Here is a 170216-nt window from a genome sequence, read left to right as displayed (position 1 = left end):
CTCAGCGAAACCTTCAGCTCTTCGAAAAGGCGCGGTCAATTCCATGAGGCTCAACGTGTTATCAATCGCTGACCAGCGTCGCCTATCTGGGTCAACGTCGCACTAACCGGCTCCCGCATTCGCACTGCAAGCGCTTGATCCGGCAAAGAATTTCGGCGGATTGACTGTTTTTTCATACAGTATTAAATTTGCCGACGAAAGCGGCTCTTGTTACAGGCCCCGCCGGGGCACTTGGCCGCGTTGGAAGGCTAGACATGTTGCCACCGTTCATCGGTACCGAACACGGTCAGCATTCACAGCCGCGGCGGTATGACAGTGCCCCGGATCTGCCGCCGTTGCGGGCCACGCGGCTACTCGATCAGGTTCGCGAGCGCATTCGTACCCTTCACTACAGCCCGCGCACCGAGGATGCCTACCTTCACTGGTGCCGCGCCTTCATTCGCTTTCATGACCGCCGGCACCCCAAGGACATGGGCGGCCCCGAGGTAGAAGCATTCCTGACCCATCTTGCAGCCGACCGCGGGCTGTCGACCTCAAGCCACCGCCAAGCACTGTCTGCCCTGTTGTTTCTGTATTGGAAGGTGCTGGGTCAGACCTTGCCATGGATGCAGGACATCGGGCGGCCTGTGCCCAAGCGGCGCCTGCCTGTTGTGCTTCACCCGGACGAGTTGGCCGCGGTCCTGGGGCAGCTTCAGGGGGTGCATCTGCTGCTGGCGCAGTTGCTGTACGGCACCGGCATGCGCATCACGGAGGGCTTGCAGTTGCGGGTGAAGGACATCGACTTTGCGCAGCGCGCCATCTACGTTCGCCAGGGCAAGGGCGACAAGGACAGGGTGGTCATGCTGCCGCTGACCCTGGTGGCGCCCCTGCGCGTGCAGTTGGGTGTGAGCCGGCAGATCTGGGCTGAGGACGTCCAGGCAGACTGCGCGGGCGTGCAGATGCCCGAAGCGCTGGCCCGCAAGTACCCCAGGGCAGGTGCGAGCTGGGGCTGGTTCTGGGTCTTCCCGCAAGACCACCACGCCGCCGACCCGCGCACCGGTGTGATCCGCCGGCACCATCTCTATCACGAGACCTTCCAGCGCGCATTCAAGCGCGCTGTGCAGGCCGCCGGCATCGCCAAGCCCGCCACGCCACACACGCTGCGCCACTGTTTCGCGACACACCTGCTGCAGTCGGGCAGCGACATCCGCACCGTGCAGGAACTGCTGGGCCACTCCGATGTGGCCACGACGATGATCTACACGCATGTGCTCAAGCTCGGCGGCGGCGCGGTGCGCAGCCCGCTCGACGCGCTCTGAAAAGTCCGTCACTCACCCGGGCAGCCGGCGAGTTTGGGGGACAACCCCAGCTCTGAAACTTGCCTGAATGTGGGTTCGCAAGCTCACCCCAACGGACGCGACGCGTTGTGAGCGCGGCCGCTCAGCCCGGCAGCTTCAGCAACTCGAACGGCCCACGCCCTGACGCCGCGGTAATCAGCCCCAGCACCCGCGCCGGCTCGCTGCCGAGCATGCCCCAGTGGAAACGCCAGCCCCAGTTGCCCCCCAACACGCCTGGCACGTTCATGCGGTGCTCCGAGCCGAGGCCGAGCACGTCCTGCAGCGGGTAGACGGCCATGTTGGCCACCGAGTTGGCGCAGGCGCGGATCATGGCCCAGTGGATGTCGTGCTCGCCGCAGGCGAGGTAGGAGCCGACGAAGGCGCGTTCGCGGGGCTGGGCCTGTGCCCACCAGCCGCGCACCGTGTCGTTGTCGTGCGTGCCGGTGTAGGCCACCGCAGAGCGCGGCCAGTTGTGGGGCAGGAACTCGTGGTCGGCCTCGGCACCGAAGGCGAACTGCAGGATCTTCATGCCGGGGAAGCCGCAGCCGTCGCGCAGCGCGTGCACGTCGTCGGTGATGAAGCCCAGGTCCTCGGCCACGATGGGCAGCGGGCCGAGGGCCTTGCGAATGGCGTCGAACAGCGGCATGCCCGGCCCGGTCTTCCACTCCCCGCGCCTGGCATCGGGGCTGTCGGCGGGGATCTCGTAGTAGCCGGCGAAGCCGCGGAAGTGGTCGATGCGGAAGACGTCGGCCTGGGAGAGCGCTCGCTGGATGCGCGCCGTCCACCAGGCGTAGTTCTCCTCGGCCATGCGGTCCCAGCGGTATAGCGGGTTGCCCCAGCGCTGGCCCAGCGGGCCGAGGTCGTCGGGCGGGCAACCGGCGACGACGGTGGTCAGGAAGTCCTCGTCCAGCTCGTACAGGTCCGGGCGCGACCAGCAATCGGCGCTGTCGTGGGCGACGAAGATGGGCAGGTCGCCCATCAGGTGCACGCCGCGCTCGTTGGCGTAGGCCTTCAGCGCGCCGGCCTGCACGTCGAACTGCCATTGCACGAACTGCCAGAAGGCGATCTCGTCGGCGTAGGTCTTGCGCGCCTCGGCCAGCGCTGCGGGTTCGCGGCGCTTCAGGCTTTCGCGCCATGTCCACCATGGCTGGCCGTTCAGCGGCGAGCGGATGGCCATGAACAAGGCGTAGTCGTCCAGCCAGCTTTGCGCGCCGAGACACCACGCGGCAAAGGCGATGCGGTCGGCGTCGGCGGCGTTCGCGAAGAAGCCCTGGGCCGCTGCGCGCAGCTGCTGCTCACGCCACGGCGTGACGCGGCAGTAGTCGACACGCCCGCCGTCGAAGGCCGGCACGTCGGGTGCGCTCAGCCAGCCTTTGGCCACCAGCGGCTCCAGCGCCACCATCCAGGGGCTGCCGGCAAAGGCGGACACGCCCTGGTAGGGGCTGTCGCCGGGGCCGATGGGCGTGGTCGGCAGCAGCTGCCAGATGGACTGGCCGGCGGATTGCAGCCAGTCGACGAAGCGGTAGGCGTCGGGGCCGAAGTCGCCCATGCCGTGCGGGCCGGGCAGCGAGGTGATGTGCAGCAGCACGCCGGAAGAGCGTTGGTTCAGGTTCATGTCTATGCGTGTCGCAGGACGAGAAGGGAACGGGCCGGCACATGGAGCGGCTGGCCCGGAAGCACGAGCGGCGCGGCGGATTCACCGCTGCTGTCGAGCACCAGCTGCCAGGGCCCGTTGCAGGGCAGGAAGGGCAGCGGCGCCGGGTCGGGGTTGAAGACGATCATCAGGCGCGGTGCGGCAGCATTCGCTTCGCGCAGCTGGGCGCCGAAGGCGCGCTGGCCGGTGTCGTGCCAGTCGTGCGGCGTCATCTCGTGGCCGCTGGGGGCGTACCAGGCGATGCTGGCCTCGCCCGGACCGGCGGCGAACCAGCGCGGGTGGCGCAGCAGCGGCTCCTGCGCACGCAGCGCCAGCAGTTGCGCGACCAGCTCGGTCATGCGGCCGTCGGCACGGTCCCAGTTCAGCCAGGTCGTCGGGTTGTCCTGGCAGTAGGCGTTGTTGTTGCCGCCCTGGCTGTTGGCGATCTCGTCGCCCGCGCACAGCATGGGCGTGCCCTGGGCCAGCAGGGTCGTGGCCAGCAGCGCGCGGCGCACGCGTTCGCGGACGGCGTGGATGGCCGCATCGTCCGTCGGGCCTTCGGTGCCGAAGTTGGCGGCCAGTTCGCCGTCGCGGCCGTCGCGGTTGTCCTCGCCGTTGGCATGGTTGTGCTTGGCGCTGTAGCTCGTCAGGTCGGCCAGCGTGAAGCCGTCATGCACCGCGACGAAGTTGACCGACGCGGTCGGCAGCCGCTGGCCGTGGTGGAAGACGTCGCTGGACGCGGTGAAACGCCGCGCGAACTCGCCGCGGCTGCTGCCGACGCCCAGCCAGTAGCTGCGCACCGTGTCCCGGAACTTGTCGTTCCATTCCAGGAAGCGGCCCGGGAAGCGCCCCACTTGGTAGCCGTCGTAGGCGGCGTCCCAGGGTTCGGCGATGAGGTGAACGCCGGCCAGCACTGGGTCTTGCCGCAACGCGGTGAAGAAGGCGGCGTTCGGGTCGTAGCCGTGTTTCGTGCGGCCCAGCACGGGTGCCAGGTCGAAGCGGAAGCCGTCCACGCCCATCTCGGCGACCCAGTAGCGCAGCGAGTCCAGCACGAACTGCGTCACGCGCGGATGGGCGCAGTTGACGGTGTTGCCGCAGCCGGTCAGGTTCTCGTAGCGGCCCTGGTCGTCGGCGGCGAGGCGGTACCAGGTGGCGTTGTCCAGGCCGCGGAAGGACAGCGTGGGGCCGAACTCGTTGCCTTCGGGCGTGTGGTTGTAGACGACGTCCAGCACCACCTCCAGGCCGGCCTCGTGCAGTGCGTCCACCATCCGGCGGAACTCGGCCGTCACGGCGGTCGGGTCGCCGCGGTGCGACGCGTGCGCCCAGCGCGGGTTGGGGCAGAAGAAGCCCAGCGTGTTGTAGCCCCAGTAGTTGTGCAGGCCGCGCTCGGCCAGGTGCGGTTCGTCGATGCAGTAGTGCACCGGCAGCAGCGACAGCGTCGTCACGCCGAGCCGCTTGAAATGCGCAATGGCGGCCGGGTGGGCCAGGCCGGCGTAGGTGCCGCGCAGGTCCTCCGGCACGGCCGGCAGCAGCTTGGAGAAGCCCTTCACATGGACTTCGTAGAGCACGACGTCGCTCGGCGCGCGGCGCGGCTTGTGGGCGAGCGCATGCGCCACCGGCGGCGGCGCGACGCGTGCCTTCAGCGCCTGCGTTGCGTTGTCACGGTGGTCCAGCGAACGCGGGCCGTCCGGGTGGCCCAGCTCGTAGCCATGGTGCTCGGCGCGCCAGCCGAAGTGGCCGACGATCTCGCGCGCCCACGGGTCCAGCAGCAGCTTGTGCGGGTTGAAGCGGTGGCCTTGCTCGGGCTGGTAAGGACCATGCGCGCGAAGCCCGTAGACGAGGCCCGGACCGACACCCGGAAGGAAGCCATGGAAGACACCGTCGAAGGGGCCATCGAGCGCGTACCGGCGCAGCTCGCGTTGGCCTTCGGCGTCGAAGACACACAGCTCGATGCGGGTGGCGTGCTCGCTGGCGAAGGCGAAGTTGACGCCGCCGTCGCGGGCAAGCGCGCCCAGCGGCTCGTGCCAGCCGGGTTGGAGATCGGGCAAGTGGGCCATGCGTGACTGCTACAGGGAACCGGGTCAGATCGGCACGAAGAACAAGGTGGCCAGCGGCGGCAGGTTGATCGTGATCGACAGCCGCCGCCCATGCGCCGGCTGCGCCTGCACCGGCAGCCCGGCTGCGGCGACGCCATTGCCCATGTTGCTGCCGCCGTAGTAGGCCGAATCGGTGTTCAGCGCTTCCTTCCAGGCCGTCACGCCGTCCGGCACGCCGAGCGAATAGCCCTCGCGCGGCACCGGCGTCATGTTGCAGACCACCACCACCATGCGCCCCGTGCCGTCGCGGCGCACCCAGGCAAAGATGGCGTGCTCGGCGTCATGTGCGCTGATCCATTCGAAGCCGCCGGCCTCGCAGTCCAGCCGGTGCAAGGCCGAGTGTTCGCGGTAGAGCTGGTTGAGGTCGCGCACCAGGCGCTGCATGCCGGCGTGGCGGTCGTCTTCCAGCAGCCCCCAGGGCAGGCCCTCGGCATGGTTCCACTCGTTGCGCTGCGCGAACTCCTGGCCCATGAAGAGCAGCTTCTTGCCCGGGTGCCCCCACATGAAGCCGTAGTAGGCGCGCAGGTTGGCGAACTTCTGCCAGTCGTCGCCGGGCATCTTGGCGAGCATGCTGCCCTTGCCGTGCACGACCTCGTCGTGCGAGATGGGCAGCACGAAGTTCTCGCTGAACGCATAGATCAGGCCGAAGGTCATCTTGTCGTGATGCCAGCGGCGGTTGATCGGGTCCTCCGCCATGTAGCGCAGGGTGTCGTTCATCCAGCCCATGTTCCACTTGTAGTGAAAGCCCAGGCCACCCGTGTACGTCGGGGCAGAGACGCCGGGGAAGCTGGTGCTTTCCTCGGCGACGGTGATGGCGCCTGCGATCTCGCCGACATGCTCGTTCATCTCGCGCAGCATGGAGATGGCCTCGAGGTTTTCGCGGCCGCCGCGGATGTTCGGAATCCACTGGCCTTCGGGCCGCGAGTAGTCGCGGTAGAGCATGCTGGCAACCGCATCGACACGCAGGCCGTCCACGCCCCAGCGTTCGATCCAGTACAGCGCGCTGCCGATCAGGAACTCGCGCACTTCGGTGCGGCCGAAGTTGTAGATCAGCGTGTTCCAGTCGCGGTGGAAGCCTTCCCTGGGGTCGGCGTACTCGTAGAGGCGCGTGCCGTCGAACTCGGCCAGGCCGTGGGCGTCGGTCGGGAAGTGCGCCGGCACCCAGTCCAGCAGCAGGCCCAGGCCCTGCTCGTGGCAGGCCTTCACGAAGCGGGCAAAGCCCTCCGGCGGGCCGAAGCGGGCGCTGGGCGCGTACATGCCCAGCGTCTGGTAGCCCCAGGAACCGTCGAACGGGTGCTCGGTGATGGGCATCAGCTGCAGGTGCGTGAAGCCCATATCGGCCGCGTAGGCGGGCAGGTGTTCGGCCAGTTCGTCCCACGTTGGGAAGTCGCCGGACACGCCGCGGCGCCATGACGCGGGATGCACCTCGTAGACGCTGATGGCCGCCTCGCGCCGGTTGGCCCGCTCGCGCTGGCGCGGCAGCGGCGTGGGCTCCGGCAGGGGCGCCACGATGCTGGCCGTCTCCGGCCGCAGCTGGGTGCGGCGGGCGTAGGGGTCGGCCTTCAGCGGCAGCAGCGCGCCATGGCCGTTGACGATCTCGAACTTGTAGAGATCGCCCTCGGCCGCGTGCGGCACGAAGATCTCCCACACGCCGGCCTGATGGCGCAGCCGCATCGGGTGGCGGCGGCCGTCCCAGTTGTTGAAGCTGCCGACGACGCTGACCCGCCTGGCGTTCGGCGCCCACACGGCGAAGCGCACGCCGCGCACGTCGCCGTGCTGCACGACGTGGGCACCGAGGCTGAGCCAGGGTCGGAAGTTGCGCCCTTCGGCAAAGGCCTTGAGCTCGTCATCCGCGAGCTGCGGATAGAAGGCGTAGGGGTCGGCGTAGATCCCCTCGCCCCCCTCCCCGGCGCCTTCCCAAATCACGGCCAGTCGGTAATCGAAGCGGTGCTTGCGCCGCGGCACCTGGGCCTCGAAGAACCCGGGCCGACGCTGCGCCAGCTCGACCAGTCGCTTGCCGCTGGCGGTGTCCAGCAGCGCCACCGTGGCCGCGCCGGGCAGCAGTGCGCGCACCCAGAGCCGACCGCCGTCGTCCGCATGCAAGCCCAGCCGGGAGAAGGGGTCGGCGTGGCGGCCTGCCAGGAGGGCGTCGAGGTCGGCGTCTGTGATCATCAGTGCACGCCCGGCCGCCCGAAGGGCACTGACGTCCCCACGGGGGGCAGCGAGCGAAGGGAGCGTGGGGGCATCATTTTTTCAGCTGTTCAAACTCTTCACGGACCAGACACGGTCCACGTACTCGGCGATCGTGCGATCGGACGAGAACGGGCCCATGCCGGCGATATTGCGCAAGGCGCGTTCAGCCCAGGCGGCGCAGTCGGCGAACAGCGTGTCGACCTTGGCCTGGGTGGCAACGTAATCGGCGAAATCGGCCATCAGCAGGTAGACGTCGCGGTGCAGCAGGCTGTCGACCAGGGCGCGGTAGCGCTCGGTGTCGCCATTGCTGAACACGCCCGCCGAGATGGCATCGATGACGCGCTTGAGCTGGCGATTCTCTTCGACGTACAGGCGCGGGTCGTAGCCCAGCTGCTTGATCTTGGCGACGGCATCCGCGCGCAGGCCGAAGACGAACATGTTCTCCACGCCCATGGCTTCGGCCATCTCGATGTTGGCGCCGTCCCAGGTGCCGATGGTGACGGCGCCGTTCATGCCGAACTTCATGTTGCCGGTGCCCGAGGCCTCGGTGCCGGCGGTCGAGATCTGCTCGGACAGGTCGGCCGCGGGGATGATGCTTTCGGCGAGGGTCACGCCGTAGTTCGGCAGGAACACCAGCTTGAGCTTGTCGCCCACGCGCGGGTCGCTGTTGATGACGCGGGCCACGTCGTGCGCCAGGCGCACGATGCTCTTGGCCGTCTGGTAGGCCGAGGCCGCCTTGCCGGCAATGATGACCGTGCGCGGCACCCAGTTCGCGTCGGGGTTGTCGCGAATCGCCTGGTAGCGCGCGATGACGTGCAGGATGTTCAGCAGCTGGCGCTTGTACTCGTGGATGCGCTTGATCTGGATGTCGAACAGGCTGTCCACGTTGACCGCGAGGCCCAGCTCCCGTCGGATGACAGCCGCCAGCCGCGCCTTGTTGGCGCGCTTGACGGCCAGGAACTCTTCGCCCAGCTCGCGGTTGGAGGCCAGGGTGCTGAGTTCGCCCAGCTCCGCCAGGTTCTTGCGCCAACCTTCGCCAATGCGGCCGTCCAGCAAGCCCGACAGCAGCGGGTTGGCCTGCTCCAGCCAGCGCCGCGGCGTGACGCCGTTGGTGACGTTGTGGAAGCGCTCGGGCCAGATGCGGGCGTAGTCGGCAAAGATGGTTTGCACCATCAACTCGGAGTGCAGCGCGGCCACGCCGTTGACGCGGTGCGACGCCACCAGCGCCAGCGACGCCATGCGCACGCGGCGCTCGCCACCGTGGCTGCCTTCGTCGATCAGCGAGACGCGCGCGGCCAAGGCCTGGTCGCCGGGGAAACGCGCCTGCAGCTCTGCCAGGAAGCGATGGTTGATCTCGTAAATGATCTCGAGATGCCGCGGCAGCAGGTGCTCGAACATGCGCACCGCCCAGGTCTCCAGCGCCTCGGGCATCAAGGTGTGGTTGGTGTAGGCCACCGCCTGGCGCGTGATCTTCCAGGCCTCGTCCCAGCCCAGGCCGTGCTCGTCGATCAGCAGGCGCATCAGCTCGGCGGGCGCCAGGGCCGGATGCGTGTCGTTGAGGTGGATGGCGTTGGCCCTGCCGAGGTTGTGCAGCGAGCCGAACTCGCGCAGGTGGCGCGCGATCAGGTCCTGCAGCGAGGCGCTGACGAGGAAGGCCTCCTGCTTCAGGCGCAGTTCGCGGCCGGCTTCGGTGGAGTCGTCGGGGTAGAGCACCCAGTTCAGCGCATCGGCCAGCACCTGGTGGCGGGCGGCGCGGGCGTAGTCGCCCTCGCAAAAGGGCTTGAAGGCGATGGGCGCCGCCGTGGCCTGCCACTGGCGCAGCGTGGAGACCCGGTCGCTGTGGTGGGCGGGCACGATGAAGTCGTAGGCCTGCGCCTCGATGCTCTCGGCCGGCAGCCAGCGACGCACGCCGGAGGCGTCCACCTCCACACGGCCACCGAAGCCAACGTGAAAACGCAGGTCGTGCCGCGGCAGCTCCCAGGCGGGCGAGTCGCGCGTCCAGTCGTCGGGCTGCTCCAGCTGGCGGCCCTGGCTGATGACCTGCGCGAAGGTGCCGTAGCGGTAGCGCAGGCCGTAGCCGAAGGACGGCAACGCCAGTTCGGCGAACGAGTCCAGGAAGCAGGCGGCCAGGCGGCCGAGGCCGCCGTTGCCCAAAGCCGCATCCGGCTCGCGCTCCAGCACGTCGCCCAGCTCGATGCCCTGCGCTGCCAGCCTAGCCTGCAGCGGCTCGGTCAGCTTCAGCGCCGCGAGTGCGTTGGACAGCGCGCGCCCCATCAGGAATTCCATCGACAGGTAGTGCACGCGGCGCACCGGCGCCTTGTCGCCACGCTGGGCGTCGCGGGCCTGCGTGGCGGCCCAGCGGCGGGCCAGCGTCTCGCGGCAAGCGATGGCCGCAGCGTGCAGCGCCGCCTGCGGCGTGGCGCCATGGCTGGATTGGGACAGCTCGCGTTCATAAGCCACCTCGAAGGCGGCACGCAAGGCCTGGTCTTCGGCGGAGAGGACGGGCGGCTTCTTCATCGCGATGGAGGCCTTGGGGCCGGGCTTGCGTTCAACGGGCATGCGGATTGGAAGGTTCATCAGTGCCAGGCCCCGACGGCGGGGGCAAGAATGCCACTCGACGGCAGCGTTGGCCGAAGTATCGAACAGCTCCGAGCGGTTGTGTAGTTTGACTACAGAGGGAAAACCCGACAGTCATCGCAAGTGATTGATATAAAAAGAATTCAATCAAGAAGCGTTAGAACTTCGCTGTTGTTATCGGCTCATTGCGAATGTATATTGTCTACAAACACGGGCCAATGGCAGAAATTTGCGCCCGACTTGACGAGACAGGCCGTGCAGTCCAGCAACGATGCGCCCGGCGACTGAAAGGTGAGCAGTGGCAGACGTTCGACTGACCGGCGTGGAGAAGGCCTATGGCGACACCCGCATCCTGCATGGCATCGACCTGGAGATCCGCGACGGTGAATTCATGGTCTTCGTCGGCCCGTCGGGCTGTGGCAAGTCGACGTTGTTGCGCTCCATCGCCGGGCTGGAAGAAATCACCGGCGGCGAGCTGAGCATCGGCGGGCGCGTCGTCAACGACGTGCCGCCCAGCGAGCGCGGCATTGCGATGGTGTTCCAGTCGTATGCGCTCTACCCGCACATGAACCTGTTCGACAACATGGCGTTCGGCTTGAAGCTGGCCAAGGTGCCCAAGGCCGAGATCGAGACGGCCGTGCGCGACGCTGCAAAGATCCTGCATATCGAACATCTGCTGGATCGCAAGCCCAAGGACCTGTCCGGCGGCCAGCGCCAGCGCGTCGCCATTGGCCGCGCCATCGTGCGCAAGCCCAACGTCTTCCTGTTCGACGAGCCGCTGTCCAACCTCGACGCCGCCCTGCGCGTGCGCATGCGCTACGAGTTCGCCAAGCTGCACGAGGACCTCAAGACCACCATGATCTATGTGACCCACGACCAGGTGGAGGCCATGACCCTGGCCGACCGCATCGTCGTGCTGTCCGCCGGCAAGGTCGAGCAGGTGGGCTCGCCGCTGGAGCTGTACGAGCATCCGCGCAACCTGTTCGTGGCGGGTTTCATCGGCAGCCCGAAGATGAACTTCATCGCGGGCGAGGTGGCGGCCCTCGGCGCGGGGTACGTGGACGTGAAGCCGGCCGGCAGCGGCGTCGTGCTGCGCACGCTGGTGGACGGCAGCGGTGCCCGGCCCGGCGACCCGGTCACGCTGGGCGTGCGCCCGGAGCACATCCGCCAGGGCGGCGGTCCCGGCAACCAGCTGCAGAGCACGGTTGCCTTCGTGGAATCGCTGGGCGGCGTCACTTTCGCCTACTGCCCCTACCCCGGTCTGGACGAGCCGCTGACCTGCCAGTTCGAGGGCCGCAACGGCTGCGATCGCCTGCGCACCGGCCAGGCGCTGAACCTGCATCTGCCGGCCGAAGCCCTGTATGTCTTCGACGCCGAAGGGCGGGCCCTGCGCCGCCTGGCCGCGCCGGAGCTGGCCGCATGAAGTTCCGAACCCTGTTGGCCGCGGCGGCTTTGGTGGCGGGCCCCGCACTGGCGGAATCGCCGCGCCTGCTCGTCTGGATCAACGGCGACAAGGCCTACAACGGCCTGCAGAAGGTGGGCGACGCGTTCGAGAAGGTCTCGGGCGTCAAGGTCGTCGTGGAGCATCCGGTCGACCCCACCGACAAGTTCCAGCAGGCCGCGGGCGCCGGCAAGGGCCCCGACATCTTCTGCTGGCCGCACGACCGCATCGGCGAATGGGCCAAGGCCGGCCTGCTGACGCCGCTGCGCCCGTCGGCACGGCTCAGGGCCGAGTCCGAGGACACCGCGTGGGCGGCGCTGAGCTACCGCGGCCGCATCTGGGGCTACCCCATCGCCATCGAGACGACCGGCCTCATCTACAACAAGGCGCTGGCGCCGAACCCGCCCGCCACCTGGGACGACGTCATCGCCCTCGACAGGAAGCTCAAGGCGCAGGGCAAGAGCGCCGTGCTCTGGGACTACAACAAGAGCTTCTTCACCTGGCCCATGCTGGCCGGTGCCGGCGGCGTCATCTTCGGCCGTGATGCGCAGGGCGATTTCGACGCCCGCAAGGTCGACGTGAACAACGAGGGCGCGCTGGCCGGGGCGCGAATGCTCGAGCGCCTCGTGAAGGACGGCCACATGCCCAAGGGCGCACGCTACGCCGAGATGGAATCGGCCTTCGCCCGGGGCGAGGTGGCCATGATGATCTCCGGCCCCTGGGCCTGGGACAACGCGAAGAAGGCCAGGATCGACTTCGGCGTGGCGCCCATTCCGGCCGTCGTCGCCGGCAAGCCGAGCCAGAGCTTCGTCGGCGTGCTGGGCTGCATGATCTCCGCGCCGAGCAAGAACAAGGACATCGCCAAGGAGTTCATCGAGAACCACCTGATGCGCCCCGCGGCACTGAAGGTGCTTGATGCCGACGTCGCCCTCGGTGTGCCGGCCAACAAGGCCTTCTATGCCGAGCTGTCGGTCAACCCGCTGATCAAGGCGAGCATGACCAACGCGCGCAACGGCGCGCCCATTCCGAACATCCCCGAGGTGGGTCGCTTCTGGACCGCGATGGACGCGGCGCTGGAGGCCATCACCAACGGACTGCAATCACCGAAGGACGCGCTCGACGGCGCCGCCGCGCGGATGCTGCTGAACAAATGACCGCCTTGCCCTCCTCCCTCGGCCAGGGCGCCTACTCGACGCTGCCCCCCACGTTCACCGAAAAGCTGGGCCGTTGGCTGCGCTGGCCGGCGGTCCTCGCGGCCATCGTTGCCGCGCTCTACCTCGTCTTCGCCATTTACACGACCGGCCAGGCCGCCTGGGCCGCCGGGCTGCTGGTGCTGTTCACGGCCGGCTTCTACGTCTATCTGAGCCGCGACGGCTTCGCCTGGCGCTACCTCTTCCCCGGCATCGCCGGCATGCTGGTGTTCATCGCCTTCCCGCTGGTCTACACGGCGCAGATCGGCTTCACCAACTACTCCAGCACCCACCTGCTCAGCGAGAGCCGCGTGCGCGAGTACCTGCTGGAGCAGCACGATGCCGTCGAGGACCAGGTGCTCGGCTACAGCCTGCATGCCAGCGGCACCGAGTACCGCCTGGCGCTGCAGGCCGAGGGCGAGCCGGCGCCGCGCTGGGTATCCCCGCCCCTGGCACTGCGCGCCGGCAAGGACTTGCGCGTGGACCTTGCAGCCCCGCAGGCGGCCACGACGCACGGCGCCGCCCTGCCCTTGCCCGAGCTGATCAAGCACCGCGACGCGCTGGCCGGGCTGGTGCTGGTGCTGCCCGACAAGACCGAACTGCGCTACCTCGGCCTGCGTGAATTCGGCCCCGTCAAGCCGCAATGGACGGCCAACGACGACGGCAGCCTGACCCGCATGGCCGATGGCGTCGTCTTCAAGCCCAACCGCGACACCGGCTTCTTCGAGTCGGGCAGCGGCGACGTGCTGCAGCCTGGCTTCAAGGCATTCATCGGCGCGGCGAACTACGCCCGCATGCTGTTCGATGCCGAGTTCCGGGGGCCCTTCCTGTCCATCTTCACGTGGACGGTGGTGTTCTCGGCGCTCACGGTCTTCTTCGCCACCGCCATCGGCATGCTGTTCGCCGTGATGCTGAACTGGGAAGGCATGAAGTTCCGCACCACCTACCGCACGCTGCTGTTCCTGCCGTACGCCGTGCCGGGCTTCATCTCCATCCTCGTCTTCAAGGGCTTGTTCAACCAGAACTTCGGCGAGATCAATGCCATCCTCGACGCGCTGTTCGGCGTCAAGCCGGCCTGGTTCGCGGACCCGCTGCTGGCCAAGACCATGCTCGTCATCGTCAACGTCTGGCTGGGTTATCCGTACGTGATGATCCTGTGCTCGGGGCTGTTGAAGTCCATCCCGGCCGACCTGTACGAAGCCTCGGCCCTGGCCGGCGCCAGCCCCGCGACCAACTTCTTCAAGATCACCGCGCCGCTCATCATCAAGCCGCTGGCGCCGCTGCTCGTCAGCGCCTTCGCGTTCAACTTCAACAACTTCGTGCTGATCGCGCTGCTGACCGACGGCCGGCCGGACTTCCTGTCCACCAAGCTGCCGGCGGGCCAGACCGACATCCTCGTCAGCTACACCTACCGCATCGCCTTCCGCGACTCGGGTTCGGACTTCGGGCTGGCGGCAGCGATCTCGACGTTGATCTTCTTCCTCGTGGCGGCGTTGTCGTTGATCAACCTGCGGTTGTCCGCCAAGGCGCAGAAATGAGGACGACGGGTATGGGTTGGGAAGCGCGGCAGCCAAGGGACTTCGTTGCTCCGGCCAGTGGCCTCCGCGCTCGCCAGGCACAAGCAGTCCACTGGGCTGCTTGTGTCCGGGCTCTCTCCCCCGCCCGCTTTGCGGGCTCCTCCTTTACCTTCGTCCCTTGGCCGCCGCACTCCCCAACCTGCACCAGTGGCCTTCTTCGAGAAGGGAACCCGCCGTCGCCGGATCAGGCCGGGTGGGCGGGCTGCGCAGGTAAAGGAATGAATTTGCCGGCCGTTCAGGGCCGGCAAAGAAGGGACACGGAGCAGACCGTCCACCCGGCCTGATCCCCATCCCGACAAAACAGGAGACAAACAAATGGCCATCGTCCTCGGCAAGCAAGCCCGCTGGCGCACCTTCGCAGCTCACGCGGTGATGTGGGCCTTCATCGCCATCACCCTCTTCCCGCTGTTGGCGGTCGTCTCCATCTCGCTGCGCCCCGGCAACTTCGCCACCGGCAGCCTGATCCCGACGGAGATCAGCCTGGAGCACTGGCAGCTGGCGCTCGGCATCCCCTACCAGGCGGCCGACGGCAGCCTGGTGCAGCCGCCCTTCCCCGTGCTGACCTGGCTGTGGAACTCGATCAACGTGGCCACCGCCTCGGCCTTCCTCATCGTGGCCATTTCCACGACCGCCGCCTACGCCTTCGCGCGGCTGAAGTTCTCGTTCAGCAAACCGGTGCTCAACGGCATGCTGCTGCTGCAGATGTTCCCGCCGGTGCTGGCCCTCGTGGCCATCTACGCCATCTTCGAGACCATCGGCACCTACGTGCCGGCCCTCGGCATCGAGACCCACGCCGGCCTGGTGCTGGCCTACCTGGGCGGCATCGCCACGCATGTGTGGACGATCAAGGGCTACTTCGAGACCATCCCGGTCGAGATCGAGGAGAACGCCAAGATCGACGGCGCCACGCACTGGCAGGCCTTCTCGCGCGTGCTGCTGCCGATGGCCGTGCCCATCCTGATGGTGGTCTTCGTGCTGGCCTTCATCGGCACCATCATCGAGTACCCGGTGGCCAGCATCCTGCTGCGTGAGGAAGGCAACCTAACGCTCGCCGTCGGCTCCAAGTATTTCCTGCACGACCAGCGCTTCCTGTGGGGCGACTTCGCGGCGGCGGCCGTGCTGTCGGGCCTGCCGATCACGCTGGTCTTCCTGCTCGCCCAGCGCTGGATCGTCTCCGGCCTGACGGCGGGTGGCGTCAAAGGCTGAAGCTCATGATGAAGACATTCGCGCTGCTCGCAGCGCTGCTTTCGATCGCGCCTCTTTCGCAGGCAGCATGCACCAAGCCGCCGCTGGGCGACGCCACGCTCTACCTGCGCGGCACCATCAACAACTGGGCCGCGCCGGACGAGCAGGCCTTCGAGTACCGTTGCGACGCCTACTACCTGAACCTCAAGGCACAAGGCGCGCACGAGTTCAAGCTCGCCGACGAGGACTGGACGCCCGCCCTCACCTTCGGCGGTGACGCCAAAGGCAACCCGGCTCGCGGCGCGGGCGGCAACCTCAAGCGGCAGTTCTCCGGCGAGCACACGCTGCGCCTGGCCATCGCCGCCGACGGCGCGGCGGCGCTGGACATCGGCCCCCAGACCTTCAAGCCCACGCCGCCCGAGCCCCTCACCGACCGCGCCGCGCTGACCACCCGCTTCGACTCACGCAACGCCGGGTCCAAGTCGCCCTTCGGCGCGCAGCCCAAGGGCCAGGCATTCACCTTCCAGATCGGCAACGACGTCCCCGGCCTGCTTCGCGCCACGCTCGTCATCGAGCGCCGCCGCATGACCGGCAACCAGGAACAGCTCGCCTACGAGCCCCTGGCCCGCATCGCCATGAAGCCCGCGCCGCGCGGCCTGGGCACGGGCTTCTCGGCGAGCTACAGGTTCGACGAGGTGGGCGTCTTCGGCTACTGGTTCGAGATCGAGACCGTCCAAGGCCGGTACGCGCTGCAGAACAACAAGGACGCTGTCTACTGGACGCGCGAAAAGGGCGCCATGGGCCCGGGCACTGTCGAGCGCCTGCCGTCCAACCTGAACCGCGTGCGGCGCTACCGCCAGACGATCTACGCGCCGGACTTCAAGGTGCCGGACTGGGCCCAGGACGTCGTGTACTACTACGTGTTCCCCGAACGCTTCCGCAACGGCGACACCGCCAACGACCCGCGCCCGGGCGGCGGCCGGCCGCAGGACCGCTACCAGGACCGCGACGTCGAGCGGCATGCGACCTGGAACGAGAAACCGTTCAAGCCGAACACCGGCGACGGCTCCGATGCGCTGTTCAACAACGACTTCTTCGGCGGCGACCTGCAAGGCCTTACGACCAAGCTCGACTACATCAAGGGCCTGGGCGCCAACGCGCTGTACCTGACGCCCGTGTTCCGCGCCCCCAGCAACCACAAGTACGATGCAGCCGACTACAAGCAGATCGACCCCGCCTTCGGCACCAACGCCGACTTCGAGCGCCTGTGCACGGAAGCGGCCAAGCGCGGCATCCGCGTCATCCCCGACACGTCGCTCAACCACGTCGGCGCGGACTCGCCCTACTTCAACCGCTTCAACAATTTCCCGGCCGGCGGCGCTTTCGACGGTGGCAGGATCAACCCCGCCTCGCCCTACGCCAGCTGGTTCAAGTTCAAGCCCGAGGAAAAGGAGGCAGACAAGCAATACCAGGGCTGGGCCGGCGTGGCCGACCTGCCGGAGATCGACAAGAGCAGCCCGTCCTTCCGTGCCTACGCCTACCGAGACAGCGACTCGGTGACGAACTACTGGCTGGACCGCGGCGCCGCCGGCTGGCGCATGGACGTGGCCCCCTGGGTGCCCGACGACTTCTGGCGCGAATGGCGGCAGGCGGTGAAGGCCAGGAAGCCCGACGCGCTGACCGTGGCGGAAACGTGGTTCGACGCCAGCAAGTATTTCCTCGGCGACATGTTCGACTCGACGATGAACTACATCTTCCGCAACGCGGTGCTGGACTATGCGGCCGGCAAGAGCGGCCAGCAGATGGCCGCCAACCTGGAGCTGCTGCGCGAGGCCTACCCGCCGCAGGCCTTCCACGCGCTGATGAACCTGCTGTCCACGCACGACCAGCCCCGTGCGCTGCATCACTTCGGCGAAGACCGCGACCTCGCGCTCGCCAAGCAACGCCTGCGCCTGGCCGTCTTCTTCCAGATGACCTACCCCGGCGCGCCGACCATCTACTACGGCGACGAAGTGGGCCTGGGCGGCGGCGACGACCCCTACAACCGCGCGCCCTACCCTTGGGCCGACCAGGGGGGCCGGCCCGACGAGGCACTGCTGGCCGACTTCAAACGCCTGACCCAACTGCGCCACGACCTGCCGGTGCTACGACGCGGCACGCTCACCGCGCCGGTGCACGTCGACGACCACGTCGTCGTGCTCGCCCGCCAGCACGGCAAGACATGGGCCCTCACGGCGACGAACAACAGCAGCGTCGCAAAGACCGTCAGCATCCGGCTGCCATTCGCCGCCACCACGCTGAAGGATGTGCTCGGCGGCGAGGTCATCGCCGTGACGAACGGCGCCATCGAGCTGACCGTGCCGCCATTGTTCGGCCGCGTCCTCGTGGGGCCTTGACGGCCGGCCGCCTCTCGCCCCCCTCAACCCATGCGCAGCAGCCGCTCCGCCTCTTCCCGCCGGGCGTCCTCGATCTCGCGCAGCACGGCCGACAGGTCCACCGCGCCGGGCTTGCGCTCGTAACGGCCGGTCAGCGGCATGTCCGGCACGAGCAGGCCGGCCGCGTAGAGCGCCCAGATCTCCGGGCCGTACTGCGTGGCCAGCAGCGCCGGCGCGTACTGGCCGAAGAAGTTGCGCAGGTTGTTCACGTCGCGGATCAGCATGCGCGGCGCGTGGTTGTTGCCGGCGGCGTCCACGGCCTGCGGCAGGTCGATGATGACGGGGCCGTCCGCGGCCAGCAGCACGTTGAACTCCGACAGGTCGCCGTGGATGACGCCGGCGCAGAGCATGCGCACCACCTCGTCGACCAGCGCCGCATGGTGCTGCAGCGCCTCGGCCGCGGTGAAGCTCAGGTCGTTCAGGCGCGGCGCCGCATCGCCGTGGTCGTCGGCCACCAGTTCCATCAGCAGCACGCCGTCATGGAAGTTGTGCGGCCGCGGCACCCGCACGCCGGCGGCGGCCAGGCGGTAGAGGGCGTCCACCTCGGCGCTCTGCCAGGCGGCCTCCTGCTGCTGGCGGCCATAGGCGGTGCGCTTGGCCATCGCCCGCCCCTGCCGGCTGTTGCGGACCTTGCGGTTCTCGGTGTAGTCGACGGCCTGGCGGAAGCCGCGCTTGTTGGCCTCCTTGTAGACCTTGGCGGCACAGGTCTCGTCGCCGCAGCGCACGACGTAGACGTCGGCCTCCTTGCCGCTCTTCAACTGCCGCACGACGCTGTCGATCAAGCCTTCTCCAATCAATGCCTGCAGGCGCGCGGGTGCTTTCATGGCGCGATTGTCAGGCCCGTGGCTATCGCGCCAGTCGGGCGGACAGCGGCGGCAGCCCGCTGGGCCCGCCGACGAGGCGCTGGTCGTGGCGGTAGTCCTCGTTCGGCTCCACGCGCCAGTCACGCTGGAACTTGCGCGCCAATGCGCGCGCCACTTCGTCGAAGCGCCAGGCCTCCTCGGCATTGCTGTCCAGGTGGTGCACGCCGGGCAGCGGCCGCTCGAGCAGGCCCAGCAACGCCGTGGCGGTGTCCGTCATGAAGGAGCAGGCCGGCGTCCAGGCGCTGCTGGCCGCCACGCGGCCGTCGCGCTTTTGCCAGTCGTCCAGCGTCAACAGCATGTTGTTGCCCGGCCGGGTTTCGTCGATCTGCCAGCCGATGCGCGCGATGACGGGCCGCGCGTTGGCCAGCAGCACGGCGTCCTCGCAAGCCGCCTTGTAGCGGCCGTAGTCGTCCCTGGCGTTGCGCGTGTCGCCCACGTCATGCGGGCCGTCGGGCTGGTGGTCGAAGACCATGACTGTGCTGGTGAACAGGAAGTTCGGGCAGCGCGAGGCCAGCCAGCCGGCAAAGCGCGCCGAGGCCATGCCCAGGTGCGCGATGGCGTCGACCGACTGCGCCGACAGCCAGGCCGCGGACAGCGCTTCGTTGTCGATGTCCACCGCAGCGCGGTCCCAGCCGATGACTTCGTGGCCCGCCGCCCGCGCGGCCTCGGCCAGGCGCGGCGCCAGCGTGCCGTTCAGGCCGGTGATGAGGATCTTCATGCCGGATGCGGCGCTGGCTTGGCGGCGCAATGCTCGGCGACGTAGGCGGCGTGGTCCGGCATGAAAGCCACGCACTTGGCCACGACCTCGCGCACGCCTTCCAGGTACTCGACCGTGTCCGGCTCGTCGCGCAGCTCTGCCAGTGGATGGTGGCGCAGTGGCGTGAGGTTCTGTCCTTCCATGACCTGGATCCAACCGACCTCCGAGAACAACTCGTTGTCACGGCGCACGATGCGGCCATGGCTGCGATAGAGGTCCAGTTTCTCGCGCAGCGTGTCGGGCACGGTCATGTGCGCGCAGGCCTGCCAGAACGCCGAGTCGTCGCGCTGGTTCAGGTGGTAGTGCAGGATGATGAAGTCGCGGATGCGCTCCCAGTGGAAGCGGCTGTGGCGGTTGAACTCTGCGATGTCGGGCGCGCTGAAGCCGCGGTCGGGAAAGAAGTCGAGGAGTTGCTGGACCGCCTGCTGGATCAGGTGGATCGATGTGGATTCCAGCGGCTCCAGGAAGCCACCGGCCAGGCCGATGGCGATGACGTTCTCGTTCCATGCCAGGCGGCGCATGCCGGTGCGAAAGCGGATGGGCCGCGGGTCGGCGAGCGGCTTGCCATCGAGGTGCGCCAGCAGCGTGGCCGCGGCTTCGTCGTCGCTGACGTGCGCGCTGCAATACACATGGCCGTTGCCGATGCGGTGCTGCAGCGGGATGCGCCATTGCCAGCCCGCGCGGTGCGCGGTGGAGCGGGTGTAGGGCGTCAGCGGTTTCACCGATTCAGACGGCACGGCGAGCGCGCGGTCGCAGGGCAGCCAGTGCGTCCAGTCCTCGAAGCCAGTCTGCAGCGTCTGCTCGATCAGCAGGCCGCGAAAGCCCGAGCAGTCGATGAACAGCTCGCCGGCGATGCGCTCGCCGCTTTCGAGCACGACGGCGTCGACATGGCCCGCATGCGCGCCCTCCCCGCGCCGGGTGGCGTGGGTGATCCGGCCTTCGGTGCGCAGCACGCCGCGCGCCTCGCTGAGGCCGCGCAGGTAGCGCGCGTACAGGTGGGCGTCGAAGTGGTAGGCATAGGCGATGTCGGCCAGCGGCGAGTTGCCGAAGTCGGTGCGCGGCGGCATGAACTTGTTCGCCTTGGCCGCCATGCGCGTGATGCAGTACTGCTCCAGCGGCTGCGCCCGGCCCAGCGCCCGCATGCGATGCCAGTACTGCTCGAAGGGCACGCTCCACAGGTCCTGCCCCAGCCGGCCGAAGCCGTGCATGTAGCGGTCACCCACGCGGCCCCAGTCGACGAACTCGATGCCCAGCTTGAAGGTGCCGCCGGTCTCGCGCAGGAACTCGTTCTCATCGATGCCGACCACCCGGTTGAAGCGCTGGATCATCGGGATGGTGGCCTCGCCCACGCCGACGGTGCCGATCTCGTCGGACTCGACGACGCGGATGCGGTAGCGCCCACGCAGCACCGTGGACAAGGCGGCGGCGGTCATCCAGCCGGCAGTGCCGCCGCCGACGATGACGATGTCTTGGAGCAGTGACATGGCAAACGATGAGCTGAGACGGGCGCGCCATGTTGGCACGCCCGCCACGATGTCAAAGACCCCTGCCGGATCACTCCGGCAAGGGTCGTCGCGCAGGCCTCAGGTGAGGGTCAGAACTTGTAGTTCACGCCGAACAGGTAGGTCTTGCCGTACTTGGTGTACTGCTTGGTCTGCGTGATGTCGTTGTTGTAGTACTCGACATAAGGCTCGTTGCCCAGGTTGTTGACCTGGAACAGCAGCGACAGGCCCTTGGCCGCGCCGCTCTGGAACTCATAGCCCAGCTGCAGGTCGGTGACCTTCTCCTTCTTGACGTACTCGAAGGCCCGATCGGCGCCGAAGCCCGTCACCTCGCCGACGAAGCCGTCGCGGATGCGCGTGCTGACACGCGCCGAGAAACCATACTTCTCGTAGTAGGCCGTCAGGTTGTAGGTGTTGGGGGACAAGCCGGGCAGCGGGCGCGAGTCGCCCGGGCCGAACGGCGAGATCTTGCTGTCCACGTAGGCATAGCTCAGCTGCACGCCGAAGCCGTCGAGCACATTGCTCACCATCTGCAGCGGCAGCGACACCGCCAGCTCGGCGCCGGACATGGAGCCGCCCGTGCCGTTGGCCTGGGTCTCGAACAGGCCGTTCGGCGAGGTCGGCGTGATGCCGCTCGTCACCGTCGGGTTGCCGAAGCGCTCGACGAAGTTGATGTTGACCTTCTGCTTGTAGATGTAGGTCTTCAAGTCCTTGTAATAGGCCGCGACGGAGACGTAGCCCTTGTTGCCGAAGTAGAACTCGTACGACAGATCCACCGCATCGGCCTTCCAGGGCTTGAGCGCCGGGTTGCCGCCATCGCCCTTCCATTCGCCGATATCGCCCTTGTCGTTGAGCTTCGTCAGGTCGACGCTGTAGGTGTTGGTGGAGCGCATGTCGTCCATGCGCGGGCGCGTGATCTGGCGGGCGAGGCCGAAGCGCAGGTTCTGGTTGGCGGCCACCTGCCATGTCAGGTTCAGGCTGGGCAGCCAGTCGGTGTACTTGGTGCCGTAGGTGGATGGACTCGTCGTGGCGCCTTGGATGTTGAAGGCGTTGGACCTCTGGTCCGCATGCACCGCCTGCACACCCACGTTGCCACGCAGCGGCAGGCCCATCAGCTCGCCGTCGATGTCGGCCCTGACAAAGGCGGTCGTGATGTCTTCCTTGACCGTCCAGTCCTTGTTGATGATGTCTTTGTTGCCGAGGTTGGGACGCAGGTTGTAGAACTGCGCCGCCGCGGCGCGGCCGTCGTACGAGATGAAGTTGCCCAGGCCCACGTAGCCCAGGCTGTTGGGCGCCAGCAGCATGCCGGCCGGGATGGTCGTTGGTGACGTCTTGAGGTCCAGGAACCACTCCGGCACGTTGCGCGACTTCTCGCGCTGCGTGAAGTTCAGGCCGACCTCGCCGCCGCTGAAGAAAGCCAACTCCTGGGTGACCTTGGCCGACAGGCGGGCGGACTTGATCTCGTCGTCGACCTTCGGATCCTTCAGGTAACCCGCCTGGCCCCAGCCGCCCGAGTCCACCAGCTTGATCAGCGCCGGGTCGGCGTAGTTCAGGCCGGCGGTGATGCTCGGCAAGCCACCGCCGACGGGCAGCACGACCTTGAACGTGTCGGTTGCGCCCTGGCCGCCAGGGCCCGTGCCGGCGTACAGCTCCAAGATGGATTCCTCGCGCTTGGCCTTGGACCAGCTCAGGTCGCCCACCAGAGTCAGCGCCGGGCTGATGACCAGCTTGCTGTTCCAGCCTACCGCCGAGATCGTGTCATCGCGGTCGTTCAGGTCATGGCGCAGCACCGGCTTGACGCCGATGTAGTCACCCTTGGTCAGCACGCCGCCCGTGATGGTGTTGCCGTTGGTGGTGCCACCTTCCACGACCGGGTTGTTCAGGCCCTGCGCACCCCAGGCCAGGCCGGCCTCGAAACCGCGCTGGATGGCATTGCGCTCGTAGGTCGAGTGGTAGACGTCGACCAGCGTCTCGAAGTTCTTGGAGGGCTTCCACTGCAGCACGCCCATCAGGCCGTTGCGCTTTTGCGTGGCCGATTCGTTGCGCAGCTGCACGCCGCCCGGCACGCGGACGTCGACATAGTTGGTGCCGTTGAACGTGCCCGTGAAGCTCGGATAGCCCCAGTTGCGGAAGTAGTTGTTCTGGTTGGGCGAATCTAGCCGCGCATAGCCCAGCGCGATGCCCACGGTGCGGTCGGCGAACTGGTCGATGTACGAGAAGCTGAAGCGGCTGCCCTTGTCGCTGGCGGCGCCCGGGTTCAGGCGGCCGAGCGAGTTCTTCTCGCCCCGCAGGTTGACGGCCATCGTGCGGCCGGCGAAGTTCAGCGGGCGCACCGTCTGCAGGTCGATGGTGCCTGACAGGCCCTGGCCCACCAGCGCCGCGTCGGGCGTCTTGTAGACGGTCACGCCGCTCAGAAGCTCAGAGGGGTACTGGTCGAACTCGGCTGAGCGGTTGTCACCGGTGCTGACCTGCTCACGCCCATTCAGCAGCGTGGTCGCGAACTGCCCGGCCAGGCCGCGGATCTGCACTTCCTGCGCGCGGCCGTTGACGCGCTGCGCCGTCAGGCCGGGCAGGCGGGCGATGGATTCGGCAATGGACGAGTCGGGCAGCTTGCCGATGTCCTCGGCCGAGATGGCCTCCACGATGGAGTCGCTGTTGCGCTTGACCGAGATCGCGGCCTCGATGCCCTTACGGATGCCGGTGACCGTCACCGTTTCGAGCTGTTGGGGCGACGTCTGTGCCGTGGCCGCCGCGGCGGCGATCAGCAGCGTGCAGCCGACGGCCACCGGGCTGATGCGGAAGGACGCGGTGGCATGGGCGCCGCGCTGGTCTGTGTGGTGGGTCATGAATGTCTCCTGTTTATGGATAACCGCTGGACCGCCACGCGCGCCGGGGCCGGCGGCGCACGCAGATGGGTGAGAACCCAACGTCTCGGAGCAGGTTTGTATCAAAACTAGATTTTGAGCCGCACCTGCGTAAACCCTAGAGTTGCATCAAAACGACCCGATTTCAACCAGATACCGCGGGTAAACGCGCATGCATTTCGCTGTGTGGCTTCAGATCCGCCCGAATGGTTCAAGCGGTTTTCTTGGAATGTGTAGCTCAACTACAAGTCACAACAACGCCGCAACGAACTGAGGCCCAGGCCCCATGCCGCACGCGTGGTGCCGCGGGGGTCAGCGCCACATCTGCGGCGCAAGGAACCGGCGCCCATGGCAAAGCACCGCAAGGCCGGCGGGCGCTTGCGGTGCTTGCGGGGGATGCGTCAACGCGGCGGGGCCGGCCCGCCGCGGGTCAGGCGTCGGCCTGCTCCAGCGCCATCGAGGCGCCTGACAGCGCAGCCAGCGTGTCGGTGATCAGGGCGGTCGGTATGCCCGCTAGGAAGGACTGGAAGCGGCCCTTGGCCTCGAAGCGGCGGCGGAACTCCGACTGGAAAAAACGCTCGCCCAGGCGCGGCACGATGCCGCCGCCGATGAAGACGCCGCCGCGGGAACCCAGCGTCAGCGCGACGTTGCCGGCGAAGCCGCCCAGCATGGCGCAGAAGACATCCAGCGTGCGGGAGCAAGCCGCGGATTCGCCGGACAGCCCGTGCGCGACGATCTGCTCGGTCGACAACGCGGCGACGTCCTCGCCCCGACCTGATCCGGCGAGCACCGCGGCCACGGCGCGGCACAACACCGGCATGCCGATGCCCGACAGGAAGCGCTCGGCCGACACATGCGGGAACTCGCGGCGCGCCTGGCTCAGCACGGCGCTCTCGAAGTCATCTGCGGGCGCCAGCGTGACGTGGCCACCCTCGCCCGGCAGCGCCAGCCAGCGCCCCGGCGCCCGCACGACGCCACCGACGCCCAGGCCGGTGCCCGGGCCGATGACGGCCATCACGGTGCCGGTGGCAACCGCCTCGGCTGCTGGCGGCGCCTCGCCCCAGGCGCGCAGCTGGTGCCCCCTGAGCCGCGGCAGCGACAGCGCCTGCGCCTCGAAGTCGTTCAGGCACAGCAGCGTCTGCAGGCCGAGTTCCTGCTGCGTGCCGGCGCGCGAGAAGTTCCAGGCGCCGTTGGTGAGCTCGATGCGGTCGCCGTCCAGTGCTGTCGCCAGCGCGAAGGCGGCACTGCGCGGCGCGGGCTTGCCCGCCTCCTGTGCAGCCAGATAGGCGCGGACAGCAGCGGCAGGCCCGGCATGCGCAGCCACCGGCAGCACGCGCACATCCTCGACCGGCGCACCCGGGCCGGCGACGGTACCGAAGCGCGCGTTGGTGCCGCCGACGTCGGCAACCAGCCAGGGATAAGCGGCGCTCATGCCCGGCACCCCGGCGAGATGGCAGAAAGGGAATGGAAATTCGGGGCGCAGGCTGCTGAGGACACGGGATGGAAAAGTTGAAATTACGGTCGCGGCGGACGGTAGCAAAACTACATGGAATTCACAATACACGCTCACCCAGACCAGCCTTCGTCTGCGCAGGAGGCGCGCCGGAATTCGCTTCGGCAACCGCGTTCACAGGTGGCAAATCAGCCCGGACAGCCCTGTAGTGAAGCTACAGCCACGAGACCCCGCGCGAGGCGCCCGCACGACTGCTGAATAATCGCGATTCGTTTTCAGACCCGGTTTTCCCAAACTCCCACCATGCCCCGTTTCGACAGCCCCCGACTGCTTGCCGATATCGGCGGCACCTATGCCCGCTTCACGCTGGAAACCGGGCCCGGTGATTTCACGCAAACGGCCTCGCTGCGCTGCGCCGACCATGCCGACTTCCATGCCGCCGTGCGCGCCTACCTGCAGTCCTTGAGCTGGCAGGACGGCAGCCCGCAGCAGATCGCCCACGCAGCCATCGCCATCGCCAACCCGGTGGAAGGCGACCGGGTGCGCATGACCAACTACCACTGGCAGTTCTCCATCGACGAGATGCGCCAGCGGCTGGGGCTGGACACGCTGGTCGTCGTCAACGACTTCACCGCCCTGGCCATGGCGCTGCCGCGGCTGGCCGATGTGGACGTGCGTCAGGTGGGCGGCGGCCAGGCGCGCCGGCCCAGCGTCATCGGCCTGCTGGGCGCGGGCACGGGCCTGGGCGTGTCGGGCCTGATCCCCGCCGGCGAAGGCTGGATCGCGCTCGGCACCGAGGGCGGCCACGTCAATTTCGGGCCACGCGACGAGCGCGAGATGGACATCCTGAAGTTCGCGTGGAAGAAGCTGGACCCTGCCTCCAATCACGTGTCCTACGAGCGCCTGATCTCCGGCCCCGGCCTCGAGCTGATCTACCGCGCGCTGGCCGACCGCCACGGCGTGGCCGGCGCCGAGCCGCTGCAGGCACCCGCCATCACGCAGCGCGCGCTGGACGACGGCGACGCGCTGTGCCTGGAGACGCTGGAGGTGTTCTGCGGCCTGCTGGGCACGGCGGCGGCCAACCTGGCGGTGACGCTGGGCTCGCTGGGCGGCATCTACATCGGCGGCGGCATCGTGCCGCGGCTGGGCGAATACTTCGACCGCAGCCCCTTTCGCGAACGCTTCGAGGACAAGGGGCGCTTCCGCGACTACGTGTCGGCCATCCCGACCTTCGTCATCACCGCCGAGAACGCCACGTTCAAGGGCGCGTCGGCCATCCTTGAGAACCAGCTGCGCAACCTGCAGGCCTCGCCCGGCTCGGCCATCCTCGGCCAGATCCGCCGCGCCCGCAGCGAGCTGTCGCCCGCCGAGCTGCGCGTGGCCGACCTGGTGCTGGCCCAGCCGCGCTCGGTGCTGAACGACCCCATCGCGGAGATCGCGCGCGCCGCCGGCGTCAGCCAGCCGACCGTCATCCGCTTCTGCCGGTCCCTCGGCTGCGAGGGCCTGTCCGACTTCAAGCTGCGCCTGGCCTCGGGCCTGACGGGCACCGTGCCGGTGACGCACACGCAGGTCAACACCAACGACTCCATGCTGGAGCTGGGCGCCAAGGTGCTGGGCAACACCGCCAGCGCCATCCTGCAGGTGCGCAGCCACCTGAACCGCGACACCATCGACCGCGCCATCGACATGCTGCTCTCGGCCGGCCGCATCGAGTTCTTTGCGCTGGGCCAGTACGGTGTCGTCGCGCAGGATGCGCAGTTCAAGTTCCTGCGCTTCGGCATGCCCTGCGGCGCCTACACCGACCCACGCCTGCAGCTGCTCGCGGCCGACGTGCTGCGCGAGGGCGACGTGGCCGTCGTCATCAGCAGCGGCGGGCGGCTGCCCGAGCTGCTCGCCGTCGTCGAGAAGGCGCAGGAGCGCGGCGCCAAGGTCGTTGCCATCACGGCCAGCCAGAGCCCGCTGGCGAAGAAGGCCGACGTGACGCTGATCGTCGACCACATCGAGGACATCGCGACGCACCTGCCGATGGTCAGCCGCATCCTGCACCTGCTGGTCATCGACATCCTGGCGGTGGGCGTGGCGATGCGCCGCAATCCCGACAGCATCGCCGCGCTGTCGGGCGGCGAGGATGACGAGAGCAAGTCCACCCGCACCACGGCGCCGGGCATCAGCACGGCCTCGCCACTGGCGCGGCTGACGTCGCACAGCCGTTGAAGCCGGACGTGATGGCAAGCCCTGACCCTCGCATGACTTTCGCCAACCCAGGCTTCACTCAAGACGATGCGCCCGAACAGGCCGCCAGCTGCGGCCTGGCTGTTACCCTTTTTGAGCGATAACGAACCACCGCGCCGTAGCCCGTCACCGGGGCGCAGACCCCGCGAGTCCTGGGAGGGACATGAAAGCCTCATTTCTGAAACGCTGGCGCGTGCGCCTGATCGTCGTCGCCGTGCTTGCCGCAGCCGGCATCGCCTGGCGGGTCACACACCAGCCGCCCCCGCCCCCGCCGCCGCCCACCGGCGTCGTCGCGCTGACCGACATCACGCAGGCCGTGCAGGCCGCCGGCGTGCTGCAGGCCAAGACCAAGGTCGACGTCGGCGCCCAGGTCAGCGGCCAGATCCAGACGCTGCACGTGCAGCTCGGCCAGCAGGTCAAGAAGGGCGAACTGCTCGTCAGCCTGGACCCTGAACTCGCGCGCAGCGACGTCGCCCAGGCCGAGGCCGCGCTGGCGCAGGCCCGCGCCCAGTTGGACAGCAGCAAGGTCGACGCCGAGGCCGCACGCCGCGAGGTCGCGCGCCAGCGCCGGCTGCTGAGCGGCCAGGCCACCGCCGCCATCGAGGCCGAGAAGGCCGAGACGGACCTCGCCAAGATCGAAGCCGCGCTACGCGGCCAGGCCGCCACCGTCGCGCGCTTCGAGGCCGACCTCGACAATCGCAAGCTGCGGCTCTCGTACACGCGCATCACGGCGCCCATGGACGGCACCGTCGTCAACCTGCCGGTGCAGGCCGGCCAGACGGTCATTGCCGTGCAGGTCACGCCGGTCATGCTGACGCTGGCCGACCTCGACACCATCACCGTGCGCGCCAAGGTGCCCGAGGCCGACATCCAGTCCATCCGGCTGGGCCAGACGGCCCGCTTCTCGACGCTGTCCGGCGAGGGCAAGCGCTACGAAGGCAAGCTGCGCGTCATCCAGCCGGTGCCCGAGCGCGCAGGCAACGCAGTGTTCTACAACGTGCTGTTCGACGTGGACAACCGCGACCGCGCGCTGTTCAGCGACATGACGGTGCAGGTCGACATCGAGACCGGCGCCGTCGCCCAGGTGCCGGCCATCCCCATCGTCGCGCTGGGCGAGCGCGGCAAGGACGGCCGCTTCACCGTGCAGGTGCTGAACACCGCGAACAAGCAAGTGCCCAGGCAGGTGAAGGTGGGGCTGCAGGACGGCGCCAAGGTCCAGGTCGTCGAAGGGCTGAAGGCCGGTGAGAAGGTGCTGCTGGCACCGCCGAGTGCGGCGGATGCGGCGGCGTCAGCGGCTAGCAGCTGATGAGTGGCGGACTTGGCAGCTTTGGCTTGGTGGCCAGGCCGGGCGAAATCCCCGCTGGGCCTTGGCGACAACCCAATGCAGCCGTAGGCCAAACCATGCCTCTGATCGAACTCCACAACGTCGCCCGCCACTACCAGCTCGGCGAGATCGACGTCCCTGCCCTCGACGGCGTGAGCCTGGCCATCGAGGCCGGCGAGTTCGTCGCCATCATGGGCCAGTCGGGCTCGGGCAAGAGTACGCTGATGAACGTGCTGGGCTGCCTGGACAACCCGACCAGCGGCCGTTTCCTCATCGGCGGCACCGACGCCGGCACGCTGGGCCCCGACGAGCTGGCCGCGCTGCGACGCGAGCGCTTCGGTTTCATCTTCCAGCGCTACCACCTGCTGCCGCACCTGGATGCGCGCGGCAACGCGGCGCTGCCGGCCGTCTATGCCGGCGTGGGGGTCGGCCCGCGCGGCGAGCGCGCCCGCGCGCTGCTGGAGCGCCTGGGCCTGGGCGAGCGGCTGCATCACCGGCCCAACGAGTTGTCGGGCGGCCAGCAGCAGCGCGTGTCCATCGCGCGCGCGCTGATGAACGGTGGCCAGATCATCCTGGCCGACGAGCCCACCGGCGCGCTGGACTCGGCCTCGGGCGCCGAGATGCTGCGGCTGCTGAAGGAGCTGAACGAGCGCGGCCACACCATCATCCTGGTCACGCACGATGCCGCCGTGGCCGCGCATGCGCGCCGCGTCATCGAGCTGAAGGACGGCAAGGTCGTGGCCGACAACGGCACGCCCGCCGGCCATGTGCCACCCGCCGAGCTGCCCAGCGACGCACCGCCGGTCAAGCAGGGCGGCTGGCTGGGCCGCTGGGTCGTGCAATGGCGCGAGGCCGTTGCCACGGCGCTGCTGGCGCTGCGCAGCAACCGGCTGCGCACGGCGCTGTCGATGCTGGGCATCAGCATCGGCATCGCATCGGTGGTCAGCATCGTCGCGCTGACGACGGCGGCGCGCTCCTCCATCGAGAGCAACGTCGCCAGCATGATGTCCGGCCGCATCCCGGTCTGGGCCGGCAACCCGTCGCTGCCGCCGGGCGTGTCGCCCAAGCCCTTCCGGCCCAACGAGATCGACTCGCTGCGCGCGCTGGACGGTGTGCGCAGCATCACGCTGAACCGGCAGATGCAGCTGACGGCCCAGCACCGCTCGCGCGACGCGACCGTGCAGGCCGTCGCCGGCGACGCCAGCACGCTGAAGGCGCGCAAGCTCAAGCTCGTGCAGGGCCGCTACTTCAGCGTGATGGACTTCGAGGCCCACAGCCAGGTGCTGGTGCTGGACGAGAAGGCGCGCGACGCCTTATTCAAGAAGGGCCAGTCGGCGCTCGGCCAGGTGGTGCTGCTGCAGCTCGGCGGCAGCCAGTTCGCCGGGCAGATGCCGCCGCCGCCCTCGGCCGCCCTGCCCTTCACGGTCATCGGTGTCGCCGCCGCGGACGGCGGCGCCATCAGCTTCAGCGGCGGCATGAGCCAGCTCTACCTGCCCAACACGACGTTTGCCCGCAAGCTTGACGCCCGCGCCGACATCTGGAGCTTCGACGTGCAGCTGGACACCCGCGTGCCGCCGCAGCAGGTGCGCGAGCACATCGTCCACCGCCTGAAGGCCTTGCACGGCCGCGAGGACTTCAGCAGCTTCAACGCCGAAGAGGAGTTCCGCAAGTTCCAGCAGATCACCGGCGCGCTGGCCGCCGTGTTTGCCGGCGTGGGCGCCATCTCGCTGCTGGTGGGCGGCGTGGGCGTCATGAACATCATGCTGGTGTCGGTGTCCGAGCGCACGCGCGAGATCGGCATCCGCATGGCGGTGGGCGCGCGCCAGGGCGACGTGCGATTGCAGTTCCTGATCGAGGCGGTCGTCCTCTGCTGCCTGGGCGGGCTCGTGGGCGTGGGCCTGAGCTGGCTGGCCGCGCAGGGCTTGAATGCGGCGCAGAAGGAGGTCGAAGTGGTCGTCAGCTGGGCAGCGCTGGGCGTGGCATTCGCGGTGTCTAGCCTGGTGGGCCTGGTGTTCGGCACGCTGCCCGCGCGGCGCGCTGCGGCGCTGAGCCCGGTGGACGCGCTCGCTCGGGAATGAACAAGATGAAAACAAGACTGACTTCGATGGCGCTGGCCTCGGCCCTGCTGCTGGCCGGCTGCGCGCTGGGGCCCACGGCCCGGGCGCCCGACGTGCCCGTGCCCGCCGCATGGAGCCTGGCCAGCGGCGACGCCACGCCGGACTGGGCCGGCCTGCTGGACCCGACGCTCGCCGCGCTGCAGGACCGCGCGCTGCAGACCAACCGCGACATCGCGCTGGCGGCGCAGCGCTGGAAGCGCGCGCAGCTGCTGGCCGAGCAGAGCGCACTGCGCTGGATGCCCAGCGCCAGCCTGTCCACCAACGCCAGCCGCCCGCTGGAGACCGAAAGCAACACGCGCAACGTCGATGTCGGCGGCGTGACCATCCCGGTCACCACCTCCACCGGCGTGACGCGCAGCTACGGCGCCAACGTGGGCGTGGGCTACGAGCTCGACCTGTGGGACCGCCTGGCGCAGAACCAGGCCGCGCAGCGCGCCAACGCCGAGGCCGCGCGCACCGACATTGCCGCCGCGCGGCTGCTCATCCGCAGCCAGGTGGCCGAGGCCTACTGGACCTTGGCCGCCATTCGCGCCCGGCAGCCGCTGGCCGAAACCCAGCTCGCGTTGACCCGCGAGACGCTGGAGCTGACCCGCGCCCGCGTGCGCGAAGGCAAGCTGCTGCCCATCGAGCTCGACAAGATCGCCGCCACCGTGCAGGCGGCCGAGAACCGACTGGCCGACCTTGCCGCCGACGCGCTGCTGCAACGCCAGCGCCTGGCCCTGCTGCTGGACGATCCGCTGCCGGGCCCGTTGCCCGAAGCCGCCCTGCCCGCCAGCGAGCCGCCACGCTGGCGCCTGGCCGAGCCCGCCGAGGTGCTGGCCCGCCGGCCCGACGTGCAGCGCGACCGTTTCGGCGTGGACGCGGCACTGGCCCGGCTGCGCGTGAGCGAGGCCGAGCGCTACCCGCGCCTGAGCTTCAATGCCGGCCTGAGCACCGGCGGCTCCCAGTCGCGCGACTGGCTGTCGCAGCCGCTGGCTTCGCTGGGCGCCAACCTGGTCATTCCGACGATCGACTGGCAACGCCTGGCCCTGCAGCGCGACGGCGCCCGCACCGAACTCGACACCGCCGCGCTGACGCTGCGCGACACGCTCCACAAGGCGCTGGCCGACATCGAGGCCCAGCGCATCGAGGCCGAACGCCTGCGCCAGCAGCTCGCTGCCAACGACGGCCGCCTGCGCGAAGCCGTCGAGAACGAACGCCTGGCCACGCTGCGCTACGAGGCCGGCGCGATCGCCCGGGCCGACTGGCTGCAGGCCAGGAGCGCGCGGCTGGACGCCGAGCAGAACCGCATCCAGCTGCGGGCGCAGCAATGGGTGCGGCAGGCGGCGCTGTTCAAGTCGCTAGGTGGTGCGTGAGCGAACGATCTCCAGGCTGCCCCATGACGTCGAACTTCCATCCACGCCGCCGCGCGCTGCTGGCCGCGCTTGCAGGCGCCGCTGTCGCGCCAGCGGCCCTGGCCTTGGCCGGCACGCCGGTGCAGGGCTTCAAAGTCGTGCGCAGCCACCCGCACGACCCCGACGCGTTCACGCAGGGCCTGTTCTTCCACGACGGTTTCCTGTTCGAAGGCACCGGCCTGCACGGCCGCTCGAGCATCCGCAAGGTCGAGATCGAGACCGGCCGCGTGGTGCAGCAGGTGGCGCTGCCGCCCGAGGTGTTCGGTGAAGGCATCACGCGCTGGGGCGACCGCATCATCGGCCTCACGTGGCAGGAGGGCACGGCCTTCGTGCTGGACCTCAAGACCTTCAAGCTGTGGCGCAAGTTCAGCTACCCCGGCGAGGGCTGGGGCCTGACGCACAACGAGCGCGAGCTGATCATGAGCGACGGCACCGCCGAGCTGCGCTTCCTGGACCCGCTGACCTTCAAGGAACTGCGCCGCGTGCGCGTGACGGCAGATGGCCAACCCGTCGACCAGCTCAACGAGCTGGAATGGGTGGAGGGCGAAGTGCTGGCCAACGTCTGGCAGACCGACCGCATTGCCCGCATCGACCCCAGGACCGGCCGCGTGACGGGCTGGATCGACCTGCGCGGCCTGTTGCCGGCCAACCAGCGCACCAACGCCGACGCGGTGCTCAACGGCATTGCCTACGACGCGAAGAAGAAGCGGCTGTTCGTGACCGGCAAGCTGTGGCCAACGCTGTTCGAGATCCAGCTGACCAGGAAATGACGAAGTTCACCTTCCCCAACCCATAGCCCACACACGCATGCCCCATCAGCCTTGGAAGCGCCGCCTTGCCGTCTTGATCGTCCTGGCGACGCTGGGCGCGGGCGCGCAAGCGCTCGAACCCAACTCCAAGCTTCGCGAGATCGCCGCCGCGGATCAGCAGGACAGAGCCGGCCCGATCGACGCCATCGACGACAAAAAGCTGGCCCGTCGGGATGCTGAACGCCGCACCCAGGTCATGCAGTTGCTGGAGCAAGGCGAAGTCCGCGTCGCGGAGGACTACTTCAACGCCGCGACGGTCTTTCATCACGGCGAAACGGCGGAGGACTTCAAGCTGGCCTTCTCGCTGATCAACATCGCTGCAGCGCTTCGCCCCGAGCGCCCAGGCCCCAAGGCAGCAACCTGCTCCGCCTGGGACAGGTTGCTTCTTCGGTCAGGCAAGCCGCAGTGGTATGGAACGCAGTTCGAGCGTTCGGCAAAGACGGGGAAGATGGAACTTTCGGCCGTCGATGAATCTGCCGTGACGGACGCGGACCGGAAGGCGTGCGGACTGCCGACGTTGCAAGAGTTGCGTACCAGCGCCGAACGGTTCAAGTAGCCGCGCAGGAACGATCAGTGGCACACCTCGGTGCCGAAGTCGAACACGATCTCCCAGCCTCCCGCCGGCTTGCGGCGCCAGATCGACTGGAAGCGCGCCGTCACCTTGCCCTCGAGGTCCAACACCGGGCCCGTGGTGCGGGCCAGGTCGCCGCTGGGCAGCACCAGCACCAGGTCGGGCGACCAGCTGAACGGCGGCTTGGGCGCAGTGAGCAGGCCGTTCCAGGCCGCCATGACGGCATCGGGGCCGTGCAGCGGCGCCTTGCCCATCCAGATGGTGTCGGGCGCCAGCAGGCGCCGGAAGCCCGCCACATCGCGCGCGGCAAAGGCCGCCGCAAAAGCCGTCTCGGCAGCGCGTGCCTCTTCCACGCGCCTGGCAATCTCGTCGGCGCCCGGCCAGCCGGCCTGGGCGGTGGCGCTGCCCGCCGCGGCAGGCAGTGTGGCGGCGGCAAGCAGGGCGTGGCGGCGAGTCGTCATCGGCGGTCTCCTGGTTTGGAAGACCGCGAGCATGCCTCGCCATGCTGTCCCTGTCTCAAGTCATCAAAACGCCGCGATGCCCGTCTGTGCCCGGCCCAGGATCAGCGCATGGATGTCGTGCGTGCCCTCGTAGGTGTTGACCACTTCCAGGTTGACCAGATGGCGCGCGATGCCGAACTCGTCGGAGATGCCGTTGCCGCCGAGCATGTCGCGCGCCATGCGGGCGATATCCAGGCTCTTGCCGCAGCTGTTGCGCTTCATGATGGACGTGATCTCCACCGCCGCCGTGCCCTCGTCCTTCATGCGGCCCAGGCGCAGGCAGCCCTGCAGGCCCAGTGTGATCTCGGTCTGCATGTCGGCCAGCTTCTTCTGGATCAGCTGGTTGGCGGCCAGCGGCTTGCCGAACTGCTGGCGGTCCAGCACGTACTGCCGCGCCGTGTGCCAGCAGTCCTCCGCCGCGCCGAGCGCGCCCCAGGCGATGCCGTAGCGCGCGCTGTTCAGGCAGGTGAACGGACCCTTGAGGCCGCGCACGTCGGGAAAGGCGTTCTCCTCGGGGCAGAACACGCGGTCCATGACGATCTCGCCGGTGACGGACGCGCGCAGCCCCACCTTGCCGTGGATGGCCGGCGCGCCCAGGCCCGGCGTGCCCTTGTCCAGCACGAAGCCGCGAATGGCGCCCTCGTCGTCCTTGGCCCAGACGACGAACACGTCGGCGATCGGGCTGTTGGTGATCCACATCTTGCTGCCCGTCAGCTCGTAGCCGCCGGCCACCTTGCGGGCGCGCGTGACCATGGAGCCGGGGTCGGAGCCATGGTTGGGCTCGGTCAGGCCGAAGCAGCCTATCCATTCGCCGCTGGCCAGCTTGGGCAGGTACTTCCGCTTGGTCGCCTCGTTGCCGAACTCGTTGATGGGCACCATGACCAGCGACGACTGCACGCTCATCATCGAGCGGTAGCCCGAGTCGACGCGTTCCACCTCGCGGGCGATCAGGCCGTAGCTGACGTAGTTCAGGCCGGCGCCGCCGTATTCGGCCGGGATGGTCGGGCCCAGCAGGCCCAACTCACCCATCTCGCGGAAGATGCCCACGTCGGTCTTCTCGTTGCGGAAGGCCTCGATGATGCGGGGCTTGAGGCGGTCCTGGCAGTAGGCCGCCGCCGCGTCGCGCACCATGCGCTCGTCGTCGGTGAGCTGCTCGTTCAGCAGCAGCGGGTCGTCCCAGTGAAAGCTTGCCTTTTGGGCCATGGCGGGTCTCCTCTTCAATGCGGGGCGCCGGCAGGGCGCGTATGGCGCCCAGTATTCCCCCGGCTGCGATTCGTGTCCAATTCAAGAAACGACTTCGACGATTCGCAATGCCTATCGAAAACACGAGCCGCTCGCTGGAGTTCCGCCACCTGCGCTACTTCCTCGCCCTGGCCGAGGAACTGCACTACGGCCGCGCGGCCCAGCGCCTGGCCATCTCGCAGCCGCCGCTGTCGGTGGCCATCCAGCAGTTGGAGGCCAGCGTCGGCGCCCGGCTCTTTGACCGCGACAGCAAGGGCGTGCGCCTGACGCCCGCGGGCGCCGCCTTCCGCGCCAGCGCGCAAGCCCTGCTGGACCGCGCCGAGGACGCCTGCGCCCTGGCCCGCGAAGTGCAGGCGGGCGAGGTCGGGCGGCTGCGGCTGGGCTTCGTCGGCTCCACGCTGTTCAACGGTTTGTCGGCCTGGCTGCAGGCCTTTCAGGCCGCCCACCCCAGGGTCGAGGTCGTCGTTGTGGAGTTGAACTCGCAGGACCAGATCGACGCGTTGCTGCAGGAGGACCTGGACCTCGGCCTCGTCCACACCGACCGCCTGCCGCCCGCGCTGGTGGCGCAGCCGCTCTACAGGGAACCCTTCCTCGCCTGCCTGCCGGCCGGCCATCCGCTGGCAGCGCTGGCGGAGATCCCATTGGCGGCCTTGAGCGACCCGCCCTTCATCCTGTTTTCCCGCAAGGGCTCGCCGGACTATCACGCGCGCATCGTCGAGATCTGCCGCCAGCACGGCTTCTACCCGCGGCTGCAGCACGAAGGTCGGCACTGGCTGTCGGTCGTGTCGCTGGTGGCCCAGGGCATGGGCGTGTCCATCGTGCCGGCGGCGTTCCAGCGGGCGGGCATCCAGGGCGCGGTCTTCAGGCCGTTGGCGGAGCAGGTCGACGGCTCGGCCGTGTTCGCCGCGTGGCGAACGGATTCGGCCGGGGTGCTGAGAGAGCGTTTCCTGGCTGCGAGGCCGGCAAGCTGAACTCGGGGAACCCCTTCGATGGCCCTTCGCGTCGAGCAGCCTGTTACAGAGAAACGGGTAAGCCCGATGGTCGAACAAATTGTCCGCGGCTCGAATTAATTCGCCCGACAACGCTGACATCGCCACCGTCGCGGGCATTTCTTCAATCAACGACAACTGGAGACCTATGAAATCACTGCATCGCGTGTTGGGCGCCGCCGTCTTCGCCATGGCGCTGGCCTCTTCCGGCGCGCAGGCCGCCACCTGGGCCGCCTCCTCGCCCGCCACGACCTCCTGCTCGGCGAGCAACCTGTTCGCCAGCTGGAACTACGGCAGCTACAACTTCAACAACGACGTCTGGGGCCCCTGCGGCGGCGTGGCCGTCGGCCCGCAGACCATCTGGGCCAACTCGAATGCCGATTGGGGCGTCTGGTCCGATCAGCCCAACACCGGGGGCATCAAGTCCTATCCGCACATCGGCTACACGGTCAACCGCACCATCAGCTCGCTGTCCACGCTGTCGTCCACCATCTCCGCCACGACGCCGGGCGGCGGCGCCTGGTCATCGACCTTCGACGTCTGGGTGGGCAACAACGCCCACGAGATCATGCTGTGGCTGAACTACACCGGCACCGCGGCCGGCTGCGGCAACGTCAAGCCCATCTCCTACAACTGGAACGCGTCGGGCTGCGCGATCCCCGTGTACACCAACGTGAACGTGGGCGGCGCGACCTGGAACGTCTACCGCGGCCACAACGGCGCCAACATGGTGTATTCCTTCCTGCGCACCACGAAGACGAACAACACGACCATCAACGTGCTGGCCATCCTCAACTACCTGAGGAACCAGGGCTGGATCAGCGACCTCGTCGTCGGCGACGTGCAGTATGGGTTCGAGATCACCTCCTCGTCGGGCGGCATGAACTTCGGATCCAAGAACTTCTCCGTCACGGCGAGGTAAGCCGGGCGGCCCGCGGGCGTGGGAGCCCTGCGGGCCGCTGACGCCGGCGGGGCGGACCTACGGCGCCGCCCATCACCACTGCTGCGGCAAAGGAAGAAAGGGCGCCTGCCAGGGCGAACTTCCGGTGCTCACGCATGTGACCAACGCCACGCGTCGCCGATGTCCGTCGCGCGGCAGTCATCTGCCTGCCCCTGGCGCGTGCTTGAATGACGTTCCCGCGAGCAGGTCGCGCCCAGCGCACAGAGCCCGCCGCAGTCAGGGGCAGCTTGGAGACCACGCATGACCACATTCCGGCAGCAGGCCCGTCGCCTGCTCGTCGCCGCGATCGCGGCCGCCGCCTTCGCCGGCCCCATCACCGCCCACGCCGACATCACCATCGGCCAGACCGCGGGCCACACCGGTACGGTCGCCGCCAGCGTGAAAGAGGCGACCTCGGGCGCGAAGCTGTATTTCGACATCGTCAACGCCACCGGCGGCGTCAACGGCCAGAAGATCACGTTGGTGTCGCTGGACGACAAGTTTGACGCCAAGCTGGCGGTCACCAATGCCAAGCAGTTGATCGACCAGGGCGTGATGGCCCTCTTCCTGAACCGCGGCACGCCGCTGACGCAGGCCGTCATGCCGCTGCTGACGGAGCACAAGATCCCGCTGGTGGGGCCTTCGACGGGTGCGATGGTGCTGCACAAACCCGTGCACCCGTGGCTGTTCAACGTGCGCGCGCCCTACCAGCGCGAGGCCGAGCGGGCCATCGAGCACCTGAGCCTGATCGGCGTGGAGCGCATCGCCATCGTGCAGGTGGACGACACCTTCGGCGAAGACGCCGTGCAGGGCGCGTTCTCCGGCCTCGCCAAGACCAACAAGACGGCCGTGGCCCACGAGAAGTACGACCGCGCCAGGCCAGACTTCGGGCCGCTGATGCCCAAGCTGCTGGCCAAGCAGCCGCAGGCCGTGGTCTTCATCGGCTCGGGCACGGCCGTCGTGCAGGGCATGAAGGCGGTGCGCGCGGCGGGCTCGACGGCGCAGCTGGTGACCTTGTCGAACAACGCGTCGGCCGGCTTCATCAAGGACCTGGGCGATATCGCCTACGGCGTCATCGTCAGCCAGGTGTTCCCGTACGAGCGTTCCATCGCCAAGCCCCTCATCAAAGAGGCGCTGGACGCCGCCCGCGGTGCCGGCATGGAGCTGACGCCGACGGTTGTCGAAGGCTATGTGTCGGCCAAGGTGCTGGTGGAAGGCCTGAAGCGCGCCGGCAAGCTGCCCACGCGCCAGAGCCTGCGCGATGCGCTGGAGAACATGGGCCGCTTCGACCTGGGCGGCATCGAGCTCGGCTACAACGCCAAGGACCACAGCGGCCTGGACTACGTGGACCTGGCCATCGTCGACCAGTCGGGCAAGTTCCGGCGCTGAGGCGCCGCGGCGGTGCGCGTCAGCACCCGGGACGAGTTGACAGGCAGTTGGAATTAACCGACACCACGACCGTCCAGGCAAAGCTATGGTGCCGCCGCCATGCCTACCCCCGCCCCGCCCCGTACCCCGCCCCGGCTCTGGGACATCTCGCCCACCGTCGCGCCTGACGCGCCCATCTTCCCGGGCGACGAACCCTACAGCCTGCGCTGGACGGCCCGGCTGTCGCCCGGCTGCCCGGTCAACCTCAGCGCCATCACGATGTCGCCCCACGTGGGCGCGCATGCGGATGCGCCGTTGCACTACGCCAACGACGCGCCTGCGATCGCCGACGTGCCGCTGGACACCTACCTCGGCCGCTGCCGCGTCATCCACGCCATCGGCGCGGCGCCGCTGGTCACCGTCGCGCACCTGCAGCACGCTGAGCAAGATCTGCCGCCGCGCGTGCTGGTGCGCTGCTGCGAGCGCGCCGACACGGTGTGGAACCCCGCCTTCACCGCCTACGCACCCGAGGCGATTGAGTGGCTGGCCGCGCGCGGCGTGAAGCTCGTCGGCATCGACACGCCCAGCGTGGACCCGGCCGACTCCAAGGCGCTGAGCAGTCACCAGCAGCTGCGCCGCCTGGACCTGCGCGTGCTGGAGAACCTGGTGCTCGACGACGTGCCCGAGGGCGACTACGAACTGATCGCCCTGCCCCTGAAACTCCAAGGCGCCTGTGCCAGCCCGGTGCGCGCCATCCTGAGGGAACTGCAATGACGACAAGAGAACAAGCCGCCGCGCTCGATGCGCGCGACCCCTTGGCCCCGCTGCGCGAGCTGTTCACGCTGCCACCGGGCGTCATCTACCTGGACGGCAATTCGCTGGGCGCGCTGCCGAAGGCGACGCCGGCCCGCATCGCCCGCGCGGTGGAGCAGGAGTGGGGCCAGGGCCTGATCGCAAGCTGGAACAACGCCGGCTGGATCGACCTGCCGCGCCGGCTGGGCGACCGGCTGGCGCCGTGGATAGGCGCGCGGGCGGGCGAAGTGCTGGTGGCGGACTCGACCTCCGTCAACCTCTACAAGGTGCTGCACGCGGCGCTGCAGCTGCAGCAGGGCAAGCGCAAGATCGTCGTCAGCGAGCGCAGCAACTTCCCGACCGACAACTACATCGCGCAAAGCGTCGTGCGCTCGCACGGCGGCGAGCTGATCCTGGCGGACTCGCCCGAGGACATCCCGCCGCTGCTGGACGAACGCTGCGCCGTGCTGATGCTGACGCACGTGAACTACCGCAGCGGCCGCATGCACGACATGCCGCTGCTGACGCGCTGGGCCCACCAGGCCGGCGCGCTGGCCGTGTGGGACCTGGCGCACAGCGCCGGCGCCGTGCCGCTGGACCTGCTCGGGGCCGCGGCGGACTTCGCCATCGGCTGCGGCTACAAGTACCTCAACGGCGGCCCCGGCGCCCCGTCCTTCGTGTGGATGCACCCGCGCCACGAGGGCCAGGTGTGGCAGCCGCTGACCGGCTGGCTGGGCCATGCGGCGCCGTTCGAGTTCTCGCCGGAGTACCGCCCCGCGGCGGGCATCCAGCAATACCAGTGCGGCACGCCGGCGGTGCTGGCCATGACGGGGCTGGACTCGGCGCTGGACGTGTTCGACGAGGCGGCCAAGCTCGGCGGCATGGGCGCGCTGCGGGCCAAGTCGCTGGCGCTGACGGAGGCCTTCATCGCCGAGATCGACGCCCGCGTCCCGACCGCCTGGGTCGCGACGCCACGCGAGGCGGCGTTGCGCGGCTCGCAGGTGTCCGTCGCGCTGCCCAGCGACATCGACAGCTACGCCGTCATGCAGGCGCTGATCAGCCGCGGCGTCATCGGCGACTTCCGCGCCGGCACGCCGGCCCTGCTGCGCTTCGGCTTCACGCCGCTGTACACGCGCTTCGTCGACGTGGTCGATGCGGTCAGCGTGCTGGCCGACGTGCTGGCCACCGAAGCCTGGCGTACCCCTGAATTCCAACGCCGCAGTGCAGTGACATGACCCCAACCGAACACCACGGCGCCCAGCTCGACTTCTCCAAGGACATGAGCTACGGCGACTACCTGCAGCTCGACGCCATCCTGAACGCGCAGAAGCCGCTGTCGCCCGACCACAACGAGATGCTCTTCATCGTGCAGCACCAGACCTCGGAGCTGTGGATGAAGCTGATGCTGCACGAGCTGCACGCCGCCGTCGCCCACGTGGCCGAGGACCGGCTGCCCGAGGCCTTCAAGATGCTGGCCCGTGTGTCGCGCATCATGGAGCAGCTGGTGCACGCCTGGGACGTGCTGGCGACGATGACGCCGCCCGAGTACAGCGCCATCCGGCCCTACCTGGCCAAGAGCAGCGGCTTCCAGAGCGCGCAGTACCGGCGCATCGAATTCATGCTGGGCAACAAGAACGCCGCGATGCTCAAGCCGCACGAGCACCGGGCCGACCTGCTGGCCCAGGTGCAGGCAGCCTACCAATCGCCGTCGCTGTACGACGAGGTGCTCCAGCTGATGGCCCGCCGTGGCATCGCCGTGCCGGCTTCTCACACCGCCCGCGACTGGACCCAGCCCTATGCCGCCGACGAGGGCGTGAAGACCGCCTGGCTGACGGTCTACCGCGAGCCGCAGGCGCACTGGGACCTGTACCAAATGGGCGAGGAACTGGTGGACCTGGAGGACGCCTTCCGGCTCTGGCGCTTCCGCCACGTGACGACCGTGGAGCGCGTCATCGGCTTCAAGCGCGGCACCGGCGGCACGGGCGGCGTGAGCTACCTGCGCAAGATGCTGGACGTGGTGCTGTTCCCCGAACTCTGGGCGCTGCGCACCGAGCTCTAAAGATTGCGGCCTGCATGACCTGGGTCAAGGCGGCGTCGGCCGCGGGCCCTTAGCCTGCGGCGTTTCAGACCCGTCACGGCGGCCGCAATGAATCCCTTCCCGCACATCTCGCAAGAACTCGGCGCCCTGCTGGCGCGCAGCGGGCTCAAGCCGCTCCAGCTCGGCGGGCGCGAGCTGCTGCCCATCGTGCAGGGCGGCATGGGCGTGGGCGTCAGCGCCAAGCGCCTGGCCGGCTCGGTGGCGGCCGCGGGCGGCATGGGCACGCTCAGCTCGGTGGACCTGCGCCACCACCACCCCGACCTGGTCGAGGCCACGCGCGACTGCCGCGCCGGCCCGCAGGCCAAGGCGCGCATCGAGGCCGCCAACCTCGAAGCGCTGGAGCGCGAGATCGCCGGCGCCCGCGAGCGCTCGCAGGGCCGCGGGCTGGTGGCGTTGAATGTGATGCGCGCCGTCAGCGCCTATGCCGACTCGGTGAAGCGCGCACTGGCGGCCGGCGTGGACGCCGTCGTCGTCGGCGCCGGCCTGCCGCTGGACCTGCCCGACCTGGCGCAGGACCACCCCAAGACGCTGCTCATCCCCATCCTCAGCGATGCGCGCGGCGTGCAGCTGGTCGTCAAGAAATGGGAGCGCAAGAAGCGCCTGCCGGACGCCATCGTCATCGAGCACCCGCGCCTGGCCGGCGGCCACCTCGGCGCGGCCCGCATCGCCGACCTGGGCGACCGGCGCTTCGACTTCGACCAGGTGCTGCCGGCCTGCCGCGAGTTCTTCAAGCAGGCGGGGCTGGAGCGCGAGATTCCGCTGATCGCCGCCGGCGGCGTGCGCAGCTTCGAGGACATCCGCCGGCTGCAGGACCTGGGCGCGGCCGGCGTGCAGCTGGGCACGCCCTTCGCCGTGACCACCGAATGCGACGCGCATGCCGAGTTCAAGCGCGTGCTGGCCGAGTCGCGCGACGAGGACATGGTGGAGTTCACCAGCGTGGCCGGCCTGCCCGCGCGTGCCGTGGCCACCACCTGGCTCAAGCACTACCTGAAGCTGGAGCCCAAGCTGCAGGCCGCCGCGCACGTGAAGGCGCGCTGCACCAAGGCCTTCGACTGCCTGGCCCAGTGCGGGCTGCGCGACGGCATCAAGGACTGGGGCCAGTTCTGCATCGACAACCAGCTGGCCGCCGCGCTGCGCGGCGACGTCAAGAAGGGCCTGTTCTTCCGCGGCGCGGGCGCCCTGCCCTTCGGCAGCCAGATCCGCAGCGTGCGCGAGCTGCTGGAGCGCCTGCTGACGTCCACCCCGGCACCGGCCTGAACCCTGCCCTCCGGCAGGGCGGCGCCGGAAACCTAAACTCGTGGCTTCGACTCAGAAAAGGTCCTGGCCATGGACACCCGCACCTCCGAGATCCGCCTGCGCATCGAGCGCCTGCGCGATGCCCTGATAGCCCACGGCGCGCATGCCGTGCTCGTTCCCTCCGCCGACCCGCACCTGTCCGAATACCTGCCCGAACGCTGGCAGGCCCGGCAGTGGCTGTCGGGCTTCACCGGCTCGGTCGGCAGCCTGGTCGTCACGCGCGACCGCGCCGCGCTGTTTGCCGACAGCCGCTACTGGGCGCAGGCCGAGGCCCAGCTCACCGGCAGCGGCATCGTGCTGGAGAAGATGACCTCCGGCGCCTCCACGCAGTACATCGACTGGCTGGCGCAGGAGCTGCAAACCGGCCAGACGCTGGCAGTGGACGGCCAGGTGCTGGGTCTGGCGCTGGCCAACGCACTGCGCGCGGGGCTGGGCCGCAAGGGCATCACGCTGCGCACCGATGTCGACCTGGTCCAGTCCGCCTGGGATGACCGCCCCGGCCTGCCGACCGAACCCGTCTACGAACACCTGCCGCCCCAGGCCGTCGTGGCGCGCGCGGACAAGCTGGCCCGCGTGCGCGCAGCGATGGCGAGCATCGGCGCGACCCACCACCTGGTCTCCACCGTCGACGACGTGGCCTGGCTGCTGAACCTGCGCGGCAGCGACGTGCAGTGCAACCCGGTCTTCATCGCCCACCTGCTGCTGGACGCGCAGGCCGGCCGGCTGTTCATCGCCGAGGGCAAGGTGCCGGCCGATGTGGCGGCCCGCCTGGCCGCCGACGGCATCCAGCTCGCGCGCTACGACCAGGCGGCCCAGGCGCTGGCCGCGCTGCCTGCGGATGCGACGCTGCTGATCGACCCGCGCCGCGTGACGCTGGGCCTGCGCGAGGCCGTGCCTGCCGGCGTGAAGGTCGTGGAGCAGATCAACCCGAGCACGCTGCTGAAGAGCCGCAAGACGCCCGCCGAGGCGGTGTTCATCCGCGAAGCCATGGCCGAGGACGGCGCGGCGATGTGCGAGTTCTATGCCGAGTTCGAGGCGTCGCTGGCCCGCGGCGAGCGCTGGAGCGAGCTGGACGTGGACCGGCGGCTGTCCGCCCAGCGGCGCAAGCGCAAGGGCTTCGTGGGCTTGAGCTTCTCCACCATCGCCGGCTGGATGGCCAACGGCGCCCTGCCGCACTACCACGCCACGCCCGAGTCTTTCGCGCAGATCGAGGGTGACGGACTGCTGCTGATCGACTCCGGCGGCCAGTACCTGGGCGGCACGACCGACATCACGCGCGTGTGGCCCATCGGCACCGTCAACGCGGCACAGAAGCGCGACTACACGCTGGTGCTCAAGGGCACGCTCGCGCTGTCGCGCACGCGCTTCCCGCGCGGCACGCTCAGCCCCATGCTGGACGCCATCGCCCGCGCGCCGCTGTGGGAGCACGGCCTGGACTACGGCCACGGCACGGGCCATGGCGTGGGCTATTTCCTGAACGTGCACGAAGGCCCGCAAAGCATCAGCAAGGCCGTCGCCGAGCCGGCCATGGCGATGGAGCCCGGCATGATCACGTCCATCGAGCCCGGCTTGTACCGGCCGGGGCTGTGGGGCGTGCGCATCGAGAACCTGGTCATGAACGTGGCCGTGGACACGCCGGAGCACAACGCCTTCGGCGAGATGCTGGCGTTCGAGACGCTGACGTTGTGCCCCATCGACACGCGCTGCATCGACCTGGCGCTGATGCGCGAGGACGAGATCGCCTGGCTCAACGAGTACCACGCGACCGTGCGCGAGCGCCTGCAGCCGCGGGTGAGCGGCGCGGCGCTGGCCTGGCTGCTGGAGCGCACCGAGCCGCTGTACGCGGCGTGATCGGCGCGGTCATGCTGGCGCTCGCCGTCACCGCCGGGTCGGCCGTCGAGCACGCCGGCCTCAGCGATGCCTCGGCCGGCATTGCGCTGGACGACCTGCACTTCGTTGTCGCCAACGACGAGCACAACCGCCTCGTGGTGTACCGCCGCGGCCTGCCCGGCGCGCTGCACGAGGTGGATCTGGGCAGCTTCCTCGGCGCCAAGAAGGAAGCCGACATCGAAGGGTCGGCCCGCATCGGCCAGCGCATCTACTGGATCGCCTCGCACGCCCGCAACGCCAAGGGCAAGCTGCGCGAGGACCGGCAGCGCTTCTTCGCAACCGACGTCATCCCCGGCAACGGCACGCCCACCCTGCGGCCAGCCGGCCGGCCGTACACGGGGCTGCTGGCCGACATGATCGCCTCGCCGGCGCTCGCTGCGCTGAAGCTCGGCGAGGCTGCCGAACTCGCGCCCGAACTGGACGGCGGCTTCAACATCGAAGGGCTGGCCGAAGGGCCGCATGGCAGCCTGCTGATCGGCCTGCGCAACCCGCTGCGCCACGGCCGCGCGCTGCTGATCCCGTTGCTGAACCCGGCCGAACTGATCGTCGCCGGCGGCGGCCCGGCGCGCTTCGGGCCGGCCATCGCGCTGGACCTCGGCGGGCTGGGCGTGCGCAGCCTGGAGCGCCTGACGGATGGCAGCTACCTGATCGCGGCCGGTCTGCCGGGCGACGGCGGCAGCTTCCGGCTTTTCCACTGGAGCGGCAGCGCAACGACGCCACCGCAGGGCGTGCCGCTGGACCTGGGCAGCCTGCGCCCCGAAGGCCTGTTCGTATGGCCCGACGGGCGGCTTACGCTGCTCAGCGACGACGGCGCGCAGTTCAAGGAGCTGCCCGAGGCGCAGCAGCGCTTCAGGGCCGTCGAGTTGAGGCGCTAGGCAGCGACCGTCGGCGTAGCCTGCACGGCCGGATAGCGCCACACCAGCGCCGCGCTGGCCAGCAGCTGTGCCAGCACGCCGCAGAACAGCGGCACGGCACTGCCCTCGCCGCCCAGGAAGGGCGCGACCAGCTGCGTGCCCAACGCGCCGGCCGCCAGCAGGGCCAGCACCAGCAAGGCCGTGGCGCGGCCCATCTGCGCGGGCGGCACGGCCAGCGCGTCGACGAAGGTGGCCGGCCCGCGGATGGCGAGCGCGCCGCAGAAGCACATCCAGTACGCCGCCACCGCCGCATAGGGCAGCGGGCCGACCGCCGCGCCCGCCAGCGCCAGCGTGCAGGCCACCACCTGCACCGTGCTGCCCAGCCGCACCACGCGCGCATGGCCCAGCCGCTGGGCCAGCCGCCCGGATTGCGACGCGCCCAGCATGAAGCTGCCCACGCCCAGCACCTGCAGCAGCGCGAACGCCGACGTCCCCAGGCCCAGGGTGTGCTGCAGCAGCTGCGGCGCGCTGGACAGGAAGGTCAGCAGCGCGCCGATGCACAGCGCATGCGACAACGCCAGCCGCACATAGCTGCGGTTGCGCAGGATGCCCACATAGCTCGCATCGTGCGCGAGATTGAGGCCCGGCAACTGGCGCGGTGCGATCTTGACGACCCAGGGCAGCACCAGCAGCGACAACGCCGCGAGCACCCAGAACGTGCCGCGCCAGTCCGTGACGGTGAGCAGCAGCGCGCCCAGCACCGGCCCGGCGGCGGGCACGATGGCCTCGACCATGGAGATGGCGGCGATGCCGCGCACGACGTCGGCGTCCGCCAGCGTGGCGCGCACGACGGTCGGCGCCACGACCGTGGCCGCCGCGGCCGCCACGCCTTGCAGCAGGCGCAGCACCAGCAGCATCTCGATGCCGGGCGCCAGCGCGCAGCCCAGGCTGGTCAGCGCGAGCAGCGCCAGGCCGATCTCCATGCAGCGGCGCGGGCCGAGGCGGTTCAGCAGTTCGCCCCACAGCAACTGGGCGCCGGCCAGGCCTGCGAGGTAGACGGCCACGGTGGCCTGGGCGAGCGAGATGCTGATGCCCATGCCGGTCTGCAGCGCCGGCACGGCGGGCAGGTAGAGGTCCATCGCGGCCATGCTGACGCCGGTCACGAAGGCCAGCGGCAGGATGGTGCGTATGGAGGCGGAGGATGAAGACACGCAGGCGACCCTTTTCACAAAGGGCGCCCTTGAACCAGCGTTCCCACCGAGCGTGGCGGAGGCTCCAGGGCCGTCCGTCGCAGCACCCCTCGGCAGGGACGGCGCCAGCAAGGCAACCGCCCGGCGTGACGCGACGGCCATTCTAGGCAGGGCCGCGGGCTAACGACCTGACTTGCAGGACGCCAGGGTTGTCACGAAGCCGGAATCTGGTGGCGCGGCGGCCACTTGCTCAAGCGCTTGAGTGATTGCCGCCCCGCACTACGCAGCGCGGCGACGCCTGCCTAAGCTGCGCGCGCATTGCCGCCCCCACACCGATTCCAAGGAGACTCGCGCATGCCACAAACCCCACCGTCGAGCGCAGCCGCACGGCTGCCCCGCCTGACCTTGCTGGCGCTGTCCGCCGCGCTGGCCGCCAGCGGTGCCACGGCACAGGAGGCGCTGGAGACCGTCGTCGTGACGGGCTTTCGCGCCAGCCTCGACAGCGCCCTGCAGGCCAAGAAGAACGCCGACGGCATCGTCGATGTCATCAAGGCCGAAGACATCGGCAAGTTCCCCGACGCCAACCTCGCCGAGTCGCTGCAGCGCGTGCCGGGCGTGGCGCTGTCGCGCGGCGACGGCGGCGAAGGCAAGCAGATCACCGTGCGCGGCCTGAACGCCGGCTTCACGCGCGTGCGCATCAATGGCATCGAGGCCATCGCGGCCACCGGCGCGTCGGACATCAACGGCAGCACCAACCGCTCGCGCGCCTTCGACTTCAGCGTCTTCGCGGCCGAGCTGTTCAACAGCCTGGAGGTGCGCAAGACCTCGACGGCCGACGTCGAGGAAGGCTCGCTCGGCGCCACCGTGGATCTGCGCGCCGCGCGGCCGTTCGACTTCGCCGGCCGCACCGCCAGCATCAGCGCGCAGATGAACTACAACACGCTGTCGCGCAAGGCCGCGCCGCGGCTGACCGCCCTGTTCAGCGAGCGCTGGAACACCGATGCGGGCCAGGTCGGCCTGCTGCTGTCTGGCGCCTATTCGCGCCGGCATGCGATGGAGGAAGGCTACGAGGCGGTCGAGTTGCTCAGCGCCAATGCTGACGGCGGCTTCTGCTCGCCATTGGGCTTCACGCCGCAGGCGCCCGCCAACGACGCGGTGCGCGGCGCGAGCGCCACGCACTGCGGCAACAACCTGCCGCGCACCTCCAGCCTGGCGGCCTACAACGACGTCTTCGGCCGCACCGACAACTACGGCGGCACGGTGGCCACGCCGGCGGCAGGCTCGGGCGCCTTCCACCCGCGCATCCCGCGCTACCGCCGCTCGGTGGCCGAGTACGAGCGCACCGGCCTGACGGCGGCGCTGCAATGGCGCCCCAGCGCGCGCACCGAGCTGGCGCTGGACCTGCTGGCCGGCGACTTCAAGAACGACCGTTACGACAACTACATCTCGGCCATCTCCTTCGGCCGCACGCTGGCCGCAGCCAACGGCAAGCCGCAGAGCTCCATCCTGGAGACCTCGTTCAACGGCAATGGCAGCTGGGAGTACGGCAAGTTCAACGGTGTGGACGTGCGCTCCGAAGGGCTGCTGGACGTCAATAACACGGCCTTCCGCCAGCATGTGCTGTCGGGCTCGCACAAGCTCACCGACACGGTCAAGCTGGACTTCATGACCGGCCAGTCGCGCTCGACGCTGGACTCGCCGCGCCGCACGACGGTGCAGTTCGACTCGCCCAACGTCAACGGCTACTCGTTCGACTTCCGCCAGAACCGCAACGTGCCGACGCTGAACTTCGGCGTGGACGTGGCCAACCCGGCCAGCTTCAGCTGGGGCCCGGTGGACGCGGACGGCACGGTGCACGGCCAGTTCGTCACGCGCAAGCTGGAGACCGGCAACACGCTGAAGACGAACGCCATCGGCGCGAGTTGGGACGTCAACGACAACCTGACGCTGCGCACCGGCCTGTCCTCGCGCGACAACGCGTGGACCAACTTCGAGATCAGCGGCGGCCTGCCCAACGGCCTGGCCAACCCGGCGGGGTTCAACATCGCCAGCGTGTCGCGCACGATCAGCGGCTTCGGCCGCGGGTTGGAGGGCTCGGGCTATCCCAGCGAGTGGGTGGCCGTGGACCTGCCGAAGTTCCTGCAGGTGTGGGACATCGAATGCGACTGCGCTGCGGTGCCGGGTTCCACGCTGAACGTGCTGGGCCAGGCCAACCGGCGCGTGTCCGAGCGGATCGACGCGGCCTTCCTGGCGGCCGACTTCAACCACAAGCTGGGCGGCATCCCGCTGCGCGGCAACGTGGGTGTGCGCGTGGCCGACACCAAGGCGCGCGCGGCGGCGCTGGTGAACGCCGGCGGCACGCTGACCGAGGTGTCGTTCACGAAGAAGTACCGCGACACCCTGCCCTCCTTCAACCTGACGGCCGAGCTGCCGCGCAACGTCTTCCTGCGCTTCTCGGCGGCCAAGACGCTGTCGCGGCCGGAGTACGTGGACCTGGCGCCTTCGGCCGCGGTCAACACGAACGCGCAGACGGTCAACATCGGCAACCCGCAGCTGGACCCGATCCGCGCCAAGACCTACGACCTGCAGGCCGAGTGGTACTACGACAAGAACGCGCTGCTGTCGCTGGGCTTCTTCCGCAAGGACATCGAGAGCTACATCCAGAACATCGGCGAGCGCGTGCCCTACAACACGCTGGGCCTGCCCGACGCGCTGCTGACCGGCGGCGGCACCTGCTCCATCACTGGCGGCACGCCGGCCTGCCCGACGCTGCCCAGCAGCGTCGTCACCGTGCGCCGCGCGGTGAACACGCCGGGCGGCCCCATCAACGGCATGGAGCTGAGCCTGCAGGCGCCGTTCAACTTCCTGCCCGGCATCTGGCGCAACTTCGGCCTGCTGGCCAACTACACGCGCGTCAAGTCGACCATCAACTACATCACCCGCACGGCCACGCCGACACTGCCGCAGCTGAGCATGAACGCCAATCTGGTGGGCATGTCGCCCAAGGCCTACAACGTGACGCTGTACTACGAGGACCCGAAGTTCAGCGCCCGCGTGTCGGCCGCACACCGCTCGCAGTACCTGTTCACGGTGCTGGGCGACGTCAACGGGCACGACTTCACGACGGTCGACGCGTCCACCAACATCGACCTGTCGATGTCGTACAACGTGACGCCCCAGCTGCGCATCAGCCTGGAGGCCGCCAACCTGACCGACGAGCCGCTGCGCTACGGTCGCGACTCGCAGCGCGACGACACGCTGCTGTACGCGCACTCGGGCCGCACCTTCGCGCTGGGGGTGAGCTACAAGTTCTGAGCGCCGCCCCGGCGCCATCCCTTAGGCTTGGCGGCCATGGACAAAGTCGAAGTGGCCGTCATCGGCGCTGGCGTCGTGGGCCTTGCCGTCGCGCGTGAACTGGCCGTGCGCGGCCGCGAGGTCGTCGTCATCGAGGCCGCCGGCGCCATCGGCACCGGCATCTCGTCGCGCAACAGCGAGGTCGTGCACGCCGGCCTGTACTACCCGGCCGGCAGCCTGAAGGCGCGGCTGTGCGTGCGCGGCAACCAGCTGCTTTACGACTACTGCGCCGCGCGCGGCATTGCGCACCGCCGCTGCGGCAAGCTGGTCGTCGCGACGCGGGCCGAAGGACTGCCACGGCTGGCGCAGATCGCCGCCAGCGGCGCGGCCAACGGCGTGGACGACCTGCGCCTGCTGGACCGCGCCGAGACGCTGGCGCTGGAGCCGGCACTGAACGCCGCCGGCGCCCTGCTGTCGCCGTCCAGCGGCATCGTCGACAGCCATGGGCTGATGACGGCCCTGCTGGGCGACGCCGAACAGGCCGGCGCGACGCTGGCGCTGGCCAGCCCGGTGACGGGCGGCGCACGCGACGGCGACGGCTGGCGGCTGCATGTCGACGCGGACTACGAGCTGGGCGCGCGCCATGTCGTCAACGCGGCCGGGTTGTTCGCCGCGCAGGTGGCCGAGTCCCTCGGCACGCCGGCGCCGCGGCTGCGTTTTGCGCGCGGCCACTACTTCTCGCTGGCGGGCCGCGCGCCGTTCTCGCGGCTGATCTATCCGCTGCCGGTGGACGGCGGCCTGGGCGTGCACCTGACGCTGGACCTCGGCGGCCAGGCCCGCTTCGGCCCCGACGTGCAATGGCTGCCCGACACCGCCCCCGCGACGCTGGACTACGCCGTCGACCCGGCGCTCGGCCCCGCCTTCGAGGCGGAGGTGCGCGGCTACTGGCCCGCGCTGCCGGCGGGTGCGCTGCAGCCGGCGTACAGCGGCATCCGGCCCAAGCTCAGCGGCCCGGGCGAAGCCGCAGCCGACTTCCGCCTCGACTCCGGCACGCCCGGCCTCGTGCAGCTGTTCGGCATCGAGTCACCGGGGCTGACGGCCGCGCTGGCGCTGGCCGAGGAGGTGGCCGCCCGGCTTTGAGCGGCGCCTCAGATCGCCAGCGCGGCATCGGCCGCGTCGGCCGTAGTCCGCGGCCACAGCGCCAGGCCGCCGCCCAGGCTCCAGGCCTGCTCGTGGCCCAGCCGGCGCAAGGCCTTGGCGGCCAGGGCACTGCGGTTGCCACTGCGGCAGAAGAACACGACCGGCGTCTCGGCCGGCAACGCCATCCAGCGCGTCAGCGCATTGGGCAGGCCCGACAGCGCCACGGCCTCACGGCGCACGGCGGCGCCGAGTTCCGGCGCCTGGCCCAGGCGCTGTTCATAGGGCTCGCGCACGTCGACCAGCAGCAGGTCCGGGTGGCGGCCCAGCAGCGCGCGCAATGCGGCGAGGCTCAGCTCGCTGCACGCGAGAGCGCGGCCGCTGTCCACGCGCGCGCCACAGGCCACCGTCTGGTATTCGGTCAAGGCCAGGTCACGCTCCAGCGCCGCCTTGGCGGCCGCGAAGCCGGCTGCGTCGATGCGGCCGCTGAGCACATCGGCCAGCAGCGGCTGGGCCGCGCACTCGATCGCCAGCGTGCTGCCGAAGCGGTCGTCGTAGTCGTGGCCCGGCAGCAGCAGCACGTGGGGGCCGACGGCCTGCTCCAGGCGGGCCAGCGAGGCGCCGTATTGCAGCGGTGCGCTCTGCTCGAAGTCGCTGCGGCCCAGCGCCCCGGGCATGACGGTGTCGCCGACGAAGGCCAGGCGCACGCCCGTGGCGTCATGCAGCAGGTAGGCGGTCGAGTCCCGCGTGTGACCGGGGACGGCCAGGCGGGTCAGGGTCAACGCGCCCACGTCGATGGCATCGGCGCCGAGCGGCCAGCCCAGCGCATCGACTTCACCGCACGGGCGCTGTACGGCGGCCCACAGAGCGGCGGCGGACGACGCGTGGTCGCCATGGCTGTGGGTATCGAGCACGGCGGCCAGTTCGTAGCCCTGGCAGCCCAGCCACTGGGCCAGGCGCTCGGTCAGTTCCGGCAACGGATCGACGACGACGGCGCGGCGGCTGGCCGAGTCGGCAAGCAGGTAGCAGCAGGCACCGTCGACGACAAAGCGCGTCAGGCCGTCGGCCGGCAACGCCTGGCCGGGAGCGCTCGGGTCCAGGCAGCTTTCGCGCAGCGACTCGCCGCAGACGCGGATGCGGGCGCAGGCCTCGTCGATGAAGGCCGCGTCGGCCACCGGGCCGAAGGACAGCCGCACGGCGGATGCCGTCTGCCAGGCCGGCAGGCCCATGGCCTCCAGCACATAGCTGGGCTGCGCCTTGGCCGCACTGCAGGCCGAGCCGCCGCTGACGCGCAACTCGGCGGCGTCGAACAGGTCCAGCAGCAGCTTGGAGCTGATGCCCGGCACGGCGAAGTTCAGCGTCGTCGGCAGGCACAACTCCGGCGGCGCGTTGAAGACCAGGCCGGGGAAGGCCTGCAGCAGCGCATCGGCCAGGCGGTTGCGGTAGGCAGCCAGCGTCGCGTGGTCGCGGAAGGCGCGGCCCTCCTCCAATGCGGCCAGCACGGCGCCGAGCGCTGCGATGCCCGACATGTTCTCGGTGCCGGACCGCAGCGCGCCTTCCTGCCCACCGCCGGCCAGCAGCGGCGTGAAGGGCGTACCCTCGCGCACATAGAGCAGCCCGATGCCCTTGGGCGCGTAGAGCTTGTGGCCGGAGAACGGCGCGTAGTCGATGCGGCGCTCGGCAAGGCGCAACGGCAGCTTGCCGAGCGCCTGCACGCCGTCGACCATCCATAGCGCGGCGCTGCCGGCGAGGGCGGCCTCGATGCCGTCGAGGTCACTGATGACGCCCGTCTCGTTGTTCGCTGCCATCGTGCAGACCAGGCCGGCGCGCGGCGCATGCTCGCGCAGCCAGGCCAGGTCATGGCGGCCGTCACGGCCGACGGGAATGGCCAGCACCTGCAGGTTCCGGCCCAGCAGCGCGTTCCAGTGCTTGAGCGCCTCGGGCACGGCCTTGTGCTCGGTGGCACCGTAGAGCAGCAGTTCGGGTTGGGTGGGCGCATCTCGCAATGCACCCAGCGCCGACAACACCGCGGTCTGGATGCCCTCGGTCGCGCCGCTCAGGAACAGCAGCTTGCCCGTCGCGGCGCCCAGCACGCGGCGCGCCCGGGCCCGCACGCCGTCCATCAACGCCCGCGCCTTCAGGCCGGTGCTGTGGATGCTGCTGGGGTTGCCGAAGTCCTCCGCCATCGCCGCCATCGCCGCCTCGCGGGCTTGAGGCAGCACGGGCGTGGTGGCGTTCGCGTCGAGATAGATTTCCATGGCGCGAATGTTAGAGGGCGGGACACAAAGAGAAACAGGCGCCCTGGGGCGCCTGTCCGTTGGAACCACGCCGGATGGTCAAGCCATCCGCAGCGGTCCGCAGTCAGCTTCGATCAGAAGTCGCGACGACGACGTGCAGCGACGAAACCGATCACGCCCAGGCCGGCGGCCATCAGCGCGTAGGTCTCGGGTTCCGGCACCGGCAGGGCCGTGGCCGCTGCGGAGATGGAGTAGGCAGCCGGGCCGCTTGCCAGCGCGAAGACCTTGAAGTAGTAATCGCCCGCAGCCAGCGTGTCCACATGCGTTGTGGACGTGGTCGAGAAGTTGTACGACGTCGGGAAGACGGCGACATCGTCGGCATCGCCAACGATGTGGTTCAGGCCGGCGGTGTAGATGCCGTAGGTCGCCGGGGTGATCGCTGCGCTGCCCAGCGAGATCGTCACGTTGCTCTGCAGCCAGGAATCGGCGCTCAGCGTGAACGTGTAGTTGTCATTGATGAGGCCACCGAACGACAGCGAACCGCTGCTGGAGATCAGCGGCGTGAGCGTGCCCAGGGAAGCCGTGACGGCGTGTGCCGAAACGCCACCCAGAACCAGTGCCGAGGCGAAAACGATTGACTTCAACTTCATGGAACTACCCTCCTTTGGATGAAAGACAGTCCAAAGCAACACTCATGCCATAAGCAAAAACCCTTGCGCAGCAAGCAGTTGCAGCGCCGTATGCAAGGCCGGGCCATGAATTTGTAAAGACCGTCGACATCGCCTGGTGCAGCGCCATGGTCGATGATGACTGGCACCAGTCGCTGCATCGCGCGATCAACGCGGCGAGCAGCCCGGGCGCGGTCAGGCCTGAAAAGCAAAAAGGACTTAGAGGCTTTCGCTTCTAAGTCCTTGCAATTACTTGGGGTGGCTGATGGGACTCGAACCCACGACGACAGGAATCACAATCCTGGACTCTACCAACTGAGCTACAGCCACCGCAGAGCCAAAGAGTATAGCGTAGAAATCAGGGCGCGCTTGCGGCAGAGGCTGGCGCATCGACCTTGATGCTCGCCTTGTATTGCGACTTCAGCGCAGCCAGGTAGGCCTGGCCTTCGGCCCGCGCCCAGGCGCTCGCATATTGCTGGGCAGCCCGCTTGTCGTCGATGACGGCAGCGTCGCGCGGCTGCAGCTGGTTGATGCGGGCGACGACGAAACCACCGTCTTCGGCCGGCACGCCGACCACCGCGGGCAGCTTGGACGCATCGGCACCAAGTACGGCTTCGAGCTGGGCACGCGTCAGGCCCTGAGGCTTGGCGCGCGACACGGTCACGGCTGCGGCCAGGCCGGCCGTGTCGGCGGCGTTGGCCTGCAGCGCGGCCAGACGGGCCTCGCCAGCCTTCTTGGCTTCGGCCGTGGCGAGCTTGTGGATCAGTTGTTCACGCACCTTGTCTTTCACGTCGGCCAGCGGCGGCACGCGGGCCGGGTTGTGCTGCACGACGCGGGCGGAAACGAGCTGATTGGGGCCGGTTTCGACAGCTTCGGTATTGCGCTTGTTGCGCAGCGCGTCAGCGCCGAAGACGGCGTCCAGCAGTTTGGCCGAGGCAAGCGGGCCAGCCGCGCCGGGCTGGGCGGTGCGCTGCACGGTGGCGGTCTGGATTTGCAGCTTGAGCTTGTCGGCCACCGGCTGCAGGCTGTCGGACTGCTCGTAGGCAATGTTGCCGAACTGCTCGGCGGCTTCGGCGTAGCGGCGCTGCGCAAGCTGCTTGCGCACCTCGGCCTCGACCTCGGCACGCACCGCCTCGAAGGGCTTCTTCTCGCCGCCGCGCGTGCCGGTCAGCTGGATGATGTGATAGCCGAAGTCGGTCTCGACGACGTTGCTGATCTCGCCCGGCTTCATCGCGTACACGGCGGCGTCGAATTCCTTGACCATCGCGCCGCGGCCGAAGAAGTCGAGGTCGCCGCCGTTGACGGCCGAGCCCTCGTCCTGCGAGTTCTTCTTGGCCAGTTCGGCGAAGGAGCCGGGGTTCTTGCGCACCTGGGCCAGCAGTTCCTCGGCCTTGGCCTTGGCCTTGGCGCGCTCGTCGGCGGAGGCGCTGCGCTCGGCCTTGACGAGGATGTGGCTGGCGCGGCGCTCTTCGGGCACGCCGTAGCGCGAGGCGTTCTCGGCGTAGTACTTGCGCAGGTCTTCTTCGGTGAAGCTGACGTCCTTCTTCAGCGCCTCCAGGTCAAGCACGACGTACTGGATCTGGGCCGACTCGGGCAATTGGAACTTGGCGGCGTTGGCCGGGTCCTTGTAGAAGGCTTCAAGGTCGGCATCGCTCGGATTGAGCTTGGCGGCGAAGTCCTTGACGTCGAAGCGCTGCAACTGCACCTCACGCTGCTGCAGCAGCGCATCGAAGGCCAGTTTGGGCGCACTGGCACCGACGGTGACGGAGCCTTCCACGGGCGTTGTGACCTGGCGCATGGCGTAGTCCTGGCGCAGGCGCTCGAGGAAGATCGACGGCGTCATGCCCTGGGCGGCGAGCATGGCCTTGTTGACCGTGCCGTCGGGGTTGCGCAGGAAGGCGAACTGCGGGTCGTTCCAGAACCGTGCGCTGACCAGCTCGGCGCTGGGCGTGAAGTGCTGGTGCTCGGCAGCCGCGCGCAGCGTGCGCTCGGTGACGAGGCCTTCGAGGGCCTGATGTTTGACCTCGGGCGTGTCCAGCAGCTTGGCGTCGACGCCCGGGCTCTGGCGGCGGATGCGGTCGGCCTGCTCGCGCTGGGCGTTGTCCCATTCCGCCTGCGTGATCTTGCGACCGTCGACGCTGGCGACGCCGGCGTTGGCGCCGCCCATCATGCTGGTGTAGCCCTGCATGCCGACGAAGGCGAAGGACGGCAGGATCAGTATCAGCAGGATGAACTGGAACAGGCGGTTGTGCTGGCGGACGAAATCGAACATCTCGGAAGGCCTTGAGGATCAGATGCGGCGCATGGGCAGCGCCAATCAAACGCAACAAAGGCGAACCAAGGTTCGCCTTCGAGGGAGCCGCATTCTAAGTGCGGGACGACGAGTGCCGTCCGTGGGTGGGATGGTGGGCGCTGACGGGATCGAACCGCCGACAATCTCCGTGTAAGGGAGGTGCTCTACCAACTGAGCTAAGCGCCCGGGGAAACCGGGAAATCTTGGTGCAGGCGAAGTGTCAGTTCACCGCGTCCTTGAGGGCCTTGCCGGGCTTGAACTTGGGCACCTTGGCGGACTTGATCTTGATCGTATCGCCCGTGCGCGGGTTGCGGCCGGCGCGCGCTGCACGTTTGGTGATGCTGAAGGTACCGAAACCCACCAGCGAGACGGTGCCGTTCTTCTTCAGCGTCGTCTTGACGCCGCCGATGACGGCTTCGAGCGCACGGCCCGCAGCGGCCTTGGAGATGTCGGCCTGCTTGGCGATGTGCTCGATCAATTCGGACTTGTTCACTCGTGCCCCCAGATTGGACGATTCGGCGGACTGTGTTGGGCGCTGCACCTGGCCGGGATGCAGAGCGATGCGAAGGGTTGCCGCGTACTGCAGGAAGCGCAGAGGTGTGAAGGACGCCCTTGGGCTCGCGCGGGGAAGCGGATTCTAGACGCGCCTCCGGCCGGATCCGGGGCGGGAAAAGTCCCGATACAACTCGCCGCCCGGCGTGCTCACCGCGCTCGTCTAACGCGCCTTCGCGCGGATCTCGGGCACGGCCTTGCGCAGGTAATAAATCATCGACCAGATCGTCAGCACGACGGCCGCGTAAATGAGCCAGGTGCCCCACTCCTGCGTGTCGATGAAGCCGAAGAGATGGCCGTGGTACAGCAGGAAGGGAATGGCCACCATCTGCGCCGTCGTCTTGAGCTTGCCGACCATGTGCACGGCCACGCTGCGGGAGGCACCGATCTGCGCCATCCATTCGCGCAGCGCCGAGATGGTGATCTCGCGCCCGATGATGACCAGCGCCACGAACGCGTCCACGCGCTGCAGCTTGAGCAGCACCAGCAGGGCCGAGCACACCATCAGCTTGTCGGCCACGGGGTCGAGAAAGGCGCCAAAGGACGAGGTCTGGTTGAGCTTGCGCGCCAGGTAGCCGTCCAGCCAGTCCGTCAACGCGACGACGATGAAGAGCGTCGTGGCGAGCAGGTTCTGGTGCGCGGGCGTCAGGTCCAGGTAGAACACCCCGACGATCAGCGGGATGGCGACGATGCGGGCCCAGGTCAGCAGAGTCGGGAGGGTCAGAAACATGGCGGCGATTGTGCCCCTGCTGTTCAGTCGAGACTGCGCGGCTTGAAGCGGCGGTCCTCATCGAACAGGAAGGTCTCGGTGAACTTCCAGGGCTCCGGCATGCGGCGCACGTCGCCGAAGGGTGCGGCGCGGTGTACGGCGTCGATGGCCATCTGCAGCGTCTCGGGCCCGAACCGCGGCGGGCGCACGACGTGGACCTTGCGTACGCTGCCATCGGACTTCAACTCCACCTCCAGCACGATGACGGTCAGCAGGTGCGAAGGCGCCGGCGTCATGTAGCTGCGCTCGGGGTTGGCCATGACCAGGCGTTCGGCGGCCTGGCGGCGCAGTTCCTCATGCGTGCGCACCGGCTTGGGCGGCGGCATGCCGGGCGGCTTGGGCAGCGTGATGCCGGGCGCCGGCGCGGGCGCGGCAGGTGCGGCCGCCACGACAGGCGCGGGTGCTGGTGCCGGCAGGGGCGCGGGCGCCGGCGCACGCGGGGCGGCGCCGCAACCGGCCAGCGCAGGGGCGATCAGCCACTGCGCGGCGCGCAGCAAACGGTCGATGATGGGCACTCGGTCTCCTCCTCGTTGAACTTCTTCTCCGGCGCCATCTTGCGCCAGCTTGTCGTCAATGCAGTGCTCGGTAGATGTCTTCCGCGAGCTCGCGCGAGATGCCTTTCACGCTGCAGAGCTCATCGACGCTGGCCCCCGCCACGCCCCGCACGCCGCCGAAGCGCTGCAGCAGCTGCGAGCGCTTCTTGGGGCCGACGCCCGGCACGTCCTCCAGCCGCGAGCCACCCGTGCGCGTCGCCGCGCGCTTGGCGCGCATGCCGGTGATCGCGAAACGGTGTGCCTCGTCGCGGATCTGCGCGATCAGCATCAGCGCGGCCGAGTCGCGGCCCAGGTAGACCTTCTCGCGGCCGTCGGCAAAGACCAGTTCCTCCAGGCCCACCTTGCGGCCCTCGCCCTTTTCGACGCCAGCGATGAGGCTCAAGTCCAGGCCGAGTTCCTCGAAGACCTCGCGCGCCATGCTGACCTGGCCACGGCCGCCGTCCACCAGCACCAGGTCCGGCAGGCGGCCGGTACCAAGCTGGGCGGCCTCGGCCATCTTGCTGTAGCGCCGCGTCAGCACCTGGCGCATGGCGGCGTAGTCATCGCCACCGGTGATGCCTTCGATGTTGTAGCGCCGGTACTGGCTGCTCTGCATCTGATGGCCCTCGAAGACGACGCAGCTGGCCATCGTCGCCTCGCCGGCCGTGTGGCTGATGTCGAAGCACTCGACGCGGAATTTGTCGATCTCCGTGACGGACAGGTCCAGCGCGTCCACCAGCGCCCGGGTGCGTGCGTGCTGCGAGCCCTCTTCGGCCAGCAGCCGGGCGAGCGCCAGGTCGGCGCCCTTGACGCACATCTCCAGCCAGATGCGCCGCTGGCCGCGCGGCTGCGCCTGCACCGTGACACGGCTGCCGGCCTGCGTGCCGAGGGCCTCGGCCAGGCTGGCGTCGACCGGCTCGCTGACGACGATGAGGCCGGGCACCGGAGAAGCGATGTAGTGCTGTGCCATGAAGGCCTCCAGCACCTGGCGCTCGGGCGACCGCGCCTCTTCGTCGTCGAGCTGGATGGCCGTCGCGTCGTCGACATGCTTGGGGAAGAAGGCACGGTCGCCAAGATGCCGGCCGCCGCGCACCATCGCCAGGTTCACGCAGGCCTTGCCGCCCTGCACCTTGACGGCCAGGATGTCGACATCGCGTTCACCGCCGGTGGCGCTGCTCTCCTCGATGACCTGTTGCTGCAGCACCTTGGACAGCGCCTGGATCTGGTTGCGCACCTCGGCCGCCAGCTCGTAGTCGAAGCGCTCGGCATAGGCGGTCATCTGCTCCTGCAGCGCCGCCATCACCTCGTCGGTCTCGCCGCGCAGGAAGCGTTCGGCGCTCTGCACGTCGCGGGCGTATGCCGGCGTCTGGCCGATGGGCACGCAGGGTGCGGAGCAGCGCTTGATCTGGTGCAGCAGGCAGGGCCGGCTGCGGTTGTTGAAGACGCTGTCCTCGCAGGTGCGCAGCTTGAAGACCTTCTGCATCAGCTGGATGGACTCCTTCACCGCCCAGGCGCTCGGGAAAGGGCCGAAGTACTTGTGCCGCTTGTCCACCGCGCCGCGGTAGTAGGCCATGCGCGGCCAGGCGTGCGAGGTGATCTTCAGGTAGGGGTAGCTCTTGTCGTCCCGGAACAGGATGTTGAAGCGCGGGTTCAACGTCTTGATCAGGTTGTTCTCGAGCAGCAGCGCCTCGGCCTCGGTGCGCACCACCGTCGTTTCCATGCGCACGATGCGCGAGACCATCAGGCCGATGCGCGTGCCGCCGTGGTTCTTCTGGAAATAGCTGCAGACGCGTCGCTTCAGGTCCTTGGCCTTGCCGACGTAGAGCACCTCGCCCTTGGCGTCGAAGTAGCGATAGACGCCCGGCATCGCCGGCAGCGCATTGACTTCGTTCAGCAGTTTCTCGCGCATCGCGCGCTCGGCGGCTTCGCTGGCCAGGCGCTCGGCCTGGGGGTCGCCGGCGGCATCGGTGGGTGAAAGGGGCGGGCTCGACATCGGCGCGATTTTCGCCTGGGACAATTCCGCGATGCTCTGGGACCTCTTCTGCCGCGTCATCGACAACCACGGCGACCTCGGTGTCTGCTGGCGCTTGGCGCGCGACCTGGCCGCGCGCGGCCAGGACGTACGGCTGTGGGTGGACGACGCCGCGGCGCTGGCGTGGATAGCGCCGCAGCGCCCCGCCGCCATCGAGCTGCGCGATTGGCCGGTGGGCGATGTGGAAGTCCAGCCCGGCGACGTTGTCATCGAAGCCTTCGGCTGCGAACTGCCGCCCGCCTTCGTCGCCCGCATGGCGGCACGCCGACCCGCGCCGCGCTGGGTCAATCTCGAATACCTCAGCGCCGAGGCCTATGTCGAGCGCAGCCACGGCCTGGCCTCGCCGCAGTTCAGCGGCCCCGGCGCGGGGCTGACCAAGCATTTCTTCTACCCCGGCTTCACGCCGCGCACCGGCGGGCTGCTGCGCGAGCCGGGCCTGCTGGAGCGCATCGCCACCTTCGATGGCCCGGCCTGGCTGGCGGCGCGCGGCTGGGCGGCGCGGCCGGGCGAGCGCGTCGTCAGCCTGTTCGTCTATGCCAACCCGAACCTGCCCGGCCTGCTCGACGAACTGGCCCGCGAGCCGACCCTGCTGCTCGCCTGCCCGGGGCCGCTGCAGGCGCTGGCCCGCGAGCGGCCCGGCCTGCGCGTCGTCGCCCTGCCCTACCTGACGCAGGACGACTACGACCGGCTGCTGTGGGCGAGCGACCTCAACCTGGTGCGCGGCGAGGACTCGTTCGTGCGCGCACAGTGGGCCGGCAAGCCCTTCGTCTGGCACATCTATCCGCAGGAAGACGGCGCCCACGCGGCCAAGCTGGAAGCCTTCATCGCGGCGGCCGGCCTGCCCGCCGGCTGGGCGGCCTTCTGGCGCGGCTGGAACGGCATGACCGCCCTGCCCGCCCTGCCGCAGTTGGACCGCGCACATTCCCTCGCCTGGCGTGCTCATTTGGCGCAACAGCCCGATCAGCTGAGCCAGCTTCTCGGCTTCCTTGGGGTTTCCCGCTAGAATGCCGGGCTTTGCCGCGCCACGCCGAAAACATTCTTCTTGCGTTCTGGGAGCCTGGTGCGCTTTTGCCGGCTTCATTGACGCAGGCCGGCTTCAACTACCCACGCAACACCATGAAGATCGCTCAAGAAATTCGCGCCGGCAACGTCATCATGCACGGCAAGGACCCGATGGTCGTGCTGAAGACCGAATACAGCCGCGGTGGCCGCAATGCCGCCACCGTGCGCATGAAGCTCAAGAGCTTGCTGAACAACTCGGGCACCGAAGTCGTCTTCAAGGCCGACGACAAGATGGACCAGATCATCCTGGACAAAAAGGAGTGCACGTACACCTACTTCGCTGACCCGATGTACGTGTTCATGGACAGCGAGTACAACCAGTTCGAGGTCGAGGCCGAGAACATGGGCGACGCCATCCAGTACCTGGAAGACGCGATGCCCTGCGAAGTGGTGTTCTACGACGGCAAGGCCATTTCCGTCGAACTGCCGACGTCGCTGGTGCGCGAAGTCACCTGGACCGAGCCGGCTGTCAAGGGCGACACCTCGGGCAAGGTGCTCAAGCCCGCCAAGATCTCGACTGGTTTCGAAATCCCCGTGCCCATCTTCGTGGCCCAGGGCGACAAGATCGAAATCGACACCCGCACGCACGAGTACCGCAAGCGCGTCTGAGACGAACCTCCCGACGCACAAAGAAAAGCCCGCTTCGAGCGGGCTTTTTGCTTATTCGGCGGTGTCGGACAGGTCGGGGATCTCGACCTCCGGCTCCGCATCGATCTCACTGTCGAAATCGGCGCTGGCCTTCATCGGGATCCAGGGACGGTCCAGCGGACGGTACACGCGGCGCTGCAGGCGCGCCAGGCGGTCGGAGCGCTCGATGGCGTTCATCACCTGATCGGGGGCGATCAGCATGGCAAAGGGATCGGCCAGATGGGCGGTGGTGGACAGCATGGTGGACCTCGTGTGAAGCGATGACTCCACTGTAGGCAGGCCCGACCCGGCGCAATAGTCGGTACAGCGCGCTAGCGGCTGTCAGGCTTTTTCCTACACGCCTGCTTGGACAGGCACTATTTCGCGTTCCCGGCGGCATCGGCGGCGCGCTGGCGCTCCTGGATGACGCGGCGCAGTTCTTTGGCCATCAGGTCGCGGCCGCCACGGGCTGCGAAGTCGGCCGCGGTCAGCTCCTGCTCGTTGGCCGCGCGCGGTTCGGCACCGGCCTTGAGCAGCAGCGGCACGAGGTCGCCATTGCCGTAGCGGGCCGCCATCATCAGCGGCGTCGTGCCGTTGTCGGAGCGCGCATTCAAGTCGGCGCCTTGCGCGATCAGGAAGGCGGCAACGCCGTTGTCCGGGCCGCTGCAGGCGTAGTGCAGCGGCGTCCAGCCGGCGCGGTTGACCGCGGCGCCGCGCTTGACCAGCGCCTGCACGGCCGGCAGCGAACCGCGGATGGCCGCGATCATCAGCGGCGTCTCGCCATCGGCATTGACGGCATCGATGCGCAACTGCGGCGCGCCCAGCAGACTCTCCAGCGCATGCTGGGAGCCCTCGCGCACCGCGGTGAAGAGCGGCGTGCGGCCGCGGGAATCGGTCAGGTTGGGGTCCACGCCCTTCAGCAGCAGCGCCGTGACGGCGCGCGGGTCGTCCAGTTCGGACGCCATGACGAGGTCGTCGATCGGCGTCGCGTGCGCCGAGAGCGCTGCAGCCGCCAGGGCGAAGGTGGCGATCCAGTTTTTCATGCGGCCTCCGGCAGCTTGAAGAGGCGCCGCGTGTTGGCCGTCGTCAGGGCGGCCAGTTCGGGCACCGGCAGGCCCAGTGCATCCGCCACCGCCTTGGCCACATGCGGCACGTAGGCCGGCGAGTTGGTCTTGCCGCGGAAGGGCACGGGCGCGAGATAGGGGCTGTCGGTCTCGATCAGCACGCGGTCCAGCGGCAGCAGCTTCAGCAGGTCGCGCAGGTCCTGCGCGTTCTTGAAGCTGACGATGCCGGAGAAGGAGATGTAGTAGCCGCGCTCGACGGCCGCGAGGGCCACCTCGGCTGTCTCGGTGAAGCAGTGGAAGACGCCGCCCGCCTGCTCGCCACCCTCCTCGTCCAGCACGCGCAGCGTGTCGGCAGCACTGGACCGCGTGTGCACGACCAGCGGCTTGGCCGCCTGCCGGGCCGCACGGATGTGGGTGCGGAAGCGCTCGCGCTGCCATTCCATGTCGTCGACGCTGCGGCCGTTCAGCCGGTAGTAGTCCAGCCCCGTCTCGCCGATAGCGACGACTTTGGGCAGCGCAGCCAGCCGCACCAGCTCGGCCACGTCGGGCTCGCGCATGTCCTCGGTGTCCGGGTGCACGCCGACCGTGGCCCAGAGCTGGCTGTTCTCCAGCGCCAGTGCATGCACGGCCTCGAACTCTTCCATCTGCGTGCAGATGCAGACGGCCTGCTCGACCTGCGCGGCACGCATGTCGGACAGGATGGCGGGCAGGTTGTCCCTCAGCTCGGGGAAGCTGAGGTGGCAATGGGAATCAATGAACATCGATGCGGATTCAGAGCGTCTGCGTCGGCTTGCTGGACGACACCGCCGTGCCGAGGATTTCCTCGATGCGGATGCGGATCAGCCGGGTCTTCTCGTCGCCGGGGAAACGCACGCCCACGCCCTGGGTGCGGCCGCCCGACGCATTGGCCGGCGTCAGCCAAGCGACCTTGCCCGCCACGGGGTAGCGCTGGTTGTCCTCGGGCAGCGCCAGCAGCAGGTAGATGTCCTCGCCGAGCTTGTAGTCGCGCGTGGTCGGCACGAACAGGCCGCCCTCGGTGAAGGCGGGGATGTAGGCCGCGTACAGCGCCGACTTTTCGCGGAAGACCAGCTGGATGACGCTGGGCCGCGCACCGGTGCCCGCAGCGCCGCCCACCGTCGCCACCGGCAGCGAGCCGCTCAGCTGGCTGGGCTGGAATTGCGTGTTCGGGCCTTGCTTGGAGTTGGCGTCGCTCATGTCTGGAGTGTATTCAGCGGACCGCGGCCGTCACCGCGGCCTGTGCTTGCGCCACCAGCGCCTCGATCCACAGCCCGGCGTTCAGCGGGTGGTCGGCATGCCGGGCGGCGCGCCGCAGCTCGGCCTCCCACGCCAGCAGCGGCGCGGCGCGCTTGGGCGAAGGCAGTGCCGCCGGTGCGAAGAACTGCCCCGGCTGGCCATGGCTGCGGCGCACGAGGTCGTGGCACAGGCGCTGCAGCGCGTCGATGACGCGCGGCGGCGCCAGGTCGGACAAGGCCGCCACCTCGCCGCGGGCCACGCGCTTGGGGATGGCCTGCCAGGCGGCGTCCGTCAGGCCGGCCTCGGCCCATTCCAGCGCCTGCTGGGGCCGGCCACCGGTGGCGTCGAGCAGGCCGGCCGCGTCCTTGACGCCCTTGGCCTCCAACCAGGCCAGCGCGGCCGAGCGCTCGGGCAGGGCCAGCGGCAACGGCTGGCAGCGGCTGCGGATGGTGGGCAGCAGGCTGGCGCTGTCATGGCTGGCCAAGGCGAAGCGCAGCAGGCCCGACGGCTCCTCCAGCGTCTTCAGCAGCGCATTGGCCGCAACGCCGTTGAGCGCCTCGGCCGGGAAGATGACCACCACCTTGGCCTTGCCGCGCGCCGACGTGGCCTGGGCGAAGGCAAGCAGGTTGCGCACCGCCTCCACCTTGATCTCGCGGCTGGGCTTGGCCTTGCCGGCCTTGGCGTCGGGCTCCTCGAAGGGCAGGCCCAGCGACTCGCGCGCCGGGGCTTCGAGCGCTTCGGGCAGCAGCATCTGGAAGTCCGGGTGCGTGCCGCTGGCGAACAGCTTGCAGCTCGGGCAGTGGTTGCAGGCCGGCTGGCCGGCCGCGGCGCTTTCGCAAAGCCAGCTCTGGGCCAGCCTGACCGCCAGTTCCAGCTGACCGACCCCGGCCGGCCCCTGCACCAGCAGCGCGTGCGAACGAGCGCGCGCCAGTGCATCAGTCAGCGGCGCCTGCAGCCAGGGAAGGTCGGCGCTCAGCATGTCGGATAACGGCCGGCCAGCACAGCGCGTACGGCGGCGCCCACCTGCTCGACCGTGCCGCTCGCGTCGATGCGAGCGATGCGCTGCGGCGCCTGGGCCGCGCGGGCGGCGTAGCCGGCGCGCACGCGTTCGAAGAAATCAAGGTCCTGCTGCTCGATGCGGTCGGCCTCGCGGGCGCTGGCGCGGCGCGCGGCGGCTTGTTCTGCGGGCAGGTCGAACCACAAGGTCAGCTCGGGCTCGGTGCCTTCCTGCACCCAGTCCGCCAGCGGCTCCAGCACCGACAGCGGCAGGCCGCGGCCGCCGCCCTGGTAGGCGAAGCTGGCATCGGTGAAGCGGTCGCACAGCAGCGTCTTGCCCGCGGCGAGCGCGGGGCGGATGACCGTCTCTATATGGTCCCGGCGCCCGGCGAACATCAGCAGCAGCTCGGTCAGCGAACCCATGGGCTGGTGCAGCACGATGTCGCGCAGCGTCTCGGCCAGCGGTGTACCGCCGGGCTCGCGGCTCAGCTGCACGTCGGCGCCGCGGGCGCGGAACCAGTCGGCCACGGCCTGGATGTGCGTGGACTTGCCGGCACCGTCGATGCCTTCGAAGCTGATGAAACGTCCTGGACTCACTGGCCGCCGCGTTGGTATTTGTTGACCGCGCGATTGTGCGCGGCGAGGTCGTCGCTGAACTCGCTGCTGCCGTCGCCGCGCGAGACGAAGTACAGCGACTTGACCGGCGCCGGGTTCAGCGCCGCCTGCAGCGAGGCCGCGCCGGGCATCGCGATCGGCGTGGGCGGCAGGCCGCCGCGGGTGTAGGTGTTGAACGGCGTGTCGGCCAGCAGGTCACGCTTGCGCAGGTTGCCGTCGAAGGCCTCGCCCAGGCCGTAGATGACGGTCGGGTCGGTCTGCAGCGGCATGCCTGCGCGCAGACGGTTCACGAACACGGCGGCGACGCGACTGCGGTCACTGGGCGTGCCGGTCTCCTTCTCGACGATGGAGGCGAGGATGAGCGCCTCGTCGGCCGACTTCAGCGGCAGGTCGGGCGCACGCTTGCGCCAGGCCTCGGCGAGGCGCTTCTTCATGGCCGCGTGGGCGCGCTTGAGCACCGTCAGGTCGCTGACGCCGCGGCTGTAGGCGTAGGTGTCGGGGAAGAAGCGCCCCTCCGGCGCGACACCGGGCTCGCCGAGGGCGGCCATGACGTCGGCGTCGCTCATCTGCGCCGTCCTCGCCTTCAGCGCCGGCGCAGCGGCCAGCGCGGCCCGCACCTGACGCCAGTTCCAGCCCTCGATGAGGCGCAGCTGCTCCAGCACCTGGTCGCCGCGCACCATCTTGTCGAGCAGCGCCCGCGGCGTGATGCCGGCATGGACCTCATAGCTGCCGGCGCGGATCTGCTTGGCCTGGCCCGACCATTTGAACCATTGGTACAGCGCTCGCGGATCGGCCTGCACGCCAGCGGCGACCCAGGCGCGGGCGACCTCTGCCGGGTTGGTGCCGGGCTCGATGGACAGTTCCACCGACGGTGCGGCCAGGCTCAAAGGGCTGCGCAACCACTGCCACACCGCGCCAGCGGCCAGGATCGCGACCAACAACAACGCGAGCACGGCTCGCAGCAACCACTTCATGCCCTTGCCTGGCGTCCATCAAAAGGGCGCTGATGATAATTGGCCCATGCCTGAACCGACCCAACTCCGACTCAACGACTGGGGCGTGATCCGCGCCCAGGGCGCCGACGCAGCCAGTTTCCTGCACGGCCAGCTGACCCAGGACTTCGCGCTGCTGGACCGCGAGCATGCCCGCCTCGCCGGCTTCTGCACGGCCAAGGGCCGGCTGCTGGCGACGCTGGTGGGCTGGCGCGGCGGTGACGACGAGATCCTGCTGGCACTGCCCGCCGAGACGCTGGCGGCGACGCTGAAGCGGCTGTCGATGTTCGTGCTGCGTGCCAAGTGCAAGCTGACCGACGCGAGCGGCGAGTTTGCGGTGTATGGCCTGCTCGGTTCGTCTCCGGTCGAGGCGTGGACGCTGGTGCGTGACGGCGCCGCCGTGCAGATCGCCTTGCCGGGCGCCGGGCGCGCCTTGCGCGTGCAGCCGCTGGACGCCCCCCCGCCCGCCGGTGCGGCGATGACGCCCGACGACTGGGCCTGGGCCGAGGCCGAGGCCGGCATGGCCTGGGTGCGCGGCGCCACCGTCGAGGCCTTCGTGCCGCAGATGATCAACTTCGAGGTGCTGGGCGGCGTGAGCTTCAAGAAGGGCTGCTACCCCGGCCAGGAGATCGTCGCGCGCAGCCAGTACCGCGGCACGTTGAAGCGCCGGCTGCAGGTGTTCGAGACGGATACCGCGGCCACGGTGGGCCAGGAGATCTTCTACAGCGCCGACCCCGATCAACCCGCGGGTGTCGTGGCCGGCAGTGGCTCGCGCGATGGCCGCACGCTGCTGACGGCGGAGATCAAGCTGGCGGCTCTGGAGAGCGGCAGCCTGCACCTCGGCAGCGCCAGCGGCGCGACGCTGCAACCGCGCGCCCTGCCCTACGAGATCCCGCCGCAGGAATGAGCGTGCAGCTCTACGTCTACTACCGCGTTGCGGACGAGAACGTCGATACAGCCCTCATCGCCTTCCGCAAGGCGCGTGTCGAGGCGCCCATCGAGCTGCTGCACCGCCCCGAGCCCGACGCCGAAGGCCGCTGGACGTGGATGGAGATCTACCCCGAAGGCTGGACCCACCGCGAACCGCAGGTGGCGGCGGCAATGGCACAGTGGCTGGCCAGCGAGCGCAAGGTCGAGCGCTTCGAGATGCTGGGCTAGTCGGTTCGCGGCAGCCAGTAGCCGGGTTGATGCCGGTCCGGCGCAATCGCGAACACGACGACCGCGGCGGACTCGTCCCGGTAGACGACGGTGAACGGAAAGCCCCTGACCTTGGTGCGCCGCGTCGACGCCGGCCCGGGCGCGCCGCCCGCGGGGAAGCGGCGTATCAAATCGAACGACGCCGCGACCGCTTCACGGAAACGCTTGCCGGCACCCTCGCGCTTGCTCTCGTAGTAGGCCGTTTCACGCAGCAACTCGATGCGCGCCTCGTCGCTCAGGCGCAGCGGCTTCAAGGGGCGATTCGGCGGGCTTCGGCCATCACGTCGTCCAGCTCGTGCAGAGCACTCTCGCCCCGCTCGTGGGCCGCGACGCGTCGCTCGATTTCTACGGCCCAGGCTTCATCGCTCGCCAGCGCTGTGGTCGGCTGCAGCGATTCGAGCAGCAGATCGAGCAGCCGCACACGCTCTTCAGGCGACAGGCTACGGCCCTGCGCGGCAAGCTCGGCGACGAGATCAGTCATGGCGGCCTCCGATGGGTATGGACAGATTAGAGCACCCGCACCATCTCCACATGCCCGATGCCTGCCTCCTCGAACGGCTCGCCCCGGCGCTGGAAGCCGGCGCGCAGGTAGAAGTTCTCGGCCGACAGCTGCGCATGCAGCAGCACCTCGCGGTAGCCCTGCCTTCTCGCCTCGGCCATCAGCGCGTCCAGCACCTGGCGGCCGATCCGGGTGCCACGCATCGCGCGCAGCACCGCCATGCGGCCGATCTTGGCGACGCCGGGGACGTGTTCCAGCATGCGGCCGGTCGCCAGCGGCATGCCGAAGCGGTTGCGCGCCAGTGCGTGCAGGCAGCTGGCATCGGCCGCGTCCCATTCCATCTCAGCCGGAATGCCCTGCTCCTCGATGAAGACCTGGCGCCGGATGGCGCCCGCCGCATCGCCCAGTTCGCGCCAATCGCCCACCGCCACGTCGACGACCGGCTGGCCGGCTTCGAAGCCCTGGACGACCTCGCGCAGCGCATCGGGCAGGCGCAGCGGCGTCTGCGCGACGGCGTCGGCGAAGACATAGACCATGTCGGCCTGCACCAGCAGCTGGTCACCACGGAACATCGCCCCTTCGACCTTCATCGAGCTGTTGCCGAACTCGCGGCAACGGATGCCGATGTCCAGGCGGTCGTCATAGCGGGCCGAGCCGAGGTAGTCCAGTGCGGCGCGGCGCACGAAGAGGTCGCCGCCGAGTTGCCTCATCGAGTCGGCATAGGGCAGCGCCAGCGCCCGCCAGTAGCCGCTCATCGCCGTGTCGAGGTAGGTCAGGTAGTGGCCGTTGAAGACGATGCCCTGGGCGTCAATCTCGGCCCAGCGCACGCGCAGCGGCTCGAAGAAGCGGAAGTCTTGGCGTTTCATGGGCGGAGATGTTCCCGGATGGCGCTGGCGCAGAAATCCAGCGCGGCGATGGCCTCAGGCAGGCTGCGGCCCATCTTGATGAAGTCGTGGGTGACGCCGCGCACGAGATCGAGCTGCACCGGCACGCCGGCTGCGCGCAGCACGTCGGCATAGGCCAGGCCTTCGTCGACGAGGGGGTCGGCTTCGGCCAGCAGCACGGCGGCGGGCGCCAGGCCGGCGTGGTCGTCGGCATGCAAGGGCGCGAAGCGCCAGTCGCCACGATGCTGATGGTCGATGTAGTGGCCGAAGAACCACTCGATGCTGCGGGCGTCGAGCAAATAGCCTTCGGCAAAGCGACGGTGCGAATCGTGGCTCATGTGGCTGTCGGTGCCCGGCGTGATGAGCAGCTGCAAGGCCAGCGGCAGGCCTTGCTCGCGGGCGTGGAAGGCGCAGCTGGCGGCCAGCGTGCCGCCGGCGCTGTCGCCACCGACGCCGAGGCGGCTGCCGTCCAGGCCCAGCGTGCCGGCCTGCCCGTGCAGCCAGGCCAGCGCCGCCCAGGCGTCGTCGACGGCGGCGGGGAAGCGGTGCTCAGGCGCCAGCCGGTAGTCCAGCGCCAGCACGGCGGCGCCGCTGCGCAGGCTGAGCTGGCGGCACAGGCTGTCATGCGTCTCGAGGTCGCCGATCGTGAAGCCGCCGCCATGCAGGTAGAGCATCACGGGCAGCCTGTCGCCGCTGGGCGCATACAGCCGCGCGGCGCGGCCTGCCACCTGGAGGTCTTCGACGCGGGCCAGCGGCGCGCGCGGCAGGTCGAGGATCTCGGCGCCCATGCGGTAGGCGATGCGGGCGTCGCGGGGCGTCAGCGTGTGGAACGGCGGCCGCTTGGCGCGCTGGATGCGCGTCAGCAGCTCGGCCATGCGCGGGGTCAGTTTCGGGGCGGTCATCGGGCCCGCATTGTCGGCGGCACCCAGGGGTCGCGCAGGCCGGTCTGGAAGGCGCTTTCGTTCGTCGGCGCCACGCTGCCGGGTTGCTGCGGCGTGCCGGCGCGGTCCACGGCGACAGCGGGCCGGGTGGCCTGCAGCGCCCGGCGCTCGGGGCCGAGGTCGACCGCCGCGTGCAGCGCCAGCGTGCCGGCGTAGAAGGCCTTCATGTCGGCGAGCTGTGCGATGCGCGTCGCGTCGTCGAGGTAGCTCATGTGGCCGCCGGCGTAGTTGCGGATCTTCACGCGGCTGGCGTCGACGCGGGCGAGGTCGGTCTCGGTCAGGTGGAAGGGCGTGGCCAGGTCGTGATAGCCGCTGACCGCCAGCACGCGCAGCCGCGGGTTCTGCGCCAGCGCGGCGGCCAGGTCGGGCAGCGTGTCGGGCAGCGCGCGACCGTTGTGGCTGAAGTCCCAGACGTTGATGGCATTGCTCAGCACGACGTAGGTCGAGGCGTTGCGGTAGCCGAGCTGGTCGCGCAGGTGCGTCGCGATGCCCTGGGCAAAGCTCGCACCGATCCACGTGCTGGACGGGTCGCCTTCGGCGGCCAGGGCGCTGTCGGTGGGCGCCTTCATGCGCCCGTCGTAGCGGCCGAGCAGCTGGCCGGCGAGCAGCCACTGGCGGTAGTCGGTCGCGCCGACGTTGAGCGTGACCTGCCAGCGCGATACCGGCAAGCCGGTCAGGTCGGCCAGCGGCTGCCACAACGCAGGCGCCTGCGCGCCGCTGGTGACGAAGGCCTGCAGCGCCGGGGCGTAGGCGCTGTCGGCATAGGCCCTGGCGCTGGCGGCCCAGGCATCGAGGTCGGTCGGCACGGGCTGCGTCAGCTTATGGAAGGCGCCGACAGCCGCGTAACTGGGCAGATAGCCGCCGCAGCCCGAGCCGTTGGTGATGCCGCAATTGCTGTTGTAGTCCATCGCCGGCGACTGCAGCACCAGGCCGTCTAGCATGACGCCCGCCTCCTGCAGGCGGCGCGCCAGCACCGCCGTGCGCGGGCCACCGTAGCTCTCGCCGAACAGGTACTTGGGTGAGGCGGCGCGGTTGTTGACGGCGAGGTAGCGCTGGATGAAGTCGCGGAACAGCGCGGCGTCGCTGTCCACGCCCCAGAAGCTGCGGTTGGTGAACGGTGCGATGGCCTGCGAGTAGCCCGTGCCGACCGCGTTGATGAAGACCAGGTCGCTTTGGCCCAGCAGGTGCTCGGCGTTGTCCACCATGGGGAAGGGCCGCGCCGCCGTCGTGGCCGGCACGCCGCTGACCAGACGCTTGGGGCCGAAGCTGCCGAGCTGCAGCCACACCGAGGCCGAACCCGGGCCGCCGTTGTAGAAGAAGGTGACCGGGCGCGTGGCGACGTCGGCGCCGGGCAGCGTGTAGGCGACGTAGAAGACCGAGGCCTGGGCCGCGCCGACCGCGTCGCGCGCGATCAGGTGGCCGGCGGTGGCGGTGTAGCTCAGCGTCTGGCCGTTGGCCGTGACGCTCTGCGTGCTGACCGCGGCGGCCTCGACGGCGCCGGGCAGCGATGCATCGGGCGCCGAGGAGTAGACCGTGGTGTCGGTCAGCCCGGGCTGGTTGTCGACCGGCGGCGGTGGCGCCGAGCCCCCGCCCCCGCCTCCGCAGGCCACAAGCACAAGGGACAGCAGCAGGGTCGTGACAGTCGCGCGCATGACTGCCAGTCTAGACACCAGGCCACTACGATGAGGAAAGACATTGCGGAGACAACGCCATGGCCCAGATCCTCTACCTGACCCGCATCGAACTCGAGTTCGGCGCCTGCCGGCTGCTGCCGGCCGAGTGCGAGCGCATCGGCATCCGCCGCCCGCTCGTCATCACCGATGCCGGCGTGCGCGCGGCCGGTGTGCTGGACGAAGCGCTGGCGGCGTTCGCGGTGAAGCCACCGGTCTTCGACCAGACCCCCGCCAACCCGACCGAGGCCGCCGTGCGGCTGGCCGTGCAGGTGGCCAAGGCGTTCGACTGCGACGGGCTGATCGCCGTCGGCGGCGGCTCCAGCATGGACCTGGCCAAGGGCGTGGCCATCGCCGCCACGCACGACGGGCCGCTCAAGCGCTGGGCCACCATCGAGGGCGGCGCCGTCAACATCACGTCCAAGGTGCTGCCCCTCATCGCCGTGCCGACGACGGCGGGCACCGGCAGCGAGGTGGCGCGCGGCGCCATCCTCATCGTCGACGACGGCCGCAAGCTGGGCTTCCACAACTGGGAGCTGCTGCCCAAGGCTGCCATCTGCGACCCGGCGCTGACGCTGAAGCTGCCGCCCGCGCTGACAGCCGCCACCGGCATGGACGCCATCGCGCATTGCATCGAGACCTTCCTCGCGCCGGCCTTCAACCCGCCGGCCGACGGCATCGCGCTGGAAGGCCTGCGCCGCGGCTGGGGCGCCATCGAGCGCGCCACGCGAGACGGCAGCGACCGCGACGCACGCCTGGACATGATGTGCGCCAGCGTGCACGGCGCGATGGCCTTCCAGAAGGGCCTGGGCGCGGTGCATTCGCTGAGCCATTCGCTGGGCGGCCTGAACCCGCGGCTGCACCACGGCACGCTGAACGCCGTCTTCCTGCCCGCCGTCATCCGCTTCAACGCCGAGGCGGACAGCGTGCGGCGCGAGCGGCGCATCGAGCGGCTGGCGCAGGCCATGAACCTGCCCGGCAGCGATGCCGATGCGGTGGCCGACGCGATCACCGCATTGAACGCGCGCCTGGGCCTGCCCGCCGGCCTGGCCGCGATGGGTGTCGGGCGGGAGCTGGACGAACGCATCGTCGAGCACGCGCTGCTGGACCACTGCCACAAGACCAACCCGCGCATCGCCAGCCCCGCGGACTACCACGACCTGCTGGCCGCCTCGCGCTGAGCGTGCGTGCATGGCGCCCGCGTGACGCAAGCCTCAGAAATGCCGTGACACCCCCACCGGCGCCGCCCTAGCATCCGCCGATGCGTTCCGCCATGAGGTGGAACCGACAGGACGGAGGTTATCGATGATCAAGCTCACTATCGGCAAGCGGCTCGCGTTGGGGTTCGCGGTCGTCCTCGTGCTGGCCGCCTGCGTGGTGGTGCTGGCGTCGTGGCGCCTGGCCGCCACCGCGGCTGCGACGCGCCAGATGATGGACGAGCCGCTCACCAAGGAGCGGCTGCTCGCGGACTGGAACCGCAACGTCAACGCGGGCGTGCGCCGCACGCTGGCCATCGCCAAGAGTTCCGACACCTCGCTGGTGGAGCTGTTCAAGGAAGACCAGGAGCAGCTGACCAAGTCGTCGACGGAGCTGCAGGACCGCATCAAGGGCCTGGTTCGCTCGCCCGAGGAGCGCGCGCTGTTCGACGCCATCGGTGCTGCGCGGCAGGTGTTCGTCACGTCGCGCGACGAGATCGGCAAGCTGAAGAAGAACGGCGACGCCGCGGCGGCGGACAAGCTGCTGACCGACGTGTTCATGCCCAGCGCCAAGGACTACCTGGCCCGCATGCAGGCGTTCCTGGACCACCAGCGCCGCAGCATCGATGCGACGGCGCATGAGATCGACGCGGCCAGCGACAGCGGCCGCCTGCTGCTGCTGGGCCTTTGCGTATTGATCCTCGCGTTGGGTGTGGCGGCGGCCTGGTCGATCACGAAGAACATCACCGGCCCGCTGCTGTCGGCCAACGAGCTGGCCGAACGGGTGGCCGACGGCAACCTGGTGCCGTCCGGACAGGGCACACAGGCGCGCGCCGACGAGATCGGCCAGTTGCAGACGACGCTGCGGCGCATGCGCGAGAGCCTGGCCGACACCATCGGCGGCATCCGCGAGGTGGCCGAGTCCATCGGCACGGCGTCCGCCGAGATCGCCAGCGGCAACCAGGACCTGAGCGCGCGCACCGAGAAGGCCGCTTCCAGCCTGCAGCAGACGGCCAGCGCGATGGAGGAACTGACCAGCACCGTGCAGCATTCCGCCGCGTCGGCCGGCCAGGCGAACGCGCTCGCCGTGTCTGCCGCCAACGTGGCGCAGCGCGGCGGCGAGGTGGTCGGCCAGGTGGTGCACACCATGGACGAGATCAATGCCAGCTCGCGCAAGNCGCCGACATCATCGGCGTCATCGACGGCATCGCCTTCCAGACCAACATCCTGGCGCTGAATGCGGCCGTGGAAGCGGCCCGCGCTGGCGAGCAAGGGCGCGGTTTCGCGGTGGTGGCGAGCGAGGTGCGCTCGCTGGCCGGCCGCTCGGCGGACGCGGCCAAGGAGATCAAGAGCCTGATCGGCAGCAGCGTCGAGCGCGTGCAGGCCGGCTCGACGCTGGTGGCCGAGGCGGGCCGCACGATGGAAGAGCTGGTCGGCGCCGTGCAGCGCGTCAAGGACATCATGAGCGAGATCTCGACGGCCACCGCCGAGCAGTCGGACGGCATCGCCCAGGTCAACCTCGCGATCACGCAGCTCGATCAGGTCACGCAGCAGAACGCGGCGCTGGTCGAGGAGTCGACCGCAGCGGCCGAGAGCCTGCGCGAACAGGCGCGCACGCTGACCGGCGCGGTGGGCGCCTTCCGCGTCGCGCAGCGCTGACGGGGCTCAGCTCCCGCCGCCGCAGCCGGAGCCGCCACAGCTGCAACCGGGCGAGCCGCCATCGCAGCTGGCGGCGCCGCCGTCGCTGCTTGAGGTGCCAGCCCAGCCGCCGCTACCGCCATCGTCCGGGCGGCGCATCGCGGCGACCTCCGCCGCACTGAGCAAGCCCAGCGCAGCCAGGCTGGACACGCCCAACGCCGCATGCGGCACGGCATCGCCGCTTGCCCGACCCGCACCGTCGATCGGGCGGTGCACGATGGCGCCACCTTCATGGCCATAGGCCCAGCCCGTGGGCACGCACATCAGCCCGTCGAGGGCGAACAGCAGAGGCAGGCGCCGCGCGACCGGGCTGCCGCCTTCGCTGCGGCAGGCGCCGGCCCAGGTGCGGGCCAGGCATCCGTCCAGCGGCGCGCCCAGGGCCTCGGCCTCGCGGTGTTGGACCGCCTGGCCGAAGTGGCGCTGCTGCCAGGCGTCGAGGCCGGCCGGGTCGGTGCGCAGCCAGACATGCCAGACCGAGTCGGCCGCCTTGCTGGGCAACGCACAAGGGCCTTGCTCGCGCTGCAGCCGGCAGGCTTCGAAGAACTGCGCCAGGCCGATGGTGCAACGCAGCCAGGCGTCGTCGTCGACGGCGAGGCCGGGAAACTCATCGGGCGCCAGTTGCGCCCATGCGGCACAGACGGCTGTCGGGATCTGCGCGGCGGCGCGGGTCGCCGAGGGGCAGCGGGCGCGCAAGGCCTGCCGTTGCCTGCCTTCCCGCCGGTGCGCCCACCAAGCGCCCAGGCGGGTTGCGGGACTGAACTTTGTTGTGGTTGTCGGGTTGTTCATGGCGGCAAGTGTTTGACGCGCGTATGACACGACCGTGACAGACGCAAAAAGGCCCGCCGAGGCGGGCCATAAAAAGTCAGGAGTTGACGCTGACTCTAGTCAACCGTGCTTCGCGTCGAAGAACTGTTCGTCTTCCGTCGAGCCCTTCAACGCCGCGGTGGAGGCGTTGGCCTCGATGGTGGTCGTGACGGCATCGAAGTAGCCGGTGCCGACTTCGCGCTGGTGCTTGACAGCGGTGAAGCCCTTCTCGGCGGCGGCGAACTCCTTCTCCTGCAGTTCGACGAAGGCGCTCATCTGGTGGCGGGCGTAGCCGTGGGCCAGCTCGAACATCGAGTAGTTCAGGCTGTGGAAGCCGGCCAGCGTGATGAACTGGAACTTGTAGCCCAGCGCGCCCAGCTCGCGCTGGAACTTGGCGATGGTGGCGTCGTCCAGGTTCTTCTTCCAGTTGAAAGACGGCGAGCAGTTGTAGGCCAGCAGCTTGCCGGGGAACTTGGCGTGGATGGCGTCGGCGAAGGCCTTGGCGAAGGCCAGGTCGGGCTTGCCGGTCTCGCACCAGATCAGGTCGGCATAGGGCGCGTAGGCCAGGCCGCGGCTGATGGCCTGGTCCAGGCCGTTCTTCGTGCGGTAGAAGCCTTCGACGGTGCGCTCGCCGGTGCAGAAGGGCTTGTCGTTGTCGTCGATGTCGCTGGTGACGAGGTCGCCGGCCTCGGCGTCGGTGCGGGCGACCAACAGCGTGGGCGTGCCCATCACGTCGGCGGCCAGGCGCGCGGCGACGAGCTTGGCGACGGCTTCACGCGTGGGCACCAGCACCTTGCCGCCCATGTGGCCGCACTTCTTGGCGCTGGCCAGTTGGTCCTCGAAGTGCACGCCGGCGGCACCCGCCTCGATCATGGCCTTCATCAGTTCGAAGGCGTTCAGCACGCCACCGAAGCCGGCTTCCGCGTCGGCCACGATGGGGGCGAAGAAATCGATGTCGTCCTTGCCTTCGCTCCACTGGATCTGGTCGGCGCGCTGGAAGGTGGCGTTGATCTTCTTGACGACCTTGGGCACCGAGTCCACCGAGTACAGCGACTGGTCCGGGTACATCTCGCCGTTGCTGTTGGCGTCGCCCGCCACCTGCCAGCCGGACAGGTAGATGGCCTTCAGGCCGGCCTTGACCTGCTGCATGGCCTGGTTGCCGGTCAGCGCACCGAGCGCGTTGACGAAGGGCTCGCTGTTCACCAAGCCCCACAGCTTCTCGGCGCCACGCTTGGCGAGCGTGTGCTCGATTTCGATGGAGCCGCGCAGGCGCACCACGTCGGCGGCGCTGTAGCCGCGGGTGATGCCCTTCCAGCGCGGGTTCTCGGCCCAGTCTTTTTCAAGGGCGGCGATCTGTTGTTCACGGGTGAGGCGAGTCATGGAAGCTCCTGGCTAAACATCGAAAACCGATGACGCAAGACTAAGGGCGGACGTGGAGCTTGTGAACACTCAAGTCTTATACAAGACTAAAAAATTTCTCGTTCAAAAACAATAACTTGGTTTCACATTTTCAAATAGAGAAATTACATTCACCATAATGAGAAATTTTGCGGCGCCGCAGCAATGGTCACTCCCACAATATGGAAAGTGACTTTCGAATCGTGAGAGCCGCTGCTTTCAGAATCACAAGTTCCTCAGACAAGGCACTCGTTCCGATGACCGTCCTACTCACGCCCCGGCTGCGTCTCGAGCCGCTGGAAGACCGCCACTTCGAAGGCTTGCACCGCCTCAACAGCGACCCCGTGGTCATGCGGTACATCACCGGCCGGCCAGACACGCCGGCCGACACGCAGCTGATGATCGACCGCGTCAAGGCTCGATGGGCCGAATTCGGCTATTCGTGGTGGGCCTTCATGCGGCGGGATGACGGCGAGCTGATCGGGACCGGTTGTATCCAGCACCTGAACCGCGACCCGGCCGAACCGCTGGAGACGGGTTGGCGGCTGCGGCAGGACGCCTGGGGACAGGGCTATGCCAGCGAGGCGGCGCGCCACATGGTCGGCTGGGCCTTCCGCACACTCCAGCCGGAGCGCGTCTGCGCCGTCTGCCAACCTGAGAACACCGCGTCGGCCGCCGTCATGGAGAAACTCGGCATGCACTTCACCGGCCTGGGCCGCTGGTACGACATGGACTGCAAGCGCTACGACGTCACGGCCAGCGAATGGGCGGCCAGCCCAGCGCGGGTGCAGGCGGACGCTGAGGCATAGTTCCAGTTTTCAACCACTCACGGAGGACTCGATGGCGAACACAGAACAACGCGGCAACAAGATGACCAAGAAGCCCAAGAAGGACGCCGCCCCCGGCAAGGCCGCGGCCGGCTCGGACCGCCCGGTGGCGCCGATGACGGCCGTCCTGCCCAAGGGCAAGGAAGCCAAGCTGAAGAACAAGTGAGTGGGACCGGGGCTGGCGGTGCCCCTTGTCGTTCGGCCGGCTACAGGCCCCCGACGAAGTAGCGCTTCAACCCCGCCAGCACCATCTCGACGGCAATCGCCGTGAGCACCAGGCCCATCAGCTTCTCGATGGCCGACACGACCGAATCGCCCAGCAGCTTGCGGATGCGGTCGGCCATGACCAGCACGACGCCCGACACCAGCATAGCCACGCTGAGCGCGCCGATCCACTCGTAGATGCGGTCGGGCTGGCGGGAGGCCAGCAGCAGCACCGTCGCCATGGCCGACGGCCCGGCCAGCAGCGGCACGGCGAGCGGGAAGATCAGCGGCTCGCGCCCCGGCTCCAGGCCGTAGGCCGATTCGCCCGAGCCACCGAAGATCATGCGGATGGCGATGATGATCAGGATCACGCCGCCGGCCACCTCCAGCGAGCGCTCCGACAAGTGCATGACGCGCAGGAAGCCTTCGCCCAGGAACATGAAGGCGAACAGCACGCAGAACGCAATGCCCACCTCGCGCATCGCCACGCGCGTGCGGCGCTCTTTGGGCACCGCACGCATGATGGGGATGAAGACGGGCAGGCTGCCGAGCGGGTCGAGCACCAGCAGCAGCAGGATCAGGGCCGAGAGGAAGCTGTGGTCCATCGGCCCTGATTCTCAGCGCAGCGCTCAGAAGCGGTAGTGCGCCCGTGCGAAGTAGGACGCGCCGTTCAGGCCGAACTGCACGCTGTCGTAATAGAAGCCGTTGTCGGTCTCGAGCGGGTCCTGGCGCGTCGGCTTGACGTTGAAGACGTTGTTGCCACCCACGCTGAGCTTGAGGGCCGGCGTGGCCTGCCATGTCATCCCCAGGTCCATCGACGTCTTCGCCTTGTAGTTCAGCGTCATGCCTTCCGTGAAGGCGCCTTGCGTCTGCTTGCCGAAGTGGATGATCTTGGCCTCGCCCGTCCAAGCACCCTGGCTGTACTCGAAGCCCAGCGTCGCCTTGGCGCGGGGGCCGGCCTGCTCGATGAAGAGGCGCTCGCGTGACGACAGCAGCACGTCCTCGTAGCCCTGCAGCGCGGCCGGCGCGTGGATGGCCGTCACCGTCGTGCGGCTGATGTTGAGCGCCAGGAAGGTGCTGAGCTGACCCGCGCCCAGCTTCATGCGGTTGGAGGCGGTCAGGTCCAGGCCACGGGTGCGCGTGTTGATGGAGTTGACGAAGAAGGCCGTCTGCTCGACGCCCAGGCTGTTCAGCAGCGGCGCCAGCGGCGGGTAGTTGTCGGCGGTGAAGCGGCCCGACAGCACGATGCGATCCTTGATGTTGATCTGGTACAGATCGACGGTGACCGACGTGTCGGCACTCGGCTTGACGGTGAGGCCGAGCGTGAAGTTCTTGGACTTCTCCTGCTTGAGCGGCGGCACCCCGGCGGCCTGCGGGATGGCGCTGCCGTTGGGGGCCAGCTTCACCTGCACGGGCTCGCCGCTGATGAAATCGGTGAATGTGGACGAGAAGTAGAGCTGCTGCAGGCTGGGGGCGCGGAAGCCGGTGCTGGCTGCGCCGCGCAGCAGCACTTCCTTGCTCACCTTGTAGCTGCCGGCCAGCTTGGCGGTGGTCTCGGAGCCGAAGTCGCTGTAGTGCTCGGCACGAATGGCGGCATCGACCGTCAGGCTGGGCGTGAAGCTGGCTTCCCAATCGGCGTAGATGGCCTGGCTCTTGCGACTGCGGTTGGTCACGTCGACCGGCTGGAAGCCCGGGAAGCCCTGGCTGCCGGCGATGCCGCCGAAGTTCAGGCCGTCGGCGTCCTGGTAGGAACCCAGCTCGCCGGCGACGATGTCGTACTTCTCCTTGCGGTACTCGGCGCCGAAGGCGATGTTGCTGCCACCGAGCAGTTCGGGGAAGAAGCGGCTGACGTCGAAGTTCGTCGTCGCCTGGCTGAAGCCGAAGCCGCCGGCATCGAAGCTCGTCGGGCTGAGCCCCGCGCCGCCCGCCAGCAGATCCTTGTTGGCAATGGATGCGTTCAGCGTGTTGCTGATGTTGTAGCGCATCTTGTTGGAGCCGTAGGTCTGCGACAGGTCGGTGTCCCAGCCTGCGATAGCCGACTTCCAGCCGATGCTGAAGTAGCGGTCCTCGATCTTGCCGTTGATGAACGGCACGAAGCCGTCCGGGTACATGGCAGCGGAGTTGCGCGACGGCACGTCGCTGGAGCCGACGCCGCCACGCGCCCAGGCGCCGGACGATGCGTCGCGGTTCTGCGCGCCGGCCGTGACGTAGAGCTTGTTCTGTGCCGCCAGTGGAAACTCGCCGTTCAGGTAGACCGTCTTGTTCGTGACCGCCGTGTCGCCAATGGTGCGGGGGCCGACGTTCTCGTCGTTGGGGTCGTTGCGGTTGGAGCGACCGCGGTCCTGCCATTCGCCGGTGATACCGAGCGAGCCGTCGCCCAGCTTGATGCCGCAGTAGGCCGAGGCGAGGTAGTTCTTGCCGTCGCCGGCCGAGTACTGCCCGTAGCCGGCCACGGCCTCACAGCCGGTCCTCTTCTTCAGCTGGATGTTGATGACGCCGGCAATCGCATCCGAGCCGTATTGGGCCGCCGCGCCATCGCGCAGCACCTGCACGTTCTCGATGGCCAGCAGTGGCAGGGAGTTCATGTCCGTGCCGGTCGAGCCACGGTTGCGCGCGCCGAACAGGTTGACCAGCGCCACCGTGTGACGGCGCTTGCCGTTGACCAGCACCAGCGTCTGGTCCGAGCCCAGGCCGCGCAGCGCAGCGGAGTCGATCAGGTCGGCGCCGTCCGCGCCGGTCTGCCGGGTGGAGTTGAACGAGGGCGACAGGTTCTGCAGCGTCTGCGCCAGGTCGAATTGACCACCGCCCTCCGCAGCCTTGCTCATCGAATAGATGTCGACGGGCACCAGCGTGTCGGTGCTGGACGCGGCCGGCAAGGTCTTGCGCGAACCGACCACGGTCACGCGTTCGAGGCTGCTGGCCTCCTGGGCCAGGGCGGCGGCGGTGCCGAACAGGCTCAGCGCGGCGAGCGCAACGGGTAGCAGGCGGGGGGCGGCCATGGGGACTCCGGGAATGGATTTGTGATGGCGGCGGAGTTTGCCCCTGGCAGCACCGGTCCAGAGGGCGGGTGTTGTGGCCCGCCGACAGGTTGAACGAATGATGCCGCGGCGCAAGCGGCGCAAGGCCCAGCCCTCAGCCGCGCGGGTGGTGCTCGGCGTGCAACGCCTTGAGGCGCTCGCGCGCCACATGGGTGTAGATCTGCGTCGTCGACAGGTCGGCATGCCCCAGAAGCAGCTGCACGGCGCGCAGGTCCGCACCATGGTTGAGCAGGTGCGTGGCGAAGGCGTGGCGCAAGGTGTGCGGCGACAGCGGCACCGTGATGCCGGCCGCCAGCGCGTGCCGCTTGATGAGGGTCCAGAACATCTGCCGCGTCATGCCGGCGCCGCGGGCGGTGACGAAGAGGTCGTCGCTGCTCCGGCCGGCCAGGATCTCGGCACGCGCCTCGCGCAGGTAGCGCGCCATCCAGTCGCGCGCATGCTCGCCAAAAGGCACGAGGCGCGCCTTGCCGCCCTTGCCGGTGACGTGCAGCACGCCGTCCTTGAAGGCGACATGCGCGCCCTTGAGCGTGACCAGCTCGCTGACGCGCAGCCCGCTGGCGTACATCAGCTCCAGCATGGCTCGGTCACGCAGGCCCAGCGCGGTGTTCACGTCAGGCGCGGCCAACAGCGCGCTCACCTGCGCCTCGCTGAGCAGCTTGATGTTGCGGTGCCCGGCCTTGCCCGCGGTCAGCTTCAGTGTCGGGTCGGCCGCCACCCGGCCTTCGCGCAACGCCCAGCGGAAGTAGCGCTTGACCGCCGACAAGCGGCGGTTGGCACTGCTCGTCTTGCCCGACGCCTTGGCGACCGCAAGTTCCAGCAGGTCGTGCTCCGTGCAGCTGTCCAGCGGGCGCGGTGCGATCAATATCGCCAGCGCCGTCAGGTCGCGCCGGTAGGCCGCCTGGGTGTTGGCGCTCAGGCCGTCTTCCAGCCAGAGCGCCTCGATGAAGGACTCGATGCAAGGATCAGCAGCCCCGTCACCCATGGCGCGTGTTGCGTTCGGGCCGAGCGCCGGGCCGCTCCCAAGCCGGCCCGCCTTGGCGATGTGCTTGCGGCTTGATGCCGCAAGCATCGCCGTCCCCCCGGGGGCTGAGGCTGGACACATGGCGCCCAGTGGGCGGCATGTGCCTGCCGAAGGGCTGCGGCGCAAGCCGCGGCGCGGTCTGCAAGACCGGCCAAGGTACTCCTTGGACGAGGGGCTCCACTTCAATCAAGTTTCAGCTTCTGCGCCGCCACGACCTTCTTGTAGACATCGAACTCGGCCGCGATCTGCGCCGCGAACTGCTCCGGCGTGTTGGCCACGATCAGCGAGCCGGTGTCTTCAATGCGCTTCTTCACGTCGGGAATCTCGACCGCCTTGCGGACGGCCGCGTTGATCTTGTCGACGATGTCGCGCGGCAGGCCCTTGGGGCCTTGGATGCCGTAATAGGCCATGCGATTGACTGGCTCCAGGCCGACTTCCTTGAAGGTCGGCACGTTGGGCAGCGAGGCCACACGTTGGGGCGCGGCGACGACGATGGGAATGAGCCGGCCGTCCTTGATGAAGGGCAGCGCGGACGGCAGGTTGTCGAAGATCATCGGCACCTGTCCGGCCACCGTGTCGTTCAGCGCCGGGCCGGCGCCGCGGTAGGGGATGTGCAGCACGAAGACGCCGGCCAGCGTCTTGTACAGCTCCATCTGCAGGTGGCCGATGCCGCCGGTGCCCGAGGTCGCGTAGCTGTGCTTGGCGGGGTTCTTCTTGAGCTCGGCGAGAAAGCCCTTGTAGTCCCTGGCCGGGAAGCTCGGATGCACGGCGATGACGTTGGGCGTCGCCGCCACATTGGTGATGGGCGTGAAGTCCGTCAGCGGGTTGTAGGCGATCTTGGGGTTGATGGCCGGGTTGGCCGCCGTCGTCGACACCGTGGCCACGCCCAGCGTGTAGCCGTCCGGTGCGGCTCGGACGATCTCGGCCGCGCCCACCGTGCCGCCCCCGCCGGCCTTGTTCTCGACCACCATGGTCTGCCCCAGGATGCCGTTCATGCGCTCGGAAATGATGCGCGCAATGATGTCGGTGGTGCCGCCGGGTGCGAACGGCACGATCAGGCGGATGGGCTTGTTCGGATAGGCCTGGGCCCAGGCCAGCGGGGTCAGGCCGGAAAGTGCGGCGGCTTGCAGGACGGAACGGCGTTGCATGAGTCGGTCTCCTGTGGTGGGTGGCTGATGCTAGCCCGGCTGGCCGAGCAATCCGGCGCGCAGGTGCGCATCGCTGTTCCTGTCGCCGATGAAGACCTTCAGGAACGCCGTGTAGAAGTCCTGGCCCTCGATCGGCTTGCCCCAGGGCTTGCCGTTGACCATCAGCACGGTGCCGCCCTGGGCGGGCAGGTAGTCGACCACGAGCAGGTCGCCCTTCTTCACCCGGCCCACCTCGCTGATGGCTGCATTGAACTGCTTGACGCGGTCGGCCAGGGCGGCCTGCTCGGCCTCCGTGGTGTTGCGCTGCACGCCCTTGTTGATGGCCTTGACGAACTCCTGCGTCGACACGTCCTTGACGAGCGGGATGACGATGCGCATCTCCAGGCGCTTGGGGCCGGGCTGGGCGTAGATGGCTTCTGGCGTCGTCGCCTTGCGCGGCAGGTAGAGCGCGGCGAGATAGAGCGGGTAGATGGCCACCTGGCGCTTGCCGGTGCCATTCAACGCCAGCGTGCTGCCGCCAAGCTGCAGCGTGTCGGGAAAGTCCTGGCCTTCATAGCGCACGGCCTGCACCGGCAGGGCCGCCGCCAGGGCCAGGGCAAGGACGGCGGCGCGGTGGCGAAAGGGCGAGGTCATTCGATGGCTCCAACAGACAGCGGGCGGGACGATAACGCGCCAGGCTCGTTCGGCGCGGACAAGGCCCAGGCGATGTGTTCCGCCACCAGGTCGTCCGCGCCCTCCCCGGCCCGTAGCAGCGCGGCCCGCAGCGCGGCGTCGTCGCGCGCGCGCAGCGCGTTGCCGGCCGCCACGGCCAGGTTGCGGCGCCAGCGCGCAAAGCCGATGCGACGGATCGCTGAGCCTTCCGTGCGGCGCAGGAACTCGGTTTCGTCCCAAGCCAGCAGCTCGGCAATCGGCGCGCCCGCCATGGCGGGACGCACGTCGAAATCGGCCAGCACGGCGGGCTGCGCGAACTTGTTCCACGGGCAGGCCAGCTGGCAGTCGTCGCAGCCGTACACGCGATTGCCGATCAGCGGCCGCAGCTCCGGCGGAATGGCGCCGTCATGCTCGATGGTGAGGTAAGAAATGCAGCGTCGCGCGTCGACGCGGTACGGCGCGGTGATGGCCCCAGTCGGGCACACGTCGATGCAGGCGCGGCATTCGCCGCAATGCGCGCTGACGGCTTCGGTCAGCGGCAGGTCGAGGTCGATGAACAGCTCGCCGAGAAAGAACATCGACCCGGCGTCGCGGTGGATGTTGAGCGTGTGCTTGCCGCGCCAGCCCAGGCCTGAGCGCGAGGCCAGCTCCACCTCCAGCACGGGCGCCGAGTCGGTGAAGACGCGATGGCCGCGCGGCCCGACTTCGTCCTGCAGGCGTTCGGCCAGCTTCTGCAGCCGCTGGCGCAACACCTTGTGATAGTCGCGGCCACGGGCGTAGACGGAGATTTGCGCCTGCTCGGGGTTCGCCAGGCCCGCCCATTCGACCGCCTGCCAGCCCGGCTCGGTGCCTTGGGGCAGGTAGTCCATGCGCGCCGTGATGACGCGCAGCGTGCCCGGCACCAGCTCGGCGGGCCGCGCACGCTTCAGGCCGTGCGAGGCCATGTAGTGCATGCGGCCGTGGTGGCCCGCGTCCAGCCAGGCCTGCAAGCCGGGTTCGGCGCTGCTGAGGTCCACATCGGCGACGGCGATCTGTGAGAATCCCAACTCACGCGCCCAGCCGCGCAAACGCGCCAACAGCGCGGCGGTATCGACAGTGGACGGGACCTCTTGCATTTGTCTGCGATTTTAGAAACCCAGTTGCTGTGGCCCGAAGAAGCTGCGGCCCAGACCACCGCCGAACGACTCGCGGGGGCGCTGCTCCCCTCCCCTGACGCCGTCATCGAACTGCACGGGCCGCTCGGCGCCGGCAAGACGACCTTCGTGCGCCTGCTGCTGCGCGCGCTCGGCGTGCAGGGCCGCATCAAGAGCCCGAGCTATGCCGTGATGGAAAGCTACGAGCTGCCTGAGTCGGCGGGAGGCGGCAGCGCCAGCCACTTCGACTTCTACCGCTTCGGCGACCCGCGCGAGTGGGAGGATGCCGGCTTTCGCGACGTCTTCGCCGCAGCCGGCCTCAAGCTCTGCGAATGGCCCGAGAAGGCCGCCGGCCAGTTGCCGCCTGCGGACCTGCAGCTCTTCATCGAGCTGATGCCCGACGACAGCCGCCGCGTGCGCGCCCGCGGCGATGCGCGCCTGGTGGGAGCCTTGCAGTGAAGCGCCGCACCTCCCTGGGCCTGCTCGCGCTGCTGCTGAAGGCGCCCGACACGCTGGCCGCCGGCAGCCAGGCCAGCATCGTGGCCGTGCGCGTGTGGCCCGCGACCGACTACACGCGGGTCACCATCGAGTCCGACCGGCCGCTGGCCGCCAAGCACTTCCTGGTCGACTCGCCGCACCGCCTCGTCATCGACATCGACGGCCTGTCGCTGAGCCCGGGGCTGCGCGAGCTGATCGGCAAGGTCAAGGCCGACGACCCCTACATCGCCGGCGTGCGCGTGGGCCAGAACACGCCCACCGTCGTGCGCATCGTGCTCGACCTCAAGCAGGCCGCGGCACCCCAGATCTTCACGCTCGCGCCGGTGGCCGCCTACCAGCACCGCCTGGTGTTCGACCTGCACCCCAAGGTCGAGACCGACCCGCTGGTCACGCTGGTGCAGGACCATGACAAGCCGCCCGCCGCCGCCCGCCGCGCCGAGGCCGCGGCCAGCGCCGTCAACGATGCGCTGGAGGAACTGATCCAGAAGATCGAGCGCCCCGCGCCGCCGGCCGCCGTGCCCGCCCCGCCGCCGGTGGCCGCGGCGCCCAAGCCGGCCCCCGCGCCCGACCCCAAGCCGCCCACCGCGGCGGCCGTGGACCGCCTCATCGTCATCGCGCTGGACCCCGGCCATGGCGGCGAGGACCCCGGCGCCGTCGGCCCCTCCGGCCTGAAGGAAAAGGACGTCGTGCTGGCCGTGGGCCTGAAGCTGCGCGAGCGCCTCCAGACCAACCCCAACATCCGCGTGCTGATGACGCGCGACGCCGACTTCTTCGTGCCGCTGCAGGACCGCGTGCGCAAGGCCCGGCGTGTGCAGGCCGACCTGTTCGTGTCCATCCACGCCGACGCCTTCTTCACGCCACAGGCGCGCGGCGCATCGGTGTTCGTGCTCAGCGATGGCGCCGCGACGAGCGCGGCCGCGCGCTGGATGGCCAACAAGGAGAACGCGGCCGACATGGTCGGCGGCGTCAACGTCGGCGCCGCCACCAAGGACGCCAACGTGCTGCGCGCGCTGCTGGACATGAGCACGACGGCGCAGATCAAGGACAGCCTCAAGCTCGGCGGCGAGGTGCTGGGCCAGATCGGCAAGATCGGCAAGCTGCACAAGCCGCGCGTCGAGCAGGCCGGCTTCGCCGTGCTGAAGGCGCCGGACATCCCCAGCATCCTGGTCGAGACGGCCTTCATCTCCAACCCCGAGGAAGAGAAGAAGCTGCGCGACCCGGACTACCAGGACCGGTTGGTGGATGCGCTGGCATCGGGTATCGCGAAGTATTTTGCGAAGAACCCGCCGATGGCGAGGAAGCGCAGCGCGACGTTGTGACGTCAGACCGTCGTGCGCCAACGCAAGCCGTGAGGCAACGCTGGCGGGCCGAACAGGAAGTGCAGTACGCGCCTGCGGCCCGGTGCAGACGCCTTGGACGAGGCATGCAGCACGAGCGGCCGCATCAGCAACACGTCGCCGGCCAACGCATCCGCAGCCACGGCACCGGGGCGCTCGCGCCACTGTCCCAAGGCGACGTCATTCAGCACACCGGCGCGATGCGAGCGCGGCACCAAACGAAGACCCCCGTCCGCTTCGGTCGCGTCGTCCAGATGCAGCCGAAGCGCGATCATCTGCGCCAACAGCTCCGCCGGAGCCAAGACGAAGTGACGACCGGACTTGATTGACCAACCGCTCAGCGCGGGATGCTCGACACGACTTTCGACAGGGATGGCGAGATCCTGATGCGGCGTCACCAGCCAGTTGCGGTCTGACGACTTCTCGAACAACGTGCACTGCACGGCAACGGCGCCTGCGGGTAGTAGCGGACGCAACTCCGGCAACCCGCGCAGCCACCGGGCGACCGACTGGCACCAGGGCTGATCAAGCAACTCCCGCTGCCCGGCCGTGCCAGGCGGCAGCGCGGTCAGCTCGGCAATCAGCGCTCCACGTTGCTCAGCGCCCAGCAGACCGGGCAGTAAAAGGAATCCTTCTGGGAGGGCATCGTCGTTCGCGACCGGCATGGGCCGGCCTTTTACCACTGGGTTTCAGCAGCACTTCCCGACCCGCGCGCTGTAGCGCGCCGCCTGCCTCTCCCTAAAGAACTCCTCGTAGCTCATCGGCTCACGTTCCGGATGCGTGGCCTGATGGTGGGCCAGGTAGCTGCCGTAGTCCGGCACGCCCACCATCAGGCGCAGGCTCTGCGTCAGGTACCGGCCCGCCTGGGCCAGGTCGCGCATCTCAAGCATGCTGGCCCGACGGCAGCGGTGCGAAGGTGGTTTCCTGCGCCGTGACCTTGCCGTTGCGGCGGGCGGCCCCGATCGCCTTGACGCTGTAGATCAGCACACTGATGACCACGCCCATGAACAGCGCGCACAGCGCGGCATCCAGCCGGTCGTTGAAGACCACGCGCGACATCGCGTCCAGCGTCTTGGCCGGCGCCAGCACCTTGCCCTCGGCGATCGCCGCGGCGTACTTGTCGGCGTGGGCCAGGAAGCCCAGCTTGGGGTCGGCCGAGAAGATCTTCAGCCAGCCGGCCGTCATCGTGCAGACCAGCAGCCAGGCGGCCGGCACGGCCGTGACCCAGGCGTAGCGATCCTTCTTCATCTTGAACAGCACGACGGTGCCCAGCAGCAGCGCCACGGCGGCCAGCATCTGGTTGGCGATGCCGAACAGCGGCCACAGCGTGTTGATGCCGCCGAGAGGATCGACCACGCCCTGGTAGAGGAAATAGCCCCAGGCCGCCACGCACAAACCCGTGGCGATCAGGTTGGCGACCCAGCTCTCCGTGCGCTTGAGCGACGGCACGAAGCTGCCGAGCAGGTCCTGCAGCATGAAGCGGCCGGCGCGGGTGCCGGCGTCCACGGCGGTCAGGATGAACAGCGCCTCGAACAGGATGGCGAAGTGGTACCAGAACGCCATCAGCGCCTTGCCGCCCACCACCTGATGCAGGATCTCGGCCATGCCGACGGCCAGCGTCGGCGCACCGCCGGCACGGGCCAGGATGGTCTTCTCGCCGACGTCCGCGGCCGCCTGCGTCAGCATCTCGGGTGTGACGACGAAGCCCCAGGTCGAGATCGTCTGCGCGACCGTCGCGGCGTCCTTGCCGACCATCGCGGCCGGGCTGTTCATCGCGAAGTAGACGCCCGGCTCGATGCACGAGGCGGCCACCAGCGCCATCACCGCGACGAAGCTCTCGGCCAGCATGCCGCCGTAGCCGATGTAGCGGGCATGGGTCTCGTTCTCCAACAGCTTCGGGCTAGTGCCCGACGAGATCAGCGCGTGGAAGCCCGACACCGCACCGCAGGCGATGGTGATGAACAGGAAGGGGAACAGGCTGCCGGCCCAGACCGGGCCGTTGCCCGCCGCGAACTGCGTCAGCGCCGGCATCTTCAGCGGCGGCGCGACGATGACGATGCCGATGGCCAGCGCGACGATGGTGCCGATCTTCAGGAAGGTGCTGAGGTAGTCGCGCGGCGCCAGCAGCAGCCAGACCGGGATGCAGGCGGCGACGAAGCCGTAGCCGATCAGCAGGCCCACGAGCGTCGTCGGCGCCAGCGTGAAGATGGGCGCGAGCGTCGGGCTTTCGCTGACCGCCTGGCCGCCGAAGATCGCCGCCATCAGCAGGGCGAAGCCGATGACCGACACCTCGCCGATGCGGCCCGGGCGGATGAAGCGCAGGTAGACGCCCATGAACAACGCGACCGGGATGGTCGCCGCCACCGTGAACAGGCCCCAGGGCGAGTCTGCCAGCGCCTTCACGACGATCAGCGCCAGCACGGCCAGGATGATGATCATGATCATGAAGGCGCCGAACAGCGCGATCAGCCCCGGCACCGTGCCCATCTCCTGCTTGACGAGGTCGCCGAGGGACCGGCCGTCGCGTCGCGTGGAAATGAAAAGAACGATGAAGTCCTGCACCGCGCCGGCGAAGACGACGCCGGCCAGGATCCACAGCAGGCCAGGCAGATAGCCCATCTGCGCCGCGAGCACCGGGCCGACCAGCGGGCCGGCGCCGGCGATGGCCGCGAAGTGGTGGCCGTACAGCACGTGCTTGTTGGTGGGCACGTAGTCCAGCCCGTCGTTGTACTTCCAGGCCGGCGTCTGCCGCTTCGGGTCCAGCCCCAGCACCTTGTTCGCGATGAACAGGCTGTAGTAGCGGTAGGCGATGAGGTAGGTGCACAGGGCGGCGGCCACGACCCACAGCGCGCTGATCGTCTCGCCGCGGCTCAGGGCCACGGTCGCGAGTGATGCAGCGCCCAGGATCGCAACGCCCGCCCACGCGAGGTGGCGGCGCAGGTTCATGAGGCTTGTCTCCGTTGCGGCGCGCACGTCGAGAAGAGGCGGCGCTACCGTAAGGGCAGTTTCGGCAACGGCGCTGCGCGGGGCATCGGTCAAGCCACGCGGGCCGGGCGCGCGGCATCACCTAAGGGTCAACCCGAGCCGGCAGCATCGCACGCGCATCACACCCGCTTACGACTGGCCGCGGCCGGCCGTCAACGGCGGCCTGGGCGAGGCGTTGTTCAGGCATCGCAGGCCAGCCGTTTTGGCCTCGTAGGAGGTTCCAAATGCTTCGTCCCATCCTTGCCACCCTGGTTGCCGGTGCCGCGCTGTTCGGCGCTGCGACCGCCCACGCCGAGACGCACTGGTCCATCGGCATCAACCTGCCGCCGGCCGGCGTCGTCGTGTCCAACGCGCCGCGCTACTACGTGCAGGAGCCCGCGCCGGTCTATTACGCTCCGGCGCCGGTGGTCCGGTACGCGCCTGCGCCCGTTTACGCCCCGCGCGACGTCTACTACTACGCGCCCGCACCGCGGGTGGTGTATGAGACCTCCTATCGCGACCGCCGCTGGGAAGGCCGCAACGATCACTGGCACCGCGACCACGGCCGCCGTGATCGCTGGGACCGCGACCATGACGGCTACGGGCCGCAACGCGGGCGCTAAGCCGCTCCGCCCTGGTGCCGCCTGACCTCGTCGGTCAGGCGTTCAACATCCGACAGCTCGAAGGGCTTCAGCAGTGCGCGCACATTGGGGCCGAAGCTGCGCAGGTCATCGCCCATCGGGTAGCCGGATGAAAACACCACCCAGGCCTCGGGCTCGCGCGCCAGGATGATGCGCGCCAAGTCGACGCCGGACATGGCCGGCAAGCTGACGTCGGTCACGACGAGGTCGAAGCGGGCCGGCGCATAGGCGGCCAGCGCCTCTTCGGCCGTGGCGCAAGTCTGGACCTGCAAGCCCTGCTCCTCCAGCAGCCAGGCGATCTGCTCACGCAGGTCGACGTTGTCTTCAACGAACAGCGCCCGCAGTGCGGGCATGGCGTCAGCGGCCTGCGGGGCCGCTGACGGCCTTGCCGCGGCCAGTTCGGCGACCGTGCGGGCCAGCAGGCGCGGCGACGCGGCCTTGTGCAGGAAGCGCTGGAAGCCGGCAGCCAGCGCCGCCTCGCGGTCTGCCGGGCGCACATAGGCGGTGACGGCAGCGGCACCCAGCAGGTCGGGGCCGAGGCCGAGCTCATTGCGGACATGGCGGATCAGGTCGTAGCCGCCCATGCCGGGCATGCCGAGGTCGCTGAGCAGCACATCGAAGGCCTGCCCCTGCAGCTGGACGATCGCGGCTTCGGCGGAGCCGGCGGTGCTGACCTCGGCGCCGCGTTCGGACAGCAGGCGCGCATGGGCTTCCAGCACATCGGCATGGTCGTCCACCAGCAGCACGCGCAGGCCCGTGATGGCGGGCTCCAGGCCATCGTCCTCCGCCTCGGCCGCCTCCTGCGGCAGCCTCGACAGGCCGGCACGTGGGAAGCGCACGCTGAAGACGGCGCCCTGGTTCAGCCCTTCGCTGTGCGCCCAGACCTCGCCGCCATGCAGCTCGACAAGGTTCTTGACGATGGACAACCCCAGCCCCAGGCCACCATGCACGCTGGACGCCGCGTCGTCGGCCTGGCTGAAGCGGTCGAACAGGCGAGGCAGGAAGTCCGGCGCGATGCCCTGGCCATCGTCGCTGACATGCAACTCGACGGCGGTGGGCAGCACCGCCGTCGCCAGCGTGACCACACCGCCGGCGGCCGTGAACTTCATCGCGTTGGTGACGAGATTCATGGCGATCTGTGTCAGCCGGCCGGCGTCGCCGAGGACCTCGGCCGCCTCCGGGGCCAGCCGCAGCTCGATGCTGAGCTGGCGCGCCTGCGCCGTGGGCCGCGCGGTGTCGGCGGCGCAGGCGACGATGCCGTTCAGGTCGACACGCTCGACGTTCATCAGCTGCTTGCCGGCGACGATGCGGCTCATCTCCAGCAGGTCGTCGACCAGCACCGACTGCGCTTGCGCGTTGCGCGCAATGGCCTGGATGCCACGCTTGAGCATGGCCGGTTGCACGCCCGGGTGGGCCAGCACGTTCACCCAGCCGCTGATGGCGGCCAGCGGCGTGCGCAGCTCATGGCTGATGGCGGCGAACAGCTCCTCCTTGGCGCGCGCGGCGTGGTCGGCGGCGCTGCGGGCGGCCTGCTCGGCGGCCAGCAGCTGCTCGCGGCGCAACTGCAGCTCGCGGCGGTCGGTGATGTCGTGGAAGTAGACCGACAGGCCGTCGTGCGCCGGGTAGCAATGGCATTGCAGCCAGCGGTCGGCGGCACCGGGTGCCATGGCCTCGAAGGACACGGCCTGGTCGCCGGCCACCGCACGGTCGAAACCGCTCTCGAACTCGCCGGCGCCGAACACGTCGGTGCGATGCCGCCCGACCAGCTCCTCGGCGCGCCGGCCCAGCAGCCGCGCGCCCTGGTCATTGACGTAGCCGATGCGGCCGTCGGGCTCGACGAGGAGCAGGCCGTCGGTGATGCTGCTCATCATGGCCTGCAGGCGGCGGTCGGCGATGAGGAAGGCCTCGGTGCGCTCGGTGACGCGGCGCTCCAGCGTCTCGTTGAGTTCGCGCAGGCGCTCCTCGGCGCGACGGCGCTCCTCCACCTCGGCCAGCAGCGCCAGGTTGGCGCGCTGGACCTCGCGCGTCTTGCGGTCCAGCTCCGCAAACACCGCCACCTTGGAGCGCAGCACCGCCGGATTGACCGGCTTGTGCAGGTAGTCGACGGCGCCCGAGCCGTAGCCCTGCAGGCGGTATTGGTCCTGATCGAAGTAGGCCGTCAGGAAGATGATGGGCAGGTGGGCGTTCTTCTTGCGCTCCTTGATCAGCTGCGCCAGCTCGATGCCGTTCATGTCGGGCAACTGGATGTCCAGCACCATGACGGCGAACTCCTGCGCCATCAGCGCCAGCAGCGCCTCGTCGGCGGACAGTGCGCGCACGATGCGGTAGCCGGGGTCGTTGAGCACGCTCTCCAGCACGAGCAGGTTGGCCGGCTCGTCGTCGACGATCAGGATGTTGGTGAGTTCTTCAGAGTCTGTTGACGACATATCAGCAGCTCTCCATGGCGGCTCGCGCGCCGGGCCGCTCCCAAGCCGGCCCGCGTTGGCGATGTGCGTGGGGCTCAACGCCACACGCATCGCCGTCCCCGCGGGGGACCGGCCAAGTTACTCCTTGGACGAGGGGTTCCATCATTTCACCGGTACAGCCACACCCGCATCAGCGACAGCAGCTGCGCGGTGTTGACCGGTTTGGAGATGTAGTCGCTGGCGCCCGCCTCCAGGCATTTCTCACGGTCTCCCTTCATGGCCTTGGCGGTGAGGGCCAGCATCGGCAGGTTGCGGAACTCGACGTGGGAGCGAATCTCGCGCATGGTTTCGTAGCCGTCCATGTCCGGCATCATGATGTCCATCAGCACCAGGTCGAGGTCGGGCGTCTGCTGCACGATCTCGATGGCGGTGCGGCCGCTGGTGGCCGTCAGCACCTGCATGTCCTGGTTCTCCAGCAGCGTCGTCAGCGCGAAGATGTTGCGCGCATCGTCGTCCACCACCAGCACCTTGCGGCCACGCAGCATCTCGGCGGCGCCGTGCAGGCGCTGCAGGATGCCCTGCTTGTCCTGCGGCAGGCCGGTGACGACGCGGTGCAGGAACAGCGCCGTCTCGTCGAGCAGCCGCTCCGGGCTCTGCACGTCCTTCAGCACGACACTCTTGGCGAGCATGCGCAGTTGCTTCTGCTCCGGCTCTGACAGGTCCTTGCCGGTGAAGACGACGACCGGGACGGCCGCCAGCGCCGGGTCGTTGTGCAGTTGCTCCAGCAGCTTGAACCCGCTGACATCGGGCAGGCGCAGGTCCAGCACGATGCAGTCGAAGGTCTGCTCGCGCAGTGCCTGCAGCGCCTCGGCGCCGGTGCCCACGGCATGCAGCTCGATGTCGTCATGGCCCAGCAGCTCGACGATGGCCTGGCGCTCGATGTCGTTGTCCTCGATGACCAGCAGGCGGCGCGTGCGGGACGCCGCGAAATCGCGGATGCGATCCAGCGCCGCCTCCATGCCGTCGCTGGTCGGGGCCTTCACGACATAGGAGAAGGCGCCGTGAGCGAGGCCGTGGTTGCGGTCTTCCTCGGCGACGCTGACGATCTGCACGGGGATGTGGCGGGTGAGCGGGTCGAGCTTGAGCTGGTTGAGCACCGTCCAGCCCAGCATGTCGGGCAGGAAGATGTCCAACGAGATCGCCGTCGGCAGGAAGCGCCGCGCCAGCTCCAGGCCCTGGCCGCCCTTGAGCGCCACGAGGCCCTTGAAGCCGCGGTCCCGCGCCAGGCCCAGCACGATGCGCGCGTAGTGCGGGTCGTCCTCGATGATGAGCAGCACCGAGTCGCCCTCGGCGATGTTGTCGCGGTCGTCGGCGACCTGCGTCTCGCGCACCAGCGGCAGGCTGCCGCGCAGCGGTTCGGCGGGTGGCCGGCTGCTTTCGGACAGCGGCATGCGCGCGCTGTCCGCACCGGCGAAATGCAGCGGCAGGAAGAGCGTGAAGGTGCTGCCGTGGCCGGGCACGCTGGCCAGGCGGATTTCGCCGCCGAGCAGCGCCGCCAGCTCGCGGCTGATGGCCAGGCCCAGGCCCGTGCCGCCGTACTTGCGCGAGGTGCCGGCGTCGGCCTGCTGGAAGGCCTCGAAGATCAGGCGCTGCTTCTCGGGGGCCACGCCGATGCCGGTGTCCTCCACCGCGAAGGCCAGCACGCGCGGCGCCTTGGACAGCACCGGATGCTCGCTGCTCCAGCCCTCCTGCGCCAGGCTGACGCGCAGCTCGACATGACCGTGCGCCGTGAACTTGACGGCGTTGGACAGCAGGTTCTTCAGGATCTGCTGCAGGCGCTTGGCGTCGCTCTCCATGCTGCGCGGCAGGTCGTCGGCGAACATCAGCCGCAGCGGCAGGTTCTTGGCCTCGGCCACGTGGCGGAAGTTGCGGTCGATGCTGTCGCGCAGCGATGCGAACGAGATGTCCTCGATGTCCACCGTGACCGTGCCCGACTCGATCTTGGACAGGTCCAGGATGTCGTTGATCAGGTGCAGCAGGTCCGAGCCCGAGGAGTTGATGTTGCGCGAGAACTCGATCTGCTTCGGGCTGAGGTTGCCGTCGTTGTTGCTGGCCAGCTGCTGGCTCAGGATGAGGATGGAGTTCAGCGGCGTGCGCAGCTCGTGCGACATGTTGGCCAGGAACTCGGACTTGTACTTGGACGTCAGCGCCAGCTCCGCGGCCTGGTCTTCCAGCGCATGGCGGGCCTGCTCGACCTCGGCGTTCTTGCGCTCCACCTCTTCGTTCTGTTCGGCCAGCAGGCGCGCCTTGGTGCCGAGCTGCTCGTTGGTCTCCTGCAGCTCGCTCTGGCGCGACTGCAGCTCCACCGTCAGCTGCTGGGACTGCGCCAGCAGCGCTTCGGTGCGCATGGTCGCCTCGATGGTGTTGAACACCGCGCCGATGCTTTGCGTCAGCAGCTCCAGGAAGGCCAGCGACCCGCTGCCGAACTGCTGCAGCGTGGCCAGTTCGATGACGGCCTTGGTCTGGCCCTCGAACAGCACCGGCAGCACGATGACGCTGACGCGCCGCGCGCTGCCCAGGCTGGATGACACGGCGACGAAGTCCGCCGCCACATCGGCCAGCAGGATGCTGCGCTTCTCCAGCGCGCATTGCCCGACCAGGCCCTCGCCGAGGGCGATGGTGGGCGCCAGCTCCAGCGTGCCCGACTGCGCATAGCTGGCCAGCAGCTGCAGGCGCGAGGGCTGCAGGCCGTCGGCGCCGGGCACCGTGCCGGCCAGGTGGTAGATGGTGCCCTGGTGGGCCTGCACCAGCGGCGCCAGCTCGGCCAGCAGCATCTTGCTGACGGTCTGCAGCTCGCGCTGGCCCTGCAGCATGCCGCTGAAGCGCGCCAGGTTGGTCTTGAGCCAGTCCTGCTCGCGGTTGCGCTCGGTGGTCTCGCGCAGGTTGGAAATCATCGTGTTGATGTTGTCCTTCAGCTCGGACACCTCGCCCTTGGCCTCCACCTGGATGGCGCGCGTCAGGTCGCCCTTGGTCACGGCCGTGGCCACCTCGGCGATGGCGCGCACCTGGGTCGTCAGGTTGGCGGCCAGCAGGTTGACGTTGCCGGTCAGGTCCTTCCATGTGCCCGCCGCGCCGGGCACATGGGCCTGGCCGCCCAGGCGCCCGTCCACGCCCACCTCTCGGGCGACGTTGGTCACCTGTTCGGCGAAGGTGGCCAACGTGTCGGTCATGTTGTTGATGGTGTCGGCCAGCGCGGCCACCTCGCCCTTGGCTTGCACGGTCAGGCGTTGCGTCAGGTTGCCGTTGGCCACGGCGGTCACGACCTTCACGATGCCGCGCACCTGCTCGGTCAGGTTGGAGGCCATGAAGTTGACGTTGTCGGTCAGGTCCTTCCACGTGCCGCCCACGCCCACCACCTTGGCCTGGCCACCCAGCTTGCCTTCGGTCCCCACCTCGCGGGCCACCCGCGTGACCTCGCCGGCAAACGCGTTGAGCTGGTCCACCATCGTGTTGATGGTGTTCTTCAGCTCCAGGATCTCGCCCTTCACGTCCACCGTGATCTTGCGGTTCAGGTCGCCGCGGGCCACGGCCGTGGTCACCTCGGCGATGTTGCGCACCTGGGCCGTGAGGTTGGCGCCCATCGTGTTGACCGAGTCGGTCAGGTCCTTCCAGGTGCCGCCCACGCCCGGCACGACGGCCTGCACGCCGAGGCGCCCTTCCGTGCCCACCTCGCGCGCCACCCGCGTGACCTCGGACGCGAACGAGCGCAGCTGCTCCACCATCGTGTTGATGGTTTCCTTCAGCTGAAGGATTTCGCCGCGCACGTCCACAGTGATCTTCTTGGACAGGTCGCCATTGGCCACCGCGATGGTCACCTCGGCGATGTTGCGCACCTGGTTGGTCAGGTTGCTGGCCATGGAGTTGACGTTGTCGGTCAGGTCCTTCCAGGTGCCGGCCACACCGGGCACCTGCGCCTGGCCGCCGAGCTTGCCTTCGGTGCCCACCTCACGGGCCACGCGGCTCACCTCGGACGCGAAGGCGCCGAGCTGCTCGACCATGGTGTTCATGGTCTGCTTGAGCTGCAGGATCTCGCCCTGCACGTCCACCGTGATCTTGCGGCTGAGGTCGCCGCGGGCGATGGCCGTGGCGACGTCGGCGATGTTGCGCACCTGGCCGGTCAGGTTGGACGCCATCGAGTTGACGTTGTCGGTCAGGTCCTTCCAGGTGCCGGCCACGCCGGGCACCACCGCCTGGCCGCCCAGCTTGCCGTCGGTGCCCACCTCGCGCGCCACCCGCGTCACCTCGGACGCGAAGCCGTTGAGCTGGTCCACCATGGTGTTCAGCGTGTTCTTCAGCGCCAGGATCTCGCCCTTGACCTCCACGGTGATCTTGGACGAGAGGTCGCCGCGCGCGATGGCGGTGGCGACGTCAGCGATGTTGCGCACCTGGTCGGTCAGGTTGGACGCCATGAAGTTGACGTTGTCCGTCAGGTCCTTCCACACGCCGGCCACGCCGGGCACGGCCGCCTGGCCGCCCAGCTTGCCTTCCGTGCCCACCTCGCGGGCCACGCGGCTCACCTCGGACGCGAAGCCGTTGAGCTGGTCCACCATCGTGTTGAGGGTGTTCTTCAGCTCCAGGATCTCCCCCTTCACGTCCACCGTGATCTTCTTGGACAGGTCGCCATTGGCCACCGCCGTCGCGACGTCGGCGATGTTGCGCACCTGGCCCGTCAGGTTGGAGGCCATGGAGTTGACGTTGTCGGTCAGGTCCTTCCACGTGCCGGCAACGCCTGGCACCTGCGCCTGGCCGCCGAGTTTGCCCTCGGTGCCCACCTCGCGTGCCACGCGGCTCACTTCGCCGGCAAAGCCGTTGAGCTGGTCCACCATCGTGTTGATGGTGTTCTTGAGTTCGAGAATTTCGCCACGCACGTCCACCGTGATCTTCTTGGACAGGTCGCCGTTGGCCACGGCCGTCGTCACGTCGGCGATGTTGCGCACCTGTGCCGTCAGGTTGGTGGCCATCGCGTTGACGGAGTCGGTCAGATCCTTCCAGATGCCGGCCACGCCGCGGCCCTGGGCCTGGCCGCCGAGCTTGCCGTCGGTGCCCACCTCGCGGGCCACGCGCGTCACCTCGGACGCGAAGCCGTTCAACTGGTCCACCATCGTGTTGATGGTGTTCTTCAGCTCCAGGATCTCGCCGCGCACGTCCACGGTGATCTTCTTGGACAGGTCGCCGTTGGCCACCGCCGTCGTCACCTCGGCGATGTTGCGCACCTGGCCGGTGAGGTTGGACGCCATGAAGTTGACGTTGTCGGTCAGGTCCTTCCAGGTGCCGGCAACACCCGGCACCTGGGCCTGGCCGCCGAGCTTGCCGTCCGTGCCCACCTCGCGCGCCACGCGGCTGACCTCGCCGGCAAAGCCGTTGAGCTGGTCCACCATCGTGTTCATCGTGTTCTTCAGCGCCAGGATTTCGCCCTTGACCTCCACGGTGATCTTCTTGGACAGGTCGCCGCTGGCCACGGCCGTCGCCACGTCGGCGATGTTGCGCACCTGGTTGGTCAGGTTGGACGCCATCGAGTTCACGTTGTCCGTCAGGTCCTTCCACGTGCCCGCCACGCCCGGCACGGCCGCCTGGCCGCCCAGCTTGCCCTCGGTGCCGACCTCGCGCGCCACGCGGGTCACTTCGGACGAGAAGCCGTTGAGCTGGTCCACCATCGTGTTGATGGTCTCCTTCAGCTCCAGGATCTCGCCCTTCACGTCCACGGTGATCTTGCGCGACAGGTCGCCGCGCGCGACGGCGGTGGTGACGGTGGCGATGTTGCGCACCTGGGCCGTCAGGTTGGTGGCCATCGCGTTGACGGAGTCGGTCAGGTCCTTCCAGGTGCCGGCCACGCCGGGCACGACGGCCTGGCCGCCCAGTCGCCCGTCCGTGCCCACCTCGCGGGCCACGCGCGTCACTTCCGACGCGAAGGAGCGCAGCTGGTCCACCATCGTGTTGGTGGCCTCCTTGAGCTGCAGGATCTCGCCGCGCACGTCCACGGTGATCTTCTTGGACAGGTCGCCGTTGGCCACCGCGATGGTCACGTCGGCGATGTTGCGCACCTGCGCCGTGAGGTTGCCGGCCATCTGGTTGACCGAATCGGTCAGCTCCTTCCAGACGCCGGACACCCCCTTGACCTGCGCCTGCCCGCCCAGCTTGCCTTCGGTGCCGACCTCGCGCGCCACCCGCGTCACCTCGCTGGTAAACACCGACAACTGCTCGATCATGGTGTTGACCAGCCGGGCCGAGCGCAGGAACTCGCCCTTGAGCTCGCGCCCGTCCACCTCCAGCTCCATGGCCTGGCTCAGGTCGCCTTTGGCGACCGCGCCGATGGTGCGCGCGATCTCGGCGGTCGGCCGCACCAGGTCGTCCAGCAGCGTGTTGATGGACTCCACCTTGGCCGCCCAGCCGCCCACCGCCCCTGGCAGCGACATGCGGTGCTTGAGCCGCCCTTCCTTGCCCACCGTGGCGGACAGCCGCGCCACCTCGGCGGCGATGCGCGCTTCCTGCGCCGTGATCTGGTTGAAGGCCGTCGCGATCTGGCCGTCGACGTCGTCCCAGTCATTGGGCAGGCGCACGGAGAAATCGCCATCGCGGAAGGCCGACAGCGCGGCGAGGATCTGCCGCGACCGAGCGGCACCCGCGTCGACGCCTAGCTGGGTCTCCGCCGCCGTGGCGTTGACCGGAACAGTGGAAGAAACGCGCTTGCGCCGAGGTTGCTGCTCGGTGGTGACACCCATGGCCCGCCCATTCCAGAAGTGAAGTGTTTGAATCTATCGGGCCGGGCGTGGGCTGAACCACCCACGCGCGCGCCACGGTTGGAAAAAAGTGCCCGCTTCTAGCATGCACCCCGAGGGCGATCAAGCCCCGCCTGCCCCTTCAGCGCGGTTCGCCGTCGCGGGCATGCTCGACGGCGTACCGGATCAACTCCGCCTGCCCGTCCAGCTCCAGTTTGCGCTTGATGCTCTGGCGGTGGGCCTCCACGGTGCGCACCGACAAGTCCAGCTCGCGCGCGATCTGCTTGCTGGACGCGCCACGGCCGAGGGCCGACAGGATCTCGCTCTCGCGCGGCGTCAGCACCGGCTTCGGGCTCTGGCCGCGGAACAGCCGCCCCGACACCGCGGCACTGAGAAAGGTGCCGCCGGCCGCGACCGCATCGATGGCCGACACGATCTCGGTCGCTGGCGCATCCTTCAGCACGTAGCCGCGCGCACCGGCCTGCAGGGACCGCTGCACGTACTCGGGGTTGTCGTACATGCTGAACATCAGCAGCTTGACGGCCGGCTGCGCGGCCAGCATCTCGGCACCCAGCGCGATGCCGTTGCCGTCCTTCAGCCCCACGTCCATCAGCACCACGTCGGGCGCATTGCTCGCCAGCTGCGCCAGCGCCTCGGCCCGCCCCCCGGCTTCGCCGACGACCTCGAAGCGCGGCACGGCGGCCAGCCGCGCAACCAGCCCTTCGCGCACCATCGGGTGGTCGTCAACAAGCAGGATGCGGATCGGTGTGGTCATGAGGCGGCGCGGGCGAGGTCGACGGACGATAGTTTCACCGTGAGCCGGCTGCCCTTGCCTGGCGAGGTCGCGAGTTGCAGGCGCGCACCCAGCGCATCCGCGCGCTCGCGCATGCTGCGTAGCCCCAGCCCGCGGTCGGCCACGGCCTGGGCGGCATCGGCGTCGAAGCCCTGGCCGTCGTCGACGATCTCCAACGCCAGCCCGCCGTTGCGCTCGAAGTGCAGCATCACGCCCACCGTCGTCGCGCGCGCATGGCGGGCGGCATTGCTCAACGCCTCCTGCGCGATGCGGAACAGCGCCGTCTTCACCGCTTCCGGCAGCTCGACCTCCTCGCCCTCGACCGCCGCCGAGAAATGCGTGCCGCCCGCCGCGTCGAACTCGCCGGCCAGGTGCTGCAGCGCCGCGGGCAGGCCCAGCGTGTCCAGGAGCGCCGGCCGCAGCGCATGCGACAGGTGGCGCACCTCGGCCAGCGTGCTGTTCAGGCGCTTCAACGCCAGCGCCTGCAGCCGCTCGGCGGCCGCGGGCTCGTGCTGGGCCGACTCGATCAGCAGCTTGGTGGCCACCAGCGCCTGGCTGACGCCGTCGTGCAGCTCGCGGGCCAGCCGCGCGCGCTCGTCCTCCTGGCTCTGCACCACCTCGCGGGCCAGCGCGCGCAGCTTGGCCTCGGCGCTGCGGTGCTCGCTGAGGTTGAGCGCCAGCGCACCGGCACTAATGAGCGCCACGCCGAACACCGCCACCGCGCCCACCCACAGCATGGTGGCCGTGATGTTCTGTCGCGCGCCATGCTCCAGCTCGGCCATCGTCGCCTCGATGCCGTCCAGGTACAGGCCGGTGCCCAGCATCCACTGCCACTCCGGCACCGCGACGACATAGCCCAGCTTGGGCGCCAGCTGGCTGCTGGACGGCTTGCGCCACAGGTATTCCACGTAGCCACCGCCGGCCTTGGCCTGGCCGATCAGCTGCTGGATGGTCGGCCGGCCCTGCGGGTCGCGCAGCCCCCACAGGTTCTGGCCGATCAACTCGGGCTGGCGCGAGTGCATCAGCACCCGGCCTTCGAGGTCATAGACGAAGAAATAGCCGTCGGGGCCGTAGTCCAGCGAGGACAGCAGCCGCAGCGCCTGCTGCTGCCCGCCCGCCTGGCCCAGCAGCGGCTTGACGGTGCTGACGGCCAGGTCGACGTAGTGCTTGAGCTCCGTGCGCCGTGCGTCCATGTAGCTGGCGCGCACGAGGGCATGCTCACGCTCGGCCAGCTCGCTTTCCTGCTGGCGCACGGCAAAAGCAATCAGCGCGAGCGACGCGAGCAGCGGCAGCAAGGCCAGCAGGACGAAGCGGCTCCGCAGGGACAGGGCCGCCCAGGCTTTCATCGGTCAGCGCCCCAGCTTGGCGGCTTCAGGCGCCGACTTGCGCTGGATCGGCTTCCAAGCCGCCAACCGCTTCATCACGTCGGCGATCGCGGCATCCAGCTGCGTGTCCTCGCCGCGGTTGACGGCGGCCGGGTCGAGCTCGACGTCGATGTCCGGCGCCACGCCCTCGTTCTCGATGCGCCATTCACCTTCCGGCGTGTAGAAGCGGAAGAAGGGCACGGTCAGGAAGCCGCCGTCGATCAGCGGCGGGTTGGTCGAGATGCCGATCAGCCCGCCCCAGGTGCGCTTGCCGATCAGCGGCCCCAGGCCCACGCGCTTGAAGGCGTAGGGCATGAAGTCGCCGCCCGAGCCGGCATCCTGGTCGATCAGCATGGCCTTGGGGCCGTAGATCGCGCCGCCGGGCGTGTCGAAGACCAGGCCGTCGCGGTCCTTCCAGCTGCCCAGGTAGGGGCGCGCCAGCAGCTCGGTCACGTAGTTGGCCGCCTGGCCGCCGCCGTTCCTGCGGTCGTCGACGATCAGCGCCTGCTTGTCGACCTGCGCGAAGAACATGCGGTTGAAGTGCTCGAAGCCGGAGCCGCCGGTGTCCGGCATGTAGACATAGGCCACCTTGCCGCCCGTCTTCTGCTCCACCTTCCTGCGGTTGCCCTCGATCCAGGCCCAGCGGCGCAGCAGCGCCTCGCTGGCGATGGGCTCGACGACGACGTCGCGGCGGCCGCTGCCCTTGGCGTCCTGGGCAACGCTCAGCACCACCTGCTTGTCGACGGTGTTCTCCAGCAGTGCATAGAGGTTGGTCTTCGCGTCCAGCTCATGGCCGCCAATGGCGAGGATGAAGTCGCCCTCCTTCAGGCCCAGGCCGGGCACCGACAGCGGCGAACGCAGGTTGGGGTTGAGGCGGTCGCCGGCATAGAGCCTCGCGATGCGGTAGCGGCCCTGCTCGACGCTGAAGTCCGCGCCCAGCAGGCCGACGGCTGCTGGCGTTTCCTGGTGCACGTCGCCGCCGCCCACGCGGTTGTGGCCCACCTGCAGCTCGCCGATCATCTGCACCAGCAGGTCGTTCAAGTCCTCGCGGCGCTGCACATGGGCCAGCTGCGGCAGGTAGCGGTCGTAGACGGCCTGCCAGTCCAGGCCGTGCATGCCGGGGTCGTAGAAGAACTCGCGCTCCATCCACCAGGCCTCGTCGAAGATCTGCTTCCACTCGGCCTTCGGGTCGACGCGCGCGCGCAGGCCGGCCAGGTCCAGCGGCTTGCTGTCGCCCTTGTCGTTGGCGTCGCCCACCTCCAGCTTGCCGCCGGCCACGGTCAGCAGCAGCTTCTGGTGGTCTTCGCTGAGTGAGTAGTCGGCGATGCCGGTGCGCAGCAGCTTGGGCTTGCGCTCCTCGAAATCGAAGCGCCACAGCTCCGCCGTCGCGCGCTTTTCGGCCTGCGGCGGCTCGTTGCTGGCGCCGGGCTGCGGGCGCTGCAGGTAGAACAGCGCGCCGTCGGACGCCACGGCCAGGCTGTCGTAGTTGCGCTCGGCCACCGGCAGGGCCACGACGCGGTCGGCCAGGCCGTCCAGGTCCAGCTTGATGGGCTTGACCGGCTCGGGCTTGGGCTTGTCGTCCTTCTTCGCGTCGCCCCCCTTCTTGTCGTCCTTCTTGTCTTCGTCCTTCTTCTCGTCCTTCTTGCCATCCTCGTCACCGGCCTTGGGCGCCAGCGGCGACTTGCCGTCCGCCGCCAGCACCAGCGCATAGATGCCGGCGCGGCGCGGGCGCTCCTGCGTGGACAGGTCCAGGCCCACCTGTCCGGGGCCGGAGTTGATGGAGGCCGTGAAGTAGAGGTAGTCGCCCTTGGCCGAGAAGGTCGGCGTGCCGGCATGGGCCAGGCCGTCGGTCACCGCGTGGTTGCGGCCGGTGGCGATGTCATGCAGCCAGATGCGGCCGAAATAGTTGTCGCCCGAACTCGTGAAGGCCAGCCAGCGGCTGTCCGGCGAGAAGGCGATATCCACGCTGCCGCGGCGCACGTCCGTCGCCACCTTGACGAGCTTGCCGCGCTGCGCGCCCGCCGCGAGGCCCATGCGGTAGAGGTTGAGGTGGTTGTCCTGCAACACCAGCTGGTTGCCGTCCGGCGACCAGTCGGCCAGCGTGAAGTAGGCATCCTTGGGCAGCAGGAAGCGCTCCTTGGCGCCCAGGCCGCTCTGCGCCTGCAGCACCAGCTCGTGGCGCATGCCGGGAGCGTCGGAGATGTAGGCGATGCGCTGGCCGTCGGCGCTCCACAGCGCATCCTTCTCGCGCACGCCGGCGGTCTCGGTCAGGTTGCGCACGCTGCCGTCCTTGACCGGCACCGTGAACACCTCGCCGCGCGCGCTCACCACCACGCGCTTGCCGGTGCTGGACAGGCGCGCCGAGGTCAACGCCTTGCCGGCGTCCTTCCACTGCGGCCGTGCCTGGGGCGCGATGCTGGCGAGCTGGATGTCGAGCACGCGCGGCTCGCCACCGGCCAGCTCGATCTGCTTGATGCGGCCGCCGGCCTCGTAGACCAGCGTCGTGCCGACGGCGTCCACGCTGCGCACGTCCCACTGCGTCTCGCGCGTCAGCTGGCGCAGCGCCTTCGTCGCCGGGTTGAAGGCGAAGAGGTTGGCCGCGCCCTTGGCCTCGGCATCGCGGTCGGAGATGAACACCACCTCGCCGCCCGCCCACACCGGCGCCGAGTCGCTGGCGTTGACGTGCGGGATCTCCTGCCACTGCTGGCTGGCCATGTCCATGATCCACACCGGCGGCGTCGTGCCGCCGCGGCTCTGGCGCCAGCCCGACTCGGCCACATAGGCCGCGCGCCAGGGCCGGAAGGCGAGCTGCTTGCCGTCGGCCGACCAGGCGCCCTCATAGGCCACGGCCTTCATGACCTGCTTTTCGTAGCCACCGTCGACGCTGACCTCGTAGAGCTGGTTGCTGCGGTTGTTCAGCACCTCGCGCGGCGACGCGAACAGCACGCGGCGGCCATCGGGGCTCCAGCCGCTGACGTTGTCGGGCGCTGGGTGCCAGGTGAGGCGCTTGGGCTGGCCGCCGTCCAGCCCGATGACGTAGACATCCACGTTGCCGTCATAGCTGGCCGAGAAGGCGATCTGCTTGCCGTCCGGCGAGAAGCGCGGCAGGAACTCGCTGGCCGCATGGCTGGTCAGGCGGCGGGCGTTGCCGCCGGAGCGGTCGGCCAGCCAGAGGTCTCCGCCATGGATGAAGGCGAGATGTTGCTTGGAAACGGCGGGCTGGCGCAGCATCAGCGTCGGCTCGGCCGCCTGGGCCCAGCTGGAGGTCATCCAGGCCAGGGCCAGCGCGATACGCGGCAGGGTCATCGGGATCTCCGACAGTCACGAAAAGCCCGTGACTCTAGGGCTTCGCGCGCCCTGGTCGAAAAGTCAGCCCGGCTGGCGCTTGAACCTGCTCTTGAGCCCGCCGGCGATGATGACGAAGCCGGGGATGAGGATCATGGCCCAGATGATCTTGTCCAGGTTGGCCTTGACCCAGGGCACGTTGCCGAAGACGTAGCCGATGAGCGTGATGCCGCACACCCACAGCGCACCGCCGGTCACGTCGAAGAAGGTGAACTTGCGCCGCGTCATCTGCGCCACGCCAGCCACGAACGGCGCGAAGGTGCGCAGGAAGGGCATGAAGCGCGCCGCGATCAGCGTGAAGCCGCCGTACTTCTCGTAGAAGGCATGGGCCTTCTCGAAGGCCGCCTTGTTGAAGAAGCGCGAGTTCTCCCACTGGAAGACGCGCGGCCCGAAATGACGCCCGATGGCGTAGTTGCACTGGTTGCCCAGGATGGCCGCGGCGGTCAGCAGGCCCATGGACAGGCCCAGGTCCATCAGCCCCACGCCGCACATCGCGCCGACGACGAACAGCAGCGAATCGCCGGGCAGGAAGGGCATGACGACCACGCCGGTCTCGACAAAGATGATCAGGAACAGCAGCGCATAGACCCAGGCGCCGTAGGCCGTCACGAAGTCGGCGAGGTGGCGGTCCACATGCAGGATGAAGTCGATGAGGAATTGAAGCAGGTCCATGGCGGGGCATTATCCGGGCCGCTCCATGACAGCCGCCGATAATCCCGCCGATGGATTCCCCCCTGCCTGAGGCCCCCGCCCCCCGCGCCATCCGCGAGCTGCCCGACGAGCTGATCAGCCAGATCGCCGCGGGCGAAGTCGTCGAGCGCCCGGCGTCGGTCGTGCGCGAGCTGGTCGACAACGCGCTGGACGCCGGCGCCAGGAACATCCAGGTCAAGCTGATGGCCGGCGGCGTGCGCGCCATCGTCGTGGAGGATGACGGCTGCGGCATCCCGGTCGGGCAGCTGCCCCTGGCGCTGAAACGCCATGCCACCAGCAAGATCGCCAGCCTGACCGACCTCGAATCGGTGGCCACCATGGGTTTCCGCGGCGAGGCGCTGGCGGCCATCGCCTCGGTGTCCGACATGGCGCTGGCCAGCCGCACCGCCGCCGACGCCCACGCGCACCGGCTGGACGCCCGCAGCGGCGAGCTGCAGCCGGCGGCCCGCTCGCGCGGCACCAGCGTGGAGGTGCGCGAGCTGTTCTTCGCCACGCCCGCGCGCCGCAAATTCCTGAAGACCGACGCCACCGAGCTGGCGCATTGCGTGGAGGCGGTGCGCCGCCACGCGCTGGCGCGGCCAGACGTGGGCTTTGCGATCTGGCACGAGGGCAAGCTCGTCGACCAGTGGCGCGCGGCCTCGGCCGAGCAGCGCATCGGCGACGTGCTGGGCGAGGACTTCATCGCCGAGAGCCGCTCCTTCGAGTTCAGCGCCGGCCCGCTCGCGCTGAGCGGCCGCGCCGGCCTGCCCGAGGCCGCCCGCTCGCGCGCCGACCAGCAGTACGTCTGGGTCAACGGCCGCTACGTGCGCGACAAGCTCATCAGCCACGCCATCCGCTCGGCCTACGAGGACGTGCTGCACGGCCAGCGCCAGCCCGCCTACGTGCTCTTCATCGAGATCGCGCCCGAGCTGGTGGACGTGAACGTGCACCCGACCAAGATCGAAGTGCGCTTCCGCGACGGCCGCGCCATCCACCAGAGCGTGCGCCGCGCCTTCGTCGACGCGCTCGCGCAGTCGCGCAGCACCGAGGCGGCGGCGCCGGAGCCGGTGCTGTCGCCGCTGGCCTTCGAGCCGACGATGCCGGCCACGCTCTACGTCGCGGAGCCGCGCCAGAGCTATTCCAGCTACGTGCCGCCGGTGCCGGCCACGGCCGAGCAGGTCAGGCTGTCGCTCGTGGAGCACGAGACGCTGTGGGAGCCGAACAAGGCCGCCCTGCCCTCGCCCGCGGCGGCACCAGCGCCGCGGCTGCCCGACCAGGACTGGCCGCTGGGCCGCGCCATCGCGCAGATCCAGGGCGTCTACATCCTGGCCGAGAACCGCCAGGGCCTGGTCATCGTCGACATGCATGCGGCGCATGAGCGCGTCGTCTACGAGCGCCTGAAGGCCAAGCTCGGCGCCACGCAGATCGAAAGCCAGCCGCTGCTGATCCCGGTCAGCTTCGCCGCCACGGCGGAGGAAGTCGCTGCTGCCGAGCAGCATGCGGCCACGCTGGCCCAGCTGGGGCTGGACGTGGCGCCGCTGTCGGCCCGCACGCTGGCCGTGCGCTCGCGCCCGGCGCTGCTGGCCGCCAGCGACCTCGTCGCGCTGACCCGCGAGCTGCTGGCTGAGATGGCGCAATTCGACGCCAGCTCGGTGCTGGAGCGCGCGCAGCACGAGATCCTCGCCACCATGGCCTGCCACGGCGCCGTGCGCGCCAACCGGCAACTGAACATCGACGAGATGAACGCGCTGCTGCGCGACATGGAAGCGACCGAACGCGCCGACCAGTGCAACCACGGCCGCCCCACCTGGCGCCAGCTCGACATGCGCGAGCTGGACGCCCTTTTCCTCAGAGGCCGTTGAGGCACACACCACATGGCCACGATCACACTGAAGGGCAAACCCAAGCCCGCCGCCAAGACCCGCAACGCGGAGGGCGAGAAGCGCGCGCCGGTGCGCGGCAAGGGCGTCTCCAAGCCGCGGCCGACCTTGTCCAAGGCGCAGGCCGACCGGGCCGAGCGCGAGGCGCAGTTCCAGAAGGCGCAGCAGCAGCGCAACGAGCGCCCCGCCCCACAGCGTGACGAGCGCGCGGCGCGACCCAAGCCTGCCGGCTTCAAGCCCGACCGCCCGCAGCCGCCCAGAGGCGATGCGCCACCGCGCGGCCCACGCGCGCGGCCCGACGAGCGCCCGCCGCAATTCCGCGGCGACGCGCCGCAACGGCCCGAACGTGGCCCGCGCGTCCGCCCCGACGAACGCCCGCCGGCGGATCGCCCGCCGCGCATCGACCAGCGCCGCGTGGCCAATCGCGGGCCGAACTTCGAGCCGCCGCAGCGCCCGCAACAGCGCCACAACCCGGCCCGCGAGGTCGCGCCCGAGGACGGCGAGCGCCTGTCCAAGCGCATGAGCGAGCTGAAAATGGCATCGCGCCGCGAAGCCGACGAGTGGATCGCCGCCGGCTGGGTGCGCGTGAACGGCAAGGTCGCCGTGCTGGGCCAGCGCGTCGGCCCGGACGCCCAGATCGACATCGACCCCGCCGCGCGCCAGCAGCAGGCGCAGCTCGTCACGGTGCTGCTGCACAAGCCCATCGGCTATGTGTCCGGCCAGGCCGAGGACGGCTACCAGCCGGCCGTCGTGCTGTTCCAGCCCGAGAACCGCTGGAAGGAAGACGCCTCGGGCATCAAGCCCAACGCGGGCCACCACCGCAACCTGGCGCCCGCCGGGCGGCTGGACATCGACTCCACCGGCCTGCTGGTGCTGACGCAGGACGGCCGCATCGCACGCGTGCTGATCGGCGACGACTCCGACATCGAGAAGGAATATCTCGTGCGCGTCGAATACGTCGGCCTGCCCGGCGCCGAGCCGGTGCCCGAGGGCACGCTGCCCAACGCGGCGCTGTCGAACAACAAGCTCGCGCTGCTGAACCACGGCCTGGAGCTGGACGGCGAGGCGCTCAAGCCCGCCAAGGTCAGCTGGCAGAACGAGCAGCAGCTGCGCTTCGTGCTGCGCGAGGGCAAGAAGCGCCAGATCCGCCGCATGTGCGAGCTGGTGGGCCTGAAGGTCGTGGGCCTGAAGCGCGTGCGCATCGGCCGTATTCCGCTGGGCAACCTGCCGGTGGGGCAATGGCGCTATCTCGCACCGTGGGAGAAATTTTGACCACCCCCTATCGGCTTCGCCGGCCCCCTCGAGGGGGCGCAGCTGGTGGCCCGGCAAAGCCGGTTCCACGGCTGCCGCTTGGGAAGGCACCACGCCGGCGATGAAGCCTGTCTGTTTGGCCGGCCCCACCGGCTGCGGCAAGACGGCGGCGGCGCTGGCCATCGCCGAGGTGCTGCCGGTGGAGATCATCAGCGTCGACTCGGCGCTGGTGTACCGCGGCATGGACATCGGCACCGCCAAGCCATCGGCCGCCGAACAGGCCGCCGTGCCGCATCACCTGATCGACATCCTCGACCCGCTGGACAGCTACTCCGCCGCCGAGTTCGTGCGCGACACCAAGCGCCTGGCCGCCGAGATCAGCGCGCGCGGCAAGCTGCCGCTGCTGGTGGGCGGCACGATGCTGTACTTCAAGGCGCTGTTCGACGGCCTCTCCGCGCTGCCGCAGGCCGATGCCGGACTGCGCGCCGCCATCGACGCCGAGGCCGCCCAGCGCGGCTGGCCGGCCATGCACGTCGAGCTGGCAAGCCTTGACCCCGCGACCGCCGCACGCCTGGCACCCAACGACAGCCAGCGCATCCAGCGCGCGCTGGAGGTCATCCGCCTGACCGGCCAGCCGCTCAGCGCCCTGCACGCCGCGTCGCGCGACGAGGGGTTGGATTGGCCGCTGTTCTCATTGGAGCCGGCGGACCGCGGCTGGCTGCACGTACGCCTGGCGCAGCGCTTCGAGCAGATGCTGGCCGAGGGACTGGTGGAGGAAGTGAAGGCCCTGCGCGCCCGCGGCGACCTGAGCCTGGCGCTGCCGTCGATGCGCTGCGTCGGCTACCGCCAGACCTGGGAAGCGCTGGACGCGAACCACTTCCAGGACTTGCCCGAGCGCGGCATTGCCGCCACCCGCCAGCTCGCCAAGCGCCAGATCACCTGGCTGCGCAGCATGCCGCAGCGCCGCGTCATCGGCTGCGACGGGCCGCAGCCCGTGGCCGAGCTGCTCGCGGGCCTGCAGCGCCTGCTCGGTTGATTTCCCTTGCTTCGCTTTCAAACCCTGCTAGAGTGATATCACTTTGATTCACTTTTGAGACAGGTCGCACCATGGTCAACCACTCCCCGTCCCGCACCGTCGTGACCGAGAAGCCGGCGCGTTCCGGCAATGGCTATCTGATGGCCGTCGTCGGCCTGGCCCTGGGCGGGCTGGGCGCGTTCGCGCTAACGCGCGGCCTGCCGGCCTACGGCATTCCGCTCGGGCTGGCGGGCCTGTTCGTCATGGCCGGCCTGTACATGCTCAACCCCAACCAGGCCGCCGCGCTGACGCTGTTCGGCGCCTACACCGGCAGCGACCGCGGCGCCGGCCTGCGCTGGGCCAACCCGCTGGCGCTGAAGAAGCGCATCTCCCTGCGCGACCGCAACCTGAACGCCCCCATCCTCAAGGTCAACGACCAGCGCGGCAACCCCATCGAGATCAGCGCCGTGGTCGTCTGGCGGGTGCGCGACACCGCGCAGGCGCTGTTCCAGGTGGACGACTACGAAGCCTATGTGCGCGTGCAGGCCGAGGCCGCCATCCGCCACCTGGCCGCCTGCTATGCCTATGACCATGCGGACGAGGTCGACGGTGGCGAAGTGACGCTGCGCGGCGGCCAGGACGCCGTCGCCCATGCGCTGCGCGCCCAGCTGCAGGCCCGCTTCGACGACGCCGGCGTGGACGTGCTGGACGCCAAGATCAGCCACCTGGCCTATGCGCCCGAGATCGCACAGGTGATGCTGCGCCGCCAGCAGGCCGAGGCCATCGTCGGCGCGCGCGCCAAGATCGTGCAGGGCGCGGTGGGCATGGTGGAGGCGGCGTTGAAAGGCCTGAGCGAGCGCGAGATCGTCACGCTGGACGACGAGCGCCGCGCGTCGATGGTGAGCAACCTGCTCGTGGTGCTGTGCTCCGACCGCGAGACGCAGCCGGTGGTCAACACTGGCACCCTCTATACCTGAGCCCTGATGGCCAGCCCGGACAAGAAGTCCTTCCCGCTGCGCGTCGACCCCGCGCTGTGGGCCGAGGTCGAGCGGCTCGCGGCGGTGGAGCTGCGCAGCGCCAACGCGCAGGCCGAGCTGCTGTTGCGCGAGGCGCTGGGCCGGCGTGGCGTGAAACTTGCCCCACCCAAAGGTCGCGCGACCGTGGCGCGCACCGAACCGGAAACCAAGGAATGAGCCCTCTCAGCGCGCGTGGCCTGGCCAAGTCATACGGCGACGTGGCGGTCTTCTCGGGCATCGACCTCGAGCTCGCACCCGGCGAGATCGTCGCGCTGCTGGGCGAATCGGGCAGCGGCAAGTCCACGCTGCTGAACTGCCTGGCCGGGCTGGACGAGGCCGATGCCGGCTCGATCACGCTGGCCGGCCGCGACCTGCGGCCGCTGGACGACGAGGCGCGGTCGGCGCTGCGCCGCGAGTCCCTGGGCTTCATCTTCCAGGCCTTCCACCTGCTGCCGCACTTGAGCGTGGCGGACAACGTGGCCTTGCCTTTGCGGCTGCTCGGTCAGCGGGACGACGGGCGTGTGGCAGAGATGCTGGCTGCGGTGAACCTGGCAGCCTTGGCGGCTCGCATGCCGCGCCAGCTGTCGGGTGGGCAGTTGCAGCGGGTCGCGATCGCGCGTGCGCTGGTGCACAGGCCCAGGCTGGTGCTGGCGGACGAGCCAACGGGAAACCTCGACGCCCGGCACGCCACCGAAGTGCTGGAGTTGCTGCGACGGTGCACCCACGAGGCAGGGGCGGCATGCCTGCTGGTGACGCATTCGGAGGTGGCCGCACAGGCGGCCGACCGGCGACTGCGCCTGGACGCCGACGGTTTGCATGCAGGCTAACTGTCCCTTGCCCTCAGATCAGAACCGAGACCCATGAAGAAGCTCTTCTCCCTGCTCCTCAACGCCACCCTGGCAACGCTGTGCGCCACCGCATCGGCGCAGCAGGCAGAAACGGTCTGGATTCCGATGCCCGCCGATGCCGGGGCACCCGCGGTCAAGCTCGAGGCCACGCTCTATCGCGCGCCGAACGCCGGCCCGGTACCCGTCGTCATGTTCCATCACGGCTCAAGCGGCGGACCGATCCCGGCCACCTACACGGAGCGTGCTCAAGGACTGGCGAAGTTCCTCCACCAGCGTGGCGTGGCGCTGATCGTGCCGATGCGCGCCGGGCGCGGCCAGTCGGAGGGCGTCGACAACGAACAGCCGTCGGCATGCACCGTGGCGGCGACCCAGGCGGGCATGCGCCATGCAAGCGCCGCGGTCGACGCCACCTTGCAGTGGCTGCGTGCGCAGCCGTGGCCCGACATGTCTCGCGTGGTCATGGCCGGCCACTCGCGCGGCGGCCTGCTGTCGGCGGCCTACGCGGCGGAACACCCGGACGCCGTGCGCGGAAGCATCAATTTTTCAGGCGGGTGGAAGGATGACCGCTGCGGCGACGTCGATGTCAACGCGGTTGCCTTCGAGGCCGCCGGGAAGGCACCGCAGCGCGTCCCATCGCTGTTCCTCTACGCCCGGGGCGACGGCTTCTATGCCGATGCCTCCATGGAGAAATACGCGCGCGTTTTCAGGGACGCCGGCGGCGATGTGACCTTTCGGATGTACGCGTTCGACGACGTGAACGGGCATCTGCTTTTCCGTCGAAAGCAGGCCCTGTGGGAGGCTGATGTGGCTGCCTTCCTGGCGCGGATAGGGCTTGAGGCCGGTGGTGCGCGACAGGCTCCCTGACATGCGCCTCTGGCGCCACCTCACCTGGCCCGCCTGGCGCGACCAACCCGGCCGCGTCCTGCTCGCCATCGTGGCCGTCATGCTCGGCGTCGCCCTCGCCTTCGGCGTGCACCTGCTCAATGGCGCCGCCCTCACCGAATTCGCCCGTGCCGCCCGCGGCGTCAACGGCCAGCCCGACCTGGTGCTGCGCGCCCCGTCCGGCCCGCTGACCGATGCCGACCTCGCCGAGCTGCTCAACCGCCCCGAAGTGGCCGCTGCCAACCCGGTGGTCGAAGCGATGGCGGTGTGGCCCGGACAAACCGGGCGTGACGGGCGGGTGCTGCCCATCCGGCTCATCGGCCTGGACCCGATGGCCCTGCTCGCCGCCGCGAATAACGGCCGGCCGATGGCCGCGGAGCTGACGCCGCAGGTCGACGGCGGCCTGATGGGGCTGCTCGGCGCCAACCTCGTGCACCTGAACGCCGCGGCCCGCAACCACCTCCCGCCCGACGCGACGACGCTGACGCTGCGCCTGGTCCAGCCCGGCAGCACCGAACCGCGCGACATCGAGCTCCAGGTCGGCGGCCGCATTGCCGCCGGCAGCGCGCCGCTGGGCGTGCTGGACATCGCCGACGCCCAGGCCCTGTTCGGCCGGCTGGGCGCGCTGGACCGCATCGATGTGCAGCTCATGCCCGGCGTGGACGCCGCCACCTGGGCCAAGAGCCTGCCGGCGCGCTGGAAGGCCGCGCCGCCCGCCGACGAAGGCGAGCGCCTGTCCGACCTGACGCGCGCCTACCGCGTCAACCTCGGGCTGCTGGCGCTGATGGCCCTCTTCACCGGCAGCTTCCTCGTCTACGCGGTGCTGTCGCTGGCCACCGCGCAGCGGCTGCCGCAGTGGGCGCTGGTGGGCGTGCTGGGCGTGTCGGCCGGCATGCGTTGGCGGCTCATCCTGGTCGAGGGCCTGGTGATCGGCGCCATCGGCACGGCGCTGGGCCTGGCGCTCGGCGTGGGCCTGGCCGCCGGCGCGTTGAAGCTGCTGGGCAGCGACCTGGGCCTGCACGGCGCCAGCGGCTCGTCGACGGACCTGCTGCTGGGCCAGCCGCTGCTGCTGCCGGCGCTGGCCTATGCGGTGCTCGGCCTCGCTGCGGCGTTGCTGGCGGCCTTGGCGCCGGCCGTCACCGTGCGGCGCATCGCGCCGGCCCTCGTGCTCAAGGGCCTGGGCCTGCCGGCCGGCCGCACGCTGCCGGCCTGGGTCGGCCTCGGCCTGCTGGCGCTGGGCGCGGCGCTGGCCTGGCTGCCGCCGGTCTGGGACGGCACGCCGGTGGCCGCCTACCTGTCCATGCTGTGCCTGCTCACGGGCGGGCTGGCGCTGGTGCCGGCCCTCGTGCGCGGCCTGGGCGCGGCGCTGGCGCGGCTGCCGGCGGGTGCGCTGCTGCTGCTGGCCCGCGAGCGCAGCCGCGACCAGGCGACCGAAGCGCGCCGGTCGCTGGCCGGCGTGCTGGTGGCGCTGGCGCTGGCCGTGGCGATGACCGTGATGATCGGCAGCTTCCGCGAGTCGCTGTCGCGCTGGCTGGACGACGCCCTGCCCGCCGACCTGTATGCCCGCAGCGCCTTGCGCGGTGCCGACGGCATGCCCGCGCCGCTGCCGCCGGCGTTGATCGACAAACTGGCCCGCCTGCCCGAGATCGCCCGCACCGCGCCGCAGCGCACCGCGCGGCTGCGCCTCGCACCCGGCGCCGATGCGGTGGCGCTGACGGCGCGTGATGTCGACGCCGGCGGCCTGCCGCTGCTCGATCGCTGGACGGGCCCGGCCGCCGCGGGCGCCGTGGCGGTGTGGGTCAACGAGGCTGCCCGCGACCGGGACCGCCTCGTGCCGGGCCGCGTGTTCCAGGCCGAGCTGATCGACAGCGGCCGGGTCGTGAAGCTGCAGGTGCAAGGCATCTGGCGCGACTATTCGCGCCAGAGCACGGCGTTGTGGGTGGCGCTGCCCGACTACCGGCGCATCAGCGGCGACCCGTCGACCACCGAGACGGCGCTGTGGCTGGCGCCTGGCAGTTCGCTGGACGCCGCGCGCGCCGCCATCAAGCGCCTGGCCGGCGACGACGTCGAGACGGCCGCCGCGGGTGAGCTGCGCACGCTGTCGCTGCAGCTGTTCGACCGCAGCTTCGCCATCACGCTGTGGCTGCAGGCTGTGGCGCTGGCGGTGGGCCTGTTCGGCGTCATCGCCAGCCAGTCGGCCCAGGCGCTGGCGCGCAAGCGCGAGTTCGGGCTGCTGCGCCACCTGGGCCTGTCGCGGCGCGCGTTGATGCGGCTGCTGCTGCTGGAAGCCAGCCTCACCGGCGGCGCCGGCGCGCTGGCCGGGCTGGCGCTGGGGCTGGGCCTGAGCGTCGTGCTGGTCTACGTCGTCAACCCGCAGAGCTTTCACTGGAGCATGGAGCTGAGCCTGCCGGTCGGGCGGCTGGCGGCACTGGTGGGCCTGGCGTTCGCCGCGGCCGTCGGCGCGTCGCTGCTGGCGGGCCGGCGCGCGTTGGCCGCGGACGCCGTGCGCGCCGTCAGGGAGGACTCATGATCAAACGCCGCACGCTGCTGCTCGCCGCGCTGCCGCTGCCGGTGCGGGCGGCGTTGAACTTCCCTGCCGACTTCGGCGCCCACCCGCTGCAGACCATCGAGTGGTGGTACCTCACCGGCCTGCTCGGCGACCGCGACGGTGCGCCGCCGCGCTTCGGCTACCAGCTGACCTTCTTCCGCCTGCCCGGCCCGGCTGCGGGCGACCACCCGAGCGGCCTGGCGGCCAAGCAGTTGCTGCTGGGCCATGTGGCCTTGTCGGACCTCGGCGCCAGGAAGCAGCGCCACGGCCAGCGCCTGCTGCGCGCTCTGCCCGGCACCGTGCAGGCGCGCGTGGGTGACTGCGACCTGAAGCTGCGCGACTGGACGCTGCGGCGCGAAGGCGACGGCTACCGCGCGGCCTTCGGCGGCCCCGGCTTCAACCTGGAGCTGGAACTGGCCACGCCCGACGCGCCGCTGCTGCAGGGCGAGGCCGGCTTCTCGCGCAAGGGCCCGATGCCCGACCAGTACAGCCACTACTACTCGCGCCCGCAGCTGCTGGCCCAGGCCGCGCTGCGCCTGGACGGCGTGCGCCACAGCCTGGCCGGCCGCGCCTGGCTGGACCATGAATGGAGCGACAAGTACGTCGGCGACGCGGCGGGCTGGGACTGGCTGGGCATCAACCTGCACGACGGCCGCGCGCTGACGCTATTCCAACTGCGCCGCCCTGACGGCAGGCGCCACTGGGCCGGCGGCAGCCTGCGCATGCCCGGCGTGGTCGACCGCAGCTTCGCGCCCGAGGAGGTCGGCATGGTGCCGACGCGGCACTGGACCAGCCCGGCCACCGGCGCACGCTGGCCGGTGGAATGGCGGCTGCGCAGCCCCGCCGGCGAGATGCGCCTGGTCGCGGCCTTCGACGCGCAGGAGATCGACGCCCGGCGCAGCAGCGGCCTGGCCTACTGGGAAGGCGCGGCGCGGCTGCTGGACAGCGGCAGCCGCGAGGTCGGCTGGGGCTATCTGGAGCTGACCGGTTATGCGGGCAAGCTGCCGCTGGTCTAATCCGCGGCCCATGCCTTCGCATCACGCACGCCAGCCCACACGACCCACCTTCGGCTGGGACAACCTCGGCGGCCCGCGCGGCAGCGGCCTGCCCGCCGTCGACGACCTGCCCCACACCCGGCTACTCACCAGCGGCCGCGCCGCGTTGTTCGCCGCGATGAAGGCGCTGGCCGTGCAGCCCGGCGACAGCGTGCTGGCGCCGAGCTACCACTGCCCCACGCTGGTGGCGCCGCTGCGCGCGGCGGGTGCCGCGGTGCAGTTCTATCCGCTGGGCGCCGACGGCCTGCCCGCGCTGGACGCGATCACGCCCGCGCCGCGCACGCGGGCCCTCGTCGTGGCCCAGCTGTTCGGCCTGCCGCGGTCCCTCGCCGCCGTGCGCGCCTGGTGCGATGCGCGCGGCATCGCGCTGGTGGAGGACTGCGCGCACAGCTTCTTCGGCCAGGCCGGCGAGCGGCCGGTGGGGCACTGGGGCGATCTGGCGACGGCCAGCGTGTCCAAGTTCTTCCCGGTGGCCGAAGGCGGCCTGCTGGCATCGGCCCGGCCGCTGCCCGCGCAGGCGCTGCAGCCGGCCGGCGCCAAGCAGCAGGTGAAGGCCTGGGTGGACCTGCTGGAGCGCGCCAGCGAACAACACCGGCTGGCGGGCCTGAACGCGCCGCTGCGCGCGCTGTTCCGGCTGAAGAACGGCCCGCCGCGGCCACAGTCGGCCGCCACGCCGCGCGAGATGACCGAGGCCGAGATGATGGCCGACTGCGACCTGGTGCGCAGTGAGCAGGCGCCGCCCGCACTGACGCAGCGCCTCTTCGGCCTGCCGCGCGGGCGCATCGTCGAGCGCCGCCGCGCCCATTACGACACCCTCTACCGCGGCACGCTGGGCCTGCCCGGCGCACGGCCCCTTTTAGGCGCCCTGCCCGCCCAGGCCGCGCCCTATGTGATGCCGCTGTGGGTGGACGACCCCGAGCCGGCCTACGCCGCGCTGCGCGCCGCCGGTTGCGCCGTGTTCCGCTGGGACCGCGTCTGGCCCGGCGTGCCGGCTTTCCACGACGACCACGGCGCGCGCTGGCGCACGCAGGTGCTGCAGCTGCTGTGCCACCAGGACTTGCAGCCGTCCATGCTCGCCCGCACCTGCGAGCTGCTGAAACAGACCCTGACCCGATGAGTTCCAACACCGACCGCCCTGCATCCAAGCACGCCCGCTCGCTCAGCGGCCTCGCCCCCTTCCTGCGGCCGTACCGCGGCCGCATCGTGCTGGCGCTGGTGCTGTTGGTGCTGGCTGCACTGGCGACGCTGGCCTTCCCCATCGCGCTGCGCGGCCTCATCGACGCCGGCTTCGCGGCCAGCAGCGCGGGCGAGCGGCTGATGGCGCTGCGCGAGCACTTCCTGGCGATGTTCGCCGTCGGCGCCGCGCTGGGGCTGTTCTCGGCCTCGCGCTTCTACATGGTCACCTGGCTGGGCGAACGCGTGACGGCCGACCTGCGCAACGCCGTCTACACCCACGTGCTGCGCCAGAGCCCCGAGTTCTTCGAGACCACGCAGACCGGCGAGGTGCTGAGCCGCATCACGACCGACACGACGGTCGTGCAGACGGTCGTCGGCTCCAGCCTGTCCATGGGCCTGCGCAACCTCGTGCTGGGCACGGGCGCGCTGATCATGCTGGTTGCCACCAACCCCTACGTGATGGGCCAGGTGCTGGGCCTGCTGGTGCTCATCGTCGCGCCGGCGCTGTACTTCGGCCGGCGCGTGCGCAAGCTGTCACGCGCCAGCCAGGACCGCGTGGCCGACACCTCGGCCATCGCCGCGGAGGTGCTGAACGCCGTCACCGTGGTGCAGAGCTACACGCAGGAAGGGGCCGAGGCCAGGCGCTTCGCCGCCGCCAGCGAGGCCGCGTTCGACGTCGCCCGCAAGCGCACACGGGTGCGCAGCTTCATGGTGGCCTTCATCATCACCGCCGTGTTCGGCGCCATGCTGTGGGGGCTGTACCAGGGCACGCAGGCCGTCATCGCCGGCAAGATCTCCGCGGGGCACCTGGGCCAGACGGTGGTCTACGTGACGCTGCTGGTCAGCTCGGTCGCCGTGCTGGCCGAGGTGTGGGGCGACGTGCTGCGCGCGGCCGGCGCCACGGAGCGCCTCATCGAGCTGATGGAAGCGCGCTCCCCGGTGGCGGACCCGGCCACGCCGAAATCGCTGACCGTCGCGACGGGTGGCAGCCGTGTGGAGTTCAACCAGGTCCGCTTCCATTACCCCTCACGGCCACTGACCGCCGCGCTGGACGACCTGTCGTTGACCATCGCACCCGGCGAAACGGTCGCCCTCGTCGGCCCCAGCGGGGCCGGCAAGACGACGGTGTTCCAGCTGCTGCTGCGCTTCTACGACCCGCAGTCCGGCCAGATCCGCCTGAACGGCGTGCCCACGCGCGAGCTGAGCCTGGCCGAGCTGCGCGGCAACGTCGGCCTGGTACCGCAGGACAGCGTCATCTTCTCCACCACCGCGATGGAGAACATCCGCTACGGCCGGCCCACCGCCACCGACGACGAGGTCATCGCCGCCGCTCGCGCCGCCTTCGCCGACGACTTCATCCGCGCGCTGCCCGAGGGCTACGCCAGCTTCCTGGGCGAGCGCGGCGTGCGGCTCTCCGGTGGCCAGCGCCAGCGCATCAGCATCGCGAGGGCGATGTTGAAGAACCCGCCGCTGTTGCTGCTGGATGAAGCCACCAGCGCGCTGGATGCGGAGAGCGAACGCGTCGTTCAGGCGGCGTTGGAGGCGGCAATGCAGCACCGCACGACGCTGGTCATTGCGCACCGGCTGGCGACGATCCAGAAGGCGGACCGCATCGTCGTGCTGGACGCGGGACGCATCGTCGACATCGGGCGGCACGACGAGCTGGTAGCGCGCGGCGGGCTGTATGCAAAATTGGCGGCGATGCAGTTTGGGTTGGAGGAGGAAGGGGACAGGTTTGAGAGTTCGCCCTGATCCCCAATAGATCCTGCCCCATTGATCCCCAGCAATCATGCTGTGGAGGGGTGGCCGGTGGCTGATAAGCGATAGAGTTGGCGCATGCAATCAATACCCGCGGCTTCCACCATTGTCAATGTGAGCGCATTCATCGACTGGAATTCTCAGTTACTACTCACGAAGAGGGACAAGGACACGGACCCCGTAGGAACAGCCGATGCTGCATTCAAGCAGACCGTTCGGCGCGTCGCCCGGTGCCTCGCCTCGATCGATGGAAGCCTACGATTTAGGGTCGCGCTGCGGCTTTATCATGGCTGGCACAAGGGGTACGAAGTCACCCCAAATCGCAAGGCGGCGCAGATTACCGTTGCGAAAGCCGACTTTGCTTCCTTATCGCAGCGGCCCAACGTCGTGTTCTCGCCCCTAGTGGAGTTCGGAGACCATCTTCTCGAAGCCTCCGCCTCTCGTCTCCATCGCAAACTCGGCTGCCATTTGTCCGACACAGTGCGACCTCGTTCCAGAGGCGGCTGGGAGGAAAAAATGGTGGATACGGCGCTCGCCTCTGATGTAGTGGTGACTGCCCATCGGGATAAGACACGTTGGATCGTAGTAGTCACTGAGGATGATGATTTCATTCCCCCAGTATATACGGCAGAATTTGCGCTCACAGGCACTAATTCAAGAGCGATGATACTGCAAAAAAATATCAGATCAAGTTTGCTACCATTAGACGGAATTTTGATCAATGGCTAATATTACTCGCGACGAATTGGTTGCTGATCTTGCTCCGTTTAGCGACATCGGTGACAACGCAGTCAAGGCTACCGAACAGAGTGACAAGATATCTCTCAAGCTGACGCGGGAAGGTCGCCCTCTTCGTTTAGTGCTAGACAAAACAAGCGGCAAGGTTCAATGTACCTGGGGTACGACGCCTGCGCGGAATTTCGCGAGCTTATCTGCAGCTTTGGCCTCGGAGTTGTTTTCGAATCTACGGCGTTGGGCGGATTCTCAGCGTGAACTGCTGAAAAGAGAGCTCCCCGGAGCATCAGGTCTGCTTCCGTTTTGCGGCACGACACACAACTCGACCGACATTCGCTCCCTTGACGCAGTCGATGCGCTCCTTGGGAGCGCTGCGCGACCCGATGACGCATCGGAGATCTTGCTAATAGATGGTCCGGCAGGTATCGGCAAGACGAGCTTAATAGAACAACTTGCCCTCTTGCGAGCCGAGGGTTATCGAACAACAGCAAGGCCACTAATACTGCATGTGAAGAGCCGCGGACGAGTGCTGTCCAATCTGCTCGACCTAATGGCATTCAGCTTGCAGACCATCCGTTCGCAGATCACTTATGATCAAATTCCCATCTTAGCCAAGCACGGACTTGTCGTAATCGCAATCGACGGCTTCGACGAACTTGCCGATCCAAACGGTTACGAAATGGCATGGGCTCAACTTGGCGAGCTAGTGACCTTCATACGCGGCAAGGGCTCGCTGATCCTGGCCGGCCGCGACACCTTCATTGGCCGGTCGCGATTGCTGAAAGACGTACCAGCGCTTCGTGAATCTGTGGACATAGTCACCGGTCTTACGCTGAGGACGCCGACAACTGATCAAGCCAAGGAATGGCTCAAAAGGCATAACTGGACTGAAGCAAATTTCGAAATACCTTCGATTTCCGTGCTACTGGAAGCGGATTCCTTCGCTTTACGCCCAGTCTTTCTTCGCATACTGGCCGAACACGTCAAACCGAAGGAACTGAAGGACAAGCACGAGAGGTATCTCACTCCGCTGCTTGTGAATCAAATGATTCGACGCGAGGCCGGCCTATTCGGAAAACCAGTCCAAGCTGTGATGGATCAAGGAGAAAGAGAGAACTTCGTCGGCGAGTTTTTATGTGAGGTGGCTCGGCAAATGGCTGATTCACAGACTGAATCTCTGGATGCAAGTGAGCTGTCTTGGATTGGTGAGGCAAGTCTTAAAGAAGGGTTGCCTGCGGAGGTAACTACGCTTATTAAGAATCGCGCAAGCGTCGTAGCGTTTTTTGTCAATGACGAACGTCCCGGCTTCAAAAAGTTCATGCACTCGTATTTGCTGAGCTATTTTGTGGCCATCGTTTCAATTCGAGCATTGGGTCGCGGGGATGTGCCAAAATTTATTCGGCGCAACTTGCTGGGCGCTGAGTTCTTGAGTGTATTCAGTGATGTAGCTGCAGAGGCCGCCATTTCTGGTCCAGAGCAATTTTCATCATTCTGGGAATGTGCTTCCAACTTGCCGATGGGCTATACCAGCGCAGACCGTGGACTACGGAACGTCGGGGCATTGGTGCTCGCTGCCTTACCATCGGTTCAAAGTCAGTCCTCCATAGAGTTGCGGGAGTTTCAGATTGATGACGCCCTCATTCGTGGCTCGTGTCCTGGCGCGACGCTAACCAACTTCGAAATTAATCAACTTGATGTGCGCGGCGCTGACCTTTCTGAATTGACCTGGATAGGATCGTCAGTTAGTAGCCTGCTCGCCGATGAATCGGCTCGCGTATCACCGTCCTTCCCGTCGCCCACGAAAATTTCGATGGCCAATGGGGCCGAAATAATCGGCACGGAAGAGGTGGCCGCATGGCTCGACGCTCACGGGCGAGACGCGAATGCGACAAACGCGGGAAAACTTGCTTCCTATACGCTTCGCAATAAACCCATTTACACGCTCCTGATGCGTGCAGCGCGGCTTCGGCAGCACTGGCTGCGAGCGGATAACGAGGACTTCCAGGCGAGCAAGATTGTCAATGATTCAGACTGGCCTGTACTCTGCAGAATTCTGATGGAGCATGACTACTTGAAGGAAGAGATCAGACAAGCTTCAGGACGAGCCTCCAAATTCTTTCATATCAAACACCGTGAAAGCATCTTGGCTGAGGATCCAAACGACCTATCGCTGAAAGCCCTTTTCGACGCCCTATCGTGTACTGAATAAGCGATCTGGCCCCGGTCGGCATCGAATCGCAAATCCGAACCTGGGTGACCCCCGAACCGGAACCAAGTCTCAAATCTTAAGCGCGGTAGGTTGGAGTAAGCCTGCGAACTCCAACATTTGGATATCCACCGCACGTAGGTTCGCCGCTCCCCACCAACCTACGAATTCGTACCCATGGTGATATGCGCGTGCAGCGCCGCCCCCGCCTCCAAGCGCAGTAGGAAGGCAGAGTCGGTGCGGCGAGTTAAGCCACCAACTGAACACCGCATCGGCATGCGGCTTGCCCTCCAGGTACTCCACTTCTTATTGGAGACCGACCATGCACAAGCACCTCTTCGTGGCACTGGCCGTCGCCGCCCTGGCCACGACGGCAACCGCGCAGACCGCGACCACTTCGGTGGGGCGCGCAGCGAGCGCCGCAGTGACCCCCGGCGACCAGAACATGGGTCGCAATCCGGAAAACCGCACCGGCGGCTTGATGGGCAACGACACCAACGCGGCCACCGGCTCCACGAGCGTCGGCGGTGCAGCAAAGGCTGCCGTGACCCCTGGCGACCAGAACATGGGCCGCAACCCGGACAACCGCACCGGTGGTTTGATGGGCAACGACTCCAGTGCCGCCGCCGGAGCGACGAACGCCGGCCGCGCCGCCAAGGCCGCCGTGACACCGGGCGACCAGGACATGGGCCGCAATCCGAACAACCGCACCGGCGGCCTGATGGGGGCCAACCGCACCGCGGCCGATGGCACGGCGACCACCACGGCCAACGGGTCTCAAGTGGCGATGCGCGCTCCGCGCCCCGATCGCAACTGACCTGCCGGGCCCAACGGTCTCAGGCGCCGGCGAGCTGCCGGGCGTGCGCACGACAGTCGTGAACGCCTGGCGCTCGCCAATTCCGGGAACGGACGTCGCCCGGTAGGAAGTGCCGCAATGCCTGCCGCCGGCCAGCATTCGCAGCTTTACCTTCGGCCGCTACGGCGTCTGCTTCATTGATGTTGTCCGCGTGTTGCACGCGTCTGGCGATACCCGCGGCTCCTTCGGGCTGTAAAGCCTGTCGGCAGGTCAGTCCAACCCGAGCTGTTCACCGATATGCCCGCGCAGCGCCTCTAGCGACACGGGCTTGGTCAGGAACACGTTGACCCCGGCCTGCAGGCACGCCGCGCGGTGCTCGGCGGTGGCCGAGGCCGATACGGCGATCACCGGCACCCCGCCCAGCTCGGCGTCCTGGCGCAGCCGCCGCGTCGCTTCCACGCCGTCCACCGACGGCATCACGCTGTCCATCACGATCAGGTCCGGCCGGAAGCGCCGCGCCGCCGCCAGCAGTTCGCTGCCGTCGCTGGCCTGCGCCACTTCGAAGCCGGCGTTGGTCAGGAAGTCGCACATCAGCGTGCGGTTGGCCGCCACGTCGTCGACCACCAGCACGCGCCGTGGCGGCCCCGGGTAGCGGGGCACCTCGGCTGTCACTTCAGTTGGCTTCGCAGGTTGGGCCTGCGCCGGCGGCGCCAGCGGCAGCGGCAGCTCCACGCGGAAGCAGGTGCCGCGGCCGGGTTCGCTGCTGACCTGCACCTGCCCGCCCATGTCGTTCACCAGCGCGCGGGTGATGGCCAGGCCCAGCCCGGTGCCGCCGCTGCGGCGCTGCGCGTCGCCCACCTGTTCGAAGGGTTCGAAGATGCGGTCCAGGTCGTCGGGGCGCATGCCCACGCCGGTGTCCTCGACGTCCAGGCGCAGCAGCACCTGTGCCTGGCCCTGGGGCTCGGCGGCCGCGCGCAGCGTGACGGTGCCGGCGTCGGTGAACTTGATGGCGTTGCCCAGTAGGTTGAGCAGCACTTGGCGCAGGCGCCGCTCGTCGGCCAGCACGGCCTCCGGCAGGCCGGCGGCGGCGTCGAACGCGAAGGCCAGTTGCTTCTCGTCGGTCTTCACGCGCATGAGGTTGACCACCGTCTGCAGCAGGTCGCCGAGGTTCACCGGCGCCACGTTCAGCTCGGTGCGGCCGGCCTCGATGCGCGCCAGGTCGAGGATGTCGTTGATCAGCGCGAGCAGGTGCTGGCCGCTTTCGTGGATGGTGTCCAGCCCGCGCGCCTGCCGCTCGGTCAGGCCGCCTTCCATGGTCAGCAGCTGCGCGTAGCCGAGGACGGCGTTGAGCGGGGTGCGCAGTTCGTGGCTCATGCCGGCGAGGAACTGGCTTTTGGCGCGGTTGGCGGCTTCGGCGGCGTGCCGCGCGGCACGCTCGGTCTGCACCATGCCGCGCTTGAGTTCGGCCATCGCGGCGTGGGTGCGGTCCTGGGCGTCGAGTTTGGCCAGGATGGCGCGCACCTGGCCTTCGACGGCGTCCTGGCTGAGCGAGAGCGCGCGGGCGATCTCGGGGTAGGCGTTGCCCTGGGCGATGAAGCGCAGCACGCTGATTTCCGCGGGCGTGAGGGCTTCGTCGGCGACCTGGCCGGCGAGCTCGAAGGAGCCTTCGGAGGGCAGCGCCTTGCGGCCGGCGTGCACGCTGCGGATGGCGTCGAGCAGTTCCTTGTGCAGGGCGTTCTTGAGCAGGTAGCCGCGCGCGCCGGCCTGCAGCGCGCGCTGTGCCTGGGCGTCGCCGGCGTAGGTGGTGAGCACGATGATGCGCGCGTCGGGGAATTCGGCGCGGATGGCGCCGATGGCGTCGAGCCCGCTCATGCCGGGCATCTGCAGGTCCATCAGCGTGACGTCCGGGCGGTGCGCGCGGTATTGCTGGATGGCTTCGCGGCCGTTGGCGGCTTCGGCCACGAGGGCCATGTCGGGCTCGACGGACAACAGGGTTGCGATGCCCTGGCGCACGATGGGGTGGTCGTCGACGCACAGGACCTGGATGCGGGTGAGTGCTGCGGTCATTCGCCGATCTCGCTGGGGGCGAGCCTTTTAGGGAGGAACCAGGCCCGCGTCGGTGCAGGCCGACTGTACGCGCGTGACCCGGGCACGCTGAACTCCACTTCGGCACCGGCGCCGGCGCCGGCGCCGGGGTCGGTGCCGCCGCTGCGCAGCGCGAGTTGGCCGCCGACGAGCGCGGCGCGTTCACGCATGCCGCTGAGCCCGAAGTGGCCTTCCTTCTCGCCGGCGCGCAGCACGTCCGCAGCAATGCCTTTGCCGTCGTCGCGCACGCGCACGAGCAGCTGCCGGGCGTCGTAGCGGATCTCGACGTCGATGCGCCGGGCCTGGGCGTGGTGGAAGGCGTTGCGCAGGGCCTCGCCGGCGATGCGGAAGGTTTCGTCGCGCACCAGCGGGTGCAGCGCCTGCGGCGCGCCATGCACCTGGACGTGGGCGGTGGCGGTGTGGCCGTTCTCGTGGGCGAGGTCTTCGGCGAGGGCTTGCAGGGCTTCGGCGAGGTTGTTGGTTTCCTGGGTGGAGGTGCGCAGGCCGTGCACGGTGTCGCGGCCTTCGGTGATGGCTTCGGCGGCGCGGTCGATGGCGCCGGCGAGAACTTGCTTGGATTCGCGCGGGCGCTCGGGCAGGAGGTTGAACGCAGCCTGGAACTGCAGCAGCAGGCCGTGGAAGTGTTGCAGCAGGGTGTCGTGCAGGTCGCGGGCGATGCGCGTCCGCTCGGCGACACGCGCTTCCAGCCGGGCCTCGAACTGGCGGTGCAGGCGCCGGATGCGCATGTGCAGCCAGAGCTGGAAGCCGCTCCAGGCCAGGCCCAGCAGCACGACTGCGGCGGCGACGCGGAACCAGGGGGTTTGGTAGAAGGCGGGCTCGATGGCGAAAGCGAGCTGCGCGCCTTCTTCGTTCCACACGCCGCTGTTGTTGGCGGCCTTGACGTGGAAGCGGTAGTGGCCGGGCGGCAGGTTGGTGTAGGTGGCCTGACGCCGGTCGACGACCTCCTGCCAGTCGGTGTCGTGGCCTTCGAGGCGGTAGCGGAAGCGCGTGCTCTTGGGGTCGACCAGGCTGAGCGCAGTGAACTCGATGCTGAGGTCGCGGGCGCGCGGTGGCAGGGTCAGGCCGTCGGCGACGGTGTAGGCCTTGTGGTCGGCGACCAGCGTCTCGATGTGGACCGGCGGCGGCAGCGGGTTGATGGGCAGATGGTCGGGGGCGACGACCTGGAGGTCGACGCCCGACACCATCCACAGCTTGCCCTCCGGGCCTTTGGCCACGGGCGGGTTGAAGTAGGCCGGTGAGAAGGCCATCAGGGGCACGCCGTCCGCCGCGCCCATGACCTTCGGGGCGATGCGGTGGCCGCCCGGGTCGGCGATCCAGGCCGCGAGGTCGTCGCGCATCACACGCACCAGCCCGCAGGCCGCATACATCCAAAGCGAGCCGTTGTCGTCCAGCGCCGACCAGTGCACCGTGTTGCACGGCAGGCCGTTGCCGACGGTCAACGTGTCCACGCGGCCGTCCTTGATCCGGCTCAGGCCGCCCTTCTCCGTGGCCGCCCACACGGCGCCGTCGGCATCCAGCCGCAGCCCGGCGACATGGCCGGCACCCAGCCCTTGCGCCGGCAGGTAGGCCGCCTGGACCTTGCCATCCTTGAAATACAGGACGCCGCCGTCCTGCCAGAAGGCCAGCCACAAGCCGCCCGTGCCGTCGGCCAGGATGATCTTGGCCTGCTGCCGGCGGCCCAGCGTGGCCCACGGAATGTTCTCGACGACCTGGCCCTTGCGCAGCCGCACCAGACCGTCATTGGCCGACAGCCAGAGGTTGCCCGCCTCGTCCCCGGTGATGGAGTAGAACTCCCGGCCGGGCACGCCGTTGACGGCGACGAAGCGGTCGGCGGCGAAGTAGGCCAGGCCCCGGCCCGTGCTCACCCAGAGGCGCTTGTCGCTGTCTTCGTACATGGACTGCACCGCCGCAGCGGGCAGCCCGTCGCGCTCCTTGTAGACGGTGGGCCTCGCGTCCTTGCGCCACCGCGCCAGCCCTTCGGCGGTGCCCACCCAGACGCTGCCGTCCGACGTGGCCAGCACGGACTTCGTCGCCCCGCTGGGCAGGCCCTGCAGCGTCGAGATCGTCGTCACCGGCAACTTGCGGAAGCGGTCCACGCCCTTTTCGCTGCCGAACCAGATGTTGCCCTCGCGGTCTTCGAACAGGCTGCAGGCGATGTTGCCCGACAGGCCGTCCGCGCGGTTGAACATGTCGGCCTTGCCGTCTTGCAGATGGACGAGGCCATGAGCCTCGGAGCCCACCCACAGGCCGCCGTCGCGGTCCAGCAGCAGCTTGTTGGCCTTGATCTCTTGGTCGGAAAGCCACTCGCCGGGCCGGGTAGCGCTTCGCATCGGCAAGGGCACGAGCTTGTCGCCCACGACGCGCCTGATCCCGGCACCACGGATGGCGACCAGCAGCTGGCCCCCGGCGGCCGCGCTCAAGTCGCCCACGCGCATGCCGGGTGTCTCGACCCGCTGAGGTGGCCCGGGCTTCCAGCGCCAGAGGCCGGACTCCGCCCCCACCCACAGCGCCCCGGCGCTGTCCTCGGTCAGGCTCCAGACGAACTGGCCGAACCCGCCGTCCGGCTTGACGCACTGGGTCTCCTGCCCCGCGCGAATGGCGCACAGCCGCCCCTCGCTGCCGAGCAGGCCGGCCCAGACCGTGCCTTCACGGTCCTCGAACAACGACGTCACGAAGCCGCCGCCGACCTGCGGGTGGCGGGTCAGCGTCTTGCCGTTCCAGCTCGCCAGGCCGTCGAAGGTGCCGATCCAGAGCGTCCCGTCGCGGGACACCAGCAGGGCATAGGGGTTGTCCGGCAGCGATTGCCCGGCCGGCGGCTGCCAGGGCGTGAACCGCAGCCCGTCGAAGCGGAACATGCCAAATGACCCGCCAAGCCACAGATAGCCGTCCTGGGTCTGCGCCATCGAGAACACCAGGCCCAGCGACGTCCCGTCCCGCGCGGTCCATGAGGTGTGCGCGTATTGCGAGATCTGCGGGGGCGCATCGAGCGCCAGCGCCGGGAGTGCCGGCATGCACAGCGCCGAAACCAGCAGCAGGCCTGGCGCGAGGCGTCTCCTTCTTCGACGGTGGCCACCCAGTTGACTCACAAGCCATCCTTTGCCGCTGGCACGCTGCCAGGGTATCGCGAAACCCGGCCTAGCAAGCCTGGGGCTGGCCCGCCCATCGGGTCCAATGCGGGGCCCGGCGGCGGCAGCCATCCGCCAGCGCCCCGGGGCCCCTGCCCTTCGACCCGACGACCTGCATGAAGAAACTCGCCCTGGCGCTCAGCGCCGCCCTGATGCCCATCGCCACCCCCGCCGAGACGCTGGTCTATGTCGGCACCCAAACCAGCGGCGAGAGCAAGGGCATCTACGTCTCCACCCTCGACGAGACGACCGGCGCGCTGTCGCCGCCGCGGCTGGCCGCTGCCATCGGCAACCCGGGCTTCCTGGCCATGCACCCGAGCAAGCCGCTGGTCTACGCGACCGCCGCCAGCCGCGACGCCGACGGTGCCTGGCAGGAAGAAGTGGCCGCCTTCGCCGTGCAGCCGGACGCCAGCCTGAAGCTGCTCAACACCCAGCCCTCCGGGGGCAACGGCCCCTGCCATGTGTCCATCGACGCCAGCGGGCGCGTGCTGCTGCTGGCCAACTACGGCGGAGGCAACGTCGTGTCCTACCCCATCGGCAGCGACGGCCGCCTGCAGCCGGCGGCCTCGACCGTCCAGCATGAAGGTTCCAGCGTCAACCTGCAGCGCCAGAAGGAACCGCACCCCCACGGCATCTACGCCGACCCGACCCAGACCCGCGCCTACGTGCCCGACCTGGGGCTGGACAAGGTGCTGATCTACCGGCTGGATGCGGCCAGCGGGCGGCTCTCGCCAAACGCGCCCGCCTTCGCCACCACCGAGCCCGGCGGCGGCCCGCGCCACCTGGCCTTCCACCCGAACGGCCGCCACGTCTACGTGAACCTGGAGCTGACCTCCCGCGTGGCCGCCTACCTCCTGGATGCGGCGACCGGCGCGCTGGAGGGCTTCCAGGTGCTGTCCACGCTGCCGCGCGGTGCGCAGGCGGAAGGCAACAGCACCGCCGAAACGCTGGTCCACCCCAACGGCCGGTTCCTCTACGTGTCCAACCGCGGGCACGACAGCATCGCGGTGTTCGCCATCGACCCGCAGGACGGCTCGCTGCGGTTCATCGAGACGACGGGCACCGGCGGTCGCACGCCGCGCAGCTTCGGGATCGTGCCCGGGGGGCGGTTTCTGGTGGCGGCGAATCAGAACGGCGGCAACGTCACCTCGTTTCGCATCGATGCGGAGCGCGGCACGCTGTCACCCGTGGGGAGTGAAGTGGCGATGGATCGGCCGACCCATGTGCGGTTCGTGCGGCGGTAGACCAGGCGACGGGACGGGCCTCGGCGCAGCTCGGCCGTGAGCAGCCGCGCAGCCCGCGCCGGGGGTGGGCGCGTCAATAGAACCACCGCAGCGGCGCCAGCACCGTCTGGGGGAAGAGCACCATCACGAACATCACCGCGAACTGCGCGGCCATGAACGGCAGTACGCCGCGCGTGACCTCGTCCATCTTCATGCGGCCCACGCCCGCCACGACGTTCAGGATCGTGCCCACCGGCGGCGTGACCAGGCCGATGGAGTTGTTGATGATGAACAGCACCCCGAAGTAGACGGGGTCGATGCCGGCGGCCTTGATCAAGGGCATCAGCACCGGCGTCATGATCAGGATGGTGGGCGTCATGTCCATGGCCGTGCCCACGAGCATCACCAATACCATGATGGCGATCAGCAGCAGCGTCTGGTTGCCGAGCAGCGGGCGCAGCAGGTCCACCATCTGCGCCGGCAGGTTGGCCACCGTGATCAACCAGGCCGACACCATGGCCGCGGCCACCAGGAACATCACCACCGCGGTGGTGCGGGCCGCCGTGACGAAGATCCTGTAAAGGGCCTTCAGCGACAGCTCGCGGTAGATCACGGTGGCGACGAAGAGCGCGTAGACGGCGGCCACGACCGCCGCTTCAGTGGGCGTGAACACGCCCATGCGCAGGCCCACCAGGATGAACACCGGCAGCATCAGCGCCCACACCGAGTCGCGTGCCGCCGCCCAGACCTCGGCCCGCGTCCTGCGCTGGGGCAGTGCGAGCGTCTCCTTGCGGCCCACCCACCACCAGGTGAGCGCCAGGCCCACGCCGATCATGATGCCGGGCACGATGCCGGCGATGAACAGCTTGGTGATCGACACGTTGGCGGCCACGCCGAAGATCACGAAGCCGATGCTCGGCGGAATGATGGGGCCGATCACGCCGGACGCCGCGATCAGCCCGCCCGACACCTCCTTCTTGTGCCCGGCCTTGATCATCATCGGCAGCAGCAGCGCCGTGAGCGCGGCGGCGTCCGCCACAGCCGAGCCCGACAGCGCCGACAGCAGGCAGGCCGCGAGGATCACGACGTAGCCCAGCCCACCCTTGACGTGGCCGACGAGCGCGAGCGCGAAGTTGACGATGCGCTGCGACAGCCCGCCGGCGTTCATGATCTCGCCGGCAAGCATGAAGAAGGGCACCGCCAGCAGCGGAAAGCTGTCGGCCCCGTTGATGAAGTTCTGCGCCAGGATCTGCGCGTCGAACAGACCCAGGTGCCACATCAGCGCCACGCCGCTGGCCAGCAGGGCGTAGGCGATGGGAATGCCCAGCGCCATCGCGCCGAGGAGGCTGCCGAGGAAGATGAAGACGGTCATGGCCGTGTGCGGCTGCCGGATGTGGGCGACGAGGCCCGCAGCGACTCCTCGCGCGCCAACTCGGCCTGCAGCGTTTCGAGTTCGGCCTGCTCTTCCGACTCCTTGACCATCACGAGCTCGCTTTCACGCAGCCGGCCGGTCAGCAGGCGCGCGAGCTGCAACAGCAGCAGGAGGCCGGCGCAGAGCGAGAAGACCACGCCCGCGGCGTAGAAGACGGACACCGGCGCCCCGGTCACCGGCGCTGTCACGTCGTGGTTGAGGCGGGCTTGCTGCCAGCTGCCATCGAGGAACAGCCACGTCACGTACAGCATGAGCAGATGGCCCAGCACCATGCAGGCCTTCTTGCCGGCCACCGGCAGGCGCGACACCAGCATGTCGGTGCCCAGGTGCGCACCGTCCTTCATCGCCACCACGGCGCCCATGAAGCACAGCCAGACGAACAGCCAGCGCGAGACTTCCTCGCTGACGGCGATGCCGGAGTTGAAGCCATACCGCAGCACGACATTGCCGAACACCAGCACCACCATCACGGCGAGTGCGGCGGCGACAGCCAAGTCGATCACGCGGCAGAACCGCTCGATGGTGGCGTCTATCACAGCCGCGCTCCCTGCAGCAGGCCGCGTTCGGCCAGGTTGCCGATCAGGGCGCGCAGGCCAAAGCGCCAGGGCGGCGCGGCGTCGCAATGCGTCACCCGGTTCTGCAGGCTGCCCAGCCAGTGGCTGTGGATGGTGACCACGTCACCCAGCTTGTGGGTGAAGCCGCCGCCGGGCTCGTCACGGTCCTCGGTGGGCGCGAAGAGCGTGCCGAGGAACAGCATGAAGCCGTCGGGGTACTGGTGGCTGGCGAGCGTCTGCGCCACCAGGTCGACCGGGTCGCGGCTGATGCTGGCCATGGTGTTGATGCCGCGCAGCGTGAAACCGTCGGGGCCGCTCACCTGCAGGTGCACGGTCTCGCGGCGCAGCTGGTCCAGGCCGAAGTGGTCGTCGAACAGGCGGATGAAGGGGCCGATGGCGCAGGACGCGTTGTTGTCCTTCGCCTTGCCGAGCAGCAGCGCGCTGCGGCCCTCGATGTCGCGCAGGTTGACGTCGTTGCCGAGCGCGGCGCCGACGATGCCACCGCGACTGTTGACGGCCAGCACCACCTCGGGCTCCGGGTTGTTCCAGGCCGAATCGGCGCGGATGCCGATGTCCTGGCCGTGCCCGACGGCCGCCAGCACCGGCGCCTTGGTGAAGACCTCGGCGTCGGGCCCGATGCCGACCTCGAGGTACTGCGACCACAGCTTCTTCTGCTGCAGCAGTGCCTTGAGCGCCTGCGCCTGGGCCGAGCCGGGCCGGATCTCGGACAGGCTGGTGCCGATCAAGGCGGTGACCTGGCTGCGCAGCCCTTGCGCGCGGCTCGCGTCGCCGCCGGCCTGCTCTTCGATCACGCGTTCGATCAGGCTGGCGGCAAAGGTCACGCCGGCGGCCTTCACCACCTGCAGGTCGCAGGGCGCGAGCAGCCAGGGCACGGCCGCGTCGCGGCCACCGGCCTGGCTGTTGGCGAGCAGCGCGTCGACGCTGCACAAGAACTCGCCCTGCACCGAGCGCACGGCGCGCGCCGGCGCGTCGGTCTCGAGCAGCGTGCTCATGGTGGCGAACTGCCGGCTGACATCGAACACGCCCTCGGGGCGCAGCACCACCACGGCGGGCCCGTCCGGCGGGCCGGCGCGCCAGACACGGCCCACCAGCGTGCCGGCCAGGCCGTCGCGCGGCAGCGCGGGGTGCAGGCCATCGGTGCGCTCAGGCATGGCCGTCGTCGTTGCGGTCATCGGGGTGTCCTCGGGCTTTGTCAGCGGGCTCAGTGGTTGTGGCGCGGCGTGCGTTCGGCGATGCGCCGGTACTTCAGGGCGAAGTCCAGCGTGGCGCCATCCACCAGTTGGCCGGTGTGGTTGCGGTACAGCTCTTCCCACGGCGTCTGGCTGGGCGGCACGGGCGGGGGTGGCACCTCGCGCTGTCGGCGCGCGATCTCGTCGCCCGGCACCAGCGCGTCGCAGCGGCCGGCGTGGAGGTCGATGCGGATGACGTCGCCGGTCTGCAGCCAGCTCAGGCCGCCCCCGACTGCGCTTTCGGGCGACACGTTCAGGATCGAGGGGCTGTCGGCGGTGCCCGACTGGCGGCCGTCACCCAGCGTGGGCAGCGCCTGGATGCCGCGCCGGATCAGCGCATCGGGCGGCTGCATGTTCACCACCTCGGCCGAGCCCGGCCAGCCGATGGGCCCGGCGCCGCGCATCACGAGGATGCAACCCTCGTCGATGCCGAGCGTCGGGTCGTTGATGCGCGCGTGGTAGTCGTCGGCGCCATCGAACACGACGGCCCGCACGTCGAACACGCCCTCGTGGCCCGGGCGGTTCAGGTAGCGCTCGCGGAAGCGCTGCGAGATCGCCGAGGTCTTGAGGATGCCGAAGTCGAACAGGTTGCCGCTCAGCACCTTGAAGCCCGCCTGATGCATCAGCGGTGCGTCAAAGGGCCGGATGACCTCGCGGTCGGTGGCCTCGCGGCCCTCGATGTTCTGCGCCACGGTCCGGCCGGTGACGCTGGCGCAGTCGCCATGCAGGCGGCCGGCCTGCTGCAGTTCCCACATCAACGCAGGCACGCCGCCGGCGCGGAAGAACCGCTCGCCGAGGAACTGGCCGGCGGGCTGCATGTTCAACAACAGCGGCAGGTCGTACGCGTGTTCGGCCCAGTCCTGCGGCCGCAGCTCCACGCCGGCGTGGCGGGCCATGGCCATGATGTGCACCTGCGCATTGCTGGAGCCGCCCGCGCACGTGACGAGCGCCAGCGCATTCAGGAAGCTTTCGCGGCTGAGGATGCGCGACGGCCGCAGGTCCTCGAAGGCCATGCCGACGATGCGCCGGCCGGTCTCGTAGGCCATCTGGCCGCGCTCGCGGTAGGGCGCGGGGATGGCGGCGCAGCCCGGCAAGGACAGGCCCAGCACCTCGGCCACCGCGTTCATGGTCGAGGCCGTGCCCATGGTGTTGCAGTGCCCGGCCGAGGGCGCGCTGCTGCAGGCCCGTTGCAGGAACTCTTCCTCGTCGATCTCGCCGGCCGCCAGTTGACGGCGGCTGCGCCAGATCACCGTGCCCGAGCCCGCCAGTTCGCCGCCATGCCAGCCGTCGAGCATGGGCCCGCCCGAGAGCACGATGGCCGGTATGTCCACGGTGCAGGCGGCCATGACGCCGGCCGGCGTGGTCTTGTCGCAGCCGGTGGTCAGCACCACCGCGTCGATGGGGTAGCCGTACAGGATCTCGACCAGCCCCAGGTAGGCCAGGTTGCGGTCGAGCGCGGCGGTGGGGCGGCGGCAGTTCTCGAAGATGGGGTGCACCGGGAATTCCATCGGAATGCCACCGGCGTCGCGAATGCCGTCGCGCACGCGGCGCGCCAGGTCGAGGTGGATGCGGTTGCACGGCGACAGGTCGCTGCCCGTCTGCGCGATGCCAATGATGGGCCGGCCCGAACGCAGCTCTTCGGGCGTCAGGCCGTAGTTCATGAAACGCTCCAGATAGAGCGCCGTCATGTCGGAACGTTGGGCATCGGCGAACCATTCGCGCGAGCGAAAGTGCCGGCCGGATCGGTGGTCCATTTGGGTGGTCGTCTTCGGAGAAGAGGAAAGCGGATGGACGGCGGCGGCACCGCCGCCATGAGACGCGAACTACTTCGGGGCCGCCGTGCCGCCACGCAGCTTGGCCAGTTCGCCATTGAGTTCCGCGGTCGTGTCCTCGCCGAACTCCTTGCTGAACTTGGCCAGCACCGGCTGCAGCTTGCTGCGCATCTTGGCCTGTTCGGCGGCCGGCAGGTCGGTGATCTGCATGCCGGCCTTCTTCAGGTCGGCCAAGGCCGTCTCGGAGAACGCGCGGATGGTCTTGCGCTCGAACAGCGTGGCTTCGCGCGCCGCGTCCTGCACGATCTTCTGCTCCTGCGCCGACAGGCCGTCCCAGGTCTTCTTGGACATCAACAGCACCCAGGCGCTGTACATGTGCCGCGACATCACCATGTGCTTCTGCACCTCGTAGAACTTGCTGGCGAGGATGGTGGCCGCGGGGTTCTCCTGCCCATCCACCGCCCCCTGCTCCATCGCCGTGTACAGCTCGGTGAAGGGCATGGGCGTGGCATTGGCGCCCAGGGCGTTGAAGGTGTCCAGGAACAGCGGGCTCTGGATGACGCGAAGCTTCAGGCCGCTCAAGTCTTCGGCGCGCTGCACCGGGCGGCGCGAGTTGGTGACGTGGCGGAAGCCGTTCTCCCAGAAGCCCAGGCCGATCAGGCCTTTGTCGGGCAGCGTGGCCAGCAGCTTCTGGCCGAAGGGGCCGTCCAACACCGCATCGGCTTCCTTCTCGTTGTTGAAGGTGAAAGGCAGGTTCAGCACGCCGAAGGGCTTGACCAGCGACACCAGCGTGGAGCTGTCGGGGACCGTCATCTCCAGGGTGCCGCCCCGCAGCGCCGAAGTCATGCTGATGTCGTTGCCCAGCGCTCCGCTGGCGTAGACCCGCGCGACCAGCTTGCCACCGCTCTTGGCCGCCAGCTGTTCAGCGAAGAACTTCAGCGCCTTCGCCTGAGGATGGTCTTCGCTGAGACCTATGCCGACCTTGAATGTGTGCTCTTTGATCTGCGCCGCTGCCGGGCCAGCCAGGGCGGCGAGCAGTGCTGCGGCCAGGCCGAGTGATCTGATTTGCATGATGTCTCCATGAATGTGAAGTGGCGCGCTAGAACCTCGCGCCGACCCGCCGACCCTCTGCGGGGCGGTTCTTGGAGCCGGAGGCTAGGTGAGGACCCCGCCCCGGTCCACTGAATTTTTTGGCTAGCATCCATTCCAAATGCTGATGAGTTCAGACCAGCCCCCTGGGAAACCCTTGGCCGCGGCGCAGCTTTCGCGACTGCGTTTCAGGCACCTGCAGTTCCTCGACATCCTGGGAAGGACGCGCAACTTGCGACTGACGGCCGAGCAGATGCACATCACGCAGCCGGCGGCGACCAAGGTGCTCATGGACATCGAGGAGATGCTGGCATCGCGCCTGTTCGATCGCCTGCCGCGGGGCATGCGGCCCAATGAGCTCGGGCTGTTCACCTTGCGTTACGCCCAGGCCGCGTTGGACAGCCACCGCAAGTTCGTCGACGAGTTCAGCACCCTGAAGCAGGGCGGGCATGGCCATTTGACGATAGGCGCCATCTCGGGTTCGGCGGCGCACCTGCTGATTGCCGCGGTCGCGGAGCTCCAGCGCCTGCGTCCGCTTCTCGTGGTGAAGGTGCTGGAGCAGAGCAGCGACCAGCTGATCCTGTGGCTGGCCGAACGCAAGATCGACGTCATGGTCGGCCGTTTCACCGACGCCTCCCAACGCGACCAGTTCCAGTACGAGGAACTCGCCGGTGAAGGACTGCAGATCACCGCCGGCGTTCACCATCCGCTGCGCGGCGTGCAGGCACCGGGGCTGCTGGAACTGTCGCGCTGGCCGTGGATTCTTTATCCGCCGTCCACGGCGCTGCGCAAGGTGTCGGAAGACATCTTCAGCAGCACCGGCCTGTCGCTCACCTCGGGCATCGTCGAAACGCCATCGTTCCTGTTCGCGCTGGAGCTGATGCAGAGCACCGACATGCTGTCGCTACAACCCGCGGCGCTGGTGGAGAAATATGTGCGGCGCGGGCTCCTCACGCGCATCGCCGCGGATGTCCCTGACCGCATGCCCGGCTACGGCCTGATCACGCTGCAAGGCGAGCCTCCCGGCACCGCGGCGCAGGCCTTCATGGAAGTGATCCGCAACCTGGCAGGACAGGCGACCGCCATCGCGTAGGTCGCCGCAGCGACGCCTTTTGCCGGTTTGAGGGGCGGTGGTGCAACACCCCAGGCACGCCGTTCGCCCACGCCCAGGCATGGCAGATCCGCAGAACCAGAAGTGGCCCGATCAGCTTTGGGTCGTCCGGCACGGTCAGAGTGCGGGCAACGTCGCAAGGGACGCTGCAGAGGCCGCCGGCGTGCCGGTCATCGACATCGCCGACCGCGACATGGACGTGCCGTTGTCGGCGCTCGGCGTGGACCAAGCCTGTGCGCTGGGCCGCTGGGTCGGCAGCCTGGCGCCCGAGGCGCGTCCCAACGTCTTCTTGTGCTCCCCTTACATCCGGGCACGGCAAACGATGCAGCATGTCATCGAGGCTGGCCGGCTCTCACTGGAAGACGTGAGCACCGTGGTCGATGAGCGGCTGCGCGAGAAGGAGTTCGGCCTGCTGGACCGCCTCACCCACCGTGGCATCCGCGAGCGTTTCCCGGATCTCTTCGAGCAGCGGCGGCATGTAGGCAAGTTCTATTTCCGCCCTCCGGGCGGCGAAAGCTGGTGCGACGTGATCCTGCGGCTGCGCAGCCTGCTCGACACCGTGACGCGCGAGTACCGCCGGGAGCGGGTGATGGTCATCGCGCACCAGGTGATCGTGAACTGCATGCGCTACCTGATCGAGCGTCTGGACGAAACGCAAGTGCTCGCGATCGATCGCCAGGGTGACGTGCCCAATTGCGGCGTCACGCTCTATGGTTTCGACGCGGCCGCTGGACGCAACGGCAAGCTCAAGCTGCAGAAGGCCAACTTCGTGGTGCCGCTCGAAGTGAGCGGCACACCGGTCACCGCCGAGCCGGATGTGCCGGCTGCCGCCAAGCCATGACGGCCCCGATCGAGCTCGACGATGCCGCGCTGAGGGCTTGGCCGCTTCCCCAACCTTCGCAGGACGACGACAAAGAGGCCCGCGGCCGTGTGCTGGTGATCGCCGGCTCGGCGGAGGTGCCGGGCGCCGCGGTGCTGGCGGGGGAAGCCGCCTTGCGGGCCGGTGCAGGAAAGCTCGTGGTGGGAACGGCCGCGACGGTCGCACTCCTGGTCGCACAGCAACTCCCCGAGGCCAGGGTGGTCGGCCTGCCGGGGGACGATGACGGTGGGCTGCGTGAAGACGGCGTGGAAAGGCTCGACGAGATCCTGGCGCACACGGCATCGGTGCTGGTGGGCCCTGGCATGGCCGCAGGGGCATCGACGGTTCGGTTCGTCGAGGCGCTGTTGGGCCGGCTGAACGGCCAGCCAGTGCTTCTGGATGCCGCCGCGATGGACGTCGTGCGCCAGCCGTCGGAAACCGTATGGCCCTTCAGCCAACATGTGGGGATGACGCCGCACGCGGGTGAGATGGCGTACTTGACCGGGGAGGACAAGGAAGGCGTCGAATCCGATCCCGGCGAACGGGCCAGGATGGCCGCCAGCAGTTGGGGCGCGGCGGTGGCACTCAAGGGCGCCTGCACCTGGCTTGCCGCCCCGGATGGTCGCCTCTGGCGTCATGCTCGCGGCAACCCTGGCCTGGCGACCTCGGGCTCCGGCGACGTGCTGGCCGGCCTCGTTGCCGGACTCATGGCACGCGGCGCCTCCGTCGAGCAGGCGCTTGCCTGGGGCGTGGCGTTGCATGCCCGGGCGGGGGAACGGCTGGCGGCCCGCATGGGCCCTCTGGGCTTCCTCGCGCGCGAGCTGCCGGCGGAGATCCCCGCTCTTTTGGCAACGCGGATCTGAACCGCCACGCCCGTCGAGCCGGCGGCCCGCGGATTGGGTCCATCGGCCGTTGAACCCGACGGCTTACGGACACCCGGAGGCAAACAGCTCCTCCGCCCACGCGGGATAGTCCACGAACGGATTCCGGTTCCCCTGCCGCTCGACGATGCGGCCGTGGCGGCGGATCTCGTCGGCGCTGACGGGATCGGCGCGGTGCCACGCGACCAGCGTGCAGCGCTTGCCGAACAGGTTGCCGCTGGTGCCGACGTTGTCGGCCAGTTCCAGGTTGCCCACGCCTGTTGCGTCGTTGCCCTCGTAGCGGATGGCCATGTAGAACATCATGCGGGCGACGTCGCCCTTCACCGCGGCGCGCGGCTCGAAGCTGTCGGCGTCCGTCAGGTTGCCCGGCGCCTCGGCGATGGGGCTGCCGCCCCAGTCGAAGTCCTTGTTGCCGCGCGTGCTGTTGACGGACACGTCGGCCGGGCGCAGGTGGTGGATGTCGGTGTGCGCCCATTGCCCCTCGTCGGGGAAGCCGTGGCTCTTGGCCCAGACATGCTCGCGGTTCCAGGCGTCGGGGTCGCTGGAATTGGTGGACGCGTTGTACGTCTTGGCCTGGGAACGGCCGGTGTAGATCAGGATGACGTTGGCGGTGTTGGCGGGGTCTTCGTCGGTGTACTTCAGCGCGTCCCACACGGCCGAGTAGCTCATGCGCACGTGGCCGTGTGCGGCCGCCGTGTTGAGCGCGCTGCGCAGCGCCACGCCGGTCTTGCCGATGGCGTTGACGTAGTAGGCGTCGAAGCCCGGCCAGGTGGCGCCACCCGTCGGCGGCTGCGTGAACGACGCCGTCAGCGTGACACCGGCGAAGGCCTGGTAGCCATACAGGCCGATGTAGTAGCTCGTCGCCTGCGGTTGCGCGAAGGTGCATGTCTCCTCGTTGCCGACCACGAGCGGGCGGCAGTCGAAGGCCGACGCGCTGGGCTCGGCGCCGGCACGCACGTAGAGGTCTGCTGCACCGGTGCCGCCGCTGGTGCGCACCGTCAGGTTGGTGGCGCCGGAGGGCACGTCCAGCCGAAAGCGCAGCCAGGCGCCGGCCACGGCGCCCTGGCCGCTGACGGGCACGCCGGGCTGCAGCGTGACGGTGGCCGGCGTGCCGCCGCCGGCGGTGTAGTTGCCCACGAGGCTGACGCCGCTGTAGGCGCGGTAGGCCTGCACGCGGACGTAGTACGTGGCAGCGGTCGGGCTGGCGAAGCTGCAGGTCTCGGCGTTGGTGGCGCTCTCGGAGGCGCAGTCGTTGCTGCTGCTGCTGGTGGCCTGAGCGCCGCGGCGCACGTAGAGGTCGGCGTCGCCCGAGCCGCCGCTGAGCGCGAAGCTGAGCTGCGTGGCGCCGGACGGCACCACCAGCGTGAAGTCGCGCGTCGTGCCGACCGCACCCGCCAGGCTGGTCACGGCCACGCCCTTCGTCAGCGCGGTCTGCGCCTGCACGGCAGGCGCCGCTGATAGGGCGGACACGGCCGCCAGGGTTCCCATCCAAGCCCAAAGACGCATCACGCCACCTCTCGGTTTTTTACGGAGGCGTCAGACTAGCGAGGCACCGTGACCGATGGGTGACTGCGCCGCCACAGTCGGGTTTGCCTGAAGCTGAACTGGGGAACAGCCCGCCGGCCGGGGGCCTCAGGCGCGGCGCCCTCCCCGCCCTCCAAACGGAATGACCCTACAAAACTGAACGGCCATTCAGATTCTTCTTGCCTTTGGCGTCGCGAAAAATAGAATGAACGATCATTCAGTAAAACAACCCGAGGCTTCCCATGCCCAAGCTCCCCTCCCGCTCCCTGCTCGGCATGCCGGCATTCACGCTGCTGACCCTCGTGGTCGCGGTCATCGCCGCGTTCACGTTGAGCGCCTGCAGCCCCGCCGAATCCCAACCCGCCGGTGCGCCGGGCGGCGCACCCCAGGCGGCCAAGGTCGGCGTCGTGACGCTGCAGCCGCAGCGCGTGGAACTGACCGCCGAGCTGGCCGGCCGCACGGTGGCCTTCCAGAACGCCGAGGTGCGGCCGCAGGTGACGGGCATCGTCAAGACGCGCGCCTTCACCGAGGGCAGCGACGTGGGTGCCGGGCAGCTGCTCTACCAGATCGACCCCGCCAGCTACCAGGCCGCGCTGGACAGTGCCAAGGCGACGCTGGCCAAGACCGAAGCCAACGCGACGACCGCCAGGCTGAAGGCCGCCCGCTATGACGAGCTGGCCGGCATCGACGCCGTCAGCAAGCAGCTGCGCGACGACACGCAGGCCGCGCTGAAGCAGGCCCAGGCCGACGTCGCCGCCGCCACCGCCGCCGTGCGCACGGCGCAGATCGACCTGGACCGCACGCGCGTGACCGCACCCATCGCCGGCCGCATCGGCCGCTCGGCGGTGACGCCCGGCGCGCTGGTGACGGCCAACCAGGCCGGCGCGATGGCCACGCTGCAGCAGCTGGACCCGATCTATGTGGACGTGACGCAGACCAGCGCCGAGCTGCTGCGCCTGCAGCGCCAGCTGGCCGACGGCACCCTGCAGCGCGACGCCGCCGGCCACGCGCGCGTGAAGCTGCTGCTGGAGGACGGCAGCACATACGCGCTGGAAGGCAGGCTGCAGTTCAGCGAGCTGCAGGTGGACCCGGCCAGCGGCAGCGTGACGCTGCGTGCGCAGTTCCCCAACCCCAAGCGCCAGCTGCTGCCCGGCATGTACGTGCGCGCCCAGGTGAGAGCGGCGTGCAGGCCGAGGCGCTGCTGGCGCCGCAGGCGGCAGTCTCGCGAGACGCGCGAGGAAACGCGACGGCCATGGTCGTCAGCAAGGACGGCAAGGCCGAGCCCCGCCAGCTGCAGACCGGCGCGGTCGTCAACGGCCAGTGGCTGGTGACCAGTGGGCTGAAGGCCGGTGACCAGCTCATCGTGGACGGCCTGCAGCGCCTGCGCCCGGGCGCGCCCGTGGTTGCCGCCACGCCCGCCGCCATCGCCGCGTCGGCCACCGCCGCACGCTGAACGGGAGCCCCGCACCATGTCCCGCTTCTTCATCGACCGCCCCATCTTCGCGTGGGTGCTGGCCATCGTCGTCATGCTGGCCGGCGCGCTGTCCATCCGCACGCTGCCGGTCTCGCAGTACCCCAGCATCGCGCCGCCGCAGGTCTCCATCAACGCCAGCTACCCCGGCGCCTCCGCCAAGACGCTGGAGGACACCGTCACCCAGGTCATCGAGCAGAAGCTCAAGGGCATCGACGGCCTGACCTACATGTCGTCCACGTCGGACTCGCAGGGCAACGCCAGCATCACGCTGACCTTCGCTGCCGGCACCAACCCCGACACCGCGCAGGTGCAGGTGCAGAACAAGCTGGCCGCGGCCACGCCGCTGCTGCCGCAGGAAGTGCAGCGCCAGGGCGTGCAGGTGGTCAAGTCCACGATCAACTTCCTGATGGTGGTGGGCTTCGTGTCGGAGGACGGCAAGCTCTCGGGCACCGATCTGTCGGACTACGTGTCCACCAGCGTGCTGGACCCGCTGAGCCGCGTGGAAGGCGTGGGCGAGGCGACGCTGTTCGGCGCGCAGTACGCGATGCGCATCTGGCTGAACCCCAACCAGCTCAACCAGCACGGCCTGACCCCGGCCGACGTGACGGCCGCCATCCAGGCGCAGAACGCGCAGGTGTCCGCCGGCCAGCTGGGCGCCGCGCCGGCCAACGTCGGCCAGCAACTCAACGCCACGGTCACGGCGCAGAGCCGGCTGCAGACGCCGGAGCAGTTCCACAACATCGTGCTGAAGACGGCCGTCGACGGCGCGACCGTGCACCTGCGCGACGTGGCCCGCGTGGAGCTGGGCGCGGAGAGCTATGCCACCGTGTCGCGCTACAACGGCAAGCCCGCCGCGGGCCTGGCCGTCAAGCTCGCCACCGGCGCCAACGCACTGGCAACAGCCAAGGCGGTGGAAGCCGAACTGAAGCGCATGGAGCCCTTCATGCCCGCCGGCGTGAAGGCCGTCATCCCCTACGACAGCACGCCCTTCGTCGAGGTGTCCATCCACGAGGTGGTGAAGACGCTGATCGAGGCGGTCGTGCTGGTGTTCCTCGTGATGTACCTCTTCCTGCAGAACTTCCGCGCCACGCTGATCCCGACGATCGCGGTGCCGGTGGTGCTGCTGGGCACCTTCGGCGTGATGGCCTTGGCGGGCTTCTCCATCAACACGCTGACGATGTTCGGCCTGGTGCTGGCCATCGGCCTGCTGGTGGACGACGCCATCGTCGTGGTCGAGAACGTCGAGCGCGTGATGACCGAGGAGGGCCTGTCGCCCAAGGAGGCCACGCGCAAGTCCATGGGCCAGATCACCGGCGCGCTGGTGGGCATCGCCCTGGTGCTGTCGGCCGTGTTCGTGCCGATGGCCTTCTTCGGCGGGTCCACGGGCGTCATCTACCGCCAGTTCTCGATCACCATCGTGTCGGCCATGGTGCTGTCGGTGTTCGTCGCGCTGGTGCTGACGCCGGCGCTGTGCGCCACGCTGCTCAAGCCGGACCACGGCCCGGCCACGCGCGGCTTCTTTGGCGCCTTCAACCGGCGCTTCGACAGCGCCACCACCGGCTACCAGGGCGTGGTCGCCCGCATGATCCGCCGCTGGGGCCGCCACCTGGTGGTGTACGGCGCGCTGGTGCTGGGCATGGCCTGGCTGTTCCTGCGCCTGCCCACGTCCTTCCTGCCCGAGGAAGACCAGGGCATCCTGTTCTCGCAGATCCAGCTGCCCGCCGGCGCTACGCAGACCCGCACGCTGGACGTGGTGCAGCGCGTGGAAAACCACTTCCTGACGAACGAGAAGGACAACGTCGAGTCGGTGTTCGCCGTCACCGGCTTCAGCTTCGCCGGCCGCGGCGAGAACATGGCCATCGGCTTCGTGAAGCTGAAGGACTGGAGCGAGCGCAAGAGCGCCGCGCAGAAGGTGCAGGCCATCGCCGGCCGGGCGATGGGTGCCTTCATGCAGTTCCGCGATGCGTCGGTGTTCGCCTTCGCGCCACCGGCCGTGCTGGAGCTGGGCAATGCCAGCGGCTTTGACATCTACCTGCAAGACCAGGGCGGCGTGGGCCGCGAGGCGCTGGTGGCCGCGCGCAACCAGTTCCTGGGCACGGCCGCCAAGGACCCGACGCTGGTGGCCGTGCGCCCCAACGGCCTGGAGGACGCGCCGCAGCTGCGCCTGGACGTGGACACGGCCAAGGCCGGCGCTCTGGGCATCTCGGTGGCCGACATCAACGGCCTGCTGTCCACCGCCTGGGGCGGCGCCTACGTCAACGACTTCATCGACCGCGGCCGCGTGAAGAAGGTCTACCTGCAGGCCGACGCCACCTACCGCATGCAGCCCGAGGACCTGAACAGCTGGCGCGTGCGCAACGCGTCGGGCCAGATGGTGCCGTTCTCCGCCTTCGGCACGGCGCACTGGGAGCTGGGCTCGCCCCGCCTGGAGCGCTACAACGGCCTGCCCGCGCTGGAAGTGCTGGGCCAGCCGGCACCGGGCCAGAGCTCCGGCGCGGCGATGAAGTCGGTGGAAGCCATCGTCGCCCAGCTGCCGCCCGGCATCGGCGTGAGCTGGACGGGTCTGTCCTACCAGGAGCGGCTGACCGGCGACCAGGCGCCCATGCTGTACGCGATCTCGCTGCTGGTGGTGTTCCTGTGCCTGGCCGCGCTGTACGAGAGCTGGAGCATCCCGTTCTCGGTGATGCTGGTGGTGCCGCTGGGCGTCATCGGCGCGCTGCTGGCCGCCACGGCGCGCGGGCTGTCCAACGACGTGTACTTCCAGGTGGGGCTGCTGACCACCATAGGCCTGTCGGCCAAGAACGCGATCCTGATCGTGGAGTTCGCCAAGGAGCAGATGGAAGCCGGCCGCGACGCCGTCACCGCCACGCTGGAGTCCGTGCGCCTGCGGCTGCGCCCCATCCTGATGACGTCGCTGGCGTTCGCCCTGGGCGTGCTGCCGCTGGCCATCGCCACCGGCGCCGGCTCGGGCAGCCAGAACGCCATCGGCACCGGCGTGCTGGGCGGCATGCTGAGTGCGACGGTGCTGGGCATCTTTTTCGTGCCCGTCTTTTTCATCGCGGTGCAGCGCTGGTTCCCCAAGAAGACTTCCCCGGCGCCCGCCCCCGTGGCTGCGCCGCAAGCCCTGGAGGGCCTGTGACATGACCAAGTTCCTGAGCATCCTCGCCGCCAGCCTGGCGCTCGCCGGCTGCGCCAGCCTGGCGCCCACCTATGAGCGCCCGGCCGCCCCCGTCGCCACGCAATGGCCCGTGCCGCAGGCGACGACGGCCGACGCCAAGGCCGCCGACATCGGCTGGCGCGAGTTCTTCACCGATCCCAAGCTGCAGAAGCTGATCGAGCAGGCCCTGGCCAACAACCGCGACCTGCGCGTGGCGGTGCTGAACGTCGAGCGCGCCCAGGCGCAGTACGGCGTGCAGCAGGCCGACCGGCTGCCCACCGTGGCGGCCGGCGCCGGCCAGACGGCCACGCGCTCGCCGGGCGGCACCATCACCCGCCAGTACACCGCCACGCTCGGCGTCAGCGCCTGGGAGCTGGACCTGTTCGGCCGCGTGAAGAGCCTCAACGACGCGACGCTGCAGCAGTACCTCGCCACCGACGACGCCCGCCGCAGCACGCAGATCAGCCTCATCGCCCAGTTGGCCGGCGCCTACCTGACGCTGGCCGCCGACCAGGAGCGGCACCGCCTGGCCGAGCAGACGCTGCGTGCGCGCCAGGACGGGCTGCGCCTGACGCAGCGGTTGCAGGGCGCGGGCGTGGCCTCCACGCTGGACTTGCGCCAGGCCGAGATTGCCGCCGAGACGGCGCAGACCGACCTCGCCGCGCTGACCTCCCAGGTCGCGCAGGACCGCCATGCGCTGGCGCTGCTGGTGGGCCAGCCGCTGGGCGCCGGGCCATGGCCGGCCGCAGGCACGGACACGCCCGTCACGCAGGCCACCGAGCTGTCGGCCGGCCTGCCCTCCGACGTGTTGCTGGCCCGCCCCGACGTGCTGCAGGCCGAGCGCACGCTGCAGGCCGCCAACGCCAACATCGGCGCGGCGCGCGCGGCGTTCTTCCCGCGCATCAGCCTGACGGCCAGCGCCGGCACGGCGAGCAACGAGCTGGACGGCCTGTTCCGCTCGGGCTCGGGCCTGTGGAGCTTCATGCCGCAGGTGTCGCTGCCCATCTTCGACGCCGGGCGCAACCAGGCCAACCTGAAGACCGCCCAGGTGGACCGCGACATCGCCGTGGCGCAGTACGAGAAGGCCATCCAGAGCGCCTTCCGCGACGTGGCCGACGCGCTGGCGCAGCGCGCGACCATCGGCCAGCAGGTCGAGTCCCAGCAGCGGCTGGTCGCGCAGACGCAGGACGCGCTGCGGCTGGCCGAGGCGCGCTTCCGCCAGGGGCTGGACGACCGCCTCGCCACGCTGGACGCACAGCGCACGCTGTACGGTGCCGAGCAAGGCCTCATCAACGCGCGGCTGGCGCAGCAGGTCAACCGCGTGACGCTGTACAAGGCGCTGGGCGGCGGGCAAGGGAGTGGCCAGGGCAGCAGACAATCCGCGTCGTGACTGTCTCCACCCAACCCTCCGACCGCGCGCTGGCGCGCCGCCAGCAGGTGCTGGACGCCGCCGCCGAATGCTTTCGCCGCCGCGGCTTCCACGCCGCCAGCATGGCCGAGATCGCCAAGACGGCGGGCATGAGCCCCGGCCACATCTACAACCTGTTCGAGAACAAGGACGACATCATCGCGGCCATCGTCGAGCGGGACTGCGAGGAGGTGCTGCAACGCATCGCCGCCTTCCAGCAGGAAGGTGCGCTGCTGCAGAAGATGCTGGGCGACATCGAGCAGGCCATCGACGACCGCAGCCAGGTGGCTGACGCGGCGCTGCAGCTGGAGGTGCTGGCCGAGGCCAGCCGCAACCCCAGGCTGGCCGCGGTGGTGCACCGGACCGAGGCGCTGGTGAACGAGAAGGCCCAGGCGTTGATCCGCCAGAGCCTGGGCGAGCAGGCGGCGAACCAGCTGCCGCCCGAGGAGATCGAAGGCCGCGCCCTGCTGCTGGGCGCCCTCTTCAACGGCCTGACGGCCATGAGCGTGCGCCACGCCGGCATGGCGCAGCGCGTGCCGGCCATCGCCCCGGTCATGCGCCGCATGCTGCGCGTGCTGCTGGCGCCGTAGCGGAGACAATGCCGGGCATGAGCACGATGTCCCGCCCTCCGCAGCAGTACGAAGACTTCATGCGCCACGTGTTCGAGCATGGCGTGCAGAAAAGCGACCGCACCGGCACCGGCACGCGCAGCGTGTTCGGCCACCAGATGCGCTTCGACCTGAGCCAGGGCTTCCCGCTGGTGACGACGAAGAAAGTGCACCTGAAGTCCATCGTGCTGGAGCTGCTGTGGTTCCTGCGCGGTGACAGCAACGTCAAGTGGCTGCAGGAGCGCGGCGTGACGATCTGGAACGAGTGGGCGCGCGCGGACGGCGACCTCGGGCCGGTGTACGGCGTGCAGTGGCGCAGCTGGCCCACGCCCGACGGCGGGCACATCGACCAGATCGCCGACGTGGTGAAGACGCTCAAGTCCAACCCCGACAGCCGCCGCATCATCGTCAGCGCCTGGAACGTGGCCGACCTGCCCAAGATGGCACTGATGCCCTGCCACGCGTTCTTCCAGTTCTACGTCGCGGACGGCAAGCTCAGCTGCCAGCTCTATCAGCGGTCCGCCGACATCTTCCTGGGCGTGCCCTTCAACATCGCGTCCTACGCGCTGCTGACCATGATGCTGGCCCAGCAGTGCGACCTGCAGCTGGGTGACTTCATCTGGACCGGCGGCGACTGCCACATCTACGACAACCACGTGGAGCAGGTGCAGACCCAGCTCGCCCGCGAGCCGCGCCCCTACCCATTGATGACCCTCAAGCGCCGTCCCGCCAGCATCTTCGACTACGAGTACGACGACTTCGAGCTGAGCGGCTACGACCCGCATCCCGCCATCAAGGCGCAGGTGGCCGTATGAGCCGTATCACGCTGGTGGCGGCGGTGGCCAAGGACGGCGCCATCGGCCGCGACAACACGCTACTGTGGCGCCTGCCCGAGGACATCGCCCGTTTCAAGGCGCTGACCTTGGGCAAGCCCGTCATCATGGGTCGCAAGACCTGGGACTCGGTGCCGGCAAAGTTCCGGCCGCTGCCGGGGCGCCGCAACCTGGTCGTCAGCCGCAGCACGACCGAGTTGCCGGGGGCGGAGGTCTTCACGAGCCTGGATGCGGCGCTGGCCGCGTGCCACGAGCCCGAGGTGTGCGTCATCGGCGGTGGCGACATCTACGCCCTTGCCCTGCCCCGCGCGGATCAGCTTGCGCTGACCGAGGTGGACGCCGCCTTCCCCGACGCCGATCGGCACTTCCCCGCCTGGCCACGCGAGCAGTTCACCGAAACCACCCGCGAGCCGCGCACCAGCGCCGACGGCCTGCGCTTCGACTTCGTCGACTACATCCGCAAGCCCCGCTGAACGCGCAGGGCGCGCAGCAGCGCCAGGCCGCGGCTCAGAAGGTCACTTTCACCGACGCCGCGCTGCGCTTGGCCTCGCCGTGGAAGACCGCCTCGATGTTGTTGCCGTCGGGGTCCAGCACGAAGGCGGCGTAGTAGCCGGGGTGGTAGGGCCGCTCGCCGGGCGCGCCATGGTCCCTGCCGCCGCTGGCCAGCGCCGCCTTGTGGAAGGCGTCGACGGTGGCCCGGTCCTTGGCCTGGAAGGCCAGGTGCACGCGCCCCGTCAGCTCGCCCTGCGCGGCCCGGCTCTGGGCCGTGGAGACGAACAGCTCGTCGGCCCAGAAGTAGTCATCGCCGGTGCCGCCGATGGGGATCTCCAGCACCTTGAAGACGGCTTCGTAAAAGCGCTGGCTGGCTGCGAGGTCGCGAACGACGAGCTGGAGGTGATCGATCAGCCGGCCTCGATGCAGTTCCTGGGTTTCCATGCGGGTTCCTGTTCCGGGGGGTGAGAGGAGTGGCGATGTTAGGCAGCGGCCGCGCCGCGGGCAATCCGCGGCGCCAGAATGCCGCATGCAGACCCGCCTCGCCCTCCTTGCCGCCGCCCTGCTGTCCGGCTGCGCGCTGCAGCCCGCGCTGGCGCCGCGGCCACTGGCGCAGGCCGATGCCGCCGTCGAGCGCTTCATCGCCCAGGGCCAGCTGCCCGGCGCCGCGCTGTGGATCGAGCGCGTCGGCCGCGGCAGCCATCACCGTGCCTACGGCCGGCGCGCCGTCGACCCTCAGCCCGAGCCGCTGGACGAAGCCACCGTCTTCGACGCCGCCTCGCTGACCAAGCCGGTCGTCACCGCCACGCTGGTGCAGCTGCTGCGCGAGCAGGGCCGGCTCGACCTGGAGGCGCCGCTGCAGCGCTACCTGCCCGGCTGCGGCGGCGCCGAGAAGGCCCACATCACGCTGCGCCAGCTGCTGACGCACAGCTCGGGCCTGCCCGCCAGCCTGCCCGGCAACGGCGCGGGCGACTGGGCCGGCGCGGCCGACGCGGAGCGCATCGCCTGCGGCCTGCCGCTGGCCGCGGCGCCGGGCACGCTGTTCCGCTACTCGGACGTCAACTTCATCCTGCTCGGCCGCATCGTCGAACGCGCCAGCGGCATGGCCTTGGACCGTCATGCGCAACAGGCCCTGTTCGAGCCGCTGGGCATGGCGGACAGCGGCTATCTGCCACTGCGCCGCATGGACGCGGCACGCATCGCACCGACAGAGCGGCTGCCCGATGGGCGGGTGCTGCGCGGCGACGTGCATGACCCCACGGCGCGCAAGATGGGCGGTGTCGCCGGCCATGCGGGCCTGTTCACGACGACGGCCGACCTCGCCCGCTTTGCCCGCATGCTGCTGGCCGGCGGCGTGGCCGCGGACGGCCGGCGCTTCCTGTCGCCGCAGAGCGTGGCGCTGCTGACGACGCCGCAGTCGCCGCCGGCCCTGGCCGAGCAGCGCGGCATGGGCTGGGACATCGCATCGCCCTTCTCGCGCCCGCGCGGCAGCCTCTACCCGCCCACCAGCTTCGGCCACACCGGCTTCACCGGCTGCGCCTTCTGGCTGGACCCGACGAGCCGCAGCTTCTTCGTGCTGCTGTCCAACCGCGTGCACCCCGGCCTGGGCACGAACGTGCTGCCGCTGTACGGCGAGCTGGGCACGCTGGCGGCGCAGGCGGCCGGTGCCTTCGCGCCGCAACCGCGCTGACCCGGGCTGCACCCTGCCCGCACCGCCATGTCCTTCATCGCCTCCACCCGCGCCTGGGCGCGCCGCCTCAAGCGCGATGCGCTGACGCTGTGGTTCGCGCGCACCGACCCCGCCACGCCGTGGGCCGCCAAGCTGCTGGCCGCGCTGGTGGTGGCCTATGCGCTCAGCCCCATCGACCTGATCCCCGACTTCATTCCGGTGCTGGGCTACCTGGACGACGTGCTGCTGCTGCCGGCGCTGATCTGGCTGGCGCTGCGCCTGCTGCCGCCCGCGGTCGTGCAGGCCTCGCGGGCCCGGGCCGAGCAGTGGATGGCCGAGGCCGGCGCGCGGCCGCGCAGCCTGGTGGGCGGCATCGTCATCGTGCTGGTCTGGCTCGCGCTGGGAACGGCGCTCGGCGTCTGGCTGATGCGGCGCTGAGCTTGTAACCGCGGCCACCTGCGCGCGAAGGCCCGCGATACTGCGGTCCCCTTCGAGGTCAACGCCCATGTCGAAGCCCCAGCCGAGCTCACCCGCCTTCAACGTCCTCGTCGTCGACGACGACCCGGACTCGGCGGAGTCGCTGGCCTTCTGCCTGCAGCAGGACGGCCGCACCGTGCTCTGCGCGACGAGCGGTGAGGAGGCGTTGGCCGTGGCCGAGACCTTCGCGCCTCACCTCGCGCTGGTGGACATCTTCATGCCGCGGGTCGACGGCCATGCGCTGGCCCAGGAGCTGCGCCGGCGCTTCGGCACCGGCATGGTCCTCGTCGCGGTGACGGGCGCCATCCGCAGCGTGGAGACCGGCGCCTTCGATTTCCAGCTCACCAAGCCGGTGGACTTCGGTCAGCTGGAGCAGCTGTGCCGGCTGAGCCAGTCGCAGCGCAGCGCCGCCGCCTGACCGCTGGGCTTGCTCAGCGCAGCGCGCCGTCCACCCACGCCGCCAGCTGGGCTGCCGACATGGCGCCGCTCTGCCGCGCCACCTCGCTGCCGCCCCTGAACAGCAGCGTCGTGGGGATGCTGCGGATCTGCAGCCGCGAGCTGGACGCCGGTGCGGCGTCGCTGTCCACCTTCACGAAGCGGATGTCCGGCCGGGCTGCGGCCAGCTGCTCGAACTGCGGCGCGTAGGACCGGCACGGCCCGCACCAGGCGGCCCAGAAATCCACCAGCACCGGCGCCTCCGTGCCCTGCAGATAACGCCCCAATTCGGCGTCACCCAGCGCCACCGGCTTGCGCGGCGCCACGGCCTGGCCGCATTGGCCGCAGGCGGGGTCGTCCCCCAGGCGTTCATCGGGGACGCGGTTGCGGGTTCCGCAGTGAGGGCAGACGAGCAGCATGGCGGTTCCTGTTCAGCATTCAAGCGGCCGGGCTCGCGGCCCGCTCCAGCGCCGGCATGCCGCGCCGCGAGCCCATGCGCTGGGCGTAGACCCAGGTGAATTCGGCGCCGACGAGGAAGATCTGCGCCGAGTAGTAGACCCACACGAACACCACCGCCACCGAGCCGGCCGCGCCGAAGCCGCTGGCCACGCCGGTCTTGCCGATGTACAGGCCGATGAGGAAGCGCCCGACAGTGAACAGCAGTGCCGTGACGGCCGCGCCCACCCAGACGTCGCCCCAGCCGACCTTGACGCGCGGCATGACCTTGTAGATGAGGGCGAACACCGCCGTCGTCAGCGCGAAGCCCAGCACGACGTTGATGAACTGCGCCAGCACTTCCCAGCCTTCGAACCAGCCGCCCCACCACTTGCCCAGCGCCGAGATGGCCGCACCGGCGACCAGCGACACCACCAGCAGGAAGGCGACGCCGAGGATCATGCCGAAGGACAGCAGCCGCGCGCGCACCAGCGCCCAGATTCCGCTGGTCTTCTGCCGCACTGGCGCACGCCAGATGCGGTCCAGCGCATCCTGCAGTTCGCCGAACACCGTGGTGGCGCCGATCAGCAACACGACGACACCGACGACGGTGCCGAAGGCGCCGGTGCTCGGCTTGCTGAAGCTGGCCAGCATGTCCTGCACGCCCTTGGCCGCCTCGGGGCCCATCAGGCCGGAGATCTGCCCGAAGACCTCGCCACGCACGGCCTCGGTGCCGAACACCAGCCCCGCCAGCGACACGACGATGACCAGCAGCGGCGCCAGTGAGAACACTGTGTAGTACGACAGCGCCGCGCCCATGCTCGGCGCGTAGTCCTCCAGCCAGGCCGAGAGCGAGGCCTTGACCATGTTCCACCAAGTGGCGGCGGACCAGCGCGAGGCCTCGCGCAGCGCGCCTTGGGCGGCGGCGGCCGGTGCATCGTCGGAGGTCGGGGCGCGTGCCATCGCTTCATTCTGGGCAGCCCACCGCTGCTGCCAGCCGGCGTGCAAGCCCTCGCGTTGTAGGCAGCCGCCGACACCGCCGCGTGTGCCAGTTCGCGTAGCCTTGGGCGATGGATTTCGAGCAAAGCCCGCTGGCCGTCGCGCGCCAGCTCATCGGCTGGACGCTGCAGGTCGACGGCGTGGGCGGCGTCATCGTCGAGACCGAGGCCTACGACGCCGACGACCCGGCCTCGCACAGCTTCAGCGGCCGCACCGCCCGCAACGGCGCGATGTTCGGGCCGCCCGGCCACGCCTACGTCTACCTGAGCTACGGCCTGCACTGGTGCCTGAACTTCGTCTGCCGCGAGGCCGGCCATGGCGCGGCGGTGCTGATCCGGGCGCTGCAGCCGACGCACGGCGTGGACGTGATGCGCGCGCGCCGCGGCGTCGAGCCGCTGCGGCTGTTGGCATCGGGGCCCGGCCGGGTGGGCCAGGCGCTGGGCATAGCCCGGTCGTTCGACGCCCTGCCCCTGGACCGGCCGCCCTTCGAGCTGCAGGCCCCGCCCCGCGCCGCAGACATCGCCTGCGGGCCGCGCATCGGCATCAGCAAGGCGGCCGAGCTGCCATGGCGCTTCGGCCTGGCCGGCTCGCCCTACCTGAGCAAGCCGTTGCGCTGACTGCAGCCACCACCCCTCAGGCGAAGCTCAGCACGGCACGCCCCTCGATGCGGCCCTGCCGCAGGCCATCGAAGATCTGGTTGATGTCCTCCAGCCGGTGCGTGCTCGTGCTGGCATGCACCACGCCTTCGGCAGCGAACTGCAGCGCCTCGTTCAAGTCCTGGCGCGTGCCGACGATGGAGCCGCGCACGGTCTTGGCATTCAGCACGACGTCGAAGATGGGCAGCGCGAAATCGCCCGGCGGCAGGCCGACCATGGACATGGTGCCGCGCTTGCGCAGCATGCCCAGCGACTGGGCGAACGACTCGCGCGACACGGCGGTCACCAGCACGCCGTGCACCCCTCGCAGTTCCTTCTGCAACACCTCGACGGGGTTGACCTCCGCCGCGTTCACGCACAGCTCGGCACCGACCTGGGCCGCGAGTTGCAACTTCGCGGCGTCGACGTCGACCGCCACGACGTGAAAGCCCATGGCGCGCGCGTACTGCACCGCCAGGTGCCCCAGCCCGCCGACGCCGACGATGGCGACCCATTGCCCCGGCCGGGCGTCCAGCACCTTCAGGCCCTTGTAGACGGTCACGCCGGCGCACAGGATGGGCGCCAGCGCCTCGAACGAGCGGCCCGCGGGCAGGTGGCCCACATAGGCGGGATCGGCCAGCACGTACTCCGCGAAACTGCCGTTGACGGTGTAGCCGGTCATCTGCTGGCCATCGCACAGCGTCTCCCAGCCGGTCAGGCAATGCTCGCAATGGCCGCAGGCGGTGTGCAGCCACGGCACGCCCACCCGGTCGCCTTCGCGGATGCCCTTGACGCCCGCCCCCACCGCGGCGACGTGGCCGACGCCTTCGTGCCCCGGGATGAACGGCAGCGGCGGCTTGACCGGCCAGTCGCCGTCGGCGGCGTGCAGGTCGGTGTGGCAGACGCCGCAGGCGGCCACCTTGACGAGCACCTGCCCCGGCGGCACCTCGGGCACGGCGACCTCCTCCAGGCACAACGGCTCCCGGTAGGCGCGGACGACTGCGGCTTTCATGGTGGTGGTCATGGGAACTCCTCGAACGGTATGGGTCGCCCTGGCCGCGCGGTGGCGGCGTGGTGGTGCAGGTGCTCAGCCCGAACGGCAGGCAGGCCGGGCAGGTCGCGACGCGTCGATCATCCCGGCCGGCCGGGGCGGGCCCGTTGATGCACATCAACAGGCAGCCCCGCGCCGCGCCTTGACAGCCGTCAAGCCGACGGCCTGCGGCGGTGGTCTCATGGGCCGTTCGCCATTCGGAGGAGATTCATGCTTGAAGGCAGCAGCGCCGGTCTCGGCGGCCTGAGCGACGCCGAGGCCGCCCGGCGCCTGGCGGCCCAGGGTCCCAACGAGATCACGAGCCGCGACAGCCACGGCCTGCTCGGCACGTTGCGCGGGGTGGTCGCGGAGCCGATGTTCCTGCTGCTGGTCGTCGCCGCGGCGATCTACCTGCTGCTGGGCGACCTGGGCGAAGGCCTGCTGCTCGCGTTCTTCGCGGCGGTCACGGTGGGGCTGGTCATCTTCCAGGAGCGGCGCAGCGAGCATGCGCTGGCCGCCCTGCGCGAGCTGGCGGCGCCGCAGGTGCGCGTCGTGCGCGACGGCAACAGCCGTCGCATCCCGGCACGCGAGCTGGTCCCGGGCGACATCTTCCTGGTGGGCGAAGGCGAGCGCGTCGCGGCCGACGGCCTCGTTCGCGAGGCTGCGGGGCTGGAGGTCGACGAGTCGCTGCTCACCGGCGAGTCGGTGCCGGTGCGCAAGCGCGCGTGCGCCGTGCCGGCAGCGCCTGCGGTCGCACCGCCCGGCGGCGAGGATGCACCGCATGTCTACGCCAGCACGCTGGCCGTCAGCGGCCATGCCGTCGTAGAGGTGACGGCCACCGGCCACGCCAGCCAGGTGGGCCGCATCGGCGCGTCGCTGGCCGCCATCGAGACGGAGCCGACGCCGCTGCAGCGCCAGCTGCGGCGGCTGGTGCAGGCCCTGGGCGTGGCGGCCGTCGGGGTCAGCGCGACCGTCATGGTGGGCTACGGCCTGCTGCACGGCGACTGGATGCAGGGCCTGCTGTCGGCCATCGCGCTCGGCATGGCGATGCTGCCGGAAGAGTTTCCGATGGCGCTGACGGTGTTCCTGGCACTTGGCGCGTGGCGGCTGGCGCGCATCCAGGTGCTGACGCGCCGGCCGGCCGTCATCGAGGCGCTGGGCGCGGCCACCGTGCTGTGCGTCGACAAGACCGGCACGCTCACCGAGAACCGCATGCGCCTGCGCCGCCTGGTGACCGCCGCTGCCGACGTGCCCGTGGAGCCGGGCGCCCCCTTGCCCGAGGCGGTGCGCCGGCTGCTGGCATGCGGCATGCTGGCCTCGCGGCGCGGTGGCATCGACCCCATGGACCGCGCGCTGCTCGCCCATGGCGACGCCGCGCTGGCCGGCACCGCGCTCCTGCATGCCGACTGGCGGCTGACGCGCGAATTCCCTCTCAGCCCCGCGCTGCCGGCGATGGCACACGCCTGGACGGACGCCGCGGGGCGGCAGTGCCTGGCCGCCAAGGGCGCACCCGAAGCGGTGCTCGCGCTGTGCCGCCTTGATGCGCAACAGACCGGCCTGCTGCTCACCCAGGTGAAGCACCTCGCCGCGCAAGGCCTGCGCGTGCTCGCCGTCGCCGAGGGCACCGCGCCAGCCGGCGAGGCGGCGGCTGGCAGCCTGCATGACCACCACTTCACGCTGCTCGGCTTCACCGCCTTCGAGGACCCGCTGCGCGCCAGCGTGCCCGCTGCCGTGGCCCAGGCGCGGGCGGCCGGCATCGCCGTCGCGATGATCACCGGCGACCATGCCGCCACGGCCCTGGCCATCGCGCAGCAGGCCGGCATCGAGACCGCCGCCGGGGTGCTGACCGGCGCGGAGGTGCAGCGCATGGACGAGCACGCCCTGGCCGACGCGGTGCGCCGCGTGCGCGTGTTCGCGCGGGTGGCGCCGCAGCAGAAGCTGCAGCTCGTGCAGGCCCTGCGCCGCAACGGCGAGACCGTGGCGATGACGGGCGACGGCGTCAACGACGCGCCCGCGCTGAAGGCCGCGCATATCGGCATCGCCATGGGCGCGCGCGGCACCGACGTCGCGCGCGAAGCGGCCGACCTGGTGCTGCTGGACGAGGACTTCAGCCGCATCGTCGGCGGCGTGCGCATGGGCCGGCGCATCTTCGACAACCTGCGCAACGTCATGGTCTACATCACCGCCATCCATGTGCCGGTCGCCGGCCTGGCGGTGCTGCCGCTGCTGTTCGGCCTGCCGCCGTTGATGCTGCCGGCCCATGTCGTGCTGACCGAGATGGTGATCGACCCGGTGTGCTCGCTGGCCTTCGAGAGTGCGCCCGAAGCGCCCGGCTTGATGCACAGGCCGCCGCGCCGCGCGAGCGAGGGCATCGTCGGCTGGGCCATGCTGTGGCAGGGGCTGGCGCAGGGCGGCAGCCTGCTGGCAGCGACGCTGGCCGTGTACATGGCCGCACTGCAGGCCGGCCGGGATGCCGACACGGCACGCACGCTGGCGGTCATCGGGCTGACGCTGGGCAACCTGCTGCTCGTCGCGGCCAACATGTCGGCGGGCAGCGGCTGGCGCGCGCTGTTCGGCGCGAGCGCACGCGCGTTCTGGGCGGTGGCCGCGGCAGCTGCCGCCGCGTTGGGGCTGGCCGTCGCGCTGCCCGGGGCACGCCGGCTGCTGCATTTCGGCGTGCCGGCTGCAGGCGATCTGGCGCTCGCCCTGGCGGCGGTCGTCGTCGCGGCGGTGGCCGGCGCCGCCCTGGGCAGGCGGCTGCAGCGGGCGACCGATTGATCAGCCCTGGCACGCCGCGGGCGGCGGTTGCCGGCTACCGGATCAGCAGCACCGGCACCCGAGTGCACGCCAGCAGCCGCGCCGACACCGAACCCAGCAGCGCACTCGCAAACGTGCCGTGGCCGTGGGAGCCCATGACCAGCAGGTCGGGTGCTTCCTCGCCGACGATCTCCGTCAGCGTGTCGCCCGGATGGCCGACCGCATGGCGTTCGCGCAGGCGCCAGCCCTGCATGCGGGCGAACTCCCGCACCGGCTTGAGCACCTTCTCGCCCTCGTCGACGTAGTACTGCCGCAGCGTCTCTGCCGGGAGGAAGCGGGCGGCATGCGGCGGCACCGCGGCCGTCACGTTCGCGGCGATGAACTCGTTGTCCTTGCCCACCAGTTCATCGTGGGCCGCGAGATGACCGAGCATGCGCTTGGTGTAGGCGCTGCCATCGACTGCGAGAACGATCCTCATGGGCCACCCCTTGCGCTCAACCGCTGGAGGGCACGATGCTGCGCGCCGCCCCGCGGCCCGACCTTGCGTTTGATCAAGGGAACGCATACCTCCGCGGCGCTTGACGCTGCGCAAGGCGGCCACCAGGGCCCGCCGACACCATGCGACGCATGACGCAACGCCATCTCGACCGCCTGCTCTCCCCGCAATCCGTTGCCGTCTTCGGCGCCTCGGACAAGCCCGGCCGGGTGGGCACCACCGTGTGGCAGAACCTCGTCAGCTTCGAGGGGCCGGCCGCGCCCGTGAACCCGCGGCTGGCGACGCTGGCCGGCGTGCGCTGCTTCGCCGGCGTGGCGGAACTGCCGTTCACGCCCGACCTGGCGGTGCTGTGCACGCCGCCCGACACCATCGCGCCGCTGATCGCCCAGCTGGGCGCGCGCGGCACGCGCGCCGCCATCATCGTCACGGCCGGCCTCACGGCGCAGCAGAAACAGGCCGCGTTGGAGGCCGCGCGGCCGCACACGCTGCGGCTGCTGGGCCCCAATTGCATCGGCCTGCTGAGCCCGCACAGCGGGCTGAACGCCAGCTTCACCCAGGCCAACGCGCTGCCGGGCGAGCTGGCCCTCGTGTCGCAGTCCGGCGCGCTGCTGACCGCGCTGCTGGATTGGGCCAACGCGGAGCGGATCGGCTTCTCGCACCTGGTTTCGCTGGGCGAGCATGTCGACGTCGACTTCGGCGACCTGCTGGACCACCTGGCCACCGACCGGCACACCCGCGCCATCCTGCTGTACATCGAGAGCATCACGGCGCCGCGCAAGTTCATGTCGGCGGCACGCGCTGCGGCGCGCGCCAAGCCGGTCATCGTCGTCAAGGCCGGCCGGGTGCCGGCGGGCATGCGCGCCGCGGCCTCGCACACCGGCGCGCTGGCGGGCGAGGACATCGTCTTCGACGCCGCCATCCGCCGCGCCGGCATGCTGCGGGTCGACACGCTGAACGAGCTCTTCATCGCCGCACAGACGCTGGCGCGCTTTCGCGACAACCCGAGCCGGGACCTGATGGTCATGACCAACGGCGGCGGCGCCGGCGTCATGGTGGCCGACGCCGCCGCCCCGCTCGGCGTGACGCTGGCCCGGCCGGGCGCGGCGCTGATGCGTCGGCTCAACGCCGTGCTGCCGGCCCAGTGGTCGCATGGCAACCCCGTCGACATCATCGGCGACGCACCGGCGCAGCGCTACGTCGACACGCTCAAGGCGCTGTTCGACGCGCCCGAGGCCGGCGCACTGCTGTTCGTGCATGCACCGACGGCCATCGTGCCGAGCGTGGACATCGCGCAGGCCTGCGCGCCGCTCATCGCCGCGCACCGCGGGCGCGTGCTGAGCTGCTGGCTGGGCGGCGACACGGTGGCGCCGGCGCGGCGGCTCTTCGAGCAGGCCGGCATTGCCGGCTACGAGACGCCGGAGGAGGCGGTGCGTGCCTTCTCGCTGATGCAGACCTACCGGCGCAACCAGGCGGTGTTGCGCGAGACGCCCACGGCGACCGCCAATGCCGAGCCGGACCGCGCGCGTGCGCGCCGCATCGTCGAGGCGGCGCTGGAAGCCGGGTCCGAATGGCTGGACGAGATCGACGCCAAGGACCTGCTGGCCGCCTACGGCATCCCGGTGGTGGCGACGCTGCGCGTGCCCGCGTCGCCTGCTGCCGCCGCCGAGGCCGCAGGCCGCATCGACGGGCCGGTGGTGCTGAAGGTGGTGTCCCCCGACATCCTGCACAAGTCCGACGCCGGCGGCGTGCGCCTGGACCTGCGCGGTGCCGAGGCGGTGCGGGCAGCGGCCGAGGACATGCTGGCCCATCTGCGCGCCACGCGCCCGGAGGCCGTCATCCAAGGGTTCAGCGTGCAGGCCATGGCGCAGCGGCCGCATGCCAAGGAGCTGATCGCCGGCGCGCACGTCGATCCCATCTTCGGCCCCGTGCTGCTGTTCGGCCAGGGCGGCACCGCCGTCGAGGTGCTCGGCGACCGCGCCATCGCCCTGCCGCCGCTGAACCGCACGCTGGCGCGCGAGCTGATCGGCCGCACACGCGTGGCCAGGCTGCTGGCGGGCTATCGCGACCATCCGCCCGTGCGCATCGATGCGCTGTGCGACGCATTGATCGCCCTGGCCCAGCTGCTGGCCGACCAGCCCGAAGTCGCCGAACTGGACATCAACCCGCTGTGGGCCGACGAGCATGGCGTGCTGGCGCTGGATGCGCGGGTGCGCCTGTCGTCGCTGGCGCCATCGGGCATGAAGCGCTTCGCCGTGCGGCCCTATCCGGCAGAACTGGTGCGCAGGCTGCACTGGCAAGGGCGCATGCTGCTGATGCGGCCCATCCGCCCGGAGGACGAGGCCCAACACCGCGAGTTCCTGGAGGCTGCCGACCCTGAGGACCTGCGCATGCGCTTCTTCCAGGCGATGCACCCGCTGTCGCACGACGACCTCGCCCGGATGACGCAGATCGACTACGAGCGCGAGATGGCCTTCATCGTCGTCGACGAGCATGCGCAGGACGGCCCGTGCACGCTGGGCGTGGCGCGCCTGGTGCGCGACCCGGACAACGTCGACGCCGAGTTCGCCGTGATGGTGCGCAGCGACCTCAAGCGGCGCGGCCTGGGCCGCCTGCTGATGCAGGCCCTGCTGGACCATGCGCTGGCCAACGGCACGCAACGCCTGGTCGGCCACGTGCTGCGCGAGAACCGCGCCATGCTGGGCCTGCTGAAGACGCTGGGCTTCGCGAGCGAGCCCGACGCGGACGAGCCCGGCGCGATGGTGGTCGCGAGCCGCGCGGTACGCCCGCCGGCTGGAAGCGCCTGAACCGCACCAGCCAAGAAAAACCCTTCGGTCGGCCGAGCCGGCCCGAAGGGTTGAATCCACCCGAGGAGGGAGGAGGAGACAAACAATAACTCGACGTTAACGCGCGCGGCCCGGCCTGACCAATCAAGTTTTCGATCAAAGCCATAACAAAACTGTCATGCGTCATAAGCTGCGGGCCGTCGCGGCACCGGGCGTGCCGGCGGCGGTGCCTCTACATTGCGTAGCCTGAACGCACCCGCCCGCAAGCCCCTTGGACACCGCCCCCTCCCCCACCACGGCACCGCCGGACGTCGGCTTCTGGGAAGCCCTGCGCTTCTGGCTCAAGCTCGGCTTCATCAGCTTCGGCGGCCCGGCCGGGCAGATCGCCATCATGCACACCGAGCTGGTGGAGCGGCGCCGCTGGATCAGCGAGAAGCGCTTCCTGCATGCGCTGAACTACTGCATGCTGCTGCCCGGCCCCGAGGCCCAGCAGCTGGCCACCTACATCGGCTGGCTGATGCACCGCACGCGCGGCGGGCTGGTTGCCGGCGCACTGTTCGTGCTGCCGTCGCTGTTCATCCTGATCGCGCTGTCGTGGGTCTACCTGGCCTACGGCAAGCTGCCGCTGGTGGCCGGCCTGTTCTACGGCCTCAAGCCCGCGGTGACGGCGCTGGTGGTGCACGCCGCCCACCGCATCGGCACGCGGGCGCTGAAAAACGGCTGGCTGTGGGGCATTGCCGCGGCGGCCTTTGCCGGCATCTTTGCGCTGGACCTGCCCTTCCCGTTCATCGTGCTCGGCGCGGCCGCCATCGGCCATTTCGGCGGGCGCTGGGCGCCGGAGGTGTTCGCCGTGGGCGGCGGCCATGGCGCGGCCCAGCGGGGCTACGGGCCCGCGCTCATCGACGACGGCACGCCCACCCCGCGCCACGCCCGCTTCAGCCGCGGCCGGCTGGCGCGGGTCATCGGCATCGGCGCCGGACTTTGGCTGGCCGCCATGGCCGGCCTGGTGGCGACGCAGGGCTTGAACGGCGCCCTGGCCCAGATGGGCTGGTTCTTCACCAAGGCGGCGCTGCTGACCTTCGGCGGCGCCTATGCGGTGCTGCCCTATGTCTACCAGGGCGCCGTCGAGCAGCACCACTGGCTGACCGGCGCGCAGATGATCGACGGCCTGGCGCTGGGCGAGACGACGCCCGGCCCGCTGATCATGGTGGTCGCCTTCGTCGGCTTCGTCGGCGGCTGGACGCGGCAGCTGTTCGGGCCCGATGCGCTCTTCCTGGCCGGCACGGCGGCGGCCTGCGTCGTCACCTTCTTCACCTTCCTGCCGTCGTTCGTCTTCATCCTGGCCGGCGGGCCGCTGATCGAGTCGACCCACGGCAAGCTGAAGTTCACCGCACCGCTGACGGCCATCACGGCCGCGGTCGTCGGGGTCATCCTGAACCTCGCCTTGTTCTTTGCCTGGCATGTGCTGTGGCCCGACGGCTGGGCCGGGCGCTTCGACTGGGCCTCGGCGCTGATCGCCATCGGCGCCGGCGTGGCGCTGTTCCGCTTCAAGCTGGGCGTCATGCCGCTGCTGGCGCTGTGTGCGCTGGTGGGCCTGGCGGTCACCCAGCTGGCGGGGCGCTGACGCCGGCGTCAATTGCGCTGCCGTCCGGGCTCAGGCACGATAGACGCGCTTATGGCACAACGACGTGGTCTCTGAACTCGCCGACCCCGAACGACTGGCGCTGCTTCGCTCGCTGGACCTGCTGCGCCCGCACGAGGACGCGTCGTTCGACCGGGTGACGTCCATCGCCGCACTGGCGACCGGGCGGCCGACGGCGCTGATCACCTTCATCTCGCCGCAGGGCCAGTGGATCGCATCCAAGGTCGGATGGGGCCGCCTGTTCCATCCGCTGTCGGAATCGTTCTGCATCCACGCGCTCGGCAGCGACCAGCTGCTGCAGGTGTGCGACGCGAGCCGCGACCCGCGCTTCCACGACAACCCGCTGGTCACCGGCGATTCGGCGGTGCGGTTCTACGCTGGCCAGCCGCTGGTCTTCGACGGGCACCTGCTGGGCGCCGTGTGCGTGCTCGACAACGAGCCTGGCGAGCTGACGCCGGAACAGGCGGCGCTGCTCAAGCATCTGGCCGACCTCGTGGCCGACCTGCTGCGTGTGCGGCTGGAACGCTCCCAGGCTGAGCAGGAGCGCGCCCGGGGCGCCACGCTGATGGAGGCGCTGGCGCGCTCCGAGGTGACGTTGCGCGAAAGCGAGGAGCGCTACCGGCTGCTGTGGCAGACCACCACCGACGCAGTGCTGATCATCGACGACACCGGCCTCATCCGCTTCGCCAACCCGGCGCTGGAGACGGTGTTCGGCCAACGCCCCGCCGACGTCATCGGCCAGCCGCTGGCGGTGGTGCAACCGGAACGGTTGCGCGACGCGCACCTGCGCGGTTTTTCCAGCTACCTGCGCACCGGCCGGCGCAAGCTGGATTGGCGGGCGACGGAGACGGTCGGCCTGCGGGCTGACGGCACGGAGCTGCCGATCGAGGTGGCCTTCAGCGAGCTGGCGGTGGGCGGGCGGCGGCATTTCGCGGCGTTCATCCGCGACCTGTCGGAGCGCAACCGCGCGCAGCTGGCGTTGCGCCACAGCGAGGCGCAGTTCCGTTCGCTGACGGCGCTGTCGTCCGACTGGTACTGGGAGGTCGACGCGGACTTCCGCTACACCTTCATCTCCGACGGCGCCAGCCGCAGCGGCATGCTCGACCCCGGGCAGATGCTCGGCAAGCACCCGTGGGAGGTGCGCACCGGCGCCGACAGCCAGAGCTGGGAGCGGCAGAAGGCCGGGCTGTTGCGCCATGAAGCCTTCCGCGACTTCGAGATGATGCAGACCGGCCCGGACGGCGCGACGCAGGTGCTGCGCATCAGCGGCGAGCCGGTCTTCGACGACAAGGGCGGCTTTGCCGGCTACCGCGGCGTCGGCCGCAACGTCACGCAGGAGCGCCGCGCCGAGGAGGCCCGCCGCGAGCTGGAGGACCACCTGCGCGAGACCCAGAAGCTGGAGGCCATCGGCGTGCTGGCCGGTGGCATCGCGCACGACTTCAACAACATCGTCGCGGGCATCCTCGGCAACACGCAGCTCGCGCTGGGTGACCTCGACCCCGGACATCCGGCGGTCCAGAGCCTGCAGCAGATCCGCAAGGCCGGCCTGCGCGCGCGCGAGATGGTGCAGCAGATCCTGACATTCGCACGGCGCCGGCCCAAGCGACCGGCGCACTGCGAGCTGGGCGAGCTGGTCGACGAGACGATGGGGCTGCTGCGCGCGACCGTTCCCACGTCGGTCAAGATCGAAGCGGTGCTGCCAGGCCGCCCTCTGCGAGTCTTTGCCGATGCGACCCAGGTCGAGCAGGCGCTGATCAACCTGTGCGCCAATGCCTGGCAGGCGATGTCGGGGCGGCCCGGGCACATCGAGATCGCGGCCGAGGAGGTGATGCTGGACGGCGACGCCGCCGACCGCATCGGCAGGCTGCCCGCCGGGCGCTACGTGCACGTGCGGGTGCGCGACGACGGGCCGGGCATGGACGACGCGACCATCAAGCGCGTGTTCGAGCCCTTCTTCACGACCAAGCCCGAGGGCGAAGGCACCGGCCTGGGGCTGTCGGTCGTGCACGGCATCGTGTCGGGGCATGGCGGCGCGGTCACGGTCGACAGCAGCGTCGGCAAGGGCACCACCTTCCACATCTGGCTGCCGGCGGACGACGCCACCCACGTCACCGAACCCGTGCCGCTGGAGGCACGCTCCCCAGACGGCGCCGGCCGGCACGTGATGTACGTGGACGACGATGAGGTGATGATCCTGATGGTGGCCCGGCTGCTGGAACGCACCGGCTACCGGGTGACCGCCTTCGAGCAGGCGGTCGACGCCATCCGCGCCTTCAAGAGCGCGCCGTGGGAGGTCGACGTGGTCGTGACCGACCTGAACATGCCCGGCCTCTCGGGCCTGGACGTGCTGCGCGAGATCAACGCGGTCCGCCCGGGGCTGCCGGTCATCATCGGGTCGGGCAACCTGCCGGCGGAGCTGCTGATGGACGCCGAGGGCGTGGGCGTGCGCGCCACATTCCACAAGCAGAACACGCTGGAAGAGCTGCCCGCGCTGCTCGCAGAAGTCCTGGGCATCTGACCGTGGGACAGGCCGCGCTGTTCGACGACCTCCTGCCTTCGCCACAGGCGCTGCCCGAGGGCCTGGTGTACGAGACCGGCTTCCTGGACGCGGCCGAGGAGGCCGAGCTGATCGGGCTCATCGCCCGAATGCCACTGAAGGAGGCGCAGTACAAGAGCTACACCGCACGGCGGCGCGTCGTCAGCTATGGCGGCAGGTTCGACTACGACACCAACGAGCTGCTGCCCGCCGGCGCGCTCATCGAGGAACTGCACCCGCTGCGCGCGCGCGTGGCCCGCTGGGCCGGCGTCGAGCCGGAAGCACTGGCGCATGTGCTGGTAGCCGAGTACCTGCCGGGCACGCCGCTGGGATGGCACCGCGACGTGCCGGATTTCGAGGCGATCTTCGGCGTCTCGCTGGGCAGCAGCGCGCTGCTGCGCCTGCGGCCTTATCCGCCACTGCGTCCCAGGCGGGAAGACATCGTCAAGCTGCCCGTGGCGCCGCGCTCCATCTATGCGATGCGCGGCACCGCCCGCTGGGCGTGGCAGCACAGCGTCGCGCCGGTGGACGCGACCCGGTGGTCCATCACCTTCAGGACCGCGCGCCGGTGAGCTGCACGTGCGCTGGCCGCGCGCGCCCGGCGTCGCCCAGGTGGAACAGGGGCCCGACATCCAGCGCCAGGTCGATGCCGTCGCGCCATGCCGGCGCCAGCTGCTCGACCGTCGCCGCGCCGTCCGCGGGCGGCGACAGCAGCAAGGCCTCGTCGATGAATGCCAGAAGCCCCTGCGTGGCGGCGTGGCCGCCGAAGTACAGCACCGCCATCGCCCGTGGCGATGACAACCGGTGCGGCACGCGCTTCGTGCACGGCAGCACCAGCGTGGCTGCCCCGGGCTCGCCGCGGCGGATGGCGCGAAAGGCAGCATCGTCGATTCGCACATAGACGGCCGCCTGCGCCACATCCCGGCACAGCAGCACGGCCAAGTCGCGCGGCGACTGCCCCGCCAGCCGACGCAGCTTGGTACTCGCGCTCTTGTCGTCGAGCCGGCATGCGAGCAGGTAGCCCGCCGCAGTCGGCAACACGGCCACGCCGCCCGCACGGATGACCGCCGCGGCATGCATCAGCAGCCGGGGTTGCGGATTGTCCGGGTGGACGGCGTAGCGCAGGAAGCGGCTCATGGGGTTATCGGAAGTGGCGGCACGGCACCGCGGCACCTCCAAGCGCCACGGTGCCCATGCTCGTCAGCGGCGTTGCTGCTGGCCTTGGCCTTCTTCGCGGTTCGAGCCCTCGTTGCGATTGCCCTGCTCACGAGAAGCTTCCTGGCCGCCCTGCCCATCCTGGCGTTGCTGGCCGCCTTGCTGGCCCTGGCGTTGCTGCTCGGCTTGCTGCTGGTTCTGGCCTTCGCGCTGCTGGTTCTCACGCTGCTGGCCTTGCTGCTGCTGGCCGGTGCTCCCTTGCTGGCCGCGTTGGCCTTCCTCGTTGCGGTTTTGCTGAGTCATGTCAATCTCCGTGGGTTATGCCGGCGAAGTGCCGACACCCCCCGGAGGCAAGGCAGGTGCCTGCCTCGCCGCCCGATACCGCAGCGGCCGCGCTGGCAAAGCCGGTCGCGTGACCCTCCCGCTTGCGGCAAGCCTTACGGCTTCAAAACCGTTGAATGCGAGCGGCGTGCCGTCGCCCGCGCGAGCCTGGCCGCCACGCGCGGCAACACCATCGCGCCGACGAACAGCCCGCCCACGACGGTGGTCATCACCATGCCCGACACGTTGAGCATGCCCAGCGCGAACGTGAAGCTCCCCAGCAGCACGGTCGCGAACAGCACGCCCACGAGGCTGCCGCGGCCGCCCTGGATCGCCACGCCGCCCAGGATGACGACCGTGATGGCGTCCAGCTCCCAGCCGAGCGCGAGGTTGGGCCGCGTGCTGCCGATGCGGCCGGTCAGCTGCACGGCGGCCAGCGCCGCCATCAGGCCCGCCACGGTGAACAGCAGCAGCCGGTAGCGCTGCACCGCGATGCCCGAGAAGCGCGCCGCCACGGGGTTGGCGCCGATGGCGTAGATGCGGCGGCCATGCACCGTGCGGTGCTGCAGCAGGATGAACACCGATGCCACGACCAGCATGACGCCGCACTCGATGGGCATGATCAGCCAGGGCCAGCCCACCAGGTCGCCCAGCGTGCCGTTGCCCCACTGGCTCAACCACTCCGGATAGCCGGTGATCGCCTCGTCACCCAGCAGCACCAACGCCAAGCCGCGGTACAGCGACAGGGTGCCGATGGTGACGACGATGGAAGGCAGCTGCCAGCGTGTGACCAGCCAGCCGTTGAAGGTGCCGCAGGCGATGCCGCAACCCAGGGCTGCGCCGACCATGCCGGCCGCGCCGGTGCCGGCCTGCATCGCGTAGCCCATGGACAGTGAGCACAGCGCCATCGTCGCGGCGATGGACAGGTCGATCTCGCCAGCGATGACCAGCAGCGCCATGGCCATCGCGAGCAAGGCCTTCTCGGACATGTGGGTCGTGCTGTCGGCGATGGCATAGGGCGACGCGAAACCGTCGATGCCCAGCCCGAAGCCGACGTAGACGGCGACGATCAGCGCCGCCAGCACCCATTCCCAGGAGCCCCAGGCTTTCATGTGTCACCTCGCCTCGGCAGGATCTGTTGCCCCGGCTGACGCTGCGCGCGCGAGTTCAGCAGCACCGAGACCAGGATGGCGGCGCCGGCGATCGCCTGCTGCCAGAACGGCGACACGTGGATCACCGGCAACGCTGCATTGATGACGCCGATCAACAGCACGCCCATCAGCGCCCCGCCCACCGTGCCGACGCCCCCCGCGATGCTGACGCCACCGATGACGCAGGCCGCGATCACGGTGAGTTCAAAGCCGGCCGCAAGTTCGGTGAAGGCGATCGCATAGCGGCCCACCCACAGCAGACCCGCCAGCCCGGCCAGCGCGCCAGACAGCGTGTAGGCCATGCGGATGCGCCGCGCCACCGGGATGCCCACGACGCGTGCGGCGGCGGGATTGCCGCCGCACGCGTAGAGGTCGCGCCCTTCGCGGCGCCAGCGCAGCAACCACCCGCCGAGCGCCGCCATCGCCGCGGCGAACCACACCAGCAGCGGCAGGCCCAGCAGCTCAGAGCGCGGCAAGGCCTTGATGGCCGCGTGGATGTCCTGGTCGTTGACCCAGGCGCCGCCGCTGACGACGAAGACCGCACCGCGGTAGACCGACATGGTGCCCAGCGTGACGACGATGGCCGGCAGCTCGAAGCGCGTGATCAGCCAGCCGTTGAGCGCGCCCTGCGCCGCACCCAGCGCCAGTGCCAGCACGATCAGCACCGGCGCGCCGGCCCCCGGCCAGAGCTTGCCGGCCAGTGCCACCAGCATGCCCGTCAAGGCCAGGTTGGACGCCACGGACAGGTCGATGCCCCGGGTGAGCAGGACGGGCATCTGACCGATGACCAGGATGGCCAGCAGCGCGGAGTCGTTGGCGATGTCCAGCGCGTTGCGCGGGGTCAGGAACACAGGGGAGCGCCAGCCCACGGCCAGGGCGATCGCCCCGATGATGGCGGCCAGCGCCCATTCGCGGCGCAGCCTCATGCGGCCCTCCCACCCTGCAGCGCCAGGCCGGACGCCGCGGCCACGAGGGCCTCGGCGTCGGCCTCGCCGCGCTGGAACTCGGCCACCTGCCGGCCTTGCCTCATGACCACCACGCGATGCGCCAGGTGCATGACCTCGTGCAGCTCCGAGGACACCAGGATGACCGCCAGGCCCTGCGCCACCAGTTCGGCCACGAGCTGGTAGACCGCCTGCTTGGCGCCGACGTCGATGCCCTTGGTCGGTTCGTCCAGGATGACCACGCGCGGCGCCAAGCCCAGCCACTTGCCGATGATGGCCTTCTGCTGGTTGCCGCCGGACAGGCCCGACAGCGGCGTGTCCTGGCTCGCGGTCCTGATCTTCAGCCGGTCGATCAGTCCTTGCGCGAAGGCGCTCTCGCGAAGCGCGGACAGCCACGGGCCGCGCGAGAACCGGCCCGCCACCGCATGCCGCGGCCCGGCCAGCGCGGCCAGGCTGAGGTTGTGCCGCACCGAAAAGTCGAGGATGCCGCCCTGGCGCTGGCGCTCCTCCGGCACGTAGGCCAGCCCCAGCGCGATCGCGTCGGCCGCATCGCGGATGCGCCGCTCCTGGCCGTCTACCAGAATGCTGCCGCGGGCCAGCGGCTTGAGCCCCATCAGCCCCAGCATGACCTCGCTGCGCCCCGCGCCGACCAGGCCGTAGAAGCCCAGGATCTCGCCGCGCCGCAGCGCGAAGCTGATGCCGTCGAACTCGGTCGGGTGACTGAGGTCGCGCACCTCGAGCACGGTCGCGCCGGGCTGCGTGTCGATGTGCGGATAGACCTGCTCGATGCTGCGCCCCGCCATCAGGCGCAGCAGCTCCGGCTCGCTGGTGTCCTGCATGCGCCCGGCGCCAACCGAGGCGCCGTCGCGCAGCACGACGTAGCTGTCGCAGACCGCGAACAGCTCGTCGAACTTGTGCGAGACGAACAGCACCGCCACGCCGCGATCGAGCAGCCCGCGCACCAGGCCGTAGAAGTCGCGGATCTCGGCCTGCGACAGCGCGGCGGTGGGCTCGTCCAGGATGACGACACGCGCCCGCTGCGACAGCGCCCTCGCGATTTCGACCAGGTGCCGCTGCGCCAGGCTGAGCTGCCGCACCGGCGTCGCGGCGTCGAAACCCGCGCCCACCTCGTCCAGCGCCGCCTGCGCCAGCCGGTTCATCGCGGTCCAGTCCACGACCTGCAGGCCGGCCGGCCCGCGCATGGGCTGCCGGCCGATGAAGATGTTCTCCGCCGCCGTCAGCGCCTCGAACATCACCGTCTCCTGGTGCACGGCCACGATGCCGGCCGCCCGGGCGGCATGCGTGTCGTGCAGGCGCAGCGGCCGGCCGTCCAGCAGCAGTTCGCCGGTGTCGGGCGGGTGAACGCCGGTGAGCACCTTGACCAACGTCGACTTGCCGGCGCCGTTCTCGCCGATCAACGCCAGCGCCCGGCCGGGCCTGAGTTCGAGGTCCACGCCGCGCAGCGCGTGCGTGGGCCCGAAACGTTTGTGGATGCCCCGCAGGCTGAGCACCGCGGCCGGGTCAGAAGAACTTGGCGAACTTGTCGACATTGCCGGCGTCGTAGGTGAACGGCTCGGCCATGACGGCCTCGTTGTTCGCGTCGAGCGTGACCGTGCCGACACGGCCGACGCCTATCCTGGCGCCCTCACCCACCGTCGCCTTGCCGGTGACCAGGCCGTGGGCGATGTAGACGGCGGCGTAGCCCAGGTCGATGGGGTTCCAGATGGCAAAGCTCTTCACCGCCCCGCTGCGGACGTGCCCGGCCATCTCCGACGGCAGCCCCAGCCCGGTGACGAAGACCTGGCCCACCTTCTTCTCGTCCTGCACGGCCTTGGCCGCGGCCGCCACACCGACGGTCGTCGGCGCGACGATCGCCTTCAGCTTGGGATGACTCTTCAGCAGGCCCTGCGCCTCGCGATAGCTCTTGTCGGTCTGGTCGTCGCCATAGACCACGCCGACCAGCTTCAAACCCTGCGCGCCGGGCTGGGCCAGCGCCTTCTTCATCTCGGCGATCCAGAGGTTCTGGTTGGTGGCCTGCGCCGTGGCCGACAGCACGGCGATCTCGCCGCTGTTGCCGATGGCATCGGCCGTCAACGCCACCAGCTTCTGGCCGATCAGCGCATTGGACGATGGCGCGAGATGCACCAGGCGCCCATCCTTGCGCACCGCCGAGTCGAACGACACGACCTTGATGCCGCGCGCCATGGCCTTCTTCAGCACCGGCACCAGCGCGTCGGGGTCGTTGGCGGACACCATGATGGCCTTGACGTTCTGCGCGATCAGCGTGTTGATCACCTCGATCTGCCCCTCGGCCGTGGCCTTGGCCGGGCTGGCGAGGACGATGTCCACGCCGAGCGCCTTGGCCGCCTCGAGCGCGCCCTGGTGTGCGGCGATGAAGAAGCCGTTGCCCGAGCTCTTGCCGACCATCGCGATCTTGTCGGCAGCCCGCGCGGCCTGGGCGGCAAGGCAGGCAACGCCTGCGGCAAGGGCGATCATCAGCGTGCGGCGACGGAGGTTCATGAGGTGTTCCTGGAAAGACATGGCGAAGCGGTGCGCCCATGCCGGGTGCCCAGCCGCAGGCTAGCCGGTGTCGCCGCGCAGATGTGGAGCCCGGCGGGCCTGGACATACAACGAGCACATGTTTGACCGAAATCGGCAGCCTAGGGATGGCCCCGATGCGACGTCTGCCGTGGGGTCGGGCGGCCGCAGAAACGACAAACCCGGCGCAGGGCCGGGTCTGAAGACTTCGAGT

General features: G+C 69.5%; 132 protein-coding genes, 2 tRNA genes, 3 pseudogenes and 1 riboswitch. Of the genes and pseudogenes, 68 read left to right on the top strand and 69 right to left on the bottom strand.

Features of this window, described 5'->3' with window-relative positions; translation table 11 throughout:
* Positions 1 to 254: 254 nt before the first annotated feature.
* A complete protein-coding gene (locus ASD35_RS24870) occupies positions 255 to 1298 on the top strand; it encodes an integron integrase (RefSeq protein ID WP_056877651.1) in 1044 nt (347 codons plus the stop codon).
* Positions 1299 to 1419: 121 nt separating this feature from the next.
* Here the strand turns inward: ASD35_RS24870 and malQ are convergent, their stop codons facing one another.
* The 4 genes from malQ to ASD35_RS24850 all read right to left on the bottom strand — a co-directional run bounded on the left by malQ (position 1420) and on the right by ASD35_RS24850 (position 9797).
* Entirely contained in the window at positions 1420 to 2931 is a 1512-nt protein-coding gene (gene malQ / locus ASD35_RS24865) for a 4-alpha-glucanotransferase (protein WP_056877650.1), read from the bottom strand.
* 2 nt (positions 2932 to 2933) lie between these two features.
* On the bottom strand, positions 2934 to 5006 hold the full coding sequence (gene glgX / locus ASD35_RS24860; protein ID WP_056877649.1) for a glycogen debranching protein GlgX: 2073 nt from the start codon (positions 5004 to 5006) through the stop codon (positions 2934 to 2936).
* A gap of 24 nt (positions 5007 to 5030) precedes the next feature.
* Complete coding sequence (glgB, locus tag ASD35_RS24855) at positions 5031 to 7217, bottom strand: 1,4-alpha-glucan branching protein GlgB (RefSeq protein WP_056877648.1); 2187 nt, start codon at positions 7215 to 7217, stop codon at positions 5031 to 5033.
* Between the two features lie 81 nt (positions 7218 to 7298).
* Positions 7299 to 9797: a glycogen/starch/alpha-glucan phosphorylase gene (locus tag ASD35_RS24850; RefSeq protein WP_235538455.1), complete on the bottom strand. Its 2499-nt coding sequence runs from the start codon at positions 9795 to 9797 to the stop codon at positions 7299 to 7301.
* 316 nt (positions 9798 to 10113) lie between these two features.
* Here ASD35_RS24850 and ASD35_RS24845 point away from each other — a divergent pair, with 316 nt between their 5' ends.
* The 5 genes from ASD35_RS24845 to ASD35_RS24825 all read left to right on the top strand — a co-directional run bounded on the left by ASD35_RS24845 (position 10114) and on the right by ASD35_RS24825 (position 17604).
* Complete coding sequence (locus tag ASD35_RS24845) at positions 10114 to 11238, top strand: ABC transporter ATP-binding protein (protein ID WP_056877647.1); 1125 nt, start codon at positions 10114 to 10116, stop codon at positions 11236 to 11238.
* The gene (malE, locus tag ASD35_RS24840; RefSeq protein ID WP_056877646.1) at positions 11235 to 12410 is read left to right on the top strand and encodes a maltose/maltodextrin ABC transporter substrate-binding protein MalE; all 1176 of its coding nucleotides are present in this window, start codon (positions 11235 to 11237) and stop codon (positions 12408 to 12410) included. The genes ASD35_RS24845 and malE overlap by 4 nt, the downstream gene beginning before the upstream one ends.
* A gap of 5 nt (positions 12411 to 12415) precedes the next feature.
* Positions 12416 to 13984 (top strand): maltose ABC transporter permease MalF, encoded by a 1569-nt coding sequence (gene malF, locus ASD35_RS24835; RefSeq protein ID WP_235538454.1) that lies wholly within the window; start codon positions 12416 to 12418, stop codon positions 13982 to 13984.
* Between the two features lie 354 nt (positions 13985 to 14338).
* A complete protein-coding gene (malG, locus tag ASD35_RS24830) occupies positions 14339 to 15229 on the top strand; it encodes a maltose ABC transporter permease MalG (protein ID WP_056877645.1) in 891 nt (296 codons plus the stop codon).
* 5 nt (positions 15230 to 15234) lie between these two features.
* Positions 15235 to 17604 carry a glycoside hydrolase family 13 protein gene (locus ASD35_RS24825; RefSeq protein ID WP_056877644.1) on the top strand — a complete coding sequence of 790 codons (2370 nt, stop codon included), beginning with the start codon at positions 15235 to 15237 and terminating at the stop codon, positions 17602 to 17604.
* A gap of 23 nt (positions 17605 to 17627) precedes the next feature.
* On the opposite strand, the gene ASD35_RS24820 is transcribed toward ASD35_RS24825, so the two are convergent.
* The 5 genes from ASD35_RS24820 to glk all read right to left on the bottom strand — a co-directional run bounded on the left by ASD35_RS24820 (position 17628) and on the right by glk (position 25061).
* The gene (locus tag ASD35_RS24820; RefSeq protein WP_056877643.1) at positions 17628 to 18467 is read right to left on the bottom strand and encodes a PA4780 family RIO1-like protein kinase; all 840 of its coding nucleotides are present in this window, start codon (positions 18465 to 18467) and stop codon (positions 17628 to 17630) included.
* Between the two features lie 22 nt (positions 18468 to 18489).
* Positions 18490 to 19224, bottom strand: coding sequence for a sugar nucleotide-binding protein (locus ASD35_RS24815; RefSeq protein ID WP_157275761.1), 735 nt, complete (start codon positions 19222 to 19224; stop codon positions 18490 to 18492).
* Complete coding sequence (locus tag ASD35_RS24810; protein ID WP_056877641.1) at positions 19221 to 20747, bottom strand: tryptophan halogenase family protein; 1527 nt, start codon at positions 20745 to 20747, stop codon at positions 19221 to 19223. Before ASD35_RS24810 ends, ASD35_RS24815 begins: the two co-directional genes overlap by 4 nt.
* A 110-nt stretch (positions 20748 to 20857) precedes the next feature.
* Positions 20858 to 23611, bottom strand: a complete 2754-nt coding sequence (locus tag ASD35_RS24805) for a TonB-dependent receptor (RefSeq protein ID WP_056877640.1) — start codon at positions 23609 to 23611, stop codon at positions 20858 to 20860.
* Positions 23612 to 24059: 448 nt separating this feature from the next.
* On the bottom strand, positions 24060 to 25061 hold the full coding sequence (gene glk / locus ASD35_RS24800; RefSeq protein ID WP_056877639.1) for a glucokinase: 1002 nt from the start codon (positions 25059 to 25061) through the stop codon (positions 24060 to 24062).
* 324 nt (positions 25062 to 25385) lie between these two features.
* Here glk and ASD35_RS24795 point away from each other — a divergent pair, with 324 nt between their 5' ends.
* The 6 genes from ASD35_RS24795 (at position 25386) to ASD35_RS24770 (ending at position 33514) form a co-directional block, all read left to right on the top strand.
* Positions 25386 to 27296, top strand: a complete 1911-nt coding sequence (locus ASD35_RS24795) for a glucokinase (RefSeq protein WP_056877638.1) — start codon at positions 25386 to 25388, stop codon at positions 27294 to 27296.
* A 181-nt stretch (positions 27297 to 27477) separates the two neighbouring features.
* Positions 27478 to 28620: an efflux RND transporter periplasmic adaptor subunit gene (locus ASD35_RS24790; RefSeq protein ID WP_056877637.1), complete on the top strand. Its 1143-nt coding sequence runs from the start codon at positions 27478 to 27480 to the stop codon at positions 28618 to 28620.
* A 95-nt stretch (positions 28621 to 28715) separates the two neighbouring features.
* Positions 28716 to 30716, top strand: a complete 2001-nt coding sequence (locus ASD35_RS24785; protein ID WP_056877636.1) for an ATP-binding cassette domain-containing protein — start codon at positions 28716 to 28718, stop codon at positions 30714 to 30716.
* A gap of 5 nt (positions 30717 to 30721) precedes the next feature.
* A complete protein-coding gene (locus tag ASD35_RS24780; RefSeq protein WP_162254515.1) occupies positions 30722 to 32110 on the top strand; it encodes a TolC family protein in 1389 nt (462 codons plus the stop codon).
* Between the two features lie 23 nt (positions 32111 to 32133).
* Entirely contained in the window at positions 32134 to 32919 is a 786-nt protein-coding gene (locus ASD35_RS24775; protein WP_056877634.1) for a glutaminyl-peptide cyclotransferase, read from the top strand.
* Between the two features lie 37 nt (positions 32920 to 32956).
* The gene (locus tag ASD35_RS24770; RefSeq protein WP_056877633.1) at positions 32957 to 33514 is read left to right on the top strand and encodes a hypothetical protein; all 558 of its coding nucleotides are present in this window, start codon (positions 32957 to 32959) and stop codon (positions 33512 to 33514) included.
* A 14-nt stretch (positions 33515 to 33528) separates the two neighbouring features.
* Here ASD35_RS24770 and ASD35_RS24765 read toward each other — a convergent pair whose 3' ends face one another.
* Positions 33529 to 33990, bottom strand: a complete 462-nt coding sequence (locus ASD35_RS24765) for a DUF4440 domain-containing protein (RefSeq protein ID WP_056877632.1) — start codon at positions 33988 to 33990, stop codon at positions 33529 to 33531.
* 63 nt (positions 33991 to 34053) lie between these two features.
* Positions 34054 to 35232 (bottom strand): acyl-CoA dehydrogenase, encoded by a 1179-nt coding sequence (locus ASD35_RS24760; protein ID WP_056877631.1) that lies wholly within the window; start codon positions 35230 to 35232, stop codon positions 34054 to 34056.
* 134 nt (positions 35233 to 35366) lie between these two features.
* Here ASD35_RS24760 and ASD35_RS24755 point away from each other — a divergent pair, with 134 nt between their 5' ends.
* The 9 genes from ASD35_RS24755 to ASD35_RS24715 all read left to right on the top strand — a co-directional run bounded on the left by ASD35_RS24755 (position 35367) and on the right by ASD35_RS24715 (position 45519).
* On the top strand, positions 35367 to 36242 hold the full coding sequence (locus tag ASD35_RS24755; RefSeq protein ID WP_056877674.1) for a LysR family transcriptional regulator: 876 nt from the start codon (positions 35367 to 35369) through the stop codon (positions 36240 to 36242).
* 166 nt (positions 36243 to 36408) lie between these two features.
* Positions 36409 to 37182, top strand: coding sequence for a glycosyl hydrolase (locus ASD35_RS24750; RefSeq protein WP_056877630.1), 774 nt, complete (start codon positions 36409 to 36411; stop codon positions 37180 to 37182).
* A gap of 279 nt (positions 37183 to 37461) precedes the next feature.
* Complete coding sequence (locus ASD35_RS24745; protein WP_056877629.1) at positions 37462 to 38589, top strand: ABC transporter substrate-binding protein; 1128 nt, start codon at positions 37462 to 37464, stop codon at positions 38587 to 38589.
* A gap of 99 nt (positions 38590 to 38688) precedes the next feature.
* Positions 38689 to 39342, top strand: a complete 654-nt coding sequence (kynB, locus tag ASD35_RS24740) for an arylformamidase (protein WP_056877628.1) — start codon at positions 38689 to 38691, stop codon at positions 39340 to 39342.
* Positions 39339 to 40595: a kynureninase gene (kynU, locus tag ASD35_RS24735; RefSeq protein ID WP_056877627.1), complete on the top strand. Its 1257-nt coding sequence runs from the start codon at positions 39339 to 39341 to the stop codon at positions 40593 to 40595. The genes kynB and kynU overlap by 4 nt, the downstream gene beginning before the upstream one ends.
* Entirely contained in the window at positions 40592 to 41419 is an 828-nt protein-coding gene (gene kynA / locus ASD35_RS24730; RefSeq protein WP_082580431.1) for a tryptophan 2,3-dioxygenase, read from the top strand. The genes kynU and kynA overlap by 4 nt, the downstream gene beginning before the upstream one ends.
* An 87-nt stretch (positions 41420 to 41506) precedes the next feature.
* Positions 41507 to 42715, top strand: coding sequence for a nitronate monooxygenase family protein (locus ASD35_RS24725; protein ID WP_056877625.1), 1209 nt, complete (start codon positions 41507 to 41509; stop codon positions 42713 to 42715).
* A 69-nt stretch (positions 42716 to 42784) separates the two neighbouring features.
* Complete coding sequence (locus ASD35_RS24720) at positions 42785 to 44605, top strand: aminopeptidase P family protein (RefSeq protein WP_056877624.1); 1821 nt, start codon at positions 42785 to 42787, stop codon at positions 44603 to 44605.
* Positions 44606 to 44616: 11 nt separating this feature from the next.
* A complete protein-coding gene (locus ASD35_RS24715) occupies positions 44617 to 45519 on the top strand; it encodes a DUF3616 domain-containing protein (protein WP_157275760.1) in 903 nt (300 codons plus the stop codon).
* Here ASD35_RS24715 and ASD35_RS24710 read toward each other — a convergent pair.
* A complete protein-coding gene (locus ASD35_RS24710; protein WP_157275759.1) occupies positions 45516 to 46709 on the bottom strand; it encodes an MFS transporter in 1194 nt (397 codons plus the stop codon). The genes ASD35_RS24715 and ASD35_RS24710 overlap by 4 nt on opposite strands.
* A gap of 14 nt (positions 46710 to 46723) precedes the next feature.
* Positions 46724 to 46806, bottom strand: a riboswitch (S-adenosyl-L-homocysteine riboswitch).
* Positions 46807 to 47042: 236 nt separating this feature from the next.
* Between ASD35_RS24710 and ASD35_RS24700 the strand changes: the two genes are divergently transcribed.
* Both ASD35_RS24700 and ASD35_RS24695 read left to right on the top strand, forming a co-directional pair.
* The gene (locus ASD35_RS24700) at positions 47043 to 50003 is read left to right on the top strand and encodes a TonB-dependent receptor (protein WP_082580430.1); all 2961 of its coding nucleotides are present in this window, start codon (positions 47043 to 47045) and stop codon (positions 50001 to 50003) included.
* Between the two features lie 36 nt (positions 50004 to 50039).
* A complete protein-coding gene (locus tag ASD35_RS24695; protein ID WP_056877619.1) occupies positions 50040 to 51122 on the top strand; it encodes an NAD(P)/FAD-dependent oxidoreductase in 1083 nt (360 codons plus the stop codon).
* Positions 51123 to 51130: 8 nt separating this feature from the next.
* Here ASD35_RS24695 and ASD35_RS24690 read toward each other — a convergent pair whose 3' ends face one another.
* The 9 genes from ASD35_RS24690 to uvrC form a co-directional block, all read right to left on the bottom strand.
* Positions 51131 to 53377, bottom strand: coding sequence for an aminotransferase class V-fold PLP-dependent enzyme (locus ASD35_RS24690; protein WP_056877618.1), 2247 nt, complete (start codon positions 53375 to 53377; stop codon positions 51131 to 51133).
* Positions 53378 to 53490: 113 nt separating this feature from the next.
* Entirely contained in the window at positions 53491 to 54006 is a 516-nt protein-coding gene (locus ASD35_RS24685; RefSeq protein WP_056877617.1) for an FxDxF family PEP-CTERM protein, read from the bottom strand.
* A 272-nt stretch (positions 54007 to 54278) separates the two neighbouring features.
* Positions 54279 to 54354 (bottom strand) — tRNA-His (locus ASD35_RS24680).
* A gap of 28 nt (positions 54355 to 54382) precedes the next feature.
* Positions 54383 to 56296 carry a SurA N-terminal domain-containing protein gene (locus ASD35_RS24675; RefSeq protein ID WP_056877616.1) on the bottom strand — a complete coding sequence of 638 codons (1914 nt, stop codon included), beginning with the start codon at positions 56294 to 56296 and terminating at the stop codon, positions 54383 to 54385.
* 131 nt (positions 56297 to 56427) lie between these two features.
* Positions 56428 to 56503, bottom strand: a tRNA-Val gene (locus tag ASD35_RS24670).
* A gap of 34 nt (positions 56504 to 56537) precedes the next feature.
* On the bottom strand, positions 56538 to 56810 hold the full coding sequence (locus ASD35_RS24665) for an HU family DNA-binding protein (protein WP_056201680.1): 273 nt from the start codon (positions 56808 to 56810) through the stop codon (positions 56538 to 56540).
* Between the two features lie 222 nt (positions 56811 to 57032).
* Positions 57033 to 57599, bottom strand: a complete 567-nt coding sequence (pgsA, locus tag ASD35_RS24660) for a CDP-diacylglycerol--glycerol-3-phosphate 3-phosphatidyltransferase (RefSeq protein ID WP_056877615.1) — start codon at positions 57597 to 57599, stop codon at positions 57033 to 57035.
* A 23-nt stretch (positions 57600 to 57622) separates the two neighbouring features.
* Positions 57623 to 58153, bottom strand: coding sequence for a hypothetical protein (locus ASD35_RS24655; RefSeq protein WP_235538453.1), 531 nt, complete (start codon positions 58151 to 58153; stop codon positions 57623 to 57625).
* Between the two features lie 55 nt (positions 58154 to 58208).
* A complete protein-coding gene (uvrC, locus tag ASD35_RS24650) occupies positions 58209 to 60164 on the bottom strand; it encodes an excinuclease ABC subunit UvrC (RefSeq protein WP_082580429.1) in 1956 nt (651 codons plus the stop codon).
* A gap of 31 nt (positions 60165 to 60195) precedes the next feature.
* Here uvrC and earP point away from each other — a divergent pair, with 31 nt between their 5' ends.
* Together earP and efp are read left to right on the top strand one after the other, a co-directional pair.
* Positions 60196 to 61206 (top strand): elongation factor P maturation arginine rhamnosyltransferase EarP, encoded by a 1011-nt coding sequence (gene earP, locus ASD35_RS24645; RefSeq protein WP_056877614.1) that lies wholly within the window; start codon positions 60196 to 60198, stop codon positions 61204 to 61206.
* 113 nt (positions 61207 to 61319) lie between these two features.
* Complete coding sequence (gene efp, locus ASD35_RS24640; RefSeq protein ID WP_056877671.1) at positions 61320 to 61874, top strand: elongation factor P; 555 nt, start codon at positions 61320 to 61322, stop codon at positions 61872 to 61874.
* Between the two features lie 51 nt (positions 61875 to 61925).
* Here the strand turns inward: efp and ASD35_RS24635 are convergent, their stop codons facing one another.
* The 7 genes from ASD35_RS24635 to mltG all read right to left on the bottom strand — a co-directional run bounded on the left by ASD35_RS24635 (position 61926) and on the right by mltG (position 66795).
* The gene (locus ASD35_RS24635) at positions 61926 to 62153 is read right to left on the bottom strand and encodes a hypothetical protein (RefSeq protein ID WP_056877613.1); all 228 of its coding nucleotides are present in this window, start codon (positions 62151 to 62153) and stop codon (positions 61926 to 61928) included.
* Between the two features lie 116 nt (positions 62154 to 62269).
* A complete protein-coding gene (locus ASD35_RS24630; protein ID WP_056877612.1) occupies positions 62270 to 62935 on the bottom strand; it encodes an ankyrin repeat domain-containing protein in 666 nt (221 codons plus the stop codon).
* The gene (locus ASD35_RS24625; RefSeq protein ID WP_056877611.1) at positions 62932 to 63717 is read right to left on the bottom strand and encodes a TatD family hydrolase; all 786 of its coding nucleotides are present in this window, start codon (positions 63715 to 63717) and stop codon (positions 62932 to 62934) included. The genes ASD35_RS24630 and ASD35_RS24625 overlap by 4 nt, the downstream gene beginning before the upstream one ends.
* A 10-nt stretch (positions 63718 to 63727) precedes the next feature.
* Positions 63728 to 64171: a PilZ domain-containing protein gene (locus tag ASD35_RS24620; RefSeq protein ID WP_157275758.1), complete on the bottom strand. Its 444-nt coding sequence runs from the start codon at positions 64169 to 64171 to the stop codon at positions 63728 to 63730.
* Between the two features lie 13 nt (positions 64172 to 64184).
* Positions 64185 to 65189, bottom strand: a complete 1005-nt coding sequence (locus ASD35_RS24615) for a hypothetical protein (protein WP_056877610.1) — start codon at positions 65187 to 65189, stop codon at positions 64185 to 64187.
* Entirely contained in the window at positions 65183 to 65803 is a 621-nt protein-coding gene (gene tmk / locus ASD35_RS24610; RefSeq protein WP_056877609.1) for a dTMP kinase, read from the bottom strand. Before tmk ends, ASD35_RS24615 begins: the two co-directional genes overlap by 7 nt.
* Complete coding sequence (gene mltG, locus ASD35_RS24605; RefSeq protein ID WP_056877608.1) at positions 65800 to 66795, bottom strand: endolytic transglycosylase MltG; 996 nt, start codon at positions 66793 to 66795, stop codon at positions 65800 to 65802. Before mltG ends, tmk begins: the two co-directional genes overlap by 4 nt.
* Positions 66796 to 66841: 46 nt before the next feature.
* Between mltG and ASD35_RS24600 the strand changes: the two genes are divergently transcribed.
* Complete coding sequence (locus ASD35_RS24600) at positions 66842 to 67720, top strand: folate-binding protein YgfZ (RefSeq protein WP_056877607.1); 879 nt, start codon at positions 66842 to 66844, stop codon at positions 67718 to 67720.
* Positions 67717 to 67971 (top strand): DUF4936 family protein, encoded by a 255-nt coding sequence (locus tag ASD35_RS24595; RefSeq protein ID WP_056877606.1) that lies wholly within the window; start codon positions 67717 to 67719, stop codon positions 67969 to 67971. The genes ASD35_RS24600 and ASD35_RS24595 overlap by 4 nt, the downstream gene beginning before the upstream one ends.
* Here ASD35_RS24595 and ASD35_RS24590 read toward each other — a convergent pair.
* The 5 genes from ASD35_RS24590 to ASD35_RS24570 are packed head-to-tail and all read right to left on the bottom strand — an operon-like array spanning position 67968 to position 71986.
* The gene (locus ASD35_RS24590) at positions 67968 to 68264 is read right to left on the bottom strand and encodes a type II toxin-antitoxin system RelE/ParE family toxin (RefSeq protein WP_056877605.1); all 297 of its coding nucleotides are present in this window, start codon (positions 68262 to 68264) and stop codon (positions 67968 to 67970) included. The genes ASD35_RS24595 and ASD35_RS24590 overlap by 4 nt on opposite strands.
* The gene (locus tag ASD35_RS24585; RefSeq protein WP_056877604.1) at positions 68261 to 68491 is read right to left on the bottom strand and encodes an addiction module protein; all 231 of its coding nucleotides are present in this window, start codon (positions 68489 to 68491) and stop codon (positions 68261 to 68263) included. Before ASD35_RS24585 ends, ASD35_RS24590 begins: the two co-directional genes overlap by 4 nt.
* 26 nt (positions 68492 to 68517) lie before the next feature.
* A complete protein-coding gene (locus ASD35_RS24580) occupies positions 68518 to 69375 on the bottom strand; it encodes a YbgC/FadM family acyl-CoA thioesterase (protein ID WP_056877603.1) in 858 nt (285 codons plus the stop codon).
* On the bottom strand, positions 69372 to 70295 hold the full coding sequence (locus ASD35_RS24575) for an alpha/beta hydrolase (protein ID WP_235538452.1): 924 nt from the start codon (positions 70293 to 70295) through the stop codon (positions 69372 to 69374). The genes ASD35_RS24580 and ASD35_RS24575 overlap by 4 nt, the downstream gene beginning before the upstream one ends.
* Complete coding sequence (locus ASD35_RS24570) at positions 70292 to 71986, bottom strand: S10 family peptidase (protein ID WP_082580427.1); 1695 nt, start codon at positions 71984 to 71986, stop codon at positions 70292 to 70294. The genes ASD35_RS24575 and ASD35_RS24570 overlap by 4 nt, the downstream gene beginning before the upstream one ends.
* A gap of 59 nt (positions 71987 to 72045) precedes the next feature.
* Between ASD35_RS24570 and ASD35_RS24565 the strand changes: the two genes are divergently transcribed.
* The 3 genes and pseudogenes from ASD35_RS24565 to ASD35_RS28260 form a co-directional block, all read left to right on the top strand.
* Positions 72046 to 73185, top strand: a complete 1140-nt coding sequence (locus ASD35_RS24565; RefSeq protein ID WP_056877602.1) for an iron-containing alcohol dehydrogenase — start codon at positions 72046 to 72048, stop codon at positions 73183 to 73185.
* Between the two features lie 124 nt (positions 73186 to 73309).
* Positions 73310 to 74377 (top strand): annotated as a pseudogene (locus ASD35_RS24560) (methyl-accepting chemotaxis protein); the annotation flags it as partial.
* A 1-nt stretch (position 74378) separates the two neighbouring features.
* A pseudogene (locus ASD35_RS28260) lies at positions 74379 to 74847 on the top strand (methyl-accepting chemotaxis protein); the annotation flags it as partial.
* An 18-nt stretch (positions 74848 to 74865) separates the two neighbouring features.
* Here the strand turns inward: ASD35_RS28260 and ASD35_RS24555 are convergent.
* Both ASD35_RS24555 and aceA read right to left on the bottom strand, forming a co-directional pair.
* Positions 74866 to 75591 (bottom strand): hypothetical protein, encoded by a 726-nt coding sequence (locus ASD35_RS24555; protein WP_056877601.1) that lies wholly within the window; start codon positions 75589 to 75591, stop codon positions 74866 to 74868.
* A 192-nt stretch (positions 75592 to 75783) separates the two neighbouring features.
* A complete protein-coding gene (aceA, locus tag ASD35_RS24550; RefSeq protein WP_056877600.1) occupies positions 75784 to 77082 on the bottom strand; it encodes an isocitrate lyase in 1299 nt (432 codons plus the stop codon).
* Positions 77083 to 77357: 275 nt separating this feature from the next.
* Here aceA and ASD35_RS24545 point away from each other — a divergent pair, with 275 nt between their 5' ends.
* A complete protein-coding gene (locus ASD35_RS24545) occupies positions 77358 to 77909 on the top strand; it encodes a GNAT family N-acetyltransferase (protein ID WP_056877599.1) in 552 nt (183 codons plus the stop codon).
* 31 nt (positions 77910 to 77940) lie between these two features.
* The gene (locus ASD35_RS27745; RefSeq protein WP_164488656.1) at positions 77941 to 78093 is read left to right on the top strand and encodes a hypothetical protein; all 153 of its coding nucleotides are present in this window, start codon (positions 77941 to 77943) and stop codon (positions 78091 to 78093) included.
* 40 nt (positions 78094 to 78133) lie between these two features.
* On the opposite strand, the gene ASD35_RS24540 is transcribed toward ASD35_RS27745, so the two are convergent.
* The 6 genes from ASD35_RS24540 to queG form a co-directional block, all read right to left on the bottom strand.
* Entirely contained in the window at positions 78134 to 78736 is a 603-nt protein-coding gene (locus ASD35_RS24540) for a MarC family protein (RefSeq protein WP_056877598.1), read from the bottom strand.
* Positions 78737 to 78760: 24 nt separating this feature from the next.
* Positions 78761 to 81130: a TonB-dependent siderophore receptor gene (locus tag ASD35_RS24535; protein WP_056877597.1), complete on the bottom strand. Its 2370-nt coding sequence runs from the start codon at positions 81128 to 81130 to the stop codon at positions 78761 to 78763.
* Positions 81131 to 81263: 133 nt separating this feature from the next.
* Complete coding sequence (xerD, locus tag ASD35_RS24530; RefSeq protein ID WP_056877668.1) at positions 81264 to 82151, bottom strand: site-specific tyrosine recombinase XerD; 888 nt, start codon at positions 82149 to 82151, stop codon at positions 81264 to 81266.
* Positions 82152 to 82372: 221 nt separating this feature from the next.
* A complete protein-coding gene (locus ASD35_RS24525) occupies positions 82373 to 83338 on the bottom strand; it encodes a tripartite tricarboxylate transporter substrate binding protein BugE (protein WP_056877596.1) in 966 nt (321 codons plus the stop codon).
* A 30-nt stretch (positions 83339 to 83368) separates the two neighbouring features.
* Positions 83369 to 83971 (bottom strand): chalcone isomerase family protein, encoded by a 603-nt coding sequence (locus ASD35_RS24520; RefSeq protein ID WP_056877595.1) that lies wholly within the window; start codon positions 83969 to 83971, stop codon positions 83369 to 83371.
* Positions 83968 to 85104, bottom strand: a complete 1137-nt coding sequence (gene queG, locus ASD35_RS24515; RefSeq protein ID WP_200956104.1) for a tRNA epoxyqueuosine(34) reductase QueG — start codon at positions 85102 to 85104, stop codon at positions 83968 to 83970. Before queG ends, ASD35_RS24520 begins: the two co-directional genes overlap by 4 nt.
* 24 nt (positions 85105 to 85128) lie before the next feature.
* On the opposite strand from queG, the gene tsaE reads away from it, so the two are divergent.
* The gene (gene tsaE / locus ASD35_RS24510) at positions 85129 to 85581 is read left to right on the top strand and encodes a tRNA (adenosine(37)-N6)-threonylcarbamoyltransferase complex ATPase subunit type 1 TsaE (protein ID WP_056877594.1); all 453 of its coding nucleotides are present in this window, start codon (positions 85129 to 85131) and stop codon (positions 85579 to 85581) included.
* Positions 85578 to 86939, top strand: a complete 1362-nt coding sequence (locus tag ASD35_RS24505) for an N-acetylmuramoyl-L-alanine amidase (RefSeq protein WP_056877593.1) — start codon at positions 85578 to 85580, stop codon at positions 86937 to 86939. Before tsaE ends, ASD35_RS24505 begins: the two co-directional genes overlap by 4 nt.
* Positions 86940 to 86941: 2 nt before the next feature.
* Here ASD35_RS24505 and ASD35_RS24500 read toward each other — a convergent pair whose 3' ends face one another.
* Genes ASD35_RS24500 through ASD35_RS24490 form a run of 3 tightly spaced genes read right to left on the bottom strand, consistent with a single transcriptional unit; the run spans position 86942 to position 89903 of the window.
* On the bottom strand, positions 86942 to 87622 hold the full coding sequence (locus tag ASD35_RS24500) for a phytanoyl-CoA dioxygenase family protein (RefSeq protein WP_056877592.1): 681 nt from the start codon (positions 87620 to 87622) through the stop codon (positions 86942 to 86944).
* A 24-nt stretch (positions 87623 to 87646) separates the two neighbouring features.
* Entirely contained in the window at positions 87647 to 87847 is a 201-nt protein-coding gene (locus ASD35_RS24495; RefSeq protein WP_056877591.1) for a YbdD/YjiX family protein, read from the bottom strand.
* Positions 87840 to 89903 (bottom strand): carbon starvation CstA family protein, encoded by a 2064-nt coding sequence (locus ASD35_RS24490; RefSeq protein ID WP_056877590.1) that lies wholly within the window; start codon positions 89901 to 89903, stop codon positions 87840 to 87842. Before ASD35_RS24490 ends, ASD35_RS24495 begins: the two co-directional genes overlap by 8 nt.
* 263 nt (positions 89904 to 90166) lie before the next feature.
* Between ASD35_RS24490 and ASD35_RS24485 the strand changes: the two genes are divergently transcribed.
* Positions 90167 to 90544 carry a hypothetical protein gene (locus ASD35_RS24485; RefSeq protein ID WP_056877589.1) on the top strand — a complete coding sequence of 126 codons (378 nt, stop codon included), beginning with the start codon at positions 90167 to 90169 and terminating at the stop codon, positions 90542 to 90544.
* Here the strand turns inward: ASD35_RS24485 and ASD35_RS24480 are convergent.
* From ASD35_RS24480 to ASD35_RS24455, 6 genes are all read right to left on the bottom strand, one after another.
* Positions 90541 to 92988: a response regulator gene (locus ASD35_RS24480; RefSeq protein WP_056877588.1), complete on the bottom strand. Its 2448-nt coding sequence runs from the start codon at positions 92986 to 92988 to the stop codon at positions 90541 to 90543. The two genes, ASD35_RS24485 and ASD35_RS24480, sit on opposite strands and share 4 nt — an antisense overlap.
* Positions 92989 to 93134: 146 nt before the next feature.
* On the bottom strand, positions 93135 to 99746 hold the full coding sequence (locus ASD35_RS24475; RefSeq protein ID WP_082580424.1) for a HAMP domain-containing protein: 6612 nt from the start codon (positions 99744 to 99746) through the stop codon (positions 93135 to 93137).
* Between the two features lie 139 nt (positions 99747 to 99885).
* A complete protein-coding gene (locus ASD35_RS24470; RefSeq protein WP_056877587.1) occupies positions 99886 to 100518 on the bottom strand; it encodes a response regulator transcription factor in 633 nt (210 codons plus the stop codon).
* Positions 100515 to 101882, bottom strand: coding sequence for a cache domain-containing protein (locus ASD35_RS24465; protein ID WP_082580423.1), 1368 nt, complete (start codon positions 101880 to 101882; stop codon positions 100515 to 100517). Before ASD35_RS24465 ends, ASD35_RS24470 begins: the two co-directional genes overlap by 4 nt.
* A 3-nt stretch (positions 101883 to 101885) precedes the next feature.
* Positions 101886 to 105206, bottom strand: a complete 3321-nt coding sequence (locus tag ASD35_RS24460) for a S41 family peptidase (RefSeq protein ID WP_056877586.1) — start codon at positions 105204 to 105206, stop codon at positions 101886 to 101888.
* Positions 105207 to 105269: 63 nt separating this feature from the next.
* The gene (locus ASD35_RS24455) at positions 105270 to 105917 is read right to left on the bottom strand and encodes a DedA family protein (protein ID WP_056877585.1); all 648 of its coding nucleotides are present in this window, start codon (positions 105915 to 105917) and stop codon (positions 105270 to 105272) included.
* A 50-nt stretch (positions 105918 to 105967) separates the two neighbouring features.
* On the opposite strand from ASD35_RS24455, the gene mutL reads away from it, so the two are divergent.
* The 14 genes from mutL (at position 105968) to ASD35_RS24395 (ending at position 123122) form a co-directional block, all read left to right on the top strand.
* Entirely contained in the window at positions 105968 to 107797 is a 1830-nt protein-coding gene (gene mutL / locus ASD35_RS24450; protein WP_056877584.1) for a DNA mismatch repair endonuclease MutL, read from the top strand.
* 12 nt (positions 107798 to 107809) lie between these two features.
* Positions 107810 to 109087 (top strand): pseudouridine synthase, encoded by a 1278-nt coding sequence (locus ASD35_RS24445; RefSeq protein ID WP_056877583.1) that lies wholly within the window; start codon positions 107810 to 107812, stop codon positions 109085 to 109087.
* Between the two features lie 100 nt (positions 109088 to 109187).
* Entirely contained in the window at positions 109188 to 110102 is a 915-nt protein-coding gene (gene miaA, locus ASD35_RS24440) for a tRNA (adenosine(37)-N6)-dimethylallyltransferase MiaA (RefSeq protein ID WP_056877582.1), read from the top strand.
* 71 nt (positions 110103 to 110173) lie between these two features.
* Positions 110174 to 111058, top strand: coding sequence for an SPFH domain-containing protein (locus ASD35_RS24435; RefSeq protein WP_200956102.1), 885 nt, complete (start codon positions 110174 to 110176; stop codon positions 111056 to 111058).
* A gap of 6 nt (positions 111059 to 111064) precedes the next feature.
* Positions 111065 to 111274, top strand: coding sequence for a hypothetical protein (locus tag ASD35_RS24430; RefSeq protein ID WP_056877581.1), 210 nt, complete (start codon positions 111065 to 111067; stop codon positions 111272 to 111274).
* Entirely contained in the window at positions 111271 to 111924 is a 654-nt protein-coding gene (locus ASD35_RS24425; RefSeq protein ID WP_056877580.1) for an ABC transporter ATP-binding protein, read from the top strand. Before ASD35_RS24430 ends, ASD35_RS24425 begins: the two co-directional genes overlap by 4 nt.
* Before the next feature lie 33 nt (positions 111925 to 111957).
* A complete protein-coding gene (locus tag ASD35_RS24420; protein WP_056877579.1) occupies positions 111958 to 112809 on the top strand; it encodes a dienelactone hydrolase family protein in 852 nt (283 codons plus the stop codon).
* Between the two features lies 1 nt (position 112810).
* Positions 112811 to 115357: an FtsX-like permease family protein gene (locus tag ASD35_RS24415; protein WP_056877578.1), complete on the top strand. Its 2547-nt coding sequence runs from the start codon at positions 112811 to 112813 to the stop codon at positions 115355 to 115357.
* On the top strand, positions 115354 to 116391 hold the full coding sequence (locus ASD35_RS24410; RefSeq protein ID WP_082580422.1) for a lipocalin-like domain-containing protein: 1038 nt from the start codon (positions 115354 to 115356) through the stop codon (positions 116389 to 116391). Before ASD35_RS24415 ends, ASD35_RS24410 begins: the two co-directional genes overlap by 4 nt.
* A 10-nt stretch (positions 116392 to 116401) precedes the next feature.
* Positions 116402 to 117547: a DegT/DnrJ/EryC1/StrS family aminotransferase gene (locus tag ASD35_RS28440; protein WP_056877577.1), complete on the top strand. Its 1146-nt coding sequence runs from the start codon at positions 116402 to 116404 to the stop codon at positions 117545 to 117547.
* Positions 117544 to 119358, top strand: a complete 1815-nt coding sequence (locus ASD35_RS24400; RefSeq protein ID WP_056877576.1) for an ABC transporter transmembrane domain-containing protein — start codon at positions 117544 to 117546, stop codon at positions 119356 to 119358. Before ASD35_RS28440 ends, ASD35_RS24400 begins: the two co-directional genes overlap by 4 nt.
* Positions 119359 to 119442: 84 nt before the next feature.
* Complete coding sequence (locus ASD35_RS27465; RefSeq protein WP_157275755.1) at positions 119443 to 120093, top strand: hypothetical protein; 651 nt, start codon at positions 119443 to 119445, stop codon at positions 120091 to 120093.
* Entirely contained in the window at positions 120086 to 122308 is a 2223-nt protein-coding gene (locus ASD35_RS27460; protein WP_157275754.1) for an NACHT domain-containing protein, read from the top strand. The genes ASD35_RS27465 and ASD35_RS27460 overlap by 8 nt, the downstream gene beginning before the upstream one ends.
* Before the next feature lie 319 nt (positions 122309 to 122627).
* Positions 122628 to 123122, top strand: a complete 495-nt coding sequence (locus tag ASD35_RS24395; RefSeq protein WP_056877575.1) for a hypothetical protein — start codon at positions 122628 to 122630, stop codon at positions 123120 to 123122.
* Between the two features lie 249 nt (positions 123123 to 123371).
* On the opposite strand, the gene ASD35_RS24390 is transcribed toward ASD35_RS24395, so the two are convergent.
* Together ASD35_RS24390 and ASD35_RS24385 are read right to left on the bottom strand one after the other, a co-directional pair.
* Positions 123372 to 125168, bottom strand: coding sequence for a response regulator (locus ASD35_RS24390; protein ID WP_056877574.1), 1797 nt, complete (start codon positions 125166 to 125168; stop codon positions 123372 to 123374).
* The gene (locus ASD35_RS24385; RefSeq protein ID WP_056877573.1) at positions 125165 to 128218 is read right to left on the bottom strand and encodes a sensor histidine kinase; all 3054 of its coding nucleotides are present in this window, start codon (positions 128216 to 128218) and stop codon (positions 125165 to 125167) included. Before ASD35_RS24385 ends, ASD35_RS24390 begins: the two co-directional genes overlap by 4 nt.
* 230 nt (positions 128219 to 128448) lie before the next feature.
* Between ASD35_RS24385 and ASD35_RS24380 the strand changes: the two genes are divergently transcribed.
* Positions 128449 to 129576, top strand: coding sequence for a lactonase family protein (locus ASD35_RS24380; protein WP_056877572.1), 1128 nt, complete (start codon positions 128449 to 128451; stop codon positions 129574 to 129576).
* A gap of 73 nt (positions 129577 to 129649) precedes the next feature.
* On the opposite strand, the gene ASD35_RS24375 is transcribed toward ASD35_RS24380, so the two are convergent.
* From ASD35_RS24375 to ASD35_RS24355, 5 genes are all read right to left on the bottom strand, one after another.
* Complete coding sequence (locus ASD35_RS24375) at positions 129650 to 130927, bottom strand: TRAP transporter large permease subunit (RefSeq protein ID WP_056877571.1); 1278 nt, start codon at positions 130925 to 130927, stop codon at positions 129650 to 129652.
* Positions 130924 to 131523 (bottom strand): TRAP transporter small permease, encoded by a 600-nt coding sequence (locus ASD35_RS24370; protein ID WP_056877570.1) that lies wholly within the window; start codon positions 131521 to 131523, stop codon positions 130924 to 130926. Before ASD35_RS24370 ends, ASD35_RS24375 begins: the two co-directional genes overlap by 4 nt.
* Entirely contained in the window at positions 131520 to 132734 is a 1215-nt protein-coding gene (locus ASD35_RS24365) for a fumarylacetoacetate hydrolase family protein (protein ID WP_235538450.1), read from the bottom strand. The genes ASD35_RS24370 and ASD35_RS24365 overlap by 4 nt, the downstream gene beginning before the upstream one ends.
* Positions 132735 to 132763: 29 nt before the next feature.
* Positions 132764 to 134545, bottom strand: coding sequence for an IlvD/Edd family dehydratase (locus tag ASD35_RS24360; RefSeq protein WP_056877569.1), 1782 nt, complete (start codon positions 134543 to 134545; stop codon positions 132764 to 132766).
* A gap of 69 nt (positions 134546 to 134614) precedes the next feature.
* Complete coding sequence (locus tag ASD35_RS24355; protein WP_056877568.1) at positions 134615 to 135634, bottom strand: TRAP transporter substrate-binding protein; 1020 nt, start codon at positions 135632 to 135634, stop codon at positions 134615 to 134617.
* A gap of 139 nt (positions 135635 to 135773) precedes the next feature.
* Here ASD35_RS24355 and ASD35_RS24350 point away from each other — a divergent pair, with 139 nt between their 5' ends.
* The 3 genes from ASD35_RS24350 (at position 135774) to ASD35_RS24340 (ending at position 138485) form a co-directional block, all read left to right on the top strand.
* Positions 135774 to 136745, top strand: a complete 972-nt coding sequence (locus ASD35_RS24350) for a LysR family transcriptional regulator (protein WP_157275752.1) — start codon at positions 135774 to 135776, stop codon at positions 136743 to 136745.
* Positions 136746 to 136824: 79 nt separating this feature from the next.
* Positions 136825 to 137604, top strand: coding sequence for a histidine phosphatase family protein (locus tag ASD35_RS24345; protein WP_056877567.1), 780 nt, complete (start codon positions 136825 to 136827; stop codon positions 137602 to 137604).
* Entirely contained in the window at positions 137601 to 138485 is an 885-nt protein-coding gene (locus tag ASD35_RS24340) for an NAD(P)H-hydrate dehydratase (protein ID WP_056877566.1), read from the top strand. The genes ASD35_RS24345 and ASD35_RS24340 overlap by 4 nt, the downstream gene beginning before the upstream one ends.
* A 63-nt stretch (positions 138486 to 138548) precedes the next feature.
* Here the strand turns inward: ASD35_RS24340 and ASD35_RS24335 are convergent, their stop codons facing one another.
* Positions 138549 to 139973: an endonuclease gene (locus tag ASD35_RS24335; protein WP_200956101.1), complete on the bottom strand. Its 1425-nt coding sequence runs from the start codon at positions 139971 to 139973 to the stop codon at positions 138549 to 138551.
* Positions 139974 to 140302: 329 nt separating this feature from the next.
* Between ASD35_RS24335 and ASD35_RS24330 the strand changes: the two are divergent.
* From ASD35_RS24330 to ASD35_RS24305, 6 genes and pseudogenes are all read left to right on the top strand, one after another.
* Positions 140303 to 141480 (top strand): annotated as a pseudogene (locus ASD35_RS24330) (efflux RND transporter periplasmic adaptor subunit).
* A gap of 16 nt (positions 141481 to 141496) precedes the next feature.
* Positions 141497 to 144640, top strand: coding sequence for an efflux RND transporter permease subunit (locus ASD35_RS24325; protein ID WP_056877564.1), 3144 nt, complete (start codon positions 141497 to 141499; stop codon positions 144638 to 144640).
* Between the two features lies 1 nt (position 144641).
* On the top strand, positions 144642 to 146048 hold the full coding sequence (locus ASD35_RS24320) for an efflux transporter outer membrane subunit (protein ID WP_056877563.1): 1407 nt from the start codon (positions 144642 to 144644) through the stop codon (positions 146046 to 146048).
* A complete protein-coding gene (locus ASD35_RS27685) occupies positions 146045 to 146656 on the top strand; it encodes a TetR/AcrR family transcriptional regulator (protein WP_056877562.1) in 612 nt (203 codons plus the stop codon). The genes ASD35_RS24320 and ASD35_RS27685 overlap by 4 nt, the downstream gene beginning before the upstream one ends.
* A 26-nt stretch (positions 146657 to 146682) precedes the next feature.
* Entirely contained in the window at positions 146683 to 147489 is an 807-nt protein-coding gene (locus tag ASD35_RS24310) for a thymidylate synthase (protein ID WP_056877660.1), read from the top strand.
* Positions 147486 to 147980, top strand: coding sequence for a dihydrofolate reductase (locus ASD35_RS24305; protein WP_056877561.1), 495 nt, complete (start codon positions 147486 to 147488; stop codon positions 147978 to 147980). The genes ASD35_RS24310 and ASD35_RS24305 overlap by 4 nt, the downstream gene beginning before the upstream one ends.
* A gap of 34 nt (positions 147981 to 148014) precedes the next feature.
* Here ASD35_RS24305 and ASD35_RS24300 read toward each other — a convergent pair whose 3' ends face one another.
* The gene (locus ASD35_RS24300) at positions 148015 to 148443 is read right to left on the bottom strand and encodes a VOC family protein (protein WP_056877560.1); all 429 of its coding nucleotides are present in this window, start codon (positions 148441 to 148443) and stop codon (positions 148015 to 148017) included.
* An 85-nt stretch (positions 148444 to 148528) separates the two neighbouring features.
* On the opposite strand from ASD35_RS24300, the gene ASD35_RS24295 reads away from it, so the two are divergent.
* The 3 genes from ASD35_RS24295 to ASD35_RS24285 all read left to right on the top strand — a co-directional run bounded on the left by ASD35_RS24295 (position 148529) and on the right by ASD35_RS24285 (position 150563).
* A complete protein-coding gene (locus ASD35_RS24295; RefSeq protein ID WP_082580419.1) occupies positions 148529 to 149689 on the top strand; it encodes a serine hydrolase in 1161 nt (386 codons plus the stop codon).
* 27 nt (positions 149690 to 149716) lie between these two features.
* The gene (locus tag ASD35_RS24290) at positions 149717 to 150106 is read left to right on the top strand and encodes a YkvA family protein (RefSeq protein WP_056877559.1); all 390 of its coding nucleotides are present in this window, start codon (positions 149717 to 149719) and stop codon (positions 150104 to 150106) included.
* A gap of 67 nt (positions 150107 to 150173) precedes the next feature.
* Complete coding sequence (locus tag ASD35_RS24285; protein WP_056877558.1) at positions 150174 to 150563, top strand: response regulator; 390 nt, start codon at positions 150174 to 150176, stop codon at positions 150561 to 150563.
* A gap of 13 nt (positions 150564 to 150576) precedes the next feature.
* Here ASD35_RS24285 and trxC read toward each other — a convergent pair whose 3' ends face one another.
* Positions 150577 to 150999 (bottom strand): thioredoxin TrxC, encoded by a 423-nt coding sequence (trxC, locus tag ASD35_RS24280; RefSeq protein WP_056877557.1) that lies wholly within the window; start codon positions 150997 to 150999, stop codon positions 150577 to 150579.
* A 19-nt stretch (positions 151000 to 151018) separates the two neighbouring features.
* On the bottom strand, positions 151019 to 151882 hold the full coding sequence (locus ASD35_RS24275; protein ID WP_056877658.1) for a YihY/virulence factor BrkB family protein: 864 nt from the start codon (positions 151880 to 151882) through the stop codon (positions 151019 to 151021).
* 203 nt (positions 151883 to 152085) lie between these two features.
* On the opposite strand from ASD35_RS24275, the gene ASD35_RS24270 reads away from it, so the two are divergent.
* Positions 152086 to 152631 (top strand): DNA-3-methyladenine glycosylase, encoded by a 546-nt coding sequence (locus tag ASD35_RS24270; RefSeq protein WP_056877556.1) that lies wholly within the window; start codon positions 152086 to 152088, stop codon positions 152629 to 152631.
* 16 nt (positions 152632 to 152647) lie between these two features.
* Here ASD35_RS24270 and adhP read toward each other — a convergent pair whose 3' ends face one another.
* Positions 152648 to 153673, bottom strand: coding sequence for an alcohol dehydrogenase AdhP (adhP, locus tag ASD35_RS24265; protein WP_056877555.1), 1026 nt, complete (start codon positions 153671 to 153673; stop codon positions 152648 to 152650).
* A 237-nt stretch (positions 153674 to 153910) separates the two neighbouring features.
* Here adhP and ASD35_RS24260 point away from each other — a divergent pair, with 237 nt between their 5' ends.
* Positions 153911 to 156457, top strand: a complete 2547-nt coding sequence (locus ASD35_RS24260; protein ID WP_056877554.1) for an HAD-IC family P-type ATPase — start codon at positions 153911 to 153913, stop codon at positions 156455 to 156457.
* Positions 156458 to 156491: 34 nt separating this feature from the next.
* On the opposite strand, the gene ASD35_RS24255 is transcribed toward ASD35_RS24260, so the two are convergent.
* Positions 156492 to 156914 carry a universal stress protein gene (locus ASD35_RS24255; protein ID WP_056877553.1) on the bottom strand — a complete coding sequence of 141 codons (423 nt, stop codon included), beginning with the start codon at positions 156912 to 156914 and terminating at the stop codon, positions 156492 to 156494.
* Positions 156915 to 157063: 149 nt separating this feature from the next.
* Here ASD35_RS24255 and ASD35_RS24250 point away from each other — a divergent pair, with 149 nt between their 5' ends.
* The 4 genes from ASD35_RS24250 (at position 157064) to ASD35_RS24235 (ending at position 164465) form a co-directional block, all read left to right on the top strand.
* On the top strand, positions 157064 to 159736 hold the full coding sequence (locus tag ASD35_RS24250; RefSeq protein WP_056877552.1) for a bifunctional acetate--CoA ligase family protein/GNAT family N-acetyltransferase: 2673 nt from the start codon (positions 157064 to 157066) through the stop codon (positions 159734 to 159736).
* 250 nt (positions 159737 to 159986) lie between these two features.
* A complete protein-coding gene (chrA, locus tag ASD35_RS24245) occupies positions 159987 to 161339 on the top strand; it encodes a chromate efflux transporter (RefSeq protein WP_056877551.1) in 1353 nt (450 codons plus the stop codon).
* 64 nt (positions 161340 to 161403) lie between these two features.
* The gene (locus ASD35_RS24240; protein WP_056877550.1) at positions 161404 to 163875 is read left to right on the top strand and encodes a PAS domain S-box protein; all 2472 of its coding nucleotides are present in this window, start codon (positions 161404 to 161406) and stop codon (positions 163873 to 163875) included.
* 2 nt (positions 163876 to 163877) lie between these two features.
* Positions 163878 to 164465 (top strand): alpha-ketoglutarate-dependent dioxygenase AlkB, encoded by a 588-nt coding sequence (locus ASD35_RS24235; protein WP_056877549.1) that lies wholly within the window; start codon positions 163878 to 163880, stop codon positions 164463 to 164465.
* Here the strand turns inward: ASD35_RS24235 and ASD35_RS24230 are convergent.
* The 6 genes from ASD35_RS24230 to rhaS all read right to left on the bottom strand — a co-directional run bounded on the left by ASD35_RS24230 (position 164446) and on the right by rhaS (position 169984).
* Positions 164446 to 165030 (bottom strand): Sua5/YciO/YrdC/YwlC family protein, encoded by a 585-nt coding sequence (locus tag ASD35_RS24230; protein ID WP_056877548.1) that lies wholly within the window; start codon positions 165028 to 165030, stop codon positions 164446 to 164448. The two genes, ASD35_RS24235 and ASD35_RS24230, sit on opposite strands and share 20 nt — an antisense overlap.
* 63 nt (positions 165031 to 165093) lie before the next feature.
* Positions 165094 to 165351 (bottom strand): hypothetical protein, encoded by a 258-nt coding sequence (locus ASD35_RS24225; RefSeq protein WP_056877547.1) that lies wholly within the window; start codon positions 165349 to 165351, stop codon positions 165094 to 165096.
* Between the two features lie 134 nt (positions 165352 to 165485).
* Positions 165486 to 166481 carry an ABC transporter permease gene (locus tag ASD35_RS24220; protein WP_056877546.1) on the bottom strand — a complete coding sequence of 332 codons (996 nt, stop codon included), beginning with the start codon at positions 166479 to 166481 and terminating at the stop codon, positions 165486 to 165488.
* Positions 166478 to 167446 (bottom strand): ABC transporter permease, encoded by a 969-nt coding sequence (locus tag ASD35_RS24215; RefSeq protein WP_056877545.1) that lies wholly within the window; start codon positions 167444 to 167446, stop codon positions 166478 to 166480. Before ASD35_RS24215 ends, ASD35_RS24220 begins: the two co-directional genes overlap by 4 nt.
* Positions 167443 to 169014 carry a sugar ABC transporter ATP-binding protein gene (locus ASD35_RS24210; RefSeq protein ID WP_056877544.1) on the bottom strand — a complete coding sequence of 524 codons (1572 nt, stop codon included), beginning with the start codon at positions 169012 to 169014 and terminating at the stop codon, positions 167443 to 167445. The genes ASD35_RS24215 and ASD35_RS24210 overlap by 4 nt, the downstream gene beginning before the upstream one ends.
* On the bottom strand, positions 168986 to 169984 hold the full coding sequence (gene rhaS / locus ASD35_RS24205; protein WP_056877543.1) for a rhamnose ABC transporter substrate-binding protein: 999 nt from the start codon (positions 169982 to 169984) through the stop codon (positions 168986 to 168988). The genes ASD35_RS24210 and rhaS overlap by 29 nt, the downstream gene beginning before the upstream one ends.
* Positions 169985 to 170216: the final 232 nt, after the last annotated feature.

This window comes from Pelomonas sp. Root1444, assembly GCF_001426885.1.
Classification (GTDB): Bacteria; Pseudomonadota; Gammaproteobacteria; order Burkholderiales; family Burkholderiaceae_C; genus Pelomonas.
The sequence above is the reverse complement of the archived record's forward strand: the minus strand, read 5'-3'. Positions and strand labels throughout refer to the sequence as shown.

Bases quoted from the DNA above. Each gene is read 5' to 3' on its own strand.
- ASD35_RS24870 (WP_056877651.1), top strand. From the start codon at position 255: ATGTTGCCACCGTTCATCGGTACCGAACACGGTCAGCATTCACAGCCG.
- malQ (WP_056877650.1), bottom strand. From the start codon at position 2,931: ATGAACCTGAACCAACGCTCTTCCGGCGTGCTGCTGCACATCACCTCG.
- glgX (WP_056877649.1), bottom strand. From the start codon at position 5,006: ATGGCCCACTTGCCCGATCTCCAACCCGGCTGGCACGAGCCGCTGGGC.
- glgB (WP_056877648.1), bottom strand. From the start codon at position 7,217: ATGATCACAGACGCCGACCTCGACGCCCTCCTGGCAGGCCGCCACGCC.
- ASD35_RS24850 (WP_235538455.1), bottom strand. From the start codon at position 9,797: ATGCCCGTTGAACGCAAGCCCGGCCCCAAGGCCTCCATCGCGATGAAG.
- malE (WP_056877646.1), top strand. From the start codon at position 11,235: ATGAAGTTCCGAACCCTGTTGGCCGCGGCGGCTTTGGTGGCGGGCCCC.
- malG (WP_056877645.1), top strand. From the start codon at position 14,339: ATGGCCATCGTCCTCGGCAAGCAAGCCCGCTGGCGCACCTTCGCAGCT.
- ASD35_RS24825 (WP_056877644.1), top strand. From the start codon at position 15,235: ATGATGAAGACATTCGCGCTGCTCGCAGCGCTGCTTTCGATCGCGCCT.
- ASD35_RS24820 (WP_056877643.1), bottom strand. From the start codon at position 18,467: ATGAAAGCACCCGCGCGCCTGCAGGCATTGATTGGAGAAGGCTTGATC.
- ASD35_RS24815 (WP_157275761.1), bottom strand. From the start codon at position 19,224: ATGAAGATCCTCATCACCGGCCTGAACGGCACGCTGGCGCCGCGCCTG.
- ASD35_RS24810 (WP_056877641.1), bottom strand. From the start codon at position 20,747: ATGTCACTGCTCCAAGACATCGTCATCGTCGGCGGCGGCACTGCCGGC.
- ASD35_RS24805 (WP_056877640.1), bottom strand. From the start codon at position 23,611: ATGACCCACCACACAGACCAGCGCGGCGCCCATGCCACCGCGTCCTTC.
- glk (WP_056877639.1), bottom strand. From the start codon at position 25,061: ATGAGCGCCGCTTATCCCTGGCTGGTTGCCGACGTCGGCGGCACCAAC.
- ASD35_RS24795 (WP_056877638.1), top strand. From the start codon at position 25,386: ATGCCCCGTTTCGACAGCCCCCGACTGCTTGCCGATATCGGCGGCACC.
- ASD35_RS24790 (WP_056877637.1), top strand. From the start codon at position 27,478: ATGAAAGCCTCATTTCTGAAACGCTGGCGCGTGCGCCTGATCGTCGTC.
- ASD35_RS24785 (WP_056877636.1), top strand. From the start codon at position 28,716: ATGCCTCTGATCGAACTCCACAACGTCGCCCGCCACTACCAGCTCGGC.
- ASD35_RS24780 (WP_162254515.1), top strand. From the start codon at position 30,722: ATGAAAACAAGACTGACTTCGATGGCGCTGGCCTCGGCCCTGCTGCTG.
- ASD35_RS24775 (WP_056877634.1), top strand. From the start codon at position 32,134: ATGACGTCGAACTTCCATCCACGCCGCCGCGCGCTGCTGGCCGCGCTT.
- ASD35_RS24770 (WP_056877633.1), top strand. From the start codon at position 32,957: ATGCCCCATCAGCCTTGGAAGCGCCGCCTTGCCGTCTTGATCGTCCTG.
- ASD35_RS24765 (WP_056877632.1), bottom strand. From the start codon at position 33,990: ATGACGACTCGCCGCCACGCCCTGCTTGCCGCCGCCACACTGCCTGCC.
- ASD35_RS24760 (WP_056877631.1), bottom strand. From the start codon at position 35,232: ATGGCCCAAAAGGCAAGCTTTCACTGGGACGACCCGCTGCTGCTGAAC.
- ASD35_RS24750 (WP_056877630.1), top strand. From the start codon at position 36,409: ATGAAATCACTGCATCGCGTGTTGGGCGCCGCCGTCTTCGCCATGGCG.
- ASD35_RS24745 (WP_056877629.1), top strand. From the start codon at position 37,462: ATGACCACATTCCGGCAGCAGGCCCGTCGCCTGCTCGTCGCCGCGATC.
- kynB (WP_056877628.1), top strand. From the start codon at position 38,689: ATGCCTACCCCCGCCCCGCCCCGTACCCCGCCCCGGCTCTGGGACATC.
- kynU (WP_056877627.1), top strand. From the start codon at position 39,339: ATGACGACAAGAGAACAAGCCGCCGCGCTCGATGCGCGCGACCCCTTG.
- kynA (WP_082580431.1), top strand. From the start codon at position 40,592: ATGACCCCAACCGAACACCACGGCGCCCAGCTCGACTTCTCCAAGGAC.
- ASD35_RS24725 (WP_056877625.1), top strand. From the start codon at position 41,507: ATGAATCCCTTCCCGCACATCTCGCAAGAACTCGGCGCCCTGCTGGCG.
- ASD35_RS24720 (WP_056877624.1), top strand. From the start codon at position 42,785: ATGGACACCCGCACCTCCGAGATCCGCCTGCGCATCGAGCGCCTGCGC.
- ASD35_RS24715 (WP_157275760.1), top strand. From the start codon at position 44,617: ATGCTGGCGCTCGCCGTCACCGCCGGGTCGGCCGTCGAGCACGCCGGC.
- ASD35_RS24700 (WP_082580430.1), top strand. From the start codon at position 47,043: ATGCCACAAACCCCACCGTCGAGCGCAGCCGCACGGCTGCCCCGCCTG.
- ASD35_RS24695 (WP_056877619.1), top strand. From the start codon at position 50,040: ATGGACAAAGTCGAAGTGGCCGTCATCGGCGCTGGCGTCGTGGGCCTT.
- ASD35_RS24690 (WP_056877618.1), bottom strand. From the start codon at position 53,377: ATGGAAATCTATCTCGACGCGAACGCCACCACGCCCGTGCTGCCTCAA.
- ASD35_RS24685 (WP_056877617.1), bottom strand. From the start codon at position 54,006: ATGAAGTTGAAGTCAATCGTTTTCGCCTCGGCACTGGTTCTGGGTGGC.
- ASD35_RS24675 (WP_056877616.1), bottom strand. From the start codon at position 56,296: ATGTTCGATTTCGTCCGCCAGCACAACCGCCTGTTCCAGTTCATCCTG.
- pgsA (WP_056877615.1), bottom strand. From the start codon at position 57,599: ATGTTTCTGACCCTCCCGACTCTGCTGACCTGGGCCCGCATCGTCGCC.
- uvrC (WP_082580429.1), bottom strand. From the start codon at position 60,164: ATGTCGAGCCCGCCCCTTTCACCCACCGATGCCGCCGGCGACCCCCAG.
- earP (WP_056877614.1), top strand. From the start codon at position 60,196: ATGCTCTGGGACCTCTTCTGCCGCGTCATCGACAACCACGGCGACCTC.
- efp (WP_056877671.1), top strand. From the start codon at position 61,320: ATGAAGATCGCTCAAGAAATTCGCGCCGGCAACGTCATCATGCACGGC.
- ASD35_RS24635 (WP_056877613.1), bottom strand. From the start codon at position 62,153: ATGCTGTCCACCACCGCCCATCTGGCCGATCCCTTTGCCATGCTGATC.
- ASD35_RS24630 (WP_056877612.1), bottom strand. From the start codon at position 62,935: ATGAAAAACTGGATCGCCACCTTCGCCCTGGCGGCTGCAGCGCTCTCG.
- ASD35_RS24625 (WP_056877611.1), bottom strand. From the start codon at position 63,717: ATGTTCATTGATTCCCATTGCCACCTCAGCTTCCCCGAGCTGAGGGAC.
- ASD35_RS24620 (WP_157275758.1), bottom strand. From the start codon at position 64,171: ATGAGCGACGCCAACTCCAAGCAAGGCCCGAACACGCAATTCCAGCCC.
- ASD35_RS24615 (WP_056877610.1), bottom strand. From the start codon at position 65,189: ATGCTGAGCGCCGACCTTCCCTGGCTGCAGGCGCCGCTGACTGATGCA.
- mltG (WP_056877608.1), bottom strand. From the start codon at position 66,795: ATGAAGTGGTTGCTGCGAGCCGTGCTCGCGTTGTTGTTGGTCGCGATC.
- ASD35_RS24600 (WP_056877607.1), top strand. From the start codon at position 66,842: ATGCCTGAACCGACCCAACTCCGACTCAACGACTGGGGCGTGATCCGC.
- ASD35_RS24595 (WP_056877606.1), top strand. From the start codon at position 67,717: ATGAGCGTGCAGCTCTACGTCTACTACCGCGTTGCGGACGAGAACGTC.
- ASD35_RS24585 (WP_056877604.1), bottom strand. From the start codon at position 68,491: ATGACTGATCTCGTCGCCGAGCTTGCCGCGCAGGGCCGTAGCCTGTCG.
- ASD35_RS24580 (WP_056877603.1), bottom strand. From the start codon at position 69,375: ATGAAACGCCAAGACTTCCGCTTCTTCGAGCCGCTGCGCGTGCGCTGG.
- ASD35_RS24575 (WP_235538452.1), bottom strand. From the start codon at position 70,295: ATGACCGCCCCGAAACTGACCCCGCGCATGGCCGAGCTGCTGACGCGC.
- ASD35_RS24570 (WP_082580427.1), bottom strand. From the start codon at position 71,986: ATGCGCGCGACTGTCACGACCCTGCTGCTGTCCCTTGTGCTTGTGGCC.
- ASD35_RS24565 (WP_056877602.1), top strand. From the start codon at position 72,046: ATGGCCCAGATCCTCTACCTGACCCGCATCGAACTCGAGTTCGGCGCC.
- aceA (WP_056877600.1), bottom strand. From the start codon at position 77,082: ATGACTCGCCTCACCCGTGAACAACAGATCGCCGCCCTTGAAAAAGAC.
- ASD35_RS24545 (WP_056877599.1), top strand. From the start codon at position 77,358: ATGACCGTCCTACTCACGCCCCGGCTGCGTCTCGAGCCGCTGGAAGAC.
- ASD35_RS27745 (WP_164488656.1), top strand. From the start codon at position 77,941: ATGGCGAACACAGAACAACGCGGCAACAAGATGACCAAGAAGCCCAAG.
- ASD35_RS24540 (WP_056877598.1), bottom strand. From the start codon at position 78,736: ATGGACCACAGCTTCCTCTCGGCCCTGATCCTGCTGCTGCTGGTGCTC.
- ASD35_RS24535 (WP_056877597.1), bottom strand. From the start codon at position 81,130: ATGGCCGCCCCCCGCCTGCTACCCGTTGCGCTCGCCGCGCTGAGCCTG.
- xerD (WP_056877668.1), bottom strand. From the start codon at position 82,151: ATGGGTGACGGGGCTGCTGATCCTTGCATCGAGTCCTTCATCGAGGCG.
- ASD35_RS24525 (WP_056877596.1), bottom strand. From the start codon at position 83,338: ATGCAACGCCGTTCCGTCCTGCAAGCCGCCGCACTTTCCGGCCTGACC.
- ASD35_RS24520 (WP_056877595.1), bottom strand. From the start codon at position 83,971: ATGACCTCGCCCTTTCGCCACCGCGCCGCCGTCCTTGCCCTGGCCCTG.
- queG (WP_200956104.1), bottom strand. From the start codon at position 85,104: ATGCAAGAGGTCCCGTCCACTGTCGATACCGCCGCGCTGTTGGCGCGT.
- ASD35_RS24500 (WP_056877592.1), bottom strand. From the start codon at position 87,622: ATGCCGGTCGCGAACGACGATGCCCTCCCAGAAGGATTCCTTTTACTG.
- ASD35_RS24495 (WP_056877591.1), bottom strand. From the start codon at position 87,847: ATGCTTGAGATGCGCGACCTGGCCCAGGCGGGCCGGTACCTGACGCAG.
- ASD35_RS24490 (WP_056877590.1), bottom strand. From the start codon at position 89,903: ATGAACCTGCGCCGCCACCTCGCGTGGGCGGGCGTTGCGATCCTGGGC.
- ASD35_RS24485 (WP_056877589.1), top strand. From the start codon at position 90,167: ATGCTTCGTCCCATCCTTGCCACCCTGGTTGCCGGTGCCGCGCTGTTC.
- ASD35_RS24480 (WP_056877588.1), bottom strand. From the start codon at position 92,988: ATGTCGTCAACAGACTCTGAAGAACTCACCAACATCCTGATCGTCGAC.
- ASD35_RS24475 (WP_082580424.1), bottom strand. From the start codon at position 99,746: ATGGGTGTCACCACCGAGCAGCAACCTCGGCGCAAGCGCGTTTCTTCC.
- ASD35_RS24470 (WP_056877587.1), bottom strand. From the start codon at position 100,518: ATGACCACACCGATCCGCATCCTGCTTGTTGACGACCACCCGATGGTG.
- ASD35_RS24465 (WP_082580423.1), bottom strand. From the start codon at position 101,882: ATGAAAGCCTGGGCGGCCCTGTCCCTGCGGAGCCGCTTCGTCCTGCTG.
- ASD35_RS24460 (WP_056877586.1), bottom strand. From the start codon at position 105,206: ATGACCCTGCCGCGTATCGCGCTGGCCCTGGCCTGGATGACCTCCAGC.
- ASD35_RS24455 (WP_056877585.1), bottom strand. From the start codon at position 105,917: ATGGACCTGCTTCAATTCCTCATCGACTTCATCCTGCATGTGGACCGC.
- mutL (WP_056877584.1), top strand. From the start codon at position 105,968: ATGGATTCCCCCCTGCCTGAGGCCCCCGCCCCCCGCGCCATCCGCGAG.
- ASD35_RS24445 (WP_056877583.1), top strand. From the start codon at position 107,810: ATGGCCACGATCACACTGAAGGGCAAACCCAAGCCCGCCGCCAAGACC.
- miaA (WP_056877582.1), top strand. From the start codon at position 109,188: ATGAAGCCTGTCTGTTTGGCCGGCCCCACCGGCTGCGGCAAGACGGCG.
- ASD35_RS24435 (WP_200956102.1), top strand. From the start codon at position 110,174: ATGGTCAACCACTCCCCGTCCCGCACCGTCGTGACCGAGAAGCCGGCG.
- ASD35_RS24430 (WP_056877581.1), top strand. From the start codon at position 111,065: ATGGCCAGCCCGGACAAGAAGTCCTTCCCGCTGCGCGTCGACCCCGCG.
- ASD35_RS24425 (WP_056877580.1), top strand. From the start codon at position 111,271: ATGAGCCCTCTCAGCGCGCGTGGCCTGGCCAAGTCATACGGCGACGTG.
- ASD35_RS24420 (WP_056877579.1), top strand. From the start codon at position 111,958: ATGAAGAAGCTCTTCTCCCTGCTCCTCAACGCCACCCTGGCAACGCTG.
- ASD35_RS24415 (WP_056877578.1), top strand. From the start codon at position 112,811: ATGCGCCTCTGGCGCCACCTCACCTGGCCCGCCTGGCGCGACCAACCC.
- ASD35_RS24410 (WP_082580422.1), top strand. From the start codon at position 115,354: ATGATCAAACGCCGCACGCTGCTGCTCGCCGCGCTGCCGCTGCCGGTG.
- ASD35_RS28440 (WP_056877577.1), top strand. From the start codon at position 116,402: ATGCCTTCGCATCACGCACGCCAGCCCACACGACCCACCTTCGGCTGG.
- ASD35_RS24400 (WP_056877576.1), top strand. From the start codon at position 117,544: ATGAGTTCCAACACCGACCGCCCTGCATCCAAGCACGCCCGCTCGCTC.
- ASD35_RS27465 (WP_157275755.1), top strand. From the start codon at position 119,443: ATGCAATCAATACCCGCGGCTTCCACCATTGTCAATGTGAGCGCATTC.
- ASD35_RS27460 (WP_157275754.1), top strand. From the start codon at position 120,086: ATGGCTAATATTACTCGCGACGAATTGGTTGCTGATCTTGCTCCGTTT.
- ASD35_RS24395 (WP_056877575.1), top strand. From the start codon at position 122,628: ATGCACAAGCACCTCTTCGTGGCACTGGCCGTCGCCGCCCTGGCCACG.
- ASD35_RS24390 (WP_056877574.1), bottom strand. From the start codon at position 125,168: ATGACCGCAGCACTCACCCGCATCCAGGTCCTGTGCGTCGACGACCAC.
- ASD35_RS24385 (WP_056877573.1), bottom strand. From the start codon at position 128,218: ATGCCGGCACTCCCGGCGCTGGCGCTCGATGCGCCCCCGCAGATCTCG.
- ASD35_RS24380 (WP_056877572.1), top strand. From the start codon at position 128,449: ATGAAGAAACTCGCCCTGGCGCTCAGCGCCGCCCTGATGCCCATCGCC.
- ASD35_RS24375 (WP_056877571.1), bottom strand. From the start codon at position 130,927: ATGACCGTCTTCATCTTCCTCGGCAGCCTCCTCGGCGCGATGGCGCTG.
- ASD35_RS24365 (WP_235538450.1), bottom strand. From the start codon at position 132,734: ATGACCGCAACGACGACGGCCATGCCTGAGCGCACCGATGGCCTGCAC.
- ASD35_RS24360 (WP_056877569.1), bottom strand. From the start codon at position 134,545: ATGGACCACCGATCCGGCCGGCACTTTCGCTCGCGCGAATGGTTCGCC.
- ASD35_RS24355 (WP_056877568.1), bottom strand. From the start codon at position 135,634: ATGCAAATCAGATCACTCGGCCTGGCCGCAGCACTGCTCGCCGCCCTG.
- ASD35_RS24350 (WP_157275752.1), top strand. From the start codon at position 135,774: ATGCTGATGAGTTCAGACCAGCCCCCTGGGAAACCCTTGGCCGCGGCG.
- ASD35_RS24345 (WP_056877567.1), top strand. From the start codon at position 136,825: ATGGCAGATCCGCAGAACCAGAAGTGGCCCGATCAGCTTTGGGTCGTC.
- ASD35_RS24340 (WP_056877566.1), top strand. From the start codon at position 137,601: ATGACGGCCCCGATCGAGCTCGACGATGCCGCGCTGAGGGCTTGGCCG.
- ASD35_RS24325 (WP_056877564.1), top strand. From the start codon at position 141,497: ATGTCCCGCTTCTTCATCGACCGCCCCATCTTCGCGTGGGTGCTGGCC.
- ASD35_RS24320 (WP_056877563.1), top strand. From the start codon at position 144,642: ATGACCAAGTTCCTGAGCATCCTCGCCGCCAGCCTGGCGCTCGCCGGC.
- ASD35_RS24310 (WP_056877660.1), top strand. From the start codon at position 146,683: ATGTCCCGCCCTCCGCAGCAGTACGAAGACTTCATGCGCCACGTGTTC.
- ASD35_RS24305 (WP_056877561.1), top strand. From the start codon at position 147,486: ATGAGCCGTATCACGCTGGTGGCGGCGGTGGCCAAGGACGGCGCCATC.
- ASD35_RS24300 (WP_056877560.1), bottom strand. From the start codon at position 148,443: ATGGAAACCCAGGAACTGCATCGAGGCCGGCTGATCGATCACCTCCAG.
- ASD35_RS24295 (WP_082580419.1), top strand. From the start codon at position 148,529: ATGCAGACCCGCCTCGCCCTCCTTGCCGCCGCCCTGCTGTCCGGCTGC.
- ASD35_RS24290 (WP_056877559.1), top strand. From the start codon at position 149,717: ATGTCCTTCATCGCCTCCACCCGCGCCTGGGCGCGCCGCCTCAAGCGC.
- ASD35_RS24285 (WP_056877558.1), top strand. From the start codon at position 150,174: ATGTCGAAGCCCCAGCCGAGCTCACCCGCCTTCAACGTCCTCGTCGTC.
- trxC (WP_056877557.1), bottom strand. From the start codon at position 150,999: ATGCTGCTCGTCTGCCCTCACTGCGGAACCCGCAACCGCGTCCCCGAT.
- ASD35_RS24275 (WP_056877658.1), bottom strand. From the start codon at position 151,882: ATGGTCAAGGCCTCGCTCTCGGCCTGGCTGGAGGACTACGCGCCGAGC.
- ASD35_RS24270 (WP_056877556.1), top strand. From the start codon at position 152,086: ATGGATTTCGAGCAAAGCCCGCTGGCCGTCGCGCGCCAGCTCATCGGC.
- adhP (WP_056877555.1), bottom strand. From the start codon at position 153,673: ATGACCACCACCATGAAAGCCGCAGTCGTCCGCGCCTACCGGGAGCCG.
- ASD35_RS24260 (WP_056877554.1), top strand. From the start codon at position 153,911: ATGCTTGAAGGCAGCAGCGCCGGTCTCGGCGGCCTGAGCGACGCCGAG.
- ASD35_RS24255 (WP_056877553.1), bottom strand. From the start codon at position 156,914: ATGAGGATCGTTCTCGCAGTCGATGGCAGCGCCTACACCAAGCGCATG.
- ASD35_RS24250 (WP_056877552.1), top strand. From the start codon at position 157,064: ATGACGCAACGCCATCTCGACCGCCTGCTCTCCCCGCAATCCGTTGCC.
- ASD35_RS24230 (WP_056877548.1), bottom strand. From the start codon at position 165,030: ATGAGCCGCTTCCTGCGCTACGCCGTCCACCCGGACAATCCGCAACCC.
- ASD35_RS24225 (WP_056877547.1), bottom strand. From the start codon at position 165,351: ATGACTCAGCAAAACCGCAACGAGGAAGGCCAACGCGGCCAGCAAGGG.
- ASD35_RS24220 (WP_056877546.1), bottom strand. From the start codon at position 166,481: ATGAAAGCCTGGGGCTCCTGGGAATGGGTGCTGGCGGCGCTGATCGTC.
- ASD35_RS24215 (WP_056877545.1), bottom strand. From the start codon at position 167,446: ATGAGGCTGCGCCGCGAATGGGCGCTGGCCGCCATCATCGGGGCGATC.
- ASD35_RS24210 (WP_056877544.1), bottom strand. From the start codon at position 169,014: ATGTCGACAAGTTCGCCAAGTTCTTCTGACCCGGCCGCGGTGCTCAGC.
- rhaS (WP_056877543.1), bottom strand. From the start codon at position 169,984: ATGAACCTCCGTCGCCGCACGCTGATGATCGCCCTTGCCGCAGGCGTT.